The organism is Desulfovibrio diazotrophicus (assembly GCF_902498985.2).
Taxonomy (GTDB): Bacteria; Desulfobacterota; Desulfovibrionia; order Desulfovibrionales; family Desulfovibrionaceae; genus Desulfovibrio; species Desulfovibrio legallii.
Genome location: NZ_OX346397.1, coordinates 1,139,546 through 1,350,000 on the forward strand (window position 1 = coordinate 1,139,546; position 210,455 = coordinate 1,350,000).

The following is a 210,455-nucleotide window of genomic DNA, read 5'->3' on the forward strand; positions in this document are numbered from 1 at the left end:
GCTGGAGGTTTACCGCTCGGACTGTCTGGGGCATCTGGCTGAATCCCTGCGCGTCATGGTGGCCAAATTGGAAGGCCAGGCCCACTGGTACGAGAGCATCCTCAACACCCTGCCCCTTTCTATTTCGGTGACGGACAACGACATGGCCTGGACCTTCTGCAACACCTATGCCCTCAAGAGCATGGACAAGACCCGCCAGGACGACGTGGTGGGACGGCACTGTTCCGAAAAGGGCGGCAACCTCTGCAACACTCCCCAGTGCGGCATTGAACAGCTGCGTCGCGGCGTCAAGAAGGTTGTCAACCATATGCCCAATGGCAAGTCCATGCAGATTATGCTGGACTACCTGCACGACGCCCACGGCAACCAGGTGGGGCATGTGGAAATAGGCGAAGACATTACCGAACGCATCGCCCTGGAAAAACGCGCTCTGGAAGCAGCGCACCAGGGCCGCATGTCCACCGTCACCCGGCTGGAAGGCGTCATCGCTACCCTGCAGGAGGCTGCCGGCAGCCTTAATACCGCCCTGACCGACGTGCGCCAGAAAGCCGATGTGGCCGCAGGACGCATGTCCGAAACCGCCACGGCCATGAACGAAATGAACTCCACCGTGCTGGAAGTGGCCCACAACGCCGAGGGTGCGGCCGAAGCCGCCACCTCGGTGCAGGGGCACGCCCACGACGGCGCGGACCTGGTAACCCGCACCATCCGCAGCATGCAGGATGTGCAGCGGCAGTCCTCCGGCCTCAAGGACGAAATGTCCAGCCTGGACCAGCAGGCCAAGGACATCGGCGCCGTGCTTACCCTTATCCGCGACATCGCAGACCAGACCAACCTGCTGGCCCTGAACGCCGCCATTGAAGCCGCCCGCGCCGGCGAGGCGGGCCGCGGCTTTGCCGTGGTGGCCGATGAAGTGCGCAAACTGGCCGAAAAAACTATGAGCGCCACCAGAGATGTGGAAACGGCCATTGCCGCCATTCAGGAAGGCACCGGCAACAGTGCAACCACCGTGGACGGCACCGTGACTTCCATTGAAGAAGTGAGTCATATGGCTGAAGAATCGGGCCACGCTCTGGAGCGCATCGCCAGCCTGGCTGGTGATTCCAGCAGTCGGGTGTCGGCCATTGCCGCCGCCGCTACGGAGCAGTCCGCCGCTTCAGACGAGATTAACCGCCATATCTCTGAGGTCAACGCCCTGAGTGCCCACATCGCCGAGGCCATGGACCAGGCCGCCGGCCAGGTCACCCACATGGCGGAACAGGTGAGCGTGGTCACCACCATTCTGGACGACATCCGCAAAGAAGACGCCACCACCACCGCCACTAGAGCAGTTAGCGAATGAAATGAGCTAACTGCTCTGCAAGGATTTTCTTAAAAATCCTTGCCACGAAATGCGAGAAGGCAGGCTTTTGCCTGCCGTAAGCGAGCATTTCAAGTGTTAAATGCTCTATGGAGTAATCCCCCCCCCTCACAACTATACAAAGAAAGACCGCCGCCGGAAGAACTCCGACGGCGGTCTTTCTGGTTTAGCAATCACCATGACCGCAAAGGCGCATAACCGCATGGGACGCGGCGCCTGCGTCTTTGCGGCCCGTGTTCGACCTATAGGACACCGTACTCTTGAGAATATGCATGCTCAAGAGTTATGGCACGGTTTTCATCCGTAACTAGCGCTGCTGTCTTTGCCCGTAACTTCCTTCGTCGGAACGGGCCAAGCTCCGCTTGCGCCTCTACGACGGGCATCGCTTATGCAACCGCCAGGGCATTGCAAAGTTGCAATGCCCTATGGATGGTTGTTGAACTTGTCCGCTGTGGACTTGGTGCCGCTGTGGCAGGGGGTGCAGTCCATGACGCCCTTGGCCCAGTTGGCCTCATTGCCCTTGGTCTGATGGCATTCGCCGCAATAGGTCACGGATTCCTGCACGGGGAAGGCGCCCTTGTAGTCCTTACCCATCTCTATTTTGGCATTGAAGATTTCCACGGCCTTGGCGGCCACGTCCGCAGTCAGGCGGCCGCAACGCTCACTGCGTTGTTTGCTGGTGGCCTCAATTTTGTTGTGCGCACACCACTTGGAAACAGAGATGTGGCAGAGCACAGAACCGGACACGTTTTGGGGCAGGTCGCCCTTGAAGCCCAGGGCCTTGTCGCCGGGATTGTAGGCGGGCAGGCTGGCCTTCTCATACCAGCGGAACAGCTCGTTGACCATGGGGCGCACTTCCTTGCGGCCCCAGAACAGGGAAAAAGTGGCCGCCGCGCCATACAAGGCGCCGCAAATGGTGCCCCAGTCGGAAATGCCGCCTTTGTTGGCCTCAAGCATGGTAAAGGGAAACTGATTGTAGGGCGCGCCATATTTTTCACCAAGCAGGCCCACAATGCTGTAAAATGTGCCGTAGCCGCAGCCGTAGCCCTTGTGCCAGTAGCCTTCATAAGCTACCTCGGCACACAGTTTGGGGTCCAGCTTATGGGCTTTCCACCCGTGGTCTCCGCCCGCCTGGGCAAAGCGGCCTCCGCCCTGCTGCGTCTGCCCCGCAGCAAAGCTCGCGCCGCCGGAAAGGCCAAGCACAGCCCCGCCCACGGCAAGGCCGCCCAGACCGAAAATCAAATCACGTCTGCCAATACCCATAATCTCCTCCTGTTTTGTGCGCAGTTGCACATGGTATTGTGTTAAAAAAAGCACTAGCTGGTTTCAGCAAGGCCGGTCAAGGCTCCGGACCGGGGATTGACAAAATTTTTGCAAAAAAAATTTTTAGTGCCCTCTGGACGCGCCCGGAGAAGGACTTACTTAAAGAACGCGCCTGGGCAGCCAGCCGCCATGTCCGCGCGCCCTGCAAATTTGGCTCTTTGGCGCGCCCCGGTGCGCGCCGGGCCTGTGCGCGGACAGCGCCGGACCGCCGCTTTCGGGCTTGTGGTTCGGATAACGAAGATTTTTCCTGAGGAGGATCCGGATATGTCCAAAATTATCGGCATTGACCTGGGCACCACCAACTCCTGCGTGTACGTCATGGAGGGGAAGGACCCAAAATGCATCACCAATCCCGAAGGGGGCCGCACTACTCCCTCCGTGGTTGCCTTTACCGATAAAGAGCGCCTGGTGGGCGACATTGCCAAACGGCAGGCCGTCACCAACCCCAAGCGCACTATTTTCGCTATCAAGCGGCTTATGGGACGCAAGTACGACACCCCAGAGGTAGACCGCTGGAAGGAACACTCCCCCTACGCCATCGTCAAGGCCGCTAACGGCGACGCCGGCGTGGAGGTGGACGCCCGCACTTACAGCGCCCCGGAAATCTCGGCCATGATCCTGGCCAAACTCAAGGCCGACGCCGAAGCCTACCTGGGCGAAACCGTAAGCGAAGCCGTCATCACCGTGCCCGCCTATTTCAACGACGCCCAGCGTCAGGCCACCAAGGACGCGGGCCGCATCGCCGGTCTTGAGGTCAAACGCATCATCAACGAGCCCACCGCGGCCTCTCTGGCCTACGGCGCGGACAAAAAGGCCAATGAAAAGATCGCCGTCTTCGACCTGGGCGGCGGCACCTTTGATATTTCCATCCTGGAAGTGGGCGACAACGTTGTGGAAGTGCGCGCTACCAACGGCGACACCTTCCTCGGCGGCGAAGACTTCGACCAGCGCGTCATCAATTACCTGGTGGAAGAATTCAAAAAGGAAAACGGCATTGACCTCACCAAGGACAGCATGGCCCTGCAGCGCTTGAAAGAAGCGGCGGAAAAAGCCAAAAAAGACCTGTCCACCTCTATGGAGGCCGAAGTCAACCTGCCCTTCATCACCGCAGACCAGAATGGCCCCAAGCACCTGCTCATGAAGATTGGCCGGGCCAAGCTCGAATCCTTGGTCAGCGATCTGGTGGACCGCACCACTGAGCCCTGCAAAAAGGCTCTGGCCGATGCGGGCATGACTGCCGCGCAGATCGACGAAGTCATCCTGGTGGGCGGCATGACCCGTATGCCTCTGGTGCAGCAGGTGGTGGGCAAGTTTTTCGGCAAGGAGCCCAACCGCTCCGTGAACCCCGACGAAGTGGTGGCCATGGGTGCGGCTATTCAGGGCGGCATCCTCACCGGCGACGTGAAGGACGTGCTGTTGCTGGACGTGACCCCGCTTTCCCTGGGCATTGAAACCATGGGCGGCGTGTTCACCAGGCTTATCGACCGCAACACCACCATCCCCACGCGCAAAAGCCAGGTCTTCACCACAGCCTCGGACAACCAGCCCTCGGTGTCCATCCATGTGCTGCAGGGCGAACGCCCCATGGCCGCAGACAACATGACCCTGGCCCGCTTTGACCTTACGGGCATTCCTCCGGCCCCGCGCGGCGTGCCGCAGATTGAGGTGTCCTTCGATATCGACGCCAACGGCATCGTCAACGTGTCGGCCAAGGATATGGGCACCGGCAAGGAACAGTCCATCAAGATCACAGCTTCTTCCGGCCTTTCCGAGGACGACATCCAGCGCCTGGTGCGTGAGGCCGAAGCCCATGCCGGCGAAGACAAGAAAAAACAGGAAGTGATCGAGGCCCGTAACCACGCGGACAGCCTCATCTACGGCACGGAGAAATCCCTTGCGGACCTGGGCGACAAGGCCGATGCCGCAGTGAAAAGCGATATCGAAGCCAAGATCGCCGAGCTGCGCAAAATCATGGAAGGTGAGGACGCGGAGGCCATCAAGGCCGCTACCGACGCCCTGGCCAAGGCTTCGCACAAGCTGGCGGAACAGCTCTACCAGCAGCAGGCTCAGCAGACCGGGGGACAGCCGGGCGGAGCCCAGCAGGAAGCCGGCGCGCATCAAGACGGCAACAACGGCGGCAACGGCGGCGACGACGTGGTGGACGCCGACTACACCGAAGTGAAAAAATAGCAAACTTGCCAGCGCGCTTGCGCTGTACTAAATAAAGGTCTGGTTCTGCGGAACCGGACCTTTTTTTCACTCTGACGCAAAAGGAACTGCATATGCCCGGCAAACGCTGCAGCATGGCCGTGCCCGCCTTGCTCCTGCCCCTGTTGCTTCTGACAGGGGCCTGCCACACGGCCCCGCCGCCTGACAACACTTACGAGCGCACGCCGCCCCCCAGGCCGACTCCGGCCAGGCCGCAACCGGCGCCGCGCCCCGAAGTCAAACCCGAAGCCCAACCTGCCCCGCGTCCGGCCCAGGGCCGGCACCCCGCGCCGGACAAGGGCGACCGTGACCGTCGGCCGGCCATGCAACCACAGCACAACGCGCGCCCCCACCAGGCGGAAAGGCCGCAGCGCCAGGAAAACACCAGGCGGGACAGCACACGCCGCCCCGACCAACAGCGTCGGACGCCGGACCAACACGTTTCAGACCAAAAGCCGGAACGCTCAAACCCATAGCAGGATACGCCCATGTCCCTTTGCCGCGCCACAGCCCCTATTCTCCGTCTTCTGACGCTTCTGGCGGTTCTGGGCTGCCTGACGGCCTGTCAGATGCCCTTCGGCCTGGGCCAGCGCGCGTCGCAGCCCGCCAAACCGGCCAAGCCTGTCCCTGCCGCCGGCCCCTGCGTGGTCCTGGCGCTGCCGCAATCCGGCCCCTACGCCCCCATTGCCGGAAAAATCACGCGCGGAGCCCAGCTGGCCAAGGACGAAATGGCGGCCAATGGTGTGGCCATCCGCCTGGAAACGCTGAATACCGCCGACAGCGGCTGGCTGCAGAAGCTGGCCGCCCTGCCCCCGGCCTGCGCCGTAGTGGGCGGTCCCTTGCAGACCGGCGTCTACGCCAAGGCCCGTCAGGCCGGCGCGCTGGAAAAGCGGACCTTCTTCACCTTTTTGCCCACGCTGGAGCCGGGCGATGAAGGCGCGCGGGCTTGGCGCATGTTCCCCAGCCCACAGGACCAGGTTGACGCCCTCATCCATTTTGCCTCCGAGGGTCTGAACATCCGCACCTACGGGGCCTTCTACCCCAATGACGCCTACGGCATGCGCATGACCGGGCTGCTGGAGCAAAGTCTGGCCAGCCGCAACATGCTGCTGCAGAAGGCGGTTTACAACCCCGCGGACGCCGCCTCCTGGAGCACGGCCGTGGCTCCGTTGATCAACGCGAAAACGCCGGAAGGCAGCACCACGCCCATCCCCCAGACCGCCTTTGAGGCCCTGTTCCTGCCCGATTCGTGGAAAAATATGGAAATGCTCACCACCAGCCTGCTGTACAACGGCGAAGATCGTCTGGTGCTGCTGGGCACGACCCTTTGGGAGCAAAGCCTGACGGGCAAAACCGTGCCCCATGCCGAAAGCTACGCCCTGGCCGTGTTTCCCGGCGCGTGGAACGCCCTGCAGGCCCCGCGCGCCCTGCAGACGCCAGGCACGGATTTCTGGACAGCCTTGGGCTACGACTACGCCCGCTTTGCCGCCGCTCTGGGCCTGGAATCCCGACCTGAAGCCGCTCAGGTCACGGCGCGGGCGCGCCGCGCCTCCCAGATGATCTGGGGCATGGCCCCCGTAAGCTGGGACAGCAAAGGCGTGGCCCACCAGAAGCTCTTTATCTTCGGCGTCACCGGTTCAGGCATGGCCCCCGTAACTCTGGACACCTTCCAGCAGACCCGCGCCCAGGTGCTGCAGCAAGCCGCCCTGCGCATGCAGGGGCTGCCCCCTATGGACGCCGCGGGCAACCCCCTGGCGGCCCCAGCCGAAGGGGCGGCGGCAGAACCTGTGGCCAGACCGACGGGCGATCCGGCGGCTCCGGCGCAGCCTGCGGCCGCGCCCGTGAGCACCACGCCCCGGCCCTCCTACAAACTCAGTCTGCCCGGCAACCATTGACCACCGGGCCTGCCCCAACGGGTGGAACACTTCCGGAGCAAGGAAAAAATCGCATGAGCAACAAGACCATCGGCAAAGAAGACGTGCGCCACATGGCTGCCCTTTCCCGCCTCCAGATCAGCGAAGAGGAACAGGAGCTGTTTGCCCGACAGTTGGGCGACATTCTGGGTTATATGGACGTGCTTGCCCGCGTGGACACCAACGCGGTGGAACCCCTCTACAGCCCGGCCCTGCATCAGGGCCCCCTGCGGGAAGACATGGCCGAACGCCGCCGCCGGCGCGAAGAAGTGTTGGCCAACGCCCCCGAAGCGGACGGGGAGTATTTTATCGTGCCGCGCATAGTTTAGTCGCGCCGCACCCCACATTGCACCACGCCGAGAACACCATGACCGACATCTGCTCTCTCACGCTGACCGCCCTGACCGGGGCCCTGCAGAACAAAGAACTGAGCGCCGTGGAGGCGGCCACCGCCTGCCTGGAGCGCATTGCCGCCACCGAACCCCGCCTGGCCGCGTTGCTCACCGTGGACCGGGAAGGCGCGCTGGCCACGGCCACCGCCTTGGACAAGGAAGGGCCTGACCCCTCGCGTCCCCTCTGGGGCGTGCCCATGACCATCAAGGACGCCCTGTCCACCAAAGGTCTGCGCACCACGGCGGGCTCCCGCATCCTTGAAAACTACGTCCCCTTTTACGACGCCGCGGCCGTAGAGCGCCTGCGCGCCGCCGGGGCCGTTATTCTGGGCAAGGCCAATCTGGACGAATTTGCCATGGGCTCCTCCACGGAAAATTCCGCCTATCAGACCACCCGCAACCCCTGGAATACGGACAAGGTGCCCGGCGGCTCCAGCGGCGGTTCCGCAGCCTCGGTCAGTGCCGGGCAGTGCTTTGCTTCTCTGGGCACAGACACGGGCGGCTCCATCCGTCAGCCAGCCGCCCTTTGCGGCTGCGTGGGCCTCAAGCCCACCTACGGCCGGGTTTCGCGTTACGGGCTCATCGCCTACGGTTCCTCTCTGGATCAGATCGGCCCCCTGGCCCGCACAGTGGAAGACTGCGCCCGCGTGCTGGACGTCATTGCCGGACACGACCAACGCGACGCCACCAGCGCCCCCCGGCCCGCCGAGGACTATGCCGCCGCGCTGCAAAGCCGCCCTCTCAAAGGCGCGCGCCTGGGCCTGCCCAAAGAATTCTACGGCCAAGGCCTGGACCCGGAAGTGCGCGACGCCTGTGAAACAGCCCTGCGCACGGCCGAAGCCCAGGGCGCGACCCTGGTAGACGTGAGCCTGCCCCATACGGATGCGGCCATCGCCACCTACTACATCATTGCCATGGCCGAGGCCAGCTCCAACCTGGCCCGCTTTGACGGCGTGCGCTACGGCCGCCGCGCCGCCCCGATCAACAATCTGGAAGAACTCTACGTGCGTTCGCGCAGCCAGGGTTTCGGGCAGGAAGTCAAACGCCGCATTATGCTGGGGGCCTATGTGCTTTCCTCCGGCTACTACGACGCCTACTACCGCAAGGCCGCGCAGGTGCGCCGCTGCATCCGCGACGACTACCTGGCCGCCCTGGAGCAGTGCGACGTGCTGCTGGCCCCGGTCTCCCCGGTAACGGCCTGGAATCTGGGCAGCCACAGCGGCGACCCGCTGCAGATGTACCTTATGGACGCCTACACCCTCTCCCTTAATCTGGCGGGCCTGCCCGGCCTTTCCCTGCCCGTGGGCCTGGGCGCGGCCAGCCGCATGCCCGTCGGCGTACAGCTTATCGGCAAGGCCTTTGCCGAATCCGAACTTCTGGCTCTGGGCCACAGCCTAACCCAAGCCCTGCCCCCCTTGGGAACGCCCGCGCTGTGAGCTGGATATTGCAGCTCTGGTGCGCGAGGATGATCAGGCAGGCGCAAAAAGGACTGCCCACTCCTGCTGTGCTGTAAAAAAGCAGGCACACCGCGGGCAACAGGGTGGACCATAAAAAAATATGCTGGCGGCTGTGGAAGTAACCCGCACAGCTTTCCAGAGTAGACCCGTTGACAGCCAACAAGCCCCTGCGCTCTCAGAGCACAGGGGCTTTTGTGGGCTCTACCTCAAAGACGGGGGCCCAGACAAAAAGCCCTTATGGCGATAACCATAAGGGCTTGCTTGTTTTGTGGTGCGCCCGGAGAGATTCGAACTCCCGACCTACAGGTTCGTAGCCTGTTGCTCTATCCAGCTGAGCTACGAGCGCGTCAACGAAGGGGAAAGTATCCCAAGCCGCAGGCGGCGTCAAGTTTTTTCCCCAAAAATTTTTCTAAAATCTTGCACTGTTATCCGGAACTATCAAAACGAACCGCTACAAATGGAGCCCGCCTGCCCTGTTCGCAAAAGGGAAGCCAGAACACCAGTCAAGCGAGGTGCATTAGCCCTGTCAGGCCCATTGGCGCACGGCCACTGCCGCAGCGGTCCTGCGGCAGCACCCCACCGACCCCGGTCCTGCCGCTTCCGCCAGAGCAATGCAGATTCCATTGCCCCGGTGCTGCACACGCAGACGGCCGCTCTGGAGGCATAAGCACACATCACGCGGCACACCACCCCCGCAGGGATGACCTCGCAGTGCGCTTACAGCGTGCTACTCGGCGGCTTCCAGGCCGTTAACGGCGCGGGCCAGACGCGAAATCTTGCGCGCGGCCTTTTTCCAGTGCAGAGCGCCCTTGCCGGCGGCCTTGGACAGCACAGAAGTAGCGGCCACCAGGGCCTCGCCGGCCTGGGCCTTGTCGTTGCCCTGCAGGGCGACGCGCACCTGCTTGACGGCGTTCTTCACCCTGGTACGGGCGGCGCGGTTGCGGCTGGCGCGTTGCAGGCTCTGCTTGTGACGTTTAAGGGCAGACTTATGGTTAGCCACGGTGTTCCTCCGCTCAGTTTAAAATGCTTCAGGCTTGCCGGGCAAGCCATGATGGCGTGTTATTGTCGCCCGATGGCGAATTGGTGCTGTTAGCACAGTAAAAAGGACCTGTCAAGAGCTCCCGCCCACAGCCGCTTGCGGCCAACGCCCTGCCACTGCCCGGAAGCGGCCTCCCTGAAAGACTCGCGTCCTCCAGAGAAACAGGACGACGGCCGCCGCCTGGGCAGAGAAGCAAGGCCAGCCCCCTTGGGAGACGCTTGCCTGCGCAGCCGTCAGAAGGACGCCGCATCAAGTGCCTACTGCTGCAGGGCGGCAAAATCCGCCAGCCGGGCAAAGCGGGAACCCAAGGCCCGCAGCATGGCCAGACGGTTGCGGCGCAGATCTGCGTCTTCAGCCATGACCATGACGCCGTCAAAAAAGGCGTCCACCGCTGGGCGCACTTCGCCCAAGCAGTCCAGCAGGGCCTTGTGGTCACCGGCAGCCCACAGCGCATCCAGGCGCGGCAGCAGCGTCTCCAGGGTGGCGGCCAGGGCCTGTTCCGGAGCTTCCCGCAACAAGGATGGGTCCCAGTGGTCCGGCACGCCTTCTCCCTGGGCAGCGGCCTGCTTGCGCAGGATATTGGCTACCCGCTTGAAGGTCTGCACTGCCGCCGCATAGCCCTCTTCCCGGCTGAAGGCCGTCAGCGCCGCCAGTCGCGCGCCACAGTCGCGCACGTCCGTTGCGCCCGCGCCCAAGGCCGCGTCCACCAGGGGCGTGTCCACCCCCTGGCTCATAAAATGGTTGCGCAGCCGCGCGGTGAAAAAGTCCATGAGCTTGTCCAGCACCTCGTGGGGCGGGAATTTCCACTGCCGATCCCCGTACAGCTGCTGGGCCTTGGCAAACAGTTCACGCGCGTCCAGCCTGAGGCCGAATTCCAGCATAATGCGGATGATGCCCAAGGCGCAGCGCCGCAGACCGTTGGGGTCTGCCGCGCCGGTGGGAATCATGCCCAGACCGAAGCAACCAGCCAGGGTATCCGCCTTGTCCGCCACCGAGAGCAGCGCCCCCGCCAGACTGGTCGGCAAGGGCGAATCTGGCCCGGCGGGCAGGTACTGCTCGCCCAGAGCGGCGGCCACCGTGGCGCTCTCGCCCTTGCGCGCGGCGTAGATGCCGCCCATGACGCCCTGCAGGGTGTCGAACTCGCCCACCATGGCGCTGACCAGATCAGCCTTGGAAAGCCGCCCGGCCCTGGCCGCGTCCGCTGCGTCCAGCTGCGGCGCGCAGGCCCCGGCCAGCCAGCGGCACAGCTCTTCCAGCCGTCTGGTCTTGTCGCCCATGCTCCCCAGACCGCCGATAAAGATGACCGCGTCCAGTTTTTGCAGCCAGTGTTCAAAGCTCTCGCGCAGGTCGGCGCGCCAGAAAAAGCGGGCGTCTTCCAGTCTGGCGCGCAGCACGCGTTCCCAGCCGCGCTTGACCAAGCCCATGTCTTCGGGCGTGAGGTTAAGCACTGTCAGAAAGTACGGCAAAAGTTTTCCGTCCGGGCCTTCAATGCCGAAGCTCTTCTGGTGACTCTCCATACTGGTGAGCAGCACCTCGCGCGGCACTTCCAGATAGGCGGGGTCAAAATCCGCCAGCAGGGGCACAGGATGCTCGGTCAGGCCTTGCACTTCGTCCAGCAGGCTGTCCTTCCAGAGAATCTTGCCCTGAACTGCTGCAGCCTGGGCTTCGCCGCCCGCCACAATGACGCGGCGGCGCTCCGCCGGGTCCAGCGTGATGCCGCAGGGACCGGCAAGCACGGACAAAAAATCCCTGGCGTGGGCCACGGCAAAGGGACCGGGCCCGTGGATGCGGTGGCCGTGGGTTTCCCGCCCGGAGGTCAGCGGCCCCAAGGCAAAGGGCACCACCTGGTCGTCCAGCAAGGCCAGAACCCAACGCAGAGGCCGGGCGTAGGCCATGCTGTATGTCCCCCAGCGCATGCGCTTGCCAAAGGGCAAAGCCGTGATAATGGCCGGGCAGAGGGCAGCCAGCAGTTCTCCGGCGGGCGCCCCGCCGCTTTGCCTGCGCACGGCCACATATTCGCCCTTTTCGGTCTGCAGGGTAAAGACGTCCTCCACGGCGCAGTTGTTGCTGCGGGCAAAGCCTTCCAGAGCCTTGGTGGGCTTGCCGTCCTTGTCCCTGGCCGCGCGCGCGGGCGGGCCGGTGACAACCTCCTCACGCTGCGCCTGCACCGGGGCAAGATCCTGCACCAGCACCACGGCCCGGCGCGGAGTGCTCATGACCGTAAGCGCGCCGTATTCCAGACCGGCTTCATCCATGGCGGCGGTAAAACGGGCGGCAAGCTCCGCCTCTTCCGGAGCCAAAAAACGGGAAGGCAGCTCTTCACTGCCGATTTCAAGCACAAAAGTGGCCACGGCTTACCTCGCATCCTTGTTGAGCATGGGATAGCCCAGTTCCTCGCGCTGCGCTGCATAGGCGCGGGCCACGCCCGCCGCCAGGGCGCGCACCCGGCCGATGTAGCCCGTGCGTTCAGTGATGGAAATGGCTCCGCGCGCGTCCAGCAGGTTGAAGGTGTGCGAGCACTTCAGGCAGTAGTCATAGGCGGGCAGGGGCAAGCCCAGCTCCAGCATGGCTTTGCACTGGCCTTCAAAATCGCTGAAATGCCGCAGCAGCATGGCGGCGTCGCTGGCCTCGAAATTGTGGCGGGACTGCTCCACTTCATTCTGGTGGTAGATATGGCCGTAGGTCACATTCTTGTTCCAGGCCAGATCGTAAACCGATTCCACGCCCTGCAGATACATGGCAAGACGCTCCAGGCCGTAGGTCAGCTCCACGCTCACGGGGCTGAGGTCGATGCCGCCCACTTGCTGGAAGTAGGTGAACTGGCTTACCTCCATGCCGTTGAGCCAGACTTCCCAACCCAGGCCCCAAGCCCCCAAGGTGGGGGATTCCCAGTCGTCTTCCACAAAGCGGATGTCGTGCTGCGCGGGCTTGATGCCCAGGGCGTGGAGGCTTTCCAGGTAAAGATCCTGCACATTGTCCGGCGAGGGTTTGAGCACCACCTGAAACTGGAAGTAGCGCTGCAGACGATTGGGATTTTCGCCGTAGCGGCCGTCCGTGGGCCGACGGGAAGGCTCCACATAGGCCACGCTCCAGGGTTCCGGACCGATAACCCGCAAAAAAGTGTTGGGATTAAAGGTGCCAGCGCCGCACTCCACGCCCGAAGGCTGTTCCACTACGCAGCCCTGCCGGGCCCAGTAAGATTGCAGGGTCAGAATGACGTCCTGAAAGTACATGCCGTGTCCTTTGTTCTGCCGTGGTCCGATCCCGCTGCAACAGGGGGAACGGGAATCGCGCCCTCAGACGCGCCGAAAAAAGCCCTCTTCCCAGGCCAGCCCCAGGTGGTACTGCACAAAACCGTCGATGGCCCTGGCGCAGGCCCGCCGGTCCTCGGCGGGCAGCGCGTCCACGCGCCAACCGGAGGGCAATTCTTGCTGCACATGCCGCAAAAGGTCAAGCCCGGCTGGGCGCAGCTCCACGCCGTAACGCGCCGGTCCGGACGCCGCGCGGCAGACAGGGCAGCGCATCTGCCCTTCGTCCACCACAAACTGTCCGCCCCCCTCCAGAGGCGCGCCACACTGACCGCAGCTCTCCAGATTAGGCGCAAAGCCCATGACTCCGGCCAGGCGCAGCCGGAAAAACAGCGGGAACAGACCGGGCAAGGCCGGCGCGCTTTCCAGCGTGCGGCGCAGATCCTCCACCAGGGCATAGGCCCCGGCCGCGCCTTCGGCCGTAACGCCCAGCGCTTCCACAAAGCGCAGACAGTTGGCCGCAAGGCCCATGCGCCGCCAGTCCTGCCGCAGGGTCTGCGGTCCGTCCAGAAGCACGGCCTCTTCCAGATTGAGAAAATCGCCGCGCCGCGAGGCGCTGACCCGGCAGTGCAGGCTGTTGAGCACATCCAGACAACCGCAGAAGCGTCGTCGGCTGCGGCTGCCGCCGAAGGCAAAGAGGGTCAGCAGCCCGTGCCCGCGGCAGAGCATCTTCAGCCAGAGGTCGGCCTCGCGAAAGTGCCCCATACGCAGCACCAGCGCGCTGTCGGCCCATTCGGTCATGGCTGGGCCGGGGGAAACTTGAGGGTGCGCACCTGGCCGCTCTGCCCGGCCGGGGGCTGATCCTGACCATCGTAGCGCAGGCGCACGCCGCCGGCGTTGCCCAGCTTGAGCTCCAGACTCTTGCTGAAGGTCAGGGCAAAGGTATCACCCTTGCGTAAAGAAAACTGGCGGGTATCGGTATTATCGGCATTGGAGTGCACCCAGCATTCTTCCAGCGCGGTAAGGATGACCTTATGCGGACCGCTCTGCTCTTCGCCAGGCTGCGCTGCGCCAGGCTGCGCTGCGCCGGGCTGAGCTGTGCCGGGCTGGACTGCAGCTGCAGCGGGCTGCCCGCCCCAGCCGGGCGTGCCCACGGGCGTGGGGACAGTGGCCCCGGCCCCGACGTTGCCGGAAGCCCCGCCGGGCACAGCGACGGACTGGCTGTCTGCAACGCCGGCGGCAAGCCCGCCGGGAGCGACGTCTGTTGCGCCAGGCCGGGGGGCTCCGGACGGACTCACAGAAGTGGACGGCGCTGCGGACGAAGAAGCGCCCGGCGCCGCCACGGAAGGCTCTACGACCATCTGCGGAGACTGGGCCGAGGACAGGGGCACGGCGCGTTCCCGGCTGGGGACCACTTCGGCCTCTGTAGCCGGCTGCGCCAGACGGCGGGTCTGGGACGTCACAAAATCCAGCGCTCCCTGCCGCCAGGCCAGCCAGCCCAGACCAGCCAGCAGCACCAACGCCGCCGCCAGGGCCAGAAAAGGCCTGAGGTTACGCGAAGGCGCAAGCAGGCGCTCCGGCTCGTAAACGCTCTGGGGCGGTGCGGCTTCCGCATCGCTGTTCAGGGCGACGAGGGCTGTGGCTACTTCTTCGGCCGCCAGCCCGACATAGGCGGCATAGGAACGGATAAAGCCCTTGGCGTAGGCCGGATGGGGCAGGCCCGCAGTGTCGCCTTCTTCCAGGGCGCGCAGCTGACGCGCCCCGATTTTGAGATGCGCGGCCACATCATCCACGCTCAGGCCGCGCTTTTCGCGTTCGGCGCGCAGGGCCGCGCCCAGTTCCTCTAAGGTCATGCCATGCCTCGGTATGCGGATGCGCGCCGCCCCCGGCGCGGCTAAAAGGCCCCGGCGCGTCCGCCCGCGCCGGGCCCCGGCCCGTTACAGCCGGATGTCGATGACGGCCCGGTTGCGCAGCTGGGCGGAATAGTCCTCAAACCGTTCCATAGCCTTGGGCTGGCGCAAAATAGCGTCAATCTGGGGTTTGGCCTGTTCAAAAGTAAGCAGCTGCGCCCCGCCGCCGCCGGGACGGAACAAATGCACCTGGGCCTTGCGGCCCTGCAGATCGAAAACATCTGTTACGTCGCCGGGCTTCATCTTGGTCAGGCGGGCTTCCCATTCGGGATTAAGCCGTTCCCATTCCACAAGGCCCATATCGCCGCCCTTGTCTTTGTTGGGCGCGATGGAATATTTGCGGGCGGCCTCTTCAAATGAAAGCGCGCCGGATTTGATCTGGGTGGCTATGGATGCAGCATTGACGTTGGGCGGATAGACCAGAACGCCCATGTGCAGACCAGAACGGTCGTACATGGTGTCCTTATGGGCTTCATAATAGGCCTGAATCTCATCCGGGGTGACCACTACCTTGCGGCCCACCTCCATACCCATGATTTTCTGACGCAGCAGACCTTTTTCAATATTGGCGCGCAGGTCGGCCACACTGCCTTTCTGCCGGGCCAACTGCTGCTCGAACTGCTCTTTTGTCAGATGGTTGGCCTGCATTATTTTGGCAATTTCTTTGTCCACTTCGGCCGGCGAAACACTGACCTTAAGGCGCTTGGCCTCCTGCGCGATAAGGATGTCCATGATCATCAGATCCAGCACCTTATGCAGCACAGCATCCACGGCCTTGGCTTGTTTGGGATCATTGGGATTGAGTCTGGCGCGGGCCAGGTCCGGCAGTGCGTTCTTCTGCAGGTCAAACATGGTGATGACCTGCCCGTTGACCACGGCCGCCACCTTGTTGAGCTGGGCGGCCCGGGCCACGCCCGCAACCGCAAGCCAGGCAACCAGCAGCAGAACAAGTGTTTTTTTCACGATGTATTCTCCCTTGGAGCAGATTACCTTTGAGGACATATCTTCTCAAAGTTTACAGCACGCCCGCTTCGGCGGCCTGCCGACGCAAATAAATTGCGCCTGCGCCTTTGCGGCGGGCGCCTGCTCATGCCGCTGCCAGCGCGTTCAGGATAAGAGCGCCCCTGGCGGCAACACCCGGCAACTTTCCGGGGCAGCCAAATCTAGCCGTTTTTAGCCCAAATCGCCGCCGGATGCAACGGGCGGCCCTACGGCACCTGCTCCGCGCCGCTTTCTTCTTCCCCGTTTTTCCGGGCCGAAGGCGGCGTCACAAGGTCCGTTTTGAGATCCGGGGCTACCCGAATGCGGGCCGTGGCCAAGGCGGCTTCGAGCCAACGGAGAAAGGCGGCGTCCAGCTTTTCTTCGCGCAGTTCCCGCTCAACCAGCGGATAGGCTTCGGCCAGATCCATACGCGCGGCAGGCTTGCGCGCCATAAGCGCCACAGAGCGCCAGGCGCCTTCCTCCTTCCGGGGCGGAGCGCACTGGCCCGGGGCCAGATCGGCCACGGCCTTGCGCCAGACCGCGGGCAGGTCCTCAGAACGGACCTCCAGGCACTGATAAGGCGCGCCTTCCTCTTCCCTGCCGGGCAGCCGGGGCAAGGCCCGGCAAAAGCCTTCCACTGCCGCCCGCTCATCGGCGCTGACCAGGCAGACCGCCAGCAGCGAGGGCAGCTGAAAATCCGCCCCATGCGCTTGATAATAGGCCCGAATTTCTTCCAACCCCACCCGGATATCCGGCTCCAGCACCAGTTTTTCAAACTGCACCAGCGAAAGGTGGTCGCGCATGAGGGCCCGCCACTGCTCCGCATCCAGAGCCTCGTCGGCCAGATAACGGTCCAGGGCCTCTTTGCCGCCGTAGTCCCGTCGTACGGCGTCAATGGCCGCCTCCAGAGCTTCAGGACTCACAGCCAGCTGGCGACGCTGCAGATCCTGCCGCACCAGGGCGCAGACGATAAGCGAGCCCAGACCTTCGCCATAGCGGCGGCGCATGTCTTCCAGCGAGGGGCGCCGCAGAACCCCCAGGGTCGCGGAACGGCTGTCCAGCAAGGCCTGCAGGCCGCGCAAAAAAATGGGCTCACCGTTGACGGTGGCCACCACGCCCTCGGGCAGCCGCGCCTCCAGGCAGCCGGCCAGAGCCAGACACAGGCAGAACGCCGCCAGCAGGAATCCTGCACGGCGTGTACGGCGCGCCACAGCGGGGTCGGCAATCATGGTTCCTCCCACAGACTGGCGGCAGTCAGGCCGCCGGGGCGGCGCGCACGCCGGTCAAAGCCGCGCGCAGGCTGTCCAGCCCCCGGGGCACGTCCACATCCGGGGGCAGCGGCAGATGCAGGCCCGCCGGGGGCAGCAGGCGCGCCCCCGGTGTGCGGGCGGCCAAGGCTACCAGACCTTCCGGCCGGGCGGCGGTCTGTCCTTCAGGCCAGATCAGCCGCACATGGTCGCTGTAGACATCAGCCTTCTGCACCTGCAGTTCCGTCAGAAACTGTTTGAAATCCAGCACGGCCAGGAAATTTCGCAATTCAGGGGGGAAGGGGCCGAAACGGTCGCGGATGGCCAGGGCCGCCTCTTCCCGGGCCGCGCCGCCCACGGCTGCAGTCAGGGTTTTGTAGCAGCGCAGACGCTCGCGCCCGTCTTCAATATATGTGGCGGGGATGTGCGCAGGCAGGCCCAAGGTCAGCTCGGTTTCGCCCACCAGGGCTTCGGGCGTGCCCTTGAGGCGCGCCACGGCCTCCTCCAGCATTTCCAGATACAGGTCCAGCCCCACCCGGCACATGTGCCCGGACTGCACCTCGCCCAGAATATTGCCCGCCCCGCGCAGACGCAAGTCCTCCATGGCCACCTGAAAGCCCGCGCCCAGGTAGTCCATATCCAGAATAATGCGCAAGCGCTCCTCAGCCACGGCGGTAAGGCGCTCGGCGTCGGGCACCACAAAGTAGGCGTAAGCCTGCCGGTCGCTGCGCCCCACGCGGCCGCGCAACTGGTAAAGCTGCCCCAGGCCGAACATCTGGGCCTGATCCACCACCAAGGTATTGGCGCGAGGGAAATCCAGCCCGGATTCCACAATGGAGGTGCAGACCAGCACGTCCAGCTCGCCGTGCCAGAACTGGTGCATGGTGTTTTCCAGTTCGGTTTCGGACATCTGGCCGTGGGCCATGCCCACGCGGGCTGCGGGGACCAGCCCGCGCACGTACTGGGCCACACGCTCCAGCCCCTGCACCCGGTTGTAAACCCAAAAGACCTGCCCCTCGCGCGCTATTTCGCGCTCCAGCACCTGGCGCAGGGTGGCCTCGTCGCGCCGCAGCACGGCCGAAGCCACGGGCTTGCGGTCCTGAGGTGCCGTTTCAATGATGGAAAGCTCCCGAATGCCGGACATGGAGAGCTGCAGGGTGCGTGGGATGGGCGTAGCCGTAAGGGTGAGCACATCCACGTTTTTTTTGAGGGCCTTGAGTTTTTCTTTGTGACGCACGCCGAAACGCTGCTCCTCGTCCAGGATGAGCAGGGTCAGGTTGGGCAGCCGCACGTCGCTGGAAAGGATGCGGTGGGTGCCGATGAGGATGTCGACCTGTCCGGCGGCGGCGGCGCGCAGCACCTCCTTCTGCCGGGGACGCGGCACAAAACGGCTGAGCAGGCCCACATTGACGGGAAAGCCCGCCAGACGCGCCCGGAAGGTCTGGTAGTGCTGCTCGGCCAGTACCGTGGTGGGACAGAGCAGGGCCACCTGCCGTCCCTCGGAGGCGGCGCGGAAGGCGGCGCGCAAGGCCACTTCGGTTTTGCCGAAGCCCACGTCGCCGCAGACCAGCCGGTCCATGGGCCGGGGCCGGTCCATATCCTCCAGCACTTCCTGAATGGCACGGGCCTGATCCGGCGTTTCCTCAAAGCCAAAGGTGGCTTCAAACTCATGGTAGAGGTCGCCGGGGGGATCATAACGAAAGCCCTTGGTCACCTTGCGGTAGGCGTACATTTCCACCAGGTCGGCGGCAATTTTTTCAATGGCCTTGCGGGCCTTTTCACGTCCGGCCGTCCAGCCCGCACCGCCCAGGCGGTCCAGGGGCGGCTCCGCGCCCTCGGTCCCCTTGAAGCGCTGCAGCAGGCCAAGACGGTCTACGGGCACATAGAGCTTGTCCCGCCCGGAATACTCCACCAGGATGAAGTCATTGGCCGCCGCGTTGAGATCCAGGTGGTGCAGCCCGGCAAAACGGCCGATGCCGTATTCCTTGTGCACCAGCAAATCTCCGGGGCGCAGGTCGTCAAAGCTGTCCAGCCCCTTAAAGGCGCGGGAGGCCACGCGGGGGGTCTTTTCGGCCTTGGGGTAGAGGATGTTTTCGCCCAGCACCAGGCTGTTGTCCCAGCCCAGTTCCGCCCCGCCGCGGAAAGGGGACACCAAGGCGAACAGGCCGTGCTGTTCCGGCGCGTAGCGCAGGGCCGGGACAATGCCCTCCTGCGCCGCCAGCTTGAGAAATTTATTCCGGCCCCGTTCACTGGCAAAGCTCAGCACCACCTGGCGCCGCTGCCCGCTCCATTCCTTGAGACCAGCGGCCAAGTGCTGCCATGGGCGGTCCTGCGCGCCGGGCAGAGGGAAAAGATCGGTAAAGCCGTGCAGCGCGCGCTCGGCAAAATCCAGCCCACGCCCCTCCACGCCCATGACCAGGGGCTCGGCATAGACACGCTGCCGGGCGTTCCACGGTGCGGGCAGCGCGGCCTTGCGCAGGGCCAGGCTCGCGGGCTGCGGCAGGGGGGCGCTTTCCGCCTCCAGTTTTTCTTTGAGGGTGGCGCGGCCGTCGCGCACAAGATCCGCGCTGTCGGCCTCGCCGGGCAAAAGCCAGAGGCAGTCGTCGGGCAGCCAGTCCTCCAGCAGGCTGGGGGATGGGTCCAGACAACCGGGCAGCAGCCCGGCCCCGCCCGCATCCAGGGCCTTCTTGAAGGAATAACATTCGTTTTCGCCGATGCGGCCTTCGGCAAACAGACGGTCGCAGCGCTCCCGTGCGGCGGCCAAGCCTGCCGCGTCCAGGGCCAGGGGGCTGGCGGGCAGCAGAGTCAGGCACTCCAGATCGCGCAGAGAGCGCTGGCTTTCAGCGTCAAACAGGCGCATGTCCTCCAGCGTGTCGCCAAAAAACTCCAGACGCACGGGCCGGGCGTAGCCCACGGGAAAAATATCCAGAATATCGCCGCGCCGGGCCATATCGCCGGGCCGGGTGACCATGGACACGCGCCCGTAGCCCCAATCGGCGGCCTGGTCCAGCACCATTTCGGGCGCGAGCTCGCCGCCCCGCTGCAGATCCAGACTGCGTGCGGCAAAAAAGCCCACGCTCATATAGCGCAGCAGCAGGCTTTCCACCCCGCAGACCAGACAGCGGGGGCGCTGTTGGGTCAGGGCGTAGAACACGGGCAGGCGCGCGGTCCAGGCGGCGGCGTCCTGCCACTGATGCGGCGTAGGCAGCCCCAGGCAGGGGCTTTCCCACACCGGGCGTTCCGGCGGGGGGTCGGCCAGCGAAAGTTCTGGACTGAACAGGGTCAGCAGGCCGCGCGCGGCGGCGTATTCTTCCCTGTCGCGGGCCACCAGCACGGCGCTGCGGCCCGCAGCCACAGCGGCGCAGGCCAGACGGCAGCGGGTAGCCAGACCGCTGCGCTCCAGATATATCTGCCGGTTGCCGGACGAAAGCAGTGCGCTGAGATTCTCCATCGCTGCCTGTTTGCTGGAGGAAGGACACACAAAGGCGGCCCTGAGGCCGCCCCCGTGAGTATATGGGTGTTCCGAATCGAGGGCCGACTACGCGCCGCAGCCGCCGGAGCAGCCGCTGCATCCGCCGCCCGTGTTGGGCAGGGGATTTTTGGGCTCCACCGTGAAGCCCGCGTAGGTCAGATCAATGCTGACGCCCTCCACCTGAGCCAGAAGGTCTTTGTTGATGCAGAAGGTAAAGCCGCCCTGCTCTTCGCTTTGATCCTCGTCGCCCGCGGCGTCCAGGGCCAGAGCCAGATGCGGCCCACCGCAGCCGCCAGGGGCGAGATAAACGCGAATGGGGCTTTTTTCCTTGTCCGCAAAAAAGGCTTCCAGTTCCTTGCGGGCGCTTTCACTCAAGTCAAGCATGGTTCCTCCCATGTGGGTATAATGGAGGCATACGCCACCGAAAAACTTTTCCGGCGATGCTCTGCCAGTGGAACCCTTCCGCGCCGCGCAAGGCGTCGGTTGCCTTTTGTCCTAACTGCCGCAACCGCCGCCGCAGCTGCCGCAGCTGCTTGCGCCGTCAGAGGCGAAGGGAACTGCGGGGTCCACAGCAAAGCCCATGTAGGTCAGGTCGATTTTCACGCCCTGAATCTGGTCCAACAAGGTTTTATTGACACAAAAAGTGTAGCCGGCCTGTTCTTCGGTTTGATCCTGATCATTAGGCTCGTCCAGAGCCAGTGCCAAGCGCGGCCCGCCTCAGCCGGCGGTCATATAGACCCGAATGGGATCCTTTTTTTTGTCCGCGAAGAAGGCGTCGAGCTCCTTGCGGGCGCTTTCACTCAGTTCGATCATTACGTCCTCCATGTTTCTGGTGTCTTTGTAACTAAGTTCAAGGGCAGGGCTTGTCAATCTGTGAAAAGCCCGCCACCGCCCCCCGCCTGCCGCCGCCCGGCGGCCTTTTGCCCGGCAGGGGCTTTCCTTCGGGCTGAAAATGACGTAGCCTGCGGGGGCATATCCGGAGGAACCATGCCCACCATCCCCTTGCTGGACCAACAGGAAATCGCCCGCATTCTGGACCGCCTGGCTTCGCAGGTGCGGGAACGCCACGCCCACTGCGACCAGGTCATGCTGGTGGGCATTGAACGCCGGGGCGCAGACCTGGCCCGCCGCCTGGCCGCCCTTCTGGGGCACGGCCTGGGCCGCCCCGTGCCCCTGGGCACTCTGGACATCAATCTCTACCGCGACGACTGGACAAGCCTTGAAGGCAAGCCCCACATCGGCCGGTCCTGCATCCCCGAAGATGTGGACGGCCGCGTGGTCATCCTGGTGGACGACGTACTTTTTACCGGACGCACTATCCGGGCCGCCCTGGAGGCCCTCCTGGACTACGGCCGCCCCAGCGCCGTGGAACTGCTGGTGCTGGTGGACCGCGGCCACCGTGAGCTACCCATCCAGGCGGACTATGTAGGCCGCACGGTCAACACCAGCCGTCAGGAACACGTGGACGTGCTGCTGACCGAACGTGACGGCCAGGACGCCGTAAGCCTGATCGCCCCCGGCGACTGATTTTTACATTTCGTCGCCACTTTTCGACAACGCAAGGAACCTCACATGCCCAAACGCAAAACCTGACGCAGCAACCTAGGCTTCACGTCGTGGAGCGTATGCGGACGGCCATGCGGTTTCGGGCCCGTCTTTTTGTCCTAGCCTCCTTCCCGACCCGTTTTCTCCGTCCGCGTTCGCGGCCCGCAAGGGCCGGCAACGCCTTTTGTCCGCCGGACGCAACCGCCCGCCGGACAGCCTTGGCCTAACCCTTACCAAGGAGAAAGCAATGAGAACGGGCTCCAACATTTTTGCCACCACCACAGGCATTGTGGTTACAGGGCTGCTGTTCGGCGTGCTGGCTGTGCTGCTGCAGCAGGCCGGCAACCCTGGCAACATGGGCATCTGCGTGGTCTGCTTCAACCGCGATATCGCCGGCGCCATAGGCCTGCACCGGGCGGCCGTGGTGCAGTACCTGCGGCCCGAAATCATGGGCATGGTTCTGGGGGCCTTTGGTGCGGCCCTGCTTTTCGGCGAATACAAGCCGCGCGGCGGTTCCGCCCCCATCACCCGCTTTTTGCTGGGCGCTGTGGCAGGCATAGGCGCGCTGGTCTTTCTGGGCTGCCCCTGGCGCGTCATCCTGCGCCTGGCCGGCGGCGACGCGCACGCCCTGTTCGGCCTGGCCGGGCTCATCGTCGGTGTGGGCGTGGGCACGCTCTTCTTCCGCAAGGGCTTTTCCCTGGGCCGCAGCCAAAGCCAGAACGCCATCTCCGGCCTGGTTCTGCCCGCCATCATGCTGGGGCTCACGGCCCTGGCCCTGGCCGACCCGCAAGTAAGCGGCCAGGGCCAGAGCGGCGTTCTGTTCTACTCTCTCAAAGGCCCCGGCGCACAGCACGCGCCCTTCATCCTCTCGCTCTGCGCCGGCCTGGCCGTGGGCTTTGCGGCCCAGCGCAGCCGCTTCTGCACCATGGGCGCTTTGCGCGACGTGCTGCTCTTCAACCAATGGCACCTGGCCCTGGGCTTTCTGGCCATGCTGGCCGCCGCCCTGGTCCTCAACCTGGGCTTCGGATCCTTCCACTGGGGTTTTGAGAATCAACCCGTGGCCCAGCCCAACGATCTCTGGAACTTCCTCGGCATGGCCACCGCCGGGCTGGCCTTTGCCCTGGCCGGCGGCTGCCCCGGACGACAGCTCTTCATGGCCGGCGAAGGCGACAACGACGCCGCCGTCTTTGCCCTGGGCCTGCTGGTGGGCACGGCCGTGGCCCACAACTTCGGTCTGGCCTCCAGCCCTGCCGGCATAGGCCCCCACGGCATGGCCGCCACCCTGGCAGGCCTGGGCATCTGTCTCTGCATCGGATTCGCCAACTGCAAGCGAGGTGCGTAATGTCGCAAGTCATCGACACCCGCGGGCTTTCCTGCCCCCAACCCGTGCTTCTGTTTCTCACCGCCGCCAAGCGGAACGGCGACGGCCCCTTCAGCGTGCTGGTGGATAACGACGCCAGCCGCGAAAACGTCAGCCGCGCCGCGCGCAACCGCGGCTTTGTGGTGGACGCCGCAGACGCCGCGGACAAGGGGGCAGGCGTGACCTTGCTGGAAATCCATAAGGCCTGATCTGCTTTCCCCTATCCCCGGCAATCCCTCCGCGCGGGCCTTTTGCCGCCGGAATCGGCGTCATGGCCCGCCGGAGGGATTGCCACGGAGGCCGACATGTCTGTTTTTTCTCCCGTGCGCAAGGCGCTTTCCCTTCTGCGCGGTCGCCTGCCCAGCGCGTCCTTGGGCGCGCGTTCGCCGGCGACCGCTCCCGCCGGAAACGGCCGCCAGGGCTGCGACGACCGTGGTCTGCTGGTTTTTGAGCATACCGGAGAGGTCATCCGGGCCGAACGCCTTCTGCGGGCCGCCGGGCTGAAGGTGGAGGTCAAGGGCCCGCCCCCGGAACTGCGTACGGGCTGCGACATGGTGGTGGTCTTTCCCCTGCTGCTTCAGGCCCGCGCCCTGACCGTACTGCACGAAGCGGGGCTCACGCCCCTGCGCGCGGTCAGCGCCCACGATGTGCTTCTGGAACCCGTGTCCCTGTTTCAGACCCGCCGCATCAATGGCCGCTGGATTATGGTGCGTGCGGCCAACATGAAAATCACTCTGGACAGCGCCACGGGCCGTATTGTCAATATCTCAGGCGGCGGCTGCCCGGACGTGCCCTGGCTGGCCAGTCAGCTCTGTGGCCGCGACCTGCAGACTGCCCCGGCCCCCCTGAGCCTGGGGCAGACCCTGTGCTGCTACAGCCTGCAAAAGGCCTTTGACGAACTCAGGACCGTCATGGCCGCGCCCCACACGGGGACGCGGCAACCGGACGGCACGCCCCAGCAGACTGCGGACCAGCCTGCCAGCCGCCCTGTCGCCTGAAAAACGGAGGAAACCATGTGGTGTATTGTGGGAACCCTGCCGGACGCCGCGGCCCCGCTGCTCACGGCGGGCCTGGACGCGCCCTCGGCGGTGCGGGACGGCTTCCTGATCCTTCCCGACGGCTTCCGCACACCGGTGCAGCGCGGCACCCCCGCCCTGGCGGCCACGGCCCTGCTGGCCTGCGCCGCCCTGAACTTTCCCCCGCCGCGCCTGCTCCTGGCCGGAGACACGGGATCGGGCGCGGGCAGCCGCGCCGTCTATGCCCATCTTGAAGATTGTTTGCCCGCCCTGGCCCCACGTGGGCTCACCTTTCACTACCTCTTCCCCGACGTGGACTGGCACAACCGGCTGCTGCTGGCCATCAGCGCCCTGCCCGTCCGCCCCCTGCTGGCGGCCGACGCGGGCTATATGTATGTGGCCAAGATGAGCGGCTACGCCGACGCCTACGACCTGTTCACCCCGGACCTGGGCGAACTGGCCTTTCTGGCCGACGAAACCGCGCCCCACCCCTTCTACACGCGTGGTTTTCTGCTGGCGGAAGAAAAAGACCTGCCCGCACTGATGCGCCGCGCCCAGGCCCACGGCAACTGCCCGCCCAACCTCATCGTCAAGGGCCGCACGGACCACATCGTCTGCAACGGCATGCTGGCGGCCACGGTGGATACGCCCTCGGTGGAGGCCATGGAATGCATCGGCGGCACGGGCGACCTGGTCACAGGCCTGGTTACGGCCTTTCTCTGCGGCGGGCTGCCCATCTGCCGGGCCAGCCTGGCCGCCGCACGCGCAGCGCGGCTGCTGGCCCAGGACTGCGCCCCGGACCCTGGCTTCCAGATCGGCCAGCTGCTGGCGCGGCTGCCGGAGATGCTGGTAAGGGAGAAAGATTTGCTTGTGGAGGAAGGAAAACTTTAAAAAACTTTTTTCTCCGCCAGGGGACGCAGAAGGCGTACCCCGGCCGGGATGCAGAAGAGATGAGGAGCAGGTTGTGCTGTGCCTCTGGGGTATGCGGCTGATGGGGTAGCGTTGCCAGGCGCAGGGGAACGCCTGCCGCCGTGCTTTCAGCGCCTGCGCTCTCGCCGCCGCTTGCGCTGGCGCAGAGCCGCCCGCCACAGCCAGGAAGCCACCAACCCGACAGCCACGCCGCCAAAGGCATAAAGCGTCTGGGCAGCCATGTGGGGCCGGTCAAAACCCCACTGTGCGGCCTTGTTCAACGAGGGGTGGTAGAGCGCCCAGGCCACGGCCGCAGCCAATCCCAGCACCCCCAGAGCTCCGGCCAGCCAGAAGGCGGGGATGGGCTCCTCCCAAAAAAACGACGACCGGTAAAACCGCCGCCGCGCCAGGCAGACCGTGCAGAACACCAGGGACACCATCAGCGCCGTGATCCAGGAAAAACCGTTGAGCAGCGACCCCACAAGCCCCAACCCCAGAAAGAGCGCCGCCAGTTGAAAAGCCCTGGCCTGCCGCCGTTCCAGCCCGTAAGAAATGAACAGCAGCGCCCCGCCGCTCACAGCGGTGACAAAATGCCCCACAGCCACCACCTGGTAGGGGATGAGCTCCCGCACCATATGCAGGATGTGCCGCCCCGGCGGCAGCAGGGCCGAGGCCAGCAAAATGGCCCCGGCCGTAAAGACCATATAGGCCGAAATGGAGTGCGAAAGCACTGAAAGCCAGCGCCCGGCCTCGCGCAGCATGTTGCGCCGCTGGCGCACCTCGTACACGGCCAGCAGCAAGGCGGCGGCCAGCAGAGGCAGAATGAAGTAGATCAGGCGGAACAGCAGCACCGCCGCAAAAACCGTCTGCTCGTGCGCGGTGTGGGTCAGATGCAGGATAACCAGCTCAAACACCCCCACGCCGCCGGGAATGTGCGTGAGCACCACAGCCACCTGGGCCAGCAGATAACTGGGCAGAAAATCCAGGAAACTGATGTTCATGTGACCGGGCAGCAGCACATACATGCAGCCGGCTGCAGCAATGATGTCCACCCAGGCCACCAGGGCCTGAGCAAAGGCGATGCGCGGCGCGGGGAAGACAAATTCCTTGCCGAAGATGTGCACTGGTTTACGCACCACGCAGCAGAGCGCCAGATAAGAACAGGCTATGAGCGTAAGCCCCACACCCAGAATACGGATGTCCTGCAGGGGCATTTTGGCCAGCAGCTCGCCGGGAATAACCGGCGGGGCCACCATAAAGATGACGCCGCACAGCCCCAGTACGCCCACCCAGAAAGTGACGGCCAGCATGAGCACCAGGCGCACGATCTCCGCCAGCGAAAACCCCCAGGCCGAATAAAACCGGAAACGCACGCTGGTGCCGCCCAGCAGCGCGCCGAAATTGTAGCTCACGGCCTGGCCCACAAAAGAAACCAGGGCCACCCGCGGCAAGGGAAGGGTTTTATGGATGGCCTTGAGGGCCAGCCAGTCATAGCCCACCAGAATCATGTAGTTGACCGCCATGAGCAGCAACGAAGCCCCCATGCGCGCCGCGGAGATCTGGTCGATGCTGGCGCGGATTTCGGCCATGCTGTAACTTTTAAGTTTGTGGTAAAGCAGATAGACGGCCAGCAGAAAAATGGCGGTCACCAGCACGGGTCCGAGATAGCGCAGGTATTTTTTCATGGCTGCCGAGTTTGGGTTATGCGCACCGGGGCGAAGAAAGGCTGTTTGTTCAGCATATACGCAGTGCCGTTGCCGCGCAAGAGTGCAAGCCGGACTCAGGGCTTGACCCTTTTGCCTCTGAAGCGTAGGGTAAAAAAACGGTTACGGTGCCGCTCCCGGTTTGCGGGCCGGTGAGCGCGGCTGCGGTCGTTGCCGACCGTCCCGATTTTCCCCCAAAAGACCAAAATTTTTTTAGCGCTCGCTCCGCTGCTTGGGCAGCGGCGCTTTTTTTGCGCTTGCGAGGTTTGACATGACAATGACGAGTATCCCTATTTCCGTGCAAGGCTACAAAAGGCTGGAAGAAGAGCTGGCCCGCCTCAAAAGCGAACGTCCGGCCATCATTCAGGCCATCAAGGAAGCCCGCGAGGAGGGCGACCTGCGCGAAAACGCGGGGTACGACGCCGCGCGCGAACGCCAGGGCATGGCCGAAGCGCGCATCAAATATATCGAATCCCGCCTGGCTCTGTACCATGTCATTGACCTGGACAAGCTCACCGGTGACCGGGTGGTCTTTGGCGCCACCGTGGACGTGGAGGATGTGGACAGCGGCGAGGCGCGCACCTTCACCATTCTCGGCCCCGACGAAGCGGATCCCGCCAAGGGCTCCATCTCCTTCCTCTCTCCCGTAGGCCAGGCCCTGCTGGGCCGCGAGGAGGGTGACGAAGTTACCGTGGATATCCCGCGTGGCCGCGTCACCTATGAGGTAACCGGCGTCCGCTTTCAGGGCAGCGCGGTACTCAAGTAAAACCCCGCGCACACCTCGGCCCCCATGCCGCAGTTGCCGCAGCCGTCCCCGTCCCCGCAACACGCAACGGGGTTCCGCCGCTTCTTTCCCGTCCGCTTTCCCGCTTTGCCGGAGGCGGACGGGTTTTTTACGCGCTCCAAAACGCGCCGGGAAGAAGCATAGGGCTTGGCAGAACCCGCCCCGGTTTGCTAGGCTGCTCCCTCAAGGGGCAGCCGGCGGCCGTGTCGCCCGCCCCACGGCCACGCCATCCGTCGCCATGCCAACCCTTGCCCCTGCAACCCAAGGCGCATTTATGAACCCGACGCTGCCGCGTCTGCTCTATATTCTGGCCGCCCTGGCCTGGTATTTGCTGCTCTGGCATACGCCCGTCACCATTTTTATGGCGGCTTGTCTTTCCTGCCTCACCTTGCCCCAATACCGCCACCTGTGCCGCAAAGGCCGCATCTGGCGGCAGCGCCTGGAACGCAGCCGCCCCCTTACCCGGCGGCAACGGCTGCTGCGCGGCCTGACGCGCCAAGCCCCCCTGGGCGGCTATATTGCCATGATTCTGGCCGCTCTTATCACCCCCATCGCCACCCTGGCCCTGCTGGTCACGCCCCAGGCCGCCGCGGGCTTCAGCCGTCTGAAAGAATTGCAGGCCAACAACTTTCAGCTCCCGCCGGAATGGGTGGCCACCCTGCAGGACTGGCGCATGAGCCTTTCGGAGTATCCGCGGGTGGAGCGCCTCATCAACGAATTTCTGCAGAAGGTGGACGCCTTTCTGGGCGACGCCATCAGCACCCTGCTGACCAGGGGGGTGGACGTGCTGGGCGGCACCATGAGCGTGCTGTGGACCAGCTTTCTTTTTGTCACCCTCACCATTCTGTTCACGGTCTACGCCGGGCATCTCCGCAAAATCAGCGCGCGCATCTTTCGCATCCCCCAGGCCATGCTGCGGCGCTTTACCCTCACCATCCACAAGGCTTTGCGCGCCATCATGCTGGGCATTGTCCTGGTGGCTCTGGCCCAGGGAGTGCTTTGCGGCATCGGCTTCAGCGTGGCCGGGGTCAAGCAGCCCGCCTTCTGGGGCATGCTGGCCACTCTGGTGGCCCCCATCCCCATGGTGGGCACGGCCCTGGTCTGGCTGCCGCTCTGCCTTTCGCTCTGGTTTACGGGCAAAACCATGGCCGCCGTGGGCCTGGCCCTTTGGGGCATGTTGGCTGTGGCCGGCGTGGACAATGTGCTGCGGCCCCTGTTTTTGCGGCAGGGCATCAACGCGCCGTTTTTTGTGTTGATCATTGCCATTCTCTGCGGCCTGGCCAGTTTTGGCCCCGTGGGGCTCATCGCCGGCCCCGTGCTGCTGGCCTTTGCCATGCAGGCGGTAGAAGAAGGCAACCGCATCTACCAGCATGGCTAATACGCACCGCCCTCTTCACAATAACGGCGCGGGCGCGCGCCAACGCCCGACAAAACTGGCCCCGCGTCTGCCGGCGCTGCTCCTTCTGCTGCTGGCGCTGCAACTGGTCCTGGCCCCGGCGGCGCTGGCCGCCCTGGGCGGCGTGCGCTCGGCCATACTCATCAATATGAACACGGGCAAGGTGCTCTTTGCCAAAAATGCGGACGCGGCCATCCCCCCGGCTTCTCTCACCAAGGTCATGACCATGTATCTGACCCTGGACGCCGTGCAGGCCAAAAAACTCCGCCTGCAGGAAATAATCCGCATCCGTCCCGGCGTAGCCAAGGTAGGCGGTTCCTCCATGCATCTGCGCACGGGCGAACGGGTGAGCGTCAGCCAGTTGCTGACCGGCGCGGCCGTTGCGTCAGGCAACGACGCCGCCACGGCCCTGGCCCTGCGCGTGGGGGGCAATCAACGCCAGTTTGTCCGGGCCATGAATGCCAAGACCCGCGCCCTGGGCATGCGCCGCACGGTCTTCAAAAACCCCACGGGTCTGCCGGCAGCCGGGCAAAAAACCACGGCCCGCGACATGGCAGCCCTGACCCGCGCCTACTTGCGCAGCCACCCTTCGGCCCAGGTCTTTCACCGTACGCGCTTTTTCACTCACCGGGGCCGCACCATGCGCAACACTAACGCCCTGCTGGGCACGGTGGCGGGCGTCAACGGCCTCAAGACCGGCTGGACCGTGGCCTCGGGCTACAACCTTATTGTCACTGCCCAGCGAGGCAAAACCCGCCTGTTGGCCGTGGTGCTGGGCGGCAGCAGCCGCAACGCCCGCGACGGCGCGGCCCGCCGCCTGGTGGAGGCCGGCTTTCGTGCGCCCGGCTCGCCCAAGGCCGTAAAAAAAGCCCTGGGCAGGCGGTAACCCCGCCAGGGGCCTGCCCCCTGCGCACCCCGCCCCAGCAGCCGTATGCGCGGGGCGCGCTGCCCTGCCCACCCGGCGCAGCTTCCTCCCCCCACGGCAGGCCGCAGAAGCTCACGCTTGTTTCGCGGCAATCTCCATAGCCAAAAGCCCGCTTTCACCACCCGTAACCGGCTGGCGCAAGCCGTCTTCTCGCCGACGGCATTCCTCCAGCCGGGCCCATTCCGCGCGTATTCTAGAGTATTTAACACTTGAAATGCTCGCTTACGGCAGGCAAAAGCCTGCCTTCTCGCATTTCGTGGCAAGGATTTTCAAGAAAATCCTTGCAGGGCAGTTAGCTCATTTCATTCGTAAACTGCTCTAAAAAGAAAAAATTCCCGAAGAAAAAAGAAGAGAAAAGGTTTTTGAAGGATGGAAGGCGTAGGGGGAAGGGAACCTTTGTTCACAAAAGTTCCCTTCCCCCTACACAAAGCCACTATCTTTATGCTCTGCTACTCTTCAACTTTGCGGCCTGTCCACTGCGCCAGGAAGGAGGCGGCACTGTGACCGGCGTCCAGGTGTTTGAGCAGGGCGCTGCCAAAAACCACGGCGTCGGGCTGGGCATCGGCGGGCAGGTCTTTGAGTTGGGCGGGTTCGCGCAAGCCGAAGCCGAGGGCCAGGGGCAGATTGAAGGCCGTGCGGGCACGACGCAGGGTTTCCGCCACCTGAGGGGCCAGGCCATTGCGTTCGCCGGTAATGCCCATGACCGAGACGACATAGGTATAGCCTTCACCATCGGCGGCATAGAGGGCCATGCGTTCTTCACTGGTATTGGGGCCTACCAGAGGAATGAGGGCGATATTTTCCTTTTTCAGCGCCGCACGCAGAGGACCGGATTCCTCATGCGGCAGGTCGGGCACGATAAAACCGTGCACGCCGCCGCGGGCCGCATCACGGGCCAGGTTTTCGTAGCCGTACTGCAGAAAGGGGTTAACATAGCCCATAAGCACCACCCCGGCCTTGATCAGGCCCTTGCGTTCGCGCAGGGAAGTAAGGACGCCGCGCAGGCTCACGCCGTCGCTGAGGGCGCGCCGCGAGGCCTCTTCCACCACCGGGCCGTCGGCCACGGGGTCGGAAAAGGGCACGCCTATTTCAATGATGTCCGCGCCGTTTTCGTCCAGTTCCATAAGGGCGGGCCAAAAGGCGCTGCGGTCGGGGAAACCGGCGGTGAGAAAGGGGACCAGGGCCGGACGACCTTCGGCGTTGGCGGCGCGGATTTTTTGTTCAAGCAGATGCATGGCTATACCTCGCTGGCGGCAGTACCCCGCCCCAGAGCCTTGGTGACGATGCCGAGGTCCTTGTCGCCCCGGCCGGAAAGATTGACCACCACCTGATCCCCGGCCTTAAAGGCATGGGGATGCTGCAGCACCCAGGCCAGCGCGTGGGAGGACTCCAACGCGGGCAGAATGCCTTCGGCGCGGCACAGGCGCTGGAAGGCGGCCAGGGCGTTGTCGTCCTTGACCATAGCATAGTGGGCGCGGCCGGTCTTTTGCAACCAGGAGTGTTCCGGCCCCACGCCGGGATAGTCCAGACCGGCGGAAACGGAGTGGGAGGGCTCCACCTGGCCGTCGCTGTTCTGCAGGAGCATGCTGTAGGCCCCGTGCAGCACGCCGGGCGACCCCAGATTGAGCGGCGCGGAGTTGAAGCAGCCGGGCACGCCTTCGCCGGCGGCTTCCACGCCGATGAGGCGCACGCTGTGGTCCTCCAGAAAAGGGTGGAACATGCCGATGGCGTTGGAGCCGCCGCCCACGCAGGCCACCACGGCGTCGGGCAGGCGGCCGGTCTTTTCCAGCATCTGCGCGCGGGTTTCCTTGCCGATGACGCTTTGCAGCATGCGCACCAGGGTGGGGAAGGGGTGCGGTCCGGCGGCCGTGCCGAAGCAGTAGTGGGTGGTTTTCTGGCAGGTGATCCAGGCGCGCAGGGCCTCGTTGATGGCATCCTTGAGGGTACGGGTGCCGCTTTCCACAGGGTGGACTTCCGCGCCCAGGAGTTTCATGCGGGTGACGTTGGGGGCCTGGCGTTCCACGTCTTCCGCGCCCATGTAGACGGTGCAGCGCATGCCCAGGCGCGCGGCAGCGGCGGCCGTGGCCACGCCGTGCTGACCCGCGCCCGTTTCGGCCACCAGGGCGGTCTTGCCCATGTGTTTGGCCAGCAGGGCCTGGCCCAGGGTGTTGTTGACCTTGTGCGCGCCGGTGTGGAGCAGGTCTTCGCGCTTGAGCCAGAGATCAAAGCCCAGTTCGCCGGAGAGCGTGGGGCAGTGGGTCAGGGGGGTGGCCCGCCCGGCGTAGTTGTGCAGCAGGTCGTTCAGTTCTTCCTGAAACGCCCCTGTGGGATAGATGTCGCGCATGGCCGCTTCCACTTCCATGAGCGGCGGCATGAGCAGTTCGGGTACAAAGCAGCCGCCGAACTCTCCGAAGTAACTGTTTTTCATGACATGTTCCCATTGCCTTTCGGGTTTGCGGCAGCGACGGCGGCCGCCATTTTGTCCGCATTCTTGCGCCCCGGCGCGTCTTCCACGCCGGAGTTGAAGTCCACGCCGCCGGGCGTGCACAGGTTGAGCGCCGCGCGCACGTTGTCCGGACCGAGCCCGCCGGCCAGCAGCCAGGGATGCGGCGCGCGCAGCCGACACAAATCCAGCCATTCCAGGCGACGGCCGCTGCCGCCGCCCTTGAGCCCCGCGTCCAGCAAATAGTAGGCGCAGGCCTCTGCGTGCCGACGCAGATCATTGTACAATAAAGCTCGATGACTGTAACGCTCCGGCCAGAGCACCCTGATGACCCGCTCCGGCCCCACGGCCAGCGCGCACTCCACGCTCTGACAACCGTGGAGCTGGGCCAGATCCAGCCGGGCTTCGGCCATGACGGCTTTGATTTCTTCCGCGCCCTGCTGCACAAAGACGCCTACCCGCAAGAGGGGGCCTGTGTCCAGTGCGGCCGCTGCGGCGGGGAGCACGCCTCTGGGACTGCGCGGATGGAAAATGAAGCCGCCCATGCGCGCACCCAGGCGCACGGCCTGATCCGCGTCCTCCTGTCGGGTAAGCCCGCAAAATTTTACAAACATGCTTCACCCCCCTGCCCGGACGCGCCGGGCGCAGGGAGCACATGGGGCGCAAGCAGGGCGCGCAGGGCCGCGCCGGGCTTACCGCCCTCCATCAACGCCCCACCGACCAAAGCCGCCGTGTAGCCCGCATCTGCCGCGGCGCGCAGATGCTCCGGCCGGCTCAGGCCGCTGGCGGCAATCCAGACTTCCCCGGCCTGGGGGGGAAAGGCGTGGATAAGCTCCAGACAGACCTGCCGATTTACGCAGAGCGTTTCCAGGTCACGGGCATTAACCTGGATGAGCCGCGCTCCGCTCTCCCGCGCCAGGCGCAGGTCCGTTGCGTCAAAAACCTCCACCACGGCTTCCAGGCCGCAGCTTTCGGCCAGCTCCCGCAGGCCGCGCAGCAAGGCCACGTCCGGGGTGAGCCGCACAATGAGCAAAAGGGCCGCGGCCGGAGTAGCCGCCGTGGCCCGCACCTGCAGGGGATCGCAAAGAAAATCCTTGCGCAGCAGGGGCGGACGCGGCCCCGTGTACAGAGCCGGAGCGGCCGCGCGCGCCAGATAGTCCAGACTGCCGTGAAAGTGGGCCTGCTCGGTAAGGATGGAGAGGGCGGCGGCCCCGGCCGCGTGGTAGGCGGCGGCCACATCTTCCACCTCCAGATCTTCGCAGATGACCCCGCGCGAGGGTGAGGCCCGCTTGTACTCGGCAATGACGGCCAGCGGCTCCCGCCCTGGAGCAGTCAGCGCCGCCGTGAAGGAAGGACGCGATCCCGCCAGGGGCGCGGGCAGGGCGCCCCGTGCCTCCAGGGCCCGTAGAGCGGCCAGCTCGTCACGCTTGGCTGCGCGGAAGCGTTCAAGCAACATCCAGCACCTTCCTGCCCGCGCCGCTGCTCACGGCCTCCCGGGCGCGGGCCATGCACAGGGCCATGTCCGCCTTTTCGTCCAGCAGGTAGAGGGCAAGACCCACGTTGAGCACCACCATGTCCATCATGGGACGCGGCCCCTGACCGGCCAGAATGTCCTTGAGCACGGCCACGGCTTCGTCCTTGCTGTGTACGGCCAGGTCTTCCACCGTGCAGGGGCCGATGCCAAACTCGCGCGGGTCCAGCGTCATGGAGTTCACCGTGCCCTCGTGCAGCAGGGCCATCTGCGCGGGGCCGATGGGCGTCACCTCGTCGTAATTGCCCGAACCGCAGACCACAGCCGCGCGATAGAGGGGCGACTGGAGCAGGGTTTCGGCCACCAGATCCACCAGCTCCGGCCGGGCCACGCCCATGAGCAAGTGACTGGGTCGGGCCGGGTTGATCATGGGGCCCAGGATGTTGAACAGGGTGCGCACGCCCATTTCTTTGCGCACCGGGCCGATATTGGCAAAGGAGGGATGAAAAAACGGCGCAAAGAGGAAGGCGAAGTTGCGTTTGCGCAGCATGGCGGCCACCGAAGCGGGCTCCTTGTCCAGGGCTATGCCCACGCCTTCCAGGGCGTCGGCGCTGCCGCACTTGGAGGACACGGCCCGGTTGCCGTGCTTGACCACCTTGTAGCCCATGCCCGCCAGGGTCAGGGAAGTGGCCGTGGAGCAGTTGAAGGAATTGCGGCCGTCCCCGCCCGTACCCACCACGTCGATGGTGGTGCCGGAGATGCCGTCCACCCTTACGGCGCGGGACAAAGCGGCGCGGGTGGCGTGGGCCAGTTCCAGGGGGCTTTCGCCCTTCATGCGCAGGCCCATAAGAAAGGCTCCAGCTTGGGCCGGGCTCATTTTGCCGTCCATAAGGGCGGCAAAACCGGCGGCGGCCATTTCGGCCGTGAGATCTTCCCGACGGGCCAGACGCTCCAGAATGCCCGCCATGTCGGCCACGCCCGCGTCCTTGTCCTCGCCCATAACGGCTTGGGGAAAGTTGCCCAGCAGGCGCAGGCCTTCGGGAGTCAGCACGGATTCGGGATGAAACTGCACGCCTACCCAGGGACGGTCGTTGTAGCGCAGGGCCATGACTTCGCCTTCGGGAGCGCGGGCCGTGACCGTAAAGCGGGGGTTGGCGGCATCTTCATCGGCGCGCACCACCAGGGAATGGTAACGCCCCACGCGCATGGGATTGGGCAGCCCAGTAAACAGCCCCGTGCCGTCGTGCACGATTTCAGACTGTTTGCCATGCATAATGCAGGGGCCCACTTCTACCCGCGCGCCGGCGTGCAGGCCCAGCAGCTGGTGGCCCAGGCAGACGCCCAGCACGGGGATGCGGGGACTGAGGCGGTTGAGAAATTCCGGGCAGAGTCCCGTATCTTCGGGGCGGCCGGGGCCGGGAGAGATGCAGACCATGGTGAGGTCTGGGCTTGTGGCCAGGTCCAGCAGGGCCGGGTCATCGTTGCGGCGCACTTCGGGCTTGTGGCCCAGGGCATAAAAGGCCTGCACCAGATTGTAGGTAAAAGAATCGTAATTATCGATGAGCAGAAACATGATTCGCATCCTCCGCACGCAGGGCCAGGCGCATGATAGCCGACTTGTTGCACACTTCCTTCCATTCCAGTTCCGGGTCGGAGTCGTGGACGATGCCGCCGCCCGCCTGCCAGAACAGCCTGCCCTCGTGCAGCCACATGCTGCGAATGGTGATGCCCGTATCCAGATTAACGCTGTCCTTATCCAGCCCCAGCCAGCCTATGCAGCCCGCGTAAGGGCCGCGGGCGCGGCCTTCCAGCTGACGGATGATTTCCATGGCCCGCACCTTGGGCGCGCCGGAAACCGTGCCTGCGGGGAAGGTGGCCGCCAGTACGTCCAGGGCGTCCAGCCCTTCATCCAGGCGGGCCGTAACCCGGCTGGTAAGGTGCATAACGTGGGAATAGCGCTCCACTTCCATATAGCGTTCCAGGTTCACGGAGCCGGGGCGGGCCACCCGGCCCAGGTCGTTGCGGCCCAGGTCCACCAGCATGACGTGCTCGGCGCGCTCCTTGGGGTCGTCGTGCAGTTCGGCGGCCAGGCGGGCGTCTTCCAGATCGTCGGCCCCGCGCCTGCGCGTGCCCGCAATGGGCGAAAGCTGCAGCTGCCCCGCCGTGCAACGCACCATGACCTCCGGCGAGGATCCCAGCAGGGTGATTTCCGGAAAGCGCATATAAAACATGTAGGGCGAAGCGTTAAAACGCCGCATGCGCCGGTAGAGCTCAAAGGGATCGCCCGCGAAGGGGGCGGAAAAACGCACCGACGGCACCACCTGGATGGCCTCGCCCTGGCGGAGCATCTCCTTGATGCGGCGCACAAAGTCCTTGTAGCCCTGTTCGCCGGGTTCGGCGCTGATGGTCTGCGGGTCCAACAGGGCGCCCTGCCCCGCTTCGCCGGGCTCCAAGGGCTGCCGTGCCCCCTGCAGGGCACGGTGATCGCCCAGGCTTACCTGGCAAAGGCGGTTGTAGAGATGGTCAAAAACCAAGACCGTGGAGGGCAGCATAAGCTGGCAGTCCGCCTCTTCCGGCGGCATAAGCCGGGCCAGCTTGGGGTTGAACAGTCCGGCCATGCCGAAGCCCAGATAGCCGTAAAGGGCACGGGTAATGGGCGGCAGGTCGGGCACATTGGACGGCGGCGTGATGTCCACGGTCCGCATGAGCGCGCGCAGGCCCTGCACAAAGGGGCGGCCTGCAAACTTCTGCAGCCCTGTGAGGCGCTCGTCCAGCACGGTGAGTTCCAGGTTGCCGTCACGGCAGGCAATGAACAGTGCGGCGTCGCAGGCCAAAATGCTGTAGCGGCCCCAACGGCCGTCCACCTCGGCGCTTTCCAGCAGAATGCCGTTGTCCTGCCCCACCATGCCCATAAACAGACTGATGGGCGTATCCATGTCCGCCGGCAGCCAGCGGGCGGACTGTTGCAGCGTGATTTCCGGCTGCGCGTTCCCCTTGTTGTGCATTTGCGGCTTCCTTCAGGTTGTTGCAAAAAGGGTTAAAAACAAAAAGCGCCGTCTCCACGGGGAGACGGCGCTCATAGACGACCAAACCAACGTACCGGAACCTAGGCCCGCACGTCTCCCCCACGCAGTTGCTTGCGCCACCACCAGCCCTGCAGGCTGAAAAGAATGGTGTGGGAAAGACCGGACATGCAAACCCCTTATTCCGTATTTTTTGGCAGATTACCGACAGGCTGCGTTTCTGTCAACAAAAATCCGCTGAAAACATTTCAGGCCGTGTCGCTCATGGAGCTCGCCGCGGGCCGCACCCAGCGGCGCACGGCCGCCATCAGACTTTCAGGGTCAATGGGTTTGGGCAGGTGGTCGTCCATACCGGCGGCCAGGCTTTTTTCATGGTCGCCCAGCATGCCGTCAGCCGTCAGGGCAATGATGGGCAGGCTGCGGCAGCGCTCCGTGCCCCGCAGCAACTGGGTGGCGGTGATGCCGTCCATCTCCGGCATATGAATATCCATGAACACGGCGGCGTAGTCGCCCTCCAGGGCCATGTCCACGGCTTCACGGCCATTGTTGGCAATATCTACCGTCAGGCCGGCGGCCTCCAGCAGTTCCTTGGCCACCAGCTGGTTGATTTCATTGTCTTCGGCCAACAAAACCCGCAGGCTGTCGCCTTCTGCCATGGCCCGGGGCGGGGCAGCGGCAAGGGGCCGGGCCGAGGCGGCGACCGACGAGCCAAACACCTCCCCGATGGTCTGCAGCAGCAGCATGGGGCTTACGGGTTTGATTAAAAAGTGACGTATGCCCGCAGCCTGAGCCCGACGCATGATTTCTTCCCGCCCATAGGCGGAAACCATGAACACCGTGGGCGTGTGGGGCAAATCCGGGCAGGCGCGGATCAGCTCTGCCGTTTCTATGCCGTCCGGGCTGGGCATTTTCCAGTCCATAAGCACCAGCTGGTAGGGTTCGCCTGCGCGCGCGGCCCGCACCAGTTCGTCCAAGGCCTCGCCGCCGCTGGCGGCCTGCCCGGAACAGAAGCCTACAGTTTCCAGAGCCTGGCAGAGGATTTCCCGCCCGGTGGCGGCATCGTCCACCACCAGCACCCGCAGCCCCTGCAGGCCAGCCTGGTCGCGGCAGGCCACGGTGGCAGGCCGCGCCTGATCAGCCGCCAGACCAAAGTGGGCCGTGAACCAAAACGTGCTGCCCTCCCCCACTTCGCTCTCCACCCGAAGCTCCCCACCCATGAGGCTCACAATCCGCCGGCAGATGGAAAGCCCCAGCCCCGTGCCCCCGAACCGGCGGGTGGTGGAGGTATCCGCCTGGGCAAAGGGCTGAAACAGCATGGCCGCCTGGTCCTCGGTCATGCCCATGCCCGTATCGCGCACGGAAAAACGCAAAACCGCATGGCCGTCCCCCTGACTTTCGCGCTGCACGGCCACCGCCACCTCGCCCTTTTCCGTAAATTTGACGGCATTGTCCACCAGATTAATAAGCACCTGCCCCAGACGCAGAGGATCCCCCACCAGCCGGCGGGGCACGTCCGGGCTCAGGTGCAGCAGCAGCTCCAGACCCTTGTCCGCGCTCTTGGCCGATTCCAGCCCCATGAGCTGATCGAGCACTTCCTCCAGCGCAAATTCCGTCTGCTCCATTTCCATACGCCCGGCTTCAATTTTGGAAAAGTCCAGAATATCGTTGATAATCCGCAACAGGGCGCGGGCGGAGGCGGCAATGTGCCGCAGGTATTCGTGCTGCCGGGGCGTGACATCGGTCTGCTGCAGCAGATGGGTCAGGCCCATGATGGCGTTCATGGGCGTACGGATTTCGTGGCTCATGTTGGCGAGAAATTCGCTCTTGGCCCGGTTGGCCTGCTCCGCAGCCTGCTTGGCCTGCTCCATGGCTTGGCGGCTCTGCACCAGGTCAGTCACGTCGCGGCAGTCTTCAATAACGCCCCGCAGCACGCCGTCGGGCGCAATCAGGGGCGTCATCACCAGGTCGCAGTAGACGGCCCGCCCGGTGCGGGCATGCCGCAAGGCCGTGCCCGTGGAGCGGGCTTCCCCCTGCAGCACGCGCCGCACAAGCGCCACGGTCACGCCGCCGTCTTCGTCCAGAGGGCCGCCGCCCGGAGCGCCGGGCACCGCGTCCCGGCTATGATCAAAAAGCCGCAGGTAGGCCGCGTTTACCTCCTGCACCCGCAGATCACGGTCAATAACGCGCATGCCGCCGCCGGAGGCGTTGAAAATCTGGGCCATTTCCGCCTCGGCCCGACGCATTTCCCGCTCGGCCCGCCGACGCTCGGTCACGTCCGTGCCGGTAAAAATGAGGCCGAACAAACGCCCTTTTTCATCGCGCAGGGGCACCTTGACCACCTCTACATCGCGCGCTTCGCCGTCCTTATTGTGCATGACCTCCTGATACCGGCGTATCCCGCCGGAGGCCAGCACCTCCCGGTCCACCCGGGCAGCCTCAGCGGCTTTCGCCGCCGACAGCAAAGCGCTGTTGGTCTTGCCCTCCAGTTCAGCGGCGGACCGACCGAAAAATTCCTCAACCCTTTTGTTTATTAACAGATACCGCCCGGCTTCGTCCTTCAAAATCACCATGCTGGGCAAATGGTCCACGATGGCCCGCAACTGCTGCTCGCGCTGCTCCAGAGCCTCGGCATTGGCTTCGGCCGCGTCCAGGGCCTGCCGTCGCGCCCGCGATTCCCGCGCCAGACGACGGTTCCAGAGCAGAGTGACGCCCAGCAGACTGCCGCCGCAAAGCAGCCCCAGCGCCGTCAGACGCCAGACAAAAGTCCAGTCTGTGGTCCGCTCCACCTGCAGGTTGGCCCAATGCTCCACCAGATCCACCAGGTCGTCGTGGGGCACGCTGTCCAGCGCCTTATCAAGTATGCCGACCAGCTGCGGCCAATCGCCCCGCACGGCCAGCCGCACCGCATATTGCAAGCCGGGCAAGGGCACAGGGCGCAGGCCTTTGATGTCGCCGTTGCGCAGGGTGTAATCCGCCGCCAGGGCCAGGTCCACCACGGCATCGTAATCGCCCCGCCGCAGCCCGTCGAGCCCGGCGTTCACCCCCGCCAGCGGGACCGTCTTTACATCAGGGACGAGCTCGCGCAGCCTGGCCTCCAGCCCCAGATGGTTGTGGACAGCCAGGGTCTTGCCCGCCAGATCGTCAAAACCTGTAACCAGACGGTCGCTGTCGCGCATGATCGCGGCCACCGGCAAAGACAAAACCGACCGGGTGAACAGCCAGGGCCGCGTCCCGGCCGGCACGTCGTCCATAAACGGGACTACATCGGCCTCCACGGGGGCGGCGACGACGCCGCGCCCCAAGGGCACGGGCACGGCCTCCACCCCCAGACCGACGGTCAGCAGGCGGACCACGTCCAGGCTCAATCCGCGCATCTGCTCCCCACTGGCAAATTCCAGCGGCGGCCATTGCCCGTGCAGCGCCACACGCCAGAGAGGGTGCGCGGCGAGCCAGGCCCGCTCCACATCATTGAGGCGCAGCTCCCGCCGCATCTTGCCCCAGACGCGCAGGTCGCGGTTGCGTATCCAGCGGTTTTCCAGCCCCACCAGTTCGTCACGGCTGATGCGGGCAAAACCCTCCTCCAGCAAGGGCAGCAGGGCCGCATCCTCTTTGCGCACGGCGGGGTGCAGGCTGCGGGTAAAAAGAATGATGGGCCGCTGCGCAAAGTGTGGGGTAAGGCCCAGGGCGTCGATGGCGCTGTAGAGCGTGGGGAGCATGCCGGCCACGCCCTGCGCCTGCCCGCGCACCACGGCCATAAGCATTGCCGTGATGTTGTTGGCCGGCAACAGGCGCAGATCCGGATAGCGCTCGCGCAAAAAGGATTCCTGCACCGAGCCATTGAGCACGGCAATGCCGCCCTCGCCCAGCTGAGCGGGGTCGACGGCTTCCCGGCCGCCGGCGGCGGACAAAATTCCCGTGCGGGCGGGGTACAGGGGCGGACCGAAGTGCGCCCAGACGGCCCGGTCTCCCGTGATATACATGCCAAAATGGATCTGGGCGCGGCCCGCCCTGAGGTCTGCCACAGTAGCGTCCCACGACGCCATGCGGAAGGTGACCGCACGCCCCACCTTGCGGCCCCACAAACGCCAGAAATCCACCAGCAGCCCAGCCGGCTCGCCGGTTTTGGCAACAAAAGAAAGCGGTTCGTTGCCCGTCATGCAGGCTATGACCAGGGGAGGGGCAGAGTCCACGGCTGCGGACGCCGTCTGCGCCCTTATGACCGACAACAGCAGGATGCAACCAACCAATATATATACTGTTGTCCTGGCCATGACGTCCCTTGCCGCACGGCTTTTTAAAAAATATTATATAAATTCCATACTATATTTTAGTAACAAAGCGCATGCGCCAATGCAACAACAAATTTTTCATATTTTTTTAAAATTAAAATTTTTTGTTATTCAGACAGATTGCAAAGCATCCCTAATCGCTTCATCCGGATAGACGATACTATTCATGACACGCATGCAAACGGGCTGCGGAGTCTCCATGACCCCGCAATCATACCGGCTGCCGCGCTTGTCCCGGGCAGGAGCGACGGCGATTGCGCTTCGAGAATTTTTTGAAGGTTCAGCCGCAAGGAGGCCGCATGAAGATGGGATTGATGCAAAAGATGCTGATTGTTGTCCTGCTGCCAGCCATTATCGGCCTGTTGCTTGTGGCCGGCCTGAGCTACCGCATGTCTGAAAACACTCTGCGCCAACAGATCAGGCAGGACGTCCTTACCCTGCTGGACAACCAGGAAATCAGCCTGCACGCCGTGTTTGAAGGCCTACAGGAAACCCTGAGCCTGCTGGCGGAAAACAACCGCATCAACGCCTTTCTGGACGCCCACAACACGGGCCTGCCCCAGGAGGAGCTGCAGCCCCTCTTCCAGCGGACGGATACGGCTCTCAAAGCCTTTACCGAGCGCAATTCCAAGGTGGCCTTCTGCGGGGTGATGGACGCCGCCGGTCTGACCATCGCCCATCATGTGACGGGCGAAAAAAATCCCAGCGCATCCGTGGGCAAGGACTTTTCCAGTCGGGAATATTATAAGCGCGGCATCGCGGGTAAAACCACAGTCATGAGTCTGGTCAGCGCCACCACCGGCAAGGTGACCACAGTCATAGCCATGCCCCTGACGGACAACGGCAAGGTCAAAGGCGTGATCTGGACCGGGGTGGACAACTTCAATCTGGCCAAGGTCACCACCAACAAGGTGCGCTTTGGCGAACACGGCAGCATGTACGCCTACGACCTCAAAGGACGGGTAACCCTGCACCGCGACGCCAGCCGCATGGGCAACGATGAAAGCAAAAATCCTGTGGTGCGGCAGATGTTGGCTGCAGATGACGGCCGGGCAAGCTATACCGATGCGCAGGGCAAAGAAAAAATCGTCTACTACACGCGCATGCCCGAAGAAGGCTGGGTGCTCTGCCTGGAATTTGACAGGGAGGAACTGTACGCCCCCATCATGACCATGCTGCGCAACAACATCTTCCTGGCCCTGGCCTGCGCCCTGGTGGTGGGGGCCATCATCATCCTGGCCTCGCGCGCCATTGCGCGCCTGCTGGGCGGCATTTCGGGCATGACCGAAGCCGTGGCCGGCGGCCGTTTGGAGCTTAATGCACAGGAACGCGCCTTGCTGACCGACGCCGCCAAGCGGCGGGACGAATTTACCGTGCTGGGCCAGGGTGTGGAGCATATGGTGGACAACATCAAAAAGCTGCTGGAGGAAGGCGAGGAGAAAAACCGCGCCGCCCAGCAGGCCGCCACAGAAGCCCAGGAGGCCAAAACCAGGGCTGAAGGCGCGGCCCGCCAGGCCGAAACCGCCAAACGGGACGGCATGCTTGCCGCCGCCGCCCAATTGGAAAACGTGGTCCGGGCCATTGGCGCGGCTTCAGACCAGCTTGCCGCCCAGATAGAACAATCCAACCACAGTGCCGACGAATCCGCCCGCCGCCTGGACGAAGCCGCCACTGCCATGAACGAAATGAACGCCACAGTGCAGGAGGTAGCCCGCAACGCCTCCGCAGCTTCGTCCGTTTCCTCCGAAACGCGCTCCAATGCCGAAGGCGGCGCGCGCATCGTACAGCAGGCCCTGCAGAGCATTGACCAGGTGCAGCGCGTTTCACAGGCCCTCAAGGAGGATATGAACCAGCTCAACGAGCACGCCCAGGCCATCACCAGAATCATGAACGTCATTTCGGACATTGCCGACCAGACCAATCTGCTGGCCCTCAACGCCGCCATTGAGGCCGCCCGCGCCGGCGAGGCCGGACGCGGCTTTGCCGTGGTGGCGGACGAGGTGCGCAAGCTGGCCGAAAAGACCATGGCCTCCACCAACGATGTGGGCAACGCCATCAGCGCCATCCAGACCAGCACCTCCCAGAGCGTGGAAGCCATGGACAAGGCCCTGCGCGAAGTGGAAACCGCTGCGGACTTCGCCGGGCAATCCGGCAAGGCCCTGGAAGAAATAGTGGGCAATGTGGAAGCAACAGCAGACCAGGTGGGCGCCATTGCCACGGCCAGCGAAGAGCAGTCCGCCGCCAGTGAAGAAATCAACCAGTCCATTGTGCACGTCAACGAACTCTCGGCCCAGACGGCTCAGGCCATGCGCGCCGCCACTGCGGCTGTGGGGGATCTGACCGCGCAGTCCCAGCGTCTGAGCGGCCTTATTGCCGAACTGCAGCACAGCTAACGCCTCGGCTGCCGGGGCAGCGTGCTTGCCGTACCCCAAACGGCCTGGGTTTACGTATTCCCAGGCCGTTTTTGCGCCGGACAGCCCGCAAACACTGCCCCGTACAAAGGCGCACACGCCGCAGGCATGTACCGGCATACGCCCAAGCGGCGCATACCGTGCTATTGCCGTGCAATGCAGCGGTCATACATTCCAACATTGCGTCCACAAAGAATATACAACTGTTATAGTGATTGCATAAAATAATTCTAGACTTTTTTTAAAATATAAAGGCCAACAAAAAATGGGGAACATGACGCATGTTCCCCATTTTAGCTATTGTTGTTGACAATTTTTTTGTGTACTGTCAGCGACAGCACATTGGCGCGCTTTTTGCTATATCAGTTTTGCGCAGGCAAAAAAGTGTCGCAGCCACTGTGCCGCGCGGCAGTAAGCCCCAGCAGGATGGCCCCGGCCTGCGCCACATTGAGCGAATCAAAGGGCCGGGCCTGCGGAATGCGCAGCACAGCCCCACAGCGCTTGAGCACGCCGGGCCGCAGGCCTTTGTCCTCATTGCCCAGCACCAGCACGGCGGGCAGGCGCAAGGGCACGGCAAAAGCGTCCATTGTTCCGGGCCCGCCGCCCGCGCCGTAAATGTTCAGGCCCGCTTCTTCGGCGCTGTCCAGGGCGTGGCCCAGGTTGGTCACTTTGGCCACGGGCAGGCGCTCCAGAGCGCCTGCGGCGGCCCGCTGGGCGGCCGGGCCCAGATACGCGCTGTTATGGCGCGGCAGCAACAGCCCCGCCCCGCCCAGGGCATAGAGCGTGCGGCACAAGGTGCCCACATTGCCGGGGTCCTGCACCTGGTCCAGGGCCACAATGAGCGGCAAGGGAGCGTTGTTCACGGCGGCCAGCAGGTCAGTCAGCTCACAGAAGCCGGCGGCGGCCAGCCGGGCCACCACCCCCTGATGGGCCACGGGCGGCCGCCCGCCCCCGCTGCGGGCTCCGGCCTGGCCAGGACGGCAAAGCCGGTCCAGGGCGGCCTGCTCCACCAGGGTAAAACGCACGCCACGCTCCCGGCAAAGGGCCTGTATTGCCTGGGCTTCGGGGCCGCGCAGGCCTTTTTTGCAGAATATGCAGTCAATACGCTGCGGATCGCTGGACAAAAGCTCCAGCACGGGTTTGAGGCCGGGCAGCAGCGGGGCTGCTTCGTCAGAATGGGACATGGACGTCTCCGCGCGGGCACAGGCCGCCGGGGGCGGCCGAAAAAAGGTGAAAGGCGGCCTTACGGCCGCGTAACATACAGAAGAAGGTCTACGGCATCCCCCCGGCTCCTGGCAAGCCGACGATGCCCACGGAGAACGCCATGCACTGCCTTGGAAGCCGGCGGCGGCCGGCAACGGTTCGAGGATTGTTCCTTTTTGTCTGCTGCTGCCTCATGCTGGCCGGGGGCTGCGCCTCGCGGCAGAGCTCGGGCGACAAGGGCGACATGCCTTCGCTGCTGGTGCCCGAAGACAATTCCCCGCCCCTTTCCACTGCAGAGCTGGCCGCCCTCAAATCCACCGGCCAGATCGACAAAAACGTTCCCGAAGCGGCCATGCCCGATGTGGCCCGCCAGTACAAATACTTTTTGCGCCAGGGCCGCCCCACCATGAACGTCTTTTCCAAAAGGGCGGAGCGCTACTTGGCCTATGCCCGCAAGGTTTTTCGTTCACGCGGCATGCCGGAGGAACTGGCCTACCTGGCCATTGTGGAAAGCGGCTACCGCCCTGACGCCAAATCGCCCGCCGGCGCTGCCGGGGCCTGGCAGTTCATGCCCTCCACCGGACGTAACTACGGCCTGAACCAGGACTGGTGGACGGACGAGCGCCTGGACCCCTACCAGGCGACTGAAGCGGCGGCGGACTACCTGCAGAAGCTCTATGGCGACTTCGGCGACTGGCCCACGGCCATCGCCGCCTACAACGCGGGCGAGGGCAAGATGGGCCGCGCCAAACAGGGCACAGGCGGCAAGGACTTTTTTGAGGTCAAGGCCCGCAACCACCTGCTGGACGACAAAGCCCGTCTGCGGGAAGAAACCAAGCAATACGTGCCGCGCTTTCTGGCCGTCACCAAGATCATGCGCAACCTGCCCCAGCTGGGCTTTGCCCCGGTGACTCCGGAAAACGCGCCGGAGGTGCGACGCCTCACAGCCCGTCCGGGCACGGACCTCATGGCCCTGGCCGCGGCCTGCCGTCTGGACTGGGAAGACTTCCGCGCCTACAACCCTCACCACAAACAGCCCATTTCCGATACAGGGCGCAACACCTTTGTCTACCTGCCCGCCCAGCGCGAGCGTGAGGCCCTGGCCTTTTTGCACTCCCCCCAGGGCGCGCCCTACGCGGGCTGGACCGTAGCGCGCGTGGGCAGCAATGCCGATTCCTGGTCCAAAATCAGCCGCCGCTGCGGCGTGCCTGAGGCCCGCCTGCGGGCCCTGAACCCCGGCAACGCCAGCCTGCGCACCGGAGAAACCGTACTGGTGCCCCGCTCGGTGGATATGTCCCCCAGAGCCGTGGCCGCACTGGACGCCCGCTCCGCCCCAAGGCAAAGAGAAAAAGCCCCCCGCGCCGTAGCCCGGAACGAAAGGACCGTACAGAGCCGCGGCAACGACGCCCGTCACACCCTGCGGGCGGACGAGACTCTCTACGCCGTGGCCCGCCGCTATGGCGTGAGCGTCAAAGACCTGCAGGAATACAACGGCATAGCCAACCCCAATGTCATCCACGCCGGGGCGGAGCTGCGCATTCCGGGTCGCGACGCGCCAGCGCCCGCACCCCGTGCCGCCGCGGCCAAAACCGGCGGCCGCCGCCAGACCTACACCGTGCAGAGCAACGACAACCTCTGGAAAATCGCCCGCGCCCATAACGTGAGCGTGGAAGACCTGCAGCGTTGGAACAAGGTGGACCCCAAATCCCTGCGCGCGGGCGCGACCCTGGTGGTGCGCCAATAAACCGGCGTTGCGGCAGCAACAGCCTGGTCAAACTACCGGCGACGGAGCTTGTTGAAAATTTTATTTAATAAATCATTATAATTATACGTTTGGCAACTTTTTTGCAAAAAAACGGGAGCGGATATTCCGCTCCCGTTTTTTTACCATAAAGAGGTTGCTATGACGCCCGTCATCTGGCTGCTGGGCCTTTCCGGCAGCGGCAAAACCACCCTCGGCTCCCTGCTGCGGCTCTATCTGGAAGGCCAGGGGCAGACCGTGACCCTGCTGGACGGCGATCGATTCCGCCGCGCCCACGGCTTTTGCGGCTTCACTCCCGAGGACCGCCGCCGTCATATCGACGCCCTGCGCGACGCGGCCCTGCAGGAACAGGCCCTGGGCCGGGTCTGCATTGTGGCTGCCATCACGCCCTATGCGGACATGCGGCGCAAAAACCGCGAGCTGCTGCCCCGCTACCGTGAAGTCTGGGTGCGCTGCGGCCTCACCACCCTGCTGCAGCGCGACACCAAGGGGCTCTACAGTGCCGCCGCCAAGGGGCTGGTCACCCGGCTTTCCGGCGTTTCGGACGCGTTTGATACCCCGCGTGAGGCCCATGCCGTCATTGACACGGACCGGCGCACCCTGGCGGAAAGTTACGAGATCCTGCGCGACCTGACTCTGAACGCCCTTGACTGGCAGAACGACGCCCTGCGGGCCCTGCCGCCCGCAGCCCAGGCGCTGCGGCCCTGCATTGCCCTGTAGGGCAAAGGTCTGTCCCCCGTTGGCCCGTCAGTGGTCCCTGCCGCCGGCAGTGCCGGAAAACTGACGGGAAACAAAGGTGGCGTAGTCGTCGGTCATGCCTGAAACAAAATCCACCACCCGCAGGCAGGCGGTATACAGGTTGTCGTCCACGCCCGGCGCGTTGGCCCCCATAAGGGTCAGGGCGCGGGTTTCGCGATAGCTCATGGGCACGTTGCCGCACGAATTGCAGCAGGCCGGAATAAATACGTCCAGCAGCCGTCGGTACAGGGTATAGGTGCCTATTTCCAGTGCGGTTTTCTGGGGGTCGTTCATGATCTTGCCGTTAAATATCTCTTTGGCGGCGTCCATAAAGTCGCGCACCTGGGGCTGCGCGTGGCGCAGCAGATCGCCTTCCAGCGCGCCGTGCATAATGTCTTCATAGCGCTCCATAAAAGTCCGGGCCACGGAAGGAATAATGGTTCCCATAGCCAGGGTGCGCAGCATGCCGGAGCGCCGCCGGTCTGAATCCATACGCTCCAGACGGTCCGCCCCGCCCGGCACCAGCAGCGGCTTCATGGCCGCGAAGAGGTCAGCGTAACCGATGATGCGCAGTTCTCGCGCGTCCTCCATGTCGATAATGCGGTAGCAGATGTCGTCCGCCGCCTCCAGCAGGTAAGAGAGCGGATGCCGTTGCCAGGGGCCGTCCCCCAGCCCCAGGGTCTGAAAAATCTCGGCGAAAAGCTCCCTCTCCGCCGTGTAAAAATTGAATTTGCGACTGTGGCGGTCCAGGGCCTCACGGGCGGACCGCGGATATTTAACCAGGCTGGCGACGACCGGAAAGGTCAGACGCAGACCGCCGCGGTCCTTGTTGTTCTCCAGCGCGTTGACGACGCGAAAGCCCTGCGCGTTGCCGTCAAAGGCCATAAAATCGGCCCGCTCCTCTTCACGCAACGGGCCAAAACAGCCGTTTTTCCCCGCCTGGTCGCAAAACCAGTCACGGATGGCCTCCTCCCCGGCGTGACCAAAGGGCGGATTGCCGATGTCGTGGGCCAGGCAGGCGGCCTGGACAATCTGCCCCAGGTGCTCCGGCCCGTAGGGTGCGGGCAGGTCGCCGCGCTCCTGCAGGGCGGCCCCGACCGTCATGACCAGGGAGCGGCCCACGCAGCCCACTTCCAACGAATGGGTCAGACGGTTGTGGATGTGGTCGTTGCGCACCAGGGGGTGGACCTGGGTTTTGCGGGCCAGCCGCCGGAACGAACTGGCAAAGATCAGCCTGTCGTAATCCACCAAAAAAGGATTGCGCACCGCGTTCAGCGTATCCTCACGCCGCGCGTCGCTGGTTTTGCGCCATGGAGCCAGAAGTTTCTTCCATTGTTGGGCATACGCGGCCATAGTCCCTCCGTAACGCACAGAATAGGGGCAAGCCCGCCGGGCCGCAAGCGTGGCGCGGGCTTTTCTTTCCTTTCCGGACCTGTTAGCTTATCAGGAAAACATCCCATCACTTCGGAGGCGCGCATGGCTGCACAGAACGTCGCTCAACTGCTGGTGGAATGCCTGCGGGCAGAGGGCGTCCGCTACGTTTTCGGCATTCCCGGCGAAGAAAACATCCATTTTGTGCGCGCCGTGGCCGATTCCGGCGACATCCGCTTCATCCTGGCCCGGCACGAGCAGGGTGCGGCCTTTATGGCCGACATCTATGGCCGGCTCACGGGCAAGGCGGGCGTCTGCGCCGCCACGCTGGGGCCTGGGGCCATTAATCTTTTGCAGGGCGTGGCCGACGCCCAGACCAATTCCAGCCCGCTGCTGGCCCTTTCCGCCCAAGTGGGCCTCAAACGCATTTACAAAGAGTCCCACCAAATTGTTGACCTGGTGGGCATGTTCCGCCCCGTGACCAAGTGGGCGGACACGGTGCTGACCCCGCAATCCCTGCCGGAAATGGCGCGCAAGGCCTTTCAGACCGCGCAGGAGGAGCGCCCCGGCGCGGCCTACCTGGCCCTGCCCGAAGACGTGGAGGCCGCCCCGGCCCCGGAAGGGGCCCGCCCCCTGCGCACGGCGGAAAACGCCAAAGCCATCCCTTCGCCGTCGGCGGTGGCCGAAGCCGCGCGTCTGTTGCGCGCTGCGCGCAAGCCCGTAATCCTGGCCGGGCACGGCGTGGCCCGCACGGGCAATGCCCCGGTGCTGGCGGCCTTTGCCGAACGCTACCAGACGCCCGTGGCCACCACCTTCATGGGCAAGGGCGTCATCAGCGACCGCAGCCCGCAGTCCCTGGGCGTCATCGGCTTCATGCGCCACGATTATGAAAACTGCGCTTTTGACCAGGCGGACGTTATCCTTTCCGTGGGCTACGAGCTGCAGGAGTTCACCCCGGAACGCATCAATCCGGGGGGCGACAAAACCATCATCCACATCAACACGTTTTTGCCGGACACGGACGCCCACTACGCCACCACGGTCAACATCACGGCGGATGTGGGCCTGGCCCTGGCGGCGCTTTCCAAGGCTCTGGGTGAAGGGCCCCTGCTTTCGGCCGGGCGCGGGGCTACCATCCGCCAGCTGGTGGAGGCGGAGCTGGACAAAGGCCGCACAAGCGACGCCTTCCCGCTCAAGCCCCAGCGCCTGGTGGCCGATATCCGCGCCGTCATGGGCGACGAGGATATCGTCCTGGCCGACACCGGGGCCATCAAAATGTGGATGGCTCGCCTCTACCCCACCTACGCCCCGCTGACCTGCCTGATCTCCAACGGACTTTCCACCATGGGCTTTTCTCTGCCCGGAGCCATAGGCGCGCACCTGGCCCACCCGGACCGCAAGGTTCTGGCCGTCATGGGCGACGGCAGCTTTCTCATGAATTCGCAGGAAATGGAAACAGCCGTGCGGGAGAATATTCCCCTCAAAATCCTGGTCTGGGTGGACGACAGCTACGGCCTCATCAAGTGGAAAATGGACATGGCCTCAGGCTCACACGCCTGCGTGGACTTTGCCAACCCGGATTTCGTGACCTATGCGGCCAGCTTTGGCGCCAAAGGCTACCAGGTGGCCAGCGCGGCGGAGCTGCGCCCCACCCTGCGCCGGGCTCTGGACGAACCGGGCGTTTCTCTGGTGGCCTGCCCCGTGGACTACAGCGAGAACATGGCCCTTATCGACACGTTGGGCGAACTGACCCCGGCCCTCTGCCTTATGGATTCGCTGTAGACAGGACGACGCCCTGCGGCGACGCCCCCTGTTGACGCTCAGCATACCCCGGCTTCAGGGTCTGCTATTCAGCGCTGGCAGTGCGGGCAACAGACCGTGGAGCGACCGGCCACGCGCAGCTTTTGCAGGGGGCGACCACAGCGCACGCAGGCCTCCCCGCCCCGACCATAAACGGCAAAGCTATTCTGAAACGCACCCACGTCGCCGTTGGCGTCGCGGTAATCGCGGATGGAGCTGCCGCACTGGGCAATGGAGCGCAGCAGCACGTCTTGAAGGCAGTGCAGCAGGCGGGCGCTCTGGGCCGGGCGCAACGTGTCCGCCTTGCGGCGGGGGTCCAGCCCGGCGGCAAAAAGGCTCTCATCCGCATAGATGTTGCCCACGCCCGCAAGGACTTTCTGGTCCAGCAGCACAGCCTTGAGGGCAGACCCGCGCCCCCGCAGCAGGGCCGCAAAATCCGCAGCCTTCAGGTCCAGCGGCTCTGGCCCCAGATCTCGCCAGAATGACCAGCGGGCCAGAATATCCGGCGTGGCGGCCAGCACCAGGCCAAAGGCCCGCACGTCGTCAAAAAAGAGCTGCCGCGCCTCGCCCGCCGGCGTGCGCAGGGCGAAAACACAACGGGTGTAGGGCCCTGGCGGGCAGGCGGCTTCCACCGTGCGCACGCGGCCCGTCATGCGCAAATGGATAGCCAGGCGCAGGCCTGTGGCCGCGCGCAGGGCTGTATCCACAGCAGCCGAAGGGTCCAGGTCCAGCAAAAGCAGCTTGCCGCGACGTCCCACCGCCGCCACCCGCGCGCCCGCCAGCCGTTCCAGGGGCAAACTCAGAGGATGCAGGCTGCTGGACCGCAGCACCTGCGCCGCGCCCAGGCGGCAGTCCTGCACCTGCGGACGCAGGGTGCGGGCCACGGTTTCCACTTCCGGCAATTCCGGCATGACCGCTTCCTTTTGCCGGGGCGCACAAGCGCACAGTTGCGCCCCGGCTCCCGGTTGCGTACCATATATTCATGCTCCATCCAACCAAGGAGGCCGACTATGAGCACCCCAAAAACGCAAAAAAATGACGACTACACCACCTGCCCCGCTTGCCGGGGCACAGGCAAGAACAGCGACGGCACGGCCTGCTACGAATGCCACGGCACGGGCAAACGTCAGCAGGCCTGTGAAGTTCCAGAAGGCCCGGAACACGAAGGCGTCTGCGACTGACCCCTCTGCAGCTGCCCTGTTTGCGGCTGCCCGCTGCCGTCGCTGGACATATGCCTGTTCAGCGGCGGCACGGCGCCGTCTTTGCCGGCCCGGACGCGGCTTTGCGCGCCCGGTCCGCCGCACCCGCCGTGGCCTCTGCGTCCGCCCTTTGCGGCGCTTCCGGAGCGTACACCGGCAGGCTCAGGGAAATATAACGCTCGGCCAGCGCCGTTGCTGGCAGGTGCAGGGCAATATGCTCCAGATCCTTAAGCGGAAAGCCCTGCAGCCAGCGGGCCGCCTGCCGTCCCAGGTCCGCCAGCTCGCTGAGCGGCGTAAACAGGGCGGCCGGGCAGGTCTTGTACACATACATGCCGCCCGCATTGAGCACCAGGGGGAAGAGCCCGCAGGCCACAGGCCGTTGCGGCCGGGGCAGGCGACAGCCGTGGGCCGTGCAGGCCCGGCAGCCCCTGGCGTCCATATAGGCCGTGTCCGCGTTGAGCAGATAAAAATCCTCGGCCATACCGGGCCGCAACTGCCCCGGCAAAAGGGCCATGGGAAAGGGCTCGTCAGAATCCTGCGGACCGCAGCAGTAGCAGCAGTCCTCACAGTAGCCGTTCTGCAGCCAGCCGTCGTGCCAGCTCAGTTCTCTGCGCCGGGGAAAGCGCTGCCGCCATTGTTCCAGATAGTCCCAAAACCGCGTTTCCATCCTGCATTCCTGAATCTTGCACCGCCGTTTGCCGGCGGTTTCTCAAAATAGATCGCCTTTGAAGGCATATGCCCAACGAGTGCCGGGACGTGCCCCCTGCGCTTACCCGCCAGGCGGCATCCGCGCCCCTGTGGCAGGCAGCGCCACAGGCAAAAAGCTGTGCGCTGGCAACAAAGATAAGGCCGCTTTGAAAAGTGTATACTCCCGGCGATGACGAAAAGCGTCCTGCTTCCGCACGGCCGGGGCGCAACAACATGCGCCCCTAACTCAACCGCAGTAGAACCATGCCGCAAACCAGGAGCCCCATACCCGCAAAAGCGCTGGGCGCAAGCCGCTGCCGCAGCAGCAGCCAGCCGCCGAGGGAGGTGCCCAGCAAGCCCAGCGCCCCCCACAAGGCATAGGCTACGGAAAGATCCAGCTGCCGCACGGCCAGCGAAAGACAATAAAAAGCCAGTCCTACCAGCATCAGGGCCAGCAGCCCCGGCCCCCGGCGGCGGAAACCGTCTGAGCGGGCCAGCAGCATGTTGGCCAGCACGTCCAGCGCCGCCGCCAACACTACCAGCACCAGAGAAAAATTAAAAAAAGTCGCGTCCGGCATCACAGACTCCCCACATCCGGTTCCGCCAGATCATCCGCAAGAGCCGCGCCGTTCAAGCGCTCACGGGCAACGCCAGGTTCGCCGTTTCCTGTGCCGTGGTGCACCAGCAAAGCGCCCGCCAGTACGCAGAGCAAGCCCAAAGCCCGCCGCAGGGTGAAGGCTTCATCCAGCAACAGCACGCCGCAAAGGGTGATGCAGGTAAGACCCAGCCCTTCCCAAAAAGCAAAACTCACCCCCACAGGCAGGCCAGTGACGGCCTTGGCCAACAAATAATAGGATAGGGCCACGGCCCCCCACATGCAACCCAGGCCCAGCGCTGCAGCGTGGACGAACTGCCAGCCCTGGGAAAGTTTCATAACGGTGGTTCCCGCCACCTCCAGTAAAATTGCGCCCGCAAGGCACAGCCAATGATAAGGTTTTGTCGCGCACATGATATATAACTCACAGAGAAAGAAAACAGAAAGAGCCCCGTCAAGGACGGGGTCCGCACCAGGGCCGAAACCGAAACATGCGCGCGAGGCTACAAGAGAGAACGCCAGTAGCGTTCTTCGGGAAAGCCGCAGGGGATGCGGCTCCGCAGAGAGGATCTGGAGGGACTGAAGAACAACATAGAGAAACTATACCCGCTGCAACGAGGTCTGGCAAGGGAAGGCACGAAAAAGATAACGTGCAGGGGAAAAGCTGGAACGGGCGTGCTGTAAATTTTGAGAATACATATTCTCAAGCAGGGAATCTGCTCTGAAATGCCCCGCCTCTATGCCTGGACGGGAATAGTACGCCTTGGTACAGACCCGGTCCGCCCCGGCCTTTTGACGCAGGCAGGGAGCAAAAGACGCTTCCTGCAAAAATGCGCGGGACGGATTTTACTCCCTGCCAAGGAAAAAAACGGGGCGGGACGGGGATAGTACACCTTAGTACAGACCCGGTCCGCCCCGGCCTTTTAACCCAAGCAGGGAGCAAAAGACGCTTCCTGCAAAAATGCGCGGGACGGATTTTACTCCCTGCCAAGGAAAAAAACGGGGCGGGACGGGGATAGTACGCCTTGGTACAGACCCGGTCCGCCCCGGCCTTTTAACCCAGGCAGGGGGCAAAAGACGCTTCCTGCAAAATGCGCGGGACGGATTTTGCTCCCTGCCAAGGAAAAAAACGGGGCGGGACGGGGATAGTACGCCTTGGTACAGGCCCGGTCCGCCCCGGCCTTTTGACGCAGGCAGGGAGCAAAAGACGCTTCCTGCAAAAATGCGCGGGACGGATTTTACTCCCTGCCAAGGAAAAAAACGGGGCGGGACGGGGATAGTACGCCTTGGTACAGGCCCGGTCCGCCCCGGCCTTTTGACGCAGGCAGGGAGCAAAAGACGCCCGCGCTAGCGGATGAAGTTGGTGGGCTCCCATGCTTCCGGCGCAGGCGTGGCCACGCCTGCGGCCTTGCCGGCGGCGATGCACTTGATGAGCCAGGCCATGTTGTCGCCCAGGGTGCGCATGATCTGCAGGCCTTCCTTGTCCTGCAGCACTTCTTCCGGTGTATTGCCGTGCACGGAATTCCAGTACTGGGAAGAAACCACGGGCATGCGCGCGATGGTGAAGTATTTGTTCAGGCGGTCAAAAGAAGCGCTGGCCCCGCCGCGCCGACAGCTCACCACGGCGGCGGCGGGCTTGAAGGCATAAGGCTGGGATTTGCAGAAAAACATACGGTCCAGGAAGGAACAGACGCCGCCGTTGGGTCCGGCGTAGTACACGGGCGAGCCCACCACAAAGCCGTCGGCGGCGCGCAGCAGGTCGATGGCCTCATTGACGTGGTCGGCGTTGAACACGCAGTGGCCCGTGTCCTTGCACTTGCCGCAGGCAATACAGCACTGAATGGGCTTCACGCCCAACTGCAACATTTGGGTTTCAATGCCGTTTTTTTCCAGTTGTGCGGCCACGACGGACAGGGCCGTGTAGGTACAGCCCTTAGGGTGCGGGCTGCCGTTGAGCAAAAGTACGGACATGCTATTCTCCTTTGTTTTACCTGCATTTTCACCATGAAACGCGTGTTGGGGGCACGTGGGACATAAGCACGGGTGCGCCCCTGGCAAGTCCTCTTCAGAAGCGGCCAGCGCGCAGGGCAGCCAGCCCGCTGGGCGACAAATCCCGCAAAAAAACGAGCAAGTCTGCCCCGCCGCCGGTGCGGCAGGCCAGGTAGCAGGCCGTGTACTCCCTGTGCGTCAGCTCTTTTCCATAGATGGGGTACCGCCGCGCGCCGTGGGCAAAGGGCAGGCGCAGGCGTTCTCCCACCACCGGGTGGATGGGCAGCCAAAAGTCCTCCAGGGGGTGGACATAAGCGCGACGCACGGAAGGCGGCAGACCGCCCAGGCCCAGCAGGCGCAGCAGGCTATCCGCCACATGGCACATGAGCGTGCGGCCCGGATGATTAATGGTTACAAAAAGCTGCTCGTCGCGCCAACGCTCCCGCACAAGCGGCACGCAACGGATGGGCGCTTCGGCCTCTTTGGCTTCCTCGCGGGCCAGACTGGCTGCGGCCACAGCCTCCAGGGCCGCGCTGTCGCCCAGCAGTTCCGGCGCGCCCCGCAGGTAAAGGGCCAGGGCCTCGGCTGGGGCCAGGCCCCGCGCCAGCAGACGCTCCAGCAGGCTGTCGCCGAAGTCGATGGGGGCCTCCCGCGTCCAGCAGGGCCAGTAGCCCTTAAAAAATAGGTTGGGGATGGCCAGCGTGCGGCAGACCGCGGGCAGGCGCGGCAGCAGCTGCTCCGTAGAAAGCGCGCCCCACTTGGGGGCCAGCCACTGGTACAGAAAAAGCGCGCACTGGCGCAGATCCACAACCCCAATATCTTCCCGCGTGTAATTGACGTACTGGCGGATGCGGAACAGACGGGCAAAGGCCGGAGTGTTTTCCAGCAGCGGGCGCAAGGCGTCGCCCTGACAGTTGGTATGGAGCAGACACAGGGCCTGGGGCATGGGGACTCCGCGGCAAAAGGCTTGACGGCGACCTACCCGGCCCGCCCGCCCACTTCGGAGGGCAGCTCCATATAGGTGGCGCTCTGCGCGCCCTTTTCCGCCACGGTCACGCTGTGGAGCCGCACGGCCCGCGCCTGCGGGTCGGGGTGCGCCTCCAGCCATGCGGCCATGCTCCGCCAGATGTGGCGGGACAAATTTTCTGAAGAGGGATTCAGACGGTCAAAGGGGGGGGTTTCGTTGAGCAGGCGGTGGTCCAGAGTTTCCAGCACGCGTTTGAGCCCGGTTTTGAGCACCTTGAAGTCCAGCAGCATTTCTGTGTCCTGGGTCAGGTTCTGCCCTTCCACGGTGAGCTCTACGGCAAAATTGTGGCCGTGCAGACGTTCGCATTTGCCTTCGTAGTGCCGCAGGGCGTGGGCCGCAGCAAAATCGTCCCGCACGGTCAAACGCCAGAGATGAGTATTCATGAGAGTATCCAGGAGACCACAAGGGCCGAAAGAATGACCACCACAACGGCCAGCACAATGCGGGCGTTCTGATTCCACTGAAACGTGGGCGCTTCGGCGTCCAGTTCCGGATCGCCCGTGGAGGGCGGCGTAAACAGCCGCTGCAGCCAGGAAAGAAAGGACATGCGGTACTGTGGGGTTGCGGTTTGCCGCGGCGCCTTGCCAAGCCGTGCGTCCGCGCCGACGAACTGTGGAAGGCATTAATCTAGCCCGCGCCGGCCCTCTTGTCAAAAGCGCGCTCCCTGGTTGACCTTTACCCCACAGGCGGAGACACTGGGGCATGGCCTGGAGCACCACCACCATCGCCACGGCCCACGGGCCGGAAAGGGGCGTCGCACCCGTGCTTGTGGCCGCCAGCCGCGCCACGGACATTCCCGCCTTTTACGCCCCGTGGTTTGTCAATCGGCTGCGGGCGGGACACGTGCTCTGGCGCAACCCCTTCAATGGTCACGGCCAGTACGTTTCTCTGACGCGAATGCGCTGCGTGGTGTTCTGGAGCAAAAATCCCGCGCCCCTGCTGCCCTTTTTGCCGGAACTGGACGCGCGCGGCCTGGCCTACTACCTGCACTACACCCTTAACGATTATGAAGCCGAAGGCTTTGAACCGGGTCTGCCGCCCTTGGCCCGCAGGGTGGAAACCTTTTGCCGCTGGGCCGACGCCCTGGGTCCGGAACGGGTTGTCTGGCGCTTTGATCCCCTGCTGCTGGCCGGGCCCCTGGCGGCCCCCGGTGGCGAAGGCTGCGCCCGCCTGCTGGGCAAGGTGGAAGGTCTGGCCCGCCAGCTGGCCGGCTATACCCGCAAGCTGGTGTTCAGCTTTGCGGACATTGCGCCCTACCGCAAGGTGTGGACCAGCCTGCGCCGCGCGGGCCTGCCCTGGCGGGACTGCACAAGACAGGAAATGCAGACTCTGGCCCTGGGGATAGCGCAGATCTGCACGGCCTACGGCCTTACACCGGCCACCTGCGGCGAAACGGCGGACCTGCGCGCCTGGGGTGTGGCCCACAACCGCTGCATTGACCCGGAGCTTGTCCTCAGGCTCACCCGCAATCACCCGGACGTGCTGCGCCTGCTGGGCCGGGAAGGGCAGCAAGCGCTTCTGCCCGGCGCGCCGCCGCCCCGCTGGCCCCGCGATCCAGGCCAGCGCCCGGCCTGCGCCTGCGTGCCCTGCAAGGACATCGGCCAGTACAATACCTGCCCCCACGGCTGCGTTTACTGCTACGCCAACACCTCGCCCGCCGCCGCACGGCGCGGACGCGCGGCCCACGACCCGCAGGGGGAGGCCATTGCGCTCTGAAGGGGCCCCGCCCTCCGGGCGGGCTTGCGTCCGCCTTCTCCATACCGTAGAACTAAGAAAATGAGCTTTTGTCAAAAAAGCTCTCCTCCGTAATTTCTAACCGCACAAGGAGACGGAACATGAATGAAACAGTGGCGCTTATGGGCGCTTCGGGCCGTGTGGGTTCGCGCATTCTGGCGGAGCTTTCCCGCCGCGGGCACAACGTGACGGCCATTGCCCGGCACCCGGAAAACATTCCCACCCTGCCCGGCGTGCGGGCCGTGGCGGGCGACGCCAACGACAAAACCGCTCTGGCAGGCCTGCTGCGCGGGCACGATGTGGCGGCCAGCGCCGTGCCCTTTGCCGTCAGCGACCCCCATATCCTTATTGACGCCGTGCGCACGGCGGGCGTCAAACGGTACTTAGTGGTAGGCGGCGCGGGCAGCCTGGAGGTGGCTCCGGGCCAGATTCTGCTGGACCAGCCGGACTTTCCCGCTGCCTACAAACCGGAAGCCGCCGCAGGCGCGGCCTTTCTGAACCTGCTGCGCCGCACGGACGACCTGGACTGGACCTTCCTTTCACCCTCGGCCCTGTTTGAACCGGGCGAACGCACGGGAAAATTCCGCCTGGGCACGGACCAGCTGCTGACTACCCCCCAGGGCTCCAGCATCTCCTTTGAGGACTACGCCATCGCCTTTGTGGATGAGCTGGAAAACCCCCGGCATGTGCGGCAACGCTTCACCGTAGGCTATTAGCGCTGTCAGCGGCACGGCCGCTGCCACGCCCCTCCATCCCCTCCCGCCCCGTCCGGCTTGCAATTCCGACGGGGCGGGGACAGGGCCTTTGCAAATGCTGCGGTTTGTGGCATACCTTGTGCATAGTTTGTGACGCAGATTGCCGTTGTCACTCTATTGACGTACCCCAAGGGGCAAAGGAAGCATCGTGGCCCGCAAAAACAAGAACCTCCGGCGCACTGAGAAGACGTCCCGCAAGGCCGTTCTCACCCGGCTGCTGCCGCCTCTGGTCTTTTTGCTGGCCCTCTGCCTGCTGGTGGTCTGCTTCTACGATTCGGGCTACACCTCCCTGCCGCCCACGGCCCAGCGCTACGATACGGCCAAGGCCGACATACAGGCCCTGCTGCAGGACAGCCGCCGGGTCAACCAGCGTGAACCGTGGGAAAAACTGGCGGCGGAATTTCAGGATATCTACAAGGCCGACCCGGCCTGGCCCAACCGGCCCGCCGCCCTGTTCCGCGCGGCGGAGTGCCTGGAGGATCTGGCCCGCCGCTCCTTTGCCCGCAGCGATGCCCAAAAGGCCGTAACGGTCTACACCGCTGTGGCTGACCGCCATGCGGCCAGCCGCCTGGCCGACGACGCCCTGTTCCGCGCGGCCAGACTCAGCGCGGCCTGGCTCAAGGACGACGCGGGCGCACTGACCCTTCTGGCCCGACTCAAAAGTCAGTACCCGCGCGGGGACATGCTGCCGCAGGCCCTGGCGCTGGAAAAAGCCCTGCGGGCCTCGGCCGAGGGACGTACCGCGCCTGAGGCCCGGCAGGCGGCCGCCGCGAACGCCGCACCGGACGTGGACGCCGCAGCCGCTCCGGCCGAGTCCCGGAGCACGCCCCCCGCGGCGCAATCCGCTACGCCGTCGGCCCCGGCCACACCGCCAGATCCCGCCCCGCAGGCGTTTGCCCAACAGGATTCCGAACAGGCGGCCACGGCCGCATTGGCGCAGACTACGGCCAAACTCAAGCCCTGGCCGCAGAAAGGCCTGCAGGGGCGCTATGCCGCCGCCAAGGCGGCCATGACCCGACTCAAGGCCGACAAAACGCGCTCCTGCTGGCGGCAGCCGTGGGAGGACCTGCGCGACGACTTTCTGCGCGTTTACCTCAGCCGCAAAACCTGGGCCGTGGCTCCCGGCGCGCTGTTCCGCGCGGCGCAGAGCCAGGAGGCCCTGGCCGGCTGCTCCCATTTGAGCGCCGAATACCGTCTGGCCCGCGATCTGTATCTGGCCCTGGCCAAAGAATTTCCGCGCAGCGCCCTGGCCGACGACGCTCTGCTGAGCGCGGCTGCCCTGGCGGCCGGTCCCCTGGACGACACCGCCGCGGCCCTGGCTCTGCTGGACCGGCTGGACACGTCCTACGCCCGGGGCGATATGCGCCCTGCTGCCGCCAGCCTGCGCGCCAGACTTACCACACCGGCCGCAGACGTGGCCCAGACCCCGCAAAACAATGGCCCGACCCCCGCCGCCACCGCCGTGGCTTCCGCTTCCCGGCCCCGGCACGTCAACGACATGGCCCGACAGCTGGGGCTGACCGTGCGCCGGGTATTCATCGACGCCGGACACGGGGGCCGCGACCCCGGCACCAGCCACAACGGCGTGCTGGAGCGCGTCATTACGCTGGACGTGGCCAAGACTCTGGGCCGATTGCTGGAAGCCAATGGCCTTGAGGTGGTCTACAGCCGCACGGAGGATAAGGGCCTCAGCCTGCGGCAGCGCACAGACATGGCCAATGCCGCGCGGGCGGATCTGTTTATTTCCATCCACGTCAACGCCAATACGGACGCCCGGGTCTGCGGCTTTGAAACCTATTATCTGGACTTGGCCGCCGACCCCGAAGCGGCGCGTGTGGCCGCGCTGGAAAATGCCCAGAGCGATCACAGCCTGGGCGATATGCAAAAGGTGCTGGCCGATGTTATGCTCAACGCCAGGGTGCAGGAATCGCGCAAGCTGGCCCGGCAGGTGCAGCAGATGGCGCTTTTTCGCCTGCAGAAACGGACGTTCCGCGTACGGGACAACGGCGTCAAATCCGCACCGTTCCATGTGCTGCTGGGCGCGCAGATGCCCGCCGTGCTGGTGGAGCTTGGCTACTGCACCCACGCGGACGAGGCGCGCAACCTCAAAAACCCCAAATACCGTCTGGCCCTGGCCGAAGGCCTGGCCGAAGGCGTGCTGGCCTATCGCGACCAACTGCTGCGGCGACGTACGGCAGAGAATTTCTTGACGCCGCAAGGGGCCAGTGCTATGTGAGGCAGGTCTTTCCATCGTGCGCCCTCGCGCGGGAAAACAGTCCGATTTTTCTTTGCCGCCAAGGCTCACGTGCAACCATACCGGGCTTCACAATAAAATCAGTTTCGGGGGAAGGAGAAATTCATGCGCAAGGTGTTCTCACTGGCTGTTATGGCCTGCCTGTTCCTGATGGGAACGGCCCATGCGGCTGACAGCTCAGCCGTGCCCGCGGTGAAGATCGGCGTCGTCGACATGCAGACCGTGGCCACCCAGAGCGAACCCGCCCAGGCGGCCAAAAAACAAATGGAAAGCAAATTCGGCAAAGAGCGTGCCGCCCTGGAAAAGCAGGGCGAAGCCCTCAAGAAAAAGGCCGAAGCCCTCAAAAATCCTAAAGCCAGTGAAGAAAAAAAGCTGGACTTTATTCGCGCAAAGCAGGATCTGGACCAGAAGACCCGCAACTTTCTGCGCAAAGTGGAGCAGGAAGAAGTCAAGCTGCGTCAGGACATGGTCACCCTGGTCTTCAGCGCCACCTATGAAGTGGCCCGCGCCAAGGGCTTTAACTTTGTGGTGGACGTGACCGCCGGCGGCGTGCTCTATGCCGACCAGTCCATGGATCTGACCAAGGACGTGCTGACGGAAGTGAACAAGCTGTACAAAGAAAAAAGCGACGGCAAGGACGCCAAAAAGTAGCCCCCGCCTATCTGGATTTTTTCGGCCTCTCGACCCTGACGGGCCGGGAGGCTTTTTTGTGCCCGCGCCCAGGCTGCAGCCGTTCCGGCACGGGCAGGCCCCCGTCGCGCAGGTGCCTTCCGCGACGTTTGCGGCCCCGTTCGCGGCAACGCTCGCCGGCGCAACTGCGCAACGCTTATGCCGTTGCCGGAGCACGCGCAAAGTGAAATCGCTCCGGCCCCCCCGCAACACCTTCACAAGGAGCCCCATATGCCAGACCAGACGCCCCAGCAGATGGACATTCAGCGCATTCTGCAATTGCTGCCCCACCGCTACCCCTTCCTGCTGGTGGACAGGGTGGTGGAATGCGTGCCCGGCTCACATATCCGCGCCTACAAAAACGTAAGCATCAACGAGCCGTTCTTTCAGGGGCATTTTCCCGGCGCGCCCATCATGCCCGGCGTACTCATTCTGGAGGCGCTGGCGCAGACCGGCGGGCTGCTGGCAGCCGCCGGCCTGGAGGGGCTGGAAAACAAACTCTTTCTGTTCACCGGGCTGGACGGCGTCAAGTTTCGCCGCCAGGTGCTGCCCGGCGACCGTCTGGATCTGGAATGCGCCAACCTGCGCATGAAGCTCAACCTTTGCAAGATGGACGCCCGCGCCCTGGTGGACGGCAAGCTGGCCGCCGAAGCCAGGATTACGGCCGCGCTGGGCGACAGGCCGTAGCGGCCGCGGCAGGCACGCCGCTCCCGCCTGCCATCTTTTCCGGCCGGGATACGCCCGCCGCGCCGCCTGGGCGAGAAAATTTACACCTTTTATTCCTGCACAGCACTACTTTCGGCGTTCAGGCGGCGGATCAGGGCTTCCATATTAGCCACGCCGGTCAGGCGTGGGCCTGCAGAACTTTGGGTAACCCGCCCCAGCACGTCATAGGACAGGCCGTTGCCGTGGTCGTACACCGTAAAGGGCACAAGCCAGCCCTGGCCGTCGCGACGGGCCTGGCCCACCTGGCGCACTTCCTTGCGTCCGGTGGAAGCATCGGCAAAAAGCGGAGCCAGCAGGCCCTGGGCTTCCGCGCCCGTAACTTTGCGCCCGGCAAACGCGCCGGAAGCTACGCCATTGAGCACAAAGGCGCGCGACTCACTGAGCAGCAGGCTGCGCACATTGCCGCTCGCGCCGTCTTTGGAAGCCGCCTGAGAAAAAAGCAGGGCCAGCATGGGGGGAAGATCCTTGGCCCCTTGGGGGGCGCGGGCCTGGCGCACAAAGATATCCAGGGCCTGTTCCAGAATGCTGTCCACGTCCACAAGTCGCTCAAAGGCGGCCGTATCCGCCGCATCCACGGCCCTGCCCGCTTCCAGCACGCACTGGCGCGGGTCAGTAACGGCAGCTTGTGCGGCCGGGCAGGCGAACAGGCCCCAGACGGCCAGGCAAACTGCGGTCAAACAAACTGCGGTGCGGCACAGGCCCGCCAGCCTGGACGGGCTGCGACGGGCCGCGCCACAGGCGCAACCAACGTTGCCGTGGGCGGGATGGGCAAGGTTATGGACGGGACGGAACGTAGCTGGGACGGGCCTCAGAGATTGGCGCATAATTCCTCCGGCACGCGACCCTTAAGGGCCAAGGGCAGGCCGCAGTGCACCAGCAGCACAGTGCCGCAGACGGCCGCCAGGCGCTGATTGGCCAGGCCCAGCAGATCGCAGAAGGTCCGGGCAAGGGGCGAAAGCGGGGTAAGGCCCTGGCCTGTTTCTGCGCTGACCACGGCCAGGGGGCAAGGGGGCGCGGCCGCCAGGGCCGCCAGGGCGTCCACCCGCTGCAGGATGGCGGCGGCGTCCAGATGTAGAGCCATAAGATTGGAGATCCAAAGGCTTACGCAGTCCAGCAGCAGCACCTGGGGCTGCGCATGCGCACCGGCGCCCGCCAGGTGGGCGGTCAGCGCGCCCACGGGGTCCAGGCTCGCCTCCAGGCACTGCCAGCCGGGGCCTCGGGCAGCCTGATGGCGCGCCACCCGCGCGGTCATTTCCGCATCCTCGGCCCTGCAGGTGGCCACGTACAGCCGACGGCGCGCGCGGGCCTCGGCCCAGCGCTGGGCCAAAGCACTTTTGCCTGCGCGCACGCCGCCCACCAGAAGCAGGCTTGGGGCCGTCAACGGGCCTGCCCCCCCAGAGGCGCGGCAAGGGGTTGCTGGCCGACGGCCGACGCCGCAGGCGCGGCGGGCCGGGACGCGGCCGTGCCCACCTGGGCGCAGCGGCGAGCCAGATCCCGCAAAATGCCGGCGGAGCTCTGCACCGCGGCCCGGGCCTGGGCATCCTGACGCAGGCGGCGGTTCACCCACTGGGCTACAAAAAGCAGCGTATCGTCATCCAGGGCCTGGGCGCCCGCCTGGCGCATTGCGCCCACCAAGGAGCGCTGCACGGCTGCCCGCTCTTCCAGGGCACGACGATAACGGGCGCTCAGACCGTCCACCCGCAACTGAGCTGTGGCTATTTCCGTTTCACCGGCCTTATTTTCGCGCAGCTCGTCCAGGGTAAAGACGGCTTCGGCCATCTGGCTGTTGACGTCCACCACGGCCTGAGAGGCCTGATCCAACTGACGCAGGCGTTTGTCCAGATCAGGCTGGGCGGCCGCAGCCTCCAGAGCGCCGGCCAGAATCACGGCGCGGCCGGCCACGGCCATGTGCAGCTGACGCGTCTGCTCAGGCGTAAAGTTCCTGGCCAGGGATTCGCGGTCCAGACTTTCCAGAAAGCGGTCCACATAGAGGGCGTAAAGGCCCTGCAGCATGGTGGGGTGGAAGGCGTAGCGCAGCAAGGCCGCGCGCCCGCCGCCGGCGCTGACGGCAATGCCGGGCAGCCGCGTGCCGTAGCGCTGGTTCAGGCCCTGCACGCTCACCTGCAGCGTGCCGCCGCGCGGACCAGGCTTGAAGTGCCCGGCCAGATAGGCGGCCAGATCCTGCACAAATTCGGGGCGCACCCGGCTGTCTTCAGTTACTTTGGGAGAAACAGCCTCCGGGGCCTGTGGCCCTGGTTCTGTTGCAGCGGTCTGTGCGCCGGGATCCCCCTCCACAGCGCCCTGCACGGTCTGTCCGGCCAAGGTGCCGGGGGCCGTTACCGGGCTCAGGACTGAAGGGGGCGGTGGCGGCGGCGCGTCGCGCAGCACATTGCCCATCCCGGCCAGGGGGGTGCCGCTGGTGGCGTTGTCAATGACGGCCGCGGCCTCATCCCGCCAATGGTCGCGGGTAGTTTTGTCGCGCGTGAGCCAAAAGGCCGCGCCGCCCACGGCCACAGCGGCCAGCACGGCCAGGGTCACGGCCTTGCGCGCACCGGCCCCGGCGGGCTTGGGCTTGGGCAGGTTGGTGATATCCGCCGCGGGCGCCTTTTTTTCCAACTTCATGCGGTGCCTCCTAAATCTCTCCGCGCCGCACGGGCGGGCGGGCCGGGACGTTCCGGCCCCGGACTGTGCGCACGTTAACATTGCGACAGGCCCATTGTGAAGACATTTTCCCGACACTTTCCGGAAAGCCGCGGCCGCACGGCGGCGCGTTGCGCCGCAAGAGCGGAGGGCGTATAGTATTCCCTGAAAAAAACGGCAGTCCTTTTATCCTCAGACTTTTATCCTCAGGGGGTATATCCCGTGCTCACCCCGCCCAACATTTTGACCATTGCGGGTTCCGACTCCGGCGGCGGCGCCGGCATCCAGGCGGACCTGAAAACCATCATGGCTCTCGGCGGCTACGGCATGAGCGTGATCACCGCACTCACAGCCCAGAACGGCTGCGGGGTCACGGGCATCCACGCGCCGGATCCGGACTTTGTACTGCTGCAGCTCCAGACCGTGCTGGAGGGCTTTCCCGTGGCGGCGGCCAAGACGGGCATGCTTTTTTCCGCGCCCATCATCCGCGCCCTGGGGACGGCGTTGCGCAAGCGCAGTTTTCCACTGGTGGTGGACCCGGTGAGCGTGAGCCAGAGCGGCAGCCCGTTGCTGCAGGAGGACGCCGTTGCCGCCCTGGTGGAGGAGATGCTCCCCGGCTGCGACCTGCTCACGCCCAACCGACCCGAAGCCGAAATGCTCACGGGCCTGCAGATCAGAAATCTGGATGACGCGGCCAGAGCCGGAGAAAAACTGCTGAACATGGGCCCCAGGGCCGTCCTCATCAAAGGCGGACACATGGACAGCAGCGTACTGGTCACGGACTGCCTCTGCCTGCCCGGTGAGCCCCCCAAACACCTGCCTCAGGCCAAGGTGGAAACCAGCAATAACCACGGCACGGGCTGCACCCTTTCGGCGGCCATCGCCACAGGTCTGGGCAAGGGGCTGCCCCTGCAGGCGGCCGTGGCCCGCGCGCAGGACTTTCTCAATCTGGCTTTGCGCAAAAGCTACGCTCCGGGCAAGGGCTGCGGGCCGGTCAATCACGCGGCCGGGCTCTGCACGCCCTGACAGCCCTGAGCACATCGCAGGGATATATTGATAGTTTGGCCCGCTGTTTGCAATGTTGAAAACGGTCAATGCCGGGCGTCAAAATCAAGGCGGTGTACGCGTGCCCTTTCGTTTCAGCATGCAAAAAGTGCTCGAATACCGTGAGCAACTGGAAGAAGAAGCCCGCGTGCAGCTGGCCCGGCACGAACAAAGCCTGCGCCGGACCCGTGAGGCGCAGGCGCGCTGCGAAGCCGCTCTGCGGACCGCCGAAGCCCGCCTCTGTGACCCGGCCTGCATGGATACGGCAGAGCGCTGGCTGCAGGAACAGTACGCCAAAGGCCTACGGCGCGACGCGGCCGACCTGGCCCGCCAGGCGCGTCTGCAGGAGAGCCTGGTGGAAGAGGCGCGGCAGGTTCTGGCCGCCCGCGCCGTAGACAAAAAACTGCTGGAAAAACTCCGCCAACGCCGTCAGCAGCAATACGCCCGCGAGGAATATCTGAAGGAGCAGCGCGTCAATGACGAAACAGCCACACTGCGCTACAAAGCGCCCTCTCTCTAGACTGTTCCGCTGGCTGGCGGCGCTCTGTTGCTTCAAGCTCGCCCTGCTGGGCGTGTTCCTGCTGGATATTCCCCTGCCGGACCTCTTCCCCGCGGACGCGCCGCCCCGCAACGCCACGCCTGTGGCCAGCGCTCTCCCGCCCGCTTCTTCGGAAAAAACCGCCCCCCTGGCGGCGCAGCCCCCCCTTGCCGCGCACGCCCCCGGCCCGGAGCAAAACCGGACGCTGTCCTCCACTCTGCCGCCGCGCCAGGCTGACCGCAAGCCTCTGCCCCCGGCCACGGCCGCCGCCGTCATAACGGAAACGCATTTACCTCAGGGCGCGGCCGCCGCGCGTCTGGCGGCCACAGTGCAAGCTCGCGCGCCCCGACCGGCAACGCTGTCTGAAGCGGATATGCCAGCGCCCCAGGTCAGGCCCGCGCCCACGGCGGCGGCCCAGCCGGAAACGGGCCAGGCCATTGCCGCCGCACAGCCCGCCCTGCCCGCACCGCTGCCCGCGCCGCGCGTGGCCCCGGGTACGGCCCTGCCCCCGCCCGCGCCCCTGCTGACCGCCGCGCCCGCGCCCTGCGCAGGAATCCGGCGGCTGGCTGGACTCCCTGGGCCTGCGCAACCTGCCCATCCCCGGTCTTGGCAGCGTACGGGCCGCCCAGGCCGCTTCTCTGGACATGCCCGTGCCGCAAACGCCCAACGCCGCCGCGTCCTCGCCCTTTACTCCTGCGGCGCAGACCGCGCCCCTGAGCCTGCCCGGCGCGCCGGCCATTCCGGACAACATTCCTCGTGGTCAGAGCGCTGACGGCAGCCCCCTGCCGCCGCGTGGAAGCGCGGACGTGCCGTCCCTGCCGCAAAGCTCTTCGTCCACAGGGCTCGCCCCTGCCCCGGCGCCGGCAGTGCGCCCCGCGCCTGCGCCCGTGGACCCCAACCTCAAAGCCCAGGAGCTGGCCCGGCAGCAGCAAGATATTATTACCCTGCGGCGACAGATGGACCAACGCCTTAAAGACCTGCAGGACGCCGAAAAAAAAGTGCAGGACATGATCCGCGAGGCTCGTGGGCTGGAAGACGAAAAAATCCGCAAGTTGGTGCTCACCTACGGGCAGATGAAGCCCAAGGCCGCCGCCAAGGCTTTGGAAAATATGGATGAACGTGTGGCAGTACGCATCCTTACGGGCATGACGCCCAAACAGTCCGGCGAAATCATGACCTATATGAATCCCAAACAGACGGCCAAGCTCACGGAGCTCATCACCCGCATGAGGCTGCCCGAATAATGCGCCTCAGACTGCTTCTGGCCTATGTGGGCACACGCTACAGCGGCTGGCAGATTCAGGAAAAAGTCGACCCGCCGCCCACTATCCAGGGCGCGCTTGAGGCCGCCTTGCGCCAAATCACGGGCGCGGCCGTGCGCGTGCACGGGGCGGGCCGCACTGATGCGGGCGTACACGCCCACGCTCAGGTGGCCCACTGCGACGTGCCCGAAAACCGCGCCCCCCGCGACTGGCGGCACAGCTGCAACGCTGTGCTGCCCAAAGATATCCGCGTACTGGCCGCCGCGCCCGCGAGGCCGGATTTTCACGCCCGCAAAGACGCCCTGCACAAGACCTACGTCTACCAATTCTGGCAGGAGCGCGCCTTTGTGCCCCCGGCCCTGACGCCCTTTGTCTGGAACTGCGGCCCGCTGGACCTTGCGGCCCTGCACGCGGCCTTGCCCCACCTGCTGGGCCGCCGCGACTTCGCCGGTCTGCGCAATGCGGGCACGGATGTGGAAGGCACAGTGCGCACGGTGCTGGACGCCCGCCTGGAGCCTGCCCCGCCCTGCCCCTGGTACCCGCCGCACAGCCCCATGTTGCTTTTCCGCGTCACCGCCGACGGTTTTTTGAAGCAGATGGTGCGCAATATGGCAGGCCTGCTGGCCGCTTGCGGCCAGGGAAAAGTGGACCCGACGCGCATCCCAGAGCTCCTGGCCGCCCGCGACCGCAGGGCCGTGCCCTCGGTCACGGCCCCGGCCGCCGGTCTGGCCCTGGCGCAGGTGAGCTATGAAACAGGGACGCTTGCGGAAGGCCAGCCCCAGGCCTGAGCGCCGCCGCCTCTCAAATGTTCCGCGCCATACCTATGCGCACGGATATAAGAAACGGAGAGCCCGGCGACATGACCGCCAGAACTCCCCGTCCGCTTTCACCGTATGCGGCGCAAGCCGCGCCCGCTCAGATCACTTCATTGACCCCGGTCTGTTCCTGCGCCCGAAACTTCTGCTGCAGCAGCAAGGGCAAGGCGTCCGGATCTTCCGGATCGTACGCAAACATAACAGCCGTGCCGAAGCAGGAAAAATATTTGCTGCCGTCCGGGTGAAAAGCCACGTTCTCATTATAGCCCACAATGGCTTGCGCGCCTTTGTTCATGGCCCTGGCGGCCATGCCGAAAAAGGCCTCCTCAGAATCGAAACCCCGGCAGCAGACCAGCCCCAGAACCTTGGCAATGCAACGGCCCTCCACCTGATGCGTGGTCACCACCGGAAAACGCCCGGCCAGAAAAACCTCACGCACATGGCCGGCCGCACCAGACAGACGGCCCTTTTTCTCGGTCTTGCGGGCCTTTTTATCCTGGCCTCCCAGCAAAAAAAACATGGTATACCTCCAGATGCTGCACGGGCGCAGGTCGCCCGCATTGCTCTAGCAAGAGGTCTGCCAAAATAATATTATTCAACAATATCAAGAGATAAAAATAGATAAGTCAAGAACCTGACAGTCCTGCCAAAGCGCCGCCCCTTACTGTTGCCTGGGGTGAATTTTGATCTTGCGCATCTTGGACCAGAGGGTGGTGGGCGGCAGCCCCAGCAGCGCGGCCGCGCCGTTCTTGCCGCTGATCCGCCCGTTGGTGTGGCGGATGACCGCGCGGATATACTCCGCCGTCCACTCGTTCAGCGTCTTAAATGAAGAGCCATAAGGGGCGGCGCTTTCCTGCAGCACCGGGCACACGGGCTGCCGCATCTCCAGTCCCGCCTGGGCGCACTCCCTGCGCTGCAGCGCATCTGTGAGCGCATTGCGCAGAGGAAGGCGCAGGGTCTCGCACAGGCGACGCTGCTCTGCAGTATAAACGCCGGCTTGGTCCGCATAGAGATTAATAAAACGAAAGCCGCCAAGCATATCTCCATAATCCAGCGGCAAATGCAGGCAACAGCCAGAACGCTCGCGCAACAGGGCCAGTATGGCGGCTTCCGGCCCTGGTTTATCACTTTCACAAAACAATACCTTGTGCAATTGCCCAGATTCAGAGAGTTTTACATATATCTCACGCAGAAGTGCTGTGGTGACAGGAATAATTTTTTGTGTCTGTTCACTATCGGCAAACGGTTCATACTTGAAAAGCTGTGTTATAGTGCTGTCAAAAAAGCTGTATACCCCAACACAAGATATATCCATATACATACGCAAGAATGAATAAAGATTATTACAAAAGTCAAATAATGAAAGTCTCTTAAATGAAATATAAATAATGTCATTTATCCAAGACGCTGCAGTGTCTTTCATGTAACACAATCTCCAAAAATTGTTTAATAACTTTATTGCTAATGTTGTATATAACTTCAATTTTTAAATATACACTAAAATTTGAATTTGTCAAACAAGTATAGATAACAAGATTGACGAGTTATAGTAATTTTTTACTAAATATAATAATACATTTCTGTAAATAGTATCTATTGCTCTGATTGCGCATGGGCTTGCATGCAGAGCCCTTTTGCGGCACTCTCCGCCCATGCCGTGCTTCCACCTGGTTTCGCTTTTTCCGGAATTTTTTACTTCCCCCCTGTCCGCCGGGCTGCTGGGCCGGGCGCGTGCAGCGGGCGTGGTGAGTTTTGCCTTTCACGACCCGCGCCAGCACAGTATGGACAAACACCGCCATGTGGACGACCGCCCCTACGGCGGCGGCCCCGGCATGGTCATGCAGGCCGACCCCTTGGCCAGCACCCTGCGCGCCATTCCCCGGCCGGGCCGGATGCTGCTCCTGACCCCCGGCGGACGCCCCTTCACCCAGGCAAAGGCCCGCTCCCTGGCTACGGAAGAAAACCTGACCCTGATCTGCGGCCGCTATGAGGGCATTGACGCCCGCCTGGCGGATCTCTTTCCCCTGGAGCCGGTCAGTGTGGGCGAAGCCGTGCTCAACGGCGGCGAAACCGCGGCCCTGGCCGTGGTGGAGGCCGTGGCCCGGCTGGTGCCGGGTTTTATGGGCAAGGAAGCCTCAGGCGAGGAAGAAAGTTTTGCCCACGGCCTGCTGGAATATCCCCACTACACCCGGCCAGAGAATCTGGAAGGGCTTGCCGTGCCCCCTGTACTGCTCAGCGGCGACCACAAACAGATTGCCCGCTGGCGACGGCAACAGGCTGTGCGCGCTACCCTGGCCGTTCGGCCAGACCTGCTCCAAACGGCCCCCCTGACCCGTGAAGACGCCCTGACCCTGGCCGATACCCCCCGCCTCCGCCCCGGGCGCAATCTTTCCCTTTGCCTGCTGCACGCCCCGGTCTGGCTGGATGAGAAAAAAACCGGCGTTTCCTCTTTGACAAATCTGGACATTCACGATATAGCCCGTCTTTCCCGCAGCTATGCTCTGGACGCGCTCTATGTGGTCACCCCTCTGCGCGACCAGCTGCAGATGCTGGAAACGGTTGTGCGCCACTGGACGCGGGAGGCCACAAGCCCTGGACACGCGGACCGGGCGGAGGCCCTTGGGCTGGTACGTCCTGCCGCTTCACTGCAAGAAGCCGTGGCCCTGCAGACGGCCCGGTACGGGCAGCGCCCCAGGGTGGTGGGCAGTTCCGCGCTGTGGCCCGTCCCCCAAAAAGGCGTGCCGGAGGAACCGCCCCTGACGCCGCCAACTGTGCGGCAGTGGTGCGCGGCAGGCCCGGTCATGCTTTGCCTGGGCACGGCCAGAGGGCTCGCGCCGGAAGCGCTTGCCCAGTGCGACGGCGTATTGCGCCCCTTGCGTTACCTGGGCTACAACCACCTTTCGGTACGCAGCGCGGCCGCCATTTTGACCGACAGGATTTTAGGCGACTATTATTGACGCAACACGGCGCAGGCCCTTTTTCACGGACGCCCGCCGGATTCGCAAGGAGTTATCAGCATGGACATCTTGAAACAGATCGAACGTGAAAACATGCGCATGGACATGCCCGCCTTTCGCTCCGGCGATACGGTAAAGGTGCATTTGCGCATTGTGGAAGGCGAAAAAGAACGCATCCAGATCTTCCAGGGCAACGTCATCCGCATCAAGCGCGGCACCACCAACGCCACCTTTACGGTACGCAAAGTTTCCGACGGCGTGGGCGTGGAGCGCATTTTCCCCATGAATTCGCCCTTTATCGACCATGTGGAGCTGATCACCCAGGGCCGGGTGCGCCGCAGCCGCCTCTACTACCTGCGCGACCTCAAGGGCAAAGCCGCCCGCATCAAGCCCCGCGGCCGTTTCTGATGCCGCGCCGCCCCCTTTGCGGGAGCGGTGTCCGGATTCTTTTGCAAGGCGCCCCGGCTGCGGTCTTCCGTATGCCGGGGGCTTTGTTGTGCCTGTCGGCGGGCGGCGGCGCGCCATCGCCCGCTCGGGCCCCGTGCCGCTCCCCAGGGAGGGATAGATAATGCCCCGTTCCTGTCGCGCAAGGGCCCATGACGCGGCGCAGGCCCCGGCAACGGCTGCGCCCGACCTCCTTTCCTTACTGGCCGCAGAAGACGAAAAAAAACTTCCGCCGGACGACGGGCTCATGGCCGGACTGGACGAAGTCGGACGCGGCTGCCTGGCCGGGCCGGTGGTGGCGGCGGCCGTCATCCTGCCTCCGCTTTTCGATTTGCCGGGCCTGACCGACTCCAAGGCCTGCACGGCCCGCACGCGGGAGCGGCTGGCCCCGCGCATCCGACAGTGTGCCACGGCCTGGGGTCTGGGCGTGGTCTGGCCCGCGCGCATCGACCGCATCAACATCCTGCAGGCCACTTTTGAAGCCATGTGCCGGGCTGTGCGCTGCCTGCGCCACCCTCCGGCTCTGCTTTGCATCGACGGCAACCACACGCTGCCGTCGGCCCTGCTGGCTGCCCATTGGGTCAGGGGCCACGGCGCGCACGCGCCCCTGCCGCGCCAGCAGGCCCTTGTGCGCGGCGATGCCCGCGTGCCGGCCATTTCCGCCGCATCCATTCTGGCCAAAACCTACAGGGACGCCCTCATGGCGCACCTGGACCGCCGCTGGCCGGGCTACGGTTTTGCCGCGCACAAAGGCTACGGCACCAAGGAGCATCTGGCGGCCTTGCGCCGCCTGGGCCCCTGCCCCCAGCACCGGCTGACCTTTGCCGGAGTGCTGCCCGCAGCCCCAGGCCCTGCCCAGGGGAGCCTGCTCTGATGCCCGGCAGCCGGTTTTTCTCCCTGTCGCGCCTTTGGAAGCGGACCACCAAGGCCGCCCCACAGGCCGCGCACCTGCGCCTGGGGCAGGAAGGCGAAGACGCGGCGGCGGAACTGCTCACGCGCAAGGGTTTTGCCCTGCTGGACCGTAACTGGCGACTGGGCAGGCTGGAGCTGGACCTGGTCTGCCGCGACGGCGACACCCTGGTTTTTGTAGAAGTGAAAACCCGCGCCAATGCGGCGCACGGCGGCCCGGCCGCAGCCCTCACACCGGCCAAGCAGCGCCATCTTTACCGCGCCGCCGCGGCCTGGCTCACGGCCCACGAGGCCTGGGACCAGCCCTGCCGTTTTGACTTGGTCTGCGCCCTGCGCCAGGGCGCGGACCTCTACCTGGAGCACTGCCCCCATGCCTTTGTCTGCCCCCCGTCTCTGGATCGTGGCCACGCCCCTTGGCAACCCTGGTGACCTTTCGCCCAGGGCGCGGGCCGTGCTGGCCGAGGCCGACCTGGTACTGGCCGAAGACACCCGCCGCGCCGCCGCCCTGTTTCGCCAGTGCGGCCTTCCCGCGCGCCGGATGCTGAGTTTTTTTGACCACAATGAAGAGCAACGCAAGGATGCGGTGCTGCGCCTGCTGCGCGAGGGCAAAAGTGTGGCCCTTATTTCGGATGCGGGCACGCCCCTGCTGGCCGACCCCGGCTACCGATTGGTACGCGCCTGTCGGCATGAAGGCCTCGCCGTGTCGCCCTTGCCTGGCCCTTCGGCCCCCACGGCGGCCCTATCCGCCGCCGGTCTGCCGCCTTTGCCCTACAGTTTTCTTGGTTTTCTGCCCCGCGATGTGGCCGGGCGCAGGGCGCTGTTCGGCGCATTCGCCCACGTGCCCGGTTCCCTGGTTTTTTTTGAACGAAAAGACCGGCTCAAGGAAAGCCTACTTTTGGCCGCGCCCATTCTTGGCCCGCGCGAGGCCGCCGTTTGCCGGGAATTGACCAAAGAACACGAGGAATTTATACTCTTGCGGCTGGAAGACGCCGCCGCCCTGCCCGATGATCTGCTGGGAGAAATCACCGTGGTGGTAGGGCCGCCGGAAAGTACGGCCCGCACCCCGGAAGCCGAAGTGCGCCGCCGTCTGGCTGCGGCGTTGGCCCAGGGCGAAAAACCCCGCGAGGCCTGCCGCACTGTGCAGGCGGCCACCACGGGCTGGACCGGCAAGGAGCTCTACTCCCTGTTGCCCCATGGTCCGGCCGCCTCGGACTGACTTTCGCGGTCTTCCCGCCACAGCCCGGCAGCCGCAGCCCCATAAGCGCGGCCCGACAATGCGGACTGCCCGCGCGAGGCCGCGTCTTGTACGCACGGCACGGGCCTCCGCCCGGAACAGGTCCGCAGACAATGTTCCGGCTGTTCCGCCCACCAACAGGGAGCGCCAGTGTACCCCACACGCATTGTCCTCAACTGCCTTGCGCGCACCGCCTGCATCAGCGCGGCCAATACAGCCCGCAGCATGCAGCAGGTGGGTCTTGCTTTTGCGCTGGAACCGGCCTTGCGCTGGCTCTACCCTGCGCCCGCCGATCTGCGGCGCTCCCTGGCCCGCTACACCGGGCACAGCAATACCCATCCCTTTATGGCGCCGCTCTTTGTGGGCATTCTGCTTTCCCTGGAAGAGAGCGCGGCCCGGGGCGCACTGCCCCCAGCCAACCTGGGCCCGGTGCGAGAAACCCTGGCCACCTCCCTTTCCGCCCTGGGCGACGCCTTCTTCAGCGGCACGCTGCTGCCCCTCTGGGCGCTGTTGAGCGTGGCCCTGCTGCTTTCAGGGCATACGGGGCTCATGGCCGGGCTCACCCTGGTTCTGTTTCTGGCCTTGCTGGGCTTTCGCGCGGCCAGCTTTATGGCCGGGCTGCGCTACGGCATGGCCGTCCTGGCCGGACTGCGGCGGCTCAACCTGATCAACTGGGTAGACCGCCTCAAACTGGTCAACGCCGTGCTGGTGGCCTTGGTCATCTGGCATTTGCTGCCGGGCGAAGACAGGGACTTTCCCTGGGCAGGCTACGTGCTGGGCACCCTGGCCGTGCTTACGGCGGCCTGGCTGGTGGCGCGGCTCAGGCTGCCGCGCCTGCTGCTTTGGGCGTTGACCCTGGGCGTGCTGATTCTCATGGACGTGGGTCTGATTGGCATGTAGTATATGCCCGTTGTCGGTTTTCGAGGCTGCGGGCCCGGCAATGAAAAGGAAAATCATGGAAGACGCCATCGAACAAACCCCGCGCGGGCTGGCCCTGCGGGTGTGCCTGAATCTGCGCAATGGTCTGCACGCCCGCCCGGCGGCCCGCCTGGCCCAAGAGGCCCAGCGCTACGCCGCCTCCATCCAGCTCATCAGCGATACGGGCGAGGTGGACGCCAAAAGCATGCTGGACATCCTTTCTCTGGCGCCGCCCCCCAATGCGGAACTCACTCTCCTGGCCGACGGGAGGGACGCCCGCGAAGCCCTCTGCGGGCTGGCCCGGTTTATGAGCACCCTGCAGGACTGAACCCATGGCACGCGCTCTACTTTTCGGCACGCCCGTTTCTCCCGGCATCGCCATCGGCACGGTGCGCTTTATGCACCGCATGCGCCAGGATGAGGAGCGCCGCATCGGCCCGGACCAGGTCGCCGCCGAGCAGAACGTTCTGCGCGCCGCCGCCGACGATGTGCGCACCGCCCTGCAGGGCACCATGGAAAACGTGCCCGAAGATCTTTCGGACTACCGCGACGTCATTGCCGCCCAGATGGAAATCGTGCGCGACCCCAAGCTGCTCAATGCGGCCCTGGCCCGCATTGAGCGCAAGCAAATCTGCGCCGCCTGGGCCCTCAAGCTCACGGTGGACGAGCTCTGCGCCCTGTTTCGCGGCATGGACGACCCCTACCTGCGCGACCGCGCCCAGGACATCCGCGCTGTGGGGCTGCGCCTGCGCGACCGGCTGACCACGGGCCCGGACCAGGATGCGGACCCCACCCCTGGCGTGCTGGCCGCCGAAGATCTCTCCCCGGCGGACGTCATGGAGCTGGACCTGGACAAAGTGCTGGGCATCGTCACCACCGAGGGCGGCCCCACCTCACACACGGCCATCCTCTCGCGCGGGCTGCACATTCCTGGGCTGGCGGGAGTCACGGGTCTGGTGGATATTGCCCGCGAGCGGGAGGCCATCATTGTGGACGGCCTGGGCGGCTGCGTGCTGCTGAGCCCCGACGAGGCCGACCTCAGCCGCTACGCCCGACGCCGCGACGAGTACACCGCCTGGGAGGCCCGCACCCTCAAAACCGCCCACTGGCCCGCCGAAATGTGCGACGGCGTGCGTGTGGGCGTGCAGGCCAACCTGGAAAACCCCACAGAACTGGCGGCCGCCCTGGAATGCGGCGCCGACGGCGTGGGCCTTTATCGCACGGAATTTGCCTATTTTACCGACCGCCTGCCCACAGAAGAAGATCTGGTGCGGGAATACGCCGCTGTAGCTCGCAAAATGGCCCCGCAAAAGGTGGTTTTCCGTACGCTGGACGTAGGCGCGGATAAAATGCTCCACGCCCAGGCCGTGCTCAAGGAACCCAACCCGGCTCTGGGCCTGCGCGGCATCCGTTTTTGCCTGCGCCATCAGGGCATCTTCCGTACCCAGCTGCGGGCGCTCATGCGCGCCGGGGCCAACGGCAATGTGGCCATCATGCTGCCCATGGTCTCCACCATGGACGAAGTGCAGCAGGTACGCCGCATCATCCAGGAGCTGCACCAGGATCTGAGCGCCCAAAATCTTTCCCACGCGCCGTCCCTGCCCCTGGGCATTATGATCGAAACCCCGGCCGCAGCCATAATCTGCGACGCCCTGGCGCGCGAATGCGACTTTTTCAGCATCGGCACCAATGATCTTATCCACTATATCATGGGTATAGACCGCAACAACCGTCATGTGGCCTATCTGAACGAACCCCTGCACCCGGCCGTGGTGCGTTCGCTCAAGCGCATTATCGATGCGGCCCACCGCGAGGGCATCGGCGTTTCCGTCTGCGGCGAGCTGGCTTCAGATCCCTTCGGCCTGGCCCTGTTGCTGGGTATGGGCGTGGACACGGTTTCGGCTGCGCCCCGCTTTGTACCGGGCATGAAGCACCTTATCCGCCATTTTAACGCCGCCGGCTGCATGAACCTGGCCCACAGCGTGCTGTTAAGCACAGATGTCCCCGCCTCCAAACGCATGGTGCGCGAAACCCTGCAACAATCCCTGGGGCACGAGCTGGCCTTTCACACCACCAGCCTGTTCACCCACAGTCAGCCATGAACCAGAAAAACAGCGCCCTCGCCCTGAACAAAAAAGCCCGCCACCTCTATGAACTTTCAGAGTTCGCCGAGGCGGGCCTGGTGCTTACCGGCCCGGAAGTAAAAAGCATCCGCGCCGGCAAAGTCAACTTTGTGGACAGTTATGTGGAGTTTCGCCGGGGCGAGGCCTGGCTGGTTTCGCTGCACATAGCCCCCTACAGCAACGCGGGCTATGTGCCCCAGGAGCCGGATCGCGACCGCAAACTGCTGCTCCACCAGCGAGAGATCGCCAAATTCGCCGGGCTGGTGGCGCAAAAGGGCCTGACCGTGGTGCCCGTGCGCCTCTATCTGAGCCGCGGCAAGGTCAAGGTGGAAATCGCCCTGGGCCGAGGCAAAAAGCTCCACGACCACCGCGAAACCCTCAAACGCCGCGCGGCGGAACGCGACCTGGCCCGCGACCTGGCCTGAGCGGCAGAGGCCGCACCGCTTGGATTTTCTCGCCCGACCGGCTATGGTCACGCTATGTGCGCGTAAGGTACACAGCGTGGCATGGCCGGCCCTGCCGCACCGTGCCCCTTTCCTCACCCTGCAACACAAGGAGCACCAAGATGCGTCGCATACTTGCACTTGCCGCCGTCATCCTTCTGTTGGGCAGCGCCGCCTACGCGGCTGCGCCAACCAAGCAACTGCCCGACGACCTGACCCTGGCCGAAGCCCAGATTGTCGTCAACGCCGCCCTGGTCAAATCTGCAGCCCAGGGCATTCCCATGAATATCGCCGTGGTCGACGCCGGAGGCAACCTCAAGGCCTTTGCGCGGGAAGACGGGGCCTTTTTGGGCAGCATTGACATTGCCCAAAAAAAGGCGCTGACCGCCCGGTATTTCAACATGTCCACCGCCCAGTTGGGCGCAGCGGCCCAGCCTGGCCAGGAGCTTTTCGGCATTGAAGCCACCAACAACGGCCTGGCCATTTTCGGCGGCGGCGAACTCTTGCTGCGCAAAGGCGTCATTGTGGGCGCTGTGGGCGTCAGCGGCGGCAGCGTGGCCGAGGACACGGCCGTGGCCAAAGCCGGCGCGGCGGCCCTGAAATAACCACCTGCACTGCCCGTCCGGAGTGGCCATCCACCCCGGACGGCGTCTGCCCCGGCGGAGGCATGCATACAAAGCCCGCGCACCCCACAGACGCCGTGCCCAAGGCAGCCCACAACACCCTATTGCAATAGATATCATACTAAAATTATTAAATAAATTATTTACAAACAAAATATTTTGGATTTTAGTGCCAAAGGCCGTGGATAGTTGTTGACTTTGATCAAGGCAAACCATATGGTGCCTCCATCACTGAATTGGGTATAGTACTTTTTTTGCCAGAGACTTTACATGGGTAAGGCTTCAAGCGGAAAGTCTACCTCCCGAAACCTCTTGGAGTCTCTTATGGCTACTTCCATTTATGTCGGCAACCTGCCCTGGTCCGCGACGCAAGAAGGCGTTGAAGCCCTCTTCCAGCCCTTTGGCGAAGTTCTTTCCGTGAAGCTCGTTACGGACCGCGACACCGGCCGCGCCCGTGGCTTCGGCTTTGTGGAAATGGGCGACGCCGATGCCGCCGAGGCCATTACCGCCCTGGACGGCAAGGAATTTGATGGCCGCGCCCTGCGCATCAACAAGGCCGAGCCCAAAAAGCCCGCCGCCCGCCGCTGGTAAGTCCGGCGTCCCGCAATAATTCCAGAAGGCCGTGCGCATGCGCACGGCCTTCTTTTTGTATGGAGCCCGCTAGGCGTGGGGGCTCCATACAAAATCGTTGAGGATGTTTATTCTCAACGTTACTCTGCTCTAAAAGCCCGGCCCGATCTCCAGGCGCAACAGCACGGCTGCCCCGCCCAGCAGAGCGCGACGGGCCACCACCCGTGCCTGCACGCGGGCCGACAGGCCCTCCAGGCCGCCTTGCCGCAGATAGGCGGCGGCCGGTCCGCCGGGCCAGAGGCCGGGCAGGCAGCGTAGCGCCAAGGCTGCGGGCCATTCCAGATTGCGTTCGGGTGGGCGCAGGTCCGCCACAAGAACCGTTCGGGCCGCTTGCAACGTCAGCTGCAGCAGGGCCGCGCCCGTATCCGGCGGTAAAAAGCACAAAGCATAGGCCAGACGCAGCAGTGGCACGGGAGCCTGCAGGCACAGGGCGCGCAGGTCACGCGGATTCAGGTTGCAGGGCGTCTGCCGCGCCCCGGACGGCCAAGGCGCCACAGCGGCCAGCAGCCGCTGTGGAAAACCCAATGGCGGCGCGGATAAAACATCGGGGAGCGGCCCGCGCCCACAGGGGCCGGATACCGGCGGCACGGCGCAGGCGGGCGGCTCCGGGCCAGCGGGCGGCTCCGGGCCGGAATGCCGCATCATTGCACGGCCTGCAGCCGCCGCAGCAAGAAATCTCTGGCCGAAGCCTGGGGGCTGTCGGCGGGCAGACCCTGCAGCAAGTGCTGGGCGTGGCCGTCCGTCACAAACTGGCGACGGCTGGCGGCAAAGTGCAGGTCAAAAAACCAGGTGCCCAGCAGCAAACGAAAATCATTGACGCTGCGCAAATCCGCATAAGCGGCAGTGCGGCCTTCCAGAGCAGCCCGGCAGACCGCGGGGCTGCAGAGGTGCGGGTCGTTGGGCAGCTGCAGCACCACCGTGGGGTTGTAGGGGCCGGGGCCGCTCAAATGCTCGTCCATGACGCGCAGGATGTCCAGCTTGTCCGCGTCGCGCACCACATTGGCGGCCAGCGCCACCCCCTCCGGCACGCGGGCAGGCAGGGCAAAGCGGTTGTGCAAGCCCACGGCGGCCAGAATAATTTTGCGCAAGGGTTCGTCTGCCAGACGGCCTTCACGCTTGAGGATGCGCACGCCCAGCTGCCCGTGGTTGCAGGAATCCCTGTCGCGAAACGTATGGTAGCGCAGATACTGCTCAAACCGGCCTACATCGTGGTACAGGGCGGCCAGCAAGCAGGCGCGGGCCAGAGGCGGCGTGAGCGCCTCGGCCGCCACAATGCGCCGGGCGTCGGCCAGCACGGCCTTGGTGTGGGTCAGCTTCAGATCCAGGGGAGCCGGATCCCCGTCGGCACGCGCCGCCTCCTTGGCCCGTTCCCGCGCCGCATAGGCGGCAAACCAGGCCTCGTGCCCGCTGATGTCTTGCAAAGCGTTCATGCCCGTTCTGTACGCCGGGTTGCGCCGCAAGGCAATGGGAGCAGCGCCTTGAGGGCCGTGCCGCCTTCTGCTATGCTGTTCTTTGCCTTTGAGGGTCTTTTGCGGGTCGCCCCGCGCTCTTTTTATTCCCGCCTTTTCCGGAGCTTTTTCATGGCCGATTTTGTCCACCTGCACTGCCATACGGAATACAGCCTGCTGGACGGCGCCATCCGCATCAAGGATCTTTGCGCCCGCGCCAAGGATTACGGCATGCCCGCCTGCGCTGTTACCGACCACGGCAATCTTTTTGCCGCAGCCTACTTCTATCGCACCTGCAAAGACTTCGGCATCAAGCCCATTGTGGGCTGCGAGGTCTACGTTTGCCACGACCACAAGGACAAAAGCCCGGATTCGCCCCTGGCCCGCACCCGCCACCACCTCATCCTGCTCGCCCAGAACACCGTTGGCTACCACAATCTGGTCAAGCTGGTCAGCCAGGGCTACCTGGAAGGTTTCTACTACAAACCGCGCGTGGACAAGGCCCAGCTGCGCAAGTATTCCGAAGGGCTGATCTGCCTTTCGGCCTGCATTGCCGGTGAAATCCCACGCGCCGTGATCAAAGACAACGACATGGACAAGGCCCTGCGCCTGACCCGTGAATACGCCGACATCTATCCCGGCCGGTTCTATCTTGAGCTGCAGTCCAACGGCCTCAAGGAACAGGAAGTAGCCAACACGGCCCTGATGGAACTGGCCGAAACCACGGGCCTGCCCCTGGTCGCCACCAACGACTGCCACTACCTCAATGCCGACGACGCCGAAGCCCACGAGGTGCTGCTCTGCATCCAGACGCAGACCACTATGGACGACCCCAACCGCATGCGCTTCGGCACCCACGAGCTGTACTACAAGTCCGTGGAGGAGATGGAAAAACCCTTTGCCCATGTGCCCGAAGCCCTGGCCAACACCCTGCGCATAGCGGAACAGTGCCAGGTGGAAATGGACTTCGGCCACCACTACTTTCCCGTCTACGCTCTGCCCCAGGGGGCCAGCCTGGAATCCGAATTCCGCCGCCTGGCCGAAGAAGGCCTGGAACGCCGCCTGGAAAAGCACCCCGACCGCGAGCACATCGACCCGCAGGCCTACCGCGACCGTCTGCAGTACGAACTTAAGGTCATCATAGAAATGGGCTTTCCCGGCTATTTTCTTATTGTGCAGGAGTTCATCAACTGGGCCAAGAACCACCATGTCCCGGTGGGGCCGGGACGCGGTTCCGCCGCTGGCTCTCTGGTGGCCTGGGCCTTGCGCATCACCAACCTGGACCCCCTGCCCTACAATCTGCTGTTTGAACGCTTTCTGAACAACGAACGTGTCTCCCTGCCCGATATCGACGTGGACTTCTGCGAGCGCCGCCGGGGCGACGTCATCCGCCATATGGTGGACACCTACGGCGAAGGCTCGGTGGCGCAGATCACCACCTTTGGCACCATGAAGGCCAAGGGCGTGGTGCGCGACGTGGGCCGCGCCCTGGGCATGAGTTTTGCGGAAACGGACCGCATCGCCAAGCTGGTGCCCGCCGATCTCAAAATGACTATCCAGAAGGCCCTGGAAATGGAGCCGGACCTGGAAAAAATCTATAGGGAAGACCCCAAGGTCACCCACCTGCTGGATACGGCCCGCCGCCTGGAGGGCCTGGCCCGCCACGCCTCCACCCACGCCGCCGGGCTGGTGGTTTCGGACAAACCCATGGTGGAGTACCTGCCCCTCTACCAGGGCAAACGCGGCGAACTGGTGACCCAGTTCGACGGCCCCATGACCGAAAAAGTCGGCCTGGTCAAATTCGACTTTCTGGGCCTTAAGACCATGACCCTTATCCAGGATACCCTGGACAACATCAGCCTGCAGGGGCAAACCCCGCCAGATCTGGACAACCTGCCCCTCACCGACGCCGCTACCTACGACCTCTACGCCCGCGGCGACACGGACGGCGTGTTTCAGGTGGAAAGCTCCGGCATGCGCCAGTACCTGCGCATGCTCAAACCCACCTGCTTTGAAGACGTCATCGCCATGCTGGCCTTGTACCGGCCCGGCCCCCTGGGTTCGGGCATGGTGGACGAGTTCATCAAGCGCAAACACGGCCAGGTGCCCGTGGTCTATCCGCACGACTCCCTGCAGGAATGCCTGCGCGACACCTACGGCGTCATCGTTTATCAGGAACAAGTCATGCAGATCGCCCAGATCATCGCCAGCTACACGTTGGGCGGGGCCGACCTGCTGCGCCGGGCCATGGGCAAGAAAAAAGCCGAAGCCATGGCCAAGGAACGCGTGACCTTTGTGGCCGGGGCGGAAAAAAACGGCATCGGTAAAGACAAGGCCAATGAAATTTTTGACTTGATGGAAAAATTTGCGGAATACGGCTTCAACAAGTCCCACTCCGCCGCCTATGCCCTTATTTCCTACTACACGGCCTACCTCAAGGTGCACTACAAGGTGGAGTTCATGGCCGCCCTGCTCACCTCTGAAATGGGTAACCAGGACAAGCTGCTCAAATACGTTTCCTGCTGCAAAGATATGGGCATAGACGTGGTGCAGCCCTCAGTAAACCAGAGCCAACGCGAATTCACGGCCCACAACGGCCAGGTGGTCTTCGGCCTGGGCGGCATCAAAAACGTGGGCGACGAAGCCATCCGCGAACTGGTGGAAGCCCGCAAAACCGAAGGCGGCTATACCTCACTGCTGGACCTCTGCTGCCGGGTCAACCTGCGCAAGGTCACCAAAAGAGTGCTGGAATCGTTGGTCAAAGGCGGGGCCTGCGATTGCTTCAACGTGCCCCGCGCGGCCATGCTGGCGGCCCTGGACCTGGTAGTGAGCCGCGCCCAGAAAAAGGCCAAGGAAAAAAGCTCCAACCAGGTTTCCCTGCTGGCCATGGCCCCGGCCCTGGAGGCCAAACCTCTGCCCGGCATCGGCCTGGACTGCCCCGAAGCCCAGGCGCCGGAAATGAGCGACGACGACAAGCTCAAAGGCGAAAAAGAGGCTCTGGGCTTCTTCCTGACCAGCCACCCCCTGCTGCCCTTTATCCGCGAAATGCGCCGACTGAACCTCACCACACTGGAAGACGCGCGTGAACTCTTCCCCGGTGCGGAACTGCGCTGCGCCGCCCTGGTGGTCAGCCTCAAGGAGGTCATCACCAAATCCCGCGGCGAACGCATGGCCTTTGTGGGCATTGAAGACCTTACAGGCCACGCGGAGGTGACCTTCTTTCCCCGTTCCTACGCCGAATGCCGCAGTTTGCTGCAGTCCGAGCAACCCCTCTGCCTCACGGCCCGGCTGGACAGCCAGAACGACGCGGCCGACAACCGCGACATGGGGGATGAGGAAGAGGATGCCCCCCGCGAACTGAAACTGCTGGGGCAGAGCGTCCGCCCCCTGGCCGAGGCCTGCGGCGACAGCGATACGCCCGTGTGCGTGCAGATACCGCCGCACCGCCTGGGTCGGGAAGATATGCTGACCCTGCGCTCCATTCTGGAAAGCCACCCCGGCCCCGTGGAGGCCCAGGCCCAGATCTGCCTGGACGGGCACGTCTGCCTGCTGCTGCTGGACAGCGCCCTCAAGGTGCGGCCCGGCCCGGAACTGGATAAGGCGCTTTCCGCCTGGGCGTCGTAGAAAAACGGGATTACGGGGAGAAAGGCGCGCCGGAGCGGCCCGTTGTTGAAAAAGTCCCTTCGCAAGGTCAACACGGCCGGCTCTACCTCAAAGACGGGGGGAGTGGTTTGCAGAAAGCGCTTGCCTTTGGTGTAGACCCGCGTATGGCTTCCGCAACTTCGAAAATTACCGCCTGCGGGTGCGCGTATTGTGCTGCTGAAATGGATGGGGAATTATTCAGAAACCTGTCGGAAAAACTGCCCGTTGAAGGGGCTTGCCCCCGTCTTTGGTGTAGAGCCCTTAAAATCGATTCTAGCGCGGGGCAGTTGGTGGGGGCCTTTTCCTGTGGACACGACAGACGGCGATGGTTATAGTGAGGATGAGGTAAACATGGTTAAGCGCCTTGCTGACTGGCTGGAGAAAATGAGCGTTGCCGCTATGGCCGTGGGCCTGTTTCAAGGCGTTGGCTACGGCGTGTTTTTGGGCCTTGCCTGTTTTGCAGCCAGCCTATACCTTACCAAGAAAGGAGGCGGACAATGACAACGTGGATTCTGGCAACCATCGTTTGCGCGGGCGTGTTCGCCTATGGCGTCTATTTGACCCGCCATCATAAGTCCAGATAATCGCCCCAGACATTGACAGCAAGCCCCGGTTGGAGTTCCCGCCGGGGCTTTTTTCGTGCCGGAAACCACAGGTGGTGCAAGTTTCCCCACCTTCAGGCGGGCGACAGCCTGCGGAAGTTCGCACACTGGTGCGCCAGAGATGCCTGGCAGGAGGAAGGACTTGCCGCACTTCCGGTGGTGCGATGGTCTGCACCCATTCCCTTCCCGGTGGTAGCCCGACAGAAAAAGCCCCTACGGCTATTAACCGTAAGGGCTTGATTTCTTTGGCTCCCCGAGACGGACTTGAACCGCCAACCTAGTGATTAACAGTCACCCGCTCTGCCAATTGAGCTATCGGGGATCATTGCAGCGAAGAAATGTGTACGGAAAAAACCGGGCAACGTCAAGGAAAAACTGCCGGAAATTTTATTTTTCCTGGCAGAGGCGCGCCAGACGCTTGCCGTAGCGTTCGGCTTCGCTGTAGATACAGCCGCAGTAGGGCTGGCGGTAGAGGCCCATTTCCTTGGAGCGGTCAATGCCCTCTTGCCAGTCCTCACGAAAATCCCGATAGACAAATCCAGGCCCGCCTGCGGCCCCCAGCCGTTCGCCGGCGGTCTTAATGGCCGCGTGCGGCTGGTAGCGCGAATAGAGCAGGCTGCTACTCACCCAGGCACAGCCCAGGGCCGCGGCGGCGGCAAAAGCCGCTTCCAGACGGCTGGCGCAGCACCAGGCGCAGCGCTCCGGCGGGGCGTCCCGCCCGGCCACGGCCCGCAGCCAGGCGGTCACATCCCAAGTGGCGTCCGCGTAAACAATGGGCACCCCCAGCTGCGCGGCGCACTCTCCGGCGGCTTCGCGGCGGCGCAGGTACTCCGTCAGCGGGTGGATGTTGGGATTCATGAACCAGGCCGTGACGGCGTACCCTTCATCCAGCAGCCGCCGCAGGGGCATGACGGCGCACGGTCCGCAACAGACGTGCAGGAGCAGTCGGCGGTTCTTGCGCAACGCGTCGGTCGCCACTGCCCCTCCCTCCACCGAAGGGGACGAAAGACATCCCCTGAGGCCGGACGCAGCGCAGGCCCCTCTGTCGGTCCTGACGCCGCCGCCCGCTGCCGCAGCGATGGGCGCACCTAAGGACGCACCAATATTTCCAGACATTTGCCGAAATCCTGCTCCAGTTCGCGCAAGGTGTCGCGCTTATGGTTCAGCAGATATAAGGCCAGTTCCGGCGGGGCCGGATACACGCACTTATCTTTATTTTCCGCGCGCAGCAGCCGTCGCAGTTCGCCCAGCGCCTGCAGGGCCTGCCATTCCAGGTTGCGGCGCTGGCCTGTGCCGCCGCAGGCCGGGCAGGGCTCCATGGTGATGGAAAGGGCCGACGACCCCGTACGCTGGCGCACCAGCTCCAGCAGGCCAAAGGAGCTCATACGGCCCACATCGTGCCGGGCGCGGTCGCCCTTCATAGCCATGCGCAGGGTCTTTTCCACTTCCAGCACATGCTTTTTATCACGCATTTCAATGAAGTCGATAACCACCTGGCCGCCGATGTCGCGCAGCTTGAGGTGACGGGCAATGGCCTCGGCCGCCTCCATGTTGGTCTTGTGGGCCATGGCCTCAAAATTGCCCTTGCCGGAAATTTTTCCGGAGTTGATGTCAATGGCCATGAGGGCTTCGGTCTGGTCAAACACCAGCCGCCCGCCCGAAGGCAACTGCACTTCACGGGTATAGATCTGGTCGAGCTGACGCCGCAGGTTAAAGCGGTCCCACATGGGCGTGCGCACGTCCGTATAGAGGTGCACCAGGTCTTTCTTGCGGGGGAAGAGCAGGCTTACGGTTTCCCGAATGCTCTGGGCCACTTCTTCGTTATCCACCCAAATTTCGCCCACGTCGTCGGTAAGATAGTCGCGCACGGCGCGCTCGGAAAGACCGGGTTCCTGATAGACCAGGGCCGGACCCGTGACCTCGGTGCCTTTTTTGCGGATGTCGCGCCAGACGCGCTTCAGGTATTGCAGATCATTGCGCAAAGTAGTCTTGGTAGTTCCGGCGCTCACCGTGCGCACGATGACGCCCAGATTCTGGCCGGGATCAATGCCATTCATGAGTTCGCGCAGGCGGGAGCGCTCTTCGTCGTCCTCCACCTTGCGCGAAACCCCGATCTGCTCCTGCCCCGGCGTAAGCACCAAAAAACGTCCGGCCAGCAAAATCCAGGTGGTCAGAAACGCGCCCTTGCTGCCCGTGGGTTCTTTAACAACCTGCACCAGCACTTCCTGTCCGGCCTTAAGCACCTTCTGGATAGGCGGAAATTTCTTGCCCTTGGCGGGCTCGTGGTGGCTCAGCCAGTATTCTGGGTGCACTTCATCAATCTGCAAAAAGCCGTTCTTGCCCGCGCCGTAGCTCACAAAGGCGGCTTGCAGATTAGTATCGATATTGTGGATAACGCCCTTGTAGATGTTGCCCTTGATTTTGCGCTGATGCAGCATGTCCAGGTAATATTCCAGCACCTGTCCGTTTTCGGCCAGAGCCACTTCCACCTGTTCGCCAGGCAGCACGCTGATATACATGCGCCGTTTGTTCTGAGCCCCACCGCGCGCAGAGGAGGACTTGCCGCCGGAAGCCTGCGCAGAGACCTGACCAGACGTCTTATCGAACGCTTTGCCGGACGTCTGGGGGTCCACCGGGATCGGGCTCCTGCTCTGAGCTTCGCCCGCAGACACGCCGCCCTCCGGGCCGGCTGGCGCATCCCGATCGTCCTCGCCCGGCGTAGCTGTTGCGCCATTTTCCTGCCCATTCTGATCTTTTTTACGACTGCGGCCGCGGCCGCCGCGCCTTCCTCGCCGATTTTTGCGGCGGGGAGCCTCAGCGGCATTTTCCGCATCCGCTTCAGAGCCGGCTGCCGACAATGCAGAACCCCCTTCGCCAGGGGCGACCGGTACAATGGCGGGGCCTTCCACCGCCGGCACGTCCGCCACGGGCCGCAAGGCCGGTACGGGGGGCGACGCGGCTTCAGACAAGGCCGGGACGGACGCGGAAGACGCAAGCGCACCCTGGGCCGGACGCGCAGCAAGTTCCTTGCGTTCAGGGGCGACAAGGGCCGCTGCGCCACCAGGCTGTTGGCCCGCGACCGCCATACCGGCAGGCTGTGGCGCCCGCACGTCGCCATCTGCAGCCAGCGCGGCAGGCGCGGCCGGGGCAGCGTCCTTTGCTGCGGCGCGGGATTTACGGCCCCCTGCGCTGCGGCCGGAAGTTTTCGTTGTGGCGGTGCGCCCAATGGCACTACGCTCGTGGCCGGCGGTTTTAGTCGTCGTGTGGGGTGTTGCGGCGCTCTCTGCAGTCTCCGCCTCTGCGGCCGAGGTTTCCGGCGCGGGGGAGGTGGCAGCTGCCGTCGCTGCCGCGGCCTTTTGCGCGGCGGGATCAGCCGTCGCAACGGCAGATCTGGCGGACCTGGACGCGGCGCGCCCTGCGGCGCTGCGGCTGCGGCCGGAGGCTTTGGTTGTCGCGCCGGGTGTTGCGGCGCGGGGTGCGGCGTTCTCTGCGGCAGCCGCTGCTGCGGGTGCGCCTTCCGGCGCCGCTGACGAAGCTGTGTCCTTGGACGCGGGTTTCGGCGCGGTTGCAGCGCTCTGCCCTGTCGCCATTTCTGCGGCCGACGTTTTTTTACGGCTGGTGGTACGGGTCGTGCGGCGTTTTTGGGGAGATTCTTCTGTTGCGGGGGGCGTGTCCGGCGTATCAGTGGGGGCCGCCGTGGCGGCGGCTGCGCGTTTGCCGACGGCGCGCTTGCGTGGAGCGGGTCTGGAAGTTGCGGCGTCCGCGGCTTCCACGGGGGGGGGAGTGTCCGGCGACGTATCAGTGGTTGTTGCGGCGGGTGACGCGGTTTTGGCTGTTTTGCTGCGGGGGGCGGCGCGCCGCCGGGGCTTGGGGGTTTCCTTTTCCATTGTGTCCGGGGCTGCGGAAGCGGCCACGGGAGTGTCCTGATCTGCGGTCATGAATATCCTTTTATGTACGGCGGCGGGAACCGCCGTCAGAAATTTGGGCGGCATGCTCTGACGAGGCCGGTGCAGCGCCGGATGGCGCGCAGGTGCGGCTGGCATGCCCGTACTCCTTGCAGAGTACGTTTTTTTGAAAATTATGCAAGCGGCCCGTCCGGACGCTATGCCGTGACGGGCCTGCAAAACCGATTTCTGTCAAAAAAAATCAGCTTTCCAGCATCTTAAGCTCTGCCGAAAGCTGCCCGGCGTTAGAGCGCAGCAGGACGTACCCTCCCAGAGAAAGCGGCCCCGGATTAACCACCAGGGTGCGGCCCACGCGGTCCATAGCCCGGGCCTCGTGGATATGCCCGCACAGGCAGATCTCCGGCTGGGCTTCCTCCAGAAATTCGCGCACAGCCGAAGAACCCACGTGCACGCCGCCGGGGATGACGTCACAGGCCGTATCCTTGGGCGGATTGTGCGACACCAGCACCGTATGGGCGTAGGTCCGGGCTTTTTGCCAGCAGGCGTCCAACCAGGCGGCGAAGGCCGATTCCGGAAATTCGCTGGGCGTGCCAAAGGGCGTGAAGGTGGAAGCCCCCACGCCGAATATGGCCGTATCCGGCGTGAGCGCGCGGGTCATGCCATGGAGGTTCCAGCCCATTTCGCTCAGCCACTGGTCCACTTCGGGCCGGTCCATATTGCCGATCTGCGCCCAAACCGTGGTATTGTGGGCGCGCAGCACATTCATGACCTGCTCGGCCTGCTTCACGCCGCCGGTGATGGTCAGATCACCGGTCACAATAATGCCGTCGGCCTGAGAAAGCTCCGGAATTTCGGCAATGCGGGCAGGCTCGTCGTGGATGTCGCCCACGGCGACCCAGAGATAGTCCTGAAAGTCGGCGCTTGGCATGGCGGTGTTTCCTTTGTTACAGTCTTGCGGCCGTATTCGGCCGCAGTATGTACAGATTAGCATATTCCGCCAGCCAAGGAAAGACCCGTCATGTTCCCTTCCCCGCCGCCCGCCGCGCCCGAAGCCGCCACCAAGGCCCGCCTGCGGGAACAGGCCGCCGGTCTGCGCCGCGGCCTTTCACCGCAGGCATTCCAAAATAACGGCCAAGCCGCACAAGGGCATATCCTGAGTTCCGCCCTCTGGCGCGAGGCCCGCTCCGTGGCCCTCTATGTGGGGGTGAAACAAGAAACGCCCACAGATCTCCTGCTGGACGCGGCCTGGACTGCGGGCCGCGTGGTCTGGCTGCCACGCGTGCGCCACGGCCAACCCGGATGCATGGACTTTGCCCTCTGTTCCGGCCCGCAGGATCTGCGCCCCGGCCCTTTCGGCCTGCGCGAACCCACCCCCGCCCTGCCCGGCCTGGGGCCCGAAGCCCTGGGCGCGGCCTTCTCCCCGGACCTGTTCATTCTGCCGGGTCTGCTTTTTGACCTCCGGGGCGGCCGCCTGGGCTACGGCGGCGGCTATTACGACCGTTTTCTGCGCCGACGCCCGGCCTGCCCGCTCCTGGGCCTGTGCTTTTCCTGCCAGGTGGTGCCCACCCTGCCCCTGGACCCCTGGGACCAAAGGGTGGACCACCTTTGTACCGAACGAGGCCTGCAGTGTCTGAAATAAGCTGTATTTCCTTCCAGTTTCCAGGTCTGGAGAACGTGGGCTGCGCCTTCCAGTGCCGTGGCCCGGCCCCGGATTTTGCCGACCTCCGCAATGCCGACGTCGACCCCCTTTCCGGCGGCAACATATCCTACAGCGTGGGGGACGAGCCCGCGCGCACGGCGCGCAGCCGCCGCGCCCTGGCTGGCCTGCTGCGCGCCGGAGGAGCCACAGACTGGGCCGAACTGCACCAGGTGCACGGCGACGCTTTACACGTTGACCCGCCCGCCACGGCCTTGTCCCTGGCCCCGGACCTTACGGACGCCGCCCTGCCCCAAGGCGACGGCCTGGCTACCGACCGCCCCGGTCTGGCTCTGTGCATCAAGACCGCCGACTGCCAGCCCATCCTCCTGGCCCACACAAGTGGACGCTACGTGGCCGCCCTGCACGCCGGTTGGCGCGGCAACCGCTGCGCCTTCCCCACCAGCGGCGCGCGCCGCTTCTGCCAACAGTATGGCCTTGACCCCCGTGAGGTGCTGGCCGTACGCGGCCCCAGCCTGGGACCGGACAAAGCCCAGTTTACCAACTTCTCTCAGGAATGGGGCCCAAACTACGCCCCCTGGTTTGACGCGCCCGGCCGCACCCTGGACCTCTGGAGCCTTACCCGCCGCCAGCTGGAAGACGCCGGGCTCCTGCCCCGCCATATCTTCGGCCTGGACCTCTGCACCATGTCCAACCCGCAGTTCTTCTCCTACCGCCGCCAGCGCGGTTGCGGCCGCCAGGCCAGTCTGATCTGGATAAAAATATAGTTTTTTGCGGGGGAAAACTTGTGTGGTGGGGGAGAAAACCTTTGTGGACAAAAGTTCCCTCCCCCACAGTCTTTCAGGCTCTTAGCCCTGCTTCATCTGATCGATAAGGCCGCGCAGCACCTGCGCCTGCTGGGCCAGTTCGGTCACGGCGGCAGAGGCGTGGCGCATGGCGGCGGAGGTCTCGGCAGAAATGCGGTTCACGTCCTCAATGGAGTGGTTGATCTCCTCGCTGGCGGAGGACTGTTCTTCGGCTGCGGTGGCGATGGACTGCACCTGCTGGGCGGTAGTATCCACCAGAGCCACGATTTCGTGCAGGGCTTCGCCGGATTTACCGGCCAGCTCTGTGGTGCTGACCACCACCTGAACTACCTGGTCCACGTTGTCCACGTTTTTACGCGTGCCGGACTGGATTTCGTGGATGGCGTCGCCCACCTGTTTGGTGGCGGTCATGGTTTTTTCCGCCAGCTTGCGCACTTCGTCGGCCACCACGGCAAAGCCGCGTCCGGCCTCTCCGGCGCGGGCCGCTTCAATGGCCGCGTTGAGGGCCAGCAGATTGGTCTGGTCCGCAATGTCGGAAATGACGCCCAGAATCTGGCCGATACTCTCGGCCTGCTGGCCCAGCACGGTCATTTCATCCTTGAGGCCCAGAGCCTGATGGCGCATATTGCCGATGCTCTCCACCACCTGGGCCACCACGCCAGCGCCGTCTTCGGCCTTGGTTTTGGCGTTTTTGGCCGAATCCGCGGCTTCGGCGGCGTTGCGGGCCACTTCCAGCACCGTGGCGTTCATTTCCTCCATAGCCGTGGCCGTTTCGCTGGCGCGGGCGCTCTGGCGTTCGGCCCCGCGGCTGGACTGTTCCACCTGGGCGGAGAGCTGTTCTGAAGCCGTGTTCACCGTGACCACCACGCCTTCCAAATGACCGGCGGCCTGGAGCATGCCTTCGGCCTTGGCGCGTTCGGCGGCGGCGCGGGCGGCTTCAGCTTCGGCCGTGGCCTGTGCCGCGCGTTCCGATTCAGCCTGTGCCTTGCGGGTATTTTCGTCCGCTTCGGCAATCTTGGCCTTGAGGTTTTCTACCATGGTGCGCAGCGCGTCGGCCAGCTTGCCGATTTCATTCTTCAGACGCAGATCCAGCCGGGCGTTGAGGTCGCCGTCGGCCACCGTGCCGGCATAGGCCTGCAACTGGCGCAAAGGCCGGATGGCGATTTTTTCCAGAGCCAGCAGCGAAACCGCCACAAGCAGCACAATAGCGCCCAGCCCCAGGCCCAGCATAACGTTGCGCTGTTGCACCGCCGGGGCCTGGATTTCGGCCGTATCCATAACCAGGGCCACCTTCCAGTTCCAGTAGGGCACTATGTACCAGGCCAGCATTTTATCCACGCCGTTGCGCTGGAAGGACACGCCCTGCCCGGAAGGCGCACCCAACATATCGCGTATGCCGGGATTGGCGCTGTGGTCCTGCAGCGCCAGGCTGCTGTCCGGGTGGGCCACAAAAATACCCTTGGGAGAAATAATGTAGGGGTAGCCAGACTGGCCCATTTTGATGCTCTGAATATAATTTTTTTCCAGTTCATCAATGGCGTAAGACATGCCTATGCCGCCCAGTACCTTGCCGCCGGCGTCCAGCACCGGGGCAGTCACACTGACGATGATCTTGCCCGTGGCAAAACTTTTGGTGGGAGTGGAGCTGAAGCCGCGCTTATTGGCCAGGGCCGCCTGTATGTATTCGCGATTGGACAGATTATTATGTTTTTCCACCATCTTGCCCTGTGCGCAGACAATCCGCTGCTGGCCCGTAGCGTCAAAAACATAGATCGTGTTGATACTTGCCGAAGACTGCGACATGGCAGCGATAAAAACGGACAAGCCCTCCACGCCGTCGCCGGTTTCCAGATACTGACGCACTTTTGGCGCCTTTGACACTCCATTGACAAGCGTGGATAATTGTTCGCCAAAGTCTCCCATGGACTTTGCTATTGTCTCCACCATCAGACCCATCTCATGTGTGCGGGATTCCATATTGGCTTCATAAGACAATTTGGCCACCACACCAACAAGAGCGGACTGGATAAGGAGAATAACTGCGCTGATCAAAAGCAACAACGTCATGCGAATACTGTGGGCCATCCTCAACTCCATTACAAAAAACCTGTTGTCGTCTGGAACATCGAGGTCTCGGGCGCCCCACCCGCAACCCCAGCCAGGCGATTCCCATTGAAAAGCCTGTCTGCGTGCCGCCAGGTTCCCCTGATCGGCAGCCGCACACGGCGACTGCCGGCTGCCTTGGGTCCCTGCCGTCGCACTGCCGATGTCAGAATAAACGTCTCATTTAGCAATCGGATAAAACACGATAAACTTTATATACGTTGCGCCTATAGGATATTTAGGGAGCAAGTGCAAGAAAGGATGTCATCGGGAAGGCAGACACATCTGAAGCCGCTACAGAGCGGCCGACAAAACGGGACAACCCGCCTTTTTCTTTCCAAGGTGCGCCCAGGGCGGTGCTGCGAGGGAAGAAAATTTTTTTTGAAGAATGAAGGGAGGGTGTGGGGGGAAAGGCACTTTTGCGCGCTGCTGTCTTCGCCCGTAATTTCCTTCGTCGTAACGGGCTAAGCTGACCCAAAGTGCCCTCCCCCCACAGTCTTTCAGGCTCTTAGCCCTGCTTCATCTGATCGATAAGGCCGCGCAGCACCTGCGCCTGCTGGGCCAGTTCGGTCACGGCGGCAGAGGCGTGGCGCATGGCGGCGGAGGTCTCGGCAGAAATGCGGTTCACGTCCTCAATGGAGTGGTTGATCTCCTCACTGGCGGAGGACTGTTCTTCGGCCGCGGTGGCGATGGACTGCACCTGCTGGGCGGTAGTATCCACCAGAGCCACGATTTCGTGCAGGGCTTCGCCGGATTTACCGGCCAGCTCTGTGGTGCTGACCACCACCTGAACTACCTGGTCCACGTTGTCCACGTTTTTACGCGTGCCGGACTGGATTTCGTGGATGGCGTCGCCCACCTGTTTGGTGGCGGTCATGGTTTTTTCCGCCAGCTTGCGCACTTCGTCGGCCACCACGGCAAAGCCGCGTCCGGCCTCTCCGGCGCGGGCCGCTTCAATGGCCGCGTTGAGGGCCAGCAGATTGGTCTGGTCCGCAATGTCGGAAATGACGCCCAGAATCTGGCCGATACTCTCGGCCTGCTGGCCCAGCACGGTCATTTCATCCTTGAGGCCCAGAGCCTGATGGCGCATATTGCCGATGCTCTCCACCACCTGGGCCACCACGCCAGCGCCGTCTTCGGCCTTGGTTTTGGCGTTTTTGGCCGAATCCGCGGCTTCGGCGGCGTTGCGGGCCACTTCCAGCACCGTGGCGTTCATTTCCTCCATAGCCGTGGCCGTTTCGCTGGCGCGGGCGCTCTGGCGTTCGGCCCCGCGGCTGGACTGTTCCACCTGGGCGGAGAGCTGTTCTGAAGCCGTGTTCACCGTGACCACCACGCCTTCCAGCTGATCGGCGGCCTGGAGCATGCCTTCGGCCTTGGCGCGTTCGGCAGCCGCACGGGCGGCTTCAGCTTCGGCCGTGGCCTGTGCCGCGCGCTCCGATTCAGCCTGTGCCTTGCTGGTATTTTCGTCCGCTTCGGCAATCTTGGCCTTGAGGTTTTCTACCATGGTGCGCAGCGCGTCGGCCAGCTTGCCGATTTCATTCTTCAGACGCAGATCCAGCCGGGCGTTGAGGTCGCCGTCGGCCACCGTGCCGGCGTAGGCCTGCAACTGGCGCAAAGGCCGGATGGCGACCTTCTCCAGAGCCAGCAGAGAAACCAGCAGCAACAAGACAATGGCGACAGCGCCCAACCCCAGCATGACGTTGCGCTGTTGCACCGCCGGGGCCTGAATTTCGGCCGTATCCATAGCCAGGGCTACCTTCCATTGCCAGTGGGGTACCGTAGCCCAGGCCAGCATCCTTTCCTTGCCGTTCCACTGGTAGGCTACGCCCTGCCCTGAGGCCGCACCCAGCATGGCGCGTATGCCGCTGTTGGCGCTTTGGTCCTGCAGCACCAGCCTGCTGTCGGGATGGGCCACCATGACGCCGTTGGACGTGGTGATAAAGGGATAACCGGACTGCCCCATTTTGATGGTTTTGATATACTTTTCTTCCAGTCCGTCAATGGCGTAGGACATGCCCACCCCGCCCAATATCTTGCCGCCGGCGCCCAGTACCGGCGCAGTCACGCTGACGATAACCTTGCCCGTGGCATTGCTTTTGGTTGGCGTACTGCTGAAGCCTGGTTTGCCGGTCAGGGCCGTCTGCACATACTCCCGGCCAGTCAGGTCGCTCAACTGGGTGGCCTTGCCCTGCACCTGAATGGCCCGCATCTGTCCTGTGGCGTCAAATATGTACAAAGAATTGATGGCGGGCGAAGACTGGGACATGGCGGCAATAAAAAATTCGGCGCCCTCCAGCCCGTCGCCGGTTTCAAGAAAATGCTGAATTTTGTATGCCTTGGACATGCCATTGACCAGCATGGACAACTGCTCACCAAAATCGCCCAGAGATTTGGCGACGGTTTCCACCATGAGCCCCATCTCACCGGTGCGGGCCTGCATGGTATCTTTATAGGACAGATTAGCCACCACGCCGATCAGCGCAGACTGGACAATAATGATGACCAGCCCGATGAGCGACAACAATACGATCCTGATACTTCGTGACATGGAGCCCCTCCTTGCAGCAATCTTCTCCCACACCTCCGGCGCAACATCTGCAAGCCGCCGCCCTACCGTGCGACAACAGATTTTACCCATCCAGGCCCGCAATGCCGCCAGAGTACACATCCACACGACACCAATATTTCTTCCGGCAGCTTCCTCTGCCGCACAAAACAAATTTTCAAAAATCTTTCCTTCAAAAGAAGGATGTTATATAGTACTTTTCGGAAAAATTTGTTTTTTATTTATACTTCTGTAAAAATTTTTATAGAGCATATCATTTAGATTCTTTATAGAGCAAAAGAATAGCGCATACCTCCTATAACTATTAAAAATATTGGTCTATCAAATTCAATGCGTCTGAATTGCGATAAATAGATATGCAGTTCATCTTATTCCACTATGCAAACAATTTTTACGACAAAAAACGCCCCGGGGATCCGGGGCGTTGCGGCGCAGGAACGCCGTAAAGGACAAGCGCTCATGGGCGGGGTGGCCCGCCGCAGAGCGATTTTGTCTGTATTTCAGGTGGACGGGCGGCGTCAGGCCGCAGCGGCTTTGGCCAGGGCTTCCGCCAGGCGGGCCTGGATGTAGTCGCGCATACGGGGGTCGTCTTCGTCCAGATTAAAGCAATGGGCGTCTTCGCCCATGAGCCCCCCGGGCACAAAATCTCCTTTGCCTTCGGGGTCTGTGACCATATCGTCATAAAAACAAACGGAAAGCCAGCGGCTCTCCGGCTCATCGTCCACCACGTCCACCAGCACAAAAAGTTTACGGTTTTGCTGCGCCGCATGGGCCGCGCGCACAGAATAGCTGATGCCGGGCCGAGCCTTGAAATCCAGGGTCACGCCCGGCTGCGCAGCCAGAAAATCCCTGTACGCCACAAAGGCCGCCTTGACGTTGCAGGGGTCCGCTTTCCACCCGTCCAGAAATTCCTGCTGGGCGGCGCTGAGACTGCTGTTCATAGACGCTCCGTTGGCAAAAGTATGTTGGCAAAAAAGCCGGGCTCGCAGCAACGGCCGGCCAAACTCAACGCCCCCACTGCCAGGGAGGCGTGCCGATGTTGAGGCCCCAGATGCCGCGCCGGGCCTGCACGGCCTGGTGCTCCTGGATATACCAGCGCCGACAGAAAACCGCTCTGCAGCGTTTGCGGTCCACCCAGGCGAGCCCCTCCACGACCAATTGATAATTGATGGAGGTGCCCCCCACCTGCACAATAGAAACCAGGGGGCCGTCATCGGCTTCGCCCACGGGATCAATGGCTACTCTGGTGCCGCGCGGCAAAAGTTCGGCCAGGCGCACACGCGCTTCGGGCCCCAGGGGCTGCTGCAGGGTGGGGGCCTCTATGCCGTAAAACCGCACCACTGCCTCAGGCTGTCTGCCTTCGGGCGTATGCGCTATGGTAAAGGTATTGCCGTCCTCCACGGTAAGCACATAGCCTTCCAGCGGTCCGGCCAGCGCACCCGAAGCCGTCAGCACGGCCAGGACCAGAACGCAACAGATTTTCCCTGCGGACATGTTTCCCCCACAGGCACAAGAATGCCCGTGCCGCCAAGCCTTTGTCAAGGCGGCGGCACGGGCGTCAGGATCAGGGGCTGTCAGAAAGAATGCTTACAATACGCTCTTGCCTACCTGGTAGGCGATTACCGCCACGCCGTACGCCAGGGCTGTGTTGAACAGGATGCTGAAGGCCAGCCAGCCCCAGCTGCCGGCCTCCTGCTTGATGACCACCAGGGCCACGAAGCAGGGGGAGTACATGAGCACAAAGAGCATCAGAGCCAGAGCCGAGGCGGGCGACCAGTTGGAGTCGGCCTTAAGGCGTTCGGCCAGCGGGGCGGCGTCTTCGGGGTCTTGTTCGCCCAGAGCGTAGGCCGTGCCCAGAGTGGCCACAATGGATTCCTTGGCGGCCACGCCGGCCAGCAGAGCGATGTCCGTGCGCCAGTCAAAGCCGGCGGGGCGGGTGAAGGGTTCCACGGCCTTGCCCAGGCGTCCGGCCACGGAATAGGAGAGCTCTTCTTCCGAAAGGTCGTTCTTTACCTCGCCGAGTTGGTCTTCCAGGGCGGCACGGCCTTCGGCGCCTTCGGGCATGGCGGAGATCTGCTCTTCGATCTGGGCGATCTGCTGTTCAAAGGGGGCAGCCTTGTCTTCGGGCAGGCTGGGGAAAGTCATGCCGGCCCAGATGAGTACGGCCACGGCCACCAGGATGGTGCCCGCCTTCTTGATGTACATCCAGGCGCGCTCCCAGCAATGCAGCAGCAGGCCAAAGGGCGTGGGCATACGGTAGGGGGGCAGTTCCATGACAAAAGGCGTGGCCTCGCCCTTGACGATGGTGGAGCGCAGGAAGCGCGCCACAACCAAGGCGACAACCCAGCCGGAAAGGGTCAGCAAAAACATGACGGTGGCCGCGTTGTCCGGGAAAAAAGCCCCGGCCAGCAGCAAAAATACCGGCAGTTTGGCGCCGCAGGCCATGTACGGCAGGGTAAGCAGGGTGGCCAGCTTTTCCTTGGGGCTGCGCAGGGTGCGGGTGGCCATGGCGCCGGGGATGGCGCAGCCGCCGGCAATGCCGCCGGCAATGATGTAGGGCATGACCGAGGCCCCGTGCAGGCCGAAGAAGCGGAAGATGCGGTCCATCATATAAGCCACGCGGGCCATATAGCCGCTGTCTTCCATAAAGGAAATGAGCACGAACATGATCAGGATGAGCGGCACAAAGCTGAGCACACCGCCCACGCCGGCGATGATGCCGTCCACAATAAGCGACTGGGCCAGCCCTTCAGGCAGGGCTGCTGTAATGGCGTCGCCCAGCCAGGTAAAGCCGTCTTCCACCCAACCCTGGGGGTAGGCCCCCAGCTCAAAGGTGACCTGAAACATGAGGTAGAGCACGCCGATCATGATCAGCGGCCCGAAAAAGGCGTTGGTGAGCACCTTATCCAACTTGTCCGAAAGAGCCAGGCGATCCTTGCCGGCGTCCTGGCGTACTATGCCGTCGCGCAGCAGACTGCGGATATAGCCGTAGCGGTAGTCGGTAATGATGGATTCCAGGTTGGCATTGAGAGTGTCACGCACATGGGCGGCGGTTTTTTTGCAGATATCCTCCAGCTCCGCCGTGATGTGGGCGTCGGACAGACGGGCTTCATGCCAGATCTCGCTGTCGCCTTCCAGCATCTTGAGGGCTACCCAGCTGGGCAAGTGGCGGTTTGTCAAGAGACCGCTTTCAGCGATGCGCTTTTCCATATCCGCAATAACGGGGTCAAGATCGCTGCCGTAGGAAAAACGCAGGGGCTCGCGTTTGCCTTCACGGGCCAGGGCGATGGCCGTCTTCATGGCCGCCTGCAGTCCTTCGCCGCTGCGGGCTACCATGGGCAGCACGGGAATGCCCAGCAGCTTGCCCAGGTGCTCCATATCAATATGGATGCCGGCGGCACGGGCCTCGTCCATCATGTTGCAGCAGAGCACTACGGGGATGCCCATTTCCAGCATCTGAACGGTGAGCAGCAGGTTGCGTTCCAGCGCCGAGGCGTCCACCACGTCGATGACGGCCTGCACATGCCCGGCGCTCAGCTCCCGTCGGGCCACCAGTTCTTCCTGTGAATAGGCCGTAAGAGAATACGTGCCGGGAAGGTCCACCACGGTGACGGGCGTGCCCTCCACAGTAATGTGCCCTTCTTTTCTGTCTACAGTGACGCCGGGATAATTGCCCACATGCTGGCGCGCACCTGTATACCCGTTGAACACCGTGGTCTTGCCGGAGTTGGGATTGCCCGCCAGGGCAATACGCACCACTCCGGCTTTTTTCCCGGGTCCATCTTCATGATTTTCAAACTGACGAACAGCACTCATGCACGCACCTCCCGCGCACGCCGGGACCAGTGGCCTCCGGTCGCCCCAAAATTCAGATTTCGTCCACGCTGTGGCCGGATCTCGCGACGGACGCGCCGTAACGCGTCGCCCATCCCGTGGGGTCGCGACGGCCCCGGGGACTTCCCTAATACTCGCCTTACAAATTGAAATTCAATTCCTTGGCATTGGTGATGTAGACGCCTCAGACTGAAAAGTCAAGCCCGCGCCACAAAATTCCGGGCAGTTTCAGAAAAAAGCATAGAAAATAATAAGGTGTGGAAAGATTTTTTTATATGGCGCAACGCCGGGTACGCGCAGAGCGGCTTTTGCCCTCAAGAGCCCGCCAGCCTTCCCGCCCGCAGGATAAAACCCACGGCGGCCGTCCCTGCCGACCCGGAACCGCAGGGTTCAGGCCAGCACAGCGCGGGCCTCCGCCACGCGGGCCTCATCTTCCCGGCCCAATGCGCGCAGGGCCCTGGCCAGGGTCTGCCAGGCTTCGGGCCTGTCCTGCAGGCCGGCGCTTTTGCGGGCGAGCATTTCGGCGATGGCCGGGTCTTCCTCTCCGTCCAGATAAATTTTGGCCAGCAGCAGCATGGCGGCGGCGTCCTGGGGGTTGCGCACCAGAGCCTCGTGCAGCAGTTCGCGGGCCTCGCCGCCCCGCCGCTGGCGCACGGCCACCCGTGCCAGATAACGCCGGGCCAGGCTGGGCGCGCCGGGGTGCGCGTCCTCAATGGCCGCGGCCCGCTCGTAACAGCGCCGGGCCTCGGCGCGGCGACCGCCCTGCTCGCAGAGCTGCCCCAGACGGATATGGGCGTAAAGGTGCTCCGGAGCCAGCTTGACGCACTGCCGGTAATACCGCGTAGCGGCCCGGCGTTCGCCCAAACCCTGGCAGACCGTGCCCAGATTGTAATAGATCTGCTCAGCGGCGGCGGGCTCCGGCTTGTGGCGCAGAGCCTCCAGAAAATGCCGCCGCGCTTCGTGCCGTCGGCCCAGAGCGGCCATGCACACGCCCAGAGAATTCCAGGCCATAACGTTGCCCGCGTCTGCCAGCAAGGCCAGCTTGTATTCCTCCACCGCGCCGAAGACATCGCCCAGGCTGTACCGCCGGTCGGCACTGATGTTCAGAGCCAGAGAATTGCAGACCCCCACGCGCGGTTCCGGCAGCAGCAGGGCATATTCCAGGGCCTTGAGCGCGCAGTCGGGCATTTCCGCCTTACGGAACTGAAGAAAAGGATAGCCGGCCAGCCCTGCGGCCACAGCCAGGCCGCGCCGACACAAGGCCGCGCAGAGATCCTGATAGGCAGGCAAAAGATCGGCAGCCGGCTGCGCCGGGTGGAAAAAGATCAGGCTGTTGCTGCCGTAAAGCCCGGCCAGAGGCGCATCCGCAGCTTTGCCGTCTGCAGTCGACGCGCCCACTGTGGCGCGCCAGAGCTCCAGGGCGCTACTCAGAGGCTCCGCCGCCCGCCCCGCCCCGCGGGAGGGCGCAGCGCCCTCGCCTTCGCCGTTGCGCGCCGTTTCCAGGCGCAGCAGGGCCAGAGTAAAGCAGGGGCAGGGCTCCGCCGCCAGAGCGAAGCGCCGCAGAAAATCGCCGTGCCCGCACAACCCGCGCCGCACGGCCCCCGAAGCCGCTGCCGTCGCCGCCTCTGCGGGCGGCGTTGCGGCCGGGCCTGACACCGACTGGCGGAGGACGCGCTTCTGCCCCGCTGTCGCCGGGGCCACGTTTCCCCGGCCGGCATTCTGAACAGCACCCTGGGCAGCATTCTGGTCCGCATCTTCCTGGCCGGGGACGTCGGCACGCGGGCGCGCCACAAGGGCCGTCTCCGCCGATAACGCAAGAACGCCGCCCTCTTCCAGATCCGGGCTCAGGCCCGGCCCCTCGCCCAGCAGACTCAGACCGTCGCCGGGGGCTGGCTGGTCCGTGGCGTCGGCCAGGTGCACAATCTCCCCTACCGCGTCCGTATCCCCCGTGCGCAGCAACACGATTTCGCCCTTGTGGCGCGGTTCGCCCCCGGCATCCCGCCCCCAGAGGGCAAAGCGCATGCCCTCCCTGGCCTTGGCCTGCCGCCCCAGGCTCACCCGCACCCGGCCCAGGGGCAGATTTTCCAGCACCAGGCCGCCTTCCTGCAGGATGCGGGCAAAGGGCATGATGCGGCAGGCCCCGCCCGGCGCGGCGCACACGGCCTGGGCTGCCACATCAGCGGCCAGACGGGCGCGGTCCAGACAACGCCGGGCCTGCTCGCTCATGGGCATCTTCATTTCCTGGCCCTGCATATCCTGCGGATAGAGGGCGTGCCCGGCGCAAAACTCCAGACGCGCCCGCCTGTGGGTCAGGGGCAGGGTCAGACCCGCGTCCTGCATGCGCTGCAGCACGGACGCAGCCAGCTTGTGGCAGACCCCGCGGCCGCTGGCCGCCAGCAAAAAGGCAAATTCATACCGCCCTGCCCTGGCCGCCAGCACATCTGAAGGCAGGTCCGTGCGGCAGGCCGCGGCCAGAGACTGCAGAGCCTTCTGCACAAAACCGTGTCCTTCCCGCTGTACCAGCTCCGGCCCATTGTGCAGACGCACCAGCACAAGGCCCATGCACAGGCGGTGCAAGGGCGCATCGTGCCCGTCGGTTACGGACGGATCCTCCAGATGGGCGCGCACGCGCGCGGCCGCTTCTTCCATGCGTGAAAACAGCGCCTCTTCCGTGGCCAGGCCGGTGAGGGAGTCCGTGCGGGCGGCCCGCACCCAGGCCAGGTTGTCCAGACAAAGGGCGGCCGCGGCCGGCAGCACGGGCAACAGCGCGCGCGCCTCGCGCGCACGCACGCCGTGCAGCATGAGCACGCCCAGCACCTCTCCCTCCCGTCGCAGGGGCAGCAACAGCCGCCGTTCGCGCGTGAGCAGCTGCGGCTCCGCCGGGGCATGCTCCGTGGGGAAATACAAGGCGTGACCGCTGAAGGAAAAAAACGCCTCCAGCTGCCCGCACAGCAGCCCTTCCATTTCAATGATGTCTTCACGTTCCAGCCGGGGAGGAGACAAAAGTTGCTTCATTCTCAAAGTGTAGGACGGCCGGGGCGAATTGTCTAGAAAAATTCGTGACTCCTGCGGCCTCCGCCCTTGCCCGGCGCGGGCTTCCGGGCTAGACTGAATGCAATCATATTTCAGACAAGGCGCATTGCAGCCGAAGGACCATTATGCCCGTTGCAACCTTTCCCCTGGGCCCGCTGGAAACCAACAGTTACCTTTTGCATAACGCGGACCAGGCCGTGGCCGTGGACGTGGGGGGAGACCCCGCGCCCATGCTGGACTATCTGCGGAAACACAAACTTGCCCTGGCGGCCATCTGCATCACCCACCGCCATTTCGACCACCTTTATGGCGTAGCCACGCTGGAGCAGGCCACGGGTGCGCCCGTATATGTGCCCAAGGGCGACGACAGCCTGGCCGGGACGGAATCGAGCCAGGGCGGACTGTGGGGCTTCCCGCCGGTGCCGCCTTTCAGCTGTCGGCCCATGCCCGAGGGAGAAGTCAGCTTCGGCGGTATGGACTGTCGGGTTCTGAACACGCCCGGGCACACGCCGGGCGGCGTTTCCCTCTATTTTCCCGGCGAAGGCGTCGTCTTTACGGGTGACGCCCTATTCTACCGCTCCGTGGGCCGCACGGATTTTCCCGGCGGCGACCACGCCACACTGCTGCATTCCGTGCGGGAGGTGCTCTTCAAACTGCCCGACGCCACGCGCGTCTTTCCCGGTCACGGCCCGGCCACCAGCATCGGCGACGAAAAGCTGAACAACCCCTTCTGCGGCGACTTCCCCTCATGAACCGCCCGCTGGTCCTGCTCTGCAGCCCCCACCCCAACGGGGTATCGGACACGGTGGCGGCCCTGTTCGCCCAGGGCATGGCCGACGCCGGACAACAGCCGCGCCTGCTGCCCTTGAGGGATTATGCCTTTGCCCCCTGCACCAACTGCGGGGGCTGCACCGCGCCGCCCCACCGCTGCACTCAGGACAAAGACGGCGACCATGCTGAAGCGATTCTGCAGCATATTCTGGCGGCTCCTCTGGTGCTGCTGGCCTCCCCCATCTACTTCTATTCCCTGCCTGCGCACTTCAAGGCGCTGATCGACCGCTCACAACGCTTCTGGGCCGGGCAAACCCACGGCGCCGGGCACCCCGGACGCCCCCACACCCAAATCAAACCCGTGCTGGCGGCCCTCTGCGCCGGACGCTCCCACGGCGACAAGCTGTTTGCCGGAGCACTGCTCACCCTGAAGTATTTTCTGGCTCCGCTCAATGCCGGCATCCGCGAAAACCGCCTGCTGCGCGGCCTGGAAACCACACAGGATCTGCTGGAACGCCCGGCGGTCTGCGGCGCGCTGCGCTCCTGGGGGCACGACTGGGGCAGCCGTCTGGCCGCACGGCAACAGGCGGGGGCGGCCGCCGACCAGACAGCCCCCAACACATCCCGGCCCGACGCGACGCATCAGGCGCCTCTTCTCCCAGACGCAACCACAGGGCAGACGCGCCCGCCCTTCCGGTGAACCGCCCCCGGCATCCGCCCTTTTTACCGCCCTTGCGCTGCAAGGCTTGCCGGGCCACAACCTGGGGCGCCTTCTGGACCGCACTGCGGTCCGCATGCCGCCAGACATGGCTGGGCCTGCGCCAACAGCGCTGCCTCCACTGCCTGGCCCCCTTTACCCCCACGCCGCACCTCCCCGATTTCATGGCGGAAGCCCTGCTCTGCCCCGCCTGTCTCCCCCTGCTCCGGCCTTACAACGGCCCCCGCTGCCCCGTCTGCGGCTTGCCCCCGGCAGATTATCCCCAACACAGGGAGGCCGCCGGCCTGTGCGGCCGTTGCCTCACGGATCCGCCCCCCTGGAGCGGCCTGGCCTTCCACGGTCTGTACGCCGGAGTGCTGCGGCACTTGCTGCTGCGGCTCAAATTTGACGCCCACCTCTACCTGACCCCTTTGCTGGCGGACCTGCTGTACAGGGCCGCGCAAGGCCTGCCGCAGCCCGACGCCCTGCTGGCCGTGCCGCAGCACCCTGCACACCTGCGGCAACGGGGCTACAACCAGGCCCACGAACTGGCCAAGGCCCTGGCCCGGCGCACGGGCTTGCCCCTGCGACCCCAGTTGCTGCGCCGCGTTCTGCCGGGCCCGGCCCAATCCGGCCTGACCGCAACGCAACGCCGGGCCAATGTCCGGCACAGTTTTATCGCAGCGGCAGAAGCGCAAGGCCTGCGCCTCTGGCTGCTGGACGACGTCATGACCACAGGCAGCACCCTCAGGGCTGCGGCCTGCGCCCTGCGGGCCGCCGGCGCTTGTGCCGTGGACGTGCTGGTGGTGGCCCGCACCCCGCAGCACGGCCCCCTGCCCTGAAAAACTGCATGCCGCCAACAACGACGGCTGCAGACGCAAGCCCCGCGTCGGGCCTTAAAACCTCAGCAGATCACCTTTTCGAATTGTGTTCTCAAAGGTTCCGGCCACTCGTTCCGGGCGCTGCCCCGCAACAACCCGCACGCAGCCAGGGGTGGAGAGAAGACATGACAAGACCAGACGCTTTCGCTATACTGCCAGAAGGAATTCTTTTGAATTTTTATAGAGTTGGCACAGACGCGGCACTCTCTCCACAGCAAGGAGTCCAAAAGCCGCGCCGGGAGCAGATTACCTTTAAAAATATGCATTCTCAAAGGTTACGGCACGTTCGTCCCGGCACTTACCCACGCAAAGACATAGCGGTGCTGTCTTCATCCGTAGCTGGCGCTGCTGTCTTTGTCCGTAACTTCCTTCGTCGTAACGGGCCAAGCTACGCTTGCGCCTCCACGGCGGGCGTCTGCTTACGCAACCTTCAGGGCATTGCAACGTTACCTGCCCTAAAATATGATGCACCTGTTCTGCAGCGCACTCCGCGCCGTTCGTCCCGCCCCCGATGCTGTGGACGGGCCCACATCCGTGAGGGATAGTATGCCGCACACGCTTCTTGTTTTTTCCGCTTTGCGCCGTGCACGCGCCGGTTGTCGCCCCTGGGGCAAGCCCAAGCCGGACGGCGCAGGCCTATTTTGTACGCTGGGCTGCATGGCCTTGGTCAGCCTGCTGCTGGCCGCCCCTTTGCCGGTACGAGCCCAGGTGACCCTGCTGGTGCCCAGCGAACCCAGTGTGGAGGCTCCCCCGCTAAAAGCAGGCAAGGCCGAGGTGGACAAAGGCGAAGCAGGCAAGGTCGAGGCCGCCAAAAATGAGGCCAAGGCCGAGGTCGCACCCCGGGAAGACAAAAAGGGCAAAGAGCAGAAAGGCACGCCGCCGGAAAACATGCCCGCGGGCGTCCCTGCCTCCCCCGCGGCCGCCAACGCCACCAAGCCCGCCGCGGCTGCCGCAACCGAGGCAGCGCCACAGCCGGACATTGGCGCAGAAGTGGACGTGCTTATCACCATGCTGCGCCCCTTCCGCTATGAGGGCCTGGTCATGGACATGCCCCAGCTTTTCGCCGTGCTGCGTTATGACGATGCCACGCCGCTGAAAGAAGGCGTGCTGCAGCCCGAACGTCGCGACCTGCTGGGCGACGTGGAAGAAATCCGCTATCTGGATCAGAAGGCCTGGGGGGCCAACGTGGCCCTGAACAAGCCCGGGCTCTACCAATTCCTTATTGAGGCCCGACCCTGGTGGGACGCGGCCCGCCAACGCTTTGCCCAGCACTATGTCAAAACCATCCTGCCCGTCTACGGCGTTGAACGCGGCTGGGACGCGCCCGCAGGCCTGCGTTTCGAAATCGTACCCCGCACGCGGCCGTTCGGGCTTATGGCCCCGACGTTGTTCAGCGGCCAGGCTCTGCTGGAAGGCAAACCCCTGCCCAAGGCTCTGGTGCGCATGCACCGCATCAATGTGGAAAAAACGCCCGTGCCCACCCCCTGGCATGAAGAACTGGCAACCCGTGCTGACAGCCAGGGCAATTTTGCCTTTGTGCTCGCCCAGCCCGGCTGGTGGTGCTGCCAGGCGGAAGCCGAAGGCGCGCCCCTCAAAGGACCGGACGGCCAGCCCAAGCCCTTGGATATGGGCGCGCTGCTCTGGCTTTATGTGGACGCCCCGGCCGCGCCGCCGCGCCGCCGCTGAAGACCGGATTTTGGGGGCACAGCTAACTGCAGCGTTTTGCCCGTTTTTTATAAGGAGTGTGCATAAACCGTGCTGGCTTGGCCTTTTTGGGCCGGAGCGTATACCATAACGCATACATTACCGCAGACCCCCGGAGCGGACCGTGCACCCGCCACGGCGGCGGGCAGCCCCGGGCGCGCGGCAAGGCTTATGGAAACAACTGCGGCCGCACCGGCCGCACCAACGCTCCAAGGAGAACAGCATGCACACCAGCGCAAGAAACGTGTTTCACGGCAAAATTACGGCCGTCCATTCCGGCGCGGTCAACGATGAAGTGGAACTGGCCGTAGAGGGCGGCCCCAGTATCGTGGCCTCCATCACCCAGGTGAGCACCAGGAAGCTGGGCCTCAAACCCGGCGTGGAAGCCCTGGCCCTGATCAAAGCCAGCTTTGTGCTGCTGGTGGAAGAGGCGGAAAACTACCTGCTTTCCACCCGTAACCAGTTTCCCGGCGTCATCGGCAAGGTGATTCCCGGCGCGGTCAATGCCGAAGTGCTGGTGGACCTGCCCGGCGGCGCCTCCATCGCCGCCATCGTGACCATGGGCAGCGTGGAAAAAATGGGCCTCAAACCCGGCAAAAAAATCACGGCCATCGCCAAGGCCTCACAAGTCATCCTGGCCGTGCCCCAATAGGGTAAACTCTGTTGGGATGGGGCGCTCAGAGGCGCAGCCGCTTCTGTAGCGGGTAACCGCAACACAGCTTTTGTCCTGATTGACAAAAACCCCCGGCTCCTTGTGGAACCGGGGGTTTTTGCGTCAGGCGAAAAAAATGCTATTTGAAGGCCTTTTCAAAGTTGGGCACCACTTGCTTTTTGCGGCTCATGACGCCGGGCAGCCACACTTTGTCGCCATCGGGCTTGACGCCGAAGGCCTTTTCCACCACGGCCGGGTCGTCGGAAACGATGAGCATCTCCGAACCCTCTTTCATGATGTCGGTCAGCAGCAAGAAGACACTGTGGCGGCCTTCGCCCTTCACCTTGGCGATTTCAGCCTGAAGGCCGGCCTTGACGGGCTCAAGGATGGAGAGGTCCACCACTTCCAACTGGCCAATGCCCACCTTGTTGCCGTTCATGTCAAAATCTTTGTAGTCGCGGAAGACCAAGTCGTGCATGGAGGTGCCTTCAACGGCACTCTTGACCTTGAACATTTCCATGCCCAGCTTGACCACATCGCTCACGCCGGCGATCTTGGCCAGTTCTTCCACGGCTTTCTTGTCGGCGGGGGTACAGGTCGGGGACTTGAAGATGACCGTGTCGGAAAGGATGGCGCAGAGCATGCCGCCCGCGATGTTCTTGGGAATTTCCACGCCGTAAAAATCGTACATGTTCTTGAGCACGGTGTTGGAGCAGCCCACGGGCCAGATCCAGGCTTCCAGCGGGGTGGAAGTGGTCACATCGCCCAGCTTGTGGTGGTCCACAATGCCCAGCACAGTGGCGGAGTCCATGCCCTTGGGGGCCTGGGCCAGGTCGGAATAGTCCACCAGATACACTTCCTTGCCGGCCACGTCGGACACCACCTGGGGCGCCGTGAGGCCGAACTTCTGCAGCACAAAGGCGGTTTCAGGGGTGGGCGCGCCCTGGGCCACGGGGGTAACGTCCAGGCCGCGCTTGTTGTACAGATCGGCGGCGGCAATGGCGGCAATAATGCTGTCGGTATCGGGATTCATGTGACCAAGAACTAATGCGGACATGGCAGTCTCTCCTTCCGTTGGTTCGGGTATGGCGGCACCGTGGCACCGCTTTGTTCTCTTTAGCACAAAGTCAGGTTCATGCCAAGGGCTTTTAACAAAAATTCCCGTACAGGACGCAAAGGCATTCTCCTATTAACCTGTAAATACTTATTTTTATAACAAGGCACCCCCTTCTCGTGATTTTTTTATTTTTTCCCGGCCCGAGGATGGGCCGCATCATAGGTTTCCATCAGCCGCTCCAGGCTGACCTGGGTATAGCGCTGGGTGGTGGTCAGCCGCTTGTGCCCCAAAAGTTCCTGTACGCTGCGCAGGTCCGCTCCCGCCGCCAGCAGATGGGTGGCGAAGGAATGGCGCAGACTGTGCGGCGAAACCGTCACCGCCAGCCCGGCCCGCCGGCAGAGCCGGGCCACAATGCGCGCGGCCTCTCGCCGCTGCAGCCGAGCCCCCCGCGCGCCTACAAACAGGGCCACCTCTTCCGGCGCGGCCAGCAAAGGTCGCTCGCAGAGCCAGGCCCGCAGGCGCTCGCACGAGGTATCGGAAAGGGGGGCAAGGCGCTCCCGCGCGCCCTTGCCCATAACCCGCAGCACCTGTGAAGAAAGCTGCACGTCGTCCAGGTCCAGCTGCAGCGCCTCGGAAATGCGCAGGCCGGAACCGTAGAGCAACTCCGCCAGAGCCAGGTCGCGACAGAGCAGGCGTTCCGCCTCGGCCGTGGCCGGGGGCGATGCCGTGGGCGCGTCCAGCAGGGCAAAGGTTTCGTCCACATTGAGGGCCCGGGGCTGGCGTTTGTCCTGTCGGGGATTGCGCACCTGGGCGGCCACGTTTTCCTCCACCCGGCCGTTGCGCATCTGCAGACGAAAAAAAGAACGCGCGGCCGCCAGCTTGCGCGCCATGGAGCTTTTGGCCTCCCCCTGATGAAAAAGCCAGGCCAGAAAAGCCTGCATATGCCGCTTGGTCACGGTTTCCGGACGGCCCAGATCCACGCCCTGACTGCGCAAAAAATCCTGCAATTGGGCCAGATCCACGCCATAAGCCCGCTGGGTGGCCGTGGCCGCGCCGCGCTGCACGGCCATCCAGGCCAGAAAGGCCTCAATAAGCGCCCTGCCCTCGTCCGGGACCGCCGTATTGGGGCCCGTCGCATTGAGGGCGGGCCGTCCCGTCCGCCCGGCAAGGGCCGCAGCCTGTGCCGCGGGGCGCTTTATGACCGCCAAATCCCGTTCCGTCCGCTTCATGCCCGCACCTCATACCGCGCGCCGGGCAGTCGGCGCACCTTGCCCTGCATTTCCAGCCCAATCAAAAGAGCGTTCAAGGCTGCCGGGGCCAGGCCCACAGCCAGGCCCAGGGCGTCCACCTGCAGGGGGCCGTGCCCCCGCAAGTGCGCCAGCAGCCGCTCCGCCTGCGTTGCGGGCGTCAGCACCGCCGCTTCCGGGGGCGGCGAGGCAGCAGGCGCGTTGCCCACAGCGCCGCCGGGCACGCTCACGGCCCGCGCTCCCGTATCTGACGCAAGCCCTGCAGACGCAGTTTTATCTTGCGCGGCCCCGTCAGACGGCTTGTCCCGGCCGGAGGCGACAGCGCCAGGGTCCGTGTCCGAAACGACGCCACCCGCGACATCGGCGGCGGCAAAACCGGCAGCCGTAAGCCCCGGCAAGGCTTCCCGTTCCCCGTCGGGCAGAGTTTCCGGCCCGATGCCGTAAGGCCGCAGCCGATCCGCCAGGTCGCGCAGCACGTCCTCGGCGTTGAACACGGGCCGCGCGCCTTGCCGCACCAGATCCTGACTGCCCAGGCAGTGGGCGTCCAACGCCGGGCCGGGCACGGCGTAGACTTCACGGTTCTGCTCCAGGGCCAGCCGGGCCGTGACCAGGCTACCGGAACGACTGGCGGCCTCCGCCACCAGAACACCCAGCGCCAACCCGCTGATAATGCGGTTGCGCACGGGGAAATTGGTCGGCAGGGGCGGCGCGCCGGGCGGAAACTCCGAAACCAGCAGCCCTTCGCGCTCCATAGCCGCAAACACGCCCGCATTGCACGCAGGATAGCGCACGTCAATACCCGTGCCCAGCACGCCTATGCTGCGTCCCACCCGACCGAGGGCCGCCTCGTGGGCCACGCAGTCAATGCCCTGCGCCATGCCCGAAACGATGGTCACCCCGCAGGCGGAAAGGCAACGCGCCATATAGGCCGCCACAGCCTTGCCCTGGGCCGTGGCCCGACGCGACCCCACCACGGCAAAGGCGGGCGCGCGCAGCAGGCTGCCGTCGCCCCGGCAGTAGAGCAGCGCGGGCGCGTCCGGAAGCTGCCGCAACAGAGACGGATAGGCGGGATCCGCCCAGAGCAGGATGCGCGCCGCCAGGTTACGGGCGCTGTCCCATTCTTTCCTGGCTTCCGTCCGCCACGCGCCGGCGGCAAAGTCCCGGCCCGCGGGCCCCAGCCCCGCTGCACCCCAGCGCGACCGGGCCTCCACCGCGCCGTAGGCGCTGCCAAAGGTCCGCAACAGTTTAACCAGCGACCGCGCGCCCAGCCCTTTGCTGTGGCGCAGGGCCAGGGTAGCCCAGTATTCCTTGCGGGCGGCCTCGTCCATATCCCGCCAGGAACAGCCCGCGTGCGTCGTCACGGCCATGCGTCACTGCCCTCAGCGGGCCAGCCCCCGCGCGCGCACCAAGCCCGCCGCCTCGGAATGCGGAAACCGCCGCAGCACCTCCCCGTAAACTTTGGCCGCGCCCTGACGGTCGCCCATACGGCTCAGGCTCATGCCGGTTTTGAGCAGGGCGTCGGCATTTTTGTGGTGTCGGGGCCAACCAGCCTCCACCTTACGAAACTGTTCCAGGGCTTCGGCGTAGCGGCCCTGGGCGTACAGCCCCTCCCCGATCCAGTAGACGGCGTTGGGGGCATAACGGCCCTGCGGGTAGGACTGCAAAAAAGCCTGAAAGCGTGCAATGCTCTCGGCGCTTTTGCCGGACATGGCCAGGCGCAGCGCGGCCTTGTAGGCGGCGTCTTCCCCCTGGGGCGCGGCCCTGTCCGGCCGCGGCGGCAGGGGACGGCGCGGCAGGCGAAGGCGGCACGGCGGATGTCGCCGGAGCCCGCCCGGCGCGCTGGTCGTGGGCGGCCAACCGAGGACTGCCCGCCGTGGATGCGGTTTCGGCCGCGCCTTCCAGAGGCGGCAGCCCCAGACCGGCGGGTTCCGGCGGCAAGGAAAGTTCCGTGCGCGGCAGAGCGGGCACGGGTACGGCAGGGTTGCCCCCCGCACCAGCGGCCGCCCGGCTTACAGCGCCCGCGCCGACGGCGGTCGCGCCGCCCTGGGCCGGGTTGCCGGCAACAGACGCCTGCGGCAGAGGTTGTGACGGCAGGCTTTCGGGCGGCAGACCAAGAACGCCCGGCGTTGTCCCGGAGTTTGCCGGGAGCGCGTCCGTCGCAGGTGCGGCGGGCCTGACGGGTGCGCGGGAAGCGGCGGCAGACGCCCCCGCGGGGGCTGCGGCGCCGTCGTGTCCGCCTTTTGCGCGGGGAAAGGACGGGGCGGGGCGGGCAGGATCAATGCGCAACCCTTGCGGCCCGGAGGCTGGCGGCGTTTTGCCGGCTGAAGCAGACGCGGACGCCGCCCCCCGGCAGACCTGACCACAGGAACCGCTGCGGACGGCGCGGCAGGCGCGGCCGTTACCGCCGGGGAGGCCTGGGGCGTCACGGCCTGGGCAGACTGCGGGGCTGGCGGCGTTGCGGCGGCGGACAGCGACTGCGCCGACTGGGGGGGCAGGATGGGCACCACACGGTAGCCGGTTTTGCGGCCGCCCGCCGTGCGGACTTCATACACCCTGTTGTTGAGCCGGGCCGTCTGACTGTTCAGCGCGCCCACGCTCTGCTCCAGGGCTGTCAGCCGCCTGTCCATGGTCTGGAGGCGTTTTTCCTGCTCGTCCTGCGCCGCTGTACGCGCCTTTCCGGCGCAGCCGACCAAGGCAAGCAAGCCGACCAGGACCGCGGCCAAAGAAAAATATTTCATACCCGAAAGTCTCCGCAAAAAGTTGCGCCGCCCGCGTGACCACGCCAGTACGCCCGCCAGGCGGCCCCGTATGGCGCTTCCGCGCGCCCGGCCCTTGCGGCCAGGGCAATTTTCAGGCAAAAACAGGCGTGTCCCTTTTTTTGAACATAGCGCACCAGCACTGACCAACGCAAGACCGTAAGGAGGAGGCATGAGCATTTCCATCCCGGCGCGGGAACCTTCGGGCGGTGCCCGATGAACGTCTTTCAGGACATTCTGGCGGCGGGCGAAGTCTGGATGCAGGCCCTGCGCCAATTGCTGGCGGGGCATCCCCTGGTGCAGTCCGGCCTGGATGCCGTTGCCCTGGCGGCGGCCCTGACGGCCCTGGCGGCCTTTGCGGGCCTGGGTGTGGTTTCCGGCGCGGCGCGCCTGCTGGCGGTTACGCGGCGGCGCGCGTCCTATGAAAAATGCGCCCGGCAGCTGGCCCTGCTGGCCCTGGCGCTGGGCTGGCCCCTGCTGGTGGGCGGCCGCATCTGGCTTTTTTTTGCCCACGATTCCTACACGCCCGACTCCCTGCCCGCCTTTATGGCGGAAATGGCCTGGATTCTGCTGGGGCTGTCCGTACTGGTAAGCAGCCTCTACTTCTCGCTCTGGAAGTTTCTGCCCAAGCTGCCCGTGCTCCACGCGGCCCTGGGCATTATCAGCGGTCTGCAGGGTTGGTTCGCCCTGGCCGCCACCCTGGCGGCCGCACGCCTGCAGGCGGCTTTTGTGCGGCCCGACGCGGCCAGCCTTACCCTGGGCGATATTTTTCTGCCGGGCTGGTTCTCCCCCTTCTGGTGCGCCTTGTATGCCAGCCTGCCCCTGATCCTGGGCCTGGCCGGCGGGGCGGGCGCGCTTTGGCTCGCCCTGCGCCGCCGGCGCGATGACTTTGGCCGGGACCACTACAATGTCATGATCCCCTGGTGCGCCGTGTGGGCCCGCCACGCCTGGGCGCTGTTCTGGCTTTTCCTGCTTTTTGCCGCCGGGCTGACCATACAGGCGCACCGGCAGACCGGGGCCTTCACCACCCTGGACGCCCTGTGGGAAAGCGGCCGTCTGCTGCTCTGGCTCGCGCCCGCGGCGCTCTGGACCGTGGTCAGCCGCAGCGCCGCGCCCCTGCGCCACAAGCCCACGCTGATCCTGGCCCTGCTGCTGGCCATGACCTGCCTGCCCTTCTACTTTTTTACGGGCATCACCGCCATCACTCTGGTCCGGCCCTGATCCGGAAACGTCGGGCCCCTGGCCGAAGGGATAGGGAAGCGCCGCGCCCACGGCATTGACAGCCCCCTGCCCCGCGCCTACAGTGACCACGGTTACGGTAGCCGGGTTTTGCCCGGCTTGAAAAGGGAATCCCGTGCAAAACGGGAGCGGACCCGCCGCCGTAAGGCCCGTATACCGCGCTTCTTCATGTGCCACTGGCAACGGGAAGGCCGAAGCGCGGGGGCCAAGCCGGAAGACCTGCCGTAGCCCGGACCGTGCCGTACGTCACGGCCCGGTGGGCGGCGCAGGCCGCCGCGGCAACGGGTTTTTGCCGGCAGGAAAGAGGAAATACGGGCCTCTTCCCTCTGCGTGCGCGCGGACGGAAGAGGCTTTTTTTATGACCGCACGGGCGGCCTTCAGAGCAGCGCCATGACCGCACGGCACACATCCTCCGTACCTTCCGCCAAACACCGCCTCCGCTGGACGGCCTTTGCCCTCCTGACGGGCCTCTGGCTTTGTTCCCTGCCCTTGGCCTGCCTGCCGGGGCCCGCCCCCTATGCGGCGCGGGAAGTGCTGTCCGCCTTGGCGGGCGCGCTGGGGCTCGGCCCCTTGCCCCCCGACAGCGCCCTCAACCTGGTGGTGGGCGACATCCGCCTGGCGCGGGTGGTGCTGGCGGCCCTCTGCGGCGGGGCTCTGGCTGTGGCCGGCGTGGCCCTGCAGGGAGTGTTGCGCAATCCCCTGGCCGACCCCTTTACCCTGGGGGTTTCCGCCGGGGCGGCCTTCGGGGCCAGCCTGGCCATCGCCCTGGGCGGCCGACTGACGGATTTTTTCCCCGCCCTGGGGCCACACCCGGCGGCCCTGGTGGCTCCGGCGGCCTTGGCCGGCGCGCTTCTGGCCCTGGCCGGAGCGCTCTGGCTGGGACGTGGACGCGGGGGCTGGCGCAAAGAAAGCGTAGTGCTGGCGGGCATTGCCGTGGCCGCCTTTCTGGGCGCGCTGGTGGCCCTGGTCAAGGCCCTTAATGAGGAATCCGTCACCAGCATCGTCTTCTGGATTATGGGTTCCCTGCAAGGTCGGGGCTGGGACAGCCTGCCCTTGCTGCTCGCCACCCTGCTGCCGGGCCTGCTGGCCGTCGGCCTGGGCTGGAGGGCGCTGGACGTGCTGGCGCTCGGCGACGAGCAGGCCGCGCAGCTGGGTCTGGCCGTGGCCCGCGCGCGCTTCTGGCTTTTGGCCGGAGCCAGCTGCATGACGGCGGGCTGCGTGGCCGTGGCCGGAGTTATCGGTTTTGTGGGCCTGGTGGTGCCGCATGTGCTGCGGCTTTTGCTGGGCGGCGGGCACGGCCCGCTGCTGGTCGGAGCCTTTCTGGGCGGCGGCGTGCTGCTGGTCTGGGCCGACGTGCTGGCCCGCTGCGTGCTGGACGGCGGGCAGGAACTGCCCGTGGGCGTGGTCACGGCCCTGCTGGGCGGGCCCTTTTTCGCCCTGCTGGTGCGGGGGCGCTGATGTACGGCCCCACTGCCCCCGCGCGGGACGCCGCCGGAGACGCCCTGCGCCGTGACGCCCAGGACGCCCCCCTGCTGGCCGTGACGGATCTTGTGGCGGGCTACGGCCGCCGTCCTGTGCTGCAGGGCCTGACCTTTTGCCTGCGGGCCGGAGAATGCGCGGCCCTGCTGGGTCCCAACGGCAGCGGCAAGACCACGCTGCTGCGCGCGCTTTCAGGCGTGCTGGCCCCCTGGAGCGGGGAGGTGCGTCTGGCCGACCGGCCCCTGGCAAGCCTGCGGCCCCGGGAACGGGCCCGGCGGGTGGCCGTGGTGCCGCAGCGCGGCCCTTGCCCGGAGGATCTGACGGCACGGGAAATGGTCCTCCTGGGGCGCTACGCCCATCTTTCCCCCTGGGGCTGGTATGGCCCCGGGGACCACAGGGCTGCGGACTGCGCCCTGGCCGCCACGGACACGACAGGGCTGGCCCACCGCCGGCTGCATGAGCTTTCTGGCGGCGAACTGCAAAGGGTGCTGTTGGCCAGAGCCCTGGCGCAGGAAAGCCCTCTGCTGCTGCTGGACGAGCTGGCCGCCGGTCTGGACCTGGCCCGCATGACCGGACTGTTTGACTTGCTGGAACGCCGCCGCGCCGCCGGAGCCTGCGTGCTCATGGCCGTGCACGACTGCAACCTGGCCGCCCTGTACGCCACGCGGCTGCTGGGCCTGCGGGAAGGCCGCCTGGCCTTTGACGGCCCCGTGCGGCAGGTTTTTACCGAGGAGAACCTCAGTGCGCTGTACCAAACGCCCGTTACCGTGCTGCCCCACCCCCTGTGGGGCCTGCCCCAGGCCCTGTCCGCCCGCGCACGCGGGCCGTGGGCCGCGCCCCACGCCGCCGCCCCTGCTGCGGCCGCATCTGTTGACACTGCTCCTGCCGGCAGCGCTGCTGACGCTCCTGCTCTGCGCTCCCACCGGCCCGGCCCTGGCGGCGGACGCGACCCCCACGCCACAAACGTCCCCGGCAACAACACCCGCTTCGCCAAAAACTGAAGTCGGCACAACGGCCGCCGCGCCCATTGAGGTTACAGACCACACGGGCCATGTGCTGCGCCTGGAGCATCCGGCCCGGCGCATCATCGCCCTGTACGGGGCGTACAACGAACTGCTGTTGGCCCTGGGCGCGGGCGACCGCATTGTGGCCCGCACCGCGGCCGACGCCGCCCTGCCGGAGCTGGCGGCCCTGCCGGCCATCGGCACACACATGCGCCCCAATGCCGAACTTGTTCTGGCGCAGAAGCCGGATCTGGTGCTGCAGATGTCCGGGCGGGAAGAGGCGCAGGTCTTTACGGAAAACCTCCGCAGCCTGGGCCTGCCCGTGCTTACCTTTCAGATGGATTCCTTTGCAGACATGCTTGCGGTGACGCAGGCCCTGGGCCGCCTTACGGGCCTGGAAGACCGGGCCGCCGCCCTGGTGCGCGGCTGGCGGGCGCGGCTGGAGGCCTTGCGCCGGTCCACGGCCGGGCGTGCGCCGCTGCGGGTGTTCTACGAGGTGCGCTATCCCAACCTGCTGGGCGCGGGGCAAAAGGGCATTACCAACGAAATCATCGCCTGCGCGGGAGGCGAAAACGTCCTGCACGAGGCCAAAAAACTGGTCCGCTGCAATGAGGAAACCCTCATCGCGGCAGATCCGGACGTCTATCTTGTACAGCGCGGCCCCATGAATCCGGACCCGGAACCTCCGGCTCGTCGACCGCACTTCGCGGGCCTGCGCGCCGTGCGTGAAGGCCGGGTGCTGCTGGTGGACGAAGCCCGCTACGCCAGGCCCGGCCCCCGCGCCGTGGACGCGGCGGAAGAACTGGCGCACTGGCTGCACGCCGCCCCCCGGCCCTGAAGGCCGCAACATTTCTACCATACATGACGGAATATTACATGACCGGAACCCTTTACGGCCTGGGCGTGGGCCCCGGCGCACCGGATTTGCTAACCCTGCGGGCCGTTAACGTGCTGCGCAACGTGGACGTTATTCTGGCCGCGGCCTCGCCGCGCAACGACTATTCCGCCGCGCTGGAAACCGCCCGCCCCCATCTGCGGCCCGACGTGCGCCTGCTGCGGCTGGAATTTCCCATGACCCGCGACGCGGCCGCGTTGCGCACAGCCTGGGAAACCGCCGCCCGCACCACCAGAGACGTGCTGGAAAGCGGCGCGGACGCGGCCTTTCTGACCATCGGCGACCCCCTGGTTTACAGCACTTTCGGCTATCTGCTGCGCACCCTGCGGACGCTGGCCCCGCACCTGCCCGTGGAGATTGTGCCCGGCGTCACCTCCATTCAGGCCGCCGCCGCCCGCGCGCAGGTGGTGCTCTGCGAAAATGGCGAAACCCTGCGCCTCATCCCCGGCATCAACCGCCAGGACGATCTGACGGCGGCCCTCAAGGACGCGGACACGGCGGTGATCCTCAAGGCCTACCGCAACCTGCCAGCCATCCGCGAGGCCCTGCGCCGCACAGGCCGCCTGAAGGACTGTGTGCTGGCCAGCCTGGTGGAACGGCCGGGCGAACACATCCGCACCGGCCTGCCGGAAAATGACGCCACCCCGCCCTACATGTCCCTGATCCTGAGCCGCAAACCCACGGATGCAGAGGGCTGATGGCCCGGAGCAGCGCCCCGACTTTAGAGCAGTTAGCGAATGAAATGAGCTAACTGCTCTGCAAGGATTTTCTTGAAAATCCTTGCCACGAAATGCGAGAAGGCAGGTTTTTGCCTGCCGTAAGCGAGCATTTCAAGTGTTAAATGCTCTAAAGCGCTGCGGAACAGCGTCGGCAAGGGCGCGGCCTGAGGCATTACGGCCAGGGCATGCAACTTTGCAATGCCCTGGCCGTTGCGTAAACAGCCGCCCGCCGTGGAGGCCAAGCGCAGGTTATTTGCACGGGTAAGCGCCGGAACAGGCAGGTCGTAAACGTTGAAGATGTAGAGCCGCAAAAGTACGTTGCTCAGGGGGTAGGGACGCGATCTGCGCGCAGCCCTGCCCCCTGCGCGGGCGACGCAAGGCGCTGCCTTACGTCAACCTGCCAACACCCTTAAACTTTTCAACAAAATCGACGATTTTTTGAAAAACTCCCTGCTTTTTTTTCAGGTACTGCGGGTTTAGCGGGCTCATCCGTGGCAGAACGTCATTGAGTTCCGTACCGTTTTCACTGGCGAATTCCCGCTTCAGTGAGGCGCTGAGATAGCGCCTGGCTTCCTCCGCATTCAGATTTTCGCTACGGATAAGTTCTTGCGCCTCACGTTGCTGTTCCGCCCTGGCAAAGGTGAAGAAAGCCTCTATCACGCCGGCCTTGTCGCCAAGCTGGTCCAGGTCTGTCTGATTAATAAAATCGACCAGCAAGCTCTCCTTGGCGCGGTTGCCGAGGCTGGCGCGGATCAGGCGGCGCACGTCTTCCACCAGTGCGGTTTTGTCCTTAGTTTTTTTGTTGTTCTCAAAGATCAATTCAAGAATGTAGTCCAGATTGATTTCCTGCGATTTCAGCAAGTCCACTTCAAAGACCACGTCATCCCAGTCAATGGCCGATTTTTCTTTAGCAGCATCCGTTTGTTGCCGACGCTGCCATTCTCTGATGTCATTGTACGCCGAACGATAGTCCTGCAATTTACGTTCAGGCACCACTTTGACGGCCCGTAAGGCGTGCAACTGCGCATCACTTAAATAGTACTTTGCTTTAAATGCCTCCACAGCCGCCGCATTGTTCATATCAACGTATTGCAGGGCCTGCAGAACGGCAAATTCATCGTAGTTTTGCAGGATGTTTTCAACCCGCAGATACTCGCCGAACAGTTTGACAAAAGCCTTTTTGTCTGCCTCTTTTTCAATGGCGTCGGGGTGGGGAAAGTGCTGCTCCAATTCCCGCACCACAGCCACAAAACCACGTCGCGCCTCACCAGTGAGCGCATCGGTAAAGCCCTCCATATATTCCTTGTAGCTTTTTTCCAGCACCACATTTCTGGTGTTGCTGTCGCCGAACAGGGTGATGGCGTCAATGGTGGCCTGCTCCAGATTGCGGAAGGTGACGATATTGCCAAAGGTTTTGGTGGCGTCAAAAATGCGGTTGGTGCGCGAATAGGCTTGCAGCAGGCCGTGGTATCGCAGATTTTTGTCGACAAACAAAGTATTCAGCGTGGGGGCGTCAAAGCCGGTCAGAAACATGCCCACAACAATCAGCAAATCTACTTCCTGATTCTTCACCCGCAAGGCAAGGTCGCGGTAGTAGTTTTGGAAGGCATTGCTCTCCACACTGAAACTCGTTTTGAACAGCGCGTTATAGTCCGCAATGGCCGCACTCAAAAATTCTTTGGCGCTACTGTTCATGGCTGTAACGTCAAAACTTTCATCCGCAATATCACCAATGGCGTCCTGCGCTCCATTGGCCGCGAACGAAAAGATAGTGGCCACCTTGAGCGGCTTGTCGCTGTCTTTTTGCAAAACTTTGAAGGAGTTATAATACAGCTTGGCGGCGTCCACGCTGCTTACGGCAAACAGGGCGTTAAAGCCCTTGGCGCCCGGCTGCAGCCGCCGGGTCTTTTGCCGGAAATTGTTCAGAATGTACTGGGTAATTTCACAAATGCGCTCGGGGTGCAGCAGGGCCTGCGCGGTTTCCGCCGCGCCAAGTTTTTTTTCATCCTGTTCGCATTCAATATTCTTGAAGCGCGGGCGCACATCGTTGTAGTCCACCTTGAACTTCAACACCTTTTCATCACGAATAGCGTCGGTGATGACATAAGAATGCAGCTCATGGCCAAAGACGCTGGCAGTGGTTGCCGCGCCCAAGGCATTTTGCGAAAAAATCGGCGTACCCGTAAAGCCAAACTGCATATAAAGTTTAAATTTCTTTTTCAGGTTCTTTTGTGCTTCACCAAACTGACTGCGGTGGCATTCGTCAAAAATGAACACCACCCGCTTGTTATAGACAGGCAGGTCCGCTTCGCATTTCATCAGTTTGTTCAGCTTTTGGATGGTGGTGACGATAATTTTATTGTCGTCTTTATCCAAATTGCGCTTGAGTCCGGCGGTGCTTTCCGAACCATTGACGCTGTCTGGCGAAAAGCGCTGGTATTCCCGCATGGTCTGGTAATCAAGGTCCTTGCGGTCCACCACAAAAAAAACCTTGTCGATGAAGTCCAGCTCGGTCGCCAGGCGGGCCGCCTTGAAGCTGGTCAGGGTTTTGCCCGAGCCCGTGGTGTGCCAAATATAGCCGCCCCCCTCGGGTTTACGCCACTGCTTCATCTGACAGGTGCTGTTGATTTTCCACAAAATGCGTTCTGTGGCCGCGATTTGGTAGGGGCGCATAACCAGCAGGGTGTTGTTCACGTCAAACACGGAATAGCGCAGCAGCACGCTGAGCAAGGTATTTTTTTGGAAAAAAGTGGCGGTAAAGTCCTTCAGGTCTTTGATCAGACTGTTGTCGGCCTTTGCCCAGTTCATGGTGAAGTCAAAGCTGTTTTTGTCGCGCCTGGTGGTATTGGCGAAGTAGCGGGTATCCGTGCCGTTGGAGATGACAAAGATCTGCAGATATTTGAACAGGGAATGCTCGCTGTTGAAGCTCTCCTTGCTGTAACGATGCACCTGATTGAAGGCCTCGCGGATGGCCACGCCGCGTTTTTTAAGCTCTACCTGCACCAGGGGCAGGCCGTTGACCAGGATGGTCACGTCATAACGGTTGGCGTGCGACCCGGTTTGTTCAAACTGGTTGATGACCTGTACCGAGTTGCGGGCAACGTTCTTTTTGTCAAAGAGGCAAATATTCTGGATGTGGCCGTCGTCAAAAACAAAGTCATAGATGTAATCGTCATGAACCTTGCGGGCTTTGTCCACAAGACCGTCGCCGGGCTTGTCCAACCAGGTTTCCACAAAGCGTTCCCACTCGCCATCCGAAAATTGCACGGTGTTCAAGATTTGCAGCTGCGTGCGCACGTTGGCCAGCAGTTTTTCCGGCGAGTTGAGGCCCGCAGCGTACTCGTAGCCCTGATTTTGCAGATCCTGAACAAGCTCCCGCTCCAGGTCGCTTTCAGTCTGGTAGCTTTCAACAGCCTGCCAGTCGCTTACATACGTATCGAGAACGATGAAGTTGTTGGATTCGGCTATGGCCTTGAAGTCGTGCATTGCAACCTCGTGGATATTTGGCCTTTCGAGATGTGTTATCCTGCTGCCTTTTTTGACTTGGGAAAATTGAACAGCATGTCACGATAATATGCGTACTGCTTTTGGCGGGCGGTCAGCTCGGCGGTCAGCTCGGCGGTCAGCTCGGCGGTCAGCTCGGTAAAGGTGTCCAGAATACGGACGATTTCAGACTGGATCGCAAGTGATTTTTGGGGGTTGTCTGGGCAGGGGATGGGGATCTTTTTATTGGAAAAACTGCCTATCCATTGCCGTTTGTGGTCTCTGTCAAGTAATTCGCAGGGGATTGTATTTAGCCAATAGTAGACATATTTAAGCAAAACTTTGCTGTCATCCTTTGATGTAATCATCTTCATGGCAGAAGATTTTGCTTTGAAGTCAAAGTCAACCCATTTGTTCGCAGTCGTAAAATCATCAAATATTATTACTGGTCTTTCAGATGCTTTATAGATGCCACTTTTTTCATCAGTGTAGCCGAGAATAAACGTCTTCCCTGCAGTAAGCACTGGAGTTTTAAAATTATCATGATAAATTTTTGAATTTACTAGGTACTTAGTCGGTTGCTCATATTGCGTAACTTCCCCCAGCGCCCTCCATTCCACTTCAGCCCCATCCAGCAGCTTTTCCAGAAAGTTTGCACCAGTCATACTACAGTTCCTCGGTCTTGAAGGTGCTATAGCCTTCATAGTGGTAGCTCACGTCAATACCCTTCATGAACAAGGCGCGGTCATCAATCTGGTCGGTGAGGGCTTGGTGCAGCAGGTGCTTAATTTCAATGTCTTTCACCACGCTGCGTTGCATGGCGGACAGGTATTCTTCTTTATCGACCAGGTTCCAATCCACCACCTGTTTGATTTCTTTTTTAAGCATCAGGTCGAGCCAGATCCGGGTGGCGCGGCCATTACCTTCGCGAAAGGGATGGGCAATATTCATCTCAACATATTTTTCGATAATTTCGTCAAAATTACTGTGCGGCATGTTGTCGATATGCTGTAGCGCGGCATCCAGATATATCAGCGGCGCAAAACGGAAATTGCCTTTGACGATATTCACCTTACGAACTTTGCCCGCGAACGCATAGATATCCTTAAACAGCCGGGCATGAATAAAGGCAAGCCCTGCAAACGTACCAACTTCAATGGCATCAATCTCGCCAGAGTCGAACAGTTTTTTGGCATTCTGCTTGCTTATCCTTTCTTCAGCTTTTGCCAGTTCAACCTGATTGGTGATGCCGAGCCTGTTTTCCAGAATCATGCCTCATCCCCTTCCGGTCTGCGTTCCCTCAATTTCCGCCACAATGGCGTCAATCTCCGCCCGCAGCTGGTCAATCCGGACGACGGTAGTTTTCAGTTCGGCGTTGAGCTTTGCAATATCCACCACTTCGCGATTGTCCTTGGCTTGCACATAGCTGCTGACAGACAGGTTATAGTCGTGATCCTTGTCTGCAACAACTTCATACGGCACGGATTGGGCAAAGTGCTCCACATCCTCTTTGCTGTCAAAGACCTGCATGATCTGCGCAATATGCGCATCCAGCAGCACGTTGTGGTTCGTTTCTTTTTTGAACAGGCCGCCGGCGTCAATGAACTGGATTTTGGTGTTCTTCTTGTGCTTGGAAAGCACCAGAATATTTACGGCAATGGTGGTGCCGTAAAACAAATTGGGGGCCAGGGCGATGACGGTTTCCACATAGTTGTTGTCTACCAGATACTTGCGGATTTTCCGCTCGGCCCCGCCGCGGTAAAAAATGCCGGGAAAGCAGACAATGGCGGCCCGGCCCTTGCCGGAAAGGTAGCTGAGGGCGTGCAGCACAAAGGCAAAGTCGGCCTTGGACTTGGGGGCCAGCACCCCGGCCGGGGCAAAGCGTTCGTCGTTGATAAGGGTGGGGTCGTCCGCGCCTATCCACTTCACTGAATAGGGCGGGTTGGAAACAATGGCGTCAAAGGGCTTTGCATCGCCAAAATGCGGCGTGGTCAGGGTGTCGCCCAGCTGAATGTTGAATTTGTCATAGTTGATGTTGTGCAGAAACATGTTCATCCGCGCCAGGTTGTAAGTGGTGTGGTTGATCTCCTGGCCGAAAAAACCGTCTTCAATAATGTGTTCGTCAAACTGCTTTTTGGCCTGCAACAACAAAGAACCGGAGCCGCAGGCCGGGTCATAGATCTTATTGATGGCGGTTTGTTTGTGCATGGCGAGCTGCGCGATGAGCTTTGACACATGCTGCGGAGTAAAAAATTCGCCGCCGGATTTACCGGCGTTGGCGGCGTAGTTGGAGATCAGAAATTCATAGGCGTCGCCGAACAGGTCAATGCGGTTGTCTGCAAAATCGCCAAAATCCAAACCGGCTACGCCGCTCAACACGGCGGCCAGGCGCGCGTTCTTTTCCTTGACCGTGGAGCCAAGGCGGTTGCTGGTGGTGTCAAAATCAGCAAACAGCCCCTTGATATCCTGCTCCGAAGGATAGCCGAGGGCGGAGCCTTCAATGGCGGCAAAGATGGCGGCCAGATCGGTGTTCAGGCTCTCATTGGTCTTGGCGTCGGCGACCACATTGGCAAACAACTGGCTGGGATAGATGAAGTAGCCCTTGGATTTGACGGCATCGTCCCTGATTTCCGGAGTGATGATAGCGTCGTCCAACGTGGCGTAGTTGACGCTTGCGTCGCCAGCTTCCATGTAGCCGATAAAATGCTCGCTGATAAAACGGTAAAACAAAGCCCCAAGCACATATTGTTTGAAGTCCCAGCCGTCCACAGCGCCACGGACATCATTGGCTATTTTCCAGATTTGGCGTTGCAGGGCATCGCGTTGTTGGGAGCTGGTCATATGCTGCAGTCCATCCTGCTGTATCCGTTTTGCGGCGTTTTTTGTCATCCGCAATCGTGACGTAATAAAGTTGAAGGCGCTAAGGCCCAAGAGCCTGTCAGCCCCGCAAGCCTGAGGCAACCCGGCACTGGCGCGCCGCAGCCCCGAAAGTGCAGCCCCGGCGACTGCGGGCCTGCAGCTGCTGACCGCGTGACCGCCGCCAAGGAACCGGGCCGCACGAGTATAGCGACTAATCCGTGGCAACTCAACGCCATATGCAGTGCAGCCCTGCCCCATGTGCGGGCGGCGCGCTGCCGCAAAAAACCTGCCCGGTTTTGGACGGGCCTATTTTTTTGGAAAAGCGTGCCAAATGTTACAGACGTCCCCTTGCCCCTGCGTATAGCCTGCAAGAAAAGCTATACGGAGGTGGTGATTATGGAACTCTCCAAGGACACAAAAATCTTTGCCCTGACGGAAAAATATCCCTTTCTGGTCGATGCCCTGGCGGACCACAACAGCGCTTTTGCCAAGCTGAAAAATCCCCTGCTGCGCCAGACCCTGGGGCGCGTCGCCTCAGTGGAAAAAGCCGCGGGCCTGGGCAATGAAAGCGTGCTTGCGCTCCTGCTTTTTATCGCGGGCGCCATCATGGCCGCCACCGGCCAGGCCGTGACTCTTGTCCCCCCCGCCGGAGCAGCGGGCACAGCGCCCACCGCCGGCCTTTCGCGGGAAGAACGCCTGGAAAAACTCAAAGAAATCATCGGGGATCTGCACAACGGCGTCGCCTTTGCCGACGTGCAGGCAAAATTCAACGCCACGGTGGGCGACATTGCCCCGGAGGAAATCGCCACCCTGGAGCAGACCTTGGTCCGGGAAGGCCTGCCGGAATCGGAAATCAAGCGCATGTGCCATCTGCACGCCGCCCTGTTCCACGGGGCGCTGGAAAAGCGGCCGCCCCTTCCCGTGCAGCCGGGGCACCCCCTGCATACCTATATGGAAGAAAATCTGCGGGCCAAAAAGCTGCTGGTCGAAATCCGCGAGGCGGCCGCCCAGGCCGAAGGCACATCGGGCGACGCCGCCTGGCCCTTTATGCATGGTCGTCTGGTCTTTTTGCTGCAGCAGCTGGAGGACATCAAAACGCACTATATCCGCAAGGAAAATCAGCTCTTTCCCCTGCTGGAACAGCACGGCCTGAGCGCGCCGGGCAAGGTAATGTGGGCAGTGCACGACGATATCCGCAGCGCCTTCCGCACCACCATGGCCCTGCTGGCCCAAAAGGAACGCGCCTCAAGTCTTGCCGCCCTGGCCGGCCTGCTCGCTGAAATTGAAGAAATGTTCCGCAAGGAAGAAAACATCCTCTTCCCCATGACCCTCGAACTACTCACCGCCGAAGACTGGAACCGCTGCCGCCTGGGCGACGACGAAGTGGGCTACGCCTTTGGCGTAACCCCCGGCACGGAGTGGACCGCCGGCCCAATCCGCAGCCCTGCGCCCGCCGGGGCAACGGCTTTGCTGTCGCTTTCCACCGGGCAGCTCGCCCCGGAGGTGGTCAACGCCATACTCCGCAATCTGCCCGTGGACATCAGTTTTGTGGGCCCGGACGACAGGGTGGCCTACTATTCCGATGGCGAAAGCCGCATCTTCCCCCGCAGCGCCGCCGTCATCGGCCGGGAGGTCAAAAACTGCCACCCGCCCAAATCCGTACACATGGTCACGGAAATTCTGGAAGCCTTTAAAAGCGGAAAGCGGGACAAGGCCGAATTCTGGCTGGACCTGGGCGGCAGGTTTATCCACATCCAGTACCTGGCCCTCCGGGACGCCCACGGCAAGTACCTGGGCTGCCTTGAAGTGGGCCAGGACGCAACCCGCCTGCGCGCCCTCACCGGCCAGCGCCGCCTGCTTGAATGGGAATGACCTGCACGGCCCGCCCCGCCGGACAAACTCTGCCCCCTGTTGCCGCCGGCAGCAGGGGGCTTTGTGCAAGGGGCCGCGCGCCGTAATTGCGCGTTGCCCGCGCCCGACGCGGTAACCTGGCCCACTGTGCCCCCCTGACTGGCGGTAGGGTCCGCCCGAACCAGGGCTGCGGCGGGCACATTTTTTGTAAAAAATAAAAACATATAATTCCGCTCTGTTGCAGGCCCCCTCAAGCCCCGCAAGCCGGGATTCGGCTTGCTTTTTGGATGCAGCGGGTATAAAATTATAGATATCAAACTATTATCCATAGCTTGCCGGCAACCCCGCCAAGCGGGCTGGGTCTTTGCCGCCCTCGCGGGCCGGCGGCATGGCACGCACCTGATGCTGGAGTGTTCTATGAAAGAAATACGCCAAAAGGCCAAGGAACTGATGCGGGGGGCCTGTCGACTGTGCCCCGTTTGCGACGGGCGAGCCTGTGCGGGCGAGGTGCCCGGTATGGGCGGGCTGGGCAGCGCCGCCGCCTTCAAGGACAACGTCAAGGCCCTGGCGGAAACAGCCCTGAACATGCGCCTCATCCATGAAGCCGACGCGCCGGACACCTCCTGTACCGGCCTGGGGCTGCACCTGGCCATGCCGGTGGTGGCCGCGCCCATAGGCGGCATGTTCAACTTCAATGACGCCGTTACGGAAGAAGACTACGTGACGGCCGTGGTGCAAGGCTGCAAAGAGGCCGGCGTCATCGGCTGTACCGGCGACGGCGTCCCCCCGGTCATTACCCAGTCCGCCTTTGCCGCCATCAGCGCGGCCAATGGCCACGGCATTCCCTTCATCAAACCCTGGGAAAGCGCGGAACTCGACGCAAAACTTGAGCGCTGCTACGCCACCGGCTGTAAAATCGTGGGCATGGATATCGACGCCGCCGGGCTGATTACCCTGCGCAAGATGGGGCACCCCGTGGGGCCCAAATCCCTCAAGGAACTGACCGCCATTGTTGCCAAAATCCATCAGGCCGGATGCAAATTCATCCTTAAGGGCATCATGACCGTGGCCGACGCCAGGGCGGCTGTGGCGGCCGGGGCGGACTGCATTGTGGTTTCCAACCACGGCGGCCGGGTCATGGAATACGCGCCGGGTACGGCACGGGTGCTGCCCGCCATTGCCGCGGCCGTCAAGGGGCAGATAACCGTCATGGTGGACGGCGGCGTGCGCAGCGGGGCCGACGTGTTCAAGATGCTGGCCCTGGGGGCCGACCTGGTCGGCATCGGCCGCCCCATTGTCTGGGCCGCCATCGGCGGCGGCGCGGCCGGCGTGAGCAAATACCTGACCCAGCTCAAAGGCGAACTGGTGCAGACTATGGTCCTCACGGGCTGCCAGGACATTGCCGCCATCACTGGGGACGCCCTGTTCGCGCAACATTGACGGACTGCACGAAAAAACTGACGCATCCCGGAAAAGCGGAACCGTGCAACGCTTCCTGCTTCCCTGCGTAAGAGCCCGCCCGGCGGTACGGTTTGGCCCTGCCAAGCCCCCCCGGGACGGGCTCTTGCTGTTGTGCCGCCGCAAAAATCTTCGCCAGTCTCGCCCGCCTGATAAAAACCGTTGCCCTCTCCCCATCTAGAGTATTTAACACTTGAAATGCTCGCTTACGGCAGGCAAAAGCCTGCCTTCTCGCATTTCGTGGCAAGGATTTTCAAGAAAATCCTTGCAGAGCAATTAACGCATTTCATTCGTAAACTGCTCTATCCGCAGATACGCCACCTGTTCGTCCCCCAAGGGCAAAGGCAGACGGTTTTTTTCTGTCTGCACGGCTTCCTGAAAACCGCGCGGCCACGCTACTTTTTGATTTTATCGCATAATATATATTGACATATAAAAAAATTTATATAAAAATCTTAATCACAAATTTATATAAATAATACCACTGCATTGGAGAAATATCCATGAACCCAGCGGAGCGCAAGCCAACCACCGGGAACCTCTTTACACATGTGTATGAGCAGCCTCGCCCGCAACGGGTGGGGGTATTCAGGGCAAGTCTTCTTTTGTGGGCTTGTTTTTTTTGTACCTGTAGTCTGTTCCTCCCCACACAAGCCCTGGCCGACAACGAGCGCTACAAGGCCATTCCCCTGGCTGCCGGTGGCTATGTCTTTATTCTGGATACGCAGGAAGGACACGCCTGGACCTGGAGCAACGCCGGTCCGGGGCAGGCTTCGCCTTCCGGCAGCAATCCGCGCATCGTCTATCAAGGCAATGTACGTCGCAATATGACGCCCCCCAAGGGCGCTCCCAATGTGCCGGCCCCCACGCCGACACAGCAGCAGGAACGTTTCTGAGGCCACGGTGGGGCTGCGGCGCCGCGCCTCCCCAACGCGCCGCACCCCGCCAACCTTATACAACCGCACACGACAAAGGCCTGTGTCTGTGACAACCGGAGGTTCTTTATGAAGCGCATACTTGTTCTGTTTGTGGCGGCCATACTCTACACCACCCCTGCCTTTGCCGCCGGCGCCGCGCACAACGCCACTCAAGGAGGCGGCAGCAAGGGGGGCGAACAAAGCAAAGTTGTCAATGTGACCACGGTTAAAAATGCCGCCGTTATTGCCAGCGGCAAAAACTCCGAGGCCAATATCGGCAACGTCACCAACGAAGGTGGCAAACAAAGCGACGTGGTCAATGTGACCACCCTCAAAAATGCCGCCGTCATTGCCAACGACGGCGGCAAAACAAACATTGGCAACGTTACGAACAAGTAGCTGCAACGGATTCCATCAGCTGCACATATTGCGCTGATGGAATCCATTACAGGAGGCCGCGATGCGCACTACGAATAACGTATTATTTACAATAATATTTATTTACATATTTTCAACAGCCTGTGCAACAGAATCGTTGTCTTCTGAAATAGTTGTATCTGGAAAAGATGTAAAAATAAAAACAGACGATGGTGAAGTAATAGACACATCAAAATTGCCTGAATCCTCTGATATAGAAATAGATAATAATACTGTTTCCATTGGCGATGTAAAAAATAATGGCAAAGATAATAAAAATATAAATAAAAAAACAAGTATTGAAAATGTAATTATAGTCAAAGATGGAAAAACCACCTCCATAAAAAAGCTCGAAACTGGAAACATGCGTCACGGCACGGAGAAAAAATGAAATATATCACTATATTATTATTTGTCGTGGTGCAAACGGTCTTTCCCCTTGCCGCCAACGCGGAAGAAGACATCTTCGCGGACTACAATAAAGATATGAGCAAGCCTGCGGATGCCAATGTGGTTGGCGTGTACGACGCCTGGGGGAACAACATGGCCCACCGCATCAAGAACGGCTACAGCGAAGGCGTGGTCATTGACGGCGCAGGCGATTACGCCGATGGCAAGGTCCATGTCGACGGGATGGGAAATGTAGTCATTGACAAGAATGCCAACGTAGGCCCTGTTATAAACCAGACCGATCTGAATAATTCAACAGTAATAATACAACAAAAAAAGCGGTTCTGAAATGCCTGTGAAACATGTTCTGCATCGACTTTTTTTGGCAGTGCTCTGCACTGCGGCCGCCTGCGTTTTGCCAGGCTGCAAAGCCGCCGTCCCCAACCTGCCCCCCATGCAGGCCAACGCTCCGGTGCATACCAGCTATTCGGGCGCGCTGGCCGACCTCAATACAGTGCTGGAAGTCTACCTTCCGCCGGACTACCCGGATACCTTTTTCTTTGTGAAGCCCATCGTAGACGCCACAGGCCTTTCACAGACCGGAGAAATCCCGCTGGACATTACGGCGCTGGTTCGCGACGCCGTGGCCCAAGTTTATTACAAGGTGCGCTATGTGGAGCAATACGATCAGACAGATATTGTGCAGATTCAGGCAGAGCTGCTCAAGTTGCAGACCAGCAAGCTGCAGGGCCTGGCCGTCAAGCCGGCCCAGCGCCCGGCCGTGGATTTTACCATTGCCGGCCGTATTTCTCAGTTTGACCGCAACCTGGAGTCGCAGTCCGACAAGGCCCGGGCCATGGCCAATTTTGGCGAAGGCCTTTCCCGTACGGATATAAACGCTTCGGCCGAAGCCTCCTCCCGCCTTTCCCGCCTGAGCGTTTCCTTCAGCGTTTTCAACCCCAACGGTATTGCCCTGCCGGGAAAGTTCGGCGCCAGTATGGAAGTCCGGTACGCCAAAAACGGCATGGACTTCGGCTTTGCCATCTTCGGCAACGGGCTGGGCTTCGGCTCCGAAGCCACGGCCATGCACGGCCGTCACCTCGCCCTGCAGATGATGACGGAATTCAGCGTGGTGCAGATTATCGGCAGAGCCCTGAACGTCCCTTACTGGCGCGTGGGCGCGACGCAAAACATCTTTACGCCAGACAGACTTGTAACCTCTGAATGGCAACGACAGTACGCCAGCATGGGGCCTTTGCTCATCCCCTTCATGCAGTCGCAGTGCATTGCCTGCGGGGACAGCTCCGTCATGGTAACCGGACAGATGGACGCCCAGACCCAGGCCGCTCTGGACCGCTTTGCCGACAAATTCGGCGTTAAAAACCGCAGTTATCCCAACTATGAAATGTTTAAGGCCTTGGAAATGCACCGGCTTCTTGACCGCGGCGCGGCCTCTGCCGCCTGGGCGGCCTACGGCGCGTACAAGGGCGGCTCCCGCCCTGTGGCCATGCCGCAAACGGCCAGGCCCGCTGCTCCGCCCGCTGCTCCGCGTCCGGAACCCCGCAGCGCGCCGTCCTCCCCCGCAAATGGCGGCCCAGCCGCCACGCCCACCGCACAGCCAGACGTCGCCAAGCCGCTGGAAGGCTTGCTGTAAGGCAGGGAGGATAAGATATGTCCATACTTCCATGCATGTTGCCGTTGCGCCCTATCCTGGTCATGCTCCTGACCATATGCTGCAGCATGGGCGTGGGGAGCCTGTGCCGCGCCGCCGATGCCAACGACGCGGCCGACATCCGCACGCCACTGCTGCAAGAGGGCAAGCGCACCCTCTACCAACGGGTGATCAGCCATCCGGGGGCCAGGCTGGCCGACGCGCCCGCCGGAGCTGGGGCCGAGCCCCTGCGCGGCTTTACGCCCCTGTACGTTTACGGACGCCAGAATGTCCAGGGCGCGGACTGGCTGGAAGTTTCGCCGAGCGTAAAGGCCACGCGGACCCGCTGGATCAGATCCGACGCCTGCTCGCCCTGGGACAAGGCTCTGACGCTGCTGTTCGCGGACCGCATGAGCCGGGATCCCGTTCTGTTTTTCCGCAATTTTGACGCCCTGAACGCCCTGGTGCGCGCCACGGACATGCGCGCCGCGCTGGACGGCCTGCTCCGCGCGCCGACTTCACCGCAAAGCCCCTTGCTGGCCGTTGAGCCCAGGGAGGCCTCCGTCCCGCGCAAGCAGTTCTACCTGATACCCATCTTTGACTATTCCGACGAATATGAACAGCACAACCTGCGCCTGCTCAAAATCGGCGTGGTGGACCCCGGCGTTCTGCCCACCGCCGCACCCCACCCCGCCCCCGCGCCCGTCACCGCTTTAGCGCCTGTACCCGCACCCGCGCCTGTACCCGCACCCGCGCCTGTACCCGCACCCCAGGCCGCCGCCCCGGAACCGCACTTTTCCGCCGGCATAGCCTTTATTGTGGATACGACCATCTCCATGGGGCCCTATATCGAACAGACCAAAAATTTCATTCACAGCACCTACAACGCCCTGGAAAAAAGCTCCATCGCCGAAGATGTGGCGCTTGCCGTGGTGGCCTACCGTAACAGCACCAAGCATAACGCCAAACTGGAATACGTGTCTTCCGTGGTTGCCCCTTTTACCCGTGCAGGCTCCCGCGCGCAGGCCGAACCGCGCGTGCAGGGCATGGACGAGGCCGCGGTTTCCACCCACGCCTTCAATGAAGACGCCTTTGCGGGCATCAAGGCGGCCATAGACGGGCTGGACTGGTCGCCCTACGCCGTGAAACTGGCGGTAATGGTCACGGATGCGGGCGCTATCCGCAATGACGACCCCCTCTCCAGCACGGGCCTTACCGAAAAGGAAATGGGCGACCTGCTGGCGCAAAAGGGTATCCGCCTGGTGGTCGTCCACCTGCATACCAAGGCGGGCCAGCGGCACAACCTGGCGGGCACGGTGCAGCAGTACCGGCAACTGACCGCCGTGCGGGACGGCAACGTCAAAAGCGCCTATGTGGCCCTTCCCGTCAGCGACCCCCAGACCGCCAGTCGACAGTTCAGCCGCATCGCCGCCAAACTCGTCGACGTGCTGCAGCAACTGGTGGTCAAGGCCGCTCAGGGTGCGCCCATTGCCAAGCCTTCTTCGCCGCCCCCCGCCGCCCTGCCCGCTGCTGCGGCGGCGTCCCCAGCCGCCGTACCGGCCGCCGCAGTTGCGCCCGCCGCTCCCCAGGCTGTGGCCGCCGCGCCCGATCCGGAAGCCCTGGCCGCCTATATCGGCCAGGCCCTGGGCTACGCCGCCTATCTGGAGTTCGCCGGCGAGCGACAAAAAGCCACCGCCCCGCGCCTGATGGAGGCCTGGGTAGCGGACAAAGACCTGGGCAGTCTGGTGGAAGGCAAATCTACCGACGCGCTCATGGCCGCCGTCCTGCTCAACAAAAACCAGCTCAATACCCTGGCCCGGCAGATCGGGTTGCTTATCGATGCCGCCCGCGCCTCGCGCATGACAGACAGCAGAGACCTTTTCCAGCGCGTCATTTCGCTTTCGTCGCAGACCCTGCGCGACCCGGAACGCCTGCAGCGCGCCGCAGACGACAACCTCTGCGCCCAGGGGTTGCTGCCGGAATTTCTGACCGGACTGCCGTACAAAAGCCAGGTAATGAATCTGACTGAAGAACGCTGGCTGGCCATGAGCGCGCGTGAGCAGGACGAACTGATCTACTCGCTGGAGGCCAAGCTGCGCCTCTATGCGGAATACCACAACGACGCCGACAACTGGGTAACCTTTGGGTCCGCCGACCCCGCCGAGGCCCTGTACCGCGTGCCGCTGACCTCGTTACCCTAAAAATTGGGCTTTCGCATGACGCCGCCGCTGCTGGAAATCCGCAATCTCTACAAGTGCCATACGGCCCGGCGGCCGGCCTTTTGCGCCGGCATCACACGCCTGGACATGGCCCCCGGCGAGGCTGCGGGCATAACCGGGCCCAGCGGCTGTGGCAAAAGCACCCTGCTGGAAATGCTGGCCCTGCTGACGCGCCCCTCCACCACCGAGCGCTTTGTGCTGCGCGCCGAAGACCGCGCCTGCGATCTGGCCGCCCTCTGGGCGCACAGCCCGCAACAGCTCTACGCCCTCCGCCGCGCTTATCTGGGTTTTGTGCACCAGGCCGGCGGCCTGTACCCCTTTTTGACCGTGCAGGACAATATCGGCCTGCCGCTGCGCCTCACAGGGCAGACCTCTCAGGCGGAAACAGCCCGCCGCGTGGACGCCCTGCTGGAATTCCTCGGCCTGCGTCATGTGGCCCGAAGCCTGCCCGAAACCCTTTCGTACGGAGAACGCCAGCGCACCGCCGTGGCCAGGGCCCTGGCCCACCGGCCACGGCTGATCCTGGCCGACGAACCCACCTCGGCTCTGGACCCAGAAGCCGCGCGGACAACCATGTCCCTGCTGCGGCAAGGCGCGCGCATGTCCGGGGCGGCCTTGCTGGTAGTCAGCCACGACCACGCCCTGCTCGCCGCCACGGGCATCCCCGCGTGCGCCATGCGGCAACAGCCCGCTGCCGCGCCCAAGGCTGTATCCGCCGCCGAATCCGAAAAAATCCACTACAGCCTTGACCTGCCGCCGCGGAAGGAAAATGCCGCAGCCCCGCAGGGCGCAGGCCCGCCCGCCGCAGCGGCGCAATCCGCCCCCCCGCCGCAGCGGCGCGTACCCCCACGCAAAGGGGCCGCCCTGCTCTGCGCCCTGGCCTGGCGAGACTTTCGCCACGAGCGTTCGCTCTCCATCTGCGCGGTACTGGCCTTTGCCGCCGCGCTCACGCCGCTGATCATCCTGAGCGGCCTGCGTACGGGAATCGTGGGCACCCTCTCGCAACGCTTGCTGGACAACCCCGCGGCCCTGGCCGTCAACCCCTACAGCAGCCAACGTTATATGGAAGAAGACCTGGCCGCCTTGGCCGCCTTGCCCTCCGTGGCCTTTGTTGTGCCCCTCACCCGCACCCTGGCAAGCAGCGTGTTGATCGATCGCCCAGGGCACTCTCCGCTGGCGGCGGACGTCCTCCCCACCGCCAGGGGAGACCCCTTGCTGGAACGCTACGCCTCAACGCCGCCGGCGGACGGCGCGGTCATAACCACAGAGCTGGCGCGCTCTTTGCCGGGCGTGACGCCGGGCCGCCGTCTGAACCTCCGCATCACCCGCCGCCAGGAAGGCCGCCTGCAGAGCGTGACGCTCCCGGTGCGCGTCCACGCCGTCCTGCCCGATGCCGCGGACTGGAAAAACCGCGTCTACCTGCCCTTGCCCCTGCTGCTGGATATGGAGCGCTACAGGGACGGCTTTGCCGTGCCCGCGCACGGCTGGCCGGGAAAAGCGCCCACGTCCGCCGCCCGCAGCTTTGCCGGTTTTCGCATGTACGTGGACAGCCTTGAGGCCGTCATTCCCATACGCGACGCCCTCAAACGCCGGGGTATAGACGCCTATACCTGCGCCCGCGAAGTGGAGGCCATTCTGGATCTCAAGCAGGCGCTGACCCTCACCGCCCTGCTTGTAGGCGGCGTTACGCTGGCAGGCATGGCCTTTTCTCTGGCCAGTCTCGCTGTGGCCAATGTGCGCCGCAAGGCCCTTTTTTTTGCCCAGGGCGCGCTTATGGGGCTCAGCCGCCGTGAGCTGCTGGCCCTGCCCTTGCTGCAGATGACCTTTACCGCGCTGCTGGCGGCTTCCTGCTCTCTGCTTTTCTACGCGGCCGCCGCCGCGCTTCTGGATCTGGCCGCCGCCCCCTGGCTGGAATCCGGAGAAAGCGCCTGTGCCCTGCCTGGGGCGCAGGTGTTGCCGCTCTACGCCGGTTCCCTTCTCCTGGCCTGCCTCTGCGGCGGAGTTGCCTGCCGCCAATTGCTCACGCTGCAGCCTGCGGAGGTCTTGCGCCGTGACGCCTGATGCCGCCCGTTCCGCCCCCCTGGCCGTTCTGCTGGCTGCCCTGGGCCTGCTTCTTGCCCTGCCCCGGACGGGCCTGACCCTGCAGCTGACCGGTAAAAGCGATTTGCCCAGCCTGGAACGGATTTCCAACCCCAGGCCGGCGCCCGGCGACATCGCGTTGCCCATGCCCGGTGGGCTGACCATGACGCTGCGCCCTGTATGCGTGCCCGCAGCTGGTTATCTGGATGACGTGCAACAGCCTTTTGGCATCACGGCGCAGACCGACGCGCCCGCAACGCCCGACGCGGCCTGGGCGGAACGGCGCTACACGGCCTCCGTCAACGCGCCCTTTGAGCTGGCCGACATCCCCGCCAGCTGGGGCAATACGCTGCCGGAATGGCTCCAGGCGGACCCGGCCAGCGCCGCTTCGGCCCAAAACGGCCTGCGGGCCTTCCTGTATTTTATTGGCAAATATGAGGTCACCAGGGGGCAGTGGCGGGCCGTTATGGCACAGGACGCGCCCTTTGCCGTCCAAGCGGGCGACGACAGGCCCGTAACGGATATTTCCTGGTTTGAGGCCCAGGATTTTTCCCGGCGCTACTCCGAATGGCTTATGAAAAACCATCCGGAATTTCTGCCTTTTTTTGCGCAGGAAAAGCGCTCTTCCTACGTGCGCCTCCCCACGGAGGCGGAATGGGAATACGCCGCCCGGGGCGGGCACCGGGTCAGCCCGGCGGAGCGGGAACGCACCCGGCTGTACCCCGTGCCCCAAGGCACCGCCATGGGCGAATACATTATTGCCGCCCAGTACGACCCTACCCTTACGGGCCTTGCCCCCATTGGCTCACGCAAGCCCAACCCTCTGGTACTTTACGATATGCTGGGGAACAGCGCAGAAATGGTCCAAACCCCCTTTCATCTGGTGGCGGCAGGCCGCCTGATGGGCAACCAGGGAGGCTTTGTGATCAAGGGGGGCAGTTGGCGGGCCTTTTCTGAAAACAGCCTGCACCCGGGCCGGCGGATTGAAGCCAGCTATTACATAGACGGCCGGGCCCAGCGCCGGGACGACCTGGGCTTTCGCATCAGTCTGGGCACCATACTTACCCCCAGGGACAGGCTGGCGGCTCTGCGCGCGGAATGGGAAAAACGCCGCGCCCCGCACGCCGCGCAGGCCACCCAGCGCCAGGACGTCCGGGTAATCATCCGCGAAGTCTATCGCGAGGTAGAAAACCCGGCACTGCGACGCCGCCTGGCGGAAGCGGAACAAGTCGCCGCGCTGTACCACGAGCAAGTTAATGCCAATGAAGAACGCATGATGCACGAAATGTTGCTGGGCGCAACCTTTTCTCTGGAAACCATCGCCAATTACGCCGCGCGCTGCTACCAGCTCATCAAGCTGATGGACGCCTATGAATCCTTGTCGCCGCACAAAAAACAGGCCCAGGCAGCAGAGATGAACAATATGCGCCAACAGGTTACAGGCTTTGTCTTCGGCATCCAGGGGGCGCTTTTTTACTACAAAAACATGCTTGCCGCATCTGGGGGCATGAACCTGCCGCGCCTGCTGCAACAGCTTGAAGCCCTGCGCATCCAATTCGCCCATGAGGACGGCTTCAGCAAAAACATGGGACGACGGCTCACCGTCTTGCAAAAACATATCCATGCCGGTCAGGACGACAGCCTGCAACGTTCCGACCGGCAAACCCTGCAGGACATCCTTCCCGCCTGGCTGCTGGACCGCTTGCTGCCCTATCTCAACACTTAGGAGATTGTTATGTCTGCCCTGCGCCTCCCTCTGACCCTTGCGCTGCTGTGCCTTTTCATCCCAATCGTCGGCTGCGCGCCGCACACCGCCATGCCGAAGATAAACGCCGAGTACTACCCGCAGTGCTATGCGCCTTTCAAACAGCTGCACGACGCCGAAGTCTCGCTGCGCAACCGCACCGTGGGCTATACCGCGGGCGGCGCCATAGCCGGCGCGGCCGGGGGCGCGCTTCTGGGCTTTCTACTCTCCGGCGGCAAGTGGGAATACGCCCTGGCCGGCGGGGTGGCCGGCGGGCTTTCGGGCGCGGCCACCGGGTACACCATGGCGAAACTTCAGGGCATCAAGGACGACCAGAAGCGCTTGCTGGCCTATAAACGCAGCATGGATATAGATATGGCCAACGCCACGGAAGTGGAACTGGCCGCTCTGCAAAGCCTTAAATGCTATATCCAGGAATTTGAACAACTGCAGAAAGGTTTGGCGGAACAGACCGTAACCCGCGAGGAATACGCCAAACGCTATGCGGAAATCCGCACCGGCATTACAGAGCTGGGCAAAATTACCGGCGATTCGCAACTGCTGCTTGCCCAGCGCGACGCCGAATTCCGCACGGCGCTCCAAGCTGAAGCCACCCAGCAAAACACGTCCTTAAAACCGCTCCCCACGGTGGATGAACGCCGCGCCCAACACCTGAAGCAACAAAAAAAGACCGCCGCAAAGGTGCGCAAACACCCCAAACAAAAACGCGGCAAGTCTGCCGCCCAGCCCGAAGCCAGCGCCTCGCTAGCCATCGCCGACCTCAAAAACGAAATCCAGGCGCTGGAAGAACAGGCCCAAAACGACCGGCAACGGTACCAGCCGCAAAAAGAAACGCCGGCCCAGCCCGCGGCCACGGCCGTTGAGCCGACGCCCGCAACGCCCAAGGCCACACCGGCAGTGCTGCCGGTGTCCGTGGACCAGGTTGCGGAAACGTACGATGCGTATCCCACCAAGGTTCTGCAGATGGAAGCCGTGGAGCGCCAACGCCAGCGCACGCTGGAAATCATGAGCGACGCCGCCGCAAAAACCGGCATAGATATGGTTTAGCCCTCAAACGGACGGCGCGCGCCCAGGCTGGCCTGCGCGCCGTCCCCAACCCCTATCTTGCTGTGGAGACAAACCATGCGTTTCACACAACTCCTGCTTGGCATCATGACTGCACTGCTTGTGGCTGGCTGCATGGCAAAAACAGCAGTACTGCTGGACAAAAATGCAAAAGAAAAAGTAGTGGCCCCTGCGTCATTTTATCTTTCTGTGGTGGGCAAAACGCTTTACGAGGACGCGGATTCCAAAGAAAAAATTGCAGTGGGGGAAATCTTTCAGGAAGAAGCGTCAAAAAAGCTAAAAGAGATAGGCGCCTTGGCGGAAGACGGCGATGGAAAGAACCACTATGTGATCTTGGTAAACATCCTTGGGTATGAGCCGGGGAATGCCGCCGGCAGATATTTTCTCGGACAGCTTACAAACTCGTTTGATGCGGCAATAGCAATAAACGCGCAATTATGCGCGGCCGTGAAAGAGGATGGCGGCGTAAAAGCCGGAGAAATTATTGCACTGATTCCCACAGGTAAAGCGCTACATAAGGGGCTGTTTGGCGGAATCGGCGGATGGAAAACAATTATCGTCGACGCTGCAAGAGACCTCATCACCACAGTAGAAAAAACTTTTTTGGATTAATTGAGGAGAAGACATGAAAACAGCCATAGCCGCATTTATTATACTTATTGTTTCAGGATGTACTATTGGACCTTCAAAAATAGCTAAAACAATAGAATATGAATCTCGGGAAAGTATCAGCCAGTTTGCACAACCAGGAAAAACCTCGAATATAGCCATACTAGAAAAATTCAAAAAACCCACAGCGAAATTAGTGCGTGACGATTCAAAATATACATATATGTATGCATATTGGGACAGAAAAACAAAAAGTTATGGATTTTTTTCCGGGGTTGCAGAGGTGCAAGTCGAGCAAAAAACAGCGAGCTTTGTTTTTAACAGCGATGGAATTTTAGAAAAATTCGAATTCAACGATGATTTTCCTTTTAAAACACAGATGAATAGAACTGGGAGCAATACACTAACATCAGAAAAAATAGTATATGAGTACTCAAAATTAAAATACGGCGAATCGCTGGATGAAGTATTAAAAAAACTTGGCGCTGCTACCGTTCATACAACACAAGGGGATAAACAAAATATTTCATATACAAGTTTTCCATTTCTCAGCGGTATTTGCCTTGAGTTTCAGGACAAAAAACTTTCCAGCAAATACTATTACACCACCGTGGAATTGAATGCAGAAGAAAAATCCATTTTGAAAAACGCCCCATAACGCGGATTGCCTTTGAGAATATGCATTTTCAAAATTTAGGGCACCTTGCTTCCGGCGCTTACCCGCGCAAATAAATTTTGCTTGCGCCTCCACGGTGGACGTCTGCTTACACAACAGCCAGGGCATGGCAACGTTGAAAAGCCTTAATCGCGGCAAGGGCTGCCGTTGGGCCACGCCAATCCCGGAGGCGGGGTCGTCCCCGTCATGCGCTGCCCTTTGTGCCCAGGCCGGTTATGTCGGCCTGGACGCAAAGGGCAGCGCAGCAGCCGACACCTGGCGACCGTCCTCAGCCTTACGACGCGGGCTGCACCTTTTGGCGGCACCCGCGGCACAGCCTATGGCCCATCATTTTTCGACGCGGGCTGCACAGCGGTTTGCGGCGGCACGCCCCGCCCCACAAAAAATATTTGCAAAAAAGACTTGCCAAGCGTAAATTTTCCGATTATGTATCCCCTTTCAATGACGATGCGGGAGGCTTCGTTTCTGATTTTTTACAACACACTGCATCGGATTACACTTTAAGGCGAACGCCCCAACCCAAGCCCTGTTGCGCAGACAGGGATGGGTTTTTTTCGCCCTGCCGGTGCAAACTTTACTTCCACACCGTGCCCTTACGCTTTCAGGGTGTCGTAACCGCACGTTTTTTTTGCCCACCGGCGCGCCATGAGCGCAGATGCGCAGCCGGGGCGAACCGCCTACCTACTTGAGGTACCCATGGGCCAGCTCACCAAACAGTTCGGCAAAATCAAGATTTCCCTCCCTATCCCCCATCTGCTCAACCTGCAGATAGATTCCTACCAAAAATTCCTTCAGGAAGGCCTGCCGGTAGAGGACCGCAAGCCCGACGAGGGCCTGGAAGGCGTGTTCCGTACCGTTTTCCCCATTGAAGACTTTAATAAAACTGCCAGTCTGGAGTTCGTCAACTACGAAGTGGGCGAGCCCAAGTACGACCAGGCCGAGTGCATTTCCAAAGGCCTGACCTACGAGGCCCCCATGCGCATCAAGGTGCGCCTGGTGGTCTACGACACGGACGAGGCCTCGGGCAACCGCACCATCCGCGACATCAAGGAGCAGGATATCTATTTCGGCACCCTGCCCCTGATGACCGAAAAAGGCACTTTTATCATCAACGGCACAGAGCGGGTCATCGTCAACCAGCTCCAGCGTTCGCCCGGCATCATTTTTGAGCACGACGGCGGCAAAACGCACACCAGCCGCAAGGTGCTCTACTCCTGCCGGGTTATCCCCATGCGCGGCTCCTGGCTGGATTTTGACTTTGACCACAAGGACATCCTCTACGTCCGCATTGACCGCCGCCGCAAAATGCCCGCCACCATTCTGTTCAAGGCCATGGGCATGAGCAAGCGGGATATCCTTGAGTACTTCTACACCACCGAGCACTACCGGCTGGAGCAGAACAACACCCTGTTCTGGGAAGTGCGCAAGGATCTCTATCGCAAGGACAACGCCTACGCCGACATCACCGCGCCCGACGGCAACGTCATTGTGCGCGCCGGCAAGCCCATTACCAAACGCGGCTGGCGGCTCATCTGCGAGGCGGGCATCGAGGCCATTGAAGTGCGCCCCGACGCCCTGGACGGCATGTTCCTTTCCGAAGACGCGGTAAACCCCGAAACCGGCGAAGTGCTGGCCGAAGCCGCGGACGAAATCACCCCCGGCCTGCTGGACCGCCTGCGCGAGGCGGGCATCACGCGGCTTGCCGTGCTGCACACCAAGGGCACGGACACCTCCTCCTCCATCCGCGATACCCTGGCCCTGGACCGCATCCCCGACCAGCAGCGCGCACAGGAAGAGATCTACCGCCGTCTGCGGCCCTCTTCGCCGCCCACGGCCGAAATCGCCGCCAGCTTCTTTGACAACCTGTTCCGCAATGCGGACTACTACGACCTCTCGCCCGTGGGCCGCTACAAGCTCAACCAGCGCCTGGGCCTGGACGAGCCCGCCGACACCCGCATTCTGACGGACAAAGATATCCTCACCGCCATCAAGGTGCTGGTGCAGCTGAAGGACAGCCACGGCCCGGCCGACGACATCGACCACCTGGGCAACCGCCGTGTGCGCCTGGTGGGCGAGCTGGTGGAAAACCAGTACCGCATCGGCCTGGTGCGCATGGAGCGCGCCATTAAGGAACGCATGAGTCTGCAGGAAATTTCCACGCTCATGCCCCACGACCTGATCAATCCCAAGCCCGTAGCCGCAGTGCTCAAAGAATTTTTCGGCACTTCGCAGCTTTCGCAGTTTATGGACCAGACCAACTCCCTTTCCGAAGTGACGCACAAAAGGCGTCTTTCGGCCCTGGGCCCCGGCGGTCTGACCCGTGAACGCGCGGGCTTTGAAGTGCGCGACGTGCACACCTCGCACTACGGCCGCATCTGCCCCATTGAAACGCCGGAAGGCCCCAACATCGGCCTTATCGTCTCGCTGACCACCTTTGCCAAGGTCAACGACTACGGCTTTATCGAAACCCCCTACCGGGTAGTGCGCGAGGGCCGCGTGACCACTGATGTGGTGCATCTGGACGCCAGCCGCGAAGGCGACCAGGTGGTGGCCCAGGCCAACGCCAGGCTGGACGCTCAGGGGAATCTGCTGGACGAATTCGTCACCGTGCGCGTCAAGGGCGAAGTGGAAATGCGCCCGCGCGAAGAAGTGACCCTCATGGATATTTCGCCCAGCCAGATGGTCTCCATCTCGGCGGCGCTCATTCCCTTTCTGGAGCACGACGACGCCAACCGCGCGCTCATGGGCTCCAACATGCAGCGTCAGGCCGTCCCCCTGCTGCGCTCGGAAAAACCCTTGGTGGGCACGGGCATGGAAGTGGACGTTGCCCGCGACTCCGGCGCCTGCATTGTGGCTCCGGCCGACGGGCTGGTGCAGTATGCGGACGCCGACCGCATCGTGGTTTCCTACGAGGGCGATCTCTACCCCAAGCAGGGCGGCGTGCGCGCCTACGACCTGCTCAAGTTCCACAAGTCCAACCAGAACTCCTGCTTCGGGCAAAAGCCCACCTGCTACCCCGGCCAAAAGGTCAAAAAAGGGCAGATTCTGGCGGACGGCCCCGGCATTGACGAAGGCCAGCTGGCCCTGGGCAAAAACCTGGTGGTGGCCTTCATGCCCTGGTGCGGCTACAACTACGAAGACTCCATCCTCATTTCCGAACGCACGGTGAAGGAAGACGTCTTCACCTCCATCCATATCGAAGAATTCGAGGTGGTGGCCCGCGACACCAAGCTGGGACCGGAAGAAATCACCCGAGATATTCCCAACGTCAGCGAAGACATGCTGCGCAACCTGGACGAAAGCGGCATCATCCGCATCGGCGCGGCCGTCAAGCCCGACGACATTCTGGTGGGCAAAATCACCCCCAAGGGCGAAACCCAGCTCACCCCGGAAGAAAAACTCCTGCGGGCCATCTTCGGCGAAAAGGCCAGGGACGTGAAAAACACCTCCCTCAAGGTTCCGCCGGGGGTGGAAGGCACCATTATCGACGTAAAGGTCTTCAACCGCCGCTCCGGCGAGAAGGACGACCGCACCCTGGCCATTGAGTCCCACGACACTGCCGTGCTGGACCAGAAGGAAGCCGACCACATGCGCGCCCTTACGGACCGTACCCGCGAGCTGCTGACCCCGCACGTGCTGGGCAAGCAGATTGCCGCTTCCGTGCCCGGCAAAAAGAAGGGCGACGTGCTGCTGGAAGCGGGCGCCGCGCTGAGCGAAGACGTACTGGCGCAGATTCCCGTCAAAAAGCTGGCCGGGCTCTTCAAAAGCAAGGAAGTCAACGACCAGGTGGCGGAGCAGCTCAAGGGCTATGACCGCCAGGTGGAATACCTCAAGGCCGTCTACGACTCCAAACGCGAAAAAGTTACCGAAGGCGACGACCTGCCCCCCGGCGTCATCAAAATGGTCAAGGTGCACATCGCCATCAAGCGCAAGCTCTCGGTGGGCGACAAAATGGCCGGCCGCCACGGCAACAAGGGCGTGGTTTCCTGCATCTTGCCGGAAGAAGACATGCCCTTCTTTGCCGACGGCCGCCCCGTGGACATCGTGCTCAACCCCCTGGGTGTGCCTTCGCGTATGAACATCGGGCAGATCATGGAAACGCATCTGGGCTGGGGCGCCAAGGAACTGGGCCGGCAGCTGGCCGAACTGGTGGATTCCGGCGCGGCCATGCAGGTGGTGCGCAATGAGGTCAAAGACGTCTTTGCCTCTGAAGACATCAACGCCCTGGTGGACGACATGGACGACGAGGAATTTGCCGCCTCGGTGCGCAAGCTGCGCAACGGCATCGTTACCAAGACCCCCGTGTTTGACGGCGCCACCGAAGAAGAAATCTGGGGCTGGATGGACAAGGCGGGGCTGGCCAACGACGGCAAGACCACCCTTTACGACGGCCGCACGGGCGTGGCCTTCAAAAACCGGGTGACCACGGGCGTCATGTACATGCTCAAGCTGCACCACCTGGTGGACGAAAAAATCCACGCACGCTCCACGGGCCCTTACTCTCTGGTCACCCAGCAACCCCTGGGCGGCAAGGCGCAGTTTGGCGGCCAGCGGCTGGGCGAAATGGAAGTCTGGGCCCTGGAGGCCTACGGCGCGGCCTATCTGCTGCAGGAGTTCCTCACCGTCAAGTCCGACGACGTGACCGGTCGCGTGAAGATGTACGAAAAGATCGTCAAGGGCGACAACTTCCTGGAAGCCGGCCTGCCCGAATCCTTCAACGTGCTGGTCAAGGAGCTTATGAGCCTCGGCCTCAACGTGACCCTGCACCAGGAAGAAGGCAAAAAAAAGCCCCGACGCCAGGAGTTCTTCCAGGAGCGTGAAACCGAGAACTAGGTTTTCGGCGCGGCGCGTTTTTCACGCGCCGCGCCCTTCCGGTTCCGGCCGATCCGGCAAGGCGTAAACGATTCCAACGAGCTTTTATCAAAGCAAGGTACTATAATGAGCCTGGACGATCTTTTCACCGCCCGCGGCACGTCGAGCAACGTGACAAACATCCGCAACCTGAAAGCCATCCAGATTTCCATCGCCTCGCCCGAGGCCATCCGCGAATGGTCTTACGGCGAGGTGAAAAAACCGGAAACCATCAACTACCGCACCTTCAAGCCGGAACGGGACGGCCTTTTCTGCGCCAAAATCTTCGGCCCGGTGAAGGACTACGAGTGCAATTGCGGCAAATACAAACGCATGAAGCACCGCGGCATTGTCTGCGAAAAGTGCGGCGTGGAGGTCATTGCCTCCAAGGTGCGGCGCGAGCGCATGGGCCACATTGAACTGGCCGCGCCCGTAGCGCACATCTGGTTTCTCAAGACCCTGCCTTCCAAGATCGGCACACTGCTGGACATGACCATGGCCGATCTGGAAAAGGTGCTCTACTTCGACTCCTACATTGTGCTGGACCCCGGCCAGACCAACCTGCAGAAGCGTCAGGTCATTTCCGAAGACCAGTACCTCCAGATCCTCGACCACTACGGCAGCGACGAAGTCATGACCGTGGGCATGGGCGCCGAGGCCGTGCGCTCCCTGCTGGAAGAACTGGACCTGGAAAAGCTGCGCCAGGAACTGCGCGACGAAGGCGAGGCCACCAAAAGCCAGACCAAGAAGAAAAAAATCATCAAACGCCTTAAGATTGTAGAGGCTTTTCTGGAATCGGGCAACAAGCCCGAATGGATGATCATGGAAGTCATCCCCGTAATTCCGCCGGAGCTGCGCCCCCTGGTGCCCCTGGACGGCGGGCGCTTTGCCACCTCCGACCTCAACGATCTCTACCGCCGGGTCATCAACCGCAATAACCGCCTGAAGCGGCTTATGGAGCTGGGCGCGCCGGAAATCATCATCCGCAACGAAAAGCGCATGCTGCAGGAAGCCGTGGACGCTTTGTTCGACAACGGCCGCCGCGGCCGCGCCATTGCGGGCACCAACGGTCGGCCCCTCAAGTCCCTTTCGGACATGATCAAGGGCAAGCAGGGCCGCTTCCGCCAGAACCTGCTGGGCAAGCGCGTGGACTACTCCGGCCGCTCGGTCATCACCGTGGGCCCCTACCTCAAGCTGCACCAGTGCGGTCTGCCCAAGAAGATGGCTCTGGAGCTGTTCAAGCCCTTCATCTATTCCGAGCTGGAAAAACGCGGCCACGCCTCCACCATCAAAAGCGCCAAAAAGATGGTGGAGCGGGAAGAGCTGGTGGTCTGGGACATCCTCTCCGAAGTGGTGCGGGAATACCCCATTCTGCTCAACCGCGCGCCCACCCTGCACCGTCTGGGCATCCAGGCCTTTGAACCCCTGCTGGTGGAAGGCAAGGCCATTCGTCTGCACCCGCTGGTCTGCTCCGCCTACAACGCGGACTTTGACGGCGACCAGATGGCCGTGCACATTCCCCTTTCTGTGGAAGCGCAGATTGAATGCCGCGTGCTCATGATGAGCACCAACAACATTCTCTCGCCCGCCAACGGCGGCCCGGTCATCGTGCCCTCGCAGGATATTGTCCTGGGGCTCTATTATATGACGGTGGAGCGCAGCTTTGAACAGGGCGAAGGCATGACCTTCTGCGCGCCGTGGGAGGTGGAATCCGCCTACGACTCCGGCCAGGTTTCGCTGCACGCCCGCATCCATGTGCGCATGCCCGACGGCAAGATCTACAAGACCACCCCCGGGCGCGTGCTGGTCAGCGATATCCTTTCGCCCGGCCTTTCGTTCGATCTGGTCAACTGCGTGCTGACCAAGAAGGCCATTGCCAAGCTGGTGGGCGAAGCCTACCGGCAGTGCGGCATCAAGGCCACGGTCATCCTCTGCGACAAAGTCAAAAACCTGGGCTACGAATTCGCCACCCGCGCGGGCGTGACCATCGGCGTTAAGGATCTGACCATCCCGGTGAAGAAAAAAGATATCCTGGCCGCCTCCCAGGCCGAAGTGGACGACATTGAGCACCAGTACCGCGACGGCATCATCACCCGTACAGAAAAGTACAACAAGGTGGTGGACGTGTGGACCAAGGCGACCCAGGACGTTTCCACTGAAATGATCCGGGAGATTTCCTACGACACGCTCACCGACCCCAAGACGGGCAAGCAGGAGCAGAACTCCAGCTTCAACCCCATCTTCATGATGTCCAACTCCGGCGCGCGCGGCAACCAGGACCAGATGCGCCAGCTGGCCGGCATGCGCGGCCTGATGGCCAAGCCTTCGGGCGAAATCATTGAAACGCCCATCACCTCCTCCTTCCGCGAGGGGCTCTCGGTGCTGCAGTACTTCACCTCCACCCACGGCGCACGCAAAGGCCTGGCGGATACAGCCCTTAAAACGGCCAACTCCGGCTACCTTACCCGCCGCCTGGTGGACGTGGTGCAGGACGTTATCGTTTCTGAACACGACTGCGGCACGGTGGACGGCATTGAGCTTACCCACATCAAGGACGGCGGCGACATCAAGACCCCGGTGTGGGAACGGGCCGTGGGCCGCGTGCTGCTCTACCCCGTGTACGACCCGGAGCAGCCGGATACCGTGCTGCTGCCCGAAAACACGCTGCTCAACGAGCAGGAAGCGGCCGTCCTCAAGGACAAGGGCATTGCCTCCATCACGGTGCGCTCGCCCCTCACCTGCCAGGCCGAACGCGGCATCTGCGCCCTGTGCTACGGGCGCGACCTGGCCCGCGGGCACCTGGTCAACACGGGCGAAACCGTGGGCATCATCGCGGCTCAGTCCATCGGTGAGCCGGGTACCCAGCTCACCATGCGCACCTTCCACATCGGCGGTACGGCTTCAAGCACCATTGAAAAAAACAAGTTCGAAGCCCTCAATCCCGGCCGCGTCATTCTCAGCCGCGTGCGTTCCGTCACCAACCGCGATGGCGTGGAGCTGGTGCTGGGCAAGAGCGGCCAGCTGACCATTGTGGACGCCCAGGGCCGCGAACGCGAAAAATACATTCTGCCCAACGGCGCGCGTCTGCTGGTGCATGACGGACAGGAAGTGGCCCAGGGCACCACCCTGGCTGAATGGGATCCCTTCAACGAGCCCTTTGTGTGCGAAGAAGAAGGCGTCATCCGCTTTACGGACATTGTGGACGGCAAAACCGTGCAGGAAAAGGTGGACGACATCACCCGTCAGGCCAGCCTGACCATCATGGAATACCGCACCACCAACTTCCGCCCGTCCATCTCCATCTGCGACGAGAACGGCAACGTCAAAAAGCGCAGCCACGGCGCGGCCGCGGCGGTCTACAGCCTGCCCGTGGGCTCCATCATTATGATCAAGGATGGCGAGGTCATCCAGCCCGGCGACATCATCGCCCGCAAGCCGCGCGAAACCTCCAAGACCAAGGATATCGTGGGCGGCCTGCCGCGCGTGGCCGAGCTCTTTGAAGTGCGCAAGCCCAAGGACATGGCCGTGGTTTCGGAAATCTCCGGTACCGTCACCTACGAGGGCGAATCCAAGGGCAAACGCAAGCTGATGGTTACGCCGGAAATCGGCGAGGCCAAAGAATACCTGGTGCCCAAGGGCAAGCACATCACTGCGGCGGACGGCGACTTTGTGGAGGCCGGCGACCCCCTCACCGAGGGCTACCCCGAACTGCACGACATTCTGCGTACCCGCGGCGAAAAATACCTGGCCCGCTATCTGGTGGACGAAATTCAGGAAGTCTACCGCTTTCAGGGCGTGGGCATTGACGATAAGCACATTGAAGTCATCGTGCGACAGATGCTCAAAAAGGTCACCATCCTGGATTCCGGCGGCACCAGCTTCCTGGTGGGCGAACAGGTGGACAAAGCCGAATTCAGGCAAGAAAACCTCAAGGCCGTAGCCGAAGGCCGCACTCCGGCCACGGCAGAACCCCTGGTGCTGGGCATTACCCAGGCCTCACTGACCACTTCTTCCTTCATCTCGGCAGCCTCCTTCCAAGAGACCACCAAGGTGCTCACCGAAGCCGCCCTGCGCGGCAAGGAAGACCATTTGCGCGGCCTGAAGGAAAACGTCATCGTGGGTCGGCTCATTCCGGCCGGTACCGGCTACCGTCAGTACGTTAACGGCGACATTGTGGTGCCCGATCAAAAGGAACGTCCCGACAAGTTCCTTGAAGAACTTGAAGAAAATCCCATCTTGGTGGACCTGCACAACGATTAGTCCCAACAAGGGATACACGGTTTCTCAAGCGCGAGGTCCGTAGCGAAAGCTCCGGACCTCGCGCGCATTTTTTTCTCGGGGCAATTTCACAGTGAATCTGCTTTGCCGCCGCGCCCGGCAAAACCGGGCCTGTGGCCGGGCAAAAAGGCCGTATAAAAATTGTTTTCTCCCCTTGACATCCGTACAGGCTTGGCCTTGCGGGCTTTACAGCTCTGCCACAGAAAAATGGAGATTTAATGAGCTTTTTTGAGAAAAAACAATTTGCTACTGTGCATATCTTTGGCACTTATCTGTGCATATAATGGTCATATACGGCAAAAGCCTTGTCGCTTAAGGCTTTGCAGCCCATGCCCGCAAGCTGGCTGAACAAAAAATAATAAATGATTTTTGCTTGTTATATGTTTAAGCCTTTGGGGAAAGCGTTTTCCGTCTCTGCCGCAAACCCCAGCTAATCCTGCGTTGCCCTCGTCCTATCCTTTGGGCTACAAGGCGGCATGCAAGAACAATGGGCAAAAATTTCCGAAAATCTCAAGAAAATGCTTGATTCCGGCGTTTTCAAGGTTTGGATTGCCCCTCTCCACGCCACCGTGGGGGTGGACAGTCTGCAGCTTACAGCACCCAGCGCCTTTGTAGCCCACTGGCTGGAACACAAGATGCTCCCCGCCTTGCAGCAGGCGGCGGCCCCCGTACTGGGGCTGGACCCCGCAGCCATTGCCGTGAAGGTAGGGGTGGCGACGGACCGCCGCGCCCGCGAAGCCGACCCGGCGCCCTCCCGCCCGGCAATTGTAACCGACGCCGGCGCTGCGCCGCGCCTCAAGGAAAGCGCTGCACCGACGGCGCGCGTGTCGCGCCGGGCAGAGCAGGCCCCCCTGCCCCTGCCCCTGCCCGCCTACCGCCCGGCTCCGGCGCTCTGGCGCTATTCTTTTGCAGATCTGGTGGTGGGCCCGCCCAACCACATGGCCGTGGCCGCTGCTCAGGACATGAGCCAGCGCGGCGGCTGTGTGCAGACCCTTTTTGTCAGCTCTGCTTCCGGCCTGGGCAAAACCCATCTGGCCCAGGCCGTGGGAAGGGCCATTGCAGACCAGGGCGAGGCCGCCAGGGTGGGGTATTTTACGGCCGAAGAATTTGCCACCCGTTTTGTTTGTTCGCTCAAATCCCACGATGTGGAAGGCTTCAAATCCCGCTTTCGCAATCTGGATATGCTCCTGCTGGAGGACGTGCACTTTTTTCAGGGCAAGGAAAAAATGCAGGACATGGCCCTGGCCGTGGTCAAAAACCTGCAGGCCAGGGGCGGCCGCGTCATTTTCACCTCATCTTTTTCACCGCGCGAGCTGCAGCATGTGGACAGCCAGCTGGTCTCGCACTTCTGTTCCGGCATCCTTACTGACATGGGTCGCCCCACCGAGGAAATGCGTCGCCACATTCTGGAACGCAAGGCCCGCAGCTTTCAGGTGCTCTTGCCCGACCCGGTCTGCCAGCTTCTGGCCAGCCGTCTCAACGGCGACGTGCGTCAGCTGGAATCCTGCCTCAACAGCCTGGTTTTCAAGGCCCGTCTGCTCAATTGCGGCCTCAATGTAGACCTGGCTATGGAGGTGCTCAGCCAGTACGCCAGCGTGTGCTGTGAGCCGGATTTTCCCACCATTCTCCGTCTGGTCTGCCAGAGCTACGGCCTCAACGAACGCCAGCTGGCCTCGCGCTCCCGCCGCAAGGAATGCGTCCAGGGCCGCAACCTGGTCTATTATCTGGCCCGCAAGCACACCAGCCTGACCCTGGAACAGATCGGCGAAAAATTTAATCGCCGCCACTCCACGGTCATCAAGGGCATTACCTCGGTGGAGCGTGAACTTTCCAAAGAAAGCTCCCTCGGCCGCCAGATGGCCCGCGCCGTGCAGCTTATTGAGCGCAACGCCGGTCTGTCCGCCGTGCAGTAGCGCCCTGTCGGCCTGCCAGAGGGTTTTATGACAAACGACAAGCCCCGCACGGCTCTTCTTCGACCCGGCAGGGGGCGTCTGCTTACGCCACTGCTAGATCATTGCAACGGTGAAGTGGCTCAAGCAGCACGTTGCGTTGTGCTCGGCCTGCATTCCTCACAGTTCTTTGCAGACGCCACCCTGAAAAAAGTTTTTTGAAGGATGGGCTTGCGGGGGGAAGGGAACTTTTGTGGACAAAAGTTCCCTTCCCCCCGCAAGCCTTCTTCATCCCCCCCACAATCTTTCCCCTTCCCCCTGCCCTGCAATCTCCCTGCTCTGCACGCTTTCAGACAAAAGCGTGTGCGCCTTGTGCGGTCACTAACCTCTGGATAATGTTATATAGCTTTGTAAATTCACGTACTGACATCCGGGGGGAACGCCCATGCTGGAGGTGGATATCGCCAAAGCGCGGGAGGATTTTGCCCTGCGTCTGCGCTTCCGTGTGCCGCGCGGAGGGGTCTGCGTGGTCTTCGGCCCGTCCGGTTCGGGCAAGAGCACCCTCATCAACTGCATAGCCGGGCTGGAAACGCCAGATGCCGGGCGCATAGCCTGTGACAACAAAATTTTGTTTGACGCTGCGGCCGGGGTCAACCTGCCGCCCGAAGCCCGTGGCCTGGGCTATGTGTTTCAGGACGCCCGCCTTTTTCCGCATCTGAACGTGCGGGAGAACCTCTGTTTCGGCCTGCGCTACCACCGCAATGTTGATGCAGGTCAAAGGCGACACGCGCCGGACCTGGAAAACGTGGCGCGCCTGCTGGACATCCTCCCCCTGCTGGAGCGCGCCCCGGCCACGCTTTCGGGCGGCGAACGGCAGCGCGTGGCCGTGGGCCGGGCCTTGCTCTGCCGCCCGCGGCTGCTGCTTATGGACGAACCTTTGGCGGCCCTGGACATGACGCTGAAACGCGATCTGCTCGCCTATCTGGCCCGGATTCCAGAGCACTGGGATCTGCCCGTGCTCTATGTGACCCACGCGCCGGGGGAGGCTCTGGCTCTGGGCTCCGCCATGCTGTTGTTGCAGGCGGGGCGGCTGGCGGCGCAGGGGCCGGTGGCCCCCACCCTGGCTGAAGCGCGGCGGCTGGGGCTCTTGCCCATGGACACTTTTTATCCCACAGGAGAGATTTTCCATGAAACATCGCATGTGGCCTGATTTTCGCTTTGGGGCAGCCCTGGCCCCGGCCCTGATGCTGCTGGCGCTGACGCTCGTTTCCGGCCCGACAGGACCGACCCCCTGCAGCGCTGCGGCAGGTGCGCCGGCCGTGACCACAGGCCTGGGCTATAAGGCCATGGTGCAGGATCTCTGCGCCCTCTACGCCCGGAAGACCGGGCAGCAGCCCGCGCAAATGTACAGCGGCAACATCGGCCAGATGCTGGAGCAGGTCAAAGCCGGCAGCGGCGCCACCATCGTCATTTCGGACAAGGTCAGCCTTAAGGCTTCGGATGTGCGCTTTGCGCGCTTTCAGCCCTTGGGCGAGGCCGTGCTGGTGCTGGCCTGGCGCAAGGGTCTGAGCTTGCACAGCCCACAGGATCTGCGCGGCGCGCAGGTGACCAAAATCGGCCATCCGGACGCCAAGGCCGCCATCTACGGCCGGGCCGCCGTGGCTTTTCTCAAAGGCAGCGGACTCATGCCCACGGTCAAGGACAAAGTGGCCATGTTCTCCACCGTGCCACAGGTCTTCTCCTATCTGGTTTCGGGTGATCTGGACGCGGGCTTTGTGAACGAGGCCATTGTACGCAAACAAGGCCAAAAGATCGGCGGCTGGATGGAGATCCGCAAGGATTATGAACCGCTGCTGCTGGTGGCCGGCGTGGTGCAGGGACAGGAAGACGCCCCAGGCGTGCGCGCCTTTATGGAATTTTTGGCCACGCCGGAGGCCCTGGCCGTCTGCCGCAAGCACGGCCTGCGGCCTGAAGCCCGCCCGTGAACGAAATCTGGGCTGTGCTCGGCACGCCGGAGGTCCGCTTCTCTCTGCTGCTGACCCTGCGCGTCTGCACGGCCTGTCTGCTTTTGCACGGCCTCACAGCCATCCCCCTGGCCGCCCTGGCCCAGAGCCCTAAGCCCGCTCTGCGCCGGGCGGTCAATTTTCTGGTGACCCTGCCGCTGGTCTTTCCTCCCATGGCCATGGGCTTTTTGCTGCTCATGTTTCTGGGCCGCAACGGCTGGGGAGGACTGTTGCTGTGGAAGACCCTGGGCGTACGCCTGGTTTTTTCTGAAGGAGGCATCATTCTGGCCGCCTGGTTGGCTGGTCTGCCCCTGGTGGTCAAGCCAGTGCAAACGGCCCTGGGCCATCCGGAGCTGCAGCGCCTGCGCCAGGCCGCCCGCGTTTGCGGGGCCGGACCCGCCTCCTGTTTTTTCCGCGTCACCGTGCCCCTTATCCGGCACGGGCTGGGCGCGGGCCTGTTGCTGGGCCTCACCCGCGCCCTGGGTGAGGTGGGCATGAGCCTCATGCTGGGCGGCAATATTGCAGGCCGCACCAATACCTTGTCCCTGGAAGTGTTCAACGCCGTCTCCAGCGGCGAATTTGAACGCGCCGGGCTGCTCTGCGCCTTGCTGGCCGTGGTCAGCCTGCTGCTCTATCTGGGCATGGATTGGTGTCAGCGCCGGACCTTCTGAGGGCCTTGCAGCCCGACAGGCGCAAAGACCCCGCGCCGGACGCCCTTGACGCCCCAAAACCAGAGGCGCAAGCTGGACTCCATCCAATGAAGGCGTCACGCGGCCACGGCCCTAGAGCAGTTAACGAATGAAATGAGCTAACTGCTCTGCAAGGATTTTCTTGAAAATCCTTGCCACAAAATGCGAGAAGGCAGGCTTTTGCCTGCCATAAGCGAGCATTTCAAGTGTTAAATGCTCTAACGGACGGCACGGCCTGCAACCGAAACTGTCCAGACTTTGGAACGCGCGACACGGGGGAAACAACGAACCCGGAGCAGACGCAGGTCTGCTCCGTGAGGACGCGGGGGCGCGTTGTCACGGCCGTGCCGACGGCGGGTTCTGGAGGCGGTTTCCGCCATTTTACAACATCCACCGGTATTCAAAGGAGTTGTTTATGTATCTGCCTCCCGATCCCCAATGGCTGCGGGCTCTGCTCAACGAGGATTGTCCCGGTCTGGACCTGACCGTAGACCTCCTGCGCATAGGCGCACAGCGCGGGGTTATGACCTTTGCGCCCAAAGCGGACTGCGTGCTCGGCGGCGCGGACGAAGCGGCCTGGCTGCTCCGCGACCAGGGCCTGGCGGTCACGGCCACGGCCGGCAACGGCGCACGCCCGCGCGGCGGCGAAGTTTTTCTTACGGCCCGCGGGGCCGCCGCCGATCTGCACCGCTGCTGGAAGGCCTGCCAGAGCCTCATGGAATATATGAGCGGCATTGCCGGACGCGCCGCCCTCATGGTGGAGCGGGCCCGGGCCGCCAACCCGCGCGTGCAGGTGGCCGTGACCCGCAAAAACCTGCCGGGGGCCAAGCGCGTCTGCCTGGAAGCCGCCTGCTGCGGCGGGGCCACGGTACACCGCCAGGGGCTTTCCGACTCCATCCTCATCTTTGCCCAGCACCGCGCCTTTCTGGCGGACGGCGGCGCCAAAGCTCTGGCAGCCCACTGGGAACAATGGCGGCAGGCCATGCCCGAACGCAAAATCGCCGTGGAGGTGGACACGCCCGAAGAAGCCCTGCTGCTGGCCAGGGCCGGCGCGGACGTCATCCAGTGCGAGAAATTCCCGCTGCCCGTACTGACGGAAACCGTGCGCGCCCTGCGGGCCGCAGCTCCGGCCATCACCATTCTGGCGGCGGGCGGCGTTAACGGCGACAATGCCGCCGCCTATGCCGCCACGGGCGTGGACGTGCTGGTAACCACCTGGCCCTACTTCGGCCGACCTGCGGACATCAAGGTCGTCATGCGGGCTGCCTGCGGGGCAGAGTAGCTTTAACGCGCCCTCGCCCTAATCCAGAAAACCACTCTGACGCACCAATTCCTGACCGTTGGCCAGAGAGGGAATCAGGGTGACGGCCATGACGGCATAGCGCACGACCGTGGGTTTCAGGCCATAGCGGGGCAGCACAAAAATAAAAATGAAACACAGCCCCGCTATGGCAAAAACCAGCACATTGGCCTGCTGCGAAGCCCAGGGAATGCCCGCCAGATAGATAAGGGCGTACATTCCCCAGGCGGCGGCCATAGCGCAGAGAAAACACATGTTGTACGCCGGGTGCGCACGCCAGCTTGCCCCGTAAGCGCCGGGCATATCAGCGCGCCCTTCCGTTCAATCCCAGGCCTACAGCGACCATAGAGGCGACATTACGCGCGGCCATGCGCAGGTTTTCTCCGCCTTCGGCCAATGCTTCATCAATGCTGCAAGGGCGGTACAGCACGCTGGTAACGGCGTCGATGCCGTGCGCGAAAACAGCGCCCACGTCGCTTCGCAGTGAACCGCCGATGGCAATAACGGGCTTGTTATGACGTTTGGCAACGCGGGCCACGCCCACAGGCGTTTTGCCAAAGGCCGTCTGCCCGTCGATGCGCCCTTCGCCGGTGATGACCAGATCCGCGTCGCTGACCGCAGCGTCAAGCCCCACGGCCTCGGTGACGATTTCGCTGCCGGGGCGCAGACGCCCGCCCAGAAAGGCGTATATGGCGGCGCCCATGCCTCCGGCGGCTCCCGCACCGGGCATGTCCGCCATATTTACGCCCAGGTCGCGGAGGGTTATGGCGGCAAAGTTCCGCAGATAGCCGTCCAGCCGCTCCACCAGATCCGGCGTGGCGCCCTTCTGGGGGCCGAAAATGGCCGAAGCCCCGCGCGGACCACACAGGGGGTTGTCCACATCACAGGCCACGTCGATCACGGCGTCTTGCAACCGGCTGTCAAAGTCGGACATATCAATGGCGGCCAGCTCACCCAAGCCTTGGCCAGTGGGCTCTATTTCCCGGCCGTCGGCCTTGAGCAGCCGCACGCCGAGCGCCTGCAGCATGCCGGCCCCACCCTCATTGGTGGCGCTACCGCCGATGCCGAGGATGAATTTGCGCGCTCCTGCGTCAAGGGCCGCGCGGATAAGCTGCCCCGTGCCGTAACTGGTGGTATAGAGCGGATTGCGCTTGGCAAGCGGCACAAGCCCAAGTCCGCTGGCGGCGGCCATTTCAATAACCGCCGTAGAGCCGTCGCCCGTCAGGCCGTAGCCGGCTTCGACGGGCGCCCCCAAGGGGCCCTTGACCGTCACGGTCTCGTGGCGGCCCTTGGTAGCCGCCACCATGGCGTCCACGGTGCCCTCCCCGCCGTCGGCCACGGGCACGGCAACAAAAACGGCGTCTGGAAAGATTTCACGGAAACCCTGTTCAATGGCCGCAGCCACTTGCACGGCTGACAGACATTCCTTGTACGAATCCGGCGCGATGACGATTTTCATATCTGTTCCTTGTGGAAAAGACAGATTGGCGGGAAGGGGCCCGTGCGTGTGTTTCCCGGTCCGGGGAGGAGACCGGGAAACAGGCTTACAGGAACATGGAAAGCAGCAACGTGCCGATAAGACCAAGCACTGCCGCTATGGTCGTTCCGGCGGTATAGGTAGCGTACATGGAGCCCATGGGAATGCCAAGGGACTCCTTGACGAACCAGAAGCCGGAATCTGTGACGTGTGAAGCGCCGATGGCCCCGGCGCCGATAACCAGCATAAGGGAAGCCAGGGGGGCGTCTCTCCCCGGAAAGCCCCTTTGTCTTTGCGCCGATTTCTCGCTACAACAAGGCGGCACCCCTATGCCTTGACGGGAGGACGGCATGCTGACCAGCGATAAAAAAATATGTGTGGCCATGGCGGCGGGACGGGAAATCTGCCTTACGCCGGGCATGGGCAACCGGCACGGCCTGGTGACCGGGGCTACCGGCACGGGCAAAACCGTCACCCTCCAGACCCTGGCGGAAAATTTCAGCCTGCTGGGCACGCCTGTTTTTATGACTGACGTCAAAGGCGACCTGGGCGGCCTGAACCAGGCCGGGCAGCCCACGGGCGGCATTGCCGCACGCGTGGCGGACCTGGGCCTGCGGGACAAGGGCTATGTCAACCAGGCCTATCCTGTCTGCTTCTGGGACGTGACCGGACAGCGCGGCCACCCCCTGCGCGCCACAGTAAGCGATATGGGCCCCCTGCTGCTCAGCCGTCTGCTGGACTGCAGCCCCGTACAGGCCGATGTTCTGCACTTGGTCTTCCGCATGGCCGATGACCAGGGCCTGCTGCTGCTGGATTTCAAAGATCTGCGCAGCATGGTGGCCTACGCCAGCGAAAACGCCGCTTCCTTCCGCAATACCTACGGCAATGTGAGCGCGGCCAGCATCGGGGCCATCCAGCGCGGCCTGCTGCGCCTGGAGGAAGAAGGCGGGGACAAATTCTTCGGCGAACCGGCCCTGCGCCTGGAAGACCTGCTGCTCCAGGATCTGCGGGGGCGCGGCCTGGTTCATATTCTGGACGCGCGGGAGCTCATGCAGCGGCCCCGCCTCTACGCCGCCGTGCTGCTCTGGCTGCTTTCAGAGCTGTTTGAGCAGCTGCCCGAAGTGGGCGACCCTGAAAGACCGCGCCTGGTACTGCTCTTTGACGAAGCCCATCTGCTGTTTGACGACGCGCCCGAAGCCCTGCTGGACAAAATGGCGCAGGTGGTACGGCTTATCCGCTCCAAGGGCGTGGGGGTCTATTTCAGCACCCAGAACCCTCTGGACGTGCCGGGCGCAGTGCTGGCCCAACTGGGCAACCGGGTGCAGCACGCCCTGCGCGCCTACACGCCGCAGGAACAGAAGGCCCTGCGCGCCGCAGCCCGGAGCTTTCGGGAAAATCCGGCCCTGGACCCCGAAGCGGTCATCCCGCAACTGGGCACGGGCGAAGCTCTGGTTTCCTTCCTGGACCCCAAGGGCAAGCCCGGCATGACGGAGCGGGCCCTCATTCTCCCGCCCGAAAGCCGGGTGGGGGCCGTTACGGACGCGGAACGGGAAGCCGTACTGCGGACCTCGCGTCTGGCAGGCCGCTATGATGCGCCCCTGGACCGGGAATCGGCCTACGAACGGCTGGAAGCCCACTTCCGACAAAAAGAGGCGGCCGTCCGGCAGGCGCAAGCGGCCAAAGCGGCGGAAAAGCAGGCTAGGGAAACAGAAAAACAGGAGCGCGAAGCGGAACGCCGGGCCCGGCGCGAAGCCAGAGAAAACCCGGATCTGGGCGATGTGGTCAGCGATTTGTCCCTGCGCATGGCCCGCACGGTCAGTACCACCATCGGCCGGGAAATCGGCAGAAAAATTCTGCGCGGTCTCATGGGCGGCATTCTGGGCTCGCGCCGCTGAAGCGCGCGCCCCTAGAGCATTTAACACTTGAAATGCTCACTTACGGCAGGCAAAAGCCTGCCTTCTCGCATTTCGTGGCAAGGATTTTCAAGAAAATCCTTGCAGAGCAGTTAGCTCATTTCATTCGCTAACTGCTCTAACGTCCGTCGGCCCTCAGACGCATAGGGGCAGCACGTCCCTGGCTGTTGGCGGCAGTCAGCATACTGCCTTTTTGTCCTGCGCAGTTGCTTGTAATTTTTTTAACAACCACGTTATACATATAACAAAATAAAATTATTACCTTATTCCCATCCATCTTCCCCTTTTGCGCCTATAGCCCCCACCACAGCCCTTTACTCCCCCGCACGGCAGGCGTATTTTTCACTTGTGAAAAAAATATCAATTCATCAGGCGCCCAGGATCTGCCCTGCGCATATCCTGGACGCCCGGTGAAATAAGGAGGAAACCATGTGGGATGAGGCTTGCGACTACAATGCGGTACGGGAACTGCGCGTCAAGACTACAGCATACCTGGGCGTGGGCGCCATTGACAAGCTCGACGACATTCTGGCCCAATTCCGCCAGGAGGGCATCAACGCCCTGCTCTGCGTCACGGGCGGGCATGCCTACAAGGTCACGGGCGCCTGGGACAAGCTGGAGGCAGCGGCTTCCCGTCAGGGTATGGCCTTGGCCCTGTACAATAAGGTGACGCCCAACCCCACTACCGACAGCGTGGACGAGGCCACGGCCCTGGGCCGCGCACGGGGCGTGGGAGCGGTCCTGGCCATCGGCGGCGGCAGCCCCATCGACTGCGCCAAGAGCGCCGCCATTATGCTGGCCTATCCGGACAAGACCGCCGAAGACCTCTACTGCTTCCGCTTTACGCCTGAAAAGGCCCTGCCCATCGTGGCCGTCAACCTGACCCACGGCACGGGCAGTGAGGTCAACCGCTTTGCCGTGGCCACGGTGACGAAGCTCAATTATAAGCCCGCCATTGCCTACGACTGCATCTACCCGCGCTACGCCATCGACGATCCGGCCCTCATGGCGGCCCTGGCCCCAGACCAGACCCGCTATGTTTCCATTGACGCCGTCAATCATGTGATAGAGGCGGCCACCAGCACGGTCTCCAACCCTCTGGCCGTGCTGCTGGCGCGCGAAACCATCCGCCTGGTGCACACCTGGCTGCCCAAGGCGCTGGAAAATCCGGCCAACCTCAGGGCGCGCTACGAGTTGTGCTTTGCCGCCCTGCAGGCGGGCGTAGCCTTTGACAACGGCCTGCTGCACTTTACTCATGCCCTGGAGCACCCGCTGAGCGCCGTCTGCCCGCAGTTGGCCCACGGTCTGGGCCTGGCCGTACTGCTGCCCGCCGTGATTCTGGAATGTTACCCGGCCCGCCCCGGCCTGCTGGCCCATATCCTGCAGCCCTTGGCCCCCGACCTCCAGGGCGTGCCCGCAGAGGCCCACGAAGCCGCCCGTGCCGTGGAAGCCTGGCTCGCGGCCGTGGGCGTACCTCAGAAGCTGGAGGACATAGGCGTGCAGGAAACAGACGTGCCCCGCTTCTGCGACCTGGTGGAACAGACCCCGTCGCTGAGCCTGCTGCTCTCCGTGGCTCCGGTCAAGGCCTCCAGGGAGCGCGTGGCCCGCATCTACACCACCTCGCTGCGTCCACTGGCCTGACAGCCCGGAGGCGCGCAGCATGACAAAGGGGGCCGAAAGGCCCCCTTGCACTTGCGCCTCCACGGTGGGCGTCTGCGTAGGCAACCGCCAGGGCTTTTCAAAATTGAAATGCCCTAGAGTAGTTAACACTTGAAATGCTCGCTTACGGCAGGCAAAAGCCTGCCTTCTCGCATTTCGTGGCAAGGATTTTCAAGAAAATCCTTGCAGAGCAATTAACTCATTTCATTTGTAAACTGCTCTAGCGCCTGTACTGCTTGCGCCACTCATCCAAAAAAAGCAGGCCGGCTTCGGCTTCGTTCAGTACGCCGCTGCGGGCCCGCAGGGCGGCCACCACATCGGCAAAGCCCGCGTGGGGGCCCAGGCCCAGGCTGTGCACCATATTTTGCAGCCCTGCCGCTAGGTCTGGCGGCAGGGCTGCAGCGCCGCAGTCCGCCGCCTTTGGGGCCTCCGCCTCCGGCCAGGGGCCCAGGCAATCCGCCACAGCCGCAAGCAGGGTTTCCATGCGGCGGGCGTAGGTGTGCTCCGCCAGCACGCGCTCCCGGCCGCGCTGGGCTATGGCCCGGCGTTCTTCGGGGTGGGCCAGGTAATAATCAATGCCCAGCAGCATTTCCGGCAGGGAGGTGAAAGTGGCCAACTCTCCGGGGGCGAACAATTCCGGCAAAAGAGCGCGCGCGTCCACCAGCTGAAAGGCCCCGGCGGCGGCCAGCTCAAAGGTGCGCGGATTGACAAAGTCACCCTGGGCGACCACATCCGCATCGCTCACGCTGGAATGCAGATTGAGGTTCACGCGGGTGGCGTTGTAGATTTTGACGCACTCCTCCTCCCCGATACGCGCGCCCTGGCGCTGCAAGTGCGGGGCAAGCAAGGGCTCGTTCTCCCAATCCGACCCCCAGAGTCTGAAATCCCGCCCCACCAGGCTGCGGAAGGCCCGCCGCCGGTTGGGGTACCCCGCGCCCAGAAAGCCGATGTCCGCGCCGTATTCCCGCTGTTCCTCCGGGCTGAGTTCCTGGGGACGATGAAACTCCGGCAGGGCCGCCAGGGGCAGGTACAGGGCATTGGGCTGCCCCGCCCCGGCCAGCAGGGAGAAAAAAGGCGCCTTCTGGATGACCGCAAACAGGTCGTAAAGGGGAGCAAAGGCCCGCCAGTACTCAAAGACCTTGTAGTCCTCCACAAACCACATGGCCGTGCGCACCCCGGCCCGGCGCAGGCGCTGCAGCAGCCCGCGCCCCAGCGGGGCCTGGGCCAGAGCCAGCACCAGATGGGGTTCCTGCTCCCGCACCATAGCCCAGACGGCTTGCGAAACGAACTGCAGAAAGGCGTTTTCCAGCTGTCCGGCCGGGGCCGGGGCCAGCCCCAGACCGCGCACGCCGGTAAAGGCCGGGTACAGCAGCGGCGCGTCAAATACGCGCACCTGATGCCCCAGACCGCGCAGAGCGGCGGCGCAGTAGCGCCCGATGGGCAGAGATCCTCCGTACATGGGCAGCACCACAAGAATGCGCAACGACGTGGCGGACATCAGCAATACCTCCCTGGCGGCAACATCCAGCCCGCATCCGGGGCAAACCATTCCGGCGCGGGCGTATTCCCCTGTTCCGACGCATCCGGCAGCCGCAGACGCCGGAACAGCAAGGCCCGCCAGTGCGCCCGCGCTGCCGCGTGGGCGTCCTCACCGGCCAGCAGATCCAGACGGCCGCCCAGAACGTCCAGCCCTGTGCGCCAGACCTGCAGCCCCGGCGGCGGGGGCGGCACGGGCCCGCCCCGCAGCACAGCGGCCACGGAGCGCAGCACGTCCGCCGACGCCAAAGGTTTGCCGCAGGCCGTGCCCCTGGGACAGGGCGCGGACTCCAGACACGGCGCGCAGGGCAAAGCCGCCTGCCAGACATGGTGCCCCGGACCGTAGGGGCCGGTTTCGTGCGCCCAGGCCGAGGAGAGAAAAAAGGCCAGCACCGGCACGCCAAGGCGCGCGGCCAAATGCATGGTGCCCGTGTCTGGCGTGAGCAGCAGGTCCAGGCCAGTCAGCGCCGCCGTCAGCCCCGGCCAGTCCGTTTTGCCGCACAGGTCCCGGACGCGCTCCTGCACCTGCGTCGGCAACAGACGCCGCAGCCGCCGGGCGGCGGGCTGTTCCGCCGCCGTGCCCAGCAAGAACACCGCAGGGCCGCCCAACAGGCGAAAAACCGCCGGCAGCAGCTGGGTCAGCATCGGCAAAGACAGGGAACGGCGGGCTTCCCGCCCTGCCAGCACTACCCCGATGCCGCCGCCCCCCGGCAGGGGCCGGGGATTGACGGCTGCGGGCAAGGCCGGCTCCGCGCAGAAATGGCCCCAGAAGTCCACCAGGTTGAGGGGCGTTTCCGCCCGCCGGGCGCTCAGCCCGAAACCCAGGGCGGCCCAAGGCGAACGCAGCAGGCCGCCCGGCGTGGGCCGGTAGCCGTGTACCTGCTCCGGCGCGAAAACCCGACAGAGCGCCGCCGTCAACCCGGAATAATTGCAGTTGTAAACCGCCGCATAGTCCTGCCGCCGCCACTGGGCCAAAACTTCTCGATTGCGCGCCAGGGCCGCGCCCGTGGGCCGCCCGTGCAGGGCCAATTCCCAGACCGGGGCAAAGGGATAGAGCAGCCGGGCCAGAGGGGCCAAGCCCGCGTCCACGGCCAAGTGTGTTTCTCCCTGCGCCTGCAACCCGCGCAACAGCCGCCCGCTCTGAACCAGATCGCCGAAGCGCGCCGCCTGCAATACCAAAAATGCCGCCATGTCGCCCCACCATGGAACAGGTTGGAGGAGTTGCTTTTGCTGCGGAAAGGGGCGGCAAAAGCGCCCCACCTCCGCAACCTCTTTTATTTTCTGAGCACAGGCCGGGCATCCCCGGTCCGGAAACGCCCGGAAGAACGCGGCCCGTTCACGCTTGCCGGGCGCAACGCCTTTTGCACAAAAGAACTCTGCGCTGCGCGACTTCAGGGCAAGGCCGCGCCGTGGGCGGCAACCTGATCGCCGCCGCGTTCCTGCAGATAGCGCCGCAGGGCCACGGCATTGTTGCACTCCACATCCTTGGCCGCATACAGCAGGACCAGCGCGGCGTGCCGGGCCAGCAGCCCCCGCAGTTCTTCCAGGGCCGCGCGGGCTGGGGCGTCGGCGTCCAGCTCCTGAAAATACCGCTCCTGGAAGGGCTCCCACCGGGCCCGGTCGTGGGCGAACCACTGCCGCAGGGCCGTAGAAGGGGCCAGCTCCTTGAGCCACACGTCCCAGGGCGCGCCGACGCGGGCCACTCCGCGCGGCCAGACCCTGTCCACCAGGACGCGAAAGCCCGCTTCTGGACCGGGCCGGTCGTACACGCGGGCAAGGGTTATCTGCACCATGCATTCCTCCGGGCAGGGATCCTGCCATTTTCTGCCGCCCGCGTCCGGGCGCTCGGAACCGGGGCCGCGCTCCCCACCACGCCTCCGGCCTCAGCGCCCCAGCACCAGCTCACGCAGACAGGCCGGGTCCGGGCAGAGCCAGTCCGCGCCGGCTTCCTGCAGCTCTTCACGGCTGCCGTAGCCGTAGAGCACGCCCGCACAGGCCAGGCCCACGCTGTGCGCACCCGCCACATCATATTTGCGGTCGCCCACCATAAGACCCGTGGCCGGGTCCGTCATGCCGCAAAGGGCGGCGGCGTAACGCAGCACCTCCGTCTTGCCCGTGCGGCGGCCGTCCAGCTCCGCGCCCGCCACCTGGCTGAAATAACCGTCCAGGCCGAAATGCTGCAGAATGCGACGGGCGAAAGGCTCCGGCTTGGAGGTGGCCAGGCAGAGCATGCGTCCGGCTTCCTGCAAGGTGCGCAGCAGGTCCTCCACGCCGTCATAGACTTTATTTTCGTAAATACCCGTAACCGTGTAATATTCCCGATACAGGCGGGTGGCCTCCCGCGCCAGGTCCGGATCCCCGCCCAACAGCTTGCCGAAGGATTCCTGCAAAGGCGGGCCGATGAGCGGCATAAGGGCTTCCGCTTCCGGCACGGGACGCCCCATCTGCCGCAAGGCGTACTGCACGGAGCGGATGATGCCCATGTGGGAGGCGGTGACGGTGCCGTCCAGATCAAAAAAAACATACTGCCACAAGGATTCCGGGCCGGAGGTCGCAAGGTTGCGCACAATGTTCTCCTGATGCGGCAGGATGGGCCGGAGGACCACGCCGCAAGAGGGGCGCGCCCGCCGGGACCGGGCCGCAGAAATTGGGCCGAGGAATTGGGGGCTGCACGCCCCGGCCGCCTCAACGTCCGGTAAAGGGCGTGTGCCGCCCTGTGCCGTCCACGCCGAAGCGTCCATCCAGGGCGTGATTATCCCCCGGCACGGTAAAATAGCCGTCCGTGGTGCGCCGGGGCTCGCCCATGCGCAGCAGTCGGCTCACGGTCACAAAGCTGTAGCCCTGTGCTCGCAGGGCAGCCACCACGCCCCGCAGCAGCGCGGCCGAACCGTGGGGCACACGGTTGGCATGGAACAGCAGGATAGACCCCGGACGCACCCGCCGGGCCACTTCCAGCGCCTGCTTTGGCGCGCTGTTGTCCCCACCCCCTTCGGCCACCACATCCCACTGTACCATGGTCAGCCCCAGCCCGGCCAGCAGGTCCAGCGCCTGCGGCGAACAGCGGCCATAGGGCAGCCGAAAGAGCACGGGCACGGGCGGGATGGAAGGCTGCGGGCCGCCGACGGCCCGCGCCGCCGCCAGCGCGTCTTCGCGCAAAAGCTCGTACTGCGCCTGGGTCCAGAGCACCTGCGCCCGCATGCCCTCCGGCGAAAGCAGGGCAAAATTGCCGTGGCTCCAGGCATGGTTGCCCACCTCAAACAAGGGCTCCGTCAGCACTTGCCGCACCCGCGCGGCGTGGGTGCGCATCCATTTGCCGCCCATAAACAATGTGGCGGGCAGCTTTTCGGCCCGCAAAAAGTTGATAATGGCCGCGTTGTAGCCCGTGGTGACGGTGTCCAGCTCGCAAAGGTCGAAGGTCAGGGCCGCCACCTTGGGCCCGTCCGGCAAGGCCACCCGCCGGACCATGCCCACGGCGGCGGGGTCCGTGGGCAGGGGCGGCAGCATGTGCAAAGGCTCGCGCCGCTTCGGCGGACGGCTGTCATTGGGCAAAGCCCGACGCTGATCCCAGGGCTGTTCCGCCCAGGGGTCAACAACGACGGGCGCGGCAGGGGACGCCGCCACGGGCGCTCCGGCCGTTGCGGCAGAGGCGACAGGGGCAGCCCCCGCCGCAACGGACCAGAAGAACGTGCACAGGACCGCCGCCACGGCCCCCAGCGCCTTCATGGACGTCGCCTACGGGGCCACCGGCGCGAGGGGTATATCCGCCGGGGCGCTCAGGGTCAGTTCGTGCCGCACTGTGGCCTTGCCCCCGGCAGGGGCTTCCAGCTCCCAGACCAGCCGGTGTTCAGCGGGTTCTTCCTTGGCCTGGGGGGTGTTTTTGGTGTTCAGGCGCACGTCCTTGTCCACAATTTCGGGCAGGGGGCGTTCCAGCCGCACGGGCACGGCCTGTTTACGCGCGTTGATGATTTCGTAGGTCCAGGCCCAGGTCCAGGTACGGGTCTTGCCTACAAAGCCGCTTTCGCCGCGGCCCCGGCTGTCTGCCGTCACGCGCAGGCTGACGCGCGGGTCCGGGCCGAAAAAGAGTTCTGTGGTTGCGCCGCGCGGCTGGAACAGGCCGGAGCCCACCCGCTGCCCGTCCATGAAAAATTCCGCCGCGCCGTCGGGCCAGGCCGTGCCCGCAGGGGGCGTGGCCTGCGCCCGCAGCCAGACCAGGCCCTGCCCGCCGGTAGGCCGGGCCACCCACTGCAGGGGCGTCTTCCAGACGTCCTCCGCCAGCAGCAGGCGCGTCTTGCCCTGGTCCAGGCCGGGGGTTTTGGGCGTCCAGACGGCATAAACCCCGCCCGCGTCGTGGCGCACAGGGGCGGCGTCCGCCTTGGCGGCCCCCACCACCGGAAAGCTCAGCGTCTCGCCCGTGCGGAGCGCGGCCAAAGGCTGGGGCTGGGGCCGGGCCTCCACTACCCAGCGCGGCAGGGGCGCGGGTTCGCGCGGGCCGGCAGCGCCATTGGCCAGGGTCAGCCGGGCTTTGCTCCAGTCCATGCCGGAATACTGCCAAACTTCGGCCAGCAGACGCACCTTTGTCTTGGCGTCCCTGACCGCGTCTGGCGTGGCTTCAAAGGTATACACGGGCCGCCAGCCGCAATTGGGAAGGCTGTAGCTGTAGCGCACGGGCAGGGCCGTTTCGCTCACCGGCGACTGCAGGACCACGGACACCAGCTGCCCCAGATCCGGAGCCTGGGGCAGTTGCTTAAGAGCCTCTTGCGCCAGGGTCAGACGGTATTCCAGATCGGCCTTTTCATAAGACAGGTTGGGCAGGGTATCACTCAGGCGCTTGTCGCGTTCGGCCAATTCCTGCACGGAAAGGCCGCGCGTGTCGCCCTGCCAGAGGGCCAGCCGAGCCTTGACGGCCTCCAGCTTGCCGGCCAGCGCGCGCACGCCGTGTTCCAGTTCCGCCCGCTGTTTGCCCAGCGCGCCGCCGGTCGCCAGCGGCAAGGGGCTCGTACTCCAGCTGGTCAGCACCTGCCCAGGCACGCGCACGTCCAGATCCCGCGCGCCGCCGGGCAGGACGAACTGCAGCACGCTGCGGCCATTCTCTGTAAGGACGGGGGCCGTATGCGCCACCTCCAGCAGTGCGCCGGAAGGCGACAACAGCACGCTGGCGGGCGGCGTGGGGGCCGTGGGGCTTTCCACGGCAAAGGCGGGTGCGGCCCAGAGGAGCAGCGCGGCCAGGCCGCACGCAATGCGGCCCAGCGGGGAGCGGGCGCGACCGTTGCCGGGCCTTTGTGAGGGGAACAGGTGGGTCATGACGTTTCTCCTGTACGCCGCCGGTCCGGGCCGCGCCCGAAGCTCAGCGGGTCAGCTTGCGGAACTTGGGACGGTGGGGCGTGTCCGCTTCCTTACCAAGGCGCTTACGCCGGTCGTCCTCATAGTCCGTGTAGTTGCCTTCAAAAAAGACTACTTCGGCATTATCTTCAAAGGCCATGATGTGCGTGGCCACGCGGTCCAGGAACCAGCGGTCGTGGCTGATGACCAGCACGCAGCCCGCGAAGTTGTCCAGGGCGTCTTCCAGGGCGCGCATGGTGTTCACGTCAATATCATTGGTGGGTTCGTCCAGCAGCAGCACGTTGGCCCCGGATTTGAGCATGCGCGCCAGGTGCAGACGGTTGCGCTCTCCGCCGGAGAGCACGTCCACCTTTTTCTGCTGGTCCGCGCCGTGGAAGTTGAAGCGCGTGCAATAAGCCCTGGCGTTGACCTCGCGGCCGCCCAGGGTCACGGTTTCGCGGCCTTCACTGATGAGCTCGTACACGGTCTTGCCGGGGGTAAGGGATTCCCGTCCCTGGTCCACATAGGCGAAGCGCACGCTTTCGCCCACGCGCAACGTGCCGGCATCGGGCTGTTCCCGTCCGGCCAGCATGTTGAAAAGCGTGGTCTTGCCCGCGCCGTTGGGCCCCACAATGCCCACAATGGCTCCCGGCGGGATGACGGCCGTAAGCCCGTCCATAAGCACCCGGTCGCCCAGACTTTTACGCACGCCATCCAGCTCAATGACGCTCTTGCCCAGGCGCGGTCCCGGCGGAATGTAAATTTCAAGGTCGGGCGCGCGGCGTTCGCTTTCGTGGGAGAGCATAGCCTCGTAGGCATTGAGCCGGGCCTTGCCCTTGGCGTGCCGCCCCTTGGGCGACATGCGCACCCATTCCAGTTCGCGCTGCAGCGTTTTCTGGCGCTGGGCCTCGGTTTTGTCCTCATTGGCCAGGCGCTTCTGCTTCTGCTCCAGCCATGAGGAATAGTTGCCCTTCCAGGGGATGCCCCGGCCCCGGTCCAGCTCCAGAATCCAGCCCGCCACGTTGTCCAGAAAATACCGGTCGTGGGTCACGGCAATGACCGTGCCGGGGAAGGACGAAAGATAGCGCTCCAGCCAGGCCACCGAGGCCGCGTCCAGGTGGTTGGTGGGTTCGTCCAGCAGCAAAATGTCGGGGTTCTGCAGCAGCAGCCGGCAAAGGGCTACGCGACGGCGCTCGCCGCCGGAGATGCGGTCCACGGGCATATCGCCGGGGGGGCAGCGCAGGGCGTCCATGGCCATTTCCAGCCGGGAATCCAGATCCCAGACGTTTTTGGCGTCCATGAGCTCCTGCACCTGCGCCTGACGGGCGATGAGGGCGTCCATTTCCTCCGGTTCCATAGGTTCGGCGAAACGAGCATTGATTTCTTCAAATTCGCGGGCAATGGCTACCAGGTCGGCCGCGCCCTCTTCCACCACTGCGCGCACGGTGCGCGTTTCACCGGCCAGAGGTTCCTGCTCCAGGTAGCCCAGGCTGTAGCCCGGGGCCAGCACGGTCTTGCCCTCAAAGGCCTGGTCCACCCCCGCCAGAATTTTCAGCAGGCTGGATTTGCCCGCTCCGTTGAGCCCCAGCACGCCGATCTTGGCCCCGTAGAAGTAGGAAAGGGAAATATCCTTCAATACTTCGCGTTGGCCGTGGCGTTTGCTGACGCGGATCATGGAATAGATGATCTTGTCCGGTTCGTTGCTCATGATGCTCCCTGTTTTCCGTCATCCGCCGTCCGCACGGGCGCGGCAGCGGTTTTGCCGACCATAGCCGCAGGCGCGCGCTTTTTCAAGGCCGCCGGAGCTTTGACTCCCGCGCCGGGCTGTGCGACTCTTGGACGATGGCGGGCCGTGGCGACCCGACCCCATCGGGCCGAAGCGCGTTGGCAGCGCCCGCAGGACATACCCTTTTGCAGCAAGGAACACACTATGAACAAGGAAGTGGTCAGCACCGCCGCAGCCCCCGCCGCCGTGGGGCCGTACAGTCAGGCCGTCTGCGCGGGCGGACTGATGTTTCTTTCGGGCCAGATCCCCCTGGACCCCGCCACCGGCAAACTGGCGGAAGGCGACGTGGCCGCCCAGACGGCCCAGGCCTGCAAAAACGTCCTGGCCCTGCTCAAGGCGCGCGGGCTCGACGCCGCCCAGGTGGTCAAAACCACGGTGTTCATTACAGATATGAAGGACTTTGGCGCTGTTAACGAAGTCTACAAGCAATATTTCACCGCGCCCTGCCCGGCCCGCTCCTGCGTGCAGGTGGCCGCCCTGCCCCTGGGCGCACAGGTAGAAATAGAGGCCGTGGCCGCTCTGTAGGGGGCTCTGCGGCCGCGCGCGGGGCTTGCCATTTGGCCCCGCGTGCCCCATACTGCGGCAGTATGGCCTACAGGGACCAGCAAGGCGGCAGCGATGAAATCTTTGGACGCAGCGCCCGCGCGCGGCTTTGTGCGCAACGCCCAGAAAGACCTTCTCCAGCACAGTCTGGCCGTCTGGCCACGCCGGGAACACCAGCTGCTGGAGGTCAACTGCGGCGACGGCGTTTTTTTGCCCCTGCTCTGGAACTGCGGCTTTGACGTCACCGCCACAGAACGCGCCCCGGAACTGCGGGCTGCGGCCTGCGCCCGCCTGGGCCCGCGTGTGGAAGTGCTGGCCGCCGCCGCCGACCACCTGCCCTTTGAGAACGACGCTTTCCACTGGTGCGTACTGCACCTGGACGCGGCAGCCCTGGCCGACACGGCCCCAATGCTGGCCGAAGCCCTGCGCGTCACGGCCCGCGGGCTGGCCGTAACCTTCTGGAATGCAGCCTCACCGGCCTACGCCGTGCACCGTCTTACGGGACGCAAACAGCCCTGGCCCGGCACGGCCCGCTGCTGGTGGTCGCTGTGGCGCCAGATGCGCAGGCTGGCTGCGGGGCGCCTGCACGGCGGCAGCGCCCTGGTCCTGCCGCGCGGCTTCTGGCGAGGGGGCTGCTGCGAGGCCGTACAACGCGGCTCTGGCCCACGCTGGCTGCCCCTGGGGGCCTGGGGCGTCATCCGCCTGGACCTGGCCCCGCCCGGCCGCGTCACGCCTCTGCCTTTGCGGCTCAAGCCCGGCCGCCTGCCCAGGCCGGAACCGGTTATGGAATATGGCCCCCGCACGTCCCTGCCCTCCAACCCCCGGACGCGCACACCATGAAGCTGCCCCACCTGTCGCCTCCGGCTTTTGTCCACGATGCCGCCGCCGTTGTGCGGCGGCACCTTCTGCCCCTGACCATTGCGCTTACGGTGCTGGTGACGGCCCTGGGCGGCTATATCGGTTGGAATTACTGGCAGTTCCGTCAGACGGCCGCGCATGCCTTTGAAGAATTAAAGGGCGCCCTGCACCCGGCAGACCTGTCGGCCCTGGCCAACCTGGTGGATTTCAACGCTCTGGGCAACCAGCTGGCCGTGGTGGCGGCGCAGAGCTATCCCTTCGCGCGGCCGGGGCCGGCACAGATCACCGACCTGAGCGACCTGATCCAGACGGCGCTGCTCCGCCAGGCCCGGATCAAGGAAGAGCCCCTAAAGGAAACTCCGGACCTGGCCCAGCGGCTGAAAACGCCGCTCTATGTGCTGCCGCAGGACTTTTACACCCAGCTGGCCGCGAGCTGCAGCCTGCAGACAGCGGGCGATACCGTCGCCCTGGTGCGGGCCACCGTGCACCACCCTCTGCTGGACCGCACGTTTACCCTGCTTATAGAACTGGAGCGCACCCCTGTGGAGAGCTGGAAAATCCGCCGTATTGTCAACAGCGCTCAACTGGTGCGGGAGTTCCGCGCCGCGCAGCTGGAACGCATGGCGGCCCGACGCAAGAAGGTGGAGGAAAAAAACGCCGCCGTTACCGCGCGTTTTTACCAGGATTTTCCCATTCAGGACTGCACGGCCGAGGCGGGTACGCTTTCGGACGGCAAGACGCTGCTGCTGGTGCTGCACCTGCGGGCCCGCAACAACGGCGCCACGCGCGTCAACAACATGAATTTTGAGGCTGCGGTGCTGGATCTGGACGGGCGGGAACTGCTGCGCCGCCAGTGCAACGTCGTACAGCCCACCCCCCCCGGCGAAGCCCTGGACCACCGCTGGACCATAGAACTGGACGCCGCAAGCCCCACGGGGCAGAAAGTGCGCGCGGCGGGCGCACTGACCTGCAGGCCTATCTGGAAGACCTTAGGCCTGGCCAACGGCGAGGTGCTGCATATCACGGATCTGCCGGACCAGGAGGAAGAACTGCGCTGATCGCGGGTGCGCGTCGCCCCATTGCCGCAGAGAGGACGCCGGCCCGTCACCGGGGCGGGCCACCCTGACGGAGCGGACGGAACGCGGCTTTTATTTTTAAAGGCGGGGCAGCGCGACTTTCCTCCCGCTGGCTTCTGTGCCATACTCCATGCCGCCCGGCGCGCCGGGCCCTTACCGCCGCCGCGCAGGAAAGCCCCCGGCAACAATCAAATTTTCAAGGAGCTGTCAACATGTCGGGCCTCAGCCGTTCCATCCACCTGACGGTGCACATCCATAAAGACCCGGCCGCCATGGCCGAACGCGCGGCCCACATTCTGGCCGCAGCCTGCGAAGAAGCCGTGGCCGAGCGGGGCGTGTTCAAAATCGCCCTTTCGGGCGGGCAGACGCCCATCCCCCTCTTTCGCCTGCTTTCAGGCCGGGACTGGGCCGACCGCCTGCCCTGGGACAAAATGACCTTCTTCTGGGTGGACGAACGCTGCGTCAGCCCCGAACACCAGGACAGCAACTATGGCCTGGCCCGCCGCGAACTGCTGGGGCATGTGCCCGCCACCCACTTTTTCCGCATGCGCGGCGAAGAAGATCCCGTGGAGGCCGCCCGCAAATACGAACAGCTGCTGCGCACGGACTTCAGCCTGGGCCCGCAGGATCTGCCCCGCTTTGACTTCATGCTGCTGGGCATGGGCGAAGACGGGCACACGGGCTCCATCTTCCCCAACTCTCCGGCGCTGGCCGAACGCAAGCGCCTGGTCATTGACCAGTATGTGCCGGAACGCAAGGCCGACCGGCTCACCCTGACCCTGCCGGTCATCAACAATGCCCGCTGCTGCATGTTCCTGGTTACGGGCGGCGAAAAACACGACGTGCTCTCCCGCGCCCTCAACCTGCTGGCCCAGCCCACGCTGCCCGCCCAGATGGTCCGGCCAGGCTTCGGCGACCTGATCTGGGTTGTGGACGAAGCGGCCGCCACGGGCGCGTAGCCTCATTGCCGCACAAAAATAACGGAAGGGGCCGCAACCGGCCCCTTCCGGCCCCCACCCTCGCGCAACCCTTCTGGCCAACCTCCCTGGCCAACCCCTTTGGACCTGTCGCCTCTTACGGCCCCACCGCCGGTGCCGGTCAGTGCCGTCCCGTACAACGGAACCGGGCCGGAAGGCTGCTTCCGGCCGCCACGCAACGCCCGCCGGGCTTGCAGAGCCCCCATACACAGACCGCCCAACAAGACCTTGGCGGACGCACCACCTTCCAGATTCAAAAAAAATAATCAAATATTTTCCATATATTACTGAAGAAGTTGGCGCGGGGCGCGGGTTTGCCGCACATGCCGCAGCCTTGAAAAACCCGCTCCGTCGCGCTATGGTGCTCCCTGTCAAAAGGATTTTTGCCTGCGGCCCCAAAACAACCGCAGACACAGGGGCGGTCCCCAAACCCGCCCCGTTTTTTGTGCAAGAACGAACAAGACTATGGACGCAAAAAAAATTATCAAAGAAACAACACTGTTCCTTTGAGCCTTGGAAGGCTTTTTTGCGGACCTGCATTGACAGAACGGTATTCTTTTGAAACTTTCTAGACATTGAAAGCGCTCGTGAGCTTAATAGGGAATCCCGTGTAAAGCGGGAGCGGACCCGCCGCCGTAAGCCGCTGTAAACGCCGCCTTTCCTCGTGCGCCACTGGATTTTTTCCGGGAAGGCCGAAGGGCGGCCGGCAAGCCGGAAGACCTGCTTTCAACCCACTATCCCCCCTGGCAACGGGCCTTTGCCAGAGGCGAAGAAGAGCCGTCACGGCGGGGAGCTCTTCCTCCCGCCCGCACCATGCGGACCGGACTTTTTTCATGGCTCATTCATTTGGGAGCGTGTGCATGCCCGCCTGCATCATCAAACGTGACGGCACGGAAGTGCCGTTTGATTCGGTCAAAATTCTTAACGCCATTACCAAAGCCAACAAGGCCGTGGGCGGGGAGGACATGTCCCCCACGGACCTGCTTTTCGTGACGGAAAAGGTCTGCAAAAAACTGGAAGACCGCGACCTCAAACATGTGGAAGAAATCCAGGACGTGGTGGAAGAAAGCCTCATTCAGTACGACTACGCCAAAACCGCCAAGGCCTACATCCTCTACCGCGCCGAGCATACGAAAATCCGCAATGCGGAAACGTATCTCATGGACATCTATAAAAAGCTGACCTATTCCCCGGCCCTCAAAGAGGACATCAAGCGCGAAAACGCCAATATCGACGGCGACACGGCCATGGGCACCATGCTCAAGTACGGCTCCGAGGGCTCCAAATTCTTTATCGACAACTACATCCTGCCCAAGGACGCCTCGGCCGCCCACATCAACGGCGATATCCACATCCATGACAAAGATTTTTACATGCTCACGGAAACGTGCTGCCAGATAGACCTCATCCCCCTGTTCAAAAACGGCTTTTCCACAGGGCACGGCTACCTGCGCGAGCCCAATTCCATTGAAAGCTACTCAGCCCTGGCCTGCATCGCCATCCAGGCCAACCAGAACGAAATGCACGGCGGCCAGAGCGTGCCCCACTTCGACTTTGCCATGGCTGGCGGCATTATCAAAACCTTTCGCAAGGAATACAGCCGCGCCCTGCGCGCCTATGTGCGCATTGCCGCCGGGCTGGACGCCGAAGCGGCCCGCGAGCTGGTGGAGACCCTCCAGACCGGGCTGGGCGAAGGCCCCCGCATGGGCTCCATTGAGGACTACGGCCGCCGCATGGCCGCGGCTGCGCCGGACCAGGCCGAAATGCTGGCCAAGGCCCACGCCTACGCCGCACAAGAGGCCCTGCGCTATACCGACCGCCGCACCTACCAGGCCATGGAAGCCCTCATCCACAACCTCAACACCATGAACTCCCGCGCCGGCGCGCAGGTGCCCTTCAGTTCCATCAACTACGGCACCGACGTTTCCGCCGAAGGCCGCATGACCACCAGAAACCTGCTGCTGGCCACCAAGGCGGGCCTCGGCAACGGCGAAACCTCCATCTTCCCCGTGCAGATCTTCAAGGTCAAGGAAGGCGTCAACTATAATCCGCAAGACCCCAACTACGATCTTTTCAAGCTGGCCATGGAGGTTTCCGCCCTGCGACTCTTCCCCAACTTCAGCTTTCTGGACGCGCCCTACAACCTGCAGTACTACAAAGCGGGCGACTACAACACCGAAGTAGCCTACATGGGCTGCCGCACCCGCGTGCTCGGCAACGTGCACGACAAAGATCGCCAGACCACCTGCGGCCGCGGCAACCTCAGCTTCACTTCCGTCAACCTGCCCCGTCTGGGCCTCGAAGCCCACGGCGATGTGGACCGCTTCTTCGCCCTGCTGGACGACAAAATCGACCTGGTCTTCCGCCAACTGCTGCACCGCTTCAAAATCCAGTGCGCCAAAAAAGTCCGCAACTACCCCTTCCTCATGGGAGAAGGCATCTGGATCGATTCGGACAAACTGGACTGGGACGACAGCATCGGCGAAGTGCTTAAGCACGGCACCCTCACCATCGGCTTTATCGGCCTGGCCGAAACCCTCAAGGCCCTCATGGGCGTGCACCACGGCGAAAGCGAAGACGCCCAGGCCCTGGGCCTCAAAATCATCGGCCGCATGCGTCAGCGCTGCGACCAGGAGTCGGAAAAAACCGGCCTCAACTTCACCCTCATCGCCACCCCGGCCGAAAGCCTCAGCGGCCGCTTCGTGGCCCTGGACAAAGCCCGCTACGGCAGCATCCCCGGCATTACAGACAGGGACTACTACACCAATTCCTTCCATGTACCCGTGTACTTCCCCATCAAGGCCTTCAAAAAAATCCAGATTGAAGCCCCTTACCATGCCATGACCAACGCCGGCCACATCACTTATGTGGAACTGGACGGCGACACCTGCAAAAACCCCGAAGCCTTTGAAAGCATCATTCGCTACATGCACGACCAGGGCGTGGGCTACGGCTCCATCAACCACCCCCTGGACCGCGACCCCGTCTGCGGCTACGTGGGCGTCATCAACGATTGCTGCCCCCGTTGCGGCCGCAAAGAAGGCGAGGGCGTAAGCCTTGATAAGCTCAACCAACTGCGCAGAAAATACCCGCACATGCCCCATTGGGACTGATGCGGCCGTCCCCTCCGGGCAGGGCCCAGGGGACGCACATACCCTACCCTCACCCTTAGTGCAGACCAAGGAGAATACATATGCTGATGAAATCGCGCTTGTTCGAGGAAGTAAAACCCGCCCAGAAACTCGTGGGCCAGGGCCTGGGCTTTGAACGCACCCGCCGCATCACCGGTTACCTCGTGGGCACCCTCGACCGCTTCAACAACGCCAAACGCGCCGAAGAACGCGACCGTGTCAAGCATGCCTGAACCACACGCAGCGCAGCCCCTACGCCTCTCCGGCATTGTGGAGGAATCCATAGTGGACGGGCCGGGGCTGCGCTATGTGCTCTTTACCCAGGGGTGCCCGCACCATTGCAAAGGCTGCCATAACCCCCAGACCCACAGCTTTGAGGGCGGCTTCCTCTTCACCGCCGAAGCCGCCCTCGACCAGATGGGCCAAAATCCCCTACTGGCCGGCGTCACCCTCTCCGGCGGCGAACCCTTCTGCCAGGCCAACGCCCTCTGTCCCGTGGCCGCCGGCGCCCACGCCCTGGGCAAATCCGTGGTCACCTTCACGGGCTACACCTTTGAAGAACTCCACCGCCGCGCCGCCGCCGACCCCTGGACGGCCCGCCTCCTGGACCTCACCGACCTGCTCATCGACGGCCCCTATGTGGAAGAACTGCGCGACCTGGAACTCCAGTTCCGCGGCAGCTCCAACCAACGCCTCCTGGACCACGCCGCCCGCGCCCGCCTGGCGGCGAAGCTGTAAGGGGGAAATTTGGATTTTGTGGGGGGAAGGGAACTTTTGTGAACAAAAGTTCCCTTCCCCCCACGCCCCCCATCCTTCAAAAAACTTTTCTCCTCAGCGCTGCAGGCATCCCCCTGAACGGAAAACAGCAAGAGCGCGATGGGGATTGCTGGACCGCGCCCTTCTTGCAGGGGCGTTCCTGCCCCGACCAAGAGAAGTCCGGCGCATAACCTGAAGGAAGAAAAAAGGGGAATCACGAGATGCATTTTATTCCCTGGCAAGGAAAAAGTCTGCGCCGGGGCGGGGATAGTACGCTTTTGGTACAGACCCGGTCCGGCGCAGGCTCTTGACGCCGCCAGGGGGCAAAAGACGCCCCGCGCCGACCATCTAAAAAAAATCTTGAATATAACCCCAAGCTGGGCCAATATGCCGCCAATGCGGTTCGAACTCTTTGTAGCCCTGCGCTACCTCTTTTCCAGGCGCAAGCAAACCTTCATCTCGGTCATCTCGGTCATGTCCATTTTGGGCGTGGCGCTGGGGGTGGGCGCGCTGGTGGTGGTGCTGGGCGTGTACAACGGCCTGACCACGGACATGCGCGACAAAATTTTGGGGGCCAATGCGCACGCCATTGTGCTTTCCTATGTGCCTTCGGCCTTTGAAAACGCTCCGGATCTGCTGCAGCGCGTGCGCGCCGTAGAGGGCGTTACCGGGGCCACGCCTTTTATTTATACGGAGGTCATGCTTTCCGGCGCGGGGGGGGTCAAGGGCATTGTGCTGCGCGGCATAGACCCGCAGAGCGCGCCTTCGGTGCTCTCCATGCTGCGGCAGATGCGCGCGGGCTCGGTGGACAATCTGCAGAAAAAGGACGACGCGCCCGGCATTATTGTGGGGGATGAGCTGGCCAAACGCCTGGGCCTGGGCCTGGGCAGCCGGGTCAACCTGCTTTCCCCTTCGGGGCAGAAGACGGCTTCGGGCTATGCCCCGCGCATCCGGCCATTTGCCGTGGCGGGCATTTTCAAAACCGGCATGTTTGAGTACGATTCCTCCTTGGCCTTTGTAAGCCTGGCGGCCGCACGTGACGTGCTGGGCCTGCCCGAAGGCTACCTTTCCGGAGTGGAGATCACTGTAGCCGACCTTTTTGCAGCGGACAAAACCGCCGCCCGCATCGGCACGGAGCTGGGCTCGCCCTTCTACGCCCGTTCCTGGATGGAAATGAACGCCAACCTTTTTGCGGCGCTCAAGCTGGAAAAAATCGGCATGTTCATCCTTCTGGCTATGGTGGTGCTCATCGGCTCCTTCTCCATTGTCACGACCCTGGTCATGCTGGTTATGGAAAAAACGCGGGACATTGCCATAATGATGTCCATGGGGGCCACACGGGGCATGATCCGGCGCATCTTCATGCTGCAGGGCAGCATCATCGGCGTCATCGGCACATTGCTGGGTTACGCCATGGGCCTGAGCCTGGGTTGGCTGCTCAAGCGCTACCAATTCATCAAACTGCCGGAAAATGTCTACACCCTGGACCACCTGCCCATCAGCATCAGTCTCACGGACGTGCTCATCATCGGCGCAAGCGCCATGCTGCTCTGTTTTCTGGCCACCCTCTACCCGGCCCGCCAGGCTGCCCGCCTGGAACCGGCCGAAGCCTTGCGGTACGAATAGCATGGGCGCTCTCTACACTTTTTCACACGTGGGCAAAACCTTTGCCGCGCCCGGCGGCTCTCTGGAAATTCTCAAAGATATCAGCCTGACGGTAGAAGAAGGCTCCACCATGGCCATTGTGGGGGCTTCCGGTTCGGGCAAGAGCACCCTGCTGCACCTCATGGGGGCCCTTGATTCTCCCACGACGGGTGCGGTATGCTTTGACGGTGCGGACATGGCCCACATGAGCCCGGACCAGAAGGCGGCCTTCCGCAATCGGACGTTGGGCTTTGTGTTTCAATTTCACCACCTGCTGCCGGAATTTTCGGCACTGGAAAACGTCGCCATGCCGGCCATCATCGGCGGCCGGTCGCGGGGCGAAGTGCTGCCCCAGGCCCGCGCCATGCTGGAACGTGTGGGGCTGGCCGAGCGTCAGGAAAGCAAAATCGCCACCCTCTCCGGCGGCGAACGTCAGCGCGTGGCTCTGGCCCGCGCTGTGCTGCTGCGCCCGCGCGTACTTTTGGCCGACGAACCCACCGGCAACCTGGACGAAACCACCGGGGCGCAGGTGGGCTCCCTTATGAACGAACTCAACCGCGAACTGGGCATGACCCTGGTGGTGGTGACCCACAATCGGGAACTGGCCGCGGGTATGGGCAGAATCCTGGAACTGAAAGCGGGGAATCTGTATGAAAAAACGTTTGCCTGAGCTTCTTGCCGTCTCCTGCCTCGCTTTACTGGCTTGGACGGTGCTTGCGCCCCATGCGGCCAGGGCGGCAGAGCCGCCCTTGGTACTGGTGCTGCCCTTCCAGGTCAATGCCGGGCCGGACATGCCCGACGCCGCTGACCATGTACCCCAGGCCATTGCCACCCAGATGGAACAGCACGGCATGAAGGTGGTGCCCCTGGCCGCCGCCGCACAGCTGCAACGCAAGAACGGCGAGACCATTGACCTGGCCGCGGCCCGCGCCCTGGGGCGCGAGGCCGGGGCCACGCTGGTGGTCTATGGCAATTTCAATCAGCTGGGCAACGGCTTCAGTATGGACACGCGCCTGGTGCCCCTTAACGGCGCGGCCGTGCCCGCGGCTTTTGAGCGCAACAGCCTGCTGGCCCTGGACGAGTGTGCGGCTAATCTGGCCACGCGCGCGGCCCAGCTTACCGGGGCGGGCGCATCTGCAGCGCCAACCGCGACAGCCGCGCCCGCAGACGGTGGCCCGGACCTGGTGCCCATGAGCACGCCGGCTGCGGCCAAGGGCGGCATTGCCGACGTGCAGGTGCGCGGCATGAACGTTATGGACCCGGACACGGTGCTCATGCGCCTGACTATCCGCAAGGGCGACACCCCGGACGCCAACGCCATCAACGAAGAAGTGAAGCGTATCTGGGATATGGGCTACTTCAGCGACGTACAGGCTGCCATGGAAGGCAACGTGCTGGTCTTTACGGTGGTGGAAAAGCCGCGCATTGACAACATCCAGGTGGAAGGCTCCAAGGATATTGACAAAGACGACGTGCTGGCCGCCATGGGCACCAAACCCGGCAGCGTGCTCAACGAGCAGGTGCTTTCCGACGACTTGCAGAAGGTTACGGAGCTCTACCGCAAGGAAGGCTACTACCTCGCCAAGGTCAACTACCGGCTGGAGGACCGCCAAGGCGGCCGCGGGGCGGTGCTTATCCTCACCGTGGAAGAAGGCCACAAGCTCTACATCAAAGAAGTGAAAATCGACGGTCTGGAAAAGCTGGACCGCGGAGATCTGGACAAATACATGGCCCTGAAGCCGCGGGGCATTTTTTCCTGGCTTACGGGCACCGGCGTACTCAAAGAAGAGTACCTGGAGCGCGATACCAACGCCATTGCAGCTTATGGCCTTAACGAAGGTTATATCGATATCCAGGTGGGCGCGCCCACAGTGGAATACAAGGACGACGGCATCCACATCACCTTCACGGTGCATGAAGGACCGCGCTACACAGTCCGGAATGTGGTTTTTGCGGGCGACGTCATCGACAGCGAGGACAAGATGCTTCAGGTCGTCAAAATGGACGACTGGAAGAAGTCCAACAAGTATTTCTCGCTGACGGTCATGCAGGAGGACTCCAAACGCCTTACGGACTACTATGCCGATTACGGTTACGCCTTCGCCGAGGTGGATACCCGCCTCATCAAGGCCGATGACGGCAGCGATCAAGTGGACGTGGGGTATGTGGTCAACAAAAAACAGAAAGTCTTTATCCGTCGCGTCATGGTGGAAGGCAACACCAAAACCCGCGACAACGTCATCCTGCGTGAAATGCGCCTGGGCGACGGCGATATGTATGAAGGCGCCAAACTGCGCCGCTCCAACGAGCGCCTGAACCGCCTGCGTTACTTCTCCGCCGTGGATATGGACCTCATCCCCACCGAAAAAGAAGATGAGGTGGACCTCAAGGTGCGCGTTAAAGAAAGCAACACCGGGGCCATCATGGGCGGTATCGGCTATTCCAGCTACTATGACGTGGGCGTGTCCGCCTCCATCATGGAGCGCAACCTCTTTGGCCGCGGCTACCTGCTGCAGCTGCAGGGCTTCTTCTCCTGGCGGCGCACTTCGGGCGTGCTTTCCTTTACCAACCCGCGCCTCTATGACACGGACCTTTCCGTGGGCAACGACCTCTACTACACCCACGACTACTGGGACGATTTCACCAAGGACACCATCGGCGATACGATCCGTCTGGCCTACCCCATCGGCGAATACACCTCTGTGGGCCTGTCCTACCGTCTGGAGCGCTACGAACTCTATGACGTGGACGACAACGCCTCACCGTACATCAGCGACTACAAGGGCATTAACTGGACCAGCGCCGTTTCCGGCCGCATCCTGCGCGACACCACGGATAACAAGGAACGCCCCACCAAGGGCACCATTGCCCGGCTTTGGGCCGAATACGGCGGCGGCGGCCTGGGCGGCACGGACAACTTTGTCAAGGCCGTGGCCGACTGGCAGGGCTTCTGGTCCTTTAACCCGCAGAACACCGTGCATGTGCGCGGCCGCCTGGGCGGCGTCTTCCAGAACACCAACGACAAGGTGCCTGTATTTGAACGCTTCTGGGTCGGCGGTATGGATACCATCCGCGGCTATTCCTACTCCGACATTTCGCCCCGCGACTACAAATACCAGGGCGAACAGATCGGCGGCGACCGCATGGGCGTGGCCAACGTGGAATACATCTGGACCTTCCAGAAAGATCTGGGCCTGGCTCTGGTGCCCTTCTTCGACGCGGGCTTCAATATCGACAGCAAGACCATGGGCAACGACCTGGACAAGTACTTTGTCTGCTCCACGGGCCTGGAGCTGCGCTGGCGTTCACCCATGGGTGACCTGCGCATAGCCTACGGCGTCCCCTTGGTGCAGGATTATGACAAGGAAATGGAATCGGGGCGCTTTGAATTCAGCATGGGCCAGTTCTTTTAAAAAAAGGTTATGGCACGCTCGGTTCAGGGCCTTGCAAAATTGCAAGGCCCTGAACCGGCCTGACGCCTGCTGACGACAAACGGCGCGGATCATACGATCCGCGCCGTTCTTTTTGTTCCGCCCAAGTGCGCCGTCACAGGCTGCGGCCCGTCACTCCGGGCTTGTCCCGTTCAAAACACGCCCATCACTCAGGGCACCCCCGGCGTGGGCTGCAAAAAAAAGTTTTTTGCAAGGGCGGAGGCATGGGGGAGGGGAAACTTTTGTTCACAAAAGTTTCCCCTCCCCCATATTCTCATTTCCCCGCCTACCGTCTAATACGTTGTGGCGGCGGCGCGTTCCAGACGGGCGAGGGTTTCGTCCCGGCCCAAAAACGCCATGATTTCATTGAGGTGTGAGCCGCCCATAAAACCCATGAGGGCCGTGCGCAAAGGCGGCGCCACGGCTTTGAATTTGAGGCCGTTGTCAGCCACATAGGCGTTGAGGGCGACCTCAAGGTTTTCAGCGGAAAAGGGTTGGCAGGCAGCAAAGATGGGGGCCAGGGCACGCAAATGAACCCTGCCGGCTTCGATCAGGTGTTTGGCGGCGTCCTTTTCCACGTATTCCAGCTCTGCCGCGGGCAACAGCAGGGGGCGGAAGCTCTGGGCCAGGGTTTTAAGGTTGTTGGCCCGTTCGCGGAACATGAGGCAGAGGGGTTCCAGACGCTCCTGAGGCAGGTCGCCCAGGCCGGTTTCGGCCACAAAGGGGGCGGTAAGGCGAGCCAGCTCATCCAGGGGCATGGTGCGCATGAAATGGGCATTGCACCATTCGAGCTTGGCGGGGTCAAAGGCGGCGGCGGCGGGGTTAAGATTGGAGCCGTCGAAATAGGCAATGAGTTCTTCTTTAGAGAAGAGCTCCTGATCGCCGTGGGACCAGCCCAGGCGCACCAGGTAGTTAACCAGGGCCTGGGGCAGCAGGCCGTCCTGTTTGTACTCGATGACGGCGCGCGCGCCGTGGCGTTTGGAGAGCTTCTGACGGTCGGGGCCAAGAATCATGGGCACATGGCCGAAGCGCGGCACGGGCAGGCCCAGGGCTTCGTAGATGAGGATCTGGCGAGGGGTGTTGGAGACGTGATCGTCGCCGCGAATGACGTGGGTGATGCCCATGCTGTGATCGTCCACCACCACGGCCATGTTGTAGGTGGGCATGCCGTCCGCACGGCGAATGACCATGTCGTCCAGCTCGCTCACGTCTACAGCTATACGGCCTTTGACCATATCGTCAAAGACCACTTTGCCGCTGAGGGGCGTTTTAAGGCGCACGCAGCGGCCTTCGCCGGGGCCCAGGTCGCGGGTGCGGCAACGGCCGTTGTAGCGCGGCTTGCGGCCGGCCTGGCGGGCTTCTTCGCGCATGGCCTCCACTTCTTCGGGCGTGCAAGAGCACCAGTAGGCGTGGCCGGCTTGCAGCAGCTTGTCCACATAACTGTTGTAGAGCTCGGTGCGGTTGGTCTGGTAAACGGGCTCGCCGTCCCAGTCCAGGCCCAGCCAGCGCATGGAGGCCAGGATGGAGTCGGTGTATTCCTGCTTGGAGCGGAGGAGGTCCGTATCCTCTATGCGCAGGTGAAAGCGGCCATTGAAATGACGGGCCAGCAGCCAGCAGAAAATGGCTGTGCGCGCGCCGCCGATGTGCAGATGTCCCGTAGGGCTGGGGGCGAATCGGGTTACCACTTGGGTCATGACGTTATCCTTGCTGAAGAATGGACAGGTTCACCGTTACAACGACGCTCAGCAACGGCGGCGCGCCGCGCAAGCGGCGGTCGCAGCCTGACGCAACCGCGCGACGGCGTAAGAAATATTTTCTGAAGGGCGGTCTTCGGCCCGGACAGGCGAAGTAGGCACAGGCCGCCGCCTGTGTCAAGCATGGTCGCCTGTGCCCCGCCCAAGTGCGGCGCTGCTTGCCCCCGAAGCCGCACCGGAACCTGAGTTTGAAGCTGGGGCTGCGCTCCTTCCCGAAGCTGCGGCCAAACCCGCACGCGGGGTGGGCGGCATAATGCGGGCCAGGGCACGGGTCAGATCGTCCACCTTGAGGGGCTTGGTCAGGTGGGCGTTCATGCCGGCCTCGCGGCTGCGCTCGGCGTCACCGCGCATGGCGTAGGCCGTCAAGGCCACAATAGGCACCTCCAGAGCGCGGGGCAGGCCGCTTTCACGGATGCGCCTGGTGGCCGTGTAGCCGTCCATGGTGGGCATTTGCACGTCCATAAGGATGGCGTCGATCTCCGCGTGCCGGGCCTGCCAAAGATCAAGGGCCTCCTGGCCGTTGACTGCGGCGAGGCAGGTGACGCCCATGCCCGAGAGCAGCACTTCCAGGATCTCGCGGTTGATGTCGCCGTCCTCGGCCACCAGCACGCAACGTCCGTGCAGACGGGCGGCGTTGGCGGCAGTGTCGCCCGCATCACCTGCGGCCGCGGCCCGCGCCAAGTCGTCCGCGCATGGGGCAAAGGGCAGCTCCACCCGAAACACGCTGCCTTTGCCCGGTTCGCTCTGCACGCTGATGGCCCCGCCCATGAGGTCAGTAAGTCGGCGGCAGAGGGCCAGACCCAGGCCCGTGCCGCCAAAGCGGCGGGTAATAGAGGTATCCGCCTGCATAAAGGGCGTAAAAATGCGGGAGAGCTCTTCCCGGCTCATGCCGATGCCCTCGTCGCTGATGGAACAGCGTATCCACACCTGACCGCCCTGGCGGCGCAAAAAGTCCAGAGAAATACAGACCCGGCCTTTTTGAGAAAATTTGACGGCATTGCCGCCCAGGTTGAGCAGAATCTGTCTGAGGCGCAGGGCATCGCCGGTGAGAAAGGCAGGCAGACGCGGGTCCACATGGCTTTCCAGGCTGACATGATTGGAGGCCCGCGGCCGCAGCAGCACCATAACGGCCTCCAGCTCCTGCGCAGGACAAAAAGGCTGCTGCTCCAGCTCCAGCCGGTCGGCTTCTATTTTGGAAAAATCCAGCAAATCGTTAACAATCTGCAGCAATGAATCGCAGGTGCCGTAAATTTTTTCCACATAATCGCGCTGCTGGGGGGTAAGGTCTGTATTGAGCACCAGGTGGGCCATGCCCATAATGCCGTTCATGGGGGTACGGATCTCGTGGCTCATATTGGCGAGAAAGATACTTTTGGCGGCATTGGCGGCCTCGGCGCTTTCCTTGGCCTCGCGCAGCACGCGCTCGTTCTGGCGCTGTTCGGTTTCGTCGCTCACATAGCCGGTGACGCGGGCTCCCCCCTTGCCGCCGGTCACTTCATAGACCAGGGCGCACCAGCGCAGGCCCCGGCGGGGATGCACCACGCGCAGCTGCAGGTGGATCTGTCGGCCGGGCAGCCAGTTGTCGGGGTTGCAGAGGACGCGCCAATCGGCCCTGTCTTCGGGCAGGATGCGTTCGGTAATGGTGGCCAGGCGCTCTTCTGGCCCGGCGCCTTCGTGCAGGCCGAACTGTTCGTAAAAAACGTCGTTACCCGTGCAGTCCACCTGCCCGTGGACGCTGCGCATTTCAAAAACGCCCAGCCAGCCCAGCCGACAGGCCAGAGAAAGGCGCAGCAGGCTCTCGCGCAGGGCCTGGTGGGCGGAGTGCAGCTCGCTCATATCCTGGTGGTAGCCGGTGACGCGCACCAGGGGATCGTCGTCGGCAGAAACGCGCCGCCCGCCGCAACGCACGTGCACCACGCCCCAGCGGGGGTGGTTGTAGGGGTAACGCACTTCGTGCATGCGGCTGTCACGCCTCAGGTCGGTCAGGGTGGCTTCCACCGAGGCGCGGTAGCGGCTGTCCACCCGCTCCAGCCAGAAGCGGGCGCAGGCTTCGGGCGTCATGCCCGCGTCCGCACCCAGCAATCGGCAGGTAACGCCATCAGCGCGCAGGCGCAAAACGCCCGTACGGGTATCAAGCTCAATGATCCACAGCCCCACATTGGCAGCCGTAAGAGCCTCCCGCATCCAGGCGCTGTCCTCTTGCCATTCCTGCCCGCCGTTTTCGGCCATCCGTTATACTCCTCAGGGTGGAAATGGTACTATATCGATTTTGTTTCCGCAGCACAATCGGTGCGAGGCCGCGGACGTTATCATATATTCACTGTTTTGACGCCCGGTTGCCACGCCCGCCCCTGCCCTGCCCTTGCGTTGAGGGGCCGGGAGTGCTAGGCAGGACTGGCAAAAATGGAGAGAAAAAATATGCACGCAGCTTCAGTTGTGATCAAGTATGGCGGGCACGCCATGACCCAGCCGGACCTACAGGCGGCCTTTGCCGCCGACCTTGCCCAACTTGCCGCCCAGGGCATGGACTTTGCGCTGGTGCACGGGGGCGGGCCGCAGATTTCGGCCCTGCTGGACCGCCTGCACATTGCAAGCCGCTTTGTAGACGGCCTGCGCGTTACGGACGCCGCCACCCTGGAAGTGGTGGAAATGGTCCTCTGCGGCCAGGTAAACAAGGCTGTGGTCAGCGAACTGGCAGGGCACGGCGTGCGCGCCGTGGGCATTTCCGGCAGGGACGGCGGGCTGTTGCGGGCGCGGGTACAAAGGCCGGAGCTGGGCATGGTGGGCACGGTGGAAGGGGTGGACCCTGCCCTGGTGCGTTGCCTGCTGGCGGCGGGCTTTGTGCCGGTGGTGGCGCCCCTGGCCAACAGCCCCGAGGGGCAGGCCCTGAACATCAACGCCGACACGGCCGCCGGGGCTCTGGCGGGCGCTCTCAAGGCGGAGTATTTTGTACTGGTTTCGGACGTGCCCGGAGTGCTGGACGCCCAGGGCCGGCTTATCCCCAGCCTGAACCGGCAGGAGATTGCAGCCCTGCAGCGCGAAGGCGTCATCAGCGGAGGCATGATCCCCAAGGTGCTGGCCTGCCTGGACGCCCTGGACGCGGGCTGCCAGCGCGCGCTTATCCTTGACGGCCGCGCGCCCTCCAGCCTGCGGCGCTACCTGCTGGACGACGCGCCCCTGGGGACAGTGGTAGCCTAGGGGCAGTTTCCAAGTGCGGCTGTTTCGGCGGGACTTCAGCGGCCGCGCCGCACCCACCAGGCTTCGTCCACCCCGCCGTGCCACCAACGGTTGTGGTCCGCGCGCAGCACGGCTTCCGCCAGTTGTCTGGCCGACGGGGTGTGCAGCCGCTGCACAGCGCTTTTGAGCCAGTCCGCCGCAAAGGCATTGCCCTTATCGAGCTCCTCTTTCAGGCTGCAGATAAGGTCCAGCTGGTCCGCATCGTGAGCCAGGGCGGCTTCGGGGCTTTGGCGGGCCTCCAGCTCGTCCCAGAGGGGCAGCAGGGCGTCTTCCAGGCCTGTGCCCGCCAGGCAGTCCTCCAGAGCGCGGCGCGGCTCCAGGCGGGCATAGCGGTGGTTCACATAGTTGAGGTCGCCCGTGCGGGCCTCGTGCAAATCGTGAAACAGGCAGAGCAGGGTCACCCGAGCGGGGTCGGCCCCGGCCAGACGCGCCAGCACATAGCCCAGGGCGCTGACCCTGTAGGAATGCTCCGCCACGCTCTCGCCGCCGCTGCCCAGGAAAGCAAAACCCGAACGCGGCGTTCGCCGCAACATGCCCAGCTCGTGACAAAAATCCGCCAGCCGATCCCAGCGGGCCCCCTCCGGATCCGGCGGGGAGTTTTTTTCTTCGCTCATGGTTTTCCTTTTATTCCAGCCCGTATTTGCGCAGCTTGTTGTGCAGGGTGGCGCGTGTAATGCCCAGTTGACGGGCGGCCTCGCTCTTGTTGTCACCGGTACAGCGCAGGGTTTCGCCTATGGCCCGGCGCTCCAGCTCATCCAGGGGCAGGCCCGCCAGGGCGCCCACGGCAGCGGAAGAGGCTTCTTCGGGGGAGGCGGCTTCAGTAATGGCGGCGGGCAGCTCGCGGCGGGTGATCAGGTCGCCGTTACAAAGGATGACGGCACGCTCCACAGCGTTTTCCAGCTCCCGCACGTTGCCGGGCCAGGCATAGCGCAGCAGGCTGTCCACGGCCTGCGGAGAGAAGCCGCGGATGCTCTTGCGATTGCGCCCGGCGAAACGCTCCAGAAAATGGGCCGCCAGCACAGGGATGTCCTCGCCTCTGTCCCGCAGGGGGGGCACCTCCAGACTGATGACGTTGAGCCGGAAGTAAAGATCCTCGCGAAAGCGCCGACGGGCCACTTCTTCGCGCAGGTCTCGGTTGGTGGCGGCCAGCACGCGCACGTCCACAGTAAGGGGCGCGTCCGAACCCACCCGCTGCACCTCGCCTTCCTGCAGCGCCCGCAGCAGCTTGGCCTGGAGTGGCAGGGGCATTTCACCAATTTCGTCCAGAAACAGCGTGCCCCCGTTGGCCTGGACAAAGCGCCCTTCGCGCCGCCTGTCCGCCCCGGTAAAGGAGCCCTTTTCATGACCAAAAAGCTCCGACTCCAGAAGATTTTCTGCCAGGGCCGCACAGTTGACCGTCACCATGGGCTTGTCCGCCCTGGCGCTGCCGCTGTGCAGGGCGCGGGCCACCAGTTCCTTGCCCGTGCCCGATTCGCCGGTGATGAGCACCGTAGCCTCAGTGGGGGCCACGGTGGCGATGGTTTCCTGCATGGCCAGCATGGCGGGGCTGCGCCCCAGAATGCCCGGCCGGGCCGCCGCTTCGCTCAGCTGGCGGCGCAGTTCGCGGTTTTCCACGCTCAGGCGGGAATGCTCGATGGCCTGCCGCAGGGTGTGGCGTAAGATCTCGAAATCCAGGGGTTTGACCAGATAGTCGTAGGCCCCCAGGCGCAGGGCCTCCACCGCTGTTTCCACAGAGGAATAGGCCGTCATGAGCACCACCGGCAAGGCCGGATTGTACTCCAGAACACTTTTGAGAGTATGGATGCCGTCCATTCTGGCCATGCGCACGTCTGTGAGCACCGCGTCAAAGGCCCGCTCCCGCACCAGGTTCAGGGCCTCGTCGCCGTCTGCGGCCTCGCTCACCGCATAGCCCCAGGAACGGAGCATGGTGCGGAGCATGCCCCGATGGGCCTGGTCGTCATCCACCACAAGGATGCTGTTGCTCAAAACCTGTCTCCTTGTGGGGGCGGCGGCCGCACGGCAAACGTGCGCCTGCGGCCGGGGCGTTTACGTCCCCGTCGCATCGGAGGTTCCGCCCCCCAAGTCTTTTCGCCCGCAGTGCGGGCGTTCAGTCCCGCCGCCGGCGGCGGCGCTCTACAAAGGACTGCGCGCCCTGCGGCGCGCAGGACAGCCAGACGCGAAAAATGGTTTCGCCCGGCTGCCCCTCCCTGGCCAAGTGGGAGCTCACGCCGATTTCGCCGCCGTGGGCCTCCACAATCTTATGGACCATGGCGAGGCCCAACCCCGTGCCCTGCCCTTTTGTTGTAAAATAAGGATCAAAAATGTGCGGCAACTGCCGGGGCACAATGCCCGTACCCGTATCGCGCACCATAAGGCAGACGCGCTGCCGGCTCCGGCCCACGGCCAGGGTAAGCACGCCGCCCTGAGGCATGGCGTCCAGGGCGTTGAGGCAGAGGTTAAGCAGGGCCTGGCCCATGCGTTCGGGGTCCACCAGAGCCAGAGGCACGCGCGGGGCCTTGCGGCAGACAATTGTTACGCCGCGCTTTTCCGCGTCCTGTCGAATAAGCTGCGCAACGTGCTCCACCACAGCTTCCAGGCTGACGGGGCGGGGGCAGACGTCGCTGGGCCGCGACAGGCCGATGAGGTCCATGATGACGCGGTTGAGCCTGTCCACCTCGCTGACCATGACCAGTGCAGCCTCGCGGTCTTCGCTGCCTTCGGGAAAGCGCTGGCCGAAGTAGGTGGCATACCCCTTGATGGAGCTCAAAGGATTGCGTATCTCGTGGGCCACGCCCGCCGCCAGATTGCCCACGGCGGCCATTTTTTCCTTGCGGCGGACTTCTTCTTCCAGCCGGCGCACTTCGCCTTCAGCCCGGCGCTGCCCCAGGCGCGACTCCCGCGCCCGCTCGGCGTAGTACAACGCCAGCAGACAGGCCAGGCCCACCAGCAGCGTAACGGCCGCCAGCATGGCAATGTACCCCCGGTTCTGACTGCGGGTCATCTCAAAAGGTGAGATGTCCAGCCCCAGAAAAATGATGGGCAGAGACGGCCCGCCGACCGCGTGCGGCAGTCCCGGCGAAAAACGGCGATAGACCACAAAAACGCGCTGCCCTTCCATGTTCATGACCCGCCAGCGGGCCTGGGCGTCGACGTGGAGCTCCCGCATATGGGCCTCATCCATCTCAGCCCCGTCGGCTTGCAGGATTTCGCCCAGCCGGGCCCGGTAGCTGTGGGCCACAATGGTGCCGTCCGGCATGGTCACGGCCACGAAATCGATGCCGGGGCTGTCGGCCATTTCTTCCAGCAGCGCCTGCAGGCGCACGCCCACCTCGCTGCGCAGACCGGAACGCAGAATATTTTCAAAGGCCATGATCAGAGAGGAACCTTTCTCGGCCAGCAAACGCGCCATGCCCGCCTCGCTGCGTTCCAGCGAAAGAAAGGCCAGCAGGCCGATCATCATGGCCAGCACCACGGCAGCGGCACTGAGCAGCAGCACCACGGGAGCGCGGCCGGGCCACGGCGGTATGGGACGGGTTTCGCCCTGGCCGCCCGCAACGGAAGAGGGCTCTTTGACGCTGCACATACCGGGAGTATAGCCTTACAAGGCGTCGCTTGTCACCAGAGCATATGCGCGCTGCGGCTGTGCCGCCGCAAAGGTTGCGGCAAGCCAGCGGCAACGCCTGCCGCAGCTGCCGCCGGAACAATGACGCAGCGCCGTTGCCGCCGCCGAACGGCCTCAGGGCAGACATTACGGCAGAACTTTACTGCAGGGCAGCACAAACATGCCGCTACGCCACCAGAAAACTCAATATTGGCGCATTTTTTGCATATAAAATGAACAAACCGCCGCGCCCGTTTCCTGCGGGAGTGGAGCGCGGCAATGTATACACCTCTCCGATTGAGGTCAGGTATGCTCAAAGCCTGTTTTGCCCTCTGTGTGCTCGCCACTCTGTACCTGCCGGACGCTGCGGTAAACCGGCAGGCCTCAGATCCCGTGGCCGCCGTCAGCCAGTGGGAAGCCTCCCCAGTTCCGGGGCTGGGCTCTTGGCTGGAGGGGCTTTCTCCGGCCCAGCGCATCCCGGCGCAGCAGGTGGTGGAAGACTACCTGCCCCGCGTACAGGCTCTGCGCCAGCGTATTTTGCTGAAAAAAAATGAACTGGCCCAACTGCGCTACGACCTGGAAACCCCTCCGGACACCCTGCCCAAACTGGGGCGCGAACTGCAGTTTCTGCGCGACGAACTGCGCACCCTGCTGCTGCACGCTGATGCGGACATGCGTCGCCAGGCCGGCGTTTCTCTGGGTACGCCCCTAAGTCGCGGCTGCGGCATGGAAGTTTCCGGTCTGCCGCCCATGCCGGGCCAATAAACCAATCCGGCACCGCGCTGAAAAAGATTGTCTTTGAGAATAGCCCTCTCAAAGGCAATCTTTTTTTGCCGACCTCCCTGGCCCGTGACCAGCGCGGCCATCTTTGCCGATAACTTCCCTTCGCCGTAACGGGCCAGACTTCTGTATCACAACGATCCAAGCCCGCACCAGAGCAGATTATCTTTAAAAATATGTGTGCTCAACGTTTACGTACGCCCGTACCGGCGCTTAACCGCGCAAATACATAGTACTTGCCTCCACGGCGGACGGCTGCTTGCGCCGATGCGCACAACCGCCCTCCCCTCTGCATCTAAGGCTTGCACAAGGGCCTGCCCCGACGAATAAATTCTGCCAAAGGATAATTTCTGGACAATTGTATAAAAATTATCCACAAACCTGCTGCAACTGTAAAAAAAATATACAGATTCCTGCTCCAGCAAGGGCCTCATCCGCAGACCTTCAACACAACACACTAAAATAATTTATTTAATTAATATTGGCACACCGATTGCTATATAAAACATCGGTTAGCGCAGAGCAAAACCGGCATGTGAACAAATTCTGTAAGGAGCGCATAACCCTCCGTCACGGCAGCTGACAGCAGCCTATCCCAGTCAATCCGCCGACGGGCGGTACAAATATAAAAACAAATTTCCGCGATGCTCTCCGCCCCCATTGAGGGCATTACGGATTCCCTCCTCAAAACCTCCTCCTTAAGAACAGAACCTCTAACCATCGGAACATCCTCCCTCTCTCGGCCGCCGGACCCTCCGGCGGCCGCCTCTCTTTTTGGGGTCCGCCACAGAAGGGGCCAGCCTACAGAGCCTCCAGCAACAGGCCGCTCCTTGCGCTGAAATGCAGGCGACGCAGGCCCAGATCCTCCCAGGCCGGCCGCAGTTCGCCCTTGTGCCCCCAGAAAAACCCCTGACAGGCGTGGGGGGCCTCCAAGGCAAAACCGGCTTCGGCACGGCACGTCGCCTCCAGAGCCCGCCGTACGGCCAGGAGCAAGGCACGGCCCTGCACCCGCGCCCCCAGAGCGGCATGGCGGGGACCGTCCAGCACGGCCGCGTCCAGGCCCGGTTCCGGAGCAAGACCCATGCGGATGACGGCCACGCCCGCCTCCCGTGCACGCAGCCAGCCCACGGCCAGGGCCGTAAGGGTCGCGTCCAACGGCCAGGGCCGATAGCGTCCGCTGCGCCACAGCTCGGCCAGGCCCGTACCGCGCAGCACCAGGCAGGGATAGAACCGCAAAGCCTGTGCGCCCGCCGCCAGGCTGCACGCCACATCGGCGGCAAAGTCTGCAGGACTGTGGCCGGGCATGCCCGGCAAGAGCTGCACAGTAAGCTGCAGCCCCGCCTGCCGCACCAGAGCACAGCCGGTTTGCGCCATCGCCCCCGTATAGCCGCGCCGCGCCGCTGCCAGCGCGTGGTCGGCAAAACTCTGCACCCCCAGCTCCACCGTACGGCAGCCCGCCTCGCGCAGAAGGGCCAACCCGGTCGCGTCCACCCTGTCCGGCCGGGTGGAGCAGCGAAACCCGGTGGCCCAGCCCCGCTCCCTGGCCTTGCCCGCCCAGCGCAGGCAGGCAGCCAGGGCCGCCTTGGGCAGGGCAGTGAAGGTGCCTCCGTAAAAGGCCGGTTCCACTGGGGGCAGCCCCCTGGCGGCGCGTTCGGCAAGGGCTGCGGAGGCCGATGTCAGCGCGGCGCGCACCGCCGCCACCGGGTCAGAAAACGGCAGAAGGCCGGTCTGCACGTCCTGCGCACAGAACACGCAACGCACAGGGCAGCCCTGGAAGGGTAAAAATATGGGAAAAACAGGGGGCCCCGCCGCACCGCCGACGGGCCAGGGCACCAGGAGGCTCCAGACCGGCCTCGCGGCTGTGCCGGAACCGGAAACAGACATGGCGCGCGCCGCATATCGGCCACCGCGGGAAGCGGCGCTCATACCTTGCGCCACGGGCAAGGGCGCCCGGCGGCTGGCCAAGCTCTGGACATACGCTTTGCTTTATATAGGATATCAACAAAATGGACAGGCCGCTGCGGCCAATACGTCGCTTTCACAAGAAAAACCTTGCTCTACCTTGATGTTGTGTGTATTTTACACAAAAGCTCCGTTCATGTGAAGCAGTCCGGAGCAGGCCGTGTTTCCACGGCGTAAGCGGCTGTATCCGGACAGCCCAACCCGCGCGCTCTGCGCCGGAGGACCCCTATGAAAAAAACCCTGACCAAAGCGGACATCGTGGAGGCCATTTACGAAGAAACGGACAAAAACCGCGTTGACGTCAAAAACGTGGTGGAAAAACTGCTGGACATCATGAAGGGCGCCATCAAAAAAGACCGCGCCCTGCTTATCAGCGGCTTTGGCAAGTTTGAATGTTATGACAAGGCCTCCCGCAAAGGCCGCAACCCCAAAACCGACGAAACCATCACCCTGCCCCCGCGCAAGGTCATGGTCTTTCGGCTTTCCCGCAAATTCCGCGCGGAACTGAACTCCTGATCTCCGGATCGGGAGACGGCGGCCCCGCCGCCCTCCGCGTCGCCTGCGGCGGCTTTCCGTTTGCTGCGCCTACGGCAACGGACGTCCGTTGGGCTGACGTGTGTTTGGACTTGCGCCTGTGCCCACGAGGCCCGGACGTGGTCCTCTCCCGTTGCGGGGGGCGGGGGGATGCAAAATGCTTTAGATTCTGCCTGCCGCCCGCACGGAGCAGCGCTTAATCATAGTTGACCGGCAACGCCACGGACCTGTCCGCCGTCTGCACGGATTCCCGCGCCGCGCTACAGGCCGGTTTTGCCGCTTTCCCGGCCCCTAACCGCCGGACCCCTTCACGGGAGACGCGCATGCTTTTTAATTCCTACAGTTTTCTCCTGCTTTTTCTACCGCTTCTGCTGGTCAGCTGGCGGCTGGCGGCAACCTACGCGCCGGCCCGCCTGGGACTTGTTCTGCTGCTGTTTTCCGTGGTCTTTTACGGGCTTTGGGGCCTGCCCTTTCTGGTGCTGCTGGCGGTCATCCTGGGCATGAACTACATGTTTGCCCAGGCTCTTGCGCCTGCCCCCGCGCCCCAGGAGGACGACCCTGCGGCCGCCTGCTCCACAGGGGACGGCCCCGCCGCCTGCCCGCGTTGCCACCTGAGCCGTCGGGCGCTGCTGGTCACAGCCTTGATCTGCAACCTGCTGCCCCTGCTCTGGTTCAAGTATTCGGGCTTTTTCGCCCACAACCTGGCTGCTCTGCTGCATGTGCAATGGCAGTTCACGCCGCCGGGCCTGCCCCTCGGCATTTCATTCTATACCTTCATCCAGATTGCCTGGCTGGTAAGCGTCTACCGGGGGCAGGTGCGGCCCGCCGGTCTGGGACGGCACTTGCTGTTTTCCTCCTGCTTTCCCTATGTCATTTCCGGCCCCATCGTGCGCTATGAACAGCTGGGGCCGCAGCTGGACGCTCTGCACGGCTCTACGGCCGAAGGTCTGGCCAGGGGCTTCAGCCTGTTCACCCTGGGGCTGGTCAAAAAAGCGCTCTTGGCCGACACCCTGGCCCTCTGGGCCGACGCCGTGTTCAACGCGGCGGAAAAGGGCTTTCCCTTAAGCGGGGCCGAAGCCTGGCTGGGCTCGCTCTGCTATACCTTTCAGCTCTATTTCGACTTTTCCGGCTATACGGATATGGCCCTGGGTCTGGGCCTTATGCTGGGCCTGCGCCTGCCGGAAAACTTCGACTCCCCCTACAAATCCACGGGCATCGTGGACTTCTGGCGGCGCTGGCACATTACGCTGGGCGCATGGCTGCGCGATTTTCTCTACATTCCCCTGGGCGGCAACCGCCACGGCAAACTCAAGCAGTACCGCAACCTCTTCCTGACCATGCTTATCGGCGGGGCCTGGCACGGAGCGGGCTGGACCTTCATTATCTGGGGCGCGCTGCACGGGGCCATGCTGAGCGTCAACCATTTCTTCCGCGCACGCATTAAAGGACGGCCCCTGGAACGGATCATGGCCTCGCCGCCCCTGCGGGTCTGCTGCATTGCAGTGACCTTTTTCTGCCTCAATTTCTGCTGGGTGATTTTCCGCGCCGTAAGCCTGGAAGGGGCCGGGCGCGTTTACACGGCCATGTTCCGTGGCCCCTTTACCCGCGCCGCCGCCGGGCTGGATCCAGACCTGACGGGGCTCACGGGGCTGGCGGCCGTGACGGCGCGCTGGCTGCCCAACAATTACTTTCAGGGCTGGCTGCCCCTGGTCATGCTGCTGCTCTGTTTTGTGCTGGTCTGGGCCTTTCCCAACAGCGGCGAGATGCTTCACGGCCGCCGCGACGGCTCCTTGCCCCGTCCAGCCTGGCGGCCTTCTGCCGGCTGGGCCGCAGGGTTGGCCGTGCTGGCTTTTGCCGCGCTTATTCTGGTTTCGCGCAAGGCCACCTTTCTCTACTTCCAATTCTAGGGGCGCCGCACCATGAGATTGCTTACCGAGGCCGCCTTTCTCAAACGTTTTTTTGCCCTGTTGCTGGGTCTGGTGCTGGCCGCCTGCCTGCTGGTCGTGCCCTACACCTGTTGGTGGCTGCACAGCAGCGGCGACCTGGCCGTGGAACGCGCTGTAAAAAATCAGGCCGCCGGGCGTTTTGCCCTGTTCGGTTCGGGCGTTTCCCAGGACTTTGTGGACTACAAACTCCAGCTCTATGCCGCCGTCAAGCCGCAGGTGGTGGCCCTGGGCTCCTCGCGGGTCATGCAGTTCCGGGGGGCCTATTTCCGCCGCCCCTTCCTCAATGTGGGCGGCACGGCGGGCAATTTGCCCGTGCTCCGCTCCACGCTGGACGCCATGCTGCGCCTGCACCGGCCCGAAGCCGTCATTCTGGGCCTGGATTTCTGGTGGTTCATGCCCCGGTGGAATCCCGACCCTTTTAAGGAAGAGCCCCCCACCAGCGGTTCCTATGGCTACAATCTGGACAGTCTCAAAAAGCCCTGGACCTGGCTTCTGGAAGGCAAAATCTCCTGGCGCGACCTGCTGGGCCCCGTGCTGCCGCGCTCCCTGGGCGGCTTCCGTGATGACCGCTACGGCATCATGGCCCAGCAGACCGACGATGGCTTCGGCTCTGACGGCTCCTGGTACTACACGGGCGAAATCACCGGGCAGAAACGCCCCTTTGACTACCGTTTTGAAGACACGCTCAAGCAGGTGCGCTACGGCATCAAGGCCTTTGCGCCTTCGCCGCCCCTCAAGGACAGCCGCGATGTGGGCGGCATCAGCACGGCCCATCTGGACGCCTTTGCCGAAATCTACTGCCGGCTCAAAGCCCGCGGCATCGCCACCTACGTCTTCATCGCGCCCCTCTCGATAACGGCTCTGGACGCCCTGCGCGCCCGCGAGGAGGATTACCCCCACCTTTTCCGCCTGCGCGACGCCCTGCTGGCCCGCGGCATCGAAGTCATGGACTTTACAGACCCGCGCACCTTTGCCGCCACGGACTGCGAATTTGTGGACGGCTTCCACGGCGGCGAGGTGGTCTACGCCCGCATTCTGCGGGATATGGCCGATCGCTGGTCCAGCCTGCTGGCCTATGTGGATATGGACAAGATCAACGCCGTCATCCGCGACTGGCGCGGCCATGCTCTGGTGCCGGACCCTCGCCTTACGGACCGGCCCGAGGTGGACTTTATGCGTTCTGACTGCCCCAAACGGCGCTAGAGACACGCCATGCGGTTGCTCCATCACGCTACGAAGGACCACCTGCCGGTTACGGCTCTGGTCTTGACCGTTGCCCTGACCGCCGCCCTGGTCATGACCCCGCACGCCGCTCCGGCGCTGACCGCGCCCGCTGTCGCCCAGCCCACACTGGCCTCCCCGGCCGTGCCCGCGCCCCGCGCGCCCGCAACCGCCGCCCCTGGCGCTCCCGCCACGCCGCAAAGGGCAAACGTCGCCACGCCCACGGCTCCCGACGCGCCCGGTCAGACAGCCCCGGCCGCCGTATCCGGCCCCACTGCGCCCCGCGCCGTGGCCCTGCAAACCCCGACCCAGCCCACAAGACCCAAGGGCACCAAAAAGCGCTCCCAGGGACGAAAGCAGAACAAAGCCGCCGCTGCCGCCGCGGGCACAGCGGGAGCCGTGGGCGCGGGCGCTCAGGTCAAAGAACCCAAAGAGGCCCCCGCCACCCCAGCCCAAAAGGCCGTACAGGCCTATGCCGAAGGCGACTACGCCACGGCCCGCCGCATCTGGGAAAATCTGGCCGCCGCCGGCGACGGTCTGGCCATGAACAATCTTGGCGTCCTCTACGATCAGGGACAGGGAGTGGAACCGGATACAGGCCGCGCCCTGCACTGGTTTGCGCAGTCCGCCAAAACCGGCGATCCCGCAGGCATGAGCAACTACGGTCGCGTGCTGGAACAGGGGCGGGGCATTCCCGCCAATCCCGAAGAAGCCGCCCGCTGGTTTGACCTGGCCGCCCGCAAGGGCCAGCCCGTGGCCCAGTACAATCTGGGCATGCTTTACGAACTGGGACGCGGCGTGCCCAAAGACCTCAAGGCTGCCGCAGCCTGGTACAGCCGGGCGGCGGCCCAGCAGCAGACCGAGGCCCTTTCCCGACTCGGTCAGTTCTATCGCGCGGGGCTGGGGGTGCCCCAAAACCGTATGCGGGCCACCCTCCTGCTCTACGCCGCAGCCATGCAGGGCGAGGCCGGGGCCGTGCGCGCCCTGGAGGAAATGGCCGCTGAAGAGCCTGCGCGCCCGGCCGCCGTACTTTTTGGCCTGCGCCTGGACGCCACAGACCGCCCGACCGTACGCGACGCCCTGCGCCGCGCGGGCGCAACACCCAAACGCGAAGACGACGCCCATATCTGCGATATCTACGCCGCCGAACGGGTGGCCCCCGGCGCGTCGCAGCTGGCCGTATGCTATGGCCCCGGCGACCCGGCCCCCCTGGGTTTTCTGGAGCTGGACTACCTGGCCCCCAACAAAAAAACCGCCAGACAGATTGTCAGCATGGTCAGCCAACGCATGGGACAGCCCTCGGCCAGCGAAGGGGAGGACGCCCAGCTCTGGAACCTGGGCACGGTGGTGGTGGCCACCCGCTACGAACCCGCCCGCCGGCTCATGAGCCTCATGTACATGGTGCCCAAAGTCTACCACCTGACCCGGCAGGACTGACGCCTTTGCCAGAGTCGGACTCGCCCCACGAGGGCCAACCGGCAGCGCCCACGCGCAGCCCCTGCCAAAACCCCGCCCGATTCTGCGACCCCAGCTAGAGCATTTAACACTTGAAATGCTCGCTTACGGCAGGCAAAAGCCAGCCTTCTCGCATTTCGTGGCAAGGATTTTCAAGAAAATCCTTGCAGAGCAGTTAGCTCATTTCATTCGCTAACTGCTCTCGCCGCCCCGGACAAACGCTGCGCCGGGGCAGATCACGCTTGACAACAGCGCGCCAAAACTATATCAATTTATCCGGATATTGTGATAAGAAACGGAAAACGGTGCAAATCCGTTGCGGGCGCGCCACTGTAACCGGCACACCCCGCGCCGCGCCACTGCTGCCTGCCGGCGGGAAGGAGCGACGCTTCCGCGCACGCGGCGCCCTCGGCGTCACCCGCGCGGAATGCGCACGGCCAAATGCCGTGCGCCGGGGCCGGAAGCCAGGAGACGCCTTGTCACATGGCCGCCTGGGCTTGTCGCGCCCCGGCGGCGCGGCAGCACTGTCTCGCGTACAGGCACGAGCCCCCGCCCGCGAAAAGGGTTTTTCGCGGGTCTGCGTGACGTGGACTGCCTTTCACCGCCGCGTGGGCCGCACGGCCCCCGCCGCAAGTCTGAAAGGATCTTCCATGCGAACCCACATCCTCGGTTTTCCCTCCATCGGCAAAGCGCGTGAACTCAAACGCGCCCTGGAATCCTTCTGGCAAGGCCAGTCGGACGCCGCAGCCCTTGACGCCGTACGTCGCGACCTGGAAGCCCGCCATTGGGGCATCCAGCAGGCCGCCGGGCTGGATATGGTAGTCTGCGGCGATTTTTCGTTCTATGACCGCATGCTGGACACGACCCTCATGCTCGGCGCCCTGCCCGCCCGCTTTGCGCCCTGCGCGGAGGACGCGCCCTTGGACCGCTACTTCGCCCTGGCGCGCGGCCACGCGGGACGCAACCTTCCGGCTCTGGAAATGACCAAGTGGTTTGACACCAACTACCACTACCTGACCCCGGAACTGGAAGCTGATACCCCCTGGACGCCGGGCGCGCACCCCGTGCTGGAATCCGTGCGCCGGGCCCGCGCGCTGGGTTTCACGCCCAAGGCGGCCCTTATCGGCCCCTTTACCTGGCTGGCTTTGGGCAAGGCACGGCAGGGCACGGACCCCTGGGCCCTGCTGGAACGCATTTTGCCCGTCTATGCGGCGCTGCTGCGGCAACTGGCCCCGCTCTGCCCCTTGATCCAGGTGGAGGAACCCGTGCTCTGCACGGAACTTCTGCCCGCACGCGCCGCCGATCTTTTCAAGAACGCCTACGCCGCACTCAACACCGCCGCGCCGGACAAAATCCTGCTGACCACCTACTTCGGCCCCCTGACCCGCCACCTGCCCCTGGCCCTGGGCAGCGGCTGCGCCGCCCTGCACCTGGACCTGACGCGCGGCCCCGGCCAGCTGGAACCCGTGCTGGCCGGCCTGCCCGAAAACATGACCCTCTCCCTAGGCCTGGTGGACGGCCGCAACATCTGGAAGACCGATTACGCCCGCGCCGCCGCCCCGCTGGAACGGGTCGCAAGCGCCTTGGGACCGGAGCGCGTGCTGCTGGGCTCCTCCTGCTCACTGCTGCACTGCCCCGTGGACGCCACGGACGAAATGGCTCTGCCCCCGCAGGTGCGCGACCGGCTGGCCTTTGCTGTGCAGAAGTGCACGGAACTTTCTGAGCTTAAAGCCGTGGCCGTGGGCCGGGGCGCAGATCTGCTGGCGGCCAACGCCGCCGTGCTGCGGCAATGGCGGGCACATCCCGAAGCCGTATTGCCCGCCGTGCGGGAACGGGCCGCCGCCGTGACTCCGGACATGCTGCGCCGGGCCGCGCCCGCACCGGAACGCCGCGCGGCGCAGGCGGCCTGGCTCAGGCTGCCCCTTCTGCCCACCACCACCATCGGATCCTTTCCGCAGACTGCCGCTATCCGCCAGACGCGCCGGGCCTGGAAACGGGGAGAAATAAACCCAGAGGCTTACGAGGCCGCCATCCGCGCCGAAATCGCCCACTGCATCCGCAAACAGGAAGAACTGGGCCTGGACGTACTGGTGCACGGCGAGGCGGAACGCAACGACATGGTGGAATACTTCGGCCAACAGTTAGGGGGCTTCTGCTTTACCCAGAACGGCTGGGTGCAGAGCTACGGCAGCCGCTGCGTTAAACCGCCGGTTATCTACGGCGACATCTACCGCAAGGCTCCCATGACTGTGAGCTGGTCCACCTACGCCCAGTCCCTGACCAGCAAGCCCATGAAGGGCATGCTCACCGGCCCCGTGACCATTCTGTGCTGGAGTTTTGTGCGCGACGACCTGCCCCGTGACCAGGTCTGCCGCCAGATAGCCCTGGCCCTGCGCGACGAGGTGGCCGACCTGGAGGCGGCGGGCATCCGAATCATCCAGATCGACGAGGCCGCCTTGCGGGAAGGCATGCCCGGCAACAGCGCCGACGCCGCAGTCTACCTGCAATGGGCCGTGGACGCCTTTCTGCTGGCTTCGTGCGGCGCGGCCCCGGCCACCCAGATCCACAGTCACATGTGCTACAGCGAGTTCAACGCCATTTTGCCGGCCATTGCCCGCATGGATGCGGACGTCATCAGCATCGAATCCAGCCGCAGCGGCATGGAACTGCTGGACGCCTTTGCCCGCTACGACTACAGAAACCAAGTGGGCCCTGGCGTGTACGACATCCACAGCCCGCGCGTGCCGGACACGGAAGAAATAGCTGGTCTGCTGCGTCTTGCCCTGCGCCACATCCCCAAAGAGCGGCTCTGGGTCAATCCGGATTGCGGGCTCAAGACCCGCCGCTGGGAAGAAGCCTGGCCCGCCCTGCAGCACATGGTGGCCGCCGCGCGGCAAGTGCGGGCGGAACTGGGTTGAAGCCCCGCGGGCTCAGAAAAGCTACCGTTCCGTAAAGAATTATATCTTCTATACTATGTTGATATAAATCAATAAAATAACAAAGCAGCCCTTTCCCGGCCGTACAGCTCTGTTAAAATCGACATTTATGTCGTTTGTTTCAGACAAGCGTGCCGAAGAACACCACGTCCCGCCCCATGCCGTCCTACCCGGCCTGTGGCGGGACGTCTTTTTTACGCTTCTTCCCTCTACAGATACGCCACAAGCGTTGCTGTGGGGCAGGTCCAAATTTTTTTGCCGCCTCCCCAGTCGGAAGCCGGATTTTTTCCGAACAGCCGCCAGGTGCGCTCTGCGCAGCCCTTCCCCGGCACGCAGGCCCAAACCGCCACGCCGGCGGCCCCAAGGGGCCTGCATCCTCTCCGCCCAAGCCTTTCAGGGCTGCGCTGTACGTAGAAAAAAACCCGAAACGCATCCAGTTCCTCCCCAGAAAAATTGACTTGCATTGCGCTTTATGACAAAAGAAAAGGACACTTGTTTCTGGCATATTTCCAACTTTTCGGTAGACTTTCTTGAGGCGAAGTTACCAAAATGTGTTTTTTGGCAAGGGCTGGCAGACAATTTCTTTAATTTTTTTCCGTAGTTATTAGTTCGGAATACTTTTTGCTGTAGGCTGTCTTGTGGTAGGGAATACTGTTTATACCGTGTCCGTCAAAACAATCGGGAGGCCTTCATGAAGTTGTTGCAAGTTGCCACTGCCTGCGCCCTGTCCCTGTTTGTGGGGCATGCGGCCATTGCCGCAGAAGCGCCCATCAAAATCGGTTTCCCCATCCCCCTCACGGGTGAAATCCCCAAGGTGGGCGAGGGCTCCAAGTACGCCGCCGAAATGCTGAAGGAAGAAATCAACGCCAAAGGCGGCCTGCAGGTGGGCGACAAGAAGTACCCCCTGGATTTCATTTACGAAGACAATGAATCCAAACCCGAATCAGCCGTCAACGTCACCCTTAAGCTCATTGAGCGTGACAAGGTGCTGGCCATTGTGGGCCCGCAGTCCTCCCGGCAGGCCGTGCCCGCCGGCGGCGTGGCCAACGACGAGGAAGTGCCCCTGATCACCCCCTGGTCCACCAACCCGGAAGCCACCAAAGACCGCCCCTGGGTCTTCCGCGGAGCCTTCCTTGATCCCTTCCAGGCTCCGGTGGCCGTGGACTTTGCCTCCAAGACCTTCAAGGCCAAAAAGGCCGCCGTGGTCTTTGAGGTTTCCAACGACTACTCCAAAGGTCTGGCCGACAACTTCAAGGAAGCCTTTGAAAAGGTGCACGGCAAGGGCTCTGTGGTGGCTATGGAATCCCACGGCCCCAAGGACCAGGACTTTTCCGCCCAGCTCACCAAGGTCATCGCGGCCAAGCCCGATTTCATCTTTGTGCCGGAGAACTACAGCTTCGCGGCCCTCATTGTGCCGCAGGCTCGTGACCTGGGCTACAAGGGCCCCTTCATGGGCTCCGACGCCTGGGGTTCGGCCGAGCTCTTTAACCTCTGCGGCAAAGACTGTGTGGGCCAGTACTTCTCCACCCACTACACGGCTGAAGGAGCTACGGGCAAGACCAAGGAATTTATCGACAAATACCAGGCTAAATACGGCTATGTGCCGGACGATGTGGCCGCCCTTACCTGGGATTCCATTAATATCGTGCTCAACGCCATCCAGCAGGCCGGCAAGATTGACCCGGACCTGAAAAAAGAGCGTAAGATCATCCGCGACAACATGGCCAACATGGCCAAATTCGACGGCATCACCGGCAGCATGAAGTTTGACGCCAACCGCGACCCCATCAAGTGCGCGGTTATCGTGCGCGTAACGGACAAAGGCTCCTTTGCCTTTGTGGAATCGGTCTGCCCCAAATAACCTTTCAGCCAGCACTCAAGCGCGGCCCGCCCCGGCGGGCCGCGCTGCATTGCAACGGCGGGGGCCCCCTGCCGCACCGCCGCTTCCAACCGCCAGTCCAATGGGGATGCCATGGATTTTCTGCTGCAACAAATGCTCAACGCCCTGCAGTGGGGCAGCTTTTATGCCCTCATCGCCTTGGGCTACACGCTGGTGTACGGCGTACTGCGCCTCATCAACTTCGCCCACGGCGACATCTTTATGGTAGGCGCGTATATTTCCTTCTTCGTCGCCACCTATCTGCTCTCACCGGCCATAGGCCTCTCCAAGCCCGTCACCCTGTGGCTGACCATTGTGCTGACCATGCTGCTCACGGCCCTGGTGGGCGTCACTCTGGAGCGCATCGCCTACCGGCCCCTGCGGCGCAAGGGGGCGCACCGCCTGTATGTGGTCATCACGGCCCTCATGTGCGGTCTGATTCTGGAAAACGGCAACCTGGCCCTTCTGGGCGCCACCAAGCGCAAGCTGCCCGATCTGGTGGATAAGGTCGTCTACTCCATCGGGCCCCTGGTGGTCACCAACCTCAAGCTCTGGGTCATCCTGGCCGCCATTGTGGTCTTTGCACTGCTGCAGACCGTGGTCACGCGCACCAAGGTGGGCATGGCCATGCGGGCCGTTTCCTGGGACCGCTTCGCCCTGCCGCTCATGGGCATCCCCCTGGACAGCGTCATTGTGGTGACCTTTGTACTGGGATCGGGCATTGCGGGCTTGGGGGGCATGCTCTTTGCCATGTGCTACCCCAATCTGGAGCCCTACATGGGGGCCATGTTGGGCTGGAAGGCCTTTATCGCCGCCGTGGTGGGCGGCATAGGCGACATCCGCGGGGCCTTTGTGGGCGGTTTCCTCCTGGCCTTTGTGGAAATTATGGTGGTGGCCTTTTTGCCTTCCACCTATATGGATTTGTTTTCATTCACCATTCTGCTGCTGATCCTGTGGGTGCGGCCCACGGGTATTTTCGGCATGCCGCAGACGACCAAAATCTAGCCGGAGCGTCCGATGCTGACAGTGTTTGTACAAGCGGCTCTTCTGATCCTTGCCGTGCTCTGCTTCGGTTACGCCGTCAAACGCGCCCTGCGGCAGAAAAAGATCGACTGCCTCATTTTCCTTCTGGGCGGCACGTTACTGGTGCTGGCCGAATACTTTTCCTGGATTGACGGCTACTGGCTTTCAGTCATCAAGTTCATGGGCCTCAACGTCATTTTTGCCGCCAGTCTCAACCTGGTCAACGGCTATATGGGCGAATTTTCCTGTGGGCACGCGGGCTTCATGTGCGTGGGGGCCTATGTGGGCGGGCTTTTGACCATCCTGCTCTTTACCAAAAACAAGCTGCTCGGCGCGCCCCTGCTGCCGCCGGAACTGGCCCCCCTGCTCTTTCCCGGCGTCCTGGCTGTGGCGGGCCTGGTGGCCGCGCTGTTTGGTCTGCTGGTGGCGCTGCCCTCCTTCAAAACCCGTGACGACTACCTGGCCATCATCACTATCGCAGCCAACTATATTATCATTGCGCTGATCATCAATATAGACGCCGTGGGCGGCCCGCGGGGCCTTTCCGGCATGCGCGGGGCCGTGCGCGCCATGGAGCGCGTGGCCGACATCCCCTGGATGATGATCTGGATTGTGCTCTCGGTCATGGCCAGCGTCATGCTGCTTTACCGGCTGGTCAACAGCACCCTGGGCAAGGGCATCCCTGCTGTCTGTCAGAACGAGGTGGCTGCGGAAATTATGAGCGTCAACACCAAGAAGGTGAAGCTCACGGCCTTTATGGTTTCGGCCGGCATCGCCGGGGTGGCCGGGGCGCTCTACGCCCACCTCTTCAGCTCCATCTACGCCAACAGCTTTGGCATCATGAAGTCCACGGAAGCCATGGTCATGGTCTATCTGGGCGGCATGGGCTCCCTTTCCGGTTCGGTGCTGGCGGCCATCATGTTCACGCTGCTCATCGAGCTGCTGCGCTTTGCCCTGCCGGCCCTGAGCGACGTTCTGCAGCATGTGCCCTTTGTTCCGGACTCCTTCGTCATCAGCCAGGAATGGAAGTGGGTCATCATCCCCCTCATCCTTATCCTGCTCATGCAGTTCCGCCCCGAAGGCCTTCTGGGCAACAGGGAGCTGACGCAGGCCTTTCCCCGGCTGAAGCGCCTGCTGACTATCGGCAAGGCGGACTAGCCCCCTTCCCCATCGCACTGACAACTATTGCGGGAGCTGACCTTGGCACTGTTTGAAATGAAAGAAGTCACGCAACGCTTCGGCGGGCTTATCGCGCTGACGGATTTTTCCATCGCCATTGAAGACCACACCCTGGTGGGCCTTATCGGCCCCAACGGCGCGGGCAAAACCACGGTCTTCAACCTGGCCTCGGGCTTCTACCACCCCACCGAGGGGCAGATCGTCTTTGACGGCCACGTTTACAACCACAAGCTGGAGCCCCACCAGGTCACAGCCATGGGTATGGCCCGCACCTTCCAGAATATCCGCCTCTGGAACGACATGACCGTGACAGACAACATCTGCGTTTCACAGTACTCCCGCCTGGGCTACAACCTGCTGGACGTCTGGAGCAACAACGCGCGCTATGGCCGCGAAGAACAGCGCGTGCGCCACAAAGCAGCGAAAATACTTGAAATAATGGAGCTGACCGACGTGGCCCAGGAATGTCCCAAAAACCTGCCCTACGGCCTGCAGCGCCGGGTGGAGCTGGCCCGCGCCCTTTCCACCGACCCCAAGCTGCTTTTGCTGGACGAACCGGCCGCGGGGCTCAACTCTGCCGACGTGGACGGGCTCATCAAGCACATCCGCTGGATTTACGACGAATTCAAAATCGCCATCTGGATGATCGAACACCAGATGAAGGTAGTCATGTCCTTGTGTCAGGACATTATGGTGGTGGAATTTGGCAAGACCATCGCCCAGGGCACGCCGCAGGAAATCCAGTCCAACCCCGAAGTCATCAAAGCCTACCTGGGCGACGAGAACGTATAATGCTGTTGGAAGTTGAAAATCTGTACGCCGGCTATGGCAAGATCGAAGCCCTTCACGGCATCTCTTTTCATGTGGAAAAGGGCGAAATTGTCACCCTTATCGGCGCCAACGGCGCGGGAAAATCCACCACGCTCAAGGCCATTATGCGCCTGCCGCCGCCGGAATCGCCCACAGTGCTCAACGGCGACATCCGCTTCAACGGCGCTTCCATTCTCAAGACCGAGCCGCACCATGTGGTGGCCCATCTACGCATGGACCTGGTGCCTGAAGGACGCCACATCTTCGGCAATCTTACGGTGAACGAAAACCTCAAACTTGCCACCTGGACCCGCAAGGACGACGATATCCAGAAGGATATGGAGCGCGTGTTTGAGCTGTTTCCCCGCCTGCGCGAACGCATGCACCAGCGCAGCGACACGCTTTCGGGCGGTGAACAGCAGATGCTGGCCGTGGGCCGCGCCCTCATGACCCGCTGCTCCGTGCTGCTGCTGGACGAACCCTCCATGGGGCTCTCGCCCCTGCTCATGTACGACATGTTCCGCACCCTCAAAAAGCTCAACAGCGAGGGCCTCACCGTGGTGGTGGTGGAACAGAACGCCCGCCTGGCCCTGCAGGTGGCCGACCGGGGCTATGTGCTGGACACGGGTTCTATTGTGGCTTCGGGTACCGCCGCCGAACTGGCCGCCACGCCGGAAATCAAGGCCGCCTATCTGGGGGCGTGAGGACACACACCCAGAGCCGTTCGTGCAAGGCAGCCCAGGACAAAGCCAGGGACGGAGCCGGGGGCGCAGCGCGTGCGGCGCTCTCGCCCCCCAACCGTTCTTCCTTCCGCATTATGTTGCGTTTGCACCGCACTCCACACGGTTGTGCTGACCAAAGGCACGCGCAACGCTTTCTGCAAAAGGCCTGGGCTCCGCACCGGGCAACACGCAATAGTGATGTTGACGGGCAGGCTGCAGCGTTGCTGCACGGCAACGGTATTTTTTGAGGGGTCTTGTACTGCCGCAAGGTTTATGGCGGTCGTGGCCCGGCAGGAAGAAACTGCAGGTCTTGGCGGGGAAAAAGCGTTCAGTCGGCCGCATCCACAGTCCGTACGCAGATGGCCGCCCCGTTGCTCACACCGGCCAGGGCGGCACAGAAGGCGCTTTCCTGCTCCTCCGGCAAGCGCAGGGTCAGGCTGGCCGCCACGGCATAGTCCTCGTCCACAATGCTTACTTCATGGACAGGCAGCAGACGACGCAGGGCGTCCAGGCAAGCGTAGTCCACGGTCACCATCAGCCGGATTTGCGGTACCCGTTCACACAGGACCAGACTTTCCAGGTTTTGCCGCACGCTGTCCTGGTAGGCGCGCACCAGACCGCCCGTGCCCAGCTTTACGCCACCAAACCAGCGGCTGACCACGACACAGATTTCGCCCACAGGACTGTGCAGCAAAACCTGCAGCATGGGCCGTCCGGCCGTGCCGTGGGGCTCGCCGTCGTCCGAAGAACCGATCTGCGCCGTATGCCCCGGCGGGCCCGCCACATAGGCCCAGCAATTGTGGGTTGCATCGGTGTGGCGACGTCGCAGCGCCTCCACAAAGGCCCGCGCCGCAGTCGGCCCCGACGTATGCGCGCTTTGAGCCAAAAAACGGCTGCGGCGAATGACAAGCTCGGTGCAGTGGGGCGCGTCTGGCGCAGCCGCAGGCACGGGATACCGGCTGCGAGAGGCGCTCATGCCCAGGCCCGGAAACAATGGGAAGCAGTGCAAAGCATGTCTTTTTGTAGCGGGGCCAGCAAATTATGGCAATGGCGCTGCCGATAAATTTTTTACTGAAAACGCTTTACAAACGGAATATTCTTCGTTAAATAGGAATCGTTCTCAATCAATAGCAACCTTAAGCAAATAAGGAGAAGACAATGAGCAAGACGCAGGACAATCTCATGGCGGCTTTCGCGGGCGAATCGCAGGCCAACCGCAAGTACCTGGCTTTCGCCCAGGTGGCGGACAAGGAAGGCCTGCCCCAGGTAGCCAAACTTTTCCGCGCCGCTGCGGCCGCCGAGACGGTTCACGCACACGCCCACCTGCGCAATGCCGGCAAAATCGGCGACACCGCCGCCAATCTCAAGTCCGCCATTGAGGGTGAAACGTACGAATTTACCCAGATGTACCCAGAAATGGTGAAGGAAGCCAAAGACGAAGGCCAGAACGCCATTGCCAAGTACTTCGGCTTTGCCAATGAGGTGGAAGGCGTGCATGCAGAGCTGTACAAAAAGGCGCTGGAGAACCCCGGTGGCCTGCCTGCTACGGACTACTACGTCTGCAAGATCTGCGGCTACACCCACGAAGGGCCCTGTGACGCCTGTCCCGTGTGTGGCGGCGGCGCGGCGGCTTTCTTTAAGGTTGATTAAGCCCGCACCGACAGTGCTGCAGGATTTTTATTCCTGATTGTGCTAACGCCCCTTTCTGCCAGAACTCTCCGGCAGGGAGGGGCTTTTAGCTGTGTTCTCCCCGCTTGGGAGAGGCCTAGAGCAGTTAGCGAATGAAATGAGCTAACTGCTCTGCAAGGATTTTCTTGAAAATCCTTGCCACGAAATGCAAGAAGGCAGGCTTTTGCCTGCCGTAAGCGAGCATTTCAAGTGTTAAATGCTCTAGTAAAGACGAATACCTTTAAAAATATGTAGTCTCAAAGTTTATGGCACGCTCGTTCCGGCGCTTAAGCGCAAAAATAAATTGTGCTTGCACCGCCACGACGGGCGTCTGCTTACGCGACCGCCAGGCATTTCAAACTTGAAAGGCCCTGGGCGTTGCAGTCTCCATGGCTGGTCGTGGTCGCAGCTGGACAACATAATAATCAAACGACGTTGGCGCGCACTCAAGTGCGCATGCGCATGTCTGTACGCTGGTGAACCGGCTCGGGAGCTCGTGCGGCGCCGACAAAGGGATCAACGTTTATAACCGGCTCCGCCCACACGGCAGCCCAGACAGATTTCTGCCGGACCGTTATCACAAACAAGCGAGTGTGACAGCAGTCTGATACGGGGAAAACCGCCAACAAAATGCCTGGTGCGGCCAGGATAAACCGGGACCACTTCACCCATTGCCGAGCCCCCGGGGAAGTTGCAGAATCCCCTTGTCCAGATGGCATTTCCTCCGTGGGCCGCACACCGGCATTGCGCCCGATCCGGCTTTCCGGCGGCAAAGGCTCATGCGCGTGGGCGAAGAATCTGTTATTAACACAACCAGGCAGAATGACAAATGAAACCCGGCATTACCTATACCTTTCACCACACCGGCATTCCCACCCACGAAATCAGGGACAACGAACTTTATAGCCCGCAGGCGGGCATGTATACTTCCGACAACCCTGGGAAATTCAAAATTCAATGGCACAGATTTGATGCGGATTCGCCCTTGCACCCCCTGCTGCGCACACTGCCGCATGTGGCCTTTGCTGTCAGCGACCTGCACGCGGCCATTGCGGGTGAAGAGGTCATCCTCGGTCCCTATGAACCCATTGATGACTACTGGGTCGCGGTAATTAACGATGCCGGCGTTCCGGTGGAGCTTATCCAGACCTCGCTTTCCGATGCCGAGCTCTGGGCACGGGCCAGGGCTGGCCAGGGCGCGCTATATGGCAATAAAAAACTCTTTTTGCGGTAGCGGCCGGGATTTTTACGCAGCCTACTTTCCCACATGACGTCGCCTTTAGCCGTTGCCGGGTGGCGGCTTACGGGCAAGGACAGCCGGTCAGTGCGCGGGCAGCGCACAACCGCAACGAGTACCGCGCACAACCGCAACGAGAACAGCGCACAACCGCAACGAGAACAGCGCGCAAAAACAAACGCCCCTCGCGCTGTTGAGCGGCGAGGGGCGTTTATGAGCAATCTTTGGCGACGGCCTACTTTCCCACATGACGTTATGCAGTATCATCGGCGATGGAGAGCTTAACTACCGAGTTCGGAATGGGTTCGGGTGTACCCTCTCCTCCATGGTCACCAAAGAAATTTGTCAAAAATATAATTGACAGGGAAGGAAGGAAGTTGATTTCAAACAAGCCGCACGGGCTATTAGTACTGGTCAGCTCCACGCCTCGCGGCGCTTCCACCTCCAGCCTATCGACGAGGTAGTCTACCTCGGCCCTTCAGGGATTGCTCCAGGGAGAACTTATCTTAAGGCAGGCTTCCCGCTTAGATGCTTTCAGCGGTTATCCCTTCCGCACATAGCTACCCTGCTGTGCCGTTGGCACGACAACAGGTCCACCAGGGGTGCGTCCATCCCGGTCCTCTCGTACTAGGGACAGGCCCTTTCAATTCTCCAGCGCCCACAGAAGATAGGGACCAAACTGTCTCACGACGTTTTAAACCCAGCTCGCGTACCACTTTAAACGGCGAACAGCCGTACCCTTGGGACCTGCTTCAGCCCCAGGATGTGATGAGCCGACATCGAGGTGCCAAACCGCATCGTCGATGTGAACTCTTGGATGCGATCAGCCTGTTATCCCCGGCGTACCTTTTATCCAATGAGCGATGGCCCTTCCATACGGGACCACCGGATCACTAACACCTACTTTCGTACCTGCTCGAGATGTCTCTCTTGCAGTCAAGCTCCCTTTTGCGTTTGCACTCGACGGCTGGTTTCCAATCAGCCTGAGGGAACCTTTGCATGCCTCCGTTACTCTTTAGGAGGCGACCGCCCCAGTCAAACTACCCACCAGACACTGTTCCCTCACCGGATCACGGTGGAGGGTTAGGGACCTGAAAAAACAAGGGTGGTATTTCAACAATGACTCCCCCCATACTAGCGTACAGGGTTCACAGTCTCCCACCTATCCTACACATGCTGGTCCAAATCCCAATGTCAAGCTATAGTAAAGGTGCACAGGGTCTTTCCGTCTTTCTGCGGGTACACGGCATTTTCACCGCGACTTCAATTTCACCGAGTCTCTGGCCGAGACAGTGTGGAGATCGTTACGCCATTCGTGCAGGTCGGAACTTACCCGACAAGGAATTTCGCTACCTTAGGACCGTTATAGTTACGGCCGCCGTTTACCGGGGCTTCAATTCGGAGCTTCGCTTGCGCTGACCCCTCCTTTTAACCTTCCGGCACCGGGCAGGCGTCAGTCCGTATACGTCGTCTTTACGACTTGGCACAGACCTATGTTTTTAGTAAACAGTCGCCACCACCATTTCTCTGCGGCTCCCTCGGGCTGGTTAAGTGAATCAACTTTACCCAAAAGAGCACCCCTTCTTCCGAAGGTACGGGGTTATTTTGCCGAGTTCCTTGGCCAGAGTTCTCTCGAGCGCCTTGGATTATTCATCCCACCCACCTGAGTTGGTTTGCAGTACGGTTTGCGTATCCTATACTTAGGAGCTTTTCTAGGCAGTAGAGGCTCAACGGCTTCAGGCCTTGCGGCCACGGACTCGCGTCTCAGCGTAGAGCAGCACGGATTTGCCTGTGCTGCACGCCTACCTGCTTGCACCGGGTATACCAACACCCGGACCGTTTACCTTCCTGCGTCCCTCCATCGCGCGGACACACAAGTACGAGAATATTAACTCGTTTCCCATCAGCTACGCCTTTCAGCCTCGCCTTAGGGGCCGACTAACCCTGGGAAGATTACCTTTACCCAGGAAACCTTGGGTTTACGGCGAACGGGTTTTTCACCCGTTTTATCGTTACTCATGTCAGCATAATCACTTCTCCACAGTCCAACGTGCTTTACAGCACGCCTTCAGCCCATGAAGAACGCTCCCCTACCAGACCGCATACGCGGAATTCAAAGCTTCGGCACTATGCTTAGCCCCGTTACATTTTCGGCGCAACGTCATTAGACCAGTGAGCTATTACGCTTTCTTTAAACGATGGCTGCTTCTAAGCCAACGTCCTGGGTGTCTCTACAACGTCACCACCTTCACCACTGAGCATAGATTTGGAGGCCTTAGCTGTTGATCTGGGCTCTTACCCTCTCGACGACGAACCTTAGCACCCGCCGTCTGACTCCCGTGGTA

171 protein-coding genes, 2 tRNA genes, 2 rRNA genes and 3 riboswitches (2 of these 178 running past the window's edge) are annotated in these 210,455 nt (G+C 63.2%); of the genes, 100 read left to right on the plus strand and 75 right to left on the minus strand.

Annotated features, from left to right (window positions below):
• Nucleotides 1-1,342 carry the 3' portion of a methyl-accepting chemotaxis protein gene (locus tag J7I12_RS04940; protein ID WP_487125799.1) on the plus strand. It extends 257 nt beyond the left edge of the window, so 1,342 of the gene's 1,599 nt are visible here — the last part of the coding sequence; its start codon lies beyond the left edge, outside the window; the stop codon is at nucleotides 1,340-1,342.
• A gap of 441 nt (nucleotides 1,343-1,783) precedes the next feature.
• Here the strand turns inward: J7I12_RS04940 and J7I12_RS04945 are convergent, their stop codons facing one another.
• Nucleotides 1,784-2,623, minus strand: a complete 840-nt coding sequence (locus tag J7I12_RS04945) for a split-Soret cytochrome c (protein ID WP_118229861.1) — start codon at nucleotides 2,621-2,623, stop codon at nucleotides 1,784-1,786.
• Nucleotides 2,624-2,947: 324 nt separating this feature from the next.
• Between J7I12_RS04945 and dnaK the strand changes: the two genes are divergently transcribed.
• The 5 genes from dnaK to gatA all read left to right on the plus strand — a co-directional run bounded on the left by dnaK (nucleotide 2,948) and on the right by gatA (nucleotide 8,632).
• A complete protein-coding gene (dnaK, locus tag J7I12_RS04950; protein WP_130957808.1) occupies nucleotides 2,948-4,873 on the plus strand; it encodes a molecular chaperone DnaK in 1,926 nt (641 codons plus the stop codon).
• A gap of 92 nt (nucleotides 4,874-4,965) precedes the next feature.
• On the plus strand, nucleotides 4,966-5,367 hold the full coding sequence (locus tag J7I12_RS04955) for a hypothetical protein (RefSeq protein ID WP_130957807.1): 402 nt from the start codon (nucleotides 4,966-4,968) through the stop codon (nucleotides 5,365-5,367).
• 12 nt (nucleotides 5,368-5,379) lie between these two features.
• Complete coding sequence (locus J7I12_RS04960) at nucleotides 5,380-6,786, plus strand: type 1 periplasmic-binding domain-containing protein (protein WP_118229864.1); 1,407 nt, start codon at nucleotides 5,380-5,382, stop codon at nucleotides 6,784-6,786.
• A 53-nt stretch (nucleotides 6,787-6,839) separates the two neighbouring features.
• Nucleotides 6,840-7,133 carry an Asp-tRNA(Asn)/Glu-tRNA(Gln) amidotransferase subunit GatC gene (gatC, locus tag J7I12_RS04965; RefSeq protein ID WP_118229865.1) on the plus strand — a complete coding sequence of 98 codons (294 nt, stop codon included), beginning with the start codon at nucleotides 6,840-6,842 and terminating at the stop codon, nucleotides 7,131-7,133.
• 38 nt (nucleotides 7,134-7,171) lie between these two features.
• Complete coding sequence (gene gatA / locus J7I12_RS04970) at nucleotides 7,172-8,632, plus strand: Asp-tRNA(Asn)/Glu-tRNA(Gln) amidotransferase subunit GatA (RefSeq protein WP_130957806.1); 1,461 nt, start codon at nucleotides 7,172-7,174, stop codon at nucleotides 8,630-8,632.
• A gap of 290 nt (nucleotides 8,633-8,922) precedes the next feature.
• On the opposite strand, the gene J7I12_RS04975 is transcribed toward gatA, so the two are convergent.
• The 11 genes from J7I12_RS04975 to J7I12_RS05025 all read right to left on the minus strand — a co-directional run bounded on the left by J7I12_RS04975 (nucleotide 8,923) and on the right by J7I12_RS05025 (nucleotide 21,363).
• Nucleotides 8,923-8,999: transfer RNA gene (locus J7I12_RS04975), tRNA-Arg, on the minus strand.
• Between the two features lie 381 nt (nucleotides 9,000-9,380).
• Nucleotides 9,381-9,653: a 30S ribosomal protein S20 gene (gene rpsT, locus J7I12_RS04980; RefSeq protein WP_118230395.1), complete on the minus strand. Its 273-nt coding sequence runs from the start codon at nucleotides 9,651-9,653 to the stop codon at nucleotides 9,381-9,383.
• A gap of 296 nt (nucleotides 9,654-9,949) precedes the next feature.
• Complete coding sequence (gene glyS / locus J7I12_RS04985) at nucleotides 9,950-12,043, minus strand: glycine--tRNA ligase subunit beta (RefSeq protein WP_130957805.1); 2,094 nt, start codon at nucleotides 12,041-12,043, stop codon at nucleotides 9,950-9,952.
• A 3-nt stretch (nucleotides 12,044-12,046) separates the two neighbouring features.
• Nucleotides 12,047-12,925, minus strand: coding sequence for a glycine--tRNA ligase subunit alpha (glyQ, locus tag J7I12_RS04990; protein ID WP_118230397.1), 879 nt, complete (start codon nucleotides 12,923-12,925; stop codon nucleotides 12,047-12,049).
• A gap of 63 nt (nucleotides 12,926-12,988) precedes the next feature.
• Nucleotides 12,989-13,741 (minus strand): DNA repair protein RecO, encoded by a 753-nt coding sequence (gene recO, locus J7I12_RS04995; RefSeq protein WP_118230398.1) that lies wholly within the window; start codon nucleotides 13,739-13,741, stop codon nucleotides 12,989-12,991.
• Nucleotides 13,738-14,793, minus strand: a complete 1,056-nt coding sequence (locus J7I12_RS05000; protein ID WP_130957804.1) for a helix-turn-helix domain-containing protein — start codon at nucleotides 14,791-14,793, stop codon at nucleotides 13,738-13,740. Before J7I12_RS05000 ends, recO begins: the two co-directional genes overlap by 4 nt.
• 84 nt (nucleotides 14,794-14,877) lie before the next feature.
• Nucleotides 14,878-15,813, minus strand: a complete 936-nt coding sequence (locus J7I12_RS05005; protein ID WP_242621169.1) for a peptidylprolyl isomerase — start codon at nucleotides 15,811-15,813, stop codon at nucleotides 14,878-14,880.
• Nucleotides 15,814-16,058: 245 nt separating this feature from the next.
• Nucleotides 16,059-17,060 (minus strand): peptidylprolyl isomerase, encoded by a 1,002-nt coding sequence (locus J7I12_RS05010; protein ID WP_130957803.1) that lies wholly within the window; start codon nucleotides 17,058-17,060, stop codon nucleotides 16,059-16,061.
• A gap of 25 nt (nucleotides 17,061-17,085) precedes the next feature.
• Nucleotides 17,086-20,529 (minus strand): transcription-repair coupling factor, encoded by a 3,444-nt coding sequence (gene mfd, locus J7I12_RS05015; RefSeq protein WP_118230402.1) that lies wholly within the window; start codon nucleotides 20,527-20,529, stop codon nucleotides 17,086-17,088.
• Nucleotides 20,530-20,616: 87 nt separating this feature from the next.
• Nucleotides 20,617-20,934, minus strand: coding sequence for an IscA/HesB family protein (locus J7I12_RS05020; RefSeq protein WP_118230403.1), 318 nt, complete (start codon nucleotides 20,932-20,934; stop codon nucleotides 20,617-20,619).
• Nucleotides 20,935-21,045: 111 nt separating this feature from the next.
• Nucleotides 21,046-21,363 carry an IscA/HesB family protein gene (locus J7I12_RS05025; RefSeq protein WP_207287303.1) on the minus strand — a complete coding sequence of 106 codons (318 nt, stop codon included), beginning with the start codon at nucleotides 21,361-21,363 and terminating at the stop codon, nucleotides 21,046-21,048.
• A gap of 174 nt (nucleotides 21,364-21,537) precedes the next feature.
• Here J7I12_RS05025 and pyrR point away from each other — a divergent pair, with 174 nt between their 5' ends.
• The 5 genes from pyrR to J7I12_RS05050 all read left to right on the plus strand — a co-directional run bounded on the left by pyrR (nucleotide 21,538) and on the right by J7I12_RS05050 (nucleotide 25,362).
• Nucleotides 21,538-22,077 (plus strand): bifunctional pyr operon transcriptional regulator/uracil phosphoribosyltransferase PyrR, encoded by a 540-nt coding sequence (pyrR, locus tag J7I12_RS05030; RefSeq protein ID WP_118230405.1) that lies wholly within the window; start codon nucleotides 21,538-21,540, stop codon nucleotides 22,075-22,077.
• A gap of 265 nt (nucleotides 22,078-22,342) precedes the next feature.
• Nucleotides 22,343-23,437 carry a YedE family putative selenium transporter gene (gene yedE, locus J7I12_RS05035; RefSeq protein WP_130957802.1) on the plus strand — a complete coding sequence of 365 codons (1,095 nt, stop codon included), beginning with the start codon at nucleotides 22,343-22,345 and terminating at the stop codon, nucleotides 23,435-23,437.
• The gene (locus tag J7I12_RS05040; RefSeq protein WP_130957801.1) at nucleotides 23,437-23,664 is read left to right on the plus strand and encodes a sulfurtransferase TusA family protein; all 228 of its coding nucleotides are present in this window, start codon (nucleotides 23,437-23,439) and stop codon (nucleotides 23,662-23,664) included. The genes yedE and J7I12_RS05040 overlap by 1 nt, the downstream gene beginning before the upstream one ends.
• Nucleotides 23,665-23,760: 96 nt before the next feature.
• The gene (locus tag J7I12_RS05045) at nucleotides 23,761-24,453 is read left to right on the plus strand and encodes a putative Se/S carrier protein (RefSeq protein ID WP_130957800.1); all 693 of its coding nucleotides are present in this window, start codon (nucleotides 23,761-23,763) and stop codon (nucleotides 24,451-24,453) included.
• Between the two features lie 15 nt (nucleotides 24,454-24,468).
• Nucleotides 24,469-25,362, plus strand: a complete 894-nt coding sequence (locus J7I12_RS05050; RefSeq protein WP_130957799.1) for a carbohydrate kinase family protein — start codon at nucleotides 24,469-24,471, stop codon at nucleotides 25,360-25,362.
• A 146-nt stretch (nucleotides 25,363-25,508) separates the two neighbouring features.
• Here the strand turns inward: J7I12_RS05050 and J7I12_RS05055 are convergent, their stop codons facing one another.
• The gene (locus J7I12_RS05055) at nucleotides 25,509-27,065 is read right to left on the minus strand and encodes a putative bifunctional lysylphosphatidylglycerol flippase/synthetase (protein ID WP_118230407.1); all 1,557 of its coding nucleotides are present in this window, start codon (nucleotides 27,063-27,065) and stop codon (nucleotides 25,509-25,511) included.
• Between the two features lie 295 nt (nucleotides 27,066-27,360).
• On the opposite strand from J7I12_RS05055, the gene greA reads away from it, so the two are divergent.
• From greA to J7I12_RS05070, 3 genes are all read left to right on the plus strand, one after another.
• A complete protein-coding gene (greA, locus tag J7I12_RS05060; protein ID WP_118230408.1) occupies nucleotides 27,361-27,849 on the plus strand; it encodes a transcription elongation factor GreA in 489 nt (162 codons plus the stop codon).
• A gap of 292 nt (nucleotides 27,850-28,141) precedes the next feature.
• Nucleotides 28,142-29,245: an AI-2E family transporter gene (locus J7I12_RS05065; protein ID WP_118230409.1), complete on the plus strand. Its 1,104-nt coding sequence runs from the start codon at nucleotides 28,142-28,144 to the stop codon at nucleotides 29,243-29,245.
• Nucleotides 29,238-30,149, plus strand: coding sequence for a D-alanyl-D-alanine carboxypeptidase family protein (locus J7I12_RS05070; protein WP_118230410.1), 912 nt, complete (start codon nucleotides 29,238-29,240; stop codon nucleotides 30,147-30,149). The genes J7I12_RS05065 and J7I12_RS05070 overlap by 8 nt, the downstream gene beginning before the upstream one ends.
• Nucleotides 30,150-30,637: 488 nt before the next feature.
• Here J7I12_RS05070 and trpA read toward each other — a convergent pair whose 3' ends face one another.
• The 7 genes from trpA to J7I12_RS05105 all read right to left on the minus strand — a co-directional run bounded on the left by trpA (nucleotide 30,638) and on the right by J7I12_RS05105 (nucleotide 41,315).
• Nucleotides 30,638-31,429 carry a tryptophan synthase subunit alpha gene (trpA, locus tag J7I12_RS05075; RefSeq protein ID WP_207287307.1) on the minus strand — a complete coding sequence of 264 codons (792 nt, stop codon included), beginning with the start codon at nucleotides 31,427-31,429 and terminating at the stop codon, nucleotides 30,638-30,640.
• Nucleotides 31,426-32,616 (minus strand): tryptophan synthase subunit beta, encoded by a 1,191-nt coding sequence (gene trpB, locus J7I12_RS05080; protein ID WP_118230412.1) that lies wholly within the window; start codon nucleotides 32,614-32,616, stop codon nucleotides 31,426-31,428. Before trpB ends, trpA begins: the two co-directional genes overlap by 4 nt.
• The gene (locus tag J7I12_RS05085; protein WP_118230413.1) at nucleotides 32,613-33,245 is read right to left on the minus strand and encodes a phosphoribosylanthranilate isomerase; all 633 of its coding nucleotides are present in this window, start codon (nucleotides 33,243-33,245) and stop codon (nucleotides 32,613-32,615) included. The genes trpB and J7I12_RS05085 overlap by 4 nt, the downstream gene beginning before the upstream one ends.
• On the minus strand, nucleotides 33,236-34,087 hold the full coding sequence (locus tag J7I12_RS05090) for an indole-3-glycerol phosphate synthase TrpC (protein WP_130957798.1): 852 nt from the start codon (nucleotides 34,085-34,087) through the stop codon (nucleotides 33,236-33,238). The genes J7I12_RS05085 and J7I12_RS05090 overlap by 10 nt, the downstream gene beginning before the upstream one ends.
• A complete protein-coding gene (trpD, locus tag J7I12_RS05095; RefSeq protein ID WP_118230415.1) occupies nucleotides 34,077-35,675 on the minus strand; it encodes an anthranilate phosphoribosyltransferase in 1,599 nt (532 codons plus the stop codon). Before trpD ends, J7I12_RS05090 begins: the two co-directional genes overlap by 11 nt.
• Nucleotides 35,656-37,107, minus strand: a complete 1,452-nt coding sequence (locus tag J7I12_RS05100) for an anthranilate synthase component I family protein (RefSeq protein WP_118230416.1) — start codon at nucleotides 37,105-37,107, stop codon at nucleotides 35,656-35,658. The genes trpD and J7I12_RS05100 overlap by 20 nt, the downstream gene beginning before the upstream one ends.
• Nucleotides 37,108-37,373: 266 nt before the next feature.
• Nucleotides 37,374-41,315: a response regulator gene (locus J7I12_RS05105; RefSeq protein WP_303192807.1), complete on the minus strand. Its 3,942-nt coding sequence runs from the start codon at nucleotides 41,313-41,315 to the stop codon at nucleotides 37,374-37,376.
• A gap of 398 nt (nucleotides 41,316-41,713) precedes the next feature.
• Here J7I12_RS05105 and J7I12_RS05110 point away from each other — a divergent pair, with 398 nt between their 5' ends.
• Entirely contained in the window at nucleotides 41,714-43,807 is a 2,094-nt protein-coding gene (locus J7I12_RS05110) for a methyl-accepting chemotaxis protein (protein ID WP_118230418.1), read from the plus strand.
• A gap of 380 nt (nucleotides 43,808-44,187) precedes the next feature.
• On the opposite strand, the gene J7I12_RS05115 is transcribed toward J7I12_RS05110, so the two are convergent.
• Entirely contained in the window at nucleotides 44,188-45,009 is an 822-nt protein-coding gene (locus J7I12_RS05115; RefSeq protein ID WP_130957796.1) for a TrmH family RNA methyltransferase, read from the minus strand.
• A 185-nt stretch (nucleotides 45,010-45,194) separates the two neighbouring features.
• Here J7I12_RS05115 and J7I12_RS05120 point away from each other — a divergent pair, with 185 nt between their 5' ends.
• Nucleotides 45,195-46,772, plus strand: a complete 1,578-nt coding sequence (locus J7I12_RS05120; protein ID WP_270229095.1) for a lytic transglycosylase domain-containing protein — start codon at nucleotides 45,195-45,197, stop codon at nucleotides 46,770-46,772.
• Between the two features lie 159 nt (nucleotides 46,773-46,931).
• Nucleotides 46,932-47,510: an adenylyl-sulfate kinase gene (locus tag J7I12_RS05125; protein WP_118230421.1), complete on the plus strand. Its 579-nt coding sequence runs from the start codon at nucleotides 46,932-46,934 to the stop codon at nucleotides 47,508-47,510.
• Between the two features lie 27 nt (nucleotides 47,511-47,537).
• On the opposite strand, the gene J7I12_RS05130 is transcribed toward J7I12_RS05125, so the two are convergent.
• Nucleotides 47,538-48,881: a deoxyguanosinetriphosphate triphosphohydrolase gene (locus J7I12_RS05130; protein WP_288907631.1), complete on the minus strand. Its 1,344-nt coding sequence runs from the start codon at nucleotides 48,879-48,881 to the stop codon at nucleotides 47,538-47,540.
• Nucleotides 48,882-49,004: 123 nt separating this feature from the next.
• Here J7I12_RS05130 and J7I12_RS05135 point away from each other — a divergent pair, with 123 nt between their 5' ends.
• Nucleotides 49,005-50,681, plus strand: a complete 1,677-nt coding sequence (locus J7I12_RS05135; protein WP_288907629.1) for an acetolactate synthase large subunit — start codon at nucleotides 49,005-49,007, stop codon at nucleotides 50,679-50,681.
• A gap of 68 nt (nucleotides 50,682-50,749) precedes the next feature.
• Here J7I12_RS05135 and mutM read toward each other — a convergent pair whose 3' ends face one another.
• The gene (gene mutM, locus J7I12_RS05140) at nucleotides 50,750-51,610 is read right to left on the minus strand and encodes a bifunctional DNA-formamidopyrimidine glycosylase/DNA-(apurinic or apyrimidinic site) lyase (RefSeq protein ID WP_288907627.1); all 861 of its coding nucleotides are present in this window, start codon (nucleotides 51,608-51,610) and stop codon (nucleotides 50,750-50,752) included.
• A 99-nt stretch (nucleotides 51,611-51,709) separates the two neighbouring features.
• On the opposite strand from mutM, the gene J7I12_RS05145 reads away from it, so the two are divergent.
• Nucleotides 51,710-51,880 carry a chaperone protein gene (locus J7I12_RS05145; RefSeq protein WP_118230425.1) on the plus strand — a complete coding sequence of 57 codons (171 nt, stop codon included), beginning with the start codon at nucleotides 51,710-51,712 and terminating at the stop codon, nucleotides 51,878-51,880.
• Nucleotides 51,881-51,938: 58 nt separating this feature from the next.
• Here the strand turns inward: J7I12_RS05145 and J7I12_RS05150 are convergent, their stop codons facing one another.
• From J7I12_RS05150 to J7I12_RS05180, 7 genes are all read right to left on the minus strand, one after another.
• Nucleotides 51,939-52,565: a hypothetical protein gene (locus tag J7I12_RS05150; protein ID WP_288907624.1), complete on the minus strand. Its 627-nt coding sequence runs from the start codon at nucleotides 52,563-52,565 to the stop codon at nucleotides 51,939-51,941.
• 262 nt (nucleotides 52,566-52,827) lie between these two features.
• Nucleotides 52,828-53,163: an SMR family transporter gene (locus tag J7I12_RS05155; protein WP_118230426.1), complete on the minus strand. Its 336-nt coding sequence runs from the start codon at nucleotides 53,161-53,163 to the stop codon at nucleotides 52,828-52,830.
• Nucleotides 53,163-53,519 (minus strand): SMR family transporter, encoded by a 357-nt coding sequence (locus tag J7I12_RS05160; RefSeq protein ID WP_242621166.1) that lies wholly within the window; start codon nucleotides 53,517-53,519, stop codon nucleotides 53,163-53,165. Before J7I12_RS05160 ends, J7I12_RS05155 begins: the two co-directional genes overlap by 1 nt.
• Nucleotides 53,520-54,527: 1,008 nt before the next feature.
• Nucleotides 54,528-55,151, minus strand: a complete 624-nt coding sequence (locus tag J7I12_RS05165) for a flavodoxin family protein (RefSeq protein ID WP_118230428.1) — start codon at nucleotides 55,149-55,151, stop codon at nucleotides 54,528-54,530.
• 94 nt (nucleotides 55,152-55,245) lie between these two features.
• Nucleotides 55,246-56,115, minus strand: coding sequence for a WcbI family polysaccharide biosynthesis putative acetyltransferase (locus J7I12_RS05170; protein ID WP_288907620.1), 870 nt, complete (start codon nucleotides 56,113-56,115; stop codon nucleotides 55,246-55,248).
• 32 nt (nucleotides 56,116-56,147) lie between these two features.
• Nucleotides 56,148-56,579, minus strand: coding sequence for a 6-carboxytetrahydropterin synthase QueD (gene queD, locus J7I12_RS05175; RefSeq protein WP_288907618.1), 432 nt, complete (start codon nucleotides 56,577-56,579; stop codon nucleotides 56,148-56,150).
• Entirely contained in the window at nucleotides 56,576-56,743 is a 168-nt protein-coding gene (locus J7I12_RS05180; RefSeq protein WP_165450878.1) for a hypothetical protein, read from the minus strand. The genes queD and J7I12_RS05180 overlap by 4 nt, the downstream gene beginning before the upstream one ends.
• A 155-nt stretch (nucleotides 56,744-56,898) precedes the next feature.
• On the opposite strand from J7I12_RS05180, the gene J7I12_RS05185 reads away from it, so the two are divergent.
• From J7I12_RS05185 to fabZ, 5 genes are all read left to right on the plus strand, one after another.
• Complete coding sequence (locus J7I12_RS05185; protein ID WP_302413316.1) at nucleotides 56,899-57,912, plus strand: DUF1848 domain-containing protein; 1,014 nt, start codon at nucleotides 56,899-56,901, stop codon at nucleotides 57,910-57,912.
• A 119-nt stretch (nucleotides 57,913-58,031) separates the two neighbouring features.
• Complete coding sequence (locus J7I12_RS05190) at nucleotides 58,032-58,646, plus strand: NAD(P)-dependent oxidoreductase (RefSeq protein ID WP_118230432.1); 615 nt, start codon at nucleotides 58,032-58,034, stop codon at nucleotides 58,644-58,646.
• Nucleotides 58,647-58,833: 187 nt separating this feature from the next.
• A complete protein-coding gene (locus J7I12_RS05195; RefSeq protein WP_118230433.1) occupies nucleotides 58,834-60,921 on the plus strand; it encodes an N-acetylmuramoyl-L-alanine amidase in 2,088 nt (695 codons plus the stop codon).
• A 123-nt stretch (nucleotides 60,922-61,044) separates the two neighbouring features.
• Entirely contained in the window at nucleotides 61,045-61,590 is a 546-nt protein-coding gene (locus J7I12_RS05200) for an OmpH/Skp family outer membrane protein (protein WP_118230434.1), read from the plus strand.
• Between the two features lie 249 nt (nucleotides 61,591-61,839).
• A complete protein-coding gene (gene fabZ, locus J7I12_RS05205) occupies nucleotides 61,840-62,295 on the plus strand; it encodes a 3-hydroxyacyl-ACP dehydratase FabZ (RefSeq protein ID WP_118230435.1) in 456 nt (151 codons plus the stop codon).
• A gap of 89 nt (nucleotides 62,296-62,384) precedes the next feature.
• On the opposite strand, the gene J7I12_RS05210 is transcribed toward fabZ, so the two are convergent.
• From J7I12_RS05210 to J7I12_RS05220, 3 genes are all read right to left on the minus strand, one after another.
• Complete coding sequence (locus J7I12_RS05210; RefSeq protein ID WP_288907585.1) at nucleotides 62,385-63,011, minus strand: hypothetical protein; 627 nt, start codon at nucleotides 63,009-63,011, stop codon at nucleotides 62,385-62,387.
• 131 nt (nucleotides 63,012-63,142) lie between these two features.
• Nucleotides 63,143-63,682 carry a bifunctional adenosylcobinamide kinase/adenosylcobinamide-phosphate guanylyltransferase gene (locus J7I12_RS05215; RefSeq protein ID WP_498794096.1) on the minus strand — a complete coding sequence of 180 codons (540 nt, stop codon included), beginning with the start codon at nucleotides 63,680-63,682 and terminating at the stop codon, nucleotides 63,143-63,145.
• A gap of 29 nt (nucleotides 63,683-63,711) precedes the next feature.
• Nucleotides 63,712-64,956 carry a hypothetical protein gene (locus J7I12_RS05220; RefSeq protein WP_118230438.1) on the minus strand — a complete coding sequence of 415 codons (1,245 nt, stop codon included), beginning with the start codon at nucleotides 64,954-64,956 and terminating at the stop codon, nucleotides 63,712-63,714.
• A 240-nt stretch (nucleotides 64,957-65,196) separates the two neighbouring features.
• On the opposite strand from J7I12_RS05220, the gene thiD reads away from it, so the two are divergent.
• From thiD to truA, 5 genes are all read left to right on the plus strand, one after another.
• A complete protein-coding gene (thiD, locus tag J7I12_RS05225) occupies nucleotides 65,197-66,000 on the plus strand; it encodes a bifunctional hydroxymethylpyrimidine kinase/phosphomethylpyrimidine kinase (RefSeq protein WP_288907583.1) in 804 nt (267 codons plus the stop codon).
• 100 nt (nucleotides 66,001-66,100) lie between these two features.
• Nucleotides 66,101-66,538 carry a flagellar export protein FliJ gene (locus J7I12_RS05230; protein WP_118230440.1) on the plus strand — a complete coding sequence of 146 codons (438 nt, stop codon included), beginning with the start codon at nucleotides 66,101-66,103 and terminating at the stop codon, nucleotides 66,536-66,538.
• Nucleotides 66,495-67,328 (plus strand): hypothetical protein, encoded by an 834-nt coding sequence (locus J7I12_RS05235; RefSeq protein ID WP_498794098.1) that lies wholly within the window; start codon nucleotides 66,495-66,497, stop codon nucleotides 67,326-67,328. The genes J7I12_RS05230 and J7I12_RS05235 overlap by 44 nt, the downstream gene beginning before the upstream one ends.
• A gap of 34 nt (nucleotides 67,329-67,362) precedes the next feature.
• Nucleotides 67,363-67,800: a MotE family protein gene (locus J7I12_RS05240; protein WP_498794100.1), complete on the plus strand. Its 438-nt coding sequence runs from the start codon at nucleotides 67,363-67,365 to the stop codon at nucleotides 67,798-67,800.
• The gene (gene truA, locus J7I12_RS05245) at nucleotides 67,800-68,606 is read left to right on the plus strand and encodes a tRNA pseudouridine(38-40) synthase TruA (RefSeq protein ID WP_288907925.1); all 807 of its coding nucleotides are present in this window, start codon (nucleotides 67,800-67,802) and stop codon (nucleotides 68,604-68,606) included. Before J7I12_RS05240 ends, truA begins: the two co-directional genes overlap by 1 nt.
• 127 nt (nucleotides 68,607-68,733) lie before the next feature.
• On the opposite strand, the gene J7I12_RS05250 is transcribed toward truA, so the two are convergent.
• Together J7I12_RS05250 and J7I12_RS05255 are read right to left on the minus strand one after the other, a co-directional pair.
• Complete coding sequence (locus J7I12_RS05250) at nucleotides 68,734-69,153, minus strand: hypothetical protein (protein WP_118230729.1); 420 nt, start codon at nucleotides 69,151-69,153, stop codon at nucleotides 68,734-68,736.
• Nucleotides 69,154-69,294: 141 nt separating this feature from the next.
• Nucleotides 69,295-70,056, minus strand: a complete 762-nt coding sequence (locus J7I12_RS05255) for a helix-turn-helix domain-containing protein (RefSeq protein WP_498794102.1) — start codon at nucleotides 70,054-70,056, stop codon at nucleotides 69,295-69,297.
• A 229-nt stretch (nucleotides 70,057-70,285) separates the two neighbouring features.
• Between J7I12_RS05255 and trmD the strand changes: the two genes are divergently transcribed.
• The 11 genes from trmD to J7I12_RS05310 all read left to right on the plus strand — a co-directional run bounded on the left by trmD (nucleotide 70,286) and on the right by J7I12_RS05310 (nucleotide 78,875).
• Nucleotides 70,286-71,590, plus strand: a complete 1,305-nt coding sequence (gene trmD, locus J7I12_RS05260; protein WP_288907931.1) for a tRNA (guanosine(37)-N1)-methyltransferase TrmD — start codon at nucleotides 70,286-70,288, stop codon at nucleotides 71,588-71,590.
• Between the two features lie 60 nt (nucleotides 71,591-71,650).
• The gene (gene rplS, locus J7I12_RS05265) at nucleotides 71,651-71,998 is read left to right on the plus strand and encodes a 50S ribosomal protein L19 (RefSeq protein ID WP_118230726.1); all 348 of its coding nucleotides are present in this window, start codon (nucleotides 71,651-71,653) and stop codon (nucleotides 71,996-71,998) included.
• A gap of 283 nt (nucleotides 71,999-72,281) precedes the next feature.
• Entirely contained in the window at nucleotides 72,282-72,908 is a 627-nt protein-coding gene (rnhB, locus tag J7I12_RS05270; protein WP_288907935.1) for a ribonuclease HII, read from the plus strand.
• Nucleotides 72,908-73,372 (plus strand): YraN family protein, encoded by a 465-nt coding sequence (locus tag J7I12_RS05275; RefSeq protein WP_118230725.1) that lies wholly within the window; start codon nucleotides 72,908-72,910, stop codon nucleotides 73,370-73,372. The genes rnhB and J7I12_RS05275 overlap by 1 nt, the downstream gene beginning before the upstream one ends.
• Nucleotides 73,314-74,159 carry a 16S rRNA (cytidine(1402)-2'-O)-methyltransferase gene (rsmI, locus tag J7I12_RS05280; RefSeq protein WP_302549018.1) on the plus strand — a complete coding sequence of 282 codons (846 nt, stop codon included), beginning with the start codon at nucleotides 73,314-73,316 and terminating at the stop codon, nucleotides 74,157-74,159. The genes J7I12_RS05275 and rsmI overlap by 59 nt, the downstream gene beginning before the upstream one ends.
• A 168-nt stretch (nucleotides 74,160-74,327) precedes the next feature.
• The gene (locus tag J7I12_RS05285; protein WP_118230723.1) at nucleotides 74,328-75,077 is read left to right on the plus strand and encodes a PTS system mannose/fructose/sorbose family transporter subunit IID; all 750 of its coding nucleotides are present in this window, start codon (nucleotides 74,328-74,330) and stop codon (nucleotides 75,075-75,077) included.
• A gap of 55 nt (nucleotides 75,078-75,132) precedes the next feature.
• Entirely contained in the window at nucleotides 75,133-75,423 is a 291-nt protein-coding gene (locus J7I12_RS05290) for an HPr family phosphocarrier protein (protein WP_118230722.1), read from the plus strand.
• Nucleotides 75,424-75,427: 4 nt separating this feature from the next.
• A complete protein-coding gene (gene ptsP, locus J7I12_RS05295; protein ID WP_130957792.1) occupies nucleotides 75,428-77,197 on the plus strand; it encodes a phosphoenolpyruvate--protein phosphotransferase in 1,770 nt (589 codons plus the stop codon).
• Nucleotides 77,194-77,643 carry an SsrA-binding protein SmpB gene (gene smpB / locus J7I12_RS05300; protein WP_118230720.1) on the plus strand — a complete coding sequence of 150 codons (450 nt, stop codon included), beginning with the start codon at nucleotides 77,194-77,196 and terminating at the stop codon, nucleotides 77,641-77,643. The genes ptsP and smpB overlap by 4 nt, the downstream gene beginning before the upstream one ends.
• Nucleotides 77,644-77,783: 140 nt before the next feature.
• On the plus strand, nucleotides 77,784-78,266 hold the full coding sequence (locus tag J7I12_RS05305; protein ID WP_118230719.1) for a GlcG/HbpS family heme-binding protein: 483 nt from the start codon (nucleotides 77,784-77,786) through the stop codon (nucleotides 78,264-78,266).
• A 342-nt stretch (nucleotides 78,267-78,608) separates the two neighbouring features.
• Complete coding sequence (locus tag J7I12_RS05310) at nucleotides 78,609-78,875, plus strand: RNA recognition motif domain-containing protein (RefSeq protein ID WP_118230718.1); 267 nt, start codon at nucleotides 78,609-78,611, stop codon at nucleotides 78,873-78,875.
• 129 nt (nucleotides 78,876-79,004) lie between these two features.
• Here the strand turns inward: J7I12_RS05310 and J7I12_RS05315 are convergent, their stop codons facing one another.
• Together J7I12_RS05315 and J7I12_RS05320 are read right to left on the minus strand one after the other, a co-directional pair.
• Nucleotides 79,005-79,325, minus strand: a complete 321-nt coding sequence (locus J7I12_RS05315; protein ID WP_130957791.1) for a hypothetical protein — start codon at nucleotides 79,323-79,325, stop codon at nucleotides 79,005-79,007.
• 230 nt (nucleotides 79,326-79,555) lie between these two features.
• Entirely contained in the window at nucleotides 79,556-80,344 is a 789-nt protein-coding gene (locus J7I12_RS05320; protein WP_302413312.1) for an HD domain-containing protein, read from the minus strand.
• Between the two features lie 150 nt (nucleotides 80,345-80,494).
• On the opposite strand from J7I12_RS05320, the gene dnaE reads away from it, so the two are divergent.
• Together dnaE and J7I12_RS05330 are read left to right on the plus strand one after the other, a co-directional pair.
• Entirely contained in the window at nucleotides 80,495-83,986 is a 3,492-nt protein-coding gene (gene dnaE / locus J7I12_RS05325; RefSeq protein ID WP_118230733.1) for a DNA polymerase III subunit alpha, read from the plus strand.
• 189 nt (nucleotides 83,987-84,175) lie between these two features.
• Nucleotides 84,176-84,505, plus strand: a complete 330-nt coding sequence (locus J7I12_RS05330) for a hypothetical protein (RefSeq protein WP_487125785.1) — start codon at nucleotides 84,176-84,178, stop codon at nucleotides 84,503-84,505.
• A 347-nt stretch (nucleotides 84,506-84,852) separates the two neighbouring features.
• Here J7I12_RS05330 and J7I12_RS05335 read toward each other — a convergent pair.
• The 4 genes from J7I12_RS05335 to J7I12_RS05350 form a co-directional block, all read right to left on the minus strand.
• Nucleotides 84,853-84,928, minus strand: a tRNA-Asn gene (locus tag J7I12_RS05335).
• Nucleotides 84,929-84,993: 65 nt separating this feature from the next.
• On the minus strand, nucleotides 84,994-85,584 hold the full coding sequence (locus tag J7I12_RS05340; protein WP_302413311.1) for an epoxyqueuosine reductase QueH: 591 nt from the start codon (nucleotides 85,582-85,584) through the stop codon (nucleotides 84,994-84,996).
• Between the two features lie 110 nt (nucleotides 85,585-85,694).
• A complete protein-coding gene (locus tag J7I12_RS05345; protein ID WP_498794107.1) occupies nucleotides 85,695-87,125 on the minus strand; it encodes an Rne/Rng family ribonuclease in 1,431 nt (476 codons plus the stop codon).
• 1,627 nt (nucleotides 87,126-88,752) lie between these two features.
• Entirely contained in the window at nucleotides 88,753-89,439 is a 687-nt protein-coding gene (locus J7I12_RS05350) for a metallophosphoesterase family protein (RefSeq protein ID WP_118230714.1), read from the minus strand.
• A 90-nt stretch (nucleotides 89,440-89,529) separates the two neighbouring features.
• On the opposite strand from J7I12_RS05350, the gene J7I12_RS05355 reads away from it, so the two are divergent.
• Nucleotides 89,530-90,150, plus strand: coding sequence for a 5-formyltetrahydrofolate cyclo-ligase (locus J7I12_RS05355; RefSeq protein ID WP_118230713.1), 621 nt, complete (start codon nucleotides 89,530-89,532; stop codon nucleotides 90,148-90,150).
• Entirely contained in the window at nucleotides 90,138-90,935 is a 798-nt protein-coding gene (locus J7I12_RS05360; protein WP_165450875.1) for a purine nucleoside phosphorylase YfiH/LACC1 family protein, read from the plus strand. Before J7I12_RS05355 ends, J7I12_RS05360 begins: the two co-directional genes overlap by 13 nt.
• Nucleotides 90,936-91,016: 81 nt before the next feature.
• On the opposite strand, the gene J7I12_RS05365 is transcribed toward J7I12_RS05360, so the two are convergent.
• The 6 genes from J7I12_RS05365 to J7I12_RS05390 form a co-directional block, all read right to left on the minus strand.
• Complete coding sequence (locus J7I12_RS05365) at nucleotides 91,017-93,059, minus strand: methyl-accepting chemotaxis protein (protein WP_487125781.1); 2,043 nt, start codon at nucleotides 93,057-93,059, stop codon at nucleotides 91,017-91,019.
• A 526-nt stretch (nucleotides 93,060-93,585) separates the two neighbouring features.
• Nucleotides 93,586-95,625 (minus strand): methyl-accepting chemotaxis protein, encoded by a 2,040-nt coding sequence (locus J7I12_RS05370; RefSeq protein ID WP_487125780.1) that lies wholly within the window; start codon nucleotides 95,623-95,625, stop codon nucleotides 93,586-93,588.
• A 536-nt stretch (nucleotides 95,626-96,161) separates the two neighbouring features.
• Nucleotides 96,162-96,584 carry a hypothetical protein gene (locus tag J7I12_RS05375; RefSeq protein WP_118230104.1) on the minus strand — a complete coding sequence of 141 codons (423 nt, stop codon included), beginning with the start codon at nucleotides 96,582-96,584 and terminating at the stop codon, nucleotides 96,162-96,164.
• A gap of 64 nt (nucleotides 96,585-96,648) precedes the next feature.
• Nucleotides 96,649-97,137 (minus strand): thermonuclease family protein, encoded by a 489-nt coding sequence (locus J7I12_RS05380; RefSeq protein WP_242621243.1) that lies wholly within the window; start codon nucleotides 97,135-97,137, stop codon nucleotides 96,649-96,651.
• 93 nt (nucleotides 97,138-97,230) lie between these two features.
• Nucleotides 97,231-99,459: a ferrous iron transport protein B gene (gene feoB, locus J7I12_RS05385; RefSeq protein ID WP_118230103.1), complete on the minus strand. Its 2,229-nt coding sequence runs from the start codon at nucleotides 99,457-99,459 to the stop codon at nucleotides 97,231-97,233.
• Between the two features lie 408 nt (nucleotides 99,460-99,867).
• The gene (locus J7I12_RS05390; protein WP_118230102.1) at nucleotides 99,868-102,492 is read right to left on the minus strand and encodes a tetratricopeptide repeat protein; all 2,625 of its coding nucleotides are present in this window, start codon (nucleotides 102,490-102,492) and stop codon (nucleotides 99,868-99,870) included.
• 143 nt (nucleotides 102,493-102,635) lie between these two features.
• On the opposite strand from J7I12_RS05390, the gene J7I12_RS05395 reads away from it, so the two are divergent.
• From J7I12_RS05395 to J7I12_RS05415, 5 genes are all read left to right on the plus strand, one after another.
• Nucleotides 102,636-103,262 (plus strand): MBL fold metallo-hydrolase, encoded by a 627-nt coding sequence (locus J7I12_RS05395; RefSeq protein WP_302413306.1) that lies wholly within the window; start codon nucleotides 102,636-102,638, stop codon nucleotides 103,260-103,262.
• Entirely contained in the window at nucleotides 103,259-103,981 is a 723-nt protein-coding gene (locus J7I12_RS05400) for a flavodoxin family protein (protein WP_288907527.1), read from the plus strand. Before J7I12_RS05395 ends, J7I12_RS05400 begins: the two co-directional genes overlap by 4 nt.
• A gap of 182 nt (nucleotides 103,982-104,163) precedes the next feature.
• Entirely contained in the window at nucleotides 104,164-104,820 is a 657-nt protein-coding gene (locus J7I12_RS05405) for a ComF family protein (protein WP_242621245.1), read from the plus strand.
• 585 nt (nucleotides 104,821-105,405) lie between these two features.
• Entirely contained in the window at nucleotides 105,406-106,545 is a 1,140-nt protein-coding gene (locus J7I12_RS05410; protein WP_303192719.1) for a DUF4198 domain-containing protein, read from the plus strand.
• 241 nt (nucleotides 106,546-106,786) lie between these two features.
• Nucleotides 106,787-107,215, plus strand: a complete 429-nt coding sequence (locus tag J7I12_RS05415) for a TOBE domain-containing protein (protein WP_118230098.1) — start codon at nucleotides 106,787-106,789, stop codon at nucleotides 107,213-107,215.
• A gap of 139 nt (nucleotides 107,216-107,354) precedes the next feature.
• On the opposite strand, the gene J7I12_RS05420 is transcribed toward J7I12_RS05415, so the two are convergent.
• From J7I12_RS05420 to ybgF, 4 genes are all read right to left on the minus strand, one after another.
• Nucleotides 107,355-108,272, minus strand: a complete 918-nt coding sequence (locus J7I12_RS05420; RefSeq protein ID WP_118230097.1) for a manganese-dependent inorganic pyrophosphatase — start codon at nucleotides 108,270-108,272, stop codon at nucleotides 107,355-107,357.
• 185 nt (nucleotides 108,273-108,457) lie between these two features.
• Nucleotides 108,458-109,501 carry a tyrosine recombinase XerC gene (locus J7I12_RS05425; RefSeq protein ID WP_302548528.1) on the minus strand — a complete coding sequence of 348 codons (1,044 nt, stop codon included), beginning with the start codon at nucleotides 109,499-109,501 and terminating at the stop codon, nucleotides 108,458-108,460.
• A complete protein-coding gene (gene dprA / locus J7I12_RS05430) occupies nucleotides 109,498-110,886 on the minus strand; it encodes a DNA-processing protein DprA (RefSeq protein WP_498794110.1) in 1,389 nt (462 codons plus the stop codon). The genes J7I12_RS05425 and dprA overlap by 4 nt, the downstream gene beginning before the upstream one ends.
• Before the next feature lie 12 nt (nucleotides 110,887-110,898).
• The gene (ybgF, locus tag J7I12_RS05435; protein WP_498794112.1) at nucleotides 110,899-111,228 is read right to left on the minus strand and encodes a tol-pal system protein YbgF; all 330 of its coding nucleotides are present in this window, start codon (nucleotides 111,226-111,228) and stop codon (nucleotides 110,899-110,901) included.
• Nucleotides 111,229-112,491: 1,263 nt separating this feature from the next.
• On the opposite strand from ybgF, the gene J7I12_RS05440 reads away from it, so the two are divergent.
• The 5 genes from J7I12_RS05440 to cobI all read left to right on the plus strand — a co-directional run bounded on the left by J7I12_RS05440 (nucleotide 112,492) and on the right by cobI (nucleotide 117,590).
• Nucleotides 112,492-113,496, plus strand: a complete 1,005-nt coding sequence (locus J7I12_RS05440) for a hypothetical protein (RefSeq protein WP_270229441.1) — start codon at nucleotides 112,492-112,494, stop codon at nucleotides 113,494-113,496.
• A gap of 78 nt (nucleotides 113,497-113,574) precedes the next feature.
• Nucleotides 113,575-113,755, plus strand: a riboswitch (cobalamin riboswitch).
• Between the two features lie 149 nt (nucleotides 113,756-113,904).
• Complete coding sequence (locus J7I12_RS05445; RefSeq protein ID WP_118230108.1) at nucleotides 113,905-114,972, plus strand: FecCD family ABC transporter permease; 1,068 nt, start codon at nucleotides 113,905-113,907, stop codon at nucleotides 114,970-114,972.
• Nucleotides 114,972-115,994, plus strand: a complete 1,023-nt coding sequence (locus J7I12_RS05450) for an ABC transporter ATP-binding protein (RefSeq protein ID WP_288907683.1) — start codon at nucleotides 114,972-114,974, stop codon at nucleotides 115,992-115,994. The genes J7I12_RS05445 and J7I12_RS05450 overlap by 1 nt, the downstream gene beginning before the upstream one ends.
• Before the next feature lie 52 nt (nucleotides 115,995-116,046).
• The gene (locus J7I12_RS05455; RefSeq protein ID WP_368043882.1) at nucleotides 116,047-116,835 is read left to right on the plus strand and encodes an ABC transporter substrate-binding protein; all 789 of its coding nucleotides are present in this window, start codon (nucleotides 116,047-116,049) and stop codon (nucleotides 116,833-116,835) included.
• A 38-nt stretch (nucleotides 116,836-116,873) separates the two neighbouring features.
• Nucleotides 116,874-117,590, plus strand: a complete 717-nt coding sequence (cobI, locus tag J7I12_RS05460) for a precorrin-2 C(20)-methyltransferase (protein ID WP_118230092.1) — start codon at nucleotides 116,874-116,876, stop codon at nucleotides 117,588-117,590.
• Between the two features lie 32 nt (nucleotides 117,591-117,622).
• Here cobI and J7I12_RS05465 read toward each other — a convergent pair whose 3' ends face one another.
• From J7I12_RS05465 to J7I12_RS05485, 5 genes are all read right to left on the minus strand, one after another.
• Nucleotides 117,623-117,922, minus strand: coding sequence for a hypothetical protein (locus tag J7I12_RS05465; protein WP_270229442.1), 300 nt, complete (start codon nucleotides 117,920-117,922; stop codon nucleotides 117,623-117,625).
• A 76-nt stretch (nucleotides 117,923-117,998) separates the two neighbouring features.
• Nucleotides 117,999-121,097, minus strand: a complete 3,099-nt coding sequence (locus J7I12_RS05470; protein ID WP_487125773.1) for a type I restriction endonuclease subunit R — start codon at nucleotides 121,095-121,097, stop codon at nucleotides 117,999-118,001.
• 35 nt (nucleotides 121,098-121,132) lie between these two features.
• Nucleotides 121,133-121,759 (minus strand): restriction endonuclease subunit S, encoded by a 627-nt coding sequence (locus J7I12_RS05475; protein WP_487125771.1) that lies wholly within the window; start codon nucleotides 121,757-121,759, stop codon nucleotides 121,133-121,135.
• Nucleotide 121,760: 1 nt separating this feature from the next.
• Nucleotides 121,761-122,366, minus strand: coding sequence for a protein adenylyltransferase Fic (gene fic, locus J7I12_RS05480; RefSeq protein WP_118230088.1), 606 nt, complete (start codon nucleotides 122,364-122,366; stop codon nucleotides 121,761-121,763).
• Between the two features lie 3 nt (nucleotides 122,367-122,369).
• Nucleotides 122,370-123,935 (minus strand): type I restriction-modification system subunit M, encoded by a 1,566-nt coding sequence (locus tag J7I12_RS05485; RefSeq protein WP_118230087.1) that lies wholly within the window; start codon nucleotides 123,933-123,935, stop codon nucleotides 122,370-122,372.
• 414 nt (nucleotides 123,936-124,349) lie between these two features.
• On the opposite strand from J7I12_RS05485, the gene J7I12_RS05490 reads away from it, so the two are divergent.
• From J7I12_RS05490 to modD, 20 genes are all read left to right on the plus strand, one after another.
• Nucleotides 124,350-125,825, plus strand: coding sequence for a DUF438 domain-containing protein (locus J7I12_RS05490; protein WP_302149129.1), 1,476 nt, complete (start codon nucleotides 124,350-124,352; stop codon nucleotides 125,823-125,825).
• Between the two features lie 396 nt (nucleotides 125,826-126,221).
• Nucleotides 126,222-127,244 carry an alpha-hydroxy-acid oxidizing protein gene (locus J7I12_RS05495; RefSeq protein WP_130958069.1) on the plus strand — a complete coding sequence of 341 codons (1,023 nt, stop codon included), beginning with the start codon at nucleotides 126,222-126,224 and terminating at the stop codon, nucleotides 127,242-127,244.
• A 623-nt stretch (nucleotides 127,245-127,867) separates the two neighbouring features.
• Entirely contained in the window at nucleotides 127,868-128,158 is a 291-nt protein-coding gene (locus J7I12_RS05500) for a hypothetical protein (RefSeq protein ID WP_118230084.1), read from the plus strand.
• A gap of 108 nt (nucleotides 128,159-128,266) precedes the next feature.
• Nucleotides 128,267-128,578 (plus strand): hypothetical protein, encoded by a 312-nt coding sequence (locus J7I12_RS05505; protein WP_130958070.1) that lies wholly within the window; start codon nucleotides 128,267-128,269, stop codon nucleotides 128,576-128,578.
• Between the two features lie 61 nt (nucleotides 128,579-128,639).
• Nucleotides 128,640-128,987 carry a hypothetical protein gene (locus J7I12_RS05510; RefSeq protein WP_130958071.1) on the plus strand — a complete coding sequence of 116 codons (348 nt, stop codon included), beginning with the start codon at nucleotides 128,640-128,642 and terminating at the stop codon, nucleotides 128,985-128,987.
• On the plus strand, nucleotides 128,984-129,334 hold the full coding sequence (locus tag J7I12_RS05515; protein WP_118230081.1) for a hypothetical protein: 351 nt from the start codon (nucleotides 128,984-128,986) through the stop codon (nucleotides 129,332-129,334). The genes J7I12_RS05510 and J7I12_RS05515 overlap by 4 nt, the downstream gene beginning before the upstream one ends.
• Before the next feature lie 7 nt (nucleotides 129,335-129,341).
• Entirely contained in the window at nucleotides 129,342-130,640 is a 1,299-nt protein-coding gene (locus J7I12_RS05520; RefSeq protein WP_483203580.1) for a hypothetical protein, read from the plus strand.
• Nucleotides 130,641-130,657: 17 nt separating this feature from the next.
• A complete protein-coding gene (locus tag J7I12_RS05525) occupies nucleotides 130,658-132,838 on the plus strand; it encodes a vWA domain-containing protein (protein ID WP_165450924.1) in 2,181 nt (726 codons plus the stop codon).
• 15 nt (nucleotides 132,839-132,853) lie between these two features.
• Nucleotides 132,854-134,917: an ABC transporter ATP-binding protein/permease gene (locus J7I12_RS05530; RefSeq protein ID WP_130958073.1), complete on the plus strand. Its 2,064-nt coding sequence runs from the start codon at nucleotides 132,854-132,856 to the stop codon at nucleotides 134,915-134,917.
• On the plus strand, nucleotides 134,907-136,661 hold the full coding sequence (locus J7I12_RS05535; RefSeq protein ID WP_288908248.1) for a formylglycine-generating enzyme family protein: 1,755 nt from the start codon (nucleotides 134,907-134,909) through the stop codon (nucleotides 136,659-136,661). Before J7I12_RS05530 ends, J7I12_RS05535 begins: the two co-directional genes overlap by 11 nt.
• Nucleotides 136,662-136,751: 90 nt before the next feature.
• A complete protein-coding gene (locus J7I12_RS05540; RefSeq protein WP_147357552.1) occupies nucleotides 136,752-137,747 on the plus strand; it encodes a hypothetical protein in 996 nt (331 codons plus the stop codon).
• A 75-nt stretch (nucleotides 137,748-137,822) separates the two neighbouring features.
• Nucleotides 137,823-138,377: a hypothetical protein gene (locus J7I12_RS05545; protein WP_288908246.1), complete on the plus strand. Its 555-nt coding sequence runs from the start codon at nucleotides 137,823-137,825 to the stop codon at nucleotides 138,375-138,377.
• Between the two features lie 13 nt (nucleotides 138,378-138,390).
• The gene (locus J7I12_RS05550) at nucleotides 138,391-139,032 is read left to right on the plus strand and encodes a hypothetical protein (protein ID WP_483203437.1); all 642 of its coding nucleotides are present in this window, start codon (nucleotides 138,391-138,393) and stop codon (nucleotides 139,030-139,032) included.
• Between the two features lie 714 nt (nucleotides 139,033-139,746).
• Complete coding sequence (gene rpoB, locus J7I12_RS05555; RefSeq protein ID WP_118230071.1) at nucleotides 139,747-143,883, plus strand: DNA-directed RNA polymerase subunit beta; 4,137 nt, start codon at nucleotides 139,747-139,749, stop codon at nucleotides 143,881-143,883.
• A 105-nt stretch (nucleotides 143,884-143,988) separates the two neighbouring features.
• Nucleotides 143,989-148,161, plus strand: coding sequence for a DNA-directed RNA polymerase subunit beta' (gene rpoC / locus J7I12_RS05560; RefSeq protein ID WP_118230070.1), 4,173 nt, complete (start codon nucleotides 143,989-143,991; stop codon nucleotides 148,159-148,161).
• A gap of 494 nt (nucleotides 148,162-148,655) precedes the next feature.
• Complete coding sequence (locus tag J7I12_RS05565) at nucleotides 148,656-150,092, plus strand: DnaA ATPase domain-containing protein (protein WP_118230069.1); 1,437 nt, start codon at nucleotides 148,656-148,658, stop codon at nucleotides 150,090-150,092.
• Nucleotides 150,093-150,513: 421 nt separating this feature from the next.
• On the plus strand, nucleotides 150,514-151,278 hold the full coding sequence (locus J7I12_RS05570; protein WP_118230068.1) for a molybdenum ABC transporter ATP-binding protein: 765 nt from the start codon (nucleotides 150,514-150,516) through the stop codon (nucleotides 151,276-151,278).
• Nucleotides 151,256-152,053, plus strand: a complete 798-nt coding sequence (gene modA, locus J7I12_RS05575; protein WP_118230067.1) for a molybdate ABC transporter substrate-binding protein — start codon at nucleotides 151,256-151,258, stop codon at nucleotides 152,051-152,053. Before J7I12_RS05570 ends, modA begins: the two co-directional genes overlap by 23 nt.
• On the plus strand, nucleotides 152,050-152,742 hold the full coding sequence (locus J7I12_RS05580; protein WP_242621247.1) for a molybdate ABC transporter permease subunit: 693 nt from the start codon (nucleotides 152,050-152,052) through the stop codon (nucleotides 152,740-152,742). The genes modA and J7I12_RS05580 overlap by 4 nt, the downstream gene beginning before the upstream one ends.
• A gap of 433 nt (nucleotides 152,743-153,175) precedes the next feature.
• A complete protein-coding gene (gene modD, locus J7I12_RS05585) occupies nucleotides 153,176-154,042 on the plus strand; it encodes a ModD protein (protein WP_118230066.1) in 867 nt (288 codons plus the stop codon).
• 18 nt (nucleotides 154,043-154,060) lie between these two features.
• Here modD and J7I12_RS05590 read toward each other — a convergent pair whose 3' ends face one another.
• The 3 genes from J7I12_RS05590 to J7I12_RS05600 form a co-directional block, all read right to left on the minus strand.
• A complete protein-coding gene (locus J7I12_RS05590; protein WP_130958077.1) occupies nucleotides 154,061-154,315 on the minus strand; it encodes a hypothetical protein in 255 nt (84 codons plus the stop codon).
• Nucleotides 154,316-154,364: 49 nt separating this feature from the next.
• Nucleotides 154,365-155,519 carry a glycerate kinase gene (locus J7I12_RS05595; protein ID WP_302548952.1) on the minus strand — a complete coding sequence of 385 codons (1,155 nt, stop codon included), beginning with the start codon at nucleotides 155,517-155,519 and terminating at the stop codon, nucleotides 154,365-154,367.
• Nucleotides 155,520-155,604: 85 nt separating this feature from the next.
• Nucleotides 155,605-155,784 carry a GntT/GntP/DsdX family permease gene (locus J7I12_RS05600; protein ID WP_118230063.1) on the minus strand — a complete coding sequence of 60 codons (180 nt, stop codon included), beginning with the start codon at nucleotides 155,782-155,784 and terminating at the stop codon, nucleotides 155,605-155,607.
• Nucleotides 155,785-155,887: 103 nt separating this feature from the next.
• Between J7I12_RS05600 and J7I12_RS05605 the strand changes: the two genes are divergently transcribed.
• Nucleotides 155,888-157,432 (plus strand): helicase HerA-like domain-containing protein, encoded by a 1,545-nt coding sequence (locus J7I12_RS05605; RefSeq protein ID WP_487125765.1) that lies wholly within the window; start codon nucleotides 155,888-155,890, stop codon nucleotides 157,430-157,432.
• A 447-nt stretch (nucleotides 157,433-157,879) separates the two neighbouring features.
• Entirely contained in the window at nucleotides 157,880-159,091 is a 1,212-nt protein-coding gene (locus tag J7I12_RS05610; protein ID WP_118230061.1) for an iron-containing alcohol dehydrogenase, read from the plus strand.
• Between the two features lie 238 nt (nucleotides 159,092-159,329).
• Here J7I12_RS05610 and J7I12_RS05615 read toward each other — a convergent pair whose 3' ends face one another.
• The 7 genes from J7I12_RS05615 to ettA all read right to left on the minus strand — a co-directional run bounded on the left by J7I12_RS05615 (nucleotide 159,330) and on the right by ettA (nucleotide 167,672).
• Nucleotides 159,330-160,607 carry a CgeB family protein gene (locus J7I12_RS05615; RefSeq protein WP_487125764.1) on the minus strand — a complete coding sequence of 426 codons (1,278 nt, stop codon included), beginning with the start codon at nucleotides 160,605-160,607 and terminating at the stop codon, nucleotides 159,330-159,332.
• A complete protein-coding gene (locus tag J7I12_RS05620; RefSeq protein WP_302549151.1) occupies nucleotides 160,607-161,836 on the minus strand; it encodes a glycosyltransferase family 9 protein in 1,230 nt (409 codons plus the stop codon). The genes J7I12_RS05615 and J7I12_RS05620 overlap by 1 nt, the downstream gene beginning before the upstream one ends.
• 200 nt (nucleotides 161,837-162,036) lie before the next feature.
• Nucleotides 162,037-162,438 carry a DUF488 domain-containing protein gene (locus J7I12_RS05625; RefSeq protein WP_118230058.1) on the minus strand — a complete coding sequence of 134 codons (402 nt, stop codon included), beginning with the start codon at nucleotides 162,436-162,438 and terminating at the stop codon, nucleotides 162,037-162,039.
• Between the two features lie 90 nt (nucleotides 162,439-162,528).
• Nucleotides 162,529-163,212 (minus strand): HAD hydrolase-like protein, encoded by a 684-nt coding sequence (locus J7I12_RS05630; RefSeq protein WP_242621248.1) that lies wholly within the window; start codon nucleotides 163,210-163,212, stop codon nucleotides 162,529-162,531.
• A gap of 118 nt (nucleotides 163,213-163,330) precedes the next feature.
• Nucleotides 163,331-164,368, minus strand: a complete 1,038-nt coding sequence (locus J7I12_RS05635) for a polysaccharide deacetylase family protein (RefSeq protein WP_302549021.1) — start codon at nucleotides 164,366-164,368, stop codon at nucleotides 163,331-163,333.
• Nucleotides 164,369-164,377: 9 nt separating this feature from the next.
• Complete coding sequence (locus tag J7I12_RS05640; RefSeq protein ID WP_302549020.1) at nucleotides 164,378-165,946, minus strand: DUF4139 domain-containing protein; 1,569 nt, start codon at nucleotides 165,944-165,946, stop codon at nucleotides 164,378-164,380.
• Between the two features lie 43 nt (nucleotides 165,947-165,989).
• Nucleotides 165,990-167,672 carry an energy-dependent translational throttle protein EttA gene (gene ettA, locus J7I12_RS05645; RefSeq protein WP_118230054.1) on the minus strand — a complete coding sequence of 561 codons (1,683 nt, stop codon included), beginning with the start codon at nucleotides 167,670-167,672 and terminating at the stop codon, nucleotides 165,990-165,992.
• A 222-nt stretch (nucleotides 167,673-167,894) separates the two neighbouring features.
• Here ettA and J7I12_RS05650 point away from each other — a divergent pair, with 222 nt between their 5' ends.
• The 10 genes from J7I12_RS05650 to bamA all read left to right on the plus strand — a co-directional run bounded on the left by J7I12_RS05650 (nucleotide 167,895) and on the right by bamA (nucleotide 180,148).
• Nucleotides 167,895-168,275, plus strand: coding sequence for a RidA family protein (locus J7I12_RS05650; RefSeq protein ID WP_288908229.1), 381 nt, complete (start codon nucleotides 167,895-167,897; stop codon nucleotides 168,273-168,275).
• A 93-nt stretch (nucleotides 168,276-168,368) separates the two neighbouring features.
• Nucleotides 168,369-169,133 carry a class I SAM-dependent methyltransferase gene (locus J7I12_RS05655; RefSeq protein WP_118230052.1) on the plus strand — a complete coding sequence of 255 codons (765 nt, stop codon included), beginning with the start codon at nucleotides 168,369-168,371 and terminating at the stop codon, nucleotides 169,131-169,133.
• On the plus strand, nucleotides 169,130-170,209 hold the full coding sequence (locus J7I12_RS05660; RefSeq protein ID WP_498794124.1) for a translation initiation factor IF-2: 1,080 nt from the start codon (nucleotides 169,130-169,132) through the stop codon (nucleotides 170,207-170,209). Before J7I12_RS05655 ends, J7I12_RS05660 begins: the two co-directional genes overlap by 4 nt.
• A 230-nt stretch (nucleotides 170,210-170,439) precedes the next feature.
• Nucleotides 170,440-171,186, plus strand: coding sequence for a 6-phosphogluconolactonase (pgl, locus tag J7I12_RS05665; RefSeq protein WP_118230050.1), 747 nt, complete (start codon nucleotides 170,440-170,442; stop codon nucleotides 171,184-171,186).
• 580 nt (nucleotides 171,187-171,766) lie between these two features.
• Nucleotides 171,767-171,946, plus strand: a riboswitch (cobalamin riboswitch).
• Nucleotides 171,947-172,064: 118 nt separating this feature from the next.
• Nucleotides 172,065-174,317: an anaerobic ribonucleoside triphosphate reductase gene (locus J7I12_RS05670; protein ID WP_498794125.1), complete on the plus strand. Its 2,253-nt coding sequence runs from the start codon at nucleotides 172,065-172,067 to the stop codon at nucleotides 174,315-174,317.
• Between the two features lie 80 nt (nucleotides 174,318-174,397).
• Nucleotides 174,398-174,568: an anaerobic ribonucleoside-triphosphate reductase gene (nrdD, locus tag J7I12_RS05675; protein WP_118230048.1), complete on the plus strand. Its 171-nt coding sequence runs from the start codon at nucleotides 174,398-174,400 to the stop codon at nucleotides 174,566-174,568.
• Nucleotides 174,561-175,073, plus strand: coding sequence for an anaerobic ribonucleoside-triphosphate reductase activating protein (nrdG, locus tag J7I12_RS05680; RefSeq protein ID WP_118230047.1), 513 nt, complete (start codon nucleotides 174,561-174,563; stop codon nucleotides 175,071-175,073). Before nrdD ends, nrdG begins: the two co-directional genes overlap by 8 nt.
• Nucleotides 175,074-175,487: 414 nt before the next feature.
• Entirely contained in the window at nucleotides 175,488-176,717 is a 1,230-nt protein-coding gene (locus J7I12_RS05685; RefSeq protein ID WP_165450925.1) for a lipoprotein-releasing ABC transporter permease subunit, read from the plus strand.
• Nucleotide 176,718: 1 nt separating this feature from the next.
• Nucleotides 176,719-177,405 (plus strand): ABC transporter ATP-binding protein, encoded by a 687-nt coding sequence (locus J7I12_RS05690; RefSeq protein ID WP_118230491.1) that lies wholly within the window; start codon nucleotides 176,719-176,721, stop codon nucleotides 177,403-177,405.
• Nucleotides 177,386-180,148 carry an outer membrane protein assembly factor BamA gene (gene bamA, locus J7I12_RS05695; RefSeq protein WP_288907605.1) on the plus strand — a complete coding sequence of 921 codons (2,763 nt, stop codon included), beginning with the start codon at nucleotides 177,386-177,388 and terminating at the stop codon, nucleotides 180,146-180,148. Before J7I12_RS05690 ends, bamA begins: the two co-directional genes overlap by 20 nt.
• Nucleotides 180,149-180,459: 311 nt before the next feature.
• On the opposite strand, the gene gltX is transcribed toward bamA, so the two are convergent.
• Together gltX and J7I12_RS05705 are read right to left on the minus strand one after the other, a co-directional pair.
• The gene (gltX, locus tag J7I12_RS05700; protein ID WP_302413542.1) at nucleotides 180,460-181,860 is read right to left on the minus strand and encodes a glutamate--tRNA ligase; all 1,401 of its coding nucleotides are present in this window, start codon (nucleotides 181,858-181,860) and stop codon (nucleotides 180,460-180,462) included.
• 177 nt (nucleotides 181,861-182,037) lie between these two features.
• The gene (locus tag J7I12_RS05705) at nucleotides 182,038-184,149 is read right to left on the minus strand and encodes an ATP-binding protein (protein WP_118230494.1); all 2,112 of its coding nucleotides are present in this window, start codon (nucleotides 184,147-184,149) and stop codon (nucleotides 182,038-182,040) included.
• 189 nt (nucleotides 184,150-184,338) lie between these two features.
• On the opposite strand from J7I12_RS05705, the gene argB reads away from it, so the two are divergent.
• Nucleotides 184,339-185,118, plus strand: a complete 780-nt coding sequence (argB, locus tag J7I12_RS05710) for an acetylglutamate kinase (RefSeq protein WP_118230518.1) — start codon at nucleotides 184,339-184,341, stop codon at nucleotides 185,116-185,118.
• Between the two features lie 35 nt (nucleotides 185,119-185,153).
• On the opposite strand, the gene J7I12_RS05715 is transcribed toward argB, so the two are convergent.
• The 3 genes from J7I12_RS05715 to zraS all read right to left on the minus strand — a co-directional run bounded on the left by J7I12_RS05715 (nucleotide 185,154) and on the right by zraS (nucleotide 188,740).
• A complete protein-coding gene (locus J7I12_RS05715; protein WP_242621250.1) occupies nucleotides 185,154-185,771 on the minus strand; it encodes an HD domain-containing protein in 618 nt (205 codons plus the stop codon).
• Nucleotides 185,772-185,781: 10 nt separating this feature from the next.
• Complete coding sequence (locus tag J7I12_RS05720; RefSeq protein ID WP_118230495.1) at nucleotides 185,782-187,143, minus strand: sigma-54-dependent transcriptional regulator; 1,362 nt, start codon at nucleotides 187,141-187,143, stop codon at nucleotides 185,782-185,784.
• Between the two features lie 121 nt (nucleotides 187,144-187,264).
• A complete protein-coding gene (gene zraS / locus J7I12_RS05725) occupies nucleotides 187,265-188,740 on the minus strand; it encodes a two-component system sensor histidine kinase ZraS (protein ID WP_118230496.1) in 1,476 nt (491 codons plus the stop codon).
• A 327-nt stretch (nucleotides 188,741-189,067) separates the two neighbouring features.
• Between zraS and J7I12_RS05730 the strand changes: the two genes are divergently transcribed.
• Nucleotides 189,068-189,523 (plus strand): zinc resistance protein, encoded by a 456-nt coding sequence (locus tag J7I12_RS05730; RefSeq protein ID WP_118230497.1) that lies wholly within the window; start codon nucleotides 189,068-189,070, stop codon nucleotides 189,521-189,523.
• Between the two features lie 816 nt (nucleotides 189,524-190,339).
• Here the strand turns inward: J7I12_RS05730 and J7I12_RS05735 are convergent.
• Nucleotides 190,340-191,464 carry a radical SAM protein gene (locus J7I12_RS05735; RefSeq protein WP_270229465.1) on the minus strand — a complete coding sequence of 375 codons (1,125 nt, stop codon included), beginning with the start codon at nucleotides 191,462-191,464 and terminating at the stop codon, nucleotides 190,340-190,342.
• A gap of 264 nt (nucleotides 191,465-191,728) precedes the next feature.
• Between J7I12_RS05735 and J7I12_RS05740 the strand changes: the two genes are divergently transcribed.
• The 10 genes from J7I12_RS05740 to J7I12_RS05785 all read left to right on the plus strand — a co-directional run bounded on the left by J7I12_RS05740 (nucleotide 191,729) and on the right by J7I12_RS05785 (nucleotide 205,187).
• A complete protein-coding gene (locus tag J7I12_RS05740) occupies nucleotides 191,729-192,016 on the plus strand; it encodes an integration host factor subunit alpha (protein ID WP_118230499.1) in 288 nt (95 codons plus the stop codon).
• Nucleotides 192,017-192,357: 341 nt separating this feature from the next.
• Complete coding sequence (locus J7I12_RS05745; RefSeq protein WP_118230520.1) at nucleotides 192,358-193,941, plus strand: MBOAT family O-acyltransferase; 1,584 nt, start codon at nucleotides 192,358-192,360, stop codon at nucleotides 193,939-193,941.
• A gap of 12 nt (nucleotides 193,942-193,953) precedes the next feature.
• Nucleotides 193,954-195,183, plus strand: coding sequence for a hypothetical protein (locus J7I12_RS05750; RefSeq protein ID WP_130958082.1), 1,230 nt, complete (start codon nucleotides 193,954-193,956; stop codon nucleotides 195,181-195,183).
• 9 nt (nucleotides 195,184-195,192) lie between these two features.
• Nucleotides 195,193-196,638, plus strand: a complete 1,446-nt coding sequence (locus J7I12_RS05755; protein ID WP_242621251.1) for a tetratricopeptide repeat protein — start codon at nucleotides 195,193-195,195, stop codon at nucleotides 196,636-196,638.
• A 278-nt stretch (nucleotides 196,639-196,916) separates the two neighbouring features.
• Nucleotides 196,917-197,150, plus strand: a riboswitch (cobalamin riboswitch).
• A 156-nt stretch (nucleotides 197,151-197,306) separates the two neighbouring features.
• On the plus strand, nucleotides 197,307-199,574 hold the full coding sequence (gene metE, locus J7I12_RS05760; RefSeq protein WP_303193141.1) for a 5-methyltetrahydropteroyltriglutamate--homocysteine S-methyltransferase: 2,268 nt from the start codon (nucleotides 197,307-197,309) through the stop codon (nucleotides 199,572-199,574).
• A gap of 709 nt (nucleotides 199,575-200,283) precedes the next feature.
• A complete protein-coding gene (locus tag J7I12_RS05765; RefSeq protein WP_130958084.1) occupies nucleotides 200,284-201,453 on the plus strand; it encodes an ABC transporter substrate-binding protein in 1,170 nt (389 codons plus the stop codon).
• Between the two features lie 111 nt (nucleotides 201,454-201,564).
• On the plus strand, nucleotides 201,565-202,476 hold the full coding sequence (locus J7I12_RS05770) for a branched-chain amino acid ABC transporter permease (RefSeq protein WP_118230504.1): 912 nt from the start codon (nucleotides 201,565-201,567) through the stop codon (nucleotides 202,474-202,476).
• A 12-nt stretch (nucleotides 202,477-202,488) separates the two neighbouring features.
• Complete coding sequence (locus tag J7I12_RS05775; RefSeq protein WP_118230505.1) at nucleotides 202,489-203,652, plus strand: branched-chain amino acid ABC transporter permease; 1,164 nt, start codon at nucleotides 202,489-202,491, stop codon at nucleotides 203,650-203,652.
• Nucleotides 203,653-203,694: 42 nt separating this feature from the next.
• Nucleotides 203,695-204,465, plus strand: a complete 771-nt coding sequence (locus tag J7I12_RS05780; protein WP_118230522.1) for an ABC transporter ATP-binding protein — start codon at nucleotides 203,695-203,697, stop codon at nucleotides 204,463-204,465.
• Nucleotides 204,465-205,187 carry an ABC transporter ATP-binding protein gene (locus J7I12_RS05785; RefSeq protein WP_118230506.1) on the plus strand — a complete coding sequence of 241 codons (723 nt, stop codon included), beginning with the start codon at nucleotides 204,465-204,467 and terminating at the stop codon, nucleotides 205,185-205,187. The genes J7I12_RS05780 and J7I12_RS05785 overlap by 1 nt, the downstream gene beginning before the upstream one ends.
• Before the next feature lie 346 nt (nucleotides 205,188-205,533).
• Here the strand turns inward: J7I12_RS05785 and J7I12_RS05790 are convergent, their stop codons facing one another.
• Nucleotides 205,534-206,181 (minus strand): YigZ family protein, encoded by a 648-nt coding sequence (locus J7I12_RS05790; RefSeq protein WP_302413581.1) that lies wholly within the window; start codon nucleotides 206,179-206,181, stop codon nucleotides 205,534-205,536.
• A gap of 182 nt (nucleotides 206,182-206,363) precedes the next feature.
• On the opposite strand from J7I12_RS05790, the gene J7I12_RS05795 reads away from it, so the two are divergent.
• Nucleotides 206,364-206,855 carry a rubrerythrin family protein gene (locus J7I12_RS05795; RefSeq protein WP_118230507.1) on the plus strand — a complete coding sequence of 164 codons (492 nt, stop codon included), beginning with the start codon at nucleotides 206,364-206,366 and terminating at the stop codon, nucleotides 206,853-206,855.
• An 847-nt stretch (nucleotides 206,856-207,702) separates the two neighbouring features.
• Complete coding sequence (locus J7I12_RS05800; RefSeq protein WP_118230508.1) at nucleotides 207,703-208,107, plus strand: VOC family protein; 405 nt, start codon at nucleotides 207,703-207,705, stop codon at nucleotides 208,105-208,107.
• A 225-nt stretch (nucleotides 208,108-208,332) separates the two neighbouring features.
• Here the strand turns inward: J7I12_RS05800 and rrf are convergent.
• Nucleotides 208,333-208,447: ribosomal RNA gene (gene rrf / locus J7I12_RS05805) — 5S ribosomal RNA — on the minus strand.
• A 46-nt stretch (nucleotides 208,448-208,493) separates the two neighbouring features.
• A 23S ribosomal RNA gene (locus J7I12_RS05810) occupies nucleotides 208,494-210,455 on the minus strand; it runs 972 nt beyond the window's last position.

Coding starts and splice junctions, on each gene's coding strand:
- J7I12_RS04945 (WP_118229861.1), bottom strand. CDS start 2,623: ATGGGTATTGGCAGACGTGATTTGATTTTCGGTCTGGGCGGCCTTGCC.
- dnaK (WP_130957808.1), top strand. CDS start 2,948: ATGTCCAAAATTATCGGCATTGACCTGGGCACCACCAACTCCTGCGTG.
- J7I12_RS04955 (WP_130957807.1), top strand. CDS start 4,966: ATGCCCGGCAAACGCTGCAGCATGGCCGTGCCCGCCTTGCTCCTGCCC.
- J7I12_RS04960 (WP_118229864.1), top strand. CDS start 5,380: ATGTCCCTTTGCCGCGCCACAGCCCCTATTCTCCGTCTTCTGACGCTT.
- gatC (WP_118229865.1), top strand. CDS start 6,840: ATGAGCAACAAGACCATCGGCAAAGAAGACGTGCGCCACATGGCTGCC.
- gatA (WP_130957806.1), top strand. CDS start 7,172: ATGACCGACATCTGCTCTCTCACGCTGACCGCCCTGACCGGGGCCCTG.
- glyQ (WP_118230397.1), bottom strand. CDS start 12,925: ATGTACTTTCAGGACGTCATTCTGACCCTGCAATCTTACTGGGCCCGG.
- recO (WP_118230398.1), bottom strand. CDS start 13,741: ATGACCGAATGGGCCGACAGCGCGCTGGTGCTGCGTATGGGGCACTTT.
- J7I12_RS05000 (WP_130957804.1), bottom strand. CDS start 14,793: ATGACCTTAGAGGAACTGGGCGCGGCCCTGCGCGCCGAACGCGAAAAG.
- J7I12_RS05010 (WP_130957803.1), bottom strand. CDS start 17,060: ATGATTGCCGACCCCGCTGTGGCGCGCCGTACACGCCGTGCAGGATTC.
- mfd (WP_118230402.1), bottom strand. CDS start 20,529: ATGGAGAATCTCAGCGCACTGCTTTCGTCCGGCAACCGGCAGATATAT.
- J7I12_RS05020 (WP_118230403.1), bottom strand. CDS start 20,934: ATGCTTGACTTGAGTGAAAGCGCCCGCAAGGAACTGGAAGCCTTTTTT.
- pyrR (WP_118230405.1), top strand. CDS start 21,538: ATGCCCACCATCCCCTTGCTGGACCAACAGGAAATCGCCCGCATTCTG.
- yedE (WP_130957802.1), top strand. CDS start 22,343: ATGAGAACGGGCTCCAACATTTTTGCCACCACCACAGGCATTGTGGTT.
- J7I12_RS05040 (WP_130957801.1), top strand. CDS start 23,437: ATGTCGCAAGTCATCGACACCCGCGGGCTTTCCTGCCCCCAACCCGTG.
- J7I12_RS05045 (WP_130957800.1), top strand. CDS start 23,761: ATGTCTGTTTTTTCTCCCGTGCGCAAGGCGCTTTCCCTTCTGCGCGGT.
- J7I12_RS05050 (WP_130957799.1), top strand. CDS start 24,469: ATGTGGTGTATTGTGGGAACCCTGCCGGACGCCGCGGCCCCGCTGCTC.
- J7I12_RS05055 (WP_118230407.1), bottom strand. CDS start 27,065: ATGAAAAAATACCTGCGCTATCTCGGACCCGTGCTGGTGACCGCCATT.
- greA (WP_118230408.1), top strand. CDS start 27,361: ATGACGAGTATCCCTATTTCCGTGCAAGGCTACAAAAGGCTGGAAGAA.
- J7I12_RS05065 (WP_118230409.1), top strand. CDS start 28,142: ATGAACCCGACGCTGCCGCGTCTGCTCTATATTCTGGCCGCCCTGGCC.
- J7I12_RS05070 (WP_118230410.1), top strand. CDS start 29,238: ATGGCTAATACGCACCGCCCTCTTCACAATAACGGCGCGGGCGCGCGC.
- trpB (WP_118230412.1), bottom strand. CDS start 32,616: ATGAAAAACAGTTACTTCGGAGAGTTCGGCGGCTGCTTTGTACCCGAA.
- J7I12_RS05085 (WP_118230413.1), bottom strand. CDS start 33,245: ATGTTTGTAAAATTTTGCGGGCTTACCCGACAGGAGGACGCGGATCAG.
- J7I12_RS05090 (WP_130957798.1), bottom strand. CDS start 34,087: ATGTTGCTTGAACGCTTCCGCGCAGCCAAGCGTGACGAGCTGGCCGCT.
- trpD (WP_118230415.1), bottom strand. CDS start 35,675: ATGTTTCTGCTCATCGATAATTACGATTCTTTTACCTACAATCTGGTG.
- J7I12_RS05100 (WP_118230416.1), bottom strand. CDS start 37,107: ATGCACAACAAGGGGAACGCGCAGCCGGAAATCACGCTGCAACAGTCC.
- J7I12_RS05110 (WP_118230418.1), top strand. CDS start 41,714: ATGAAGATGGGATTGATGCAAAAGATGCTGATTGTTGTCCTGCTGCCA.
- J7I12_RS05115 (WP_130957796.1), bottom strand. CDS start 45,009: ATGTCCCATTCTGACGAAGCAGCCCCGCTGCTGCCCGGCCTCAAACCC.
- J7I12_RS05125 (WP_118230421.1), top strand. CDS start 46,932: ATGACGCCCGTCATCTGGCTGCTGGGCCTTTCCGGCAGCGGCAAAACC.
- J7I12_RS05130 (WP_288907631.1), bottom strand. CDS start 48,881: ATGGCCGCGTATGCCCAACAATGGAAGAAACTTCTGGCTCCATGGCGC.
- J7I12_RS05135 (WP_288907629.1), top strand. CDS start 49,005: ATGGCTGCACAGAACGTCGCTCAACTGCTGGTGGAATGCCTGCGGGCA.
- mutM (WP_288907627.1), bottom strand. CDS start 51,610: ATGCCGGAATTGCCGGAAGTGGAAACCGTGGCCCGCACCCTGCGTCCG.
- J7I12_RS05145 (WP_118230425.1), top strand. CDS start 51,710: ATGAGCACCCCAAAAACGCAAAAAAATGACGACTACACCACCTGCCCC.
- J7I12_RS05150 (WP_288907624.1), bottom strand. CDS start 52,565: ATGGAAACGCGGTTTTGGGACTATCTGGAACAATGGCGGCAGCGCTTT.
- J7I12_RS05155 (WP_118230426.1), bottom strand. CDS start 53,163: ATGCCGGACGCGACTTTTTTTAATTTTTCTCTGGTGCTGGTAGTGTTG.
- J7I12_RS05160 (WP_242621166.1), bottom strand. CDS start 53,519: ATGAAACTTTCCCAGGGCTGGCAGTTCGTCCACGCTGCAGCGCTGGGC.
- J7I12_RS05165 (WP_118230428.1), bottom strand. CDS start 55,151: ATGTCCGTACTTTTGCTCAACGGCAGCCCGCACCCTAAGGGCTGTACC.
- J7I12_RS05170 (WP_288907620.1), bottom strand. CDS start 56,115: ATGCCCCAGGCCCTGTGTCTGCTCCATACCAACTGTCAGGGCGACGCC.
- queD (WP_288907618.1), bottom strand. CDS start 56,579: ATGAATACTCATCTCTGGCGTTTGACCGTGCGGGACGATTTTGCTGCG.
- J7I12_RS05180 (WP_165450878.1), bottom strand. CDS start 56,743: ATGTCCTTTCTTTCCTGGCTGCAGCGGCTGTTTACGCCGCCCTCCACG.
- J7I12_RS05185 (WP_302413316.1), top strand. CDS start 56,899: ATGGCCTGGAGCACCACCACCATCGCCACGGCCCACGGGCCGGAAAGG.
- J7I12_RS05190 (WP_118230432.1), top strand. CDS start 58,032: ATGAATGAAACAGTGGCGCTTATGGGCGCTTCGGGCCGTGTGGGTTCG.
- J7I12_RS05200 (WP_118230434.1), top strand. CDS start 61,045: ATGCGCAAGGTGTTCTCACTGGCTGTTATGGCCTGCCTGTTCCTGATG.
- fabZ (WP_118230435.1), top strand. CDS start 61,840: ATGCCAGACCAGACGCCCCAGCAGATGGACATTCAGCGCATTCTGCAA.
- J7I12_RS05220 (WP_118230438.1), bottom strand. CDS start 64,956: ATGAAGTTGGAAAAAAAGGCGCCCGCGGCGGATATCACCAACCTGCCC.
- J7I12_RS05235 (WP_498794098.1), top strand. CDS start 66,495: ATGACGAAACAGCCACACTGCGCTACAAAGCGCCCTCTCTCTAGACTG.
- truA (WP_288907925.1), top strand. CDS start 67,800: ATGCGCCTCAGACTGCTTCTGGCCTATGTGGGCACACGCTACAGCGGC.
- J7I12_RS05250 (WP_118230729.1), bottom strand. CDS start 69,153: ATGTTTTTTTTGCTGGGAGGCCAGGATAAAAAGGCCCGCAAGACCGAG.
- J7I12_RS05255 (WP_498794102.1), bottom strand. CDS start 70,056: ATGAAAGACACTGCAGCGTCTTGGATAAATGACATTATTTATATTTCA.
- trmD (WP_288907931.1), top strand. CDS start 70,286: ATGCCGTGCTTCCACCTGGTTTCGCTTTTTCCGGAATTTTTTACTTCC.
- rplS (WP_118230726.1), top strand. CDS start 71,651: ATGGACATCTTGAAACAGATCGAACGTGAAAACATGCGCATGGACATG.
- rnhB (WP_288907935.1), top strand. CDS start 72,282: ATGGCCGGACTGGACGAAGTCGGACGCGGCTGCCTGGCCGGGCCGGTG.
- J7I12_RS05275 (WP_118230725.1), top strand. CDS start 72,908: ATGCCCGGCAGCCGGTTTTTCTCCCTGTCGCGCCTTTGGAAGCGGACC.
- rsmI (WP_302549018.1), top strand. CDS start 73,314: ATGCCTTTGTCTGCCCCCCGTCTCTGGATCGTGGCCACGCCCCTTGGC.
- J7I12_RS05290 (WP_118230722.1), top strand. CDS start 75,133: ATGGAAGACGCCATCGAACAAACCCCGCGCGGGCTGGCCCTGCGGGTG.
- ptsP (WP_130957792.1), top strand. CDS start 75,428: ATGGCACGCGCTCTACTTTTCGGCACGCCCGTTTCTCCCGGCATCGCC.
- smpB (WP_118230720.1), top strand. CDS start 77,194: ATGAACCAGAAAAACAGCGCCCTCGCCCTGAACAAAAAAGCCCGCCAC.
- J7I12_RS05305 (WP_118230719.1), top strand. CDS start 77,784: ATGCGTCGCATACTTGCACTTGCCGCCGTCATCCTTCTGTTGGGCAGC.
- J7I12_RS05310 (WP_118230718.1), top strand. CDS start 78,609: ATGGCTACTTCCATTTATGTCGGCAACCTGCCCTGGTCCGCGACGCAA.
- J7I12_RS05320 (WP_302413312.1), bottom strand. CDS start 80,344: ATGAACGCTTTGCAAGACATCAGCGGGCACGAGGCCTGGTTTGCCGCC.
- dnaE (WP_118230733.1), top strand. CDS start 80,495: ATGGCCGATTTTGTCCACCTGCACTGCCATACGGAATACAGCCTGCTG.
- J7I12_RS05345 (WP_498794107.1), bottom strand. CDS start 87,125: ATGTATATCAGCGTGCTGCCTGGCGAACAGGTGGAAGTGGCTCTGGCC.
- J7I12_RS05350 (WP_118230714.1), bottom strand. CDS start 89,439: ATGCCAAGCGCCGACTTTCAGGACTATCTCTGGGTCGCCGTGGGCGAC.
- J7I12_RS05355 (WP_118230713.1), top strand. CDS start 89,530: ATGTTCCCTTCCCCGCCGCCCGCCGCGCCCGAAGCCGCCACCAAGGCC.
- J7I12_RS05365 (WP_487125781.1), bottom strand. CDS start 93,059: ATGGCCCACAGTATTCGCATGACGTTGTTGCTTTTGATCAGCGCAGTT.
- J7I12_RS05370 (WP_487125780.1), bottom strand. CDS start 95,625: ATGTCACGAAGTATCAGGATCGTATTGTTGTCGCTCATCGGGCTGGTC.
- J7I12_RS05375 (WP_118230104.1), bottom strand. CDS start 96,584: ATGAACAGCAGTCTCAGCGCCGCCCAGCAGGAATTTCTGGACGGGTGG.
- J7I12_RS05380 (WP_242621243.1), bottom strand. CDS start 97,137: ATGTCCGCAGGGAAAATCTGTTGCGTTCTGGTCCTGGCCGTGCTGACG.
- feoB (WP_118230103.1), bottom strand. CDS start 99,459: ATGAGTGCTGTTCGTCAGTTTGAAAATCATGAAGATGGACCCGGGAAA.
- J7I12_RS05390 (WP_118230102.1), bottom strand. CDS start 102,492: ATGAAGCAACTTTTGTCTCCTCCCCGGCTGGAACGTGAAGACATCATT.
- J7I12_RS05395 (WP_302413306.1), top strand. CDS start 102,636: ATGCCCGTTGCAACCTTTCCCCTGGGCCCGCTGGAAACCAACAGTTAC.
- J7I12_RS05400 (WP_288907527.1), top strand. CDS start 103,259: ATGAACCGCCCGCTGGTCCTGCTCTGCAGCCCCCACCCCAACGGGGTA.
- J7I12_RS05405 (WP_242621245.1), top strand. CDS start 104,164: ATGGCGGAAGCCCTGCTCTGCCCCGCCTGTCTCCCCCTGCTCCGGCCT.
- J7I12_RS05410 (WP_303192719.1), top strand. CDS start 105,406: ATGCCGCACACGCTTCTTGTTTTTTCCGCTTTGCGCCGTGCACGCGCC.
- J7I12_RS05415 (WP_118230098.1), top strand. CDS start 106,787: ATGCACACCAGCGCAAGAAACGTGTTTCACGGCAAAATTACGGCCGTC.
- J7I12_RS05420 (WP_118230097.1), bottom strand. CDS start 108,272: ATGTCCGCATTAGTTCTTGGTCACATGAATCCCGATACCGACAGCATT.
- J7I12_RS05425 (WP_302548528.1), bottom strand. CDS start 109,501: ATGAAGCGGACGGAACGGGATTTGGCGGTCATAAAGCGCCCCGCGGCA.
- dprA (WP_498794110.1), bottom strand. CDS start 110,886: ATGGCCGTGACGACGCACGCGGGCTGTTCCTGGCGGGATATGGACGAG.
- ybgF (WP_498794112.1), bottom strand. CDS start 111,228: ATGTCCGGCAAAAGCGCCGAGAGCATTGCACGCTTTCAGGCTTTTTTG.
- J7I12_RS05440 (WP_270229441.1), top strand. CDS start 112,492: ATGAACGTCTTTCAGGACATTCTGGCGGCGGGCGAAGTCTGGATGCAG.
- J7I12_RS05445 (WP_118230108.1), top strand. CDS start 113,905: ATGACCGCACGGCACACATCCTCCGTACCTTCCGCCAAACACCGCCTC.
- J7I12_RS05450 (WP_288907683.1), top strand. CDS start 114,972: ATGTACGGCCCCACTGCCCCCGCGCGGGACGCCGCCGGAGACGCCCTG.
- cobI (WP_118230092.1), top strand. CDS start 116,874: ATGACCGGAACCCTTTACGGCCTGGGCGTGGGCCCCGGCGCACCGGAT.
- J7I12_RS05470 (WP_487125773.1), bottom strand. CDS start 121,097: ATGCACGACTTCAAGGCCATAGCCGAATCCAACAACTTCATCGTTCTC.
- J7I12_RS05475 (WP_487125771.1), bottom strand. CDS start 121,759: ATGACTGGTGCAAACTTTCTGGAAAAGCTGCTGGATGGGGCTGAAGTG.
- fic (WP_118230088.1), bottom strand. CDS start 122,366: ATGATTCTGGAAAACAGGCTCGGCATCACCAATCAGGTTGAACTGGCA.
- J7I12_RS05485 (WP_118230087.1), bottom strand. CDS start 123,935: ATGACCAGCTCCCAACAACGCGATGCCCTGCAACGCCAAATCTGGAAA.
- J7I12_RS05490 (WP_302149129.1), top strand. CDS start 124,350: ATGGAACTCTCCAAGGACACAAAAATCTTTGCCCTGACGGAAAAATAT.
- J7I12_RS05495 (WP_130958069.1), top strand. CDS start 126,222: ATGAAAGAAATACGCCAAAAGGCCAAGGAACTGATGCGGGGGGCCTGT.
- J7I12_RS05505 (WP_130958070.1), top strand. CDS start 128,267: ATGAAGCGCATACTTGTTCTGTTTGTGGCGGCCATACTCTACACCACC.
- J7I12_RS05510 (WP_130958071.1), top strand. CDS start 128,640: ATGCGCACTACGAATAACGTATTATTTACAATAATATTTATTTACATA.
- J7I12_RS05515 (WP_118230081.1), top strand. CDS start 128,984: ATGAAATATATCACTATATTATTATTTGTCGTGGTGCAAACGGTCTTT.
- J7I12_RS05525 (WP_165450924.1), top strand. CDS start 130,658: ATGTCCATACTTCCATGCATGTTGCCGTTGCGCCCTATCCTGGTCATG.
- J7I12_RS05530 (WP_130958073.1), top strand. CDS start 132,854: ATGACGCCGCCGCTGCTGGAAATCCGCAATCTCTACAAGTGCCATACG.
- J7I12_RS05540 (WP_147357552.1), top strand. CDS start 136,752: ATGCCGAAGATAAACGCCGAGTACTACCCGCAGTGCTATGCGCCTTTC.
- J7I12_RS05545 (WP_288908246.1), top strand. CDS start 137,823: ATGCGTTTCACACAACTCCTGCTTGGCATCATGACTGCACTGCTTGTG.
- J7I12_RS05550 (WP_483203437.1), top strand. CDS start 138,391: ATGAAAACAGCCATAGCCGCATTTATTATACTTATTGTTTCAGGATGT.
- rpoB (WP_118230071.1), top strand. CDS start 139,747: ATGGGCCAGCTCACCAAACAGTTCGGCAAAATCAAGATTTCCCTCCCT.
- rpoC (WP_118230070.1), top strand. CDS start 143,989: ATGAGCCTGGACGATCTTTTCACCGCCCGCGGCACGTCGAGCAACGTG.
- J7I12_RS05565 (WP_118230069.1), top strand. CDS start 148,656: ATGCAAGAACAATGGGCAAAAATTTCCGAAAATCTCAAGAAAATGCTT.
- J7I12_RS05570 (WP_118230068.1), top strand. CDS start 150,514: ATGCTGGAGGTGGATATCGCCAAAGCGCGGGAGGATTTTGCCCTGCGT.
- modA (WP_118230067.1), top strand. CDS start 151,256: ATGAAACATCGCATGTGGCCTGATTTTCGCTTTGGGGCAGCCCTGGCC.
- modD (WP_118230066.1), top strand. CDS start 153,176: ATGTATCTGCCTCCCGATCCCCAATGGCTGCGGGCTCTGCTCAACGAG.
- J7I12_RS05590 (WP_130958077.1), bottom strand. CDS start 154,315: ATGTGTTTTCTCTGCGCTATGGCCGCCGCCTGGGGAATGTACGCCCTT.
- J7I12_RS05595 (WP_302548952.1), bottom strand. CDS start 155,519: ATGAAAATCGTCATCGCGCCGGATTCGTACAAGGAATGTCTGTCAGCC.
- J7I12_RS05600 (WP_118230063.1), bottom strand. CDS start 155,784: ATGCTGGTTATCGGCGCCGGGGCCATCGGCGCTTCACACGTCACAGAT.
- J7I12_RS05605 (WP_487125765.1), top strand. CDS start 155,888: ATGCTGACCAGCGATAAAAAAATATGTGTGGCCATGGCGGCGGGACGG.
- J7I12_RS05610 (WP_118230061.1), top strand. CDS start 157,880: ATGTGGGATGAGGCTTGCGACTACAATGCGGTACGGGAACTGCGCGTC.
- J7I12_RS05615 (WP_487125764.1), bottom strand. CDS start 160,607: ATGTCCGCCACGTCGTTGCGCATTCTTGTGGTGCTGCCCATGTACGGA.
- J7I12_RS05620 (WP_302549151.1), bottom strand. CDS start 161,836: ATGGCGGCATTTTTGGTATTGCAGGCGGCGCGCTTCGGCGATCTGGTT.
- J7I12_RS05625 (WP_118230058.1), bottom strand. CDS start 162,438: ATGGTGCAGATAACCCTTGCCCGCGTGTACGACCGGCCCGGTCCAGAA.
- J7I12_RS05635 (WP_302549021.1), bottom strand. CDS start 164,368: ATGAAGGCGCTGGGGGCCGTGGCGGCGGTCCTGTGCACGTTCTTCTGG.
- J7I12_RS05640 (WP_302549020.1), bottom strand. CDS start 165,946: ATGACCCACCTGTTCCCCTCACAAAGGCCCGGCAACGGTCGCGCCCGC.
- ettA (WP_118230054.1), bottom strand. CDS start 167,672: ATGAGCAACGAACCGGACAAGATCATCTATTCCATGATCCGCGTCAGC.
- J7I12_RS05650 (WP_288908229.1), top strand. CDS start 167,895: ATGAACAAGGAAGTGGTCAGCACCGCCGCAGCCCCCGCCGCCGTGGGG.
- J7I12_RS05655 (WP_118230052.1), top strand. CDS start 168,369: ATGAAATCTTTGGACGCAGCGCCCGCGCGCGGCTTTGTGCGCAACGCC.
- J7I12_RS05660 (WP_498794124.1), top strand. CDS start 169,130: ATGAAGCTGCCCCACCTGTCGCCTCCGGCTTTTGTCCACGATGCCGCC.
- pgl (WP_118230050.1), top strand. CDS start 170,440: ATGTCGGGCCTCAGCCGTTCCATCCACCTGACGGTGCACATCCATAAA.
- J7I12_RS05670 (WP_498794125.1), top strand. CDS start 172,065: ATGCCCGCCTGCATCATCAAACGTGACGGCACGGAAGTGCCGTTTGAT.
- nrdD (WP_118230048.1), top strand. CDS start 174,398: ATGCTGATGAAATCGCGCTTGTTCGAGGAAGTAAAACCCGCCCAGAAA.
- nrdG (WP_118230047.1), top strand. CDS start 174,561: ATGCCTGAACCACACGCAGCGCAGCCCCTACGCCTCTCCGGCATTGTG.
- J7I12_RS05685 (WP_165450925.1), top strand. CDS start 175,488: ATGCGGTTCGAACTCTTTGTAGCCCTGCGCTACCTCTTTTCCAGGCGC.
- J7I12_RS05690 (WP_118230491.1), top strand. CDS start 176,719: ATGGGCGCTCTCTACACTTTTTCACACGTGGGCAAAACCTTTGCCGCG.
- bamA (WP_288907605.1), top strand. CDS start 177,386: ATGAAAAAACGTTTGCCTGAGCTTCTTGCCGTCTCCTGCCTCGCTTTA.
- gltX (WP_302413542.1), bottom strand. CDS start 181,860: ATGACCCAAGTGGTAACCCGATTCGCCCCCAGCCCTACGGGACATCTG.
- J7I12_RS05705 (WP_118230494.1), bottom strand. CDS start 184,149: ATGGCCGAAAACGGCGGGCAGGAATGGCAAGAGGACAGCGCCTGGATG.
- argB (WP_118230518.1), top strand. CDS start 184,339: ATGCACGCAGCTTCAGTTGTGATCAAGTATGGCGGGCACGCCATGACC.
- J7I12_RS05715 (WP_242621250.1), bottom strand. CDS start 185,771: ATGAGCGAAGAAAAAAACTCCCCGCCGGATCCGGAGGGGGCCCGCTGG.
- zraS (WP_118230496.1), bottom strand. CDS start 188,740: ATGTGCAGCGTCAAAGAGCCCTCTTCCGTTGCGGGCGGCCAGGGCGAA.
- J7I12_RS05730 (WP_118230497.1), top strand. CDS start 189,068: ATGCTCAAAGCCTGTTTTGCCCTCTGTGTGCTCGCCACTCTGTACCTG.
- J7I12_RS05735 (WP_270229465.1), bottom strand. CDS start 191,464: ATGAGCGCCGCTTCCCGCGGTGGCCGATATGCGGCGCGCGCCATGTCT.
- J7I12_RS05740 (WP_118230499.1), top strand. CDS start 191,729: ATGAAAAAAACCCTGACCAAAGCGGACATCGTGGAGGCCATTTACGAA.
- J7I12_RS05745 (WP_118230520.1), top strand. CDS start 192,358: ATGCTTTTTAATTCCTACAGTTTTCTCCTGCTTTTTCTACCGCTTCTG.
- J7I12_RS05750 (WP_130958082.1), top strand. CDS start 193,954: ATGAGATTGCTTACCGAGGCCGCCTTTCTCAAACGTTTTTTTGCCCTG.
- J7I12_RS05755 (WP_242621251.1), top strand. CDS start 195,193: ATGCGGTTGCTCCATCACGCTACGAAGGACCACCTGCCGGTTACGGCT.
- metE (WP_303193141.1), top strand. CDS start 197,307: ATGCGAACCCACATCCTCGGTTTTCCCTCCATCGGCAAAGCGCGTGAA.
- J7I12_RS05765 (WP_130958084.1), top strand. CDS start 200,284: ATGAAGTTGTTGCAAGTTGCCACTGCCTGCGCCCTGTCCCTGTTTGTG.
- J7I12_RS05770 (WP_118230504.1), top strand. CDS start 201,565: ATGGATTTTCTGCTGCAACAAATGCTCAACGCCCTGCAGTGGGGCAGC.
- J7I12_RS05775 (WP_118230505.1), top strand. CDS start 202,489: ATGCTGACAGTGTTTGTACAAGCGGCTCTTCTGATCCTTGCCGTGCTC.
- J7I12_RS05785 (WP_118230506.1), top strand. CDS start 204,465: ATGCTGTTGGAAGTTGAAAATCTGTACGCCGGCTATGGCAAGATCGAA.
- J7I12_RS05790 (WP_302413581.1), bottom strand. CDS start 206,181: ATGAGCGCCTCTCGCAGCCGGTATCCCGTGCCTGCGGCTGCGCCAGAC.
- J7I12_RS05795 (WP_118230507.1), top strand. CDS start 206,364: ATGAGCAAGACGCAGGACAATCTCATGGCGGCTTTCGCGGGCGAATCG.
- J7I12_RS05800 (WP_118230508.1), top strand. CDS start 207,703: ATGAAACCCGGCATTACCTATACCTTTCACCACACCGGCATTCCCACC.